The organism is Streptomyces sp. NPDC026206 (assembly GCF_040638465.1).
In the GTDB taxonomy this organism is placed as follows: domain Bacteria; phylum Actinomycetota; class Actinomycetes; order Streptomycetales; family Streptomycetaceae; genus Streptomyces.
On sequence record NZ_JBEZYL010000007.1, the window covers coordinates 56,224 to 272,392 of the forward strand.

The 216,169-nt window shown below is 72.2% G+C and carries 189 protein-coding genes, 3 pseudogenes and 1 riboswitch (1 of these 193 cut by a window edge); of the genes and pseudogenes, 94 read left to right on the top strand and 98 right to left on the bottom strand.

Features of this window, described 5'->3' with window-relative positions; all coding sequences use genetic code 11:
- A protein-coding gene (locus AB0F13_RS12975; RefSeq protein ID WP_362079718.1) for an RNA polymerase sigma-70 factor crosses the window boundary here: on the top strand, positions 1-542 show its 3' portion. The gene continues 352 nt to the left of window position 1, outside the view; only the last 542 of its 894 coding nucleotides appear in the window; the start codon falls outside the window, past its left edge; the stop codon is at positions 540-542.
- A 22-nt stretch (positions 543-564) separates the two neighbouring features.
- Here the strand turns inward: AB0F13_RS12975 and AB0F13_RS12980 are convergent, their stop codons facing one another.
- Positions 565-1,323, bottom strand: coding sequence for an SDR family oxidoreductase (locus AB0F13_RS12980; RefSeq protein ID WP_362079721.1), 759 nt, complete (start codon positions 1,321-1,323; stop codon positions 565-567).
- A gap of 174 nt (positions 1,324-1,497) precedes the next feature.
- On the opposite strand from AB0F13_RS12980, the gene AB0F13_RS12985 reads away from it, so the two are divergent.
- Entirely contained in the window at positions 1,498-2,241 is a 744-nt protein-coding gene (locus AB0F13_RS12985) for a GntR family transcriptional regulator (RefSeq protein WP_362079724.1), read from the top strand.
- 7 nt (positions 2,242-2,248) lie between these two features.
- On the opposite strand, the gene AB0F13_RS12990 is transcribed toward AB0F13_RS12985, so the two are convergent.
- The 5 genes from AB0F13_RS12990 to AB0F13_RS13010 all read right to left on the bottom strand — a co-directional run bounded on the left by AB0F13_RS12990 (position 2,249) and on the right by AB0F13_RS13010 (position 7,792).
- Entirely contained in the window at positions 2,249-3,406 is a 1,158-nt protein-coding gene (locus AB0F13_RS12990) for an ROK family protein (protein WP_362079727.1), read from the bottom strand.
- 118 nt (positions 3,407-3,524) lie between these two features.
- On the bottom strand, positions 3,525-4,067 hold the full coding sequence (gene mug, locus AB0F13_RS12995; RefSeq protein WP_362079730.1) for a G/U mismatch-specific DNA glycosylase: 543 nt from the start codon (positions 4,065-4,067) through the stop codon (positions 3,525-3,527).
- A gap of 15 nt (positions 4,068-4,082) precedes the next feature.
- Positions 4,083-5,516 carry an adenylosuccinate lyase gene (purB, locus tag AB0F13_RS13000; protein ID WP_362079733.1) on the bottom strand — a complete coding sequence of 478 codons (1,434 nt, stop codon included), beginning with the start codon at positions 5,514-5,516 and terminating at the stop codon, positions 4,083-4,085.
- A 220-nt stretch (positions 5,517-5,736) separates the two neighbouring features.
- Positions 5,737-6,333, bottom strand: coding sequence for an HDIG domain-containing metalloprotein (locus AB0F13_RS13005; RefSeq protein WP_362079736.1), 597 nt, complete (start codon positions 6,331-6,333; stop codon positions 5,737-5,739).
- Positions 6,334-6,502: 169 nt separating this feature from the next.
- Positions 6,503-7,792 (bottom strand): cytochrome P450, encoded by a 1,290-nt coding sequence (locus AB0F13_RS13010; protein ID WP_362079739.1) that lies wholly within the window; start codon positions 7,790-7,792, stop codon positions 6,503-6,505.
- A 501-nt stretch (positions 7,793-8,293) separates the two neighbouring features.
- Here AB0F13_RS13010 and AB0F13_RS13015 point away from each other — a divergent pair.
- Entirely contained in the window at positions 8,294-9,184 is an 891-nt protein-coding gene (locus tag AB0F13_RS13015) for an NAD(P)-binding domain-containing protein (RefSeq protein WP_362079742.1), read from the top strand.
- A gap of 51 nt (positions 9,185-9,235) precedes the next feature.
- Here AB0F13_RS13015 and AB0F13_RS13020 read toward each other — a convergent pair whose 3' ends face one another.
- The 8 genes from AB0F13_RS13020 to bioB form a co-directional block, all read right to left on the bottom strand.
- The gene (locus AB0F13_RS13020) at positions 9,236-10,078 is read right to left on the bottom strand and encodes an SGNH/GDSL hydrolase family protein (RefSeq protein WP_362079745.1); all 843 of its coding nucleotides are present in this window, start codon (positions 10,076-10,078) and stop codon (positions 9,236-9,238) included.
- 77 nt (positions 10,079-10,155) lie between these two features.
- A complete protein-coding gene (locus tag AB0F13_RS13025) occupies positions 10,156-11,169 on the bottom strand; it encodes a hemolysin family protein (RefSeq protein WP_362079747.1) in 1,014 nt (337 codons plus the stop codon).
- Complete coding sequence (locus AB0F13_RS13030; protein ID WP_362079750.1) at positions 11,166-12,512, bottom strand: hemolysin family protein; 1,347 nt, start codon at positions 12,510-12,512, stop codon at positions 11,166-11,168. The genes AB0F13_RS13025 and AB0F13_RS13030 overlap by 4 nt, the downstream gene beginning before the upstream one ends.
- A gap of 171 nt (positions 12,513-12,683) precedes the next feature.
- Positions 12,684-13,562: an LLM class F420-dependent oxidoreductase gene (locus AB0F13_RS13035; RefSeq protein ID WP_362079753.1), complete on the bottom strand. Its 879-nt coding sequence runs from the start codon at positions 13,560-13,562 to the stop codon at positions 12,684-12,686.
- Between the two features lie 98 nt (positions 13,563-13,660).
- Complete coding sequence (locus tag AB0F13_RS13040) at positions 13,661-14,353, bottom strand: methyltransferase domain-containing protein (protein WP_362079755.1); 693 nt, start codon at positions 14,351-14,353, stop codon at positions 13,661-13,663.
- Between the two features lie 310 nt (positions 14,354-14,663).
- Positions 14,664-15,377: a dethiobiotin synthase gene (gene bioD / locus AB0F13_RS13045; RefSeq protein WP_362079758.1), complete on the bottom strand. Its 714-nt coding sequence runs from the start codon at positions 15,375-15,377 to the stop codon at positions 14,664-14,666.
- A 121-nt stretch (positions 15,378-15,498) separates the two neighbouring features.
- Positions 15,499-16,803 (bottom strand): adenosylmethionine--8-amino-7-oxononanoate transaminase, encoded by a 1,305-nt coding sequence (locus AB0F13_RS13050; protein ID WP_362079760.1) that lies wholly within the window; start codon positions 16,801-16,803, stop codon positions 15,499-15,501.
- The gene (gene bioB / locus AB0F13_RS13055) at positions 16,796-18,049 is read right to left on the bottom strand and encodes a biotin synthase BioB (RefSeq protein WP_362079763.1); all 1,254 of its coding nucleotides are present in this window, start codon (positions 18,047-18,049) and stop codon (positions 16,796-16,798) included. The genes AB0F13_RS13050 and bioB overlap by 8 nt, the downstream gene beginning before the upstream one ends.
- A 151-nt stretch (positions 18,050-18,200) precedes the next feature.
- On the opposite strand from bioB, the gene AB0F13_RS13060 reads away from it, so the two are divergent.
- A complete protein-coding gene (locus AB0F13_RS13060) occupies positions 18,201-19,352 on the top strand; it encodes an 8-amino-7-oxononanoate synthase (protein ID WP_362079766.1) in 1,152 nt (383 codons plus the stop codon).
- Positions 19,353-19,356: 4 nt separating this feature from the next.
- On the opposite strand, the gene AB0F13_RS13065 is transcribed toward AB0F13_RS13060, so the two are convergent.
- Together AB0F13_RS13065 and AB0F13_RS13070 are read right to left on the bottom strand one after the other, a co-directional pair.
- Complete coding sequence (locus AB0F13_RS13065) at positions 19,357-19,629, bottom strand: DUF397 domain-containing protein (RefSeq protein WP_362080254.1); 273 nt, start codon at positions 19,627-19,629, stop codon at positions 19,357-19,359.
- Between the two features lie 18 nt (positions 19,630-19,647).
- A complete protein-coding gene (locus AB0F13_RS13070) occupies positions 19,648-20,517 on the bottom strand; it encodes a helix-turn-helix transcriptional regulator (RefSeq protein ID WP_362079769.1) in 870 nt (289 codons plus the stop codon).
- Between the two features lie 243 nt (positions 20,518-20,760).
- Between AB0F13_RS13070 and AB0F13_RS13075 the strand changes: the two genes are divergently transcribed.
- Positions 20,761-21,189 (top strand): ATP-binding protein, encoded by a 429-nt coding sequence (locus AB0F13_RS13075; protein ID WP_362079772.1) that lies wholly within the window; start codon positions 20,761-20,763, stop codon positions 21,187-21,189.
- A gap of 215 nt (positions 21,190-21,404) precedes the next feature.
- Here the strand turns inward: AB0F13_RS13075 and AB0F13_RS13080 are convergent, their stop codons facing one another.
- From AB0F13_RS13080 to AB0F13_RS13090, 3 genes are all read right to left on the bottom strand, one after another.
- Positions 21,405-21,893 carry a C40 family peptidase gene (locus tag AB0F13_RS13080; RefSeq protein WP_362079775.1) on the bottom strand — a complete coding sequence of 163 codons (489 nt, stop codon included), beginning with the start codon at positions 21,891-21,893 and terminating at the stop codon, positions 21,405-21,407.
- A gap of 3 nt (positions 21,894-21,896) precedes the next feature.
- A riboswitch (cyclic di-AMP (ydaO/yuaA leader) is annotated at positions 21,897-22,104 on the bottom strand.
- Positions 22,105-22,388: 284 nt separating this feature from the next.
- Complete coding sequence (locus AB0F13_RS13085; protein ID WP_362079778.1) at positions 22,389-22,697, bottom strand: hypothetical protein; 309 nt, start codon at positions 22,695-22,697, stop codon at positions 22,389-22,391.
- An 8-nt stretch (positions 22,698-22,705) separates the two neighbouring features.
- Complete coding sequence (locus AB0F13_RS13090) at positions 22,706-23,347, bottom strand: ATP-dependent Clp protease proteolytic subunit (protein WP_362079781.1); 642 nt, start codon at positions 23,345-23,347, stop codon at positions 22,706-22,708.
- A 64-nt stretch (positions 23,348-23,411) separates the two neighbouring features.
- Here AB0F13_RS13090 and AB0F13_RS13095 point away from each other — a divergent pair, with 64 nt between their 5' ends.
- The 9 genes from AB0F13_RS13095 to AB0F13_RS13135 all read left to right on the top strand — a co-directional run bounded on the left by AB0F13_RS13095 (position 23,412) and on the right by AB0F13_RS13135 (position 31,022).
- The gene (locus AB0F13_RS13095; RefSeq protein WP_362079784.1) at positions 23,412-23,720 is read left to right on the top strand and encodes a type II toxin-antitoxin system Phd/YefM family antitoxin; all 309 of its coding nucleotides are present in this window, start codon (positions 23,412-23,414) and stop codon (positions 23,718-23,720) included.
- A gap of 130 nt (positions 23,721-23,850) precedes the next feature.
- Complete coding sequence (locus AB0F13_RS13100; RefSeq protein ID WP_362079787.1) at positions 23,851-24,153, top strand: urease subunit gamma; 303 nt, start codon at positions 23,851-23,853, stop codon at positions 24,151-24,153.
- A 16-nt stretch (positions 24,154-24,169) separates the two neighbouring features.
- Positions 24,170-24,481, top strand: coding sequence for an urease subunit beta (locus AB0F13_RS13105; protein ID WP_362079790.1), 312 nt, complete (start codon positions 24,170-24,172; stop codon positions 24,479-24,481).
- Positions 24,474-26,195 (top strand): urease subunit alpha, encoded by a 1,722-nt coding sequence (locus AB0F13_RS13110; RefSeq protein ID WP_362079792.1) that lies wholly within the window; start codon positions 24,474-24,476, stop codon positions 26,193-26,195. The genes AB0F13_RS13105 and AB0F13_RS13110 overlap by 8 nt, the downstream gene beginning before the upstream one ends.
- A gap of 308 nt (positions 26,196-26,503) precedes the next feature.
- Complete coding sequence (locus tag AB0F13_RS13115; RefSeq protein ID WP_362079795.1) at positions 26,504-27,190, top strand: urease accessory UreF family protein; 687 nt, start codon at positions 26,504-26,506, stop codon at positions 27,188-27,190.
- Between the two features lie 171 nt (positions 27,191-27,361).
- On the top strand, positions 27,362-28,057 hold the full coding sequence (gene ureG / locus AB0F13_RS13120; RefSeq protein ID WP_362079798.1) for an urease accessory protein UreG: 696 nt from the start codon (positions 27,362-27,364) through the stop codon (positions 28,055-28,057).
- Positions 28,058-28,107: 50 nt separating this feature from the next.
- Entirely contained in the window at positions 28,108-28,875 is a 768-nt protein-coding gene (locus AB0F13_RS13125; protein WP_362080257.1) for an urease accessory protein UreD, read from the top strand.
- Between the two features lie 189 nt (positions 28,876-29,064).
- Positions 29,065-30,648: an alpha/beta hydrolase gene (locus tag AB0F13_RS13130; RefSeq protein WP_362080260.1), complete on the top strand. Its 1,584-nt coding sequence runs from the start codon at positions 29,065-29,067 to the stop codon at positions 30,646-30,648.
- A gap of 251 nt (positions 30,649-30,899) precedes the next feature.
- Positions 30,900-31,022 (top strand): hypothetical protein, encoded by a 123-nt coding sequence (locus tag AB0F13_RS13135; protein WP_362079801.1) that lies wholly within the window; start codon positions 30,900-30,902, stop codon positions 31,020-31,022.
- A gap of 4 nt (positions 31,023-31,026) precedes the next feature.
- Here the strand turns inward: AB0F13_RS13135 and AB0F13_RS13140 are convergent, their stop codons facing one another.
- Positions 31,027-31,857 (bottom strand): TIGR02452 family protein, encoded by an 831-nt coding sequence (locus AB0F13_RS13140; protein WP_362079804.1) that lies wholly within the window; start codon positions 31,855-31,857, stop codon positions 31,027-31,029.
- A gap of 211 nt (positions 31,858-32,068) precedes the next feature.
- Between AB0F13_RS13140 and AB0F13_RS13145 the strand changes: the two genes are divergently transcribed.
- A complete protein-coding gene (locus AB0F13_RS13145) occupies positions 32,069-32,458 on the top strand; it encodes an SSI family serine proteinase inhibitor (protein WP_362079807.1) in 390 nt (129 codons plus the stop codon).
- 83 nt (positions 32,459-32,541) lie between these two features.
- Here the strand turns inward: AB0F13_RS13145 and AB0F13_RS13150 are convergent, their stop codons facing one another.
- The 5 genes from AB0F13_RS13150 to AB0F13_RS13170 form a co-directional block, all read right to left on the bottom strand.
- Positions 32,542-32,700, bottom strand: a complete 159-nt coding sequence (locus AB0F13_RS13150) for a hypothetical protein (protein WP_362079810.1) — start codon at positions 32,698-32,700, stop codon at positions 32,542-32,544.
- 107 nt (positions 32,701-32,807) lie between these two features.
- Positions 32,808-33,761 carry a cytochrome c oxidase assembly protein gene (locus AB0F13_RS13155; RefSeq protein ID WP_362079813.1) on the bottom strand — a complete coding sequence of 318 codons (954 nt, stop codon included), beginning with the start codon at positions 33,759-33,761 and terminating at the stop codon, positions 32,808-32,810.
- 115 nt (positions 33,762-33,876) lie between these two features.
- A complete protein-coding gene (locus AB0F13_RS13160) occupies positions 33,877-34,902 on the bottom strand; it encodes a 6-phosphofructokinase (RefSeq protein ID WP_362079816.1) in 1,026 nt (341 codons plus the stop codon).
- A gap of 122 nt (positions 34,903-35,024) precedes the next feature.
- On the bottom strand, positions 35,025-35,753 hold the full coding sequence (locus AB0F13_RS13165; RefSeq protein ID WP_362079819.1) for a glutamine amidotransferase: 729 nt from the start codon (positions 35,751-35,753) through the stop codon (positions 35,025-35,027).
- Between the two features lie 27 nt (positions 35,754-35,780).
- Complete coding sequence (locus tag AB0F13_RS13170) at positions 35,781-37,019, bottom strand: MurT ligase domain-containing protein (RefSeq protein WP_362079822.1); 1,239 nt, start codon at positions 37,017-37,019, stop codon at positions 35,781-35,783.
- Between the two features lie 164 nt (positions 37,020-37,183).
- Between AB0F13_RS13170 and def the strand changes: the two genes are divergently transcribed.
- Positions 37,184-37,762 (top strand): peptide deformylase, encoded by a 579-nt coding sequence (def, locus tag AB0F13_RS13175; protein WP_362079825.1) that lies wholly within the window; start codon positions 37,184-37,186, stop codon positions 37,760-37,762.
- 36 nt (positions 37,763-37,798) lie between these two features.
- Here the strand turns inward: def and AB0F13_RS13180 are convergent, their stop codons facing one another.
- Complete coding sequence (locus AB0F13_RS13180) at positions 37,799-38,443, bottom strand: TetR family transcriptional regulator (protein ID WP_362079828.1); 645 nt, start codon at positions 38,441-38,443, stop codon at positions 37,799-37,801.
- Positions 38,444-38,593: 150 nt separating this feature from the next.
- On the opposite strand from AB0F13_RS13180, the gene AB0F13_RS13185 reads away from it, so the two are divergent.
- Together AB0F13_RS13185 and AB0F13_RS13190 are read left to right on the top strand one after the other, a co-directional pair.
- Positions 38,594-39,820, top strand: a complete 1,227-nt coding sequence (locus tag AB0F13_RS13185) for an acyl-CoA dehydrogenase family protein (RefSeq protein ID WP_362079831.1) — start codon at positions 38,594-38,596, stop codon at positions 39,818-39,820.
- 154 nt (positions 39,821-39,974) lie between these two features.
- Positions 39,975-40,562, top strand: coding sequence for a DUF4352 domain-containing protein (locus AB0F13_RS13190; protein ID WP_362079834.1), 588 nt, complete (start codon positions 39,975-39,977; stop codon positions 40,560-40,562).
- A 175-nt stretch (positions 40,563-40,737) separates the two neighbouring features.
- Here AB0F13_RS13190 and AB0F13_RS13195 read toward each other — a convergent pair whose 3' ends face one another.
- Positions 40,738-41,637, bottom strand: a complete 900-nt coding sequence (locus AB0F13_RS13195; protein WP_362079837.1) for a 4'-phosphopantetheinyl transferase superfamily protein — start codon at positions 41,635-41,637, stop codon at positions 40,738-40,740.
- A 294-nt stretch (positions 41,638-41,931) separates the two neighbouring features.
- Here AB0F13_RS13195 and AB0F13_RS13200 point away from each other — a divergent pair, with 294 nt between their 5' ends.
- From AB0F13_RS13200 to AB0F13_RS13220, 5 genes are all read left to right on the top strand, one after another.
- Entirely contained in the window at positions 41,932-44,802 is a 2,871-nt protein-coding gene (locus AB0F13_RS13200) for an AAA family ATPase (RefSeq protein ID WP_362079840.1), read from the top strand.
- A 23-nt stretch (positions 44,803-44,825) separates the two neighbouring features.
- Positions 44,826-47,609 carry an AAA family ATPase gene (locus tag AB0F13_RS13205; protein WP_362079843.1) on the top strand — a complete coding sequence of 928 codons (2,784 nt, stop codon included), beginning with the start codon at positions 44,826-44,828 and terminating at the stop codon, positions 47,607-47,609.
- Positions 47,606-50,359 carry an AAA family ATPase gene (locus tag AB0F13_RS13210; protein WP_362079846.1) on the top strand — a complete coding sequence of 918 codons (2,754 nt, stop codon included), beginning with the start codon at positions 47,606-47,608 and terminating at the stop codon, positions 50,357-50,359. Before AB0F13_RS13205 ends, AB0F13_RS13210 begins: the two co-directional genes overlap by 4 nt.
- Positions 50,360-50,681: 322 nt before the next feature.
- Positions 50,682-51,878 carry a cytochrome P450 gene (locus tag AB0F13_RS13215; protein ID WP_362079849.1) on the top strand — a complete coding sequence of 399 codons (1,197 nt, stop codon included), beginning with the start codon at positions 50,682-50,684 and terminating at the stop codon, positions 51,876-51,878.
- Between the two features lie 143 nt (positions 51,879-52,021).
- Positions 52,022-53,617, top strand: a complete 1,596-nt coding sequence (locus AB0F13_RS13220; RefSeq protein ID WP_362080263.1) for a GMC oxidoreductase — start codon at positions 52,022-52,024, stop codon at positions 53,615-53,617.
- A gap of 90 nt (positions 53,618-53,707) precedes the next feature.
- Here AB0F13_RS13220 and AB0F13_RS13225 read toward each other — a convergent pair whose 3' ends face one another.
- The 3 genes from AB0F13_RS13225 to AB0F13_RS13235 form a co-directional block, all read right to left on the bottom strand.
- A complete protein-coding gene (locus AB0F13_RS13225; protein ID WP_362079852.1) occupies positions 53,708-55,849 on the bottom strand; it encodes a PIG-L family deacetylase in 2,142 nt (713 codons plus the stop codon).
- Between the two features lie 310 nt (positions 55,850-56,159).
- Positions 56,160-56,891, bottom strand: a complete 732-nt coding sequence (locus AB0F13_RS13230) for a response regulator transcription factor (protein ID WP_362079855.1) — start codon at positions 56,889-56,891, stop codon at positions 56,160-56,162.
- Positions 56,888-58,156: a histidine kinase gene (locus AB0F13_RS13235; RefSeq protein WP_362079857.1), complete on the bottom strand. Its 1,269-nt coding sequence runs from the start codon at positions 58,154-58,156 to the stop codon at positions 56,888-56,890. The genes AB0F13_RS13230 and AB0F13_RS13235 overlap by 4 nt, the downstream gene beginning before the upstream one ends.
- Positions 58,157-58,334: 178 nt before the next feature.
- Between AB0F13_RS13235 and AB0F13_RS13240 the strand changes: the two genes are divergently transcribed.
- Together AB0F13_RS13240 and AB0F13_RS13245 are read left to right on the top strand one after the other, a co-directional pair.
- A complete protein-coding gene (locus AB0F13_RS13240) occupies positions 58,335-58,556 on the top strand; it encodes a hypothetical protein (protein WP_362079860.1) in 222 nt (73 codons plus the stop codon).
- Positions 58,557-58,664: 108 nt separating this feature from the next.
- Complete coding sequence (locus AB0F13_RS13245) at positions 58,665-59,699, top strand: hypothetical protein (RefSeq protein ID WP_362079863.1); 1,035 nt, start codon at positions 58,665-58,667, stop codon at positions 59,697-59,699.
- A gap of 86 nt (positions 59,700-59,785) precedes the next feature.
- On the opposite strand, the gene AB0F13_RS13250 is transcribed toward AB0F13_RS13245, so the two are convergent.
- Complete coding sequence (locus tag AB0F13_RS13250; protein ID WP_362079865.1) at positions 59,786-60,358, bottom strand: GNAT family protein; 573 nt, start codon at positions 60,356-60,358, stop codon at positions 59,786-59,788.
- 164 nt (positions 60,359-60,522) lie between these two features.
- On the opposite strand from AB0F13_RS13250, the gene AB0F13_RS13255 reads away from it, so the two are divergent.
- The 3 genes from AB0F13_RS13255 (at position 60,523) to AB0F13_RS13265 (ending at position 63,200) form a co-directional block, all read left to right on the top strand.
- A complete protein-coding gene (locus AB0F13_RS13255) occupies positions 60,523-61,185 on the top strand; it encodes a helix-turn-helix domain-containing protein (protein ID WP_362079868.1) in 663 nt (220 codons plus the stop codon).
- On the top strand, positions 61,182-62,531 hold the full coding sequence (locus tag AB0F13_RS13260) for an MFS transporter (RefSeq protein WP_362079871.1): 1,350 nt from the start codon (positions 61,182-61,184) through the stop codon (positions 62,529-62,531). Before AB0F13_RS13255 ends, AB0F13_RS13260 begins: the two co-directional genes overlap by 4 nt.
- Positions 62,532-62,657: 126 nt before the next feature.
- Positions 62,658-63,200: an RDD family protein gene (locus tag AB0F13_RS13265; RefSeq protein ID WP_362079874.1), complete on the top strand. Its 543-nt coding sequence runs from the start codon at positions 62,658-62,660 to the stop codon at positions 63,198-63,200.
- Between the two features lie 61 nt (positions 63,201-63,261).
- Here AB0F13_RS13265 and AB0F13_RS13270 read toward each other — a convergent pair whose 3' ends face one another.
- The gene (locus tag AB0F13_RS13270; RefSeq protein WP_362079877.1) at positions 63,262-64,320 is read right to left on the bottom strand and encodes a polyprenyl synthetase family protein; all 1,059 of its coding nucleotides are present in this window, start codon (positions 64,318-64,320) and stop codon (positions 63,262-63,264) included.
- Positions 64,321-64,369: 49 nt separating this feature from the next.
- A complete protein-coding gene (locus tag AB0F13_RS13275; protein WP_362079880.1) occupies positions 64,370-65,416 on the bottom strand; it encodes a tetratricopeptide repeat protein in 1,047 nt (348 codons plus the stop codon).
- Positions 65,417-65,748: 332 nt separating this feature from the next.
- On the opposite strand from AB0F13_RS13275, the gene AB0F13_RS13280 reads away from it, so the two are divergent.
- Both AB0F13_RS13280 and AB0F13_RS13285 read left to right on the top strand, forming a co-directional pair.
- Complete coding sequence (locus AB0F13_RS13280; RefSeq protein WP_362079883.1) at positions 65,749-67,365, top strand: phospholipase D-like domain-containing protein; 1,617 nt, start codon at positions 65,749-65,751, stop codon at positions 67,363-67,365.
- Between the two features lie 184 nt (positions 67,366-67,549).
- Positions 67,550-68,470, top strand: a complete 921-nt coding sequence (locus AB0F13_RS13285; protein WP_362079886.1) for a serine hydrolase — start codon at positions 67,550-67,552, stop codon at positions 68,468-68,470.
- 41 nt (positions 68,471-68,511) lie between these two features.
- Here AB0F13_RS13285 and AB0F13_RS13290 read toward each other — a convergent pair whose 3' ends face one another.
- The 4 genes from AB0F13_RS13290 to AB0F13_RS13305 all read right to left on the bottom strand — a co-directional run bounded on the left by AB0F13_RS13290 (position 68,512) and on the right by AB0F13_RS13305 (position 73,796).
- Positions 68,512-69,450, bottom strand: coding sequence for an alpha/beta hydrolase (locus AB0F13_RS13290; RefSeq protein ID WP_362079889.1), 939 nt, complete (start codon positions 69,448-69,450; stop codon positions 68,512-68,514).
- A gap of 99 nt (positions 69,451-69,549) precedes the next feature.
- Positions 69,550-70,851: a wax ester/triacylglycerol synthase domain-containing protein gene (locus AB0F13_RS13295; protein ID WP_362079892.1), complete on the bottom strand. Its 1,302-nt coding sequence runs from the start codon at positions 70,849-70,851 to the stop codon at positions 69,550-69,552.
- A 68-nt stretch (positions 70,852-70,919) separates the two neighbouring features.
- Positions 70,920-72,164 (bottom strand): glycosyltransferase, encoded by a 1,245-nt coding sequence (locus AB0F13_RS13300; RefSeq protein WP_362079895.1) that lies wholly within the window; start codon positions 72,162-72,164, stop codon positions 70,920-70,922.
- Positions 72,165-72,230: 66 nt separating this feature from the next.
- On the bottom strand, positions 72,231-73,796 hold the full coding sequence (locus AB0F13_RS13305) for an alpha/beta hydrolase (protein ID WP_362079897.1): 1,566 nt from the start codon (positions 73,794-73,796) through the stop codon (positions 72,231-72,233).
- A gap of 274 nt (positions 73,797-74,070) precedes the next feature.
- Here AB0F13_RS13305 and AB0F13_RS13310 point away from each other — a divergent pair, with 274 nt between their 5' ends.
- The gene (locus AB0F13_RS13310) at positions 74,071-75,258 is read left to right on the top strand and encodes an aminotransferase class V-fold PLP-dependent enzyme (protein ID WP_362079900.1); all 1,188 of its coding nucleotides are present in this window, start codon (positions 74,071-74,073) and stop codon (positions 75,256-75,258) included.
- Here the strand turns inward: AB0F13_RS13310 and AB0F13_RS13315 are convergent.
- The 5 genes from AB0F13_RS13315 to AB0F13_RS13335 form a co-directional block, all read right to left on the bottom strand.
- Entirely contained in the window at positions 75,246-75,488 is a 243-nt protein-coding gene (locus tag AB0F13_RS13315) for a hypothetical protein (protein ID WP_362079903.1), read from the bottom strand. The genes AB0F13_RS13310 and AB0F13_RS13315 overlap by 13 nt on opposite strands.
- A gap of 12 nt (positions 75,489-75,500) precedes the next feature.
- Complete coding sequence (locus AB0F13_RS13320; protein ID WP_362079906.1) at positions 75,501-75,794, bottom strand: hypothetical protein; 294 nt, start codon at positions 75,792-75,794, stop codon at positions 75,501-75,503.
- A 302-nt stretch (positions 75,795-76,096) separates the two neighbouring features.
- Positions 76,097-77,257, bottom strand: coding sequence for an amidohydrolase family protein (locus AB0F13_RS13325; RefSeq protein ID WP_362079909.1), 1,161 nt, complete (start codon positions 77,255-77,257; stop codon positions 76,097-76,099).
- Positions 77,244-78,599 carry a glutamine synthetase family protein gene (locus AB0F13_RS13330; RefSeq protein WP_362079912.1) on the bottom strand — a complete coding sequence of 452 codons (1,356 nt, stop codon included), beginning with the start codon at positions 78,597-78,599 and terminating at the stop codon, positions 77,244-77,246. Before AB0F13_RS13330 ends, AB0F13_RS13325 begins: the two co-directional genes overlap by 14 nt.
- Positions 78,600-78,802: 203 nt before the next feature.
- Entirely contained in the window at positions 78,803-80,014 is a 1,212-nt protein-coding gene (locus tag AB0F13_RS13335; protein WP_362079915.1) for a serine hydrolase domain-containing protein, read from the bottom strand.
- Positions 80,015-80,676: 662 nt separating this feature from the next.
- Between AB0F13_RS13335 and AB0F13_RS13340 the strand changes: the two genes are divergently transcribed.
- Together AB0F13_RS13340 and AB0F13_RS13345 are read left to right on the top strand one after the other, a co-directional pair.
- The gene (locus tag AB0F13_RS13340) at positions 80,677-80,880 is read left to right on the top strand and encodes a hypothetical protein (protein ID WP_362079918.1); all 204 of its coding nucleotides are present in this window, start codon (positions 80,677-80,679) and stop codon (positions 80,878-80,880) included.
- Positions 80,881-81,073: 193 nt separating this feature from the next.
- Entirely contained in the window at positions 81,074-82,072 is a 999-nt protein-coding gene (locus tag AB0F13_RS13345) for an ABC transporter substrate-binding protein (protein WP_362079921.1), read from the top strand.
- Positions 82,073-82,195: 123 nt separating this feature from the next.
- Here the strand turns inward: AB0F13_RS13345 and AB0F13_RS13350 are convergent, their stop codons facing one another.
- On the bottom strand, positions 82,196-83,326 hold the full coding sequence (locus AB0F13_RS13350; RefSeq protein ID WP_362079924.1) for a M20 family metallopeptidase: 1,131 nt from the start codon (positions 83,324-83,326) through the stop codon (positions 82,196-82,198).
- A 156-nt stretch (positions 83,327-83,482) separates the two neighbouring features.
- Between AB0F13_RS13350 and AB0F13_RS13355 the strand changes: the two genes are divergently transcribed.
- From AB0F13_RS13355 to AB0F13_RS13365, 3 genes are read left to right on the top strand one after another with little or no spacing between them, the layout of a single operon-like run.
- Positions 83,483-90,712, top strand: a complete 7,230-nt coding sequence (locus tag AB0F13_RS13355; protein ID WP_362079926.1) for an amino acid adenylation domain-containing protein — start codon at positions 83,483-83,485, stop codon at positions 90,710-90,712.
- Positions 90,713-90,716: 4 nt separating this feature from the next.
- Positions 90,717-90,926: an MbtH family protein gene (locus AB0F13_RS13360; RefSeq protein ID WP_362079929.1), complete on the top strand. Its 210-nt coding sequence runs from the start codon at positions 90,717-90,719 to the stop codon at positions 90,924-90,926.
- A complete protein-coding gene (locus AB0F13_RS13365; protein ID WP_362079932.1) occupies positions 90,923-92,341 on the top strand; it encodes a DHA2 family efflux MFS transporter permease subunit in 1,419 nt (472 codons plus the stop codon). Before AB0F13_RS13360 ends, AB0F13_RS13365 begins: the two co-directional genes overlap by 4 nt.
- Here AB0F13_RS13365 and fes read toward each other — a convergent pair.
- Both fes and fhuB read right to left on the bottom strand, forming a co-directional pair.
- Positions 92,327-93,559, bottom strand: coding sequence for an enterochelin esterase (gene fes / locus AB0F13_RS13370; RefSeq protein ID WP_362079935.1), 1,233 nt, complete (start codon positions 93,557-93,559; stop codon positions 92,327-92,329). The two genes, AB0F13_RS13365 and fes, sit on opposite strands and share 15 nt — an antisense overlap.
- Before the next feature lie 99 nt (positions 93,560-93,658).
- The gene (gene fhuB / locus AB0F13_RS13375; RefSeq protein ID WP_362079938.1) at positions 93,659-95,842 is read right to left on the bottom strand and encodes a Fe(3+)-hydroxamate ABC transporter permease FhuB; all 2,184 of its coding nucleotides are present in this window, start codon (positions 95,840-95,842) and stop codon (positions 93,659-93,661) included.
- A gap of 137 nt (positions 95,843-95,979) precedes the next feature.
- On the opposite strand from fhuB, the gene AB0F13_RS13380 reads away from it, so the two are divergent.
- A complete protein-coding gene (locus tag AB0F13_RS13380; protein WP_362079941.1) occupies positions 95,980-96,735 on the top strand; it encodes an SDR family oxidoreductase in 756 nt (251 codons plus the stop codon).
- Here the strand turns inward: AB0F13_RS13380 and AB0F13_RS13385 are convergent.
- Entirely contained in the window at positions 96,720-98,045 is a 1,326-nt protein-coding gene (locus AB0F13_RS13385; RefSeq protein WP_362079944.1) for an NB-ARC domain-containing protein, read from the bottom strand. The genes AB0F13_RS13380 and AB0F13_RS13385 overlap by 16 nt on opposite strands.
- Before the next feature lie 355 nt (positions 98,046-98,400).
- Between AB0F13_RS13385 and AB0F13_RS13390 the strand changes: the two genes are divergently transcribed.
- The 4 genes from AB0F13_RS13390 (at position 98,401) to AB0F13_RS13405 (ending at position 102,850) form a co-directional block, all read left to right on the top strand.
- Positions 98,401-99,270: a diaminopimelate epimerase gene (locus tag AB0F13_RS13390; RefSeq protein WP_362079947.1), complete on the top strand. Its 870-nt coding sequence runs from the start codon at positions 98,401-98,403 to the stop codon at positions 99,268-99,270.
- A gap of 124 nt (positions 99,271-99,394) precedes the next feature.
- Complete coding sequence (locus AB0F13_RS13395) at positions 99,395-100,486, top strand: isoaspartyl peptidase/L-asparaginase (protein ID WP_362079950.1); 1,092 nt, start codon at positions 99,395-99,397, stop codon at positions 100,484-100,486.
- Positions 100,487-100,645: 159 nt separating this feature from the next.
- Complete coding sequence (locus AB0F13_RS13400; protein ID WP_362079953.1) at positions 100,646-101,731, top strand: YncE family protein; 1,086 nt, start codon at positions 100,646-100,648, stop codon at positions 101,729-101,731.
- A gap of 186 nt (positions 101,732-101,917) precedes the next feature.
- Entirely contained in the window at positions 101,918-102,850 is a 933-nt protein-coding gene (locus AB0F13_RS13405; protein WP_362079956.1) for a polysaccharide deacetylase family protein, read from the top strand.
- A 7-nt stretch (positions 102,851-102,857) separates the two neighbouring features.
- On the opposite strand, the gene AB0F13_RS13410 is transcribed toward AB0F13_RS13405, so the two are convergent.
- From AB0F13_RS13410 to AB0F13_RS13440, 7 genes and pseudogenes are all read right to left on the bottom strand, one after another.
- Entirely contained in the window at positions 102,858-104,138 is a 1,281-nt protein-coding gene (locus AB0F13_RS13410; RefSeq protein WP_362079959.1) for a DUF1343 domain-containing protein, read from the bottom strand.
- 19 nt (positions 104,139-104,157) lie between these two features.
- On the bottom strand, positions 104,158-105,357 hold the full coding sequence (locus AB0F13_RS13415) for a cytochrome P450 (RefSeq protein ID WP_362079962.1): 1,200 nt from the start codon (positions 105,355-105,357) through the stop codon (positions 104,158-104,160).
- 170 nt (positions 105,358-105,527) lie between these two features.
- Complete coding sequence (locus AB0F13_RS13420) at positions 105,528-107,471, bottom strand: ABC transporter ATP-binding protein (RefSeq protein ID WP_362080266.1); 1,944 nt, start codon at positions 107,469-107,471, stop codon at positions 105,528-105,530.
- 384 nt (positions 107,472-107,855) lie between these two features.
- A complete protein-coding gene (locus AB0F13_RS13425) occupies positions 107,856-108,566 on the bottom strand; it encodes a phosphatase PAP2 family protein (RefSeq protein ID WP_362079965.1) in 711 nt (236 codons plus the stop codon).
- Positions 108,563-109,219 (bottom strand): phosphatase PAP2 family protein, encoded by a 657-nt coding sequence (locus tag AB0F13_RS13430; RefSeq protein ID WP_362079968.1) that lies wholly within the window; start codon positions 109,217-109,219, stop codon positions 108,563-108,565. The genes AB0F13_RS13425 and AB0F13_RS13430 overlap by 4 nt, the downstream gene beginning before the upstream one ends.
- Complete coding sequence (locus AB0F13_RS13435; RefSeq protein WP_362079971.1) at positions 109,216-109,920, bottom strand: DedA family protein; 705 nt, start codon at positions 109,918-109,920, stop codon at positions 109,216-109,218. Before AB0F13_RS13435 ends, AB0F13_RS13430 begins: the two co-directional genes overlap by 4 nt.
- A gap of 191 nt (positions 109,921-110,111) precedes the next feature.
- A pseudogene (locus AB0F13_RS13440) lies at positions 110,112-110,496 on the bottom strand (rodlin); the annotation flags it as partial.
- Between the two features lie 324 nt (positions 110,497-110,820).
- On the opposite strand from AB0F13_RS13440, the gene AB0F13_RS13445 reads away from it, so the two are divergent.
- The 5 genes and pseudogenes from AB0F13_RS13445 to AB0F13_RS13465 all read left to right on the top strand — a co-directional run bounded on the left by AB0F13_RS13445 (position 110,821) and on the right by AB0F13_RS13465 (position 116,362).
- Positions 110,821-111,135, top strand: coding sequence for an antibiotic biosynthesis monooxygenase (locus tag AB0F13_RS13445; protein ID WP_362079974.1), 315 nt, complete (start codon positions 110,821-110,823; stop codon positions 111,133-111,135).
- A 323-nt stretch (positions 111,136-111,458) separates the two neighbouring features.
- The gene (locus AB0F13_RS13450) at positions 111,459-112,478 is read left to right on the top strand and encodes a 2-oxoglutarate and iron-dependent oxygenase domain-containing protein (RefSeq protein WP_362079977.1); all 1,020 of its coding nucleotides are present in this window, start codon (positions 111,459-111,461) and stop codon (positions 112,476-112,478) included.
- A 113-nt stretch (positions 112,479-112,591) separates the two neighbouring features.
- A pseudogene (locus AB0F13_RS13455) lies at positions 112,592-113,870 on the top strand (DUF692 domain-containing protein).
- Positions 113,871-113,873: 3 nt separating this feature from the next.
- Complete coding sequence (locus AB0F13_RS13460; protein ID WP_362079980.1) at positions 113,874-114,866, top strand: TIGR04222 domain-containing membrane protein; 993 nt, start codon at positions 113,874-113,876, stop codon at positions 114,864-114,866.
- A 422-nt stretch (positions 114,867-115,288) separates the two neighbouring features.
- Positions 115,289-116,362 carry a S1 family peptidase gene (locus tag AB0F13_RS13465; RefSeq protein WP_362079983.1) on the top strand — a complete coding sequence of 358 codons (1,074 nt, stop codon included), beginning with the start codon at positions 115,289-115,291 and terminating at the stop codon, positions 116,360-116,362.
- Positions 116,363-116,368: 6 nt separating this feature from the next.
- On the opposite strand, the gene AB0F13_RS13470 is transcribed toward AB0F13_RS13465, so the two are convergent.
- Positions 116,369-117,256, bottom strand: a complete 888-nt coding sequence (locus AB0F13_RS13470) for a helix-turn-helix transcriptional regulator (protein ID WP_362079986.1) — start codon at positions 117,254-117,256, stop codon at positions 116,369-116,371.
- Positions 117,257-117,375: 119 nt separating this feature from the next.
- On the opposite strand from AB0F13_RS13470, the gene AB0F13_RS13475 reads away from it, so the two are divergent.
- The gene (locus tag AB0F13_RS13475) at positions 117,376-118,431 is read left to right on the top strand and encodes an NAD(P)-dependent alcohol dehydrogenase (protein WP_362079989.1); all 1,056 of its coding nucleotides are present in this window, start codon (positions 117,376-117,378) and stop codon (positions 118,429-118,431) included.
- A gap of 28 nt (positions 118,432-118,459) precedes the next feature.
- Here AB0F13_RS13475 and AB0F13_RS13480 read toward each other — a convergent pair whose 3' ends face one another.
- The 4 genes from AB0F13_RS13480 to AB0F13_RS13495 all read right to left on the bottom strand — a co-directional run bounded on the left by AB0F13_RS13480 (position 118,460) and on the right by AB0F13_RS13495 (position 123,364).
- Positions 118,460-120,703 (bottom strand): MMPL family transporter, encoded by a 2,244-nt coding sequence (locus tag AB0F13_RS13480; RefSeq protein WP_362079992.1) that lies wholly within the window; start codon positions 120,701-120,703, stop codon positions 118,460-118,462.
- Positions 120,700-121,923, bottom strand: a complete 1,224-nt coding sequence (locus AB0F13_RS13485; RefSeq protein WP_362079995.1) for a beta-ketoacyl-[acyl-carrier-protein] synthase family protein — start codon at positions 121,921-121,923, stop codon at positions 120,700-120,702. The genes AB0F13_RS13480 and AB0F13_RS13485 overlap by 4 nt, the downstream gene beginning before the upstream one ends.
- The gene (locus AB0F13_RS13490; protein WP_362079998.1) at positions 121,920-122,207 is read right to left on the bottom strand and encodes a phosphopantetheine-binding protein; all 288 of its coding nucleotides are present in this window, start codon (positions 122,205-122,207) and stop codon (positions 121,920-121,922) included. Before AB0F13_RS13490 ends, AB0F13_RS13485 begins: the two co-directional genes overlap by 4 nt.
- Before the next feature lie 233 nt (positions 122,208-122,440).
- On the bottom strand, positions 122,441-123,364 hold the full coding sequence (locus tag AB0F13_RS13495; RefSeq protein ID WP_362080001.1) for an MBL fold metallo-hydrolase: 924 nt from the start codon (positions 123,362-123,364) through the stop codon (positions 122,441-122,443).
- Positions 123,365-123,483: 119 nt separating this feature from the next.
- Between AB0F13_RS13495 and AB0F13_RS13500 the strand changes: the two genes are divergently transcribed.
- The 8 genes from AB0F13_RS13500 (at position 123,484) to AB0F13_RS13535 (ending at position 133,532) form a co-directional block, all read left to right on the top strand.
- Positions 123,484-124,392 (top strand): AraC family transcriptional regulator, encoded by a 909-nt coding sequence (locus AB0F13_RS13500; RefSeq protein WP_362080004.1) that lies wholly within the window; start codon positions 123,484-123,486, stop codon positions 124,390-124,392.
- A gap of 67 nt (positions 124,393-124,459) precedes the next feature.
- Positions 124,460-125,194 carry a Mut7-C RNAse domain-containing protein gene (locus AB0F13_RS13505; protein ID WP_362080007.1) on the top strand — a complete coding sequence of 245 codons (735 nt, stop codon included), beginning with the start codon at positions 124,460-124,462 and terminating at the stop codon, positions 125,192-125,194.
- Positions 125,195-125,297: 103 nt separating this feature from the next.
- Positions 125,298-125,567, top strand: a complete 270-nt coding sequence (locus AB0F13_RS13510; protein ID WP_362080010.1) for a DUF1876 domain-containing protein — start codon at positions 125,298-125,300, stop codon at positions 125,565-125,567.
- A gap of 577 nt (positions 125,568-126,144) precedes the next feature.
- Positions 126,145-127,416 carry an AMP-binding protein gene (locus tag AB0F13_RS13515; RefSeq protein ID WP_362080013.1) on the top strand — a complete coding sequence of 424 codons (1,272 nt, stop codon included), beginning with the start codon at positions 126,145-126,147 and terminating at the stop codon, positions 127,414-127,416.
- On the top strand, positions 127,413-128,711 hold the full coding sequence (locus AB0F13_RS13520) for an MFS transporter (protein WP_362080016.1): 1,299 nt from the start codon (positions 127,413-127,415) through the stop codon (positions 128,709-128,711). The genes AB0F13_RS13515 and AB0F13_RS13520 overlap by 4 nt, the downstream gene beginning before the upstream one ends.
- Positions 128,708-129,850 (top strand): GNAT family N-acetyltransferase, encoded by a 1,143-nt coding sequence (locus AB0F13_RS13525; protein ID WP_362080019.1) that lies wholly within the window; start codon positions 128,708-128,710, stop codon positions 129,848-129,850. Before AB0F13_RS13520 ends, AB0F13_RS13525 begins: the two co-directional genes overlap by 4 nt.
- 5 nt (positions 129,851-129,855) lie before the next feature.
- Complete coding sequence (locus AB0F13_RS13530; RefSeq protein ID WP_362080269.1) at positions 129,856-131,025, top strand: acyl-protein synthase; 1,170 nt, start codon at positions 129,856-129,858, stop codon at positions 131,023-131,025.
- Positions 131,025-133,532, top strand: a complete 2,508-nt coding sequence (locus AB0F13_RS13535) for an acyl-CoA reductase (RefSeq protein WP_362080022.1) — start codon at positions 131,025-131,027, stop codon at positions 133,530-133,532. The genes AB0F13_RS13530 and AB0F13_RS13535 overlap by 1 nt, the downstream gene beginning before the upstream one ends.
- Positions 133,533-133,740: 208 nt before the next feature.
- Here the strand turns inward: AB0F13_RS13535 and AB0F13_RS13540 are convergent, their stop codons facing one another.
- Together AB0F13_RS13540 and AB0F13_RS13545 are read right to left on the bottom strand one after the other, a co-directional pair.
- Positions 133,741-135,636 carry an ABC transporter ATP-binding protein gene (locus AB0F13_RS13540; protein WP_362080025.1) on the bottom strand — a complete coding sequence of 632 codons (1,896 nt, stop codon included), beginning with the start codon at positions 135,634-135,636 and terminating at the stop codon, positions 133,741-133,743.
- Positions 135,633-137,375 carry an ABC transporter ATP-binding protein gene (locus AB0F13_RS13545; RefSeq protein WP_362080027.1) on the bottom strand — a complete coding sequence of 581 codons (1,743 nt, stop codon included), beginning with the start codon at positions 137,373-137,375 and terminating at the stop codon, positions 135,633-135,635. Before AB0F13_RS13545 ends, AB0F13_RS13540 begins: the two co-directional genes overlap by 4 nt.
- A 251-nt stretch (positions 137,376-137,626) precedes the next feature.
- On the opposite strand from AB0F13_RS13545, the gene AB0F13_RS13550 reads away from it, so the two are divergent.
- The 3 genes from AB0F13_RS13550 to AB0F13_RS13560 all read left to right on the top strand — a co-directional run bounded on the left by AB0F13_RS13550 (position 137,627) and on the right by AB0F13_RS13560 (position 140,531).
- The gene (locus tag AB0F13_RS13550) at positions 137,627-138,661 is read left to right on the top strand and encodes a GDP-mannose 4,6-dehydratase (protein ID WP_362080030.1); all 1,035 of its coding nucleotides are present in this window, start codon (positions 137,627-137,629) and stop codon (positions 138,659-138,661) included.
- A 370-nt stretch (positions 138,662-139,031) separates the two neighbouring features.
- Positions 139,032-139,655 carry a PAS domain-containing protein gene (locus AB0F13_RS13555; RefSeq protein ID WP_362080272.1) on the top strand — a complete coding sequence of 208 codons (624 nt, stop codon included), beginning with the start codon at positions 139,032-139,034 and terminating at the stop codon, positions 139,653-139,655.
- A gap of 357 nt (positions 139,656-140,012) precedes the next feature.
- Positions 140,013-140,531, top strand: coding sequence for a hypothetical protein (locus tag AB0F13_RS13560; protein WP_362080033.1), 519 nt, complete (start codon positions 140,013-140,015; stop codon positions 140,529-140,531).
- 44 nt (positions 140,532-140,575) lie between these two features.
- Here the strand turns inward: AB0F13_RS13560 and AB0F13_RS13565 are convergent, their stop codons facing one another.
- The 3 genes from AB0F13_RS13565 to AB0F13_RS13575 all read right to left on the bottom strand — a co-directional run bounded on the left by AB0F13_RS13565 (position 140,576) and on the right by AB0F13_RS13575 (position 142,925).
- Positions 140,576-141,067, bottom strand: coding sequence for a DUF6328 family protein (locus AB0F13_RS13565; protein ID WP_362080036.1), 492 nt, complete (start codon positions 141,065-141,067; stop codon positions 140,576-140,578).
- A 52-nt stretch (positions 141,068-141,119) separates the two neighbouring features.
- A complete protein-coding gene (locus AB0F13_RS13570; protein WP_362080039.1) occupies positions 141,120-141,875 on the bottom strand; it encodes a hypothetical protein in 756 nt (251 codons plus the stop codon).
- A gap of 225 nt (positions 141,876-142,100) precedes the next feature.
- Entirely contained in the window at positions 142,101-142,925 is an 825-nt protein-coding gene (locus AB0F13_RS13575; RefSeq protein WP_362080042.1) for a DUF1206 domain-containing protein, read from the bottom strand.
- A 153-nt stretch (positions 142,926-143,078) separates the two neighbouring features.
- Here AB0F13_RS13575 and AB0F13_RS13580 point away from each other — a divergent pair, with 153 nt between their 5' ends.
- Positions 143,079-143,927, top strand: a complete 849-nt coding sequence (locus tag AB0F13_RS13580; RefSeq protein WP_362080045.1) for a hypothetical protein — start codon at positions 143,079-143,081, stop codon at positions 143,925-143,927.
- 262 nt (positions 143,928-144,189) lie between these two features.
- Here the strand turns inward: AB0F13_RS13580 and AB0F13_RS13585 are convergent, their stop codons facing one another.
- The gene (locus AB0F13_RS13585; RefSeq protein ID WP_362080048.1) at positions 144,190-146,586 is read right to left on the bottom strand and encodes a phosphoketolase family protein; all 2,397 of its coding nucleotides are present in this window, start codon (positions 146,584-146,586) and stop codon (positions 144,190-144,192) included.
- A gap of 390 nt (positions 146,587-146,976) precedes the next feature.
- On the opposite strand from AB0F13_RS13585, the gene AB0F13_RS13590 reads away from it, so the two are divergent.
- Entirely contained in the window at positions 146,977-147,906 is a 930-nt protein-coding gene (locus AB0F13_RS13590) for a hypothetical protein (RefSeq protein WP_362080051.1), read from the top strand.
- Between the two features lie 277 nt (positions 147,907-148,183).
- Here the strand turns inward: AB0F13_RS13590 and AB0F13_RS13595 are convergent, their stop codons facing one another.
- From AB0F13_RS13595 to AB0F13_RS13605, 3 genes are all read right to left on the bottom strand, one after another.
- A complete protein-coding gene (locus AB0F13_RS13595) occupies positions 148,184-148,990 on the bottom strand; it encodes an SDR family oxidoreductase (RefSeq protein WP_362080054.1) in 807 nt (268 codons plus the stop codon).
- Between the two features lie 124 nt (positions 148,991-149,114).
- Complete coding sequence (locus AB0F13_RS13600; RefSeq protein ID WP_362080057.1) at positions 149,115-149,351, bottom strand: hypothetical protein; 237 nt, start codon at positions 149,349-149,351, stop codon at positions 149,115-149,117.
- 169 nt (positions 149,352-149,520) lie between these two features.
- Positions 149,521-149,691, bottom strand: coding sequence for a hydrophobic protein (locus AB0F13_RS13605; RefSeq protein ID WP_362080060.1), 171 nt, complete (start codon positions 149,689-149,691; stop codon positions 149,521-149,523).
- Between the two features lie 203 nt (positions 149,692-149,894).
- Here AB0F13_RS13605 and gvpO point away from each other — a divergent pair, with 203 nt between their 5' ends.
- Genes gvpO through AB0F13_RS13645 form a run of 8 tightly spaced genes read left to right on the top strand, consistent with a single transcriptional unit; the run spans position 149,895 to position 153,311 of the window.
- Positions 149,895-150,194, top strand: a complete 300-nt coding sequence (gvpO, locus tag AB0F13_RS13610) for a gas vesicle protein GvpO (RefSeq protein ID WP_362080063.1) — start codon at positions 149,895-149,897, stop codon at positions 150,192-150,194.
- Positions 150,195-150,254: 60 nt separating this feature from the next.
- Entirely contained in the window at positions 150,255-150,677 is a 423-nt protein-coding gene (locus AB0F13_RS13615; protein ID WP_362080066.1) for a gas vesicle structural protein GvpA, read from the top strand.
- A complete protein-coding gene (locus AB0F13_RS13620; RefSeq protein WP_362080069.1) occupies positions 150,674-151,390 on the top strand; it encodes a GvpL/GvpF family gas vesicle protein in 717 nt (238 codons plus the stop codon). Before AB0F13_RS13615 ends, AB0F13_RS13620 begins: the two co-directional genes overlap by 4 nt.
- Positions 151,387-151,602 carry a gas vesicle protein GvpG gene (locus AB0F13_RS13625; protein ID WP_362080072.1) on the top strand — a complete coding sequence of 72 codons (216 nt, stop codon included), beginning with the start codon at positions 151,387-151,389 and terminating at the stop codon, positions 151,600-151,602. The genes AB0F13_RS13620 and AB0F13_RS13625 overlap by 4 nt, the downstream gene beginning before the upstream one ends.
- A 44-nt stretch (positions 151,603-151,646) precedes the next feature.
- Positions 151,647-152,003: a gas vesicle protein gene (locus tag AB0F13_RS13630; protein ID WP_362080275.1), complete on the top strand. Its 357-nt coding sequence runs from the start codon at positions 151,647-151,649 to the stop codon at positions 152,001-152,003.
- Entirely contained in the window at positions 152,000-152,851 is an 852-nt protein-coding gene (locus AB0F13_RS13635; protein WP_362080074.1) for a GvpL/GvpF family gas vesicle protein, read from the top strand. Before AB0F13_RS13630 ends, AB0F13_RS13635 begins: the two co-directional genes overlap by 4 nt.
- On the top strand, positions 152,848-153,048 hold the full coding sequence (locus AB0F13_RS13640; RefSeq protein ID WP_362080077.1) for a gas vesicle protein: 201 nt from the start codon (positions 152,848-152,850) through the stop codon (positions 153,046-153,048). The genes AB0F13_RS13635 and AB0F13_RS13640 overlap by 4 nt, the downstream gene beginning before the upstream one ends.
- Positions 153,045-153,311: a gas vesicle protein K gene (locus AB0F13_RS13645; RefSeq protein ID WP_362080080.1), complete on the top strand. Its 267-nt coding sequence runs from the start codon at positions 153,045-153,047 to the stop codon at positions 153,309-153,311. The genes AB0F13_RS13640 and AB0F13_RS13645 overlap by 4 nt, the downstream gene beginning before the upstream one ends.
- Positions 153,312-153,384: 73 nt before the next feature.
- Here the strand turns inward: AB0F13_RS13645 and AB0F13_RS13650 are convergent, their stop codons facing one another.
- The 4 genes from AB0F13_RS13650 to AB0F13_RS13665 form a co-directional block, all read right to left on the bottom strand.
- Positions 153,385-153,672, bottom strand: coding sequence for a dsRBD fold-containing protein (locus AB0F13_RS13650; RefSeq protein ID WP_362080083.1), 288 nt, complete (start codon positions 153,670-153,672; stop codon positions 153,385-153,387).
- A gap of 27 nt (positions 153,673-153,699) precedes the next feature.
- Positions 153,700-153,969 carry a DUF1876 domain-containing protein gene (locus AB0F13_RS13655; protein ID WP_362080278.1) on the bottom strand — a complete coding sequence of 90 codons (270 nt, stop codon included), beginning with the start codon at positions 153,967-153,969 and terminating at the stop codon, positions 153,700-153,702.
- 9 nt (positions 153,970-153,978) lie between these two features.
- On the bottom strand, positions 153,979-155,298 hold the full coding sequence (locus AB0F13_RS13660; protein ID WP_362080085.1) for an alpha/beta family hydrolase: 1,320 nt from the start codon (positions 155,296-155,298) through the stop codon (positions 153,979-153,981).
- A gap of 117 nt (positions 155,299-155,415) precedes the next feature.
- Complete coding sequence (locus AB0F13_RS13665) at positions 155,416-155,847, bottom strand: HIT domain-containing protein (RefSeq protein ID WP_362080088.1); 432 nt, start codon at positions 155,845-155,847, stop codon at positions 155,416-155,418.
- A gap of 122 nt (positions 155,848-155,969) precedes the next feature.
- Here AB0F13_RS13665 and AB0F13_RS13670 point away from each other — a divergent pair, with 122 nt between their 5' ends.
- From AB0F13_RS13670 to AB0F13_RS13700, 7 genes are all read left to right on the top strand, one after another.
- Entirely contained in the window at positions 155,970-156,734 is a 765-nt protein-coding gene (locus tag AB0F13_RS13670) for a DUF72 domain-containing protein (RefSeq protein ID WP_362080091.1), read from the top strand.
- A 111-nt stretch (positions 156,735-156,845) separates the two neighbouring features.
- Positions 156,846-157,169: a plasmid stabilization protein gene (locus AB0F13_RS13675; protein WP_362080094.1), complete on the top strand. Its 324-nt coding sequence runs from the start codon at positions 156,846-156,848 to the stop codon at positions 157,167-157,169.
- Between the two features lie 111 nt (positions 157,170-157,280).
- Positions 157,281-158,510 (top strand): cytochrome P450, encoded by a 1,230-nt coding sequence (locus AB0F13_RS13680; protein WP_362080097.1) that lies wholly within the window; start codon positions 157,281-157,283, stop codon positions 158,508-158,510.
- A gap of 152 nt (positions 158,511-158,662) precedes the next feature.
- Positions 158,663-160,168, top strand: a complete 1,506-nt coding sequence (zwf, locus tag AB0F13_RS13685; protein WP_362080100.1) for a glucose-6-phosphate dehydrogenase — start codon at positions 158,663-158,665, stop codon at positions 160,166-160,168.
- Positions 160,165-160,908, top strand: a complete 744-nt coding sequence (locus AB0F13_RS13690) for a beta-phosphoglucomutase family hydrolase (protein WP_362080103.1) — start codon at positions 160,165-160,167, stop codon at positions 160,906-160,908. The genes zwf and AB0F13_RS13690 overlap by 4 nt, the downstream gene beginning before the upstream one ends.
- Positions 160,905-163,283 carry a glycosyl hydrolase family 65 protein gene (locus AB0F13_RS13695; RefSeq protein ID WP_362080106.1) on the top strand — a complete coding sequence of 793 codons (2,379 nt, stop codon included), beginning with the start codon at positions 160,905-160,907 and terminating at the stop codon, positions 163,281-163,283. Before AB0F13_RS13690 ends, AB0F13_RS13695 begins: the two co-directional genes overlap by 4 nt.
- A 109-nt stretch (positions 163,284-163,392) precedes the next feature.
- On the top strand, positions 163,393-163,956 hold the full coding sequence (locus tag AB0F13_RS13700) for an NADPH-dependent FMN reductase (protein ID WP_362080109.1): 564 nt from the start codon (positions 163,393-163,395) through the stop codon (positions 163,954-163,956).
- Positions 163,957-164,229: 273 nt separating this feature from the next.
- Here AB0F13_RS13700 and AB0F13_RS13705 read toward each other — a convergent pair whose 3' ends face one another.
- The gene (locus AB0F13_RS13705; protein WP_362080112.1) at positions 164,230-165,471 is read right to left on the bottom strand and encodes an FUSC family protein; all 1,242 of its coding nucleotides are present in this window, start codon (positions 165,469-165,471) and stop codon (positions 164,230-164,232) included.
- Positions 165,472-165,509: 38 nt separating this feature from the next.
- Here AB0F13_RS13705 and AB0F13_RS13710 point away from each other — a divergent pair, with 38 nt between their 5' ends.
- The gene (locus tag AB0F13_RS13710) at positions 165,510-166,181 is read left to right on the top strand and encodes a PhzF family phenazine biosynthesis protein (protein ID WP_362080115.1); all 672 of its coding nucleotides are present in this window, start codon (positions 165,510-165,512) and stop codon (positions 166,179-166,181) included.
- A gap of 307 nt (positions 166,182-166,488) precedes the next feature.
- Here the strand turns inward: AB0F13_RS13710 and AB0F13_RS13715 are convergent, their stop codons facing one another.
- Complete coding sequence (locus tag AB0F13_RS13715; RefSeq protein WP_362080118.1) at positions 166,489-166,878, bottom strand: hypothetical protein; 390 nt, start codon at positions 166,876-166,878, stop codon at positions 166,489-166,491.
- A gap of 287 nt (positions 166,879-167,165) precedes the next feature.
- Between AB0F13_RS13715 and AB0F13_RS13720 the strand changes: the two genes are divergently transcribed.
- On the top strand, positions 167,166-168,110 hold the full coding sequence (locus AB0F13_RS13720) for a DMT family transporter (protein WP_362080121.1): 945 nt from the start codon (positions 167,166-167,168) through the stop codon (positions 168,108-168,110).
- A gap of 45 nt (positions 168,111-168,155) precedes the next feature.
- On the opposite strand, the gene AB0F13_RS13725 is transcribed toward AB0F13_RS13720, so the two are convergent.
- Positions 168,156-168,905, bottom strand: a complete 750-nt coding sequence (locus tag AB0F13_RS13725; protein WP_362080124.1) for an SDR family oxidoreductase — start codon at positions 168,903-168,905, stop codon at positions 168,156-168,158.
- A 151-nt stretch (positions 168,906-169,056) separates the two neighbouring features.
- On the opposite strand from AB0F13_RS13725, the gene AB0F13_RS13730 reads away from it, so the two are divergent.
- Positions 169,057-169,428, top strand: coding sequence for a VOC family protein (locus AB0F13_RS13730; protein WP_362080127.1), 372 nt, complete (start codon positions 169,057-169,059; stop codon positions 169,426-169,428).
- A gap of 78 nt (positions 169,429-169,506) precedes the next feature.
- A complete protein-coding gene (locus tag AB0F13_RS13735) occupies positions 169,507-171,177 on the top strand; it encodes a bifunctional 3'-5' exonuclease/DNA polymerase (protein ID WP_362080130.1) in 1,671 nt (556 codons plus the stop codon).
- A gap of 35 nt (positions 171,178-171,212) precedes the next feature.
- On the opposite strand, the gene AB0F13_RS13740 is transcribed toward AB0F13_RS13735, so the two are convergent.
- From AB0F13_RS13740 to AB0F13_RS13755, 4 genes are all read right to left on the bottom strand, one after another.
- Complete coding sequence (locus AB0F13_RS13740) at positions 171,213-172,754, bottom strand: AMP-binding protein (RefSeq protein ID WP_362080133.1); 1,542 nt, start codon at positions 172,752-172,754, stop codon at positions 171,213-171,215.
- A 208-nt stretch (positions 172,755-172,962) separates the two neighbouring features.
- Positions 172,963-173,637, bottom strand: coding sequence for a UdgX family uracil-DNA binding protein (locus AB0F13_RS13745; protein ID WP_362080136.1), 675 nt, complete (start codon positions 173,635-173,637; stop codon positions 172,963-172,965).
- 54 nt (positions 173,638-173,691) lie between these two features.
- Entirely contained in the window at positions 173,692-173,847 is a 156-nt protein-coding gene (locus tag AB0F13_RS13750; RefSeq protein WP_362080139.1) for a hydrophobic protein, read from the bottom strand.
- 207 nt (positions 173,848-174,054) lie between these two features.
- Positions 174,055-174,642 carry a TerD family protein gene (locus AB0F13_RS13755; RefSeq protein WP_362080141.1) on the bottom strand — a complete coding sequence of 196 codons (588 nt, stop codon included), beginning with the start codon at positions 174,640-174,642 and terminating at the stop codon, positions 174,055-174,057.
- A gap of 45 nt (positions 174,643-174,687) precedes the next feature.
- Between AB0F13_RS13755 and AB0F13_RS13760 the strand changes: the two genes are divergently transcribed.
- Complete coding sequence (locus AB0F13_RS13760; RefSeq protein ID WP_362080144.1) at positions 174,688-175,896, top strand: hypothetical protein; 1,209 nt, start codon at positions 174,688-174,690, stop codon at positions 175,894-175,896.
- Positions 175,897-175,967: 71 nt separating this feature from the next.
- Here the strand turns inward: AB0F13_RS13760 and AB0F13_RS13765 are convergent, their stop codons facing one another.
- Together AB0F13_RS13765 and AB0F13_RS13770 are read right to left on the bottom strand one after the other, a co-directional pair.
- On the bottom strand, positions 175,968-176,891 hold the full coding sequence (locus AB0F13_RS13765; protein WP_362080281.1) for a peptidase: 924 nt from the start codon (positions 176,889-176,891) through the stop codon (positions 175,968-175,970).
- Between the two features lie 312 nt (positions 176,892-177,203).
- A complete protein-coding gene (locus AB0F13_RS13770) occupies positions 177,204-177,527 on the bottom strand; it encodes an antibiotic biosynthesis monooxygenase (RefSeq protein ID WP_362080146.1) in 324 nt (107 codons plus the stop codon).
- Between the two features lie 118 nt (positions 177,528-177,645).
- Between AB0F13_RS13770 and AB0F13_RS13775 the strand changes: the two genes are divergently transcribed.
- Together AB0F13_RS13775 and AB0F13_RS13780 are read left to right on the top strand one after the other, a co-directional pair.
- A complete protein-coding gene (locus AB0F13_RS13775; protein WP_362080149.1) occupies positions 177,646-178,620 on the top strand; it encodes a helix-turn-helix domain-containing protein in 975 nt (324 codons plus the stop codon).
- Positions 178,621-178,643: 23 nt separating this feature from the next.
- Entirely contained in the window at positions 178,644-179,936 is a 1,293-nt protein-coding gene (locus AB0F13_RS13780; RefSeq protein ID WP_362080152.1) for an NAD(P)/FAD-dependent oxidoreductase, read from the top strand.
- Positions 179,937-179,975: 39 nt separating this feature from the next.
- Here AB0F13_RS13780 and iscX read toward each other — a convergent pair whose 3' ends face one another.
- A complete protein-coding gene (gene iscX, locus AB0F13_RS13785) occupies positions 179,976-180,197 on the bottom strand; it encodes a Fe-S cluster assembly protein IscX (RefSeq protein ID WP_362080155.1) in 222 nt (73 codons plus the stop codon).
- A 152-nt stretch (positions 180,198-180,349) separates the two neighbouring features.
- The gene (locus tag AB0F13_RS13790) at positions 180,350-181,399 is read right to left on the bottom strand and encodes a questin oxidase family protein (protein WP_362080158.1); all 1,050 of its coding nucleotides are present in this window, start codon (positions 181,397-181,399) and stop codon (positions 180,350-180,352) included.
- Positions 181,400-181,628: 229 nt separating this feature from the next.
- Between AB0F13_RS13790 and AB0F13_RS13795 the strand changes: the two genes are divergently transcribed.
- Complete coding sequence (locus AB0F13_RS13795) at positions 181,629-182,879, top strand: cytochrome P450 (protein WP_362080161.1); 1,251 nt, start codon at positions 181,629-181,631, stop codon at positions 182,877-182,879.
- Positions 182,880-182,906: 27 nt separating this feature from the next.
- Here AB0F13_RS13795 and AB0F13_RS13800 read toward each other — a convergent pair whose 3' ends face one another.
- Positions 182,907-183,683 carry an acyltransferase gene (locus AB0F13_RS13800; protein ID WP_362080164.1) on the bottom strand — a complete coding sequence of 259 codons (777 nt, stop codon included), beginning with the start codon at positions 183,681-183,683 and terminating at the stop codon, positions 182,907-182,909.
- Between the two features lie 139 nt (positions 183,684-183,822).
- Here AB0F13_RS13800 and rpmF point away from each other — a divergent pair, with 139 nt between their 5' ends.
- From rpmF to AB0F13_RS13825, 5 genes are all read left to right on the top strand, one after another.
- Entirely contained in the window at positions 183,823-183,996 is a 174-nt protein-coding gene (rpmF, locus tag AB0F13_RS13805; protein WP_362080167.1) for a 50S ribosomal protein L32, read from the top strand.
- Positions 183,997-184,303: 307 nt separating this feature from the next.
- Complete coding sequence (locus AB0F13_RS13810; protein ID WP_362080170.1) at positions 184,304-184,810, top strand: L,D-transpeptidase; 507 nt, start codon at positions 184,304-184,306, stop codon at positions 184,808-184,810.
- Positions 184,811-184,969: 159 nt separating this feature from the next.
- Positions 184,970-185,572, top strand: coding sequence for a TIGR03086 family metal-binding protein (locus tag AB0F13_RS13815; protein WP_362080173.1), 603 nt, complete (start codon positions 184,970-184,972; stop codon positions 185,570-185,572).
- Positions 185,573-185,726: 154 nt separating this feature from the next.
- Entirely contained in the window at positions 185,727-186,689 is a 963-nt protein-coding gene (locus AB0F13_RS13820) for a hypothetical protein (protein ID WP_362080176.1), read from the top strand.
- A 115-nt stretch (positions 186,690-186,804) separates the two neighbouring features.
- Complete coding sequence (locus AB0F13_RS13825; RefSeq protein WP_362080179.1) at positions 186,805-187,929, top strand: fatty acid--CoA ligase family protein; 1,125 nt, start codon at positions 186,805-186,807, stop codon at positions 187,927-187,929.
- Between the two features lie 21 nt (positions 187,930-187,950).
- Here AB0F13_RS13825 and AB0F13_RS13830 read toward each other — a convergent pair whose 3' ends face one another.
- Together AB0F13_RS13830 and AB0F13_RS13835 are read right to left on the bottom strand one after the other, a co-directional pair.
- Positions 187,951-189,492 (bottom strand): ABC transporter substrate-binding protein, encoded by a 1,542-nt coding sequence (locus AB0F13_RS13830; protein ID WP_362080182.1) that lies wholly within the window; start codon positions 189,490-189,492, stop codon positions 187,951-187,953.
- Positions 189,489-191,606: a hypothetical protein gene (locus AB0F13_RS13835; protein ID WP_362080185.1), complete on the bottom strand. Its 2,118-nt coding sequence runs from the start codon at positions 191,604-191,606 to the stop codon at positions 189,489-189,491. The genes AB0F13_RS13830 and AB0F13_RS13835 overlap by 4 nt, the downstream gene beginning before the upstream one ends.
- A gap of 433 nt (positions 191,607-192,039) precedes the next feature.
- On the opposite strand from AB0F13_RS13835, the gene AB0F13_RS13840 reads away from it, so the two are divergent.
- Entirely contained in the window at positions 192,040-193,422 is a 1,383-nt protein-coding gene (locus AB0F13_RS13840) for a glycosyltransferase (RefSeq protein ID WP_362080187.1), read from the top strand.
- Between the two features lie 32 nt (positions 193,423-193,454).
- Here the strand turns inward: AB0F13_RS13840 and AB0F13_RS13845 are convergent, their stop codons facing one another.
- From AB0F13_RS13845 to AB0F13_RS13870, 6 genes are all read right to left on the bottom strand, one after another.
- Complete coding sequence (locus tag AB0F13_RS13845; RefSeq protein WP_362080190.1) at positions 193,455-193,664, bottom strand: hypothetical protein; 210 nt, start codon at positions 193,662-193,664, stop codon at positions 193,455-193,457.
- An 89-nt stretch (positions 193,665-193,753) separates the two neighbouring features.
- Positions 193,754-193,963 (bottom strand): cold-shock protein, encoded by a 210-nt coding sequence (locus AB0F13_RS13850; protein WP_362080193.1) that lies wholly within the window; start codon positions 193,961-193,963, stop codon positions 193,754-193,756.
- 321 nt (positions 193,964-194,284) lie between these two features.
- Positions 194,285-194,938, bottom strand: a complete 654-nt coding sequence (locus tag AB0F13_RS13855) for an HAD-IA family hydrolase (protein WP_362080283.1) — start codon at positions 194,936-194,938, stop codon at positions 194,285-194,287.
- Positions 194,939-195,093: 155 nt separating this feature from the next.
- Entirely contained in the window at positions 195,094-196,194 is a 1,101-nt protein-coding gene (locus tag AB0F13_RS13860) for a Rieske 2Fe-2S domain-containing protein (RefSeq protein WP_362080196.1), read from the bottom strand.
- Entirely contained in the window at positions 196,191-197,705 is a 1,515-nt protein-coding gene (locus AB0F13_RS13865) for an NAD(P)/FAD-dependent oxidoreductase (RefSeq protein WP_362080199.1), read from the bottom strand. Before AB0F13_RS13865 ends, AB0F13_RS13860 begins: the two co-directional genes overlap by 4 nt.
- Before the next feature lie 388 nt (positions 197,706-198,093).
- A complete protein-coding gene (locus AB0F13_RS13870; protein WP_362080202.1) occupies positions 198,094-198,696 on the bottom strand; it encodes a sigma-70 family RNA polymerase sigma factor in 603 nt (200 codons plus the stop codon).
- Between the two features lie 78 nt (positions 198,697-198,774).
- On the opposite strand from AB0F13_RS13870, the gene AB0F13_RS13875 reads away from it, so the two are divergent.
- Both AB0F13_RS13875 and AB0F13_RS13880 read left to right on the top strand, forming a co-directional pair.
- Positions 198,775-199,602 carry an alpha/beta hydrolase gene (locus tag AB0F13_RS13875; protein WP_362080205.1) on the top strand — a complete coding sequence of 276 codons (828 nt, stop codon included), beginning with the start codon at positions 198,775-198,777 and terminating at the stop codon, positions 199,600-199,602.
- Positions 199,603-199,973: 371 nt separating this feature from the next.
- Positions 199,974-200,435: a hypothetical protein gene (locus AB0F13_RS13880; protein WP_362080208.1), complete on the top strand. Its 462-nt coding sequence runs from the start codon at positions 199,974-199,976 to the stop codon at positions 200,433-200,435.
- A 616-nt stretch (positions 200,436-201,051) separates the two neighbouring features.
- On the opposite strand, the gene AB0F13_RS13885 is transcribed toward AB0F13_RS13880, so the two are convergent.
- The 3 genes from AB0F13_RS13885 to AB0F13_RS13895 all read right to left on the bottom strand — a co-directional run bounded on the left by AB0F13_RS13885 (position 201,052) and on the right by AB0F13_RS13895 (position 202,839).
- A complete protein-coding gene (locus tag AB0F13_RS13885) occupies positions 201,052-201,387 on the bottom strand; it encodes a hypothetical protein (protein WP_362080211.1) in 336 nt (111 codons plus the stop codon).
- Positions 201,388-201,770: 383 nt separating this feature from the next.
- Positions 201,771-201,935, bottom strand: coding sequence for a hypothetical protein (locus AB0F13_RS13890; protein ID WP_362080214.1), 165 nt, complete (start codon positions 201,933-201,935; stop codon positions 201,771-201,773).
- Between the two features lie 43 nt (positions 201,936-201,978).
- Positions 201,979-202,839: a LysR family transcriptional regulator gene (locus AB0F13_RS13895; protein WP_362080217.1), complete on the bottom strand. Its 861-nt coding sequence runs from the start codon at positions 202,837-202,839 to the stop codon at positions 201,979-201,981.
- A gap of 69 nt (positions 202,840-202,908) precedes the next feature.
- Between AB0F13_RS13895 and AB0F13_RS13900 the strand changes: the two genes are divergently transcribed.
- From AB0F13_RS13900 to AB0F13_RS13910, 3 genes are all read left to right on the top strand, one after another.
- Positions 202,909-203,811, top strand: a complete 903-nt coding sequence (locus AB0F13_RS13900; protein ID WP_362080220.1) for an EamA family transporter — start codon at positions 202,909-202,911, stop codon at positions 203,809-203,811.
- 606 nt (positions 203,812-204,417) lie between these two features.
- Complete coding sequence (locus tag AB0F13_RS13905; RefSeq protein WP_362080223.1) at positions 204,418-205,365, top strand: AI-2E family transporter; 948 nt, start codon at positions 204,418-204,420, stop codon at positions 205,363-205,365.
- A 238-nt stretch (positions 205,366-205,603) separates the two neighbouring features.
- Positions 205,604-206,374, top strand: a complete 771-nt coding sequence (locus AB0F13_RS13910) for a hypothetical protein (protein WP_362080226.1) — start codon at positions 205,604-205,606, stop codon at positions 206,372-206,374.
- A gap of 98 nt (positions 206,375-206,472) precedes the next feature.
- Here the strand turns inward: AB0F13_RS13910 and AB0F13_RS13915 are convergent.
- From AB0F13_RS13915 to AB0F13_RS13930, 4 genes and pseudogenes are all read right to left on the bottom strand, one after another.
- A pseudogene (locus AB0F13_RS13915) lies at positions 206,473-206,556 on the bottom strand (carboxymuconolactone decarboxylase family protein); the annotation flags it as partial.
- A gap of 225 nt (positions 206,557-206,781) precedes the next feature.
- Complete coding sequence (locus AB0F13_RS13920; protein ID WP_362080228.1) at positions 206,782-206,997, bottom strand: DUF6114 domain-containing protein; 216 nt, start codon at positions 206,995-206,997, stop codon at positions 206,782-206,784.
- A gap of 157 nt (positions 206,998-207,154) precedes the next feature.
- Complete coding sequence (locus tag AB0F13_RS13925; RefSeq protein WP_362080231.1) at positions 207,155-208,267, bottom strand: SDR family oxidoreductase; 1,113 nt, start codon at positions 208,265-208,267, stop codon at positions 207,155-207,157.
- Between the two features lie 10 nt (positions 208,268-208,277).
- Positions 208,278-215,936, bottom strand: a complete 7,659-nt coding sequence (locus AB0F13_RS13930) for an SDR family NAD(P)-dependent oxidoreductase (protein WP_362080234.1) — start codon at positions 215,934-215,936, stop codon at positions 208,278-208,280.
- Positions 215,937-216,169 lie beyond the last annotated feature (233 nt).

The following is a 216,169-nucleotide window of genomic DNA, read 5'->3' on the forward strand; positions in this document are numbered from 1 at the left end:
TCGTCGTCCTCGAAGCGCTCTCGCCACTGGAACGTGCCGTCTTCGTCCTGCGTGAGGCGTTCGGCTTCCCCTACCAGGACATCGCCGAGGCCCTCGACCGCTCGGAAGCGGCCGTGCGCCAGCTCGCCGGCCGGGCCCGCCGCCACGTGGAGGAGCGCAAGCCGCGCTTCGACGTGGACCCGGCCCGCCGACGCGCCCTCACCGAGCGCTTCCTCGCCGCCGCCACCGGCGGCAGCCTCGAGGACATGCTCGCCCTGCTCGCCCCCGACGTCCGGCTCGTCAGCGACGGCGGCGGCAAGGTGAAGGCCGCGCTGCGCGCCATCGAGAGCGCCGACAAGGTCGCACGCTTCCTCCTGGCCATCGCCGGCACCGCTTTCCCCGAACCGGAGGTCCGCTTCATGGAGGTCAACGGTGCCCCGGCGGTGCTGCTGCTCTCCCGGGGACGGCTCGACAGCGTCTTCAGCCTGCAGATCGCCGACGGCCGGATCGCCGAGATCTACGTCATCCGCAACCCCGACAAGCTGACGGGCCTGCTGCCTTAGCCGAGCCGTGCCGCGCGCCCGGCTACAGCCCGCCGGCCACGCGCAGCACCGCGCCGGTGGTGTACGACGCCTCCGGCGACAGCAGCCAGGCCACCGCCCCCGCGACCTCCTCCGGCTCGCCGGGGCGGCCCATGGGGATCCTGTCGGCCTTGCGCCAGGGACGCTCCGGATCGCCCATCGCCGCGTGAATACCGGTCACGATCATCCCTGGCTGCACCGAATTGACCCGGACGCCCTCGGCGGCGAGCTCCTTTGCCAGCCCCACCGTGAGCGCGTCCACGGCGGCCTTGCTCGCCGCGTAGTGCACATACTCGCCGGGGCTGCCCAGCGTCGCGGCGCCCGACGACATGTTCACGATCGCGCCGCCGCGGCCACCATGGCGCGTGGACATCTCCAGCGCCGCCCGGCGGGCACAGATCAGCGCGCCCGTCACATTGACGTCGACCACCCGGCGCAGCCGCTCCACCGGCGTCTCGGTGAGCCGGCCCAACAGGCCGGTGATCCCGGCGTTGTTGACCAGACCGGTGACCGGGCCCAGCCGCTCCCGCACCGCGTCGAAGAAGGCGTCGACCTGTATCTCGTCGCTGGTGTCGACCTGAACCGCCACGCAGCCGACGCCTTCCGCGCGCACCGCCTCGGCGGTCTTCTCCGCGGCCTCGCGCGCCCACTCGTAGCCGATACCGACGCTGTGCCCGGCACGGGCCAGCCGCAGCGCCACCGCCGCGCCGATGCCCCTGCCACCGCCGGTGACCACCGTGACCTGGTCCGGGACCTGCTCCATCGCTCTTCCCCCGCCGCGCTGTTCGATGATTCCCGACGGTACCCCAGCCCTCTGACAACGGCCGCTGCGCATGTCATTGGTCTTGACCAAGTACGCACGCCGTCCTATGGTCGCAGGCATACTGCAACAACCTTTAATAAAGAAGCGCGCGAAAAGCCAATGCGGAGGATCAGGGTGGGGACCACGCAGCTGGAATCGGTGCCGGAACCGAAGTACTGGCACCTGAAGACCGTCCTCAGCGACGCACTCGACTCCGAGTTCGCCGTGGGCGAGATCCTGCCGAACGAGCGCGAACTCGCGGCCCGCTTCGGCGTCGCCCGGGCCACGCTCCGTCAGGCGCTCGAACAGCTGGAGCTGGAAGGCCGCCTCCAGCGCCGCCGGGGGGTCGGCACCACCGTCGCCCCGCCCCGCATGGGCGTGGCCGTCAGCGACGCCGCACAGACCTGGCCCGGCACACCGGCCGACAGCTGGCAGCCCGTCGACAGCACCGAGGACGTACCGCCCGCGCCGGTCGCCCGACTCCTGGACGCCGCCCCCGGCCAGGCCGTCCACATCGTGCGCCGCAGCCGCAAGACGCGCGGCCAGCCCGTCGCCGCCGAACTGCTGTACGTCCCCGCGAACAGCGTCCCCGGCCTCGCCGCCATCGACGCACCCACCGGGGCGGCCCGCGCCCGCGCCGTGCTGCGTGAGCTGCAGCGCCTGCAACTGGAGGGCCAGGACCAGGCCGTGGAGCTCGGCTCGGCCCGCGCCGACGACGCCAAGCAGCTCGACCGGCTGCCCGGGGCGCCCGTGCTCGTCGTCACCACCCGCTACGTCTCCGGGGGGCGCACCGCGGCCGTCGCCGTCGCCACCTACCGCGCCGACACCTGCCGGCTCACCTTCGGGGACGCCGCCGCCGTACAGCTCCTGGCGGGCTGACCGCCGCTCAGCGGCGCGCCGTGACCGTGCTCTCGACCGCGAAGAGCTGTTTCTCCACGTGGTCGAGAGCCAGCCGCAGCGCGCCCGTCGCCACCGCGGCCTCACCGAGCAGCGACTGCGCCACCTGCGGCGGGCGCAGACAATAGCGGGCCAGCTCGGTGCGCAGCGGCTCCAGAACCCCGTTCAGCCCGGCCGCCCAGCCGCCCACGACGACCAGCTCCGGGTCGAGCGCCAGCACCAGTGCCGCCACATCGTGCACCAGGCGGCGCAGGTACCGGTCCACGGCCGCCCGGGCCCGCTCGTCGCCCTGCTCCGCCAGCGTGAACACCCGGGCCACCTGTGCCTCGTCGAGCGGATGCAGCGGCTCCCCGGTGGTGGACAACACCTCCTCCGGCGTGGCCTCCCGCCCCAGCAGATGCAGTGCCCCGATCTCGCCGGCCGCGCCCCCGAAACCCCGGTGCAGCCGCCCGCCGATCAGCGAACCGGCCCCCGGGCTCAGCCCCGCCAGCACGAACACCACGTCGTCGGAGGCGGTCGCCGCGCCCTTCCAGTGCTCGGCGACGGCGGCGGCGTTGGCATCGTTCTCCACGAGCACCGGGCACCGGAACGAGCGCCGCAACCGCTCCCCGAGCGGCAGCCCGGTCCACTCCGGCAGCGCGGTCCCCAGCCGTACCGTCCCGTCCGCCTCCACGATGCCGGGGGTCGCCACTCCCACCGCCCGCAGCGAACTGCGCGGCACACCCGCGCGCTCCAGCAGATCGGTGACGGCCACCCGCACCTGTTCCAGGCGCTCGTCCGCCGCGGCCGTGGCGGAGACCTCCACATGCGCCGAGCCCATCACCCGCCCGCCGAGATCCGCCAGCAGCGCGGCGATGCGGTGCGGCCCGATCTCGATGCCCAGCAGATGTCCGGCCTCCACGCGGAACCGGAAGCGCCGCGCCGGGCGTCCCTGACGGCGTGTCGCGTTCTCGTCGACGGCCGCCTCCACCACCAGGCCGGAGCCGATCAGCCCCTCGACCACGCCCTCCACGGTCGGCCGGGACAGACCCGTGACCTTGACCAGATCGGTGAGCGTGGGCGACTGGGCGGCGCGCAGGGCGTGCAGCACCACGGCCGAATTGATCCGCCGCAGCAAAGACGGATCCCCGCCGGTGAGCCGCCCCAACGTGCCGCCTCCTCGCTTTGCGCGCCCTTTGCCCGCACGGATCGTATCCGGTGCGCGACGGAGCGGCGAGCGCCGGCCGTCGGCCTCCCCCACGCGGGGGAGGCCCCGGGACGCGTGATCAGCCGGTCGCGTCGGCGGCGGCGCGCAGGCGCGCGAACTCCTCCGCCATCTTCGGCAGCGGCCAATGGGCGTTGAGCCCGCTGGGGTTGGGCAGGGCCCAGACGCGGGTGGTGCCGATGGTCCGTTCCTGGGGGCCGATCTTCGCGTGCTTGTCGCCGAAGGCGACGCGGTAGGCGGTGATGCCGACGACCGCCAGCCAGCGGGGCCGCAGCAGCTCCACCTTCTCGACGAGAATGCGGCCGCCCTCGCGGAACTCCACCTCGCTCAGCTCGTCGGCGCGCGCGGAGGCCCGTGCGACGACGTTGGTGATGCCCAGCCCGTAGTCGAGCAGCTCCCGTTCCTCGGCGGGCCGCAGCCGGCGCGGCGTGAAGCCCGAGGCGTGCAGCACCGGCCAGAAGCGGTTGCCCGGGCGGGCGAAGTGGTGGCCGGTGGCGGCCGACATCAGGCCCGGGTTGATGCCGCAGAAGAGCACCCGGAGGCCGTCCGCGACCACGTCCGGAACGAGACGGTCGCGGGCGGCCTCCAGCTCCTCGGCCCTCATGACGGCAACGACACGCTAGAGGATCGCCCCCGGCGCGTACGCGGCCGCCTCGGGGTGCTGCTTGGCGATCTCATCGATGCGGGAGACCACCGAGGCCACCTGCCGGCTCGCCGCACCGGTGAACGACAGCTTGTCGGCCATCAGCGCGTCGAGGGCGGCGCGGTCCAGCGGGATGCGCTCGTCGGCGGCGAGCTTGTCCAGCAGTTCGTTGCGCTCGGCGCCCTGCTCGCGCATGGCCAGCGCCGAGGCCACCGCGTGCTCCTTGATGACCTCGTGTGCGACCTCGCGGCCGACCCCGGCCCGCACCGCGCCCATCAGCACCTTGGTGGTGGCGAGGAAGGGGAGGTAGCGGTCCAGCTCACGGGCGACGACGGCCGGGAAGGCGCCGAACTCGTCGAGCACCGTCAGGAACGTCTCCAGCAGGCCGTCGAGCGCGAAGAACGCGTCCGGCAGGGCGACGCGGCGCACCACCGAGCAGGAGACGTCGCCCTCGTTCCACTGGTCGCCCGCCAGCTCGCCCGTCATGGAGGCGTAGCCGCGCAGGATGACCATGAGGCCGTTGACGCGCTCGCAGGAGCGGGTGTTCATCTTGTGCGGCATCGCCGACGAGCCGACCTGGCCCGGCTTGAATCCCTCGGTCACCAGCTCGTGGCCGGCCATCAGACGGATCGTCTTGGCGAGCGAGGAGGGCGCGGCTGCCAGCTGCACCAGCGCGGTGACGACGTCGTAGTCGAGGGAGCGCGGGTAGACCTGGCCGACCGAGGTGAAGGCGTGCGCGAAGCCGAGGTGAGCGGCGATGCGCTGCTCCAGCTCCTCCAGCTTCGCGGCGTCGCCGCCGAGGAGGTCCAGCATGTCCTGCGCGGTGCCGACGGGCCCCTTGATGCCGCGCAGCGGGTAGCGGCCGAGCAGCTCCTCGGTCCGCCCGAAGGCGACGAGCAGCTCGTCCGCGGTGGTCGCGAAGCGCTTGCCGAGAGTGGTGGCCTGGGCGGCGACATTGTGCGAGCGGCCCGCCACGACCAGCTCGGCGTGGTCGGCCGCCAGCTTGCCCAGCCGGGCCAGGACGGCGACGACGCGGTCGCGCACCAGTTCCAGGGAGAGCCGGATCTGCAGCTGCTCGACGTTCTCCGTGAGGTCGCGCGAGGTCATGCCCTTGTGGACGTGCTCGTGGCCGGCGAGGGCGTTGAACTCCTCGATGCGGGCCTTCACGTCGTGCCGGGTGACCTTCTCGCGCTCGGCGATCGAGGCCAGGTCGACCTGGTCCAGGACCCGCTCGTAGTCGGCGAGGGCGGCGTCGGGCACCTCGATCCCCAGGTCCTTCTGCGCACGGAGCACGGCGAGCCACAGCCGCCGCTCCAGCGTCACCTTGTATTCGGGGGACCACAGCACGGCGAGCTCCGCCGAGGCGTAGCGGCCGGCCAGGACATTGGGGATGCGGGGCTTTGCAGTCACGTGACGGAAGTCTACTGGCGGTTCGCGCAGGCCAGCGCTCCGCCCCGGTTTGTGGCTTGCTACAACACCGGCGGGGGAGGGGGCGGCGGCGCGCGCCATCCTCTCGCCGAATGGCGTATTTCACCCCTTTTGTACCACTTGGGGGTGTCCCGCCCGGCACTCTGGGCTGTGCCCCGCCCGTCCGGCCCTGCGGCGCTTTGCTGTGCGGGGGCGGCGCGGTTCATGCCGGGGTGTGGCCGTACCGCGCGGTGAGTGACGCGAGGTCGGGTTCGCCGAAGCGGGCTCGCAGGGCGTGGAACGCGTCGGCCTTTTCCTTGCCGAATCTCCGCACGTGCGCGGCGTAGCGGTCGGCGGAGAGGAATGCCGGGGGTGTGGTCTTGGTGTGAAACTTGTCCGCGTACATCACCAGTTGTTCTTCGGCGCTCTCGGCAAGGTAGTCGGCCGGGGGAAGCGGCAGCCCCTGTCTGTGGATGTCGTGCCGGGTGAGGCCGACTCCGGTGTGACACGAGCAGAAGCGGCGAAGGCGCTCCGGGAGGCCTTCCCGGCGGAGGATCTCGTGACCGAGCACGCCGTGGCGGATGTAGTCGCCGTGATCGAGCCGGCCGGCGTGGTCGTAGAGCTGGTAGACGCCGATGTCGTGGAGCAGCGCGCCTGCGCGCACGAGGTCCGTGTCGAACCGGTGGGCGGAGCGAGTCATGAGGTGTTCCGCGATGTGGCAGACGATTTCGCAGTGTGTGTACACGAGGTCGAGAGCCTGCTGTGACGGCGCGTACTTCGTGTGCAGTTCACGTATCTCGGCGAGCGTCGGCAGGACCACCGCAGCAGAGTAACAACCGGGCAGCGCGGGCCGCGGTTCCGGCCCTGCCGCCGGGGCGGTGGACCGGGGGCCGGGCAGCGTGGCCCTTGGCGTCGGGGGAGCTGTGCCGGGTCGAGAGCGGTCCTCGTCGGCGCCGAGCCTCCCGCGGCTCAGGACGGCGGGTCCGGGGTCACCATTCGGCCAGCAGCCTTGCCGGCGCCACGACATTGATGCTCGGCTCGTACACCTGGGCCTGGTCGGGGACCAGGCGCAGGCCGGGTCGGTGGCGCAGCAGCGCGGTGATGCCGGCCCGGGTCACCGTGCGGGCGAGGTTGGCCCCGAGGCAGTAGTGCAGTCCCTGGGAGAAGTGCAGGCTCCCGGCCAGGTGCGGACGGTGCGGGTCGAAGGAGTCGGGCTCCGGGAAATGCCTCTCGTCACGGTTCGCCGACGCCGTCATGACCCACAGGACCGAGCCGGCCGGGATCAGGACGCCGCCCACCTCCACCTCGGCCGCCGTCATCCGGAACACCCCCAGGGCCGGTCCGGAGCGCCGGAGCGTCTCGTTGAAGAGACCGTCGAAGCGGTCGGGCTCCTCCCGCAGTGTCCGCAGGCGATCAGGATCCTGCAGCAGCTCCTTGCACAGATTGATCAGGGCGAAGCTGGTCGGCCGGAAGCCCGCGGTGACGATGTCGAAGCTGATGAGGCTGATCAGCTCGCCCTCGGTGTAGTCGGCCTCTCCCCGGGCCACCTTCTGCGTGAGAAGGCTGATCAGATCGTCCTGGGGCAGACGTCGGCGCATGCCGATGATGTGGGCCAGGTACTCCTCCCATTCCCGAATGTCCTTCGCGTACTCGAGTTGCAGATGTGCGGGAGGCCGGCCGAAGAAGAATTCGTTGACGGCGTGGTGATAGCGCACGATGCGGTCGTAGTCGCCGAGGGGGAACCCGGCCAGCTCGATGACGACGGTGTTCGCCAGCGGTCGGGCGTATGCCTCGACGAGGTCGACCGGGGGTTCGGAAGGGATCTCTCCGGCCCGTAGGCCGGCGATCTCGTTGATCCTGGACTCCAGACGCCTGACGCCCTTGGCGGAGAAGTACGGCACGACGGGCTTGCGTAAGCGGTCGTGCGCCGGCGGCCCGTCGAATCCCATATTGGGCGCGGTGAACGTGTTGGTGCTGCGGAGCAGGTCACGGACCTCCGGGGGATAGCTGGACATGATGATGGACCGCGTGGAAGCGGGAAAGAGCTCGGAATTCTTGAGGATCCACGACACGTCGTCATACCGGGACACGATCCACATGCGCAGATCTTCGCTGTAGAACACCGGCGCCTCGTCCCGGAGGCTCTTCAGCACCGGATGCAGATCGGCCGAGCCGTGCGAGAGGAAGGTGGCCGCCACCGACTCGGGAGAGAGCAGCGGGCAACCCTGTGCCGCCGTCCCGGTATCCGTTCCGGTGCGGGAGCTGATGGACTCCGGCAATGTCGGACCTGCTTTCGTTCGTCTCTGAATCCGCCGCGGATCCAGGCTCGCACCCCTGCCGGGACGGACGAGGACGTGCGTCCTCTGCTCGCAAGTCCCTCTTGACAGGAGGCCGTTGTGCGTCATGTCGTGCGACGGGCCGCGGCGGTCGGAGACTTCCCGCCCGCAGAACACCACGGGCATCGCAGAAATGCACACAGACAATTGCTGCCACACGCGGCACGGACGCGCTCGGTGCCCGTTCACCTGGCAAGACCGATAGGCGTACCCGGAAAGATACGCACACCGGCAGACGGGCCCGCAGTGGCATATACGTTCTTTGATGGGCAGGCCCATGCCGTCGGATTCCGTGTTTCCGGTCGGCGGGATCATCCGGCGAGGGATACCGGCCCAGGCGGGTCATGCCCCACCGTGGCCGGTCATGGACAATGGTCTGCAGATCGCTGGCCGTTCAGGGGGAGTTGCTGAGTTTTTCGTACGGGTATGCAAGACGGGGGAATCATGAATGCGAAGGTGACTGTTCTCGGCCTGGGATCCGTGGGTACGGCGCTGGCCGGAGCGCTTCTGGCAGCCGGCCACCGGACCACCGTCTGGGACCGTACGAAGGGCACGTCTCAGGCCCCGGCCGGGAGTGGCGGCGCCGTGCGGGCGGGCTCGGCCACGGAGGCCGTGACGGCGAGCCCACTGGTGGTGATCTGCATGGCGACGTACGAGGCCGTCCGCGAGGCACTGGAGTCCGTGGCCGCCGGCGGGCTCGACGGCCGTAGCGTCGTCAACCTCACCCCCGGGTCGCCGCTGGACGCCCGTGCGGCGGCGGACCGGGCGCGGCAGCACGGCGCCCGCTACCTCGACGGCGTACTCATGCCGGCTCCGCCCGGCATCGGCAACCGGCACTCCCTGGTGCTCTGCAGCGGCTCGCGGTCCGTCTTCGACGACCATCGCCGGACACTCGCCGCGCTGGGCGAGCCGGTCAACCTGGGCACCGACACCGCTCTTGCCTCCGTGTACGACACCGCGCTGCTGGGCCTGATGTGGTCCACGCTGGCCGGCTGGCTGCACGGTGCGGTGCTCGTCGGCTCCGACGGTCCCGGGGGGAACGAGACGGCGACGGCCTACACGCGGGTGGCCGGCCGCTGGCTGGAGACCGTCGGCCGGCTGATGGAGACCTATGCCCAACAGATCGACTCCGGGCAGTACCCGGGTGACGAGCTCACCCTGCACCGTCACCGCTCGACGCTGGACCTCCTCGTCCACGCGAGCGAACTCCGAGGGGTGGCCTGCGACCTGCCGGAGCTGTTGCGGGAGCTGGCAGGAAGGGCGATCGCGGCCGGACACGGCGGCGACAGCTACGCGCGACTGGCCGAGGTCATGCGGAAGCCCGGCCAGGCGTGAACTGCGGCTTGCGCACCGCCGGAAGCGGGAGGTGACGGCACACCGAACGGCCTAGCGGCCCGACCGCCGCCACCCGGTCACGCAACCGGCCTCGTCGCCGTCCGCGGGGCTCACCCAGAACGCTTCCCCCAGCTCAGCGCTGAAGTGGGCGCCTGTCCGGCCGTCCCCCGAGGATCGGCCCGTCAGGCGGCGGCCGATCCAGGGGGCCAGGTGCTCGCGGGCGAAGCGCAGGTCGGAGGTGCGCCGGGCGGCCCAGCCCGGACGGACGAGCGGCGGCAGGGGCTCACGCCAGTCGGACTCCGCCTCATGGCCGAGCGCCTGCCAGACGGCCTCGGCGACGCGGCGGTGGCCCTCGGCGTTCAGATGGAGGCGGTCCTCGGCCCACAGCCGGGAGTCGCCCAGCACCTCGGCGGAGAAGAGGTCGACGACCAGGGCTCCGTGCCGCTCGGCCAGGGTGTCGATGAAGCCGAAGAGCTGCTCCATGCGCGGCCGGAATCGCTCCATGACCGGTCCCCGGCGGCCGGGGCTGCGCATCAGCACCAGCTGCCGGCAGCTGGGCGCCAGCCGGTCGGCGGCCTCCGCGAGGCGCGCGCAGACGAGGTCCACGTCGCACTGCGGGCGCAGCACGTCGTTGAGCCCGCCCACCAGGGTCACCAGGTCCGCGCCCATGGCGGCGGCCGCGGCCGCCTGCTCGTCGGCGATCTGGCCGATCAGCTTGCCGCGCACCGCGAGGTTCGCGTACCGGAAGCCGGGGGTGCGGGCCGCCAGGCGGGCGGCGAGCAGGTCGGCCCAGCCGCGGTACGAGCCGTCCGGCAGGGCGTCGGACATGCCCTCGGTGAAGGAGTCGCCGAGGGCGACGAAGCTGGTGTGCGTGTACGTGACATTCATCGGCATGGCGCCGTGATCCTACCGCCGCGCGAGGCGGCTCCGGCGCCCGGCCCCGGGGAAGCAGGGCGGCGCCGGAGCCGTTCTCACTGCCGCGGGGCGACCAGCTGGCGCAGTACGTCCTCGAGGGTGACGAGGCCGGCCAGCCGGTTGTCCTCGCCGATGACCGCCGCGAGGTGGGCGCCGGTGCCGCTCATCGCCGGGATCACGTCGTCCAGCGGCGTGTCCGCCCGCACCCGGGCGATCGGCCGCATCCGGCGCAGCGGGAAGGGCATGTCGCGCGGCTTGGCGTCCAGGGCGTCCTTCACGTGCAGGTAGCCCAGGATGCGGCCGGCGTCGTCGACCACGGGGAAGCGGGAGAAGCCGGACGAGGCGGCAAGCCGCTCCAGCTCCTCGGGGGTCACCCCGAAACGGGCGGAGACCACGCGCTCGATGGGCAGCACGACGTCCTCCACCGGGCGCTTGCCCAGGCCCAGGGCGTCCCGCAGCCGCTTGGTGGCCCGCTGGTCCAGCAGCCCGGCCTCGCTGGAGTCGGCGACCATGCGGGCGAGCTGGTCGTCCGAGAAGACGGTCGCCACCTCGTCCTTCGGCTCGACGCGCAGCAGCTTGAGCACCGCGTTCGCCAGCCGGTTGATCGCGAACACGAACGGGCGCAGGGCACGCGCCAGCGTCACCAGCGGCGGGCCGAGCAGCAGCGCGGTGCGCACCGGCTCGGCGAGCGCGATGTTCTTCGGCACCATCTCGCCGAAGAGCATGTGCAGATACGTCGCCACGGCCAGCGCGATCACGAACGACACCGGGTGGATCGGCTCCTGCGGCAGCCCCACCGCGTGGAAGAGCGGCTCCAGAAGATCGGCGATGGCCGGCTCGGCGACCACACCCAGCACCAGCGTGCACAGCGTGATGCCGAGCTGCGCGGCCGCCATCAGCGCCGAGATGTGCCGCAGCCCCCACAGCACGCTGCGGGCCCGCCGGTCGCCGCGCTCGGCGTACGGCTCGATCTGGCTGCGGCGTACGGAGATCATGCCGAACTCCGCGCCCACGAAGAAGGCGTTGGCGACCAGCGTCGCCAGCCCGATCAGGAGTTGGACGAAGGTCATCGGTCCGCTCCCCCGGGAGCGGCGGCACCGGCGCCGGGTGGCAGGGGAGCCGTCAGCAGCACCCGCGCCGCACGCCGCCCGGACGCGTCGGTCACCTTGATGCGCCAGCCGGCGACCTCCACCGTGTCGCCCTCGGCCGGGATGCGGCCGAGCGCGGTGGCGACGAGGCCGGCCACGGTCTCGTACGGGCCGTCCGGCGCCCGCAGCCCGATGTGCTCCAGCTGGTCGGTGCGGGTGGCCCCGTCCGCGTCGTACAGCGTGCGGCCCGAGGCGTCCTCGCCGGCCGGAGCCAGGTCGGGCAGCTCGTGCGGGTCGTGCTCGTCGCGGACCTCGCCGATGACCTCCTCGATGATGTCCTCCAGGGTGACCACGCCGGCCGTACCGCCGTACTCGTCGATGACCACGGCCATACTGCGTTTGGCGGAGAGCCGGTCCAGCAGCCGGTCCACGGTCAGGGACTCCGGTACCAGCAGCGGTTGCCGCAGCAGGCCGGTGACGGGCCGGTGGTGGCGCTGCTCGGCGGGTATGGCCAGTACGTCCTTGATGTGGGCGATGCCTACGACCATGTCGAGGCTGCCCCGGTAGACGGGGAAGCGGGACAGCCCGGTGGCCCGGGTGGCGTTCGCGACGTCCTCGGCCGTGGCCCGGGCGTCGAGCGCCGTGACCTGGACGCGGGGGGTCATGACGTTCTCGGCCGTGAGGTCGGCGAGGTTGAGGGTGCGGACGAACAGCTCGGCGGTGTCCGCCTCCAGAGCGCCCTCCTTGGCGGAGTGCCGGGCCAGCGCCGCGAGCTCCTGCGGGCCGCGCGCGGTGGCCAGCTCCTCGGCCGGCTCCAGGCCCATCCGGCGTACGACGTGGTTGGCGCTGTTGTTCAGGTGCCGGATCAGCGGGCGGAAGGCCGCGCTGAACGCGCGCTGCGGGCCCGCCACCTTCTTCGCGACCGGCAGCGGCCGGGAGATCGCCCAGTTCTTGGGGACGAGCTCGCCGATGACCATCAGCACCACCGTGGAGATCACGGTGCCCAGGATCAGGGCGGTCGAGGATGCTGCCGACGGGGGCAGGCCGAGCGCCTCGGCCGGGCCCGTGAGCAGCGCCGAGATCGACGGCTTGGAGATCATGCCGATGATCAGGCCGGTGACGGTGATGCCGAGCTGGGCCCCGGAGAGCTGGAAGGTGAGGCTCCGGACGGCCTTGAGCGCGCCCTCGGCCCCCAGCTCGCCGGCGTCGGCCGCCCGCTCCAGCTCGGCGCGCTCGACCGTGGTGAGGGAGAACTCCGCGGCGACGAACACGGCGCAGGCGAGCGTCAGCAGCAGGGCGAGCACCAGGAGGAGTACTTCGGTCATCGGTTCACCTCCGTCCCATGATCGGGCAGGGGCGGAAGGACCGCGCGATGTCGGCTCCGGGGACTACTGGGGGGCTCGCCCATGGACGGACGCTCACACCTTTCGCTGAATTCGTCTGCGGGAACGGATCGTGACCCTCAATGGTAAAGGACGAGCAAAGTGTTCGGTGGGTCAGCCCCGGAGTTCCTCGATCACCGGGGCGAACGCCTCCATGAAGGGCTCCAGGACCGTGAAATAGGTGAAGCCGAAGCGCTCGCGGTGGCCCCTGACGCGTTCGGCGATCTCCTTCACCGAACCGGTCAGCAGGGCCGGGTGCTCCAGCAGCTCCTCCTCTGTGAGGCCTTCGGTGCGCCCCATCAGGTCGCGGATCCTCGCGCGCGGGTCACCGCCGACGGCCACGATCTGCACCAGATAGTTGAGCTCGGCGGGCTCGGGCCGGCCGCCCTCGAAGCCGCGGTAGGCCGTGACGCGCTCCTCCAGCTCGGACGGGCTGATCAGGCGCAGCGTTCCGTCCGCCCCGGTCGCGCCGCCGGTGAAGGCCGCGATGTCCGCGTGGCGCGCCGCCATCCGCAGCACCCGGTTGCCGTTCCCGCCGAGCAGCAGTGGGGGACGGGGGGACTGTGCGGTGGCGGGGCGGTGCTCCGGGTCGCCGAGCAGCCGCTTCAGCTCCGTGACCGTGCGCTCCAGATGGTCCACCCGCTCGCGCGGCGACCCGAACGGCAGTCCGGCGCTGTCGTGCTCGGCCCTGTTATAGCCGGTCCCCAGCCCCAACTCGAGCCGGCCGCCCGTGAGCTGATCGGTGGAGGCCACCTCGCGGGCCAGCAGGGCCGGGTTCCAGAACCCCGCGTTGAGGACGAACGTGCCCACCCGCGGACGCTCCGTGGCCTCGGCGGCGGCCACCAGCGAGGGGAACGGGGCGGGCATGCCGAGGTGGTCGGGCACGAGGATGACGTCGTAGCCCATCGCCTCGGCCTTGCGGCACTTCTCGCGCCACTCGGCGGACGTGCAGGTGTTGAGCATATTGACGGCGAAACGGAACGGACGTGACATGTGAACCCCCTGGGACGTCGTTGATCCGACAACGTACCGGAGGGGGGCTCCGGTTTCCTGGTGGGCCCGCCGTTCGTGATCGAACTCACCGGACGGGATCAAGGCCCCGGCTCGGCCGGCCGCCGGGCCACCCCCAGCACACACGCCGAAGCCGGCATCGGCACCCTGCTCCGGGGCACCTGCAGCCGCCGGTAGTCGCCCAGCTCGAATCCGGCCGCCTCGATCGACGCCAGCGGATCACGGGCCGTGTGGCAGCCGCCGAACAGCAGCGGCCACACCGTACGGTCCAACGTCCGCTGCACCTGCGCCAGCGCCCGCCCCTGCGCGACCCCGTGCTCGAAGAACCGCAGCTCACCGCCCGGCTTCAGCACCCGGCGCAGCTCCGCCAGCGAGCGCCGCACATCCCGCACGGAGCACAGCACCAAGGACACCACCGCCGCGTCGAACGCCTCGCTCTTGACCGGCAGCGCCTCCGCCACGCCCGGCACCACGTCCACCGGCACCCCTGCCCGGACGGCGGCCTCCACCGCCAGTCGCCGCAGCTGCCGTTCCGGCTCGATCGCCACCACCTCCGAGACGGTGCGGGGGTAGTGGGCGAAGTTCAGGCCGTTGCCGGCGCCGATCTCGATGACCCGTCCGCAGAGTCCTGCGAGCAGGTCGTGGCGGTGGGCGCCGACGCCGGCCCGCTCGTCGATGACCGGGCTCCATTTGGCGTAGGCCCGCGCGAAAACCGGATGGTGCACTGGGTCGTGCGGCGTTCTGCGACTGCGACTGCGACTGCGGAGCGGCATGGGACACCCCTTTCCGGGGATACGAGCGGCTACCGCGATTGTTCCCCGGCGGGTGGGATTTTCCCCTCCCCGCCCTTTCACCGTTTCTTGTCCTCAAGCGCCGGACGGGCTGGTTGTGGTGGTGTGCTCAAGCGCCGGACGGCTGAGCGTGGTGTCCTCGAGCGCCGGACGGGCTGGTTGTGGTGGTGTCCTCAAGCGCCGGACGGCTGAGCGTGGTGTGTCCTCAAGCGCCGGACGGGCTGGAGAGTCCAGCCCGTCCGGCGCTTGAGGACATCTCCAGCCCGTCCGGCGCTTGAGGACGCCGTGGGCGTCAGTGCTGCTGCGACGCGAAGTGTGTGGCGTCCCAGAGGCCGGAGAGGGGCGGGGCCAGCCAGGTCGGTGACATGGCGCGGAAGTCGCCGGGGGGCAGCGTGGCCGCGCCCTCGGGGACGGCGCCCAGCAGCGGGGCCCGGGCCGCCTCCGGCAGGTCGGCCAGGTTGCACACGGTGGCGAGGTCCGGGGCGGCCGGCCAGCTGCCGATGACCACGCCCGCGCAGCGCAGCCCGCGCGAGCGCAGCGCCTCGCCGGTCAGCGCGGTGATGTTGAGCGTGCCCAGGCCCGCCTGCGCGACGACCAGCACGGGCGCGTCCAGCAACCGGGCCGCGTCCGCGAGGGTCGAGCCTGCCTCGTCCATCTGTACGAGCAGGCCACCCGCGCCCTCGACCAGGACCAGGTCGTGGGAGGCGGCCAGTTTCGCCGCCGCCCGCTCGATCTCCTCGGGTGACACCGGCGCCCGGCCCGCCCGGCGGGCCGCCGTCGCCGGTGCCAAGGGCTCCGGAAAGCGGGCCAGTTCGACGCCGGTCACCGGCCCCGCCAGCCGCAGTACCTCCGCCACGTCCCCCGGCTCGTCCGGGGCGACCCCGGTCTGCGCGGGCTTGAGCACCGCCACCGAGCGCCCGGCGGCCAGGGCCGCCGCCGCGACGGCGGCCGTGACCACGGTCTTGCCGACCTCCGTGCCCGTGCCTGTGACGACCATGACCGGCATGACTTCCGCTCCGTTCCACCGTGGCACCCGTCCGCGTGCGTCGCGGCCGTGCACCTGTCTGCCGCCGTCCGTGCGGTCGGCGCTCTTCCCGGCCGGACCCGCCCGGGTCCGGCCGCCCTGCTCAACCCTGCCGGGCTGCGGCGCACGCCGCCGCGCAGATCCGTGCCAGGTCCTCGTCGCCCGTGATGTACGGCGGCATGGTGTACACGAGATTGCGGAACGGCCGCAGCCACACCCCTTCGCTCACGAGCGCCCGCGTGGCGGCCGCCATGTCGACCTCGTGGTCGAGCTCGATCACACCGATCGCGCCCAGCACGCGGACGTCCCGCACTCCCGGCAGCCCGGTGGCGTCGGCCAGGCCGTCGCGCAGGCCCGCCTCGATCCGCTTCACGTCCGTCCGCCAGTCCCGCGACAGCAGCAGGTCGATCGAGGCGTTGGCGATCGCGCAGGCCAGCGGGTTGCCCATGAACGTCGGGCCGTGCGCGAGCACCGGCACCTCGCCCGAGCTGATGCCGTCCGCCACCCGGGGGGTGCACAGCGTGGCGGCGAGGCTGACGTAGCCGCCGGTCAGCGCCTTGCCCAGGCACATCACGTCGGGCGTGATCCCCGCGTGGTCCGCCGCGAAGAGCCGGCCGGTCCGGCCGAAGCCGGTCGCGATCTCGTCGAGGACCAGCAGCACGTCGTGCTCGTCGCAGGCCTCCCGCAGCACCCGCAGGTATACGGGGTCGTGGAAGCGCATGCCGCCCGCGCCCTGGACGACCGGCTCCACGATCACCGCGGCCAGCTCATGGGCGTGGCGCGCGATCACCTCGCGCAGGTGCGCCGAGTACGCGGGCACGGCGTCCTCGTCGTAGTCGTGCGGGGGAGCGTCGGCGAAGACCTGCCGGGCCAGCGCCCCCGACCACAGCTGGTGCATCCCGCCGTCCGGGTCGCACACGGCCATCGGCTGCCAGGTGTCCCCGTGGTAGCCGCCGCGCCAGGTCATCATGCGGCGCTTCTCCGGCCGGCCGAGCGAGCGCCAGTACTGCAGGCACATCTTCATCGCGACCTCGACCGACACCGAGCCGGAGTCGCAGAGGAAGACGTGTTCGAGCCCCTCGGGGGTGATCTCCACCAGCCGGGCGGCCAGCCGCACGGCCGGCTCATGGGTGAGCCCGCCGAACATCACATGGCTCATCCGCCCCAGCTGTGCCTGCGCCGCCTCGTTGAGCACCGGGTGGTTGTAGCCGTGCACGGCCGACCACCACGACGACATCCCGTCCACCAACTCGCGCGAGCCGTGCACCGGTTCGGCCAGCCGCAGCCGGACGCCGGACGCGGACTCGACGACCAGCGGTTCCTGCCGGCCCGGCATCGGGCCGTAGGGGTGCCAGACGTGCTGACGGTCCAGGGCGGTCAGCCGGGCGGGGGTGAGGGGCTCAGGCATTGGGCGGCAGGTCCGTCCCCGCGCCCCGGCGCCGGACGGCGACCAGGTCCGTACGGGCCTCACCGGCCGGTACCGGCACGGCCGCGGCCTCCTCGGCAGCGGCGTCCGCCGGAGTGCTGTCACCGCAGGGCCCGCAGCCGCCCGCGCCGTGCGAACCGCAGCCGTCCGTGCTCTCCGCGGCGCCCTGCCCGGCGCAGCCGCTTCCGGCGTGCGAGCCGCAGCCCGCGGCCGCGAGCGCGTCCGCCCGGTGCGCGGGCAGCGTCGTGGTGCCCGCCCCCTCCACCTCGAAGCCCGCGTCCGCGATCATCGCCAGGTCGGTCCTGCCCTCCTGGCCCTCGCTGGTCAGGTAGTCGCCGAGGAAGATCGAGTTGGCCAGGTGCAGCGCGAGCGGCTGCATCGAGCGCAAGTGCACCTCGCGCCCGCCCGCGAGCCGGACCTCCACGTCCGGGCAGACGAACCGCACCATCGCCAGGATGCGCAGCGCGCGCTGAGGAGTGAGGTTCCACTCCTTGGCCAGCGGCGTCCCCTCGAAGGGGATGAGGAAGTTGACCGGCACCGAGTCCGGGTCCAGCTCGCGCAGCGAGAAGACCACGTCCACCAGGTCCGCGTCGCTCTCGCCCATGCCCGCGATCAGCCCAGAGCAGGCGGACATGCCCGCCGCCTGGGCCTGCTGCACGGTCTCCACCCGGTCGGCGTAGGTGTGGGTGGTGGTGATGCCGGCGTACGTCGCCTCGGACGTGTTGAGGTTGTGGTTGTAGGCGTCGGCACCCGCCGCCCGGAGCCGCTCCGCCTGACCGTCGGAGAGCAGCCCGAGGCACGCGCACACCTCGATGTCCGCGTTCTCGTCCTTGATCGCCTCGATGGTCTCCGAGACCCGGTCGACGTCCCGGTCCGTCGGCCCGCGGCCGCTGGCCACCAGGCAGACCCGCTTCGCACCGCCGGCGACCCCGGCGGCCGCCGCCTTCGAGGCCTCCTCCGGCTTCAGCCAGGTGTACTTGAGGATCCCGGCCTTGGAGCCCAGCCGCTGCGAGCAGTACGAGCAGTCCTCGGGACAGAGCCCGGACTTGAGGTTGACGAGATAGTTGAGTTTCACCCGCCGTCCGAACCACTTGCGGCGCACCTTCCCCGCGGCGGCCACCACGTCGAGCAGTTCGTCGTCGGAGGTCGCCAGCACGGCGAGCGCCTCTTCGCGGGTCGGCAGCTCCCGCCGCAACCCCTTCTCCACCAGCGTGTTCAGCAGGTCCATGGCGCAGATCCTCGCCTACGGCACCGCTTCCGGCCAAGGTGGGGATCACACAACACAGGAGGATCGAGCTGTGTGTATTGCCACATCGTGACCGGCCCGGCTGCGAGCTAGGTTTTATGCAAACCCACCAAATGAAGAAAAGGGACGGACGATGCCCCAGGACGCCTTCGACTGGATCGATGCGCAGCAGGAGCGGCTGCGGGCAGCGGGCCTCGAACGCATCCTGCGTCCCCGCGCGGCCGACTCCGCCCTCATCGACCTGGCCGGCAACGACTACCTGGGCCTGACCCACCACCCCGAGGTCACCGAGGCCGCGGCCCGGGCGGCCCGCCGCTGGGGGGCGGGCGCCACCGGCTCCCGCCTGGTCACCGGCAGCACCGCCCTGCACGCCCGGCTGGAAGAGGAGCTCGCCGGGTTCTGCGGCTTCGAGGCGGCCCTCGTCTTCTCCTCCGGCTACGCCGCGAACCTCGCCGCCGTCACCGCGCTCTCCGGCCCCGTGGGCTCGGGCACCCTGCTGGTCTGCGACGAGAGCAACCACGCCTCGCTCATCGACGGCTGCCGCCTCGCGCGCGCCGAGAAGACCGTCGTGCCGCACGCCGACCCGGACGCCTTCCGCAAGAGCCTGGCCGCACACCAGGGCCGGGCGATCGCCGTCACCGACTCCGTCTTCTCCGTCGACGGTGACGCAGCCCCGTTGCGCGCCCTCGCCGAGGCCTGCCGGGCGAGCGGCGCGGCGCTGCTCGTGGACGACGCACACGGGCTCGGCGTGCTCGGTGACGGCGGCCGCGGTGCCGTGCACGCGGCGGCCCTGGCCGGCGACCGGGACGTGGTGGCCACGGTCACCCTCTCCAAGTCCCTGGGCAGCCAGGGCGGTGCGGTGCTCGGCCCCGCCCGGGTCATCACCCACCTCATCAGTACCGCCCGCACCTTCATCTTCGACACCGGCCTCGCCCCGGCGGCGGCCGGCGCGGCGCTGGCGAGCCTGGAGGTGCTGCGCCGCGAGCCCGGGCGGACCCTGCGGGTCCGGGCCGTGGCCGGCGAACTGCACCGGCGGCTGACGGCGGCGGGGCTGACGGCGGTGCGTCCGGACGCGGCGGTGGTCTCCGTGCGGGCCCCCTCTCCCGAGGCGGCGGTGCGCTGGGCGGCCGACTGCCGGGAGGCGGGGCTGGCGGTCGGCTGTTTCCGGCCCCCGTCCGTACCGGACGGCGTCTCGCGGCTGCGGCTCACCGCGCGGGCGGATCTCTCCGACCTCCAGGTCGCTCAGGCGGCCGACGCGATCGTACGGACCGCGCCGGCCGTCTGAACCCTCAGCTTCGCGCGGCGGTGGTCCCGTCGCAGTCCCCGTTGCCGGCGCTGCCCTGATTCCCGCCGCGCAGGACCGCCACGAACACGGACCAGGTTGCGGGCGAGAACCGCAGAACCGGCCCGGCCGTGCGCTGGGAGTCGCGCACGCCGAGCAGTTCCGTTCCCAGGCTTGCCGTTTCGACGCAGTTGTTCATCCCGGTGCTGTAGCTGCTGCGATGCCACACTGCGTCGCGGCAGCCTGCGTGAGCCGATGGAGAGGGTACGTACCGAGGCATTGCTGACATGTTGCCTCCTTACGCGCCGTCGCTGATCCCGGCGATGTATTCCAACGAGTTTTCGTGCGAGAGGGCGTGCGCCTGGAGCGTGGTGAACGCCGAGCCGTACGCCCGGAGGTCCTCTTTGCGCTCCAGGTAGAGGCTACTCGTCAGATGGTCGAGAACAACCACGTCCAGATCGGCGATGCGCGGAAAGGAGAAGATAACGAAAGGGCCGGTGATGCCGATATGGTTTCCAGTGGTGAACGGCAGCACGTGCAGCCGCACATGCGGGAGCGAACCCATGGCCAACAGGTGCCGCAGCTGCCCCGCTATCACCTCGGGGCCGCCGACCTCGTGCCGCAGCACCGCCTCGTCGAGCACCGCGCAGAGCTGCAGCGGTTGCTCCCCTTCCAGTACCGACTGGCGTGCCATCCGCACCCGGACGAGCTCCTCGACCTGTTCGGCCGGCGGATCGGCCAGTGCCGCGCGGGTCACCGCCCGGGCGTATGCCCGCGTCTGCAACAGACCGGGCACCACCGTGGTCTCCAGCGTGCGCGCGTGGGAGGCCTCCGACTCCAGGCTGATGAAGTCGAGATACGCCGAAGGCAGCAGATCGCGGTAGGCATACCACCAGCCGCGCCGGGACCCTTCCGCATCCTTCGAGCCCGCCCCGCACAGCGCTCCCAGCAGCGCCCTCAGCTCCGGGTCCGACACGCTGTACACATCCAGCAGCCGGGCCACGTCCGAGGGCTTCACGCCGCTGATGCCCGTCTCGATCCGGCTCACCTTCGACTGGTGCCAGCCGACCGCCCCCGCCGCCTGCCTGCTCGTCATCCCGGTCAGTTCACGCTGCCGGCGCAGCTCCGCGCCCAGTTTGCGGCGGCGCACCGCGGGTCCGTACCGCATCAGCTCTCCTCCCCGCCGCTCAAATCCACACGTCAGAGTCAATAGACCAGTGTGGCGTGCAAATCGGGTCGCTCGTAGCAGAGTTCACCGCTTCGAGCGACAGATATATCCATAATTCGGTGGATCGCGCCCATCGGGGCCGTGAACAGTGGCACTGTGTCGCGAAGAGCCGTCGGAGGCTGCTCTCGACTTCACCGCACGCCGCGCGTCGGAGTCCGGCCCCGGTGGGAAAGGGACAGCGCCATGGCAGACCGCCAGGAAGCAACCGTCACTCTGCCGAGCAGCCCCGCCTCGGTCTCCGCGGCCCGCCGCTATGTCATGGACGTGCTCACGGAATGGGGCCTGCCGGCCGGCACGGAGGCCGCCGATGCCGTCCGGCTGATCGTCTCGGAGCTGGCCACCAACGCCGTGCAGCACACCCAGGGCCAGTCACCCACCTTCACGGTGGACGTCCGTATGGACCGGGGCGAGCAACTGCGGATCGGGGTCACGGACAGCCACCCGTGCCGCCCCCGGCGACTGCCCGCCACCGTCCAGCGGGACAACGGGCGCGGCCTGGTCATCATCCGCTGCCTCACCGCCGAGCGCGGCGGCAGGCTCTGCATCACGCCGACCGCCGACGGCGGCAAGACGGTGTGGATCCGCCTGCCCTGGACGGCATCCGTCCGCTGACGGACGGCGTGGAGGCCGGGCGGGGTTCCGCCCGGCCCGGCGCTCTCGTGAAGCGCGCTCCTGAACCGGTGGGTTCACAGGTGCCGCGGGTGCCGCTGGGGCACCGGAGGGCAGCAGGGTCCGCTGCCACGGAAGGGGCGCTCAGCGCATCGTGTGCGACGCGGTCGCGTCCGGCGCGGTCGGTGTGGTGCCGGCGCGCCGGCCCCGCGGGCGGCTCAGCCGTTCACGCGGCCGTAGGAGACGTTACGGCTCCAGATGCGCTCCAGGCGGACGACCGAGCCGGTCTTGGGGGCGTGCCAGATCTTGTTGTTCCCGGCGTATATCCCCACGTGGTAGACGCCGCCCCGGCCGTGGAAGAACACCAGGTCACCTTGGGTGCGCGAGAGGCCGGGGATGTGCCGGGTGCGGTTGTACTGGTCCTGCGCGGTCCGGGGCAGCTCTTTGCCGGCGCGCTTGAAGGAGTACTGGGTCAGGCCCGAGCAGTCGAAGCGGAACGGCCCCGTCGCGCCCCACTGATAGGGGGAGCCCGCCTTTGAAGCGGCGATCTGCAGGGCTGCGTTGGAGATGGTTGCGGCTTCCGCGTCGGTCGCGCCGCCCGGTACCAGCACCGTGGCACCGACGGCCGCCAGAGTCAGGGCGGATTTCACGGACAGGGGTACGGACCCTGCCCTGGACAGCATTGAGGGACGTTTGTGCGCGCCCATGCCAAACCCTTCGTCAGCCGCCTGTGAAGGATGACCTGTCGGGTTCGGGCAGGCGAAGAATGCCCGGCCGCGTGAGCGGCTTCACCCCAAGGGACGTAAGGGAGTCGGCTTGCCCTCCCGCCGTCCCGCCGTGCTCGGGTCCTCCATCCCTGCCGGTGCACTCATGTCGACCAGTCGTCCCGGCGGCGGCAGGGTTCGGCGTCCGCCCGGACCGCCCCGCCGCGGTGGCGGGGTCTTGTCGTCGGACGGATCTTGGCGCAGTCGCGACGCGGAAGCCGAGCAGATCCGGTGTTATGTGAGCCTCGTCACCTCTGGGCAATTCGGGTGGACGCGCGGCGATTTGACGGTCGCGACCTTCCCCTGGTGAGTCCGTCACCTGCGGTGCGGCGATCTCCGCGAGCGCCGAGTGCGCGCACTGCCCGGGGTGATCACTGCGCGACGTCTACGAACGCATCCGCCGTCTGAAGGAGATCGGGGGGAGAATGTTTCCGCTCCTCAGTTCGGCGGCTTCGGCGGCAACGTGACCCGCATCGCCCGGCGTTCGCCGTCCAGGACCTGCATCGCTCGTGCCAGCGTCCCCGCGCATATCTCGCGTTCGCCGCGTTCGTGCATGACCGTCAGCGCGTCGCGCAGCCCCGCGGCGGCGAGCGCGAGCGTCTGCGCGGCTCGTAGCGCGCCGTACGTGTCATGCGCGCGAGCCGGGTTGATCCGGCCGAGGAGATCCAGTACTTCCAGATAGCGGTCGACCACCTCACCCTCGGCGCGGGTCAGGGCGGGCAGCGGCGTCAGTTCCGGCGGCCACATCGCGCCACTCACCTCGCCCCGGCCGACGGGCCCTGGAGCCGGCGGTCGGTGACGACCGCGTCGGCCAGGCCGTAGGCCACCGTGGCCCCGGCGTCGAGGAAGGTGTCACGCTCGATGTCGCGCCGCACCCGCTCCGCCTCCTGTCCCGTGTGCAGGGCCAGCATCCCCACCAGGCCCTCGCGGACGCGCAGCAGCTCCTCGGTGTGCAGCGCCAGGTCCGAGGGCCGGCCCTGGACGGGCTCGGCGAGGGACGGCTGGTGGATGAGCACCCGGGCGTGCGGCAGCACCAGCCGCCTGCCCGGTGTGCCGGCCGCCAGCAGGACCGCGGCGGCCGAGGCGGCCTGGCCCAGGCAGACGGTCTCGATCGCGCAGCCGATGTAGCGCATCGTGTCGTATACGGCGCACATGGCCTCGAAGGAGCCGCCGGGGGAATTGATGTAGAGCGAGATGTCCCGCTCCGGAGCCGCGTGTTCGAGGTGCATGAACTGTGCGATCAGATCGTTGGCGGCGATGTCGTCGACGGGTGTTCCCAGAAGGACGATGCGCTCGGAGAACAGCTTCGCGTACGGATCCAGCGTGTGGGTGCCGGTGCCGGTGCTGGTGCGCTCGGTGAACTCGGGAAGGACGTGGCGGGCTGCGGGTCGGTCCATGGGTGAGCCTCTCTCGGTCATCTGTAAAAAATGTACAGGATGTACGCCTCGGTAGAATGGGAGCATGGCCTACGAAATTCCTGTGACGCAAGCCCGAGCCGAGCTGGCGGAGCTGATCAACCGCGTCGTCTACGGCGGCGAGCGGGTCGTGGTGACGCGCCACGGGAAGCCGCTGGTCGCCCTGGTTTCGGCCGCTGACCTGCAGCGACTGGAGGAGGGCGCAGCGGCCGCGACCGACGCCGAGGAGCGGGTGACCGGCTCGGCCGACTCGGTGCGGCCGCTCACCTCCCCGCCTTCGTCCGCTCCGGGCGAACGGCGCCGCTTCGGCATCGCCGCCGAGCACCGCGACCCCGGGGACGCCTCGCGCCGCTGAGGGTCATGGCCATGACCGCGCAAAGAGTGAGTCACTGCAGTTAACGCGTTGGAAAAGGTTGCGCCCTAATCTGCACTCAGTGGCCACGGGGAGAACAACCCCAGGTCAACACTGTGTTGAGGTGGGACGCATGCAAATTTCCCCGCACGAGCAGGAGAGACTGCTCCTTCATGTGGCTGCCGACGTCGCCGAGCGGCGCAGGGCCCGCGGGCTTCGCCTCAACCACCCCGAAGCGGTGGCCCTGATCACCGCGCACATCCTCGAAGGCGCCCGGGACGGCCGCAGCGTGGCGGAGCTGATGTCCTCGGGGCGCAAGGTGCTCACCCGCGACGAGGTCATGGAGGGCATCCCCGAGATGATCCACGACGTGCAGGTGGAGGCCACCTTCCCGGACGGGACGAAGCTCGTCACCGTCCACGAGCCCATAGCGTGACGGGAGAGCGACGCCGATGATTCCCGGACAGGTACTGCACGCCACTGGCCCCGTACGGCTCAACGAGGGCCTGCACCGCACCCGGCTCGTCGTGCTCAACGCCGCCGACCGGCCCGTGCAGGTCGGCTCCCACTATCACTTCGCCGAGGCCAACCCGGGCCTGGAGTTCGACCGCGCGGCCGCGCGCGGCAAGCGCCTGGACATCGCCGCCGGCACCGCCGTGCGCTTCGAGCCCGGCATCCCCGTCGAGGTCGGCCTCGTGCCCATCGCGGGCAAGCGGGTCGTCGAGGGCCTGCGCGGCGAGTGCGGGGGACCGCTCGATGCCTGAGCTCACCCGTGCCGCTTACGCCGACCTCTACGGACCGACCACGGGCGACCGTATCCGGCTGGCCGATACCGACCTCCTGATCGAGATCGAGGAGGACCGCTGCGGCGGACCCGGCCGCGCCGGGGACGAGGCGGTCTTCGGCGGCGGCAAGGTCATCCGGGAGTCCATGGGCCAGTCCCGCACCACCCGCGCCGAGGGCGCCCCGGACACCGTCATCACCGGCGCCGTCGTCCTCGATCACTGGGGTGTCGTCAAGGCCGACGTGGGCCTGCGCGACGGCCGGATCACCGGCGTCGGCAAGGCCGGCAACCCCGACACCATGGACGGCGTCCACCCCGACCTCGTCATCGGACCCGAGACCGAGATCATCGCCGGCAACGGCAGGATTCTCACCGCCGGCGCCATCGACGCCCACGTCCACTTCATCTGCCCCCAGGCCGCCGACGAGGCCCTCGCCTCCGGCATCACCACGCTCGTGGGCGGCGGCACCGGGCCCGCCGAGGGCAGCAAGGCCACCACCATCACCCCCGGCTCCTGGCATCTCGCCCGGATGTTCGAGGCCCTGGAGGGATACCCCCTCAACATCGGCCTCCTCGGCAAGGGCAACACCGTCTCGTACGACTCGATGCGCTCCCAACTGCGCGCCGGAGCCGTCGGATTCAAGATTCACGAGGACTGGGGGGCCACCCCCGCCGTCATCGACGCCTGCCTGAGCGTGTGCGAGGAGAGCGGCGCCCAGCTCGCCATCCACACGGACACCCTCAACGAGGCCGGCTTCGTCGGCGACACCCTCGCCGCCATCGCCGGACGCACCCTCCACGCCTACCACACCGAGGGCGCGGGCGGCGGGCACGCACCCGACATCATCACCGTCGTCTCCGAACCCAACGTTCTGCCGAGCTCCACCAACCCCACCCGGCCGCACACCGTCAACACCGTCGACGAACACCTCGACATGCTGATGGTCTGTCACCACCTCAACCCGGCCGTCCCCGAGGACCTCGCCTTCGCCGAGTCCCGCATCAGGCCCGGCACGATCGCCGCCGAGGACATCCTGCACGACCTCGGCGCGATCTCCATCATCTCCTCCGACTCCCAGGCCATGGGCCGTATCGGCGAGGTCGTCCTGCGCACCTGGCAGACCGCGCACGTGATGAAGAAGCGACGCGGCCCCCTGCCCGGCGACGGCCCGGCCGACAACCTGCGCGCCCGCCGCTACGTCGCCAAGTACACCGTCAACCCTGCCGTCGCGCAGGGCCTGGACCACGAGATCGGCTCCGTCGAGCCCGGTAAGCTCGCCGACCTCGTGCTGTGGGAACCCGCGTTCTTCGGCGTCCGGCCGCAGCTCGTCATCAAGGGCGGCCAGATCGCCTACGCGCAGATGGGCGACGCCAACGCCTCCATCCCCACCCCGCAGCCCATCCTGCCGCGTCCCATGTTCGGCGCACTGGGCCGGGCCCCGGCCGCCAACTCCCTCAACTTCGTCACCCAATGGGCCATGGACGACGGACTCCCCGAGCGGCTCGGCCTCGGCAAACGCTTCACTCCGATCCGCAGCACGCGCGGCGTCACCAAGGCGGACATGCGCAACAACGACGCCCGGCCGCGCGTCGAGGTCGACCCCGACACGTTCACAGTCACCATCGACGGGGAGGCCGTCGAACCGCAGCCGGCAGCGGAACTGCCCATGGCCCAGCGGTACTTCCTCTTCTGATGAGCGCCGTGACCGAGCCGGCCACCCAGGAGGAGGGTCCCCCGCACCGCGCTTTCGCCGGTTCCAGCCCTCAGGCGCCGGACGGGCTGGGTGGGGTGCGTCCTCATGCGCCGGACGGGTCGGCGGTGCCGTGTCCTCATGAGCCGGACGGGTTGGGCGGGGTGCGTCCTTACGTGCCGGACGGGTCGGCGGTGCTGTGTCTTCATGCCCCGCACGAGTCAGCGGTGTTGTGTTCTCACCCGCCGGAGGCATCAGCGGTGCCGTGCCCTCAAGCGGCGGACGCATCGGCGGTGCGGGGTGCGCGGTCGGTGTCGCCCCCGGTCAATCGTGCCGCGCTCCTCGTTCTCGCCGACGGGCGCTTCCCCGCCGGAGGGCATGCGCACTCCGGTGGTGCCGAAGCGGCCGTGAAGGCCGGGCGGGTGACGGACGCGGCGTCCCTGGAGGCCTTCTGCCGGGGCAGGTTGCACACCGCCGGGCTGGCTGCGGCCGCGCTCGCCGCCGCGGCCGCAGCCGGGGCCGATCCGCTCGGCCTCGACGACGCCGCCGACGCCCGCACCCCCTCGCCCGCCCTGCGCGCCGCCGCCCGGCGGCTCGGACGGCAGATGATGCGCGCTGCCCGCGCGGCCTGGCCGTCGCCCGGACTCGACGCCCTCGCGGCCGCCCGGCCGCGCGGCGCGCACCAGCCCGTCGTCCTCGGGCTCGCCGCGCGAGCCGCCGGGCTCGGACCGCTCGACGCCGCGTACACCGCCGCGTACGAGGCGGTGAGCGGACCGGCCACGGCGGTCGTACGGCTGCTGAGCCTCGATCCGTTCGATGCCACCGCTGTGCTGGCGCGGCTCGCACCCGAGCTCGACGGGGTCGCCGGGCTGGCCGCCGAGGCCGCGCGGCGCGCCCTGCGCGAGGGCCCCGACGCCCTCCCTGCCCCTTCCGCACCACTGCTCGACATCACCGCCGAACAGCACGCGGCCTGGCCGGTGCGGCTGTTCGCCTCGTAGCCCGTGTCCGATGAGTCTTTCCCCGGCCCCGTCGCCCTTCCACCGTCAGCGGGGGCTCCGCTCCCGGACGCCGGTCCTCAAGCGCCGGACAGGCTCGCTCGTTGCCTGACCGGCGGAAATACAAGCCCGTCCGGCGCCCCGGACACCGACCACCGAACCCCCGGAGGGACCATGCACCTCGACCACCCCGACGCCTACCCGCACCGCCACACCTACAGCGCCGCCACGCCCCTGCGGGCCGACGGGAGCCGCCGTGCCCTGCGCATCGGGCTCGGCGGCCCCGTCGGTTCCGGCAAGACCGCGACCGTCGCCGCGCTGTGCAGGTCCCTGCGCGACGAGTTGTCGATCGCCGTCGTCACCAATGACATCTACACCCGCGAGGACGCCGAGTTCCTGCTGCGCAACGCCGTACTGCCGCCCGAGCGCATCACCGCCGTGGAGACCGGGGCCTGCCCGCACACCGCCATCCGCGACGACATCTCCGCCAACCTCGAAGCCGTCGAGGACCTGGAGGATGCGATCGGGCCGCTCGATCTGGTGCTGGTCGAGTCCGGCGGCGACAACCTCACCGCCACCTTCTCCAAGGGCCTGGTCGACGCGCAGATATTCGTCATCGATGTGGCCGGCGGCGACGACATCCCCCGTAAGGGCGGGCCCGGCGTCACCACCGCCAATCTCCTCGTCGTCAACAAGACCGACCTCGCGCCGTACGTCGGCGCCGACCTGGAGGGCATGGCCCGCGACGCGAAGGCCCAGCGCGGCGACCTCCCCGTCGCCTTCACCTCCCTGGCCGCGGAGGGGGGTGTGGCGCCCGTGCGGGAGTGGGTGCGCGAGCAGCTGGCCGCGTGGACCGCACCCGCGCCGTGACCGCTACCGCAGCCACCGTCGCCACCGCCGTCGCGGCCGTCCCGGTACCCGTGACCGGCCTGCGGGCCGCCGCCCGCATCGTCGCCGCGCCGGACGGCAGAGGCGGCACCGCGCTGCCCGTGCTCGACGGCGCGGGGCCCTTCGCGCTGCGCCGGCTGCGGCCGCACGGGCCGCAGGCCCGCGTCGCGCTCGTCGGCGCCATGAGCGCGCCGCTCGGCGGGGACCTGCTCGCCCTCACCGCCGAGGCCGAGGCGGGGGCGGCCCTGCGCTTCACCACCACGGCCGCCACGATCGCCCTGCCGGGCCGTACGGGCGCGCCCGCCGTGTACGACACCCTCATCCGTGCGGGGGACGGGGCGCGGGTGTGCTGGCTGCCCGAACCGCTGATCTCCGCCCAGGGCAGCGACCTGCGCATGACGACGCGTGTCGGCCTCGCCGCCACCGCCCGCCTGGTGTTCCGCGAGGAGCAGGTCCTGGGCAGGGCGGGCGAGCGCCCGGGGCGGCTGGCCGCCCGGCTGACCGTGCGCCGTGCCGGGCGTCCGCTGTTCGACCAGGAGCTCCGCTACGGGCCCGGGGCGCCCGGATGGGACGGCGGGGCGGTGCTCGGCGGCCACCGGGCGGTCGGCCAACTCCTGGTCGTCGACCCCGCCTTCGAAAGGCACCCGGTGGTGGCCCGCCCGCTCGGCGCGACGGCGGCCCTCACCCCGCTCGCCGGTCCGGCCGCCCTGGTGAGCGCGGTGGCGCCGGACGCGCTGGTCCTGCGCAAGCTGCTGGATTGGGGACTATCCCAGCTGAATGCCGCATTGGGGGCGCCCTAGAGGGAGTTGGGGCGAATGGCGCCTCCTGTACCCTTCTGTGTTTCGTCACGTTTACGGATTAGTAAAGAACGCCCGCCTGCCCTGTCCTTTATGGCAGGGGAGGCGCAAGGATTCCCCCTTGCAGACCGCGTGATCACCGCCGCCTCGGGCGGCACTCAGCAGGGGGATTCCTACGTGAGACCAAACGCGATATCCATCGCGGCCGGCACCGTGGTGGCCGGCACGCTCGTCGCCGGGTTCCTGACCGCCCCGGCGGCCGGCGCGGCGCAGGCGGTGCCGGGTGGCGCCGCCGAGGCCAAGGGCGTGAAGATCGCCGCCGAGCGGGCGGAGAAGGCCGGCATCGACTGGCAGGACTGCCCGGCCGACTGGGGCCTCGAGAAGCCCATCCAGTGCGGCTTCGTGACCGTCCCCGTCGACTATGCCAAGCCCGGCGGCCCCACCATCAAGATCGCCGTGGACCGCGTCCGCTCCACCGGTACCGCGGACGAGCGCCAGGGCTCGCTCGTCTACAACCCCGGCGGCCCCGGCGGCTCCGGGCTGAGGTTCCCGCGCAAGGTGACGACGAAGAACCCGCTGTACGCGAAGATCTCGAAGGCCTACGACTTCGTCGGCTTCGACCCGCGCGGCGTGGGCCGCTCCGCCCCGATCTCCTGCGTCGACCCCCAGGAGTTCGTCAAGGCCCCCAAGGCCGACCCCGTGCCCGACAGCGAGGCCGACAAGCGCGCCCAGCGCAAGCTGGCCAAGGAGTACGCCGACGGCTGCGCCGAGCGCAGCGGCAAGCTCCTTCCGTACCTCACGACGCCGAACACCGCCCGTGACGTCGACGTCGTCCGTGCCGCCCTCGGCGACAAGAAGCTGAACTACCTCGGCGTCTCCTACGGCACCTACCTCGGCGCCGTCTACGGCACGCTCTTCCCGAGCCACGTCCGCCGCCTCGTCGTCGACAGTGTCGTCAACCCGGCCCGGGACAACATCTGGTACCAGGCCAACCTCGAGCAGGACATCGCCTTCGAGGGCCGCTTCAAGGACTGGGAGGCCTGGGTCGCCAAGTACGACTCCGTCTTCCACATCGGCGACACCCGCGCCAAGGTCCAGCAGGAGTGGGAGAAGCTCCGCGCGGCCGCGAAGAAGCAGCCCATCGGCGGCGTCGTCGGCCCGGCCGAGCTGATCAACTTCTTCCAGGGCGCCGCGTACTACGACTCCTCCTGGGTCCCGGTCGCCGACACCTGGAAGAAGTACCGCGCCGGCGACGAGAAGGCTCTCGTGCAGGCGGCCGGCCCGGACCTGAGCGACACCAAGGGCAACATCGCCTCCGAGAACAGCAACGCCGTCTACACGGCCGTCGAGTGCGCCGACGCCAAGTGGCCCACCAGCTGGAACAAGTGGGACCGCGACAACACCCGCATCCACCGCCAGGCCCCCTTCATGACCTGGGCCAACGCCTGGATGAACCTGCCCTGCGCGACCTGGAGGGCCCCGCAGCAGAACCCCGTGGAGGTCACCACGCACAAGGGCCTGCCGCAGACCCTCATCGTGCAGTCCGACCGTGACGCCGCCACCCCGTACGAAGGCGCCGTCGAGCTCCACAAGCGCTTCCGCGGCTCCACGCTGATCACCGAGAAGGGCGCCGGCTCCCACGGTGTCACGGGTCTGACCAACCCGTGCGTCAACGACCGCGTCGACGCCTACCTCCTGACCGGCAAGACCGACGGCAAGGACGTGACGTGCACCCCGCACGCCACCCCCGAGCCGCCGAAGGCCGCCACGAAGTAAGGCCGAAGCCGCTCCACCGCACGGCAACGCTGCGCCCCGGCCCCTCATGGCCGGGGCGCAGCACCATTCCGCGGCCGTCCCGGGTACCCGGGACGGCGGTTTCCGGCCACGCCCAGCTCTCCTGCGGGCAGGTCATGGGCATCGGCCCGGGCAACGCGGTCCGCGCAGGGCCGGCTGCGGGCCGCCGGCCTCACCGACGCCGGCCTGACCGGCACCCGCATGGCCGGGGCCTGCTGGGCCCTGTGCACCGTGTGGCCGCGGACAGGTGCGCCGTGATCCTGCTGCGGTCGGACGAGGTGGGGCCCGGCCTCTTCCGGATCCGCGGGGACAGCGCCCGGGACGTGCTGCAGGAGCCCGGCCCCGCTCCCGTGTGAGACCTCAGCGCCCGTTCGGCGCGAACACCGATGCGAAGGCCGCCCGGGTCGGGGAGTCGGCGCGGCGGTCCAGGACCGCGAAGACGACGTGCTCGAACCGGTTCGCGAACCGGCCCGGGCCCCGCAGGTGACCGGCGAAGGCCGTCGCGACCTGCTGCGGGTCGTTGCGGAAGACCCCGCATCCCCAGGCGCCGAGCACCAGTCGGCGGTAGCCGTGCGCGGCCGCGACCTCCAGGACGCGGCCGGCGCGCTCCGCCAGCGCCGCCGGAACACGGCCGCTCCCGTCCGGCGTGCGCCGGGCGATCACCCCGGCGTTGGGGGCGGGCGACGTCAGGAACCCGGCCGTGTAGGGGGAATCGAGCAGGGCGCCGCGGTCGTCGCGGAAGACGGGGACGCCGGGGGAGTGGATGACCCGGTGGCTGTAGAACGGGCTCGGGTCCGCGCGGTGCGCCGTGTAGTACTCCGGGGCCTGCCGCAGGCACGTGTACAGTGCCGAGCCGCGGCAGAGCGCCTCCTCCTGCGCCTGGGCGCCGTTGAGGTAGCCGCCCCCGGGGTTGCGGGCGGAGGCGAAGTTGAGGACCGCCACCGGACCGGCCTCCGCCACGCGGCGCGACGCGTTCAGGCTGCCTTCGCCGGTCACCTCGAACGCCGTCGCCGCCACGGTAGGTACCGCGTCCGGCACGGCCACCGGCTCCGGCCCGTACAGCCGCGTCCCCGCTCTGGCCCGCCCGACCGCGTCGGCGATGTCCACCCGCGCGCCGCCGGCCGTGGTGTAGCCGCCGGCCTCGACGATCATCTCCGTCATCCGCGCGACCTCGCGCAGTCGCGCACTCATGCGTCATCCCTTGTCAGAAGCTGTGTCACAGGCGCCGAGCGTACGGCCGTCGGCACCGGCCACGCGACGGGTTTTCCGCAGGTCACCCCAGGCGGCCGACCGAGTGGCCCGGCACCCCCACACGGGTGAGGGCGCGGTGCGGCCGCTTGCCGCGCGAGCGTGCGCGCGGTGGCCTGGCGCGGGCACCCCCGCGCCCCTGGAGGCACCACCCATGTCCGTACGCACCACCGCCGCAGCGGCGACCGCCACCGCCCTCCTCGCCCTGTCCCCGGCCGCGGCGGGCGCCGACGAGCGGGGCGAGGGGCGGGTCCTGCTGACCGTCTCCGGCGCCCGGAGCACCTGGATCCGGGGCGTACAGCTCGTCTGCCCGGGGCCGGGCGGGCACCACCCCCATGCGTCCGAGGCCTGCGAGAGCCTGCGCCTGGCGGACGGCCGGCCGGACGCGCTGCCCCGCGACAGCCAGGCCGTGTGCGGCAGGGAGTACGACCCGGTCACCGCCACCGCCGACGGCGAATGGGACGGTGTCGCCGTCTCCTGGCGCAAGAGCTTCCCCAACGGCTGCGCCCTGGAGACCGCCACGGGCCCCGTCTTCCGCTTCTGACCGCGCCGGGGCCGCCCGAGCTGCCCGAGCTGCCTCCGGCCCGCGAAGGGGCACTCCGGCCGCACGGGCCCGCGCGCGGTGCCTCATGTGCCGCGGGCCACCAGCGCCCCTATGGTCGCCAGCCCCAGGACCACCCACGTGAACCACAGCCACCCGTTGCTGCCGATCGTCACGGTGTAGGCGGTCACCAGGACCAGTCCGCCGACGGTCAGCGCCGCCATCGTCTTCGCCGATCCGGGCATCCCCGCACCTTCCTCACGGCGGCCCTGCCGTACACATGCGCGGACCGCGGCCAGGAGACCATCGTCTCTCCGCCGCGGTCCCTACCGCCATACCGCCGACCGGCCGGTCACTGCCCCCGGGCGTTGAGCGAGGCCAGGTAGGCGTTGTAGGCCACCAGCTCCTTGTCACCGTTGCGGTCCGCGGCCCGGTCGCTGCGCCTGGCCTGCCGCTGCTCCGAGCGGTACCACTGGTAGACGAGCGCGAGCAGCACCAGCACCGAGGGGATCTCGCTGAACGCCCAGGCGATGCCGCCGCCCGCCTTCTGGTCGTCCAGCGCGTCGATGCCCAGCGAGGCCGGCGGGTGCATGTACGTGCCGATCATCGGCTCCGAGGCCATCATCAGCGCGATGCCGAAGAAGGCGTGGAAGGGCATGCCGGCGAACAGCTCCAGCATCCGCATCACATACCCCGGCCGGTGCGGGCCCGGGTCCACGCCCATGATCGGCCAGAAGAACACCAGACCCACCGCGAGGAAGTGGACCATCATCGCGATGTGCCCGGTCCGGCTCTCCATGAGGAAGTCGAAGATCGGTGTGAAGTACAGGGCGTAGAGGCTCGCGATGAACAGCGGGATCGTGAACGCCGGGTGCGTGATGACGCGCATGTAGCGGCTGTGCAGCAGGGCGACCAGCCACTCGCGCGGCCCCTTGCGCCCGCGCCCGGCCGCCGGCAGGGCACGCAGGGTCAGGGTCACCGGCGCGCCGAGCAGGATCAGGATGGGGGAGAGCATGCTGATGACCATGTGCTGCACCATGTGCACGCTGAACATGACCATGCCGTAGTCGTTGAGCTTGGTGCACATCACCAGCGCCACGCTCAGCACGCCGAGGACGAACGCCACCACCCGGCTCCACGGCCACGCGTCCCCGCGCCGCCGCAGCCGCACCACGGCCCAGCCGTAGAGGCCCAGCCCCAGCAGGCAGCCGATCACAAAGAACGGTTCACCACTGAACTGCAGACCCCGGCCCAGCGTGAACGGCGGCATGTCCATATGCATCATGCCGTGCCCGCTGTGATCCATCCGCTCTCTCCCATTTCGCACCGATGCGCCGGGACCAGAGTAGAGCCGCCGCCCGCCGGGTCTCCGGCCGGGGCGGTTCCCCCGGCGGCGGGCAGCGGTCAGGGCAGGGGGCGGCTCACAGCACGCACTCCACCTCGGTGTACCGCTCCGCCGGCACCGTCTTGAGCTGTTCGACCGCCGCCGCCAGCGGCACCAGCGCGATGTCCGTGCCGTGCAGCGCCGTCATCATGCCGAATGCGCCCTGGTGCACCGCCTCCACCGCGTGCCAGCCGAAACGCGTCGCCAGCACCCGGTCGTACGCGGTGGGCGTGCCGCCGCGCTGCACATGGCCGAGGATCACCGGCCGCGCCTCCTTGCCCAGGCGCCGCTCCAGCTCACCGGCGAGCTGGCCGGCCACCCCGGCGAACCGCTCGTGCCCGTACGCGTCCGTGGCGCCGACCTGGAAGTCCATGGAGCCCGGGCGCGGCTTGGCGCCCTCGGCGACCACCACGATCGCGAACCTCTTGCCCGCCAGGAAGCGCTTGCCGACCACCGCGGTCAGCTCGTCGATGTCGAAGGGCCGCTCCGGCACGACGATCGCGTGCGCGCCGGCCGCCATGCCCGAGTGCAGGGCGATCCAGCCCGTGTGACGTCCCATCACCTCGACGATGAGCACCCGCTGGTGCGACTCGGCCGTCGTCTTCAGCCGGTCCAGGGCGTCGGTCGCCACCCCCACCGCCGTGTCGAAGCCGAAGGTCACATCGGTCGAGGCGATGTCGTTGTCGATGGTCTTGGGGACGCCCACGATCGGCAGCCCGGCGTCCGACAGCAGGCGGGCCGCCTTGAGCGTGCCCTCGCCGCCGATCGGGACGAGCGCGTCCAGGCCCAGGTCGGCGACGTGGCCGCGGGCCTGCTCGACGCCGTCGCGCAGCTGCGCCGGCTGTACCCGGGAGGAACCGAGGATGGTGCCGCCGGTGGCCAGGATGCCGCCCACGGCCTCCAGGTCCAGCTCGCGGTAGTCCGCGTCCAGCAGGCCCCGCCAGCCGTCGCGGAAGCCGATGACCTCGTCGCCGTGATCGACGACCGCGCGGTGCACGACGGAGCGGATGACGGCGTTGAGACCGGGGCAGTCGCCGCCGGAGGTGAGAACACCGATACGCATGACAGGGAACCTCGCAACAGGGGCGGCACCAGGGCCGCGACAGGGCCGGAGACCGGACCCCGTCGTCCGGTGCGATCCCCGCCACCCTAACGGGCAGCGGCGGCGGGGATCGCGACCGTCCGCTATGCGGGCTGTGTCGCCGCCGCGATCCGCTCGGCGCGCAGCGCCTCGTACCAGCGGTCATCGACCGGAGGCAGGGCGTTGACGTCCAGCGCCAGCTTGATCAGCATGTCCGAGACATGCGGGTTACGGGCCATGACCGGGCCGTGCATGTAGGTGCCGAAGACGGTCTCGTGGTAAGCGCCCTCGGTGCCGTCACCGGTGCCGTTGCCCTTGCCGAAGCGGACCCGGGCGAAGGGGCGGGCCGTCGGGCCCAGGTGCGTGATGCCCTGGTGGTTCTCGAAGCCGGTCAGCGGGGGCAGGCCCAGCGGCTGGTCGATGTCGGCCAGCACGTCGCCGACGCAGCGCTCGCCCTCGCCTCGGGTGCTGACGACGTCCAGCAGCCCCAGGCCCTGCTCACGCTGGCCGAGGTCGTTGATGAACTCGTGGCCCAGGATCTGGTACCCGGCGCAGACCGAGAAGACGATCGCGCCGTTGGCGACGGCCCGGTTCAGGCCGCCGTCGCGGCGCAGCCGCTCGGCCGCCAGCCGCTGCGGACGGTCCTCACCGCCGCCGATCAGATAGATGTCCCCGGAGGTGGGGATCTGCTGGTCGGACCGTACGTCGACCCGCTGGACGTCCAGGCGGCGCTGGTGGGCGCGCCGCTCCAGGACCAGGACGTTGCCCTGGTCGCCGTAGGTGCTGAGCAGGTCGGGGTAGACCCACACCACACGCAGACTGTTCTGGCTCATGCTCACAATCCTTCGGTGCTCGCGGGGCTAGTTGCCCACGCGGCGGCGGACGTCCTGGAACGCGGTGTAGTTGGCGATCAGCTCGATCCTGCCGGGCGGGGCCGCCTGCACGGCCTCGTCCACGCTCTCGCAGACCCGGAACTCCAGGCCCGCGACCTCCAGGCGGACCGCGAGGTCGAGCTTGCGGTCACCGATGACGAAGATCGGGTGCCCCGCGAGCCTGGGGTAGTCCACGTCCCACAGCCACGAGGTGTCCGTGCCGTCCGCGCCGCGGGCGTTCACGCCCAGGATCACCGGCGCCGGCGGCCCGTCGATCAGCGAGAACGTCTCCAGCCAGCCGGCCGGGTTCTTCGCCAGCAGCAGCCGTACCTCACGGCCCAGGAACGACACCACGTCGAACCGGCCCGCGACCGCCTGCACCTGGTACATCCGCTCCAGCGCCACCTGCGGGGGCACCCCGAAGGTCGCGGCCACGGCGGCCGAGGTGGTGGCGTTGGCCTTGTTGGCCCGGCCGGGCAGCTGGAGGTGGATCGGCCACGCGGAACCGTGCGGGTCGAGGACGTAGTCGCCCGACAGCGCCCAGCTCGGGGTGGGCCGCCTGAAGCCGCAGTCGCCGCAGAACCAGTCGTCGCCCGGGCGCTGCATCACACCGCCGCAGGAGGGGCACGACCAGGCGTCGTCCTTCCACTCCTGGCCGGCCGCCACCCACACCACGTTCTGCGACGAGGAAGCCGCCCACACGATCAGCGGGTCGTCCGCGTTCGCGATCACCACGGCCTTGGTGCCGGCCAGCCCCTCGCGCCACTTCTCGGCGAGCATGCGCGTCTCCGCGGCCCGGTCGAGCTGGTCGCGCGAGAGGTTCAGCAGCGCTATGGCCTTCGGTGCGACGTCACGGGCGACGCCGGCCAGGTACTTCTCATCCACCTCGATCACGCCGTACCGCGCGTCCGAGCCGCCCGCCAGGGCGGAGGTGATGCCCGCGGGCATGTTCGCGCCCAGCGCGTTCGACACCACCGGTCCGCTGGCCCGCAGCGCCTCGGCGATCAGCCGGGTCGTGGTCGTCTTGCCGTTGGTGGCCGACACCAGGACCACGTCCAGGTGGGTTGCCAGCCGGGCCAGCAGGTCGGGGTCGAGCTTGAGCGCGACCTTGCCGCCGATCACCGACCCGCTGCCGCGGCCCGCGGCCCGCGACACCGCCGCAGCCGCCTTGCCAGCCGTCACGGCCAGCTTGGCCCGCGGCGACAGTGGCCCCGAGTTGCCTGCCATCGTCCTAGATCCTCCTTGTTCCGGCGCCGCGCCTGTCCCTGGTCCGCCGGTGGAACGCCCCCTCCGCGCCGAATCGTCAGCCAGGAGGCTTCGGTCGGGGATCAGCCTATCGAGATCCGGGCGCGGGCCCGAACCCGCCGTCCATGGAACGTACTCTTGGGCCCATGCGAAGAGGCACGATTCCCGGCAGTTCAGGACGAGTGCGGCCCATGCGGCTGCTCGGAGACCCGGGTCTCGTGGCGCCCTGCGAGGAGGTGACGGACTTTGATGCGGACCTGGCGACTCTGGTCGAGGACATGTTCGCCACCATGTACGCGGCGGGCGGCGTGGGTCTGGCCGCCAACCAGATAGGCGTCCCGCTGAAGGTCTTCGTCTACGACTGCCCGGACGACGAGGACCGCCGGCACCTGGGGCATCTGGTCAATCCCCGGCTGGTGACCGCCGAGGGCATCACGGTCCGCGGGCCCGAGGTCTGTCTGTCCGTGCCGGGCATCGAGGCGGGTACGCCGCGCTTCGACGAGGCCGTGGTCGAGGGCTTCACGGCGGACGGCAGGGCTGTCCAGGTGCGCGGCACGGGTTTCTTCGCCCGCTGCCTGCAGCACGAGTGCGACCACCTGAGGGGCGGCCTGTACCTCGACCATGTGACGGGGCTGCGGCGCCGCCGCGCGCTGCGGGCGGTGCGCCGAAGTGGTCTTGACGGGGCTCCGCCCCAGGCCCCGGTCCTCGATCGCCGGACGGGCTGAATTATCAGCCCGCCCGGTGATTGAGGACAAAACGAGTCAGAAGCCCGGCCCGTCGGCGCGCTCGCCCGAAACGGCCAGGCGCCCCCACAGCAGGTCCGCGAGGTGTCCTACCAGCCGTCCGCGCGAGCAGGGGCGCTCGCGCAGCCACCAGTCGCCGGCCGCGTGCATCATGCCGACGATCCCGTGGCCCCACGCGCGGGCCAGCTCCTCGCCGTCCGGCCCGAGGTCCACCCGCTCGGCTATGACCAGGGCCAGTTCCTCGCCGAGGCGCCGCAGCAGGGGAGCGGAGTGCCGGCCCACGTCGAAGCCCTGCTCGGAGGGCCTGCCCTCGTCGGCGGGGTGCATCAGGAAGCGGTACACCTGGGGCCGGGCCTCTATCGCCGCGAGATACGTGTCGAGGGTCGCCTCGACCCTCTGGCGCCGGCCGGCGGGTGCGTCGAGCGCCGCACGCAGCCCCGTCAGCAGGGCGTCGGTATGGCGTACGGCCAGCGCCCGGTACAGGCCGCCCTTGTCGCCGAAGTGGCGGTAGAGGATCGGCTTGGTGATGCCGGCCTCGGCCGCGATGGCGTTCATCGAGGCCCCCGGCCCGTCCCGCAGTACCACGCGGTCGGCGGCCTCCAGCAGCTCCTTGCGCCGCTGTTCCGCCGCCCGCTGCTGTTCGTCCCGCTGACTGGTCCCCATAAGACGTGCCTCCCCGCCCAGTGATTCACAAACGCCTGCGCAACGTAACACCCGCTCCACGCAGCGGATTCGAGGGGCGGGGGAGTTGACACCATCTACTGGCGGGTAACACACTCGCGTTACCGCAAGTAAGGTGGCCCGGGAGGGGACATGGGGGACTTCGCGCTGGAGCTCGACGAGGACCAGAAGGCCATCCGCGACTGGATTCACGGCTTCGCCGCGGACGTCATGCGCCCCGCAGCCGCCGAGTGGGACGAACGGGAGGAATTCCCCTGGCCGGTGGTCCGTGAGGCCGCCAGGATCGGGCTGTATTCACTTGACTTCTACGCCCAGCAGTTCCTCGATCCCACGGGTCTGGGCGTCCCCATGACCCTGGAGGAGCTCTTCTGGGGCGACGCCGGGCTGGGTCTCGCGATCGCCGGCACCGGGCTCGGCGCGATCAGCGTCTTCACCAACGGTACCGACGAGCAGATCGGCACCTGGGTGCCGCAGATGTACGGCGACGCGAACGACGTGAAGATCGCCGCCTTCTGCTCCTCCGAACCCGACGCGGGCTCCGACGTCTCGGCGATGCGTACGCGCGCGGTCCATGACGGCGCCAAGGACGAATGGGTCCTCAACGGCACCAAGACCTGGGCCACCAACGGCGGAATCGCCGACGTCCACGTCGTCGTCGCTGTGGTCGACCCGGAGCTCGGCGCCCGCGGCCACGCCTCCTTCGTCGTCCCGCCCGGTACCCCCGGCCTCTCGCAGGGCCAGAAGTTCAAGAAGCACGGCATCCGCGCCTCCCACACCGCCGAGGTCGTCCTGCAGGACGTCCGCATCCCCGGCCACTGCCTGCTCGGCGGCAAGGACAAGCTCGACGAGCGGCTGGCCCGTGCCCGCGAGCGCGCCGCCGGGGCCGGCGAGCGGGCCGTGAACGCCGCGATGGCCACCTTCGAGGCGTCCCGCCCCGCCGTCGGCGCCCAGGCGGTCGGCATCGCGCGAGCGGCGTACGAGGTCGCCCTGGACTACGCCAGGACCCGGGTGCAGTTCGGCCGTCCGATCATCGACAACCAGGGCATCGCCTTCCAGCTCGCCGACATGCGCACCCGCATCGACGCCGCCCGCCTGCTCGTCTGGCGCGCCTCGTGGATGGCGACCGCGGGCAGGCCCTTCACCGCGGCCGAGGGCTCGATGTCCAAGCTCTTCGCGGGGGAGACGGCCAAGGCCGTCACCGCCCAGGCCATGCAGATCCTCGGCGGCAACGGTTACACCCGGGAGTACCCGGTGGAACGCATGCACCGCGATGCGGCGATCTATACGATCTTCGAAGGCACCAGTGAGATCCAGCGGCTGGTCATCGCGCGGGCGGTGTCGGGCATGCCGATCCGGTAGGCCCGGTACGTCCGGAGCGGACCGAAATTGCTGCCACGGTTTGATCACTCAACTGTCACAGGAGGCCCACAGGGCGCCCGATGGCCGAATCCAGCCCCTGACGTGTCGTAGAAATGTGCACGTCAATACAGAACCACACGGGGGATTCACCACCATGCGCCGTCAGCTCACCACCGCCGCGATCGCCATAGCGATCGCGGCCACCGCCACCGCTTGCAACAGCGACGGTGTCGACGCCAAGCCCGACAGCAGCGCGAGCGCGGCACAGAGCCGGGCGCCCAAGGACCCGGCGCCCGCTCCGGACAAGGGCGGCGACAGGGGCGGCGATCTGACGGTCGGTGGTACCGCCAACCTCAAGGCCAAGAACGGCGCCCAGGTCGCGGTCACGCTGAAGAACTGGGCCGACCCGGCCAAGAGCGACAACAAGTACATGCAGCCCTCCGCGGGCAAGCGCTGGGTCGCCGCCCAGTTCGAGATCGTCAACACCGGTCGGACCGTGTACGACGACAGCCCCGCCAACGGTGTGAAGGTCGTCGACGACCAGGGGCAGGCCTTCACCCACTCCATGGGCTCGACCACCGCCGGTCCCAACATGCCCGCCTCGGTCAAGCTCAAGGCGGGCGAGAAGGCCCTCGGCTACGTCGTGGTGTCGGTGCCCGAGAACACCAAGCCCAAGGCCGTCACGTTCACGCCCGACTCCGGATTCGCCAAGGAGACCGGCCAGTGGACGGTCGCCAAGTGACCGTGCGGCCGGCCCGCGGTTAATGGCGGGCGCGCCATCGGCACCGGCCACTACAGTGTGGCCTCGCCTGCACCTCCCGGTGCGCGCCCGCTTCAACACCCGTACCACCCGGCCCTGGGAGGACGGCCTCCCGGCCCCCCGCCGTCACCCGTGAACAGCCCCGTGGCGCCCACGCTCAGGCGGTGAGCCCTTCCGGGTCCAACCGCCTGACCTCGTACCGGCTGTTGAGCTTCCCGCGGACCGCCGCCGCGGCGTGCCCCGCGCCGACCGGCACGTCGACGATCGTCCACCCGGCGGGCCACCGCGGGGCGGACGGACCGCCGTTGCCCAGGTAGTCGAGGTCGGGCGAGCGGCCCAGGCCGGTGCCGAGGCCCTTGAGGTAGGCCTCCTTGCGGACCCACAGCCGGGTGAACACCGCCGCCCGCCGTGCCGCGGGCGCCGCCATGATCTCGCGGCGCTCGGCCGGGTGGAGCGCCGCGGACACCTCCGACACGGTGTGAGCGGCCGGGAGTTGCTCGGTGTCCACGCCGACGGGGGCGGTGGCGACCCCGATCAGTACGAGGTTTCCGCCGTGCGACATGGAGAAGTGCGGGGCTCCGGGCGCGGAGACGGCCGGCCTGCCGTGCGGCTCTCCGCAGCAGGGGCACGCCTCGCGGACGAAGCGGACCGCTGCGGGCGCGAGGTCCAGGTAGGCGCCGAGGATCCGGCGCAGCATCAGGTGGGCCGCCGCGTACCTGCCGCGGTCGGCGGGCCGGGTGAAGGAGGCCGCGCGCCCACGCTCCCGCTCGTCGAGCGGCGACAGGTCGAGCGGTGTGGGCAGCCAGGGGTCGGGGGTGTGCAGCAGCCACAGGTCGAATGCCCCGTCGGCCGGAGTGTCCAGGGCTCGTGGCCAGGGGGCGCCGTCGCCGGTGCCCGGGCGGAGGGTGCCGGGGGATCCGGGTGTAGCTGCACAGGTCGCTCCGGTGAGTCGGTGGCGGCCGGGCGGTGGCGGCCGCGACGGATACCCGGCCGGGTCAGCGGTCGGCGGGGACGTACCCGGCCGGACGGGCAGAACGCCGCAGCGTACAGGAGTCATATGTCTGTCGGATATCAAGCTCGGCGAAGGCGTGCATTTTCGGGCTCCATCTATCAAGAGGTGTAATTGCGTTGACAAAGGCAGTCGGAGGGGTACGTCCTCTGGACAGGCCGGTTACCCGGCGTTCCCCATCGGTCACGGCCACTCGCCATTCTGGCTCAAACGTGATGGGTCACCATTAGGGGTACTGTTACCGTCGTTTCCGATCTTGATCGTGCAAGTCAGCCCACGAGGGCCGTGCCCCGGCATGTCGGTCACCAGAGGTCCAGTGTGGCTTCATGAAAGAGGAACGCCATGACGGTCACCTTCGATGCAGGTCAGGGCGGTCCCCGGCGCCTGGCCGGCCGTTCCTTCGAGCTGAGCGGCCTGATACGGCTGGCGGCGCGGGCCCGTGAGGGAACCGCCCGCGTCGTCCTCCTCCGCGGTCCCGCCGGCATCGGCAGGACCTCCCTCCTCGGGGCCGTCACCGACCGCCTGCACCCCGCCGGCTTCACCGTCCGTCAGCACACAGGCCGCCCCGCGGACGAGCGCACCGGCGAACGCCCGGGGGTGAACGCCCTCTTCGGACCCCAGCCGTCCGCCCCCCGCCCCCCGGACGGCACCCTGCTCGCCGGACGCACCCGCGACAGCTTCGCCGCCCACCGCCGGGTCTACGGGCAGGCCGTGGACCTGATGGCCGAAAATCCTCTGGCGCTCGTGCTCGACGACGCCCAGTGGTGCGACGAAGAGTCCCTCAGATGCCTCGACTTCGTCGTGCGCAGAGCCGCCGCCCGGCCCCTGTTCGTCGTCCTCTCCCAGCGCACCGGCTGCGACGGCCCCGGCACGGCCGTGCTCACCGAGATGCTCGCCCAGGACCGCTGCACCCTCGTCGAACTCGGCCCGCTCGGCACCGGGGCCACCGCCCAGCTGGTGGCCCGCGCCCTCGGCGGCAACCCCGACGAGCGGTTCGTCGGCCGCTGCGAGGAGATCACAGGCGGCAACCCGCAGTTGCTGCACCGGCTCCTCGCCGGGCTGCGCGAGGCCGGAGTCCGCCCCGACGCCTCGGGGCTGCACCGCCTCGCGGCCGCCGGCGAAGGCGTCGTCGCCTCCGCCGTCCCCGACTGCCTGGCCGGCCAGCCCCGCCCGGTGCGCCAGGTGGCCCGGGCCCTGGCCGTCCTCGGCCACGCCGAGCCCGACCTGCTCACCGCGCTCTCCGGGGTGACCGGATCGCGGATGACCGCCGCCATGGACGCCCTGCGGCGCAACGAGGTCCTCGTCCCCGCTGCCCCCGGCGCCCCCGGGGCCATGTGCGACCCCGTACGCACAGCGGTCCTCGCCGACCTGCCCGCACCGGAACTGGAGAAACTGCGCGCCCGCGCCGCCCGGATCCTCAACGACACCGGCCGGCCCGCCGCCGAGGTCGCCGACCAACTGGTGCTGCTGGCCGAGCTCGACGAACCCTGGATGCTCGCCGTGCTGCGCGACGCCGCCGCCGAGGCCCCCGGCCGCGCCGCCGCCGAAGCCGCGGTCCGCTACCTGCAACGAGCTCTGGCCGCCGGTCTCACCGAGGACCGGCGCAAGGACATCCGCGTCGAACTGGCCAGGGCCTGCGCCCGCGTCGCCCCCGCCATGGCGCTGTGGCACCTGCGCGAAGCCCTCGACGCCGCCACCACGCCTCTCGACCAGGCGCCCATCGCCGTCGAGTACGGCCTGGCCGCCCTCAACACCCGCAGTGCCCCCGAGGCCGTACGCGCCCTCGGGGACGTCCTCGACGGCCTGCACGCCGAACTGGGCACCGAACCCGACCCGGCCGTACGGGAGCTGCGCACCTCCGTCGAATCCGCCCTCCTGGTCACCGCCGTCAACGAGAAGGCGGCCATGACCGTGGTCCGCGAACGGGCCCGCTCCTGGCCCGTGCCCGAGGGGGACAGCCCCGCCGAGCGCCGCCTGCTGTCCGCCATGAGCACCTACGCGGCCCTGGACGGCGCGACCGCCCGCGAAGCCGCCTCGCTCGCCCGGCGGTCCCTGCGCGTGGAGGAGACCGCGCCCTCCGGCTGGTGGGTGCTCGGCTCGTCCGTCGTCCTCGGCCTCGCCGACGAGGTCGACGAGGCGCTGGCCGGCCTGGAACGGGCGCTGGCCGGCAGCCGCACCCGCTACGAGCCGCGGATGCACATCGCCGCCCTGGTCGGCCGGTCCATGACCCTGCACGGCGTGGGCGACGTCACCGGCGCCGCCAAGGACGCCCGGGCCGCGCTCGACATCGTGGAACACAACGAGCGCACCGCCGGCTACCCCATGCCCTCCATCGCCCTGAGCACCGCCCTGCTCTCCCAGGGCAAGGCCCGCGAGGCCGCCGCCATCCTCGACCCCCTCGGCCGCAGGGGCACCGACCGGCACATCTGGGAATGGCACCACTACCTCTACACCCAGGGCCGGGTACGGCGTGAACTCGGCGACCTCGAAGGCGCGCTGGAGCTGTGGCTGCGCTGCGGGCGCAGCCTGGAGGAGGCGGGCGTGACCAACCCGGTCCTCGCCCCCTGGTGGCTGCCCGCCACCACCACCCTCGTCCGCCTGGGCCGCACCGCGGAAGCCGCCGGCATCGTCGAGCGGAGCGAGCCCCACATCCGGCGCTGGGGGACCCCGCGCGCCCACGGCATCGGCCTGATCGCCGCCGCCGTGGTCGCCGACGGCCGCGCCCGGGTGGACCGGCTCGCCGAGGCCGTGGACGTCCTCGCCGACTCGCCCGCCCGCCTGGAGCACGCCAAGGCCGCCTACCAGCTCGGCCACGAGCTGCTGGCCCGCGACGACGCCCCCGCGGCCCGCCGGCACCTGCGGCAGGCCATCGAACTGGCCACCCGCTGCGGTTACCAGGCGCTCAGCGCCGTCGCCCGTACCCTGCTCGTGACCGCCGGCGGCCGGATGCCCCAGATCGCCGCCAGCCCGCTCGACTCGCTCACCGACAGCGAGCGCCGGATCGCCACCCTCGCCCAGGGCGGCAACAGCAACAGAGAGATCGCCGAAGCCTTGTTCATCACCCCCCGCACGGTCGAGATGCACCTGACCAACGTCTACCGCAAACTCGACGTCCGCGGCCGCGCCCAGCTGCCCGGCGGACTGCGCGCCTTCGGCCCGCCCGGAACCCGCCGCCGCGGCGCGGCCACCGACGTCCACGCACCCAGCCACTAGGATCGAAGCACGAGGAGAGACGGGTGAAGCCGCAGGTGACAGACGAGCGCCCGCCCAGACGCCCGCCGGTCGGCAGCCCCCGCAGCGCACCCCCGCTCGTCGAACGCGGCCAGGAGCAGCGGCTGTTCGGCGAACTGCTCGCCGCCCTGCGCACCGGGCGTTCGGCGCTGGTCGAGGTCCACGGCGTCCCCGGCCTGGGCCGCAGCGCTCTGCTGGACCGGGCCGCCGGTCTCGCCCGCCGGGCCGGTGTCCAGGTCGCCGCCGCCCAGGCCTCGTGGGAGGAGACGGAACTGCGCTACGGCGTAGTCACCCAACTCGCCACTGCCATACCGTCGTTGGCCGCACACCTGCCGCCGGCGCACGAGCGGGACGACCGGCCCGGCCGCACCGCCGAACTGTGCCACGCGTTTCTCGCCGCTGCCCGCGCCCGCCCCCTGATGATCACCGTCGACGACGTCCAATGGGCCGACCCGCACTCGCTGCGCTGCCTCCAGGCCCTGGCCCGCCGGCTGTCCGCCGCCCCGCTGATGCTGGTGACCGCCCGCAGTGGCGCCACCCCGGCCGGGCCCCACGACCGCGTGGAGCCCCGCACCCTGGACGAGGGACGGACCGTCGCCCGGCACACCCTCACCCTCGCCCCGCTGTCGGCCACCGGCGTGGGCGAGATGCTGGCGGCGGCGTTCCGCGAACCGGTCGACGAGGCCTTCCAGGACGCGGCGGCCCGCGCCACCGAAGGCAACCCCGCCGTGCTGCGCGCGGTGGCCATGCGATTCGGCCGTCAGGGCTGGACGCCGCGCGCGGACCACCTCCCGCACCTGACCGACAGCGCGGCCGAAGCCGTCAGGGAACGCGCCGTCAGAACCCTCACCACGCTCCCCGGCGAACTCCTGGACGTCCTGCGCGCCGTCGCCGTGTGCGGGCAGGCCGCCGGCCCCGACACCGTCGCCGCCGTCGCGGCGCCCCGCACCCTGAGCACCCGGCGCGCCCTGGAACTCCTGTGCGCCGCCGGACTGCTGACCGACGCCGCCCGCCCGGCCTTCCGCGAGCCCAAGGCGGCCGACGTGGTGCTGGCCCGTATGAGCGCCGACCGCCGCGAGGACCTGTTCGCCCGCGCCGCCGAACGCGCCCAGCGCGCGGCCGTACCGGACAGCGCCCTGGCGGCCATGCTGCTCGGCGCACGCGTACTGGGCGCCTCCTGGGCGGTGGACGTCCTGCGCAGGGAAGCCGCACGCCACCGCGCCACCCGCAGACCCGCCGAAGCGGCCCGCCTCCTGCAGCGCGCCCTGCGCGAACCCATGGCCCCGCACCTGAGGGCGCGCACCCTCACCGAACTCGCCGCGGCCGTCCTGCCCTCCGCGCCCGACATCGCCGACCGGCACCTGCGCCAGGCCCTGCTCACCCCCGCGGACGCGACCGCCGGCTCCTCCTGGGTACGCGCCGCCGACCTGCTCGTGGCCCGCGGCGACGCCGGCGCGGCCCAGCCCCTCATCGCCCAGGCCGCGGCCCGCTCCGAGCTGCGCGCCCCCGAACGGGCGGCGCTGCGCGCGCTGTACTGGCTCTCCGAACACGGCCAGAGCGACACCACCCACGCCCTCGACCGGCCCCCCGTGCCCCCGTTGCCCGACCGCCCCGAGCACGCCGCCGAGGCCGCCGTCGCCGCCTGGCGCGCCGCGCTGCAGGGCCGGGACATCATCCGCACCCGGGAGCTCGCCCGCGCCGCCCTGAAGCCGGCCGCCGCGGACACCGCCCCGCTGGCCACCCAGGTCGCGGCGTGCTGCGCCCTCGTCCTCGCCGACGACTTCGCCGAGGCACACGCGGGCCTCGACACGGTGCTGCTGCGCGCCGAACACGCCGACGCACGCGCCGTGGCCGGTGCCACCCTGCTCATCAGAGCCCTGGCACGGCTCCAGGAGGGACGGCCCGACGACGCGTCCGCAGCCCTGGACCGCGCCCAGGAACTGATGCCCCCGCACTGCTGGCACCCCCGCATGACCTCCCTCCTCGTCGCCCTGAAGACGCTGATCTACCTGCGCAACGGCAACGTCGCCGGCGCCGAGCGGTCCGTCGCTCTCGCGCGCGCGGGCTGCGCCGAAGCCGGCATCGGCTGGGCCTACCTGCTCTACGCCCGCGGCCGCACCCGCCTGGCCGCCGGACACCGCGACCGGGCACTGGCGGACCTGCTCGAATGCGGCCGGCTCCTGCTCGCCCGGCAGGCCGCCAACCCCGCCCTGCTGCCCTGGCGTTCGGCCGCAGCCGCGGCCCGCGGCCTCGACCCGCACGACGCCACGACCGCGGGACTACTGGCCGAGGAACGCCGGCTCGCCCTCGCCTGGGGCGCCCCCGGCGCGGTCGCCAGAACCCTCTTCGCCACCGGCGGGACCGACGGACCCGCCGCCGGGCAGGCCGAGGCGGGCGCCCCCGCCGGCTGGCAGTACCGGCAGGCGCTCACCGCCCTGGCGACGGCACCGCTCTCCGGCCACGACACCATCGCCCCCCTGCTCAGGAGCCGGGCCGAGGCGGGTGAAAGGGCGGCCGGCACCGAGCAGACCGACCGGCCCGCGACCCAGGACAGCGCCGCGGCCGCTCCCGCGCGCACCCCCGCACCACCCGGCGCGCTGACCGGCGCCGAACTGCGCGTCGCCACCCTGGCCGTCCAGGGACTCGCCAACCGGACCATCGCCACCGAGCTGTCGGTGACACCGCGCACCGTCGAACTGCACCTGACGAAGGTGTACCGCAAATTGGGCATCCAAGGACGCCCGGAGCTGGCCGACGCGCTGGGGCGCGTACCGAGGGAGAATTCATGACACCCCTGCTCGACCGGCGGCGCGAGCTGGACCTGATCACGGCGGCGCTGGAAGCCGCCGAAACCGGCGGCAGCGGCTCCCTGCTGGTGGTGACCGGCGGCATAGGCATCGGCAAGAGCGCCCTGCTGCGCGCCCTGCCCGCCCTCGCCGAACGGCGCGGCACCCAGGCGCTGACCGCGAGCGGGGCCGTGCTCGAACAGGACTTCGCCTTCGGCGTGGCCGCCCAGCTCCTCGACCCCCTGCGGCCCGGCGCCCTCCTCGACCTGCCGGACAACGACCCGCACGGCGAACTCCTGGCGCTCGTCGCCGACCGCAGCACGCAGCGGCCCCTGCTGCTCCTGGTCGACGACCTCCAATGGGCCGACCCGCCCTCCCTGCGCTGGCTCGGCCACCTCGCCAAGCGGCTGACGAACCTGCGGGTCACCGTCGTCGTCGCCGTCCGCGAGGGCGAGCCCGGCGCCGAGGAACCCCGCATCCACGACATCACCGACCGCGCCTGCCACATCCTGCGCCCCGGCCCCCTCACCCCCGCCGGGACGGCCGCCCTCGTCGCCGCCGCGTTCGGCCGCCCCGCCGACCCCGAGTACGCGGTGGCCTGTCACGAGGCCACCGGCGGCCATCCGATGTTCCTGACCGCGACCCTGACCGCCCTCCTGCCCACCGGCGCCCCCGCCACGGCTCAGGCCGGTACCGTTCGCGCACCGCACCTGGCCGCCCTGCGCGACCGCCTCGCCGTGGCCCTGCGCTCCCAGCCCGGCCCGGTACAGGAGCTGGCCAAGGCCCTCGCCGTACTCGACGACGGCACCGACCCGGAACTCGCCGGCCGCCTCGCGGGACTGGACGAAACGGGCCGCGAGGAGGCCGCCCGGGTGCTGCACCGGCTCGGGCTGCTCGCCGGCGGGCCGGAGCTCGCCTTCGTCCACCGGGCCGTACGCGACGCCGTCGAGGAACTGATGACGCCCGCGGAGCAGGAGGACATCCACGTCTACGCCGCCCTGCTCCTGCACAGCGGCGGCCACCCCGCCGAGCGGGCCGCCGCACAGCTCCTCGCCGCGACCTCCTGCCAGGACAATTGGGCGGTCCAGGTCCTGCGGGCCGCCGCGAGCGCGGCGACGCGGCGCGGGGCTCCCGAGGACGCCGCCCGCTACCTGCGCAGGGCCCTGCTGGGCAGCGCGCCCTCCGGAACCGACCGGGCCGCCCTCCTCGTCGACCTGGCCACCATCGAGCGGGCCTTCGACCCGGCCGCGGCGGTCCGCCACATCTCCCAGGCGCTGCTGCTGCTCCCCTCGGCCGCCCAGCGCGCCAAGGCCGCCGTCCGCATCCCGCCCTCCCTGCTCGGCAGCTGCCCGCGGCCCACCGTCGAGGCGGTCGTCGAACTCGCCGCCGAATTCGGCGACCCGGCCCTGCTCACCGGCGACGACCGCGAGCTCGCCCTGCGCCTGGAGGCCAGGCTGCGGCACGTCGCCGTGATCGGACCGGGCCGGCTTCCGCTGTGCACCGCCCGCCTGCGCGAGCTGGGCCCCACGCCATCGCTGTGCACGGCGGCCGAGCGCGAGCTGGTCACCGTCCTGCTGCACGGCACCACCATGGCCCAGGGCATGTCCGCGGCAGAGGTGGCTCCGCTGGCCAACCGGGTCCTGCAGTACGAACCGGCGTCCCCCGAACACACCCACACCGCCCTGCCGCTGCTGACCCACACCCTCATCGCGGCCGACTCCCTGGAGGCGATCGGCCCCTGGCTGGAGACCGCGCGCGAACGGGCCCGCCGGGACAACGCCACCGTCCCGCAGGCCCTGGTGGCCGTCGAGCTCACCCACGTCATGCTCGCCCGGGGCCGGCTCACGCAGGCCCGGGCCCACGCGGCCGAGGCCCTCGAACTGGGCGTGGCCGACTGGGCGACGCTCCAGAGCATGACCGCCGTGGTCATGCTCGCCATCGAGAGCCGTGACACCGAACTCGCCCGGCGCCTGCTGGCCTTCCGCCGCGAGGGCGCCGACCACGGCTACCGGCCCTCCTCCCTGCAGCTCATCCGGGGCTCGTCCGCCGTGCAGCGCGGCGACCTGCCGACCGCGCTGGAGTACTTCCTGGACTGGGGCCGCTCCGCGGAGCGCGCCGACTGGCGCAACCCCGCGGTCTTCCCCTGGCGCGCCTGGGCGGCCGGTCTGCACTACCGCATGGGTGACACCCACCGGGCCCACGACCTCATCGAGGAGGAGTACGCCCGCGCCGTGGCCTGGGGCACCCCCGTCGCCATCGGCCGCGCCCAGCGCGTCAAGGGCGCCCTCACCACAGGGGAACGCGGCATCGAGCTGCTGCGCGAGTCCGCGGCGACCCTGGAGGAATCGGTCAACGGCATGGAACGGGCCAGGACCTCCCTGCTGCTCGGCCGGAGGCTGCTGCGCGCCGGGCTGGCCGAGGCCGAGACACAGTTGCGTCTGGCCCGCGACCAGGCCCTCGGCTGCGGGGCGCCCTGGCTCGCCGAAGGAGCCGGGCGGGAACTGCAGAACTTCGCCAGCTCAACGGCGTCCGTCGCGGTCGCCGCGCTGACCAGGACCGAGCGCCGCGTCGCCGGGCTCGCCGCACACGGGGCGTCCAACAAGGAGATAGCCGAATGGCTGGAGGTGAGTTCACGGGCGGTGGAGAAACACCTCACCCACGCCTACCGGAAACTGAATGTGGCCGGCAGGTCCCAGCTCGTCGGCATGGCCCACCTGCTGCCGGGCGGCGGCACGGCAGCGGGGCGCCCCTGACCCCGCCGTGGCCCGCCCGCCGGGCCACCGCGCGGGCCGTAGCGGACCGTACCCGACCGTACCGAACCGAAGTCCGGCCGGCCTCGGGCGACCGAACCTCGGGCCGGATCCCACAGGGTTAGTGCCACACGCATTCGATCCCGTTGACAGCCCTGACGGGCCTTCATACCGTTATTCCGGCGAATGCTGACAGCGTTGTCCAGCGGGCGGTGAACGGCTCGTGCATATGTGAAGTGTGCCGTCCGAAAGCGTGCCGTCCAAAAGTGTGCCGTCCGAAAGGGCCGGAAGAGGCCGGGCGGTGCCATCCCTTGAAAGGCGGGACATGACCCAGGGCGTGCCGGTGGCGATCTCCACTGCTCGCGAGAACCGATTCGACCCGCCGGTCACGGTCCAGGAATTACGTGCGAAAGAGCCGCTCACCCGCCTGCGTTTCACCGATGGCCGCCTCGGCTGGCTCGCCACCGGATATTCCACCGCCCGCGCCGTTTTAGCCGACCCCCGGTTCGGGGCCCGGGGGGAAAGCGGGCATCCGGCCGTGCCGCGCGCGATCACGCTGGCCGAATATCCGGCCACCCCACCGGGAATGCCGGCCCGGCCCGGGGACCGCGAACACCAGCACTACCGCAAGCTGCTGGCCGGCCAGTTCACCGCCCGCCGCATCCGGCTGCTCACCGAGTGGACCGAGAAGGCCACCGCAGAGCACCTGGACGCCATGGAGCGCGAGGGCTCCCCGGCCGACCTCCTCGCCCACTACGCCCTGCCGCTGTCCGCCCGGCTGATCTGCGAACTTCTCGGGGTGCCCCACGCCGACCGTGAGCGGTTCCGGCACGACGCCGCACTCTGGAGCGGCCACGGCGCCTCCGCCGAAGAGATCACCGGCGCCTTCGCCTCCCTCGGCGCGTACCTCCACCGGCTCGTGGAGCTCAAGCGCGCCCGGCCCGCCGACGACGTCCTCAGCGGCCTGATCGCCGCCGACCCCGCCCTCACCGACGACGAACTGACCGCGCTCGCCTTCCTGCTGCTGCTCGCCGGTCACGAGAGCACGGCACACCAGCTCGGCCTCGGCGTCTTCGCCCTGCTCGACCACCCCGCACAGCTCGCCGCCCTGCGCGCCGACCGCTCACTGACCGAGAGCGCCGCCGAGGAACTGCTGCGCTACCTGAGCGTCGTCCACCACGGCCCGACGAGGGCGGCCCGCGAGGACGCCGAGATCGGCGGCACCACCGTAAGGGCAGGCGAGGTCGTCGTGGTCTGTCTCGCCGCTGCCAACCGCGACCCCCAGCGCTTCCCCCACCCCGAACGGCTCGACATCACCCGCGACGCCACCGGCCACCTCGCCTTCGGCCACGGCATCCACCAGTGCCTCGGCGCGCAACTGGCCCGCATCACGCTGCGCGCCGGCCTCACCGCCCTCCTCGACCGCCTCCCCGGCCTGCGCCTGGCCGTACCGGCCGCGGAGGTCCCCCTCCGGCACGACGCCCAGGTCCACGGCGTCCACCGGCTGCCCGTCGCCTGGTAGCGACGGCGGACCGCCACGCGCGGCCCCGCAGACCCCCACGGTCCATCAAGGCCGCACCTCAGCGGCCCGTCAGCAGTATCCGAAAGGTCAGGTACACCAAAGTGGTAGACAACCAGCACCTGTCGCGCCGCCGGCTGCTCGGCATGGCGGCCCTGGGCGCCGCCGCAATCAGCGGAGCGACCACGATCACCACCGCCCCGCGCGCGGCCGCCGCCACCAAGGGCGAGAACGGCTCCTTCGTACCGGCCGTGGTGATCGGCACCGGCTACGGCGCGGCCGTCTCCGCGCTGCGCCTCGGTGAGGCAGGCGTCGAGACGCTGATGCTGGAGATGGGCCAGCAGTGGGACAAACCGGGGGCGGACGGCAACGTCTTCTGCAACATGCTCAAGCCCGACGAGCGCTCCAGCTGGTTCAAGAGCCGCACCGAGGCCCCGCTGGGTTCCTTCCTGTGGTTCGACGTGGTCAACAAGAACATCACCCCGTACGCAGGTGTGCTGGACCGCGTCAACTTCGACCAGATGTCGGTGTACGTGGGCCGCGGCGTCGGCGGCGGCTCGCTGGTCAACGGCGGCATGGCCGTGGTGCCCAAGCGCTCGTACTTCGAGGAGGTCCTGCCGCGCGTCGACGCCGCGGAGATGTACGACCGGTACTTCCCGCGCGCCAACTCCACGCTGAGGGTCAACCACATCGACAAGAAGTGGTTCGAGGACACGGAGTGGTACAAGTTCGCCCGCGTCTCCCGCGAGCAGGCAGGCAAGGCCGGCCTGGGCACCACCTTCGTCCCCAACGTCTACGACTTCGACTACATGCGCCGCGAAGCGGCCGGTGAGGTGCCGAAGTCCGCGCTCGCCACCGAGGTCATCTACGGCAACAACCACGGCAAGCTCAGCCTGGACAAGACCTACCTCGCCTCGGCCCTGGGCACCGGCAAGGTGACCATCAAGACGATGCACAAGGTCAAGACCATCGGCCGGCAGCGCGACGGCTCCTACGTGCTGACGATCGAGGAGGGCGACGCCTACGGCAAGCGGCTCGCCACCAAGGAGATCACCTGCAAGTACCTCTTCCTCGGCGCCGGCAGCCTCGGCTCCACCGAACTGCTGCTGCGTGCCCGCGAGACCGGCGCGCTGCCCGACCTCAGCGGCGAGGTCGGCGCGGGCTGGGGCCCGAACGGCAACATCATGACGGCCCGCGCCAACCACATGTGGAACCCCACCGGCGCCAGGCAGTCCTCGATCCCCGCGCTGGGCATCGACGACTGGGACAACCCCGCCGCACCCGTCTTCGCCGAGATCGCCCCCATGCCGGCCGGCCTGGAGACCTGGGTCAGCCTCTACCTGGCGATCACCAAGAACCCCGAGCGCGGCACGTTCGTGTACGACTCGGCCGGCGACCGGGCGAATCTGCGGTGGACCCGGGACCAGAACACCCCCGCGGTCAAGGCCGCCAAGTCGCTCTTCGACCGGATCAACAAGGCCAATACGACGATGTACCGGTACGACCTCTTCGGCGGCAAGCTCAAGAATTTCGCCGACGATTTCTGCTACCACCCGCTCGGCGGCTGCGTCCTCGGCAAGGCCACGGACCTCTACGGCCGGGTATCGGGCTACCGGAATCTCTATGTGACGGACGGTTCCCTGATTCCCGGATCCATCGGCGTGAACCCCTTCGTGACCATTACCGCTCTGGCGGAACGGAATATCGAACGCATCATCAAGCAGGACGTTTCGGCATCCTGACGTCCTGGGCATCCTGACGTCCTGATTTCGCGTCCTGCCGCTCCTGCCGCTCCATGCTGATCCCGGTGGGAGCGGCAAGTGCGGCTACGACTACGACGTCTGCAGGTCGCTGTGCACACTGCCGTCGTGCGCGATCCAGTCCGTGAAGGCCGATGCCCCCGTGCCCCTGCCCCGGGCGCTGCTGAGCTGCCCGTCCATGCCGAGCACCACCACGACCGGGCGGCCCTTGGCGTCCTGGGCCAGCCCGGCCGTCCCGCGGTGTGGCACGCCCCCGTCCTGCCAGGGGCCCGGGCGGCCCGCGCCTGCCGACAGCCGCATCAGGCCCTTGCCGTCGCGGGCGGCGAGCACGGTGGTGTTGCCCGCCTGGGCCAGCGCCACCCGGCCGTAGCCGCCCACGGACTCGCCCTGGGACGTCACCCGCCAGCCGCCGTGGTCCGCCGGCCGGTCGGCGATCACCACGCGGGCGGTGGCCGGCTGGCGCATGGCCAGGCGTACGCCGCCGCCGGAGAGTGCGGCCAGGGTCAGCGGCCCGGTGGCGGCGGGCAGCCGGGTCGGACCGGTCGGCTCCAGCGGTGCGCCGGGACCGGCGGACACCCAGTGGTGGACGGTCTTGGTATCGGCGGCGACGACGTGGAGGCGGCCCTTGCCGTCGAGGACGGCGTCCAGCCCGTCCTCGACCCTCACCGGCTGTTCCGTGGCCGTGCCCAGTTCCTCCCACTCCGTCCAGTCCCGGCCGCCCGGGCCGGAGCGCCGGCTCACGCCGCCGGACCAGTTCTTGACGAAGACGTGAACGGTGCCGTCCTTGTCCGCGACCGCGACGGGATAGCCCACCTCCATCGACCGCTCGGGCTCCTCCTCGGGCGAGCCGAGGGACTGCCAGGGGCCGAACGCCGGGGCCCCGCCCGGCATCCGCCCGTCCTGCGCGGCTGTCACGACCTCGCGCCGGTGCGCCGTGCCCGGCGCCGGCAGGACCGTGCGCACCGAGAACAGCTGCAGGGTGCCGTCGGCGTGGCGCAGGGCCTGCACCTGGCCCTCCAGCATCGAGCCGCCGGCCGGCACGGGCTTGGACCAGATGCCGCTGCCGGTCCTGGCCTCGGTCCAGCACTGCACCCGGCCGTCCAGAATCGCGAAGGCCGCGAGCCGGCCGTCCGGGAGCGGCTGCACCCACCGCTGGGTGCCGGTGGCCCGGTGGCGGAGGTTGTCGGACCAGCGGGTGTCCTTCGAGCGGTTGCCCACCTTGCGGTCGCCGCAGCCGGCCGGGTCACCGCAGTCCCGGCCGTCGGCCCACCCGTAGATGTCGAGTATCTCGATCTTGTGGGCGGTGGTGGCCGCGTCGAGGCTGTTGGGCAGAAGCGCCACCTCGTAGCCGACGTAGCTGTCCACGGCCGTGGGCCGCGTGTGCTTGCGCCCCCAGTACTGGGCGAGGGCGGCCTGTGCGAAGTGGGCGGAGGCCGTGTGGTCCTGGTGGTCGTGCCGGGATATGCCCTCCAGGACGGGCGGGGTGCCGGCGTACTGCGGCTGCTTCGGCAGGTGCGTGGGATTCGGGTCCAGGGTCCGCACCACGGTCGGCTGGTAGCGCTCCAGCACGGCGGTGAGCGAGTCGATGACCTGCTGGCGGCTGTACTGGAAGGTGCGCTCGACCGGGCTCCCGGCAGGCACGAGCGTGGTGAGGACCGGGGCCGCCCCGAGCCACAGTCCGCGCAGGCTCTCCTTGCGCGGCGCCCGCATGACCCGGGCCTCCACGAGCTCCATGAAGACGAGCTGAACCTGGGGGGCGGCCTTGAGGGTCTGCAGTTCGACCTCGAAGCCGGGCAGCAGCGTCGTCTTCTCCACGGTCCACGGGCTGAGCCAGTCGCCGGTGGCCATGTGGGCGGTTGCCTCACGGAGGCCGTTGATCCGGGCGCGCACGAACTCGGGGCGCTGCTCCGGCAGCTTGGCGTAACCGGGGCTGTGGCTGAGGGCGTTGCGGCCGTCGGACTCGCCACCGGTCAGGCAGACCGTCACGGCGGGGGCGCCGCTGCGTATGGACTGCTCGAGCTCGGGGTTCATGAAGTACAGGGAGTCATCAGCGTGCGCCATGATGTGGACGAACGACTCGGAGACCGCGGCCTTGGCGGGCCGCGCCGTGAACTCCCCGGAGCGGCGGCCCCGCTGCGCGTCGGGGGCCAGCCACTGCCAGGCGCCCACCGCCCCCGTTCCGACGACCAGGCCGCCACCGGCCACCTGGAGCATGCGCCGACGCGGTATTCGCCCTGGCACAGGCGTATCTCCCATCCCCTGCGCCAAGTGAGCGCGGTAGTACACGGACACGGGCGACTAGCACTGATCAGCCCGTTGATCAAGAGTTCGATCTTATGATCCGCAACCCCCCGTTTCCCTGCTGTCGTGTAACAGCCGTGCCACGGCAAGGCATAGATTCCGAGGCGATTGGGCAACGTGATGCCCGGTGCTGCGGGGTCACTACGGTGAGTTACCAGCGGATCCCGGTGGGGAGCGTGGTGGGCAGTCCTGATGCGGGCGACGCGGGACGGCTCAGGCCGTCTCAGACGTCGCCACCGTCGAGCTGCCCGGCGTCGTGAACGAGCAGGGCGATCTGGACACGGTTGGTGAGGCCGAGCTTGCTCAGGACGCGGGAGACGTGCGTCTTGACGGTCGCCACGCTCATATAGAGCGAGGCGGCGATGTCGGCGTTGGACTGCCCGCGCCCCACGGCCACCGCGACCTGCCGCTCACGATCGTTGAGCAGGGACAGCCGTGCCCGGGCCCGGCCGCCCCGGACGTCCTCGGTGCGGTCGGTGACCTGGGCGATGAGCCGCCGGGTCACCGTGGGGGAGAGGACGGGATCGCCCGCCGCCACGCGGCGCACGGCCTCGACGATCTGGGCGGGCGGGGTGTCCTTGAGCACGAAGCCCGCCGCCCCGGCGCGCAGGGCTCGCAGCACGTTCTCGTCCGCGTGGAAGGTGGTCAGGACGATCACCTCCGGGGCCCGCTCGCGGCGGCGCAGCCGCTCGGTGGCGGCCAGCCCGTCCACCGACGGCATGCGGATGTCCATCAGCACCACATCGGGTGTGAGCCGCTCGACGAGCGCGGCGACCTCGGCGCCGTCGGACGCCTCGCCCACGATCCGGATGTCCGGGAGCCCGCCCATCATGAATGACAACCCGGCCCGTACGAGCGGATCGTCGTCGACGAGGAGCACACGGATCGGCGAGGGTCGCGGCTCGCGCGGGGCTTCGTGCCCTGCGGGAACCTGCGGCGGCGGGGACGCGTTCATGGCCGCCACGGTATCCAGCCCCGGAGGCGGAAACCGCCCCCGGGGCCGGGGCCGTGTTCCAGACGCCCGCCCGCCAGCGCGGCACGTTCGGCCAGCCCGATCAGGCCCTGGCCGGATCCGGGCACATCTGCTGCCCCGCCCGCCGCTGCCACGCTTGCGGGGTTGCTCACTTCGACGGTCAACCCCCGTTCCGGGGAACCTTCGACGACAACCGTGACCTCGGATCCGGGGGCGTGTTTACGGGCGTTGGTCAGCCCCTCCTGAACGATCCGGTAGACGGTGCGGCCCGCGGCCGCCGGCACGGACGCGGGGTCGGCGACCCGCTGCTCAAGGGTGACCGCCGTGCCGGCCTGGCGTGACTCCTCCACCAGCGCCCCCATCGCCGCGAGCGTGGGCTGGGGCCGGCCGGCGTCGCAGGCGTCGGCGCCGGTGGGGGCGCGCAGCACACCGATCACCTCGCGCAGGTCCTGCAGCGCCTGATGCGCGCTGGAGCGGATCACGCCGGCGCCCCGGGCCACCTCGACGGGACTGGCATCCGCCCGGAACTCCAGCGCCCCCGCATGCACGCACAGCAGCGACAGCCGGTGCGCCAGCACGTCGTGCATCTCCCGGGCGATGCGCTCCCGCGCCAGCCGCTGGGCCCGCTCGGCGCGGAGCCCGGCCTCGGCCTCGGCGCGCAGGGCCCGTTCGCGCAGCGACAGCAGCAACTGCCGCCGGGAGCGTACGAACATGCCCCAGCCGATCGGGGTGAGCACCAGCAGCGTCCCGATGGCCGTCGCCGCCGCGAACGTCAGCTCGGGATCGGGGCGCACGACGGCCGAGAGCAGGGTGCTCACCAGCGCGAGCGCGCCCACCGACGCGATCACCTTGAAGGGCCGGTGCACGGCCACCGTGAAGACCGCCACCACCATCGCGCCGGTCGAGGGCGGCGAGAGCGTGCTCACCGCTGTCAGCACCAGAGCCAGTCCCACCGGCCATCGCCGGCGCGTCCACAGCGCCGTGCACGCGAGGGCGCCGACGATCTGATCGGCGAGGAACAGGAGAGCGGAGGTCTGCGGATCCGTGCGCAGCGGCTCGGCGGCCAGCAGCCCCACCACCGCGGCCACGGCGAGGAGGACGATGTCGACGGCCCAGTCGCGCACGGTGCGCCTGGACCGGCCCGCGGCGCCGGTGTGCCCGGTGGCGTCCGTGACCGCGGACGGCAGCAGCCACCCGTACTCCTGGCCCGCCGCACGCTCCGCCTCCGCGGTCTCTTCGCTGCTCATGCCGCAAATCTACTGACCGGACCGGGGCCGCCGGCCGGTCGTGGCGCGGTCGGCGACCAAAGTCGCAGAGGTCGAGACTTCCGGACGCGGCATACCCGGGTTTCCGGCTACTTCCGTCCAGGCCGCACAGCCGCCCGGCCGATGACCGGGGCACCGCGGCCGGACGACGATGGCAGGCATGAAGAAACTTCTCGAGGGGCTCGGTGCCCTCCTCGTCGTGCAGGGCCTGGTCGGCATCGTCCATTGGGCCACCGGGTGGTTCCGCTACTTCGGCCTCATACGTCACCTGGGCTTCCTCCACGGCTACGAGATATACGCGAGCGCGGTGCTCGCGGTGCTGGGTGTGGCCCTCGTCCTGGCCGCGGACGCCGGGCGGCGCGGCTCCGCGGCCGGCCGCTGACATCGCCGATATCGCGCCAGCTCATTCCGCTCTCTGTCCTTCTCCCCGGCCGTGGCTAAGTTGGAGCCCGGCGCGACAACTCGGCACACCGACGATCGAGGAGTTTGCATGCCTGTCTCCACCGCTCCGGGTACCAAGTGGGGCAACTGGACCAACCTGGAGGGCTCCGTGCACGGCGAGCCCTCGGCGGCTCTCAACTCCGACAACCGTGTCCAGGCCTTCGTGCGGGGCGGGGACAACTCACTCTGGACGATATGGGAAACGCGCGACCGCGGCTGGTCCTCCTGGCTGCGGCATGAAGGCGCGCGGATCGCGGGCGCGCCCAGCGCGATCCGGGGCAGGGACGGAAGGATCCGCGTCTTCTACCGCACACCGGACGACCACCTCGAAGTGGTCACCCAGACCGTCATCAACGGCGGCTTCGCCCCGCCGCAGCGCATCGTCACCAACGTCGGCGGCGACCCGGCGGCCGCGCTCAACTCCGACGGACGCCTGCAGATCTTCTTCCGCGGCACCGACGGCGCCCTGTGGTACACCCGCAACCAGGCGCTGAGTTACGACTCGTACACCGCTCCCGCTTCGTTGGGCGGCGCGATATTCGCGACCCCGTCACCGGTTCTCGACGGCTCCGGGAGAATCGTCGTGGCCGTCAGGGGGGCCGACGACACGCTGCACACCATCCAGCAGAAGGCGTCGAACGCCGCCGACGCCTGGGACGCGTTCCAGCAGCAGACCACGGGCGTCACGAGCCGCCCCTCGGCGGTCGCGGACGCCGCGTCGAGGGTCCACATCTTCTACCGCGGATCCGACGGTTCCGCCTGGCGCGTGGGACAGAGCGACGACTACGACAACTGGCAGCGCTCGGCCTCCCTCAAGGGCCAGATCACCGACCGGCCCACCGCGTGCCTGGGACAGGACGGCCGGGTCACCGTCCTCGCCAAGGGCGCGGACAGGAAATTGCTGGTCACCGCGCAGACGTCGGCCAACGGTGCCGCCTATGAGGCGTTCCGGTCACTCGACGGAGTGATCGGTGACGTCAACGTCAATCCGGTGATCATGAATCGGGTGGGCTTGCTCTATGTCTTCACCCAGGGCTCCGGCCCGGAGCGCAACCTCTGGCTGCAGCGGCAGAACTGGGCCTAGGCGCGGCAGAACTGGGCCCAGGCGGGGAGCGCGGCGAGGCCCCGGCCTCGCCGCGCGGGGACCGGTCCGGACCCGCGCGGTGGGGTTCAGGCCGGGGTGCGGTCGTTGAGGATCCTGTGGAAGAGGAAGTGGTCCTGCCATTCCCCGTCGATGTGGAGGTAGTTCCGCGCGCGGCCGATCAGTTCGAAACCGCATTTGGCCAGCACCCTCTGCGATGCCGTATTGGTGACGACGGTTCCGGCCTCGATCCGGTGCAGCCCGAGCCGTTCGTCGGCGTCCCGGCACACGGCCTCCGCGGCAAGACTGGCCAGGCCCTTGCCCGTGTGCTCGGCGTCGATCCAGTACCCCAGGCTGGCGCTACGGAAGGGACCTTGCACGATGTTGGACAGGTTCATCGCGCCCACGACCTCGCCCCGGCCGTCGTCGGCTGCCAGCACCCAGGGCATCGCCCGCCCGGCCTGCCGCAGCCCGGCCAGGTCCCGCAACCGCTCCGCCTGCCCTTCGGCGGTGAAGAAGGCCTCGCCCCGGTTCGGCTCCCAGGGCCGCAGGTGCCGGCGGTTGCGGCGGTACGCCCGGGCGAGGCCTTCCGCATCGTCCGTGGTCACCGGACGCAGGAGGATGCCTGGAGCGATGGTGTGGGAGGAGGGATCATTGATCATTTCTCTACGGTAGAACCGTCGCCGCCGGCAACGGGGCGAATTTTTCCGGTCATCCGTCGTCGGCATCGACGGGTCCTCTGCCGCCCGCTCCCGGGGGCCACATCGCCAAGAGTGCTTCGCGAAAGTCTCTTCGCGAAGAGATCTTCGCGGTTATTGTTGGGGTCATGGCAGACCTCAACCAGCCGGGCGACGGCACACCCTCGCCCGCGCCCCCGACCCCGCCGCTCGGCCCGGACCCCGAGACCGACGTCGTCCTGGACGCCAAGGGCCTGCGCGCCCTGGCCCACCCCGTGCGCGTGGAGCTGATCGGACTGCTGCGGGCGCACGGCCCCTCGACCGCCACCCGCCTCGCCGAGCAGCTGCACATCGGTTCCGGCGTGACCAGCTACCACCTGCGGCAGCTCGGCGCCGCGGGGTTCGTCGAGGAGGACACCGCGCGCGGCAACGCACGCGAACGCTGGTGGCGAGCGGCGCACGAGTCGACATGGCTCAACATCACGGACCTCGCCGACGGCGAGCCCGACGCCGTGATGCAGTACATGCGCTCGGTCGCCGACGCCCACACGCTGCGCACGCAGCTGGCCCTGAACCGGTTCCCGGTCCTGCCGCGCGAGTGGAGGGACCGCTTCAACATGAGCAACTTCGCCCTGCGGCTCACGCCCGACGAGGCCGGGCAGCTGGAGGAGGAGCTGCGTTCGGTCCTCGCCCGCTACCGAAAGCACAGCCCCGATCAGACCACGGCAGACGCGCCCGAGGACGCCGAGCGGGTCATGCTGGTCCTCCACCTGCTGCCGGAGCCGGACGCCTTCGAAGCGGACCGGCAGTGAACGCGATACCCGGCGGACGCAGCCTCCGCCCGCTGGCCGGCATCCTGGCCGCAACGGCCGTATCCCTGACCGGCACGCGCGTCTCCGCAATCGCCCTGCCCTGGTTCGTCCTCGTCACCACGGGCAGCGCCACCCTGACCGGCCTGGTCGCCTTCTGTGAGATGGCCCCCTACGTCCTGGTCAAGGCCCTCACGGGCCCGCTCGTCGACCGCGTCGGGCCCCGGGTCGTCTCCTGGGTCACCGACTCCGTCAGCGCGGTGGCAGTCCTGCTCATCCCGCTGACGCACCATCTGCACCTGCTGCCCTTCTGGCTGCTGCTGACGCTGGTCGCGCTGGTCGGGGCGGTACGCGGCCCCGGCGACCTGGCCAAGGAGATCATGGTCCCGGAGGCCGCCGACCGAAGCCGGGTGCCGCTGGAGAGGGCGACGGGGCTGTCGGGCGTCACCGAGCGCCTCGCCTCCACGGTGGGTCCGGCGGCCGGCGGAGCCCTGGTGGCCCTGACCGGACCCATGGCCGGCCTGGTCGTCAACGCGGCGTGCTTCGCGCTCGGGTCGGTGCTCATCGCGCTGGCGCTGCCGCGCGGCATGGGCCGGGCGGCCGGGACGGAGGACGACCGGCAGGACGTGGACGACCCGCAGGACGGGGACGAACGGGCCGGCTACTGGCAGCAGCTCGGCGAGGGCTTCGCCTTCCTGCGCCGCGAGCCCCTGCTGCTCGCCATCGTCGTCATGGTCGGCATCACCAACCTGCTGGACTCGGCGTTCATGACCGTGCTGGTGCCGGTATGGGCCAAGGAAACCGGCGGCGGACCGGCGGCGATCGGCCTGACCGGCAGCACCGCCGGCATCGCGGCGGTCTGCGGCAGCCTCATAGCCGCCGCGGTGGCCCACCGGATGCCGCGCCGCCTCGTGTTCTTCGCCGGCTTCCTGCTGGCCGGTGCGCCCCGCTGGCTCGTCCTCGCCTCCGGGGCCCCGATGTGGGTGGTGGCGGCGGTCTTCGCGCTCTCCGGCTTCGGCGGCGGCTTCCTCAATCCGGTCCTGGGCGCGGTCTCCTTCGAGCGCGTCCCGCGCCGGCTCCTGGGCCGGGTCCGGGCCCTGGGCGACTCGTTCGCCTGGGCCGGCATTCCGCTGGGCGGACTGCTCGCGGGCGCGGCGGTGGCGTCGGCCGGGCTGACGCCGGTGCTGCTGGCCGGGGCCGTGGCGTATTTCTGCACTACCAACCTGGCCGGGCTGCGACCGGAATGGAAGGAAATGGACCGCGGCCGGGGACCGCGCACCGTACGGTCGTCGACCGACAATCCGTATAAGCCTCCCCCAAAAAACAGCAGTGCGGAAATGAATACCTGACGCGTAATCAGTAGCGCCGCTCCGCCGGACCCGCCGGGCTGCTTCGGATAACCGTTTGCAATCGATCTCCACGTGGAGCCCGAACCGATTTGTATGATCGGCCGCGTCTCCTATTGGATCAGTTGTGTGAGTCATTATCAGCAGCAGCCCGGTGCCCAGAACCCCTATGGTTACAGCGCTCCGCCGCCCCAGTACTACCCGCCGTCCATGCCGCCGATGGGTCCCGCCGGCCCGCCCGAGCAGGCCCTTGCCAACCAGGGCGCCCGCCTGGGTGCCCGCGTTCTCGACCTCTTCTTCATGATCGTGCCCATGATCGTCGTGGGCATCATCAACGCAATCGTGGTCGATGCCTCCGGTGTCAGTCCGGCCGGCGCCGCTCTCCTCGGTCTCGTCGGCCTCGCCGTCGTGCTGTGCTACGAGCCCGTCATGAACTCGAAGTACGGCGCCACCTTCGGCAAGCGCATTTGCGGTCTGCGCGTCGCCCGGCTCTCGGACGGCCAGAACCTCTCGCTGGGAGCGGCGTTCGGACGTTGGGCCGTCTACATCCTGATCGGCTTCATCCCGCTCGGCGGCCTCATCAACGTGCTGTCCTGCTGCTGGGACAAGCCCTACCGCCAGTGCTTCCACGACAAGGCGGCGGGCAGCGTCGTCGTGAACCGCAACGCCTGATCACACACCACCGGCGGAGCCCACCACCGGCGGAGCCCACCACCAGCGGAGCACCCCGCCGTCACAGCCGCCGTTCCACCAGAAAACCGGTGAGCGCGAGGAGTTCGTCCGTCGTACGGGGTGCCAGCGGCACCCCCCACAGGCACTCGCGCGCGGCGGCCACCCGGCGGTGGGCCTCCGCCAGGGTCAGGTCCCGGCCCCCGGCCTCCTCGATGAGCCCGGCCGCGCGGTACGCGCCGTCGGTGTCCAGCGGGGCGGCCGGGCCCAGCAGCCCGGCGAGCCGGCGGGCGGCCGGGCCGTCCGCGGCCAGAGCCGCCAGCACCGGCAGGGTCTTCTTCCCGCGGAGCAGGTCCGCGTGGACCGGCTTTCCGGTCGCGGCCGGGTCGCCCCAGATGCCCAGCAGGTCGTCCACGGCCTGGAACGCCGCGCCCAGGTGGCGCCCGGCCTCCGCGAGCACGCCCACCACCGCCGGCGAGGCCCCGGCCAGCACCGGTCCCAGCGACAAGGCGCAACCGAGCAGCGAACCGGTCTTGCCGGCCGTCATCGCCTCGTACTCCGGTATCCGCACGGCCTCCGGGCCCGTCCACGGCCGGGCCTCGAAGAGAAGGTCGTCGGCCTGCCCGGCCACCAGCTCCCGCAGCGCCCCGGCCAGAAGCCGGACGGCCGCCGCCGCGTGCTCGCCCCCTGCCCCCGCCAGCGTCTCCACCGCGAGCGCGAACAAGGCGTCCCCGGCCAGCACCGCCGGCCCGGTACCGAACGCCTTCCACACGCTCTCCCCGTGCCGCCGCCGCTCGTCACCGTCCATGATGTCGTCGTGCACCAGCGAGAAGGCGTGCACCAACTCGACCGCGACCGCCCCCGCGACGGCGGCCCCGGCAGGCGCGCCCACGGCCTCCGCCCCCAGCACGGCGAGAGCCTGCCGCACCCCCTTTCCGCCCGCTGCCGCGCCCGGCGCCCCGCCGGCGTCGCACCAGCCGAACGAGAACGAGCCCATCAGCCGGGGCCAGGGATGCAGGCTCTGCACGGCGGTCCGCAGGGCCGGCTCGACCAGCTCCCGGCAGCGGTCGAGCACTTGATGCGGTGATGCCTGAGTCAGCTGCAGGCCGGTGTGTGACGTCATGGCGGGCTTCTCTCGTCCGGTGAAGTGCGGGGCGGTGGCGGATCTCACGTCAGCCCGCCGGGGCCGGGGACACGGGCGCGATCCCCAGCTCCGCACGCGCCTTGTCCACCATCTGCCGGGCGTGCAGCAGGCCCAGCCCGCCGAGCGTGCGGCGCAGCGCGTCGAGATCGGCGGCGGTCTCCGCCAGGTCACGCCCGAGCCGCGCCCGGGCCTTGACCAGCCCGAGCATGGCGAGCGCCGCGCCCCGGGGCTCGCCCATCGCCCGGAACTCCTCCAGGGCCCCGCTGTAGGTCACCCGCGCCTCCTCGTACCGGCCGGCACGGAAGAGTACGTTGCCGCGCATCTTGTGGTTGTAGGCCAGCGCGCTGACGAGCTGCATCTCGCGGCAGGTGTGCTCGGCCTCGGCCAGCAGTTCCAGCGCCCGGCCGGTCCCGCCCCGCAGGGACGACACGTCGGCTATGCCGCGCAGCGCCCACGCACGGCCGCGCGCGTCGTCGGCCTTCCCCGCTATCTCCGCGGCCTCCTCGAACATGGCCAGGGCCGTGTCGTACGAGCCGGTGTTGCGGTGCATCTGCGCTATACCTTCCAGCGCCCATACCGTGTGCCGGGCCTCGCCCCGCCGTCTGGCCTCCGCCAGCAGCTTCTCGTGCAGCTCGCCGACGGCCTGGTAGTCGCCCTGGATGCGGCCGGTCTCGGCGAGCCCGGCCAAGGAGTAGCCGCGGGCGACGACATCCCCGCCGCGCTCGGCCAGTTCGGCGGCGACCGCCAGCCATCGCCGGGCCAGGGCGAGGTCGCCGCGCTGCCGGGCCAGGGTGCCGCCGCTCCACACCGCCCACGCCATCGCGCCCTCGTCCCCGGCCCGCCGTGCCGCGCGGTAACTGGCCTTCCACGCCTGTTCGGCGTCGGCGACGCGGCCCAGGCGTCGGCTGGCCTCGGCGACGGCGAGAGCGGCGTGCGCCGACTCCAGATGGGAACCGGAGAGTTCGGCCTGCCGCTGCTGCTCGACCGCCCTGGCCAGCACCTCCTCGAGGGAGGAGTTGACCGACAGCTCGCCCAGCGCGCCGCGGTACTCGGGGGCGAATGCCTTGCCGTACATGTCTGCCTCTCGTCGTGACGGACTTCCCGGTCTCCAGGAGCTGTGATCAGGAAGCTCGGTCACGAAGCTATGGCCAAGGGGCATCACGAGAAATCCATCCATCAGGCGGTCTGCCGTACATCTGGGGACTGGCGGCGGCGTCCCCGGTCATCCGCGAGACGTACGGGACGGCCGTCGGCAGCGCTCCGTGGGCCCGCGCCGGACCGTCGGCGGCCATTGACCTGAACCTGTCGGTGATGTCCGACTCGTACTGTTCAACTGTTCGTCAACTGGTAACTTCTCCGCGTTGATCTTCCGTTCGCGGAATCGTTCCTTCGTTTAAGGATGCACAATTGCCCCACCACCGGCCCCGCCGTTTATCCCGCCTCGCCCGCTCCGCGGCGGCCTCGGCCGTCGTCCTGGCCGCGCTGCCCGCGGCCCCCGCCTTCGCGAGCTCCTCGCCGACCCCGCACCTCGACGCCGTCGAGAAGACACTGCGACAGGTCTCGCCCGGCCTCGAAGGTGACGTCTGGCAGCGGACCGAGGGCAACAAGCTGGACGCCTCCACCGCGGATCCGTCCGACTGGCTGCTGCAGACCCCCGGTTGCTGGGGCGACGACGCGTGCGCGGACCGCCCGGGCACCAAGCGGCTGCTGGCCAAGATGACCGAGAACATCTCCAAGGCGAAGCGCACCGTCGACATATCGACCCTGGCGCCCTTCCCCGACGGTGCCTTCCAGGACGCGATCGCCGCCGGGCTCAAGGCCTCGGCCGGGTCCGGGAACAAGCTGCGCGTCCGCGTCCTGGTCGGCGCGGCGCCGGTCTACCACATGAACGTACTGCCCTCGAAGTACCGGGACGATCTCAAGGCCCGGCTCGGCGGGGCCGCCGACGGCATCACGCTGAACGTCGCGTCGATGACCACGTCGAAGACCAGCTTCTCGTGGAACCACTCCAAGCTGCTCGTCGTGGACGGCGAGTCGGCGATCACCGGCGGCATCAACAGCTGGAAGGACGACTACGTCGACACCGCCCACCCGGTGACGGACGTCGACCTGGCCCTCACCGGCCCGGCCGCGAGCTCCGCCGGCAGGTATCTGGACACGCTCTGGACGTGGACGTGCCAGAACAAGAACAACATCGCGAGCGTATGGTTCGCGGGCTCGGGCGGCGACTGCATGCCCACGATGGAGAAGGACGCCAACCCCACGCCCGCGGCTCCCACCGGCAACGTCCCCGTGATCGCGGTCGGTGGCCTCGGCGTCGGCATCAAGGACTCCGACCCCGCCTCGAAGTTCCGTCCCCGGCTGCCCACCGCCCCGGACACCAAGTGCGTCGTCGGTCTGCCCGACAGGACGAACGCCGACCGTGACTACGACACGGTCAACCCCGAGGAGAGCGCCCTGCGGGCCCTGGTGGGCAGCGCGGACCGCAGCATCGTCATCTCCCAGCAGGACCTCAACGCCACCTGCCCGCCCATCGCCCGCTACGACATCCGCCTCTACGACCTCCTCGCCGCGAAGATGGCGGCCGGGGTGAAGGTCCGCATCGTCGTCAGTGACCCCGCCAACCGCGGCGCGGTCGGCAGCGGCGGCTACTCGCAGATCAAGTCCCTGTCCGAGATCAGCGACACGCTCCGCAACCGCCTCGCCCTGGTCACCGGTGACCAGCAGAAGGCCAGGGCCGCGATGTGCTCCCACCTGCAGCTGGGTACCTTCCGCAGCTCGGCCGACGCGACCTGGACCGACGGGAAGCCGTACGCGCTGCACCGCAAGATGGTCTCCGTGGACAGCTCCGCCTTCTACATCGGCTCCAAGAATCTCTACCCCTCGTGGCTGCAGGACTTCGGCTACATCGTGGAGAGCCCGGAGGCCGCCAAGCAGTTGGAGGCCGGGCTGCTCGACCCCGAGTGGAAGCACTCGCAGGCGACCGCCACCTTCGACCACGCGCGAGGCGTCTGCTCAGCCTGAGCCCGGCAGGACCTGGTTTCCGCCATATAAATATGTTCGAGTCCCGGGTAATGATCCGACTGTCGTCACGTATGAGTGAAGGGATTTCATCTCGCGCGGCGTCGGGTGCGACCATTCGCTGGCCCCGACCCGACCAGCGAGGAAAACTGGAGACTCGATGCAGCGATGTGGGGGAAGCACCGGCATGCGGGATGGCCGGGGGGCGGCCCGCCGCTGGGGAGCGGCGCTGACCGCGTCGACCGCGGCTGTCGCGGTCACCCTCCCGACGGCCACCGCCGAGGCCGCGGACGGCCCCGCGGGGATCGGCGCCAAGGGTGCGTACCTCGACCGCGGACCCGACGGCAAGCCGTGGGGCAAGGCGGCCGACACCAGGCGGCCGACGGCCAGCACCACGAAGATCATGACCGCGGTCGTGGTCCTCGACGACCACGCGGGCGAACTGGACCGGCAGATCGCCATCAAGCAGTCCTACCGCGACTGGGTGGCCCGCAAGCAGGCCAGCACCGCCGACCTGCGAACGGGCGACAAACTCACCGTCCGGCAGCTGCTCTACGCCCTGATGCTGCCGTCGGGATGCGATGCCGCCTACGCGCTCGCCGACACCTTCGGCAGCGGCGGCACCGAAGAGGAGCGCACCAATTCATTCATCACAAAAATGAACGACAAGGCCGGCGAACTCGGGCTGCGCAATACCCACTACGACTCGTTCGACGGCATCTCCGCCCAGGGCGGCAATTACAGCACCCCCCGCGACCTGGCGAAGCTCGCCCGCCACGCGATGGGCAGCAGCACGCTCGGCACGGTGATGAAGGCGACCAGCACCCAGCAGAAGGCGACGAACGTCAACCGCCTCTACACCTGGTACAACACCAACAAGCTGCTCGGCTCGTACCAGGGCGTCGTCGGGCTCAAGACCGGCACGACGCAGGCGGCGGGGCCCTGCCTGGTCTTCGCCGCCCGGCGCGGCGCCCGCGACGTCGTCGGCGTCATCCTCAACGACCCCGCCGGCCGCTACCCGGATGCCGCGAAGATGCTGGACTACGCCTTCCGTACCCGCACCCCGATGAAGCTGCGCCAACTGCCCTCCGGGGCGCACGAGGACTGAGCCACCGAGCCCGGTCCGGCCCCGGGAAGGGGCCGGACCGCTCAGTGCCCGTCGGACGGGCGGGGCGAGGGCAGCGCGTTCCGCATCCGGTGCCGGATGTGTTCCACGGGATGGCAGTAGTCGAGACCGGTGAGGGAGTCCCCGGAGAAGAAGCGGATCAGCAGGTCCACCACCTCGGCCGGGCACTCCAGGTGCAGCAGGTGGTCCGCGTTCCGGAACGCGACGAACCGGGCGTCGGTGCACTGCGCGGCGGCCTCCCGACTCAGCGCCGGAGTGCTCAGCGGGTCGTGCTCACCGGTCGCCACCAGCACCGGAACACGCACGGGCGGCCCGGCGGGCAGCCGCGAGTTCGCCAGCAATCGCAGCGAGTTGTCGCGGTACTTGGCGAGATCGTCGGCGGTCATCTCGCGCAGGGCACGGGTCAGGCACCTGGTCACCGTGGCCCTGCGGGCGACCGTGACGCGGGGCGAGGTGCACATCATGCTCTCCAGCACGCACTCCACGAACTCCGCGTGCTGGTCCTGCTCCGCCAGATCCAGCGTGAGCTGCACCCGGGCCCGGGCGGAGGCCGTCAGGTGGGACATCGTGCCGAAGAGGGCGACGCGCTCGGCCCGTTCGGGGTGGTCACGCGCCCACTGGTACGCCACCGCGCTGCCGTAGGAGGCGCCGAAGACGTTCACCGGGCTCGGCGCGACCTTGGCGAGCAGCTGGTCCAGCGCCTTGGTGAGGAAGTCGAGGCCGTAGCGGGCGGGCAGGCGGTCCGCACCACCCCAGCCGGGCAGATCCATCGTGATCACGCTCGCCGCCTCCCGGCACCCCTGCTCCAGGCGGCCCCAGGCGTTCTGGTGCTGGAACGCCCCGCCGACGAAGACCATGGGAGCCAGTCTGGCGTTGGGCTGGTGGACGACCCGGCCGGTGTACGCGTAACCGTCGAGGGTGAGCGGGATGACCTCTTCCAAGAGTGCGATACGCGTCGGCACGGCCGGTCTCCGTTTCGTGGGGGGACTTCACCAGGGGGAACGAGAACCGGCGCGGGACGTTACTGCCATATGGCGGACGCCCGTGAGAGCGACGGCCGCTCACCCCGACAGCCCGCGGATCTCCTGCCGGATGAGGGCGGACAGTCGCACCCCCAGGTGGCGGTGGCCCTGGTCGGTCATCACGGTCACCGTCGCCCCCGTGTCGTGCACGGCCATCGTCATCGCCACGGGCTGCCCCGGGCTGAGCGGCGGCAGAGCGGCGATACCGGTCAGGCGGGCGGAGCCCAGGGCCAGCGGGCCCGCGTACGTCGCCAGGCTACTGCACAGCACGGAGGAGTAGAACGGGGAGTCCGCGTATCGGCCGAGGGCGTCGCTCACCGGTCCGTGCCGCCGCGGCCGTGAGGAGACGAAGAGCGCCTGGGCCCGCGCCCGCTGCTTCAGCGCCGCCCTGCGGGTGAAGGCGTCCACCGCGGCGAGCCGCCGCTGCGCTGTCGCACCCGTGGGCAGCGGCACCCGCACAGTGGCGTAGTGGTTGCCCAGAACCGCCGCCGCGCCCCCCTCCCGTACGTCGACGGGGACCATCGCGCACACCCCCGGCAACAATGGCAGCCGCCCGGTGGCTCCCGAGGCCCGCAGCGCACCGGCGGCCGCGGCGAGGAAGACCGCGTTGGCCGAGGCCCGCCCCGACGGCAGGGCGTCGCGGGCCGCACTCAGCTCGGCCGCCGGAATCCGGCACCAGGCCACCGACCGCCGCGAGTCCACCGGGCCGTGGAACGGCAGGGGCCGGGCCCGCGGCAGCAGGTCCGCCAGGGCGCGGGCCGACGGGAGGCGGGGCACGGCGGACGGCTGCGCCGTGCCGGGCCGGGCACGCGGGCCGGGCACCCCGGCCGGGGCGTCGAGGAGGGAGCGCAGCAGCGCCACGAGCGAGCCCCCGTCGAGCAGCGCGTGATGGGCGCGCAGCAACAGGGCGAAGCCGTCGGCCGCCGGGAGCAGATGCAGCTGCCAGGGCGGCATGGCCGGGCCGAGGGGATGGGCGAGGAGCTGGGCGGTACGGGCCTCCAGCGGGGCGGGCGAGGGGGAGGCGGGGACGTGGTGCCCCGGGTCGAACGCCGGTCCGGTCGTCCAGTGCGGCCACGCGTCGGGCCCCCCGGCTGCCGGCACGCCGGGCGTCAGGCGCAGCCGCTCGTACGCTCGCCACCGCTGCCGCGCCAGTTCACGAAGCCGCGGCAGCGCCGGTGCGGGGCCCTCGAACCGGGCGAGGACCCCGGCCGTCATGCACACCGCCCCACTGCTCTGGTGCCGGTACAGCCACGCGTCCAGCGGCGGCATGGCCGTGGCGTCGGACCGCTCGGAGGCCCGGCCGGAGGCAGCGAGTTCGGGCAGGGACGGGTGCGCGCTCACAGGGTGTCCTTACGTCCTTGTCTCAAGCGGTTGCCGGGGGGACCGTGCCTGCGGCCCGGGCGCCCCGTTCAACAGGGCATGTCCGCGATCGCCCGGGCGACGGCGCCCGCCCCGTCCTCCAGCCCCAGCCGCGCGGCCAGCTGGGTGGCCCGCCGGGCGAACCGGGGTTCGCCCGTGGCGCGTCGCAGCGCCCCGGCGAGCCGGTCGGCGGTCAGCGAGGCATATGGCAGCGCTCCCGGGCTCACGCCCAGCCGCACCAGCCGTTCGGCCCACCACGGCTGATCGGTGAGGACGGGCACCGGGACCGCGGGCACTCCGGCCCGTAGCCCGGCCGCCGTCGTCCCGGCCCCGGCGTGGTGCACCACGGCGGCCGTGCGCGGCATGAGCCAGCCGTGCGGGACCGGGCCGACCGTGATGACGTCGTCGTTCATCACGGACAGCCCCGCCCATCCCGACTGGACGACTCCCCGCAGCCCCGCCTGGCGCAGGGCCCGCGCCGTGATGCCGGCGAGCTGCTCGGGTTCGCCGGGCATCATGCTGCCGAAACCCACGAACACCGGCGCAGGCCCGGCCGCCAGGAAGTCGGTGACCAGCGCGGGCGGCTCCCAGTCCGCGCACTCGTGCGGCCACCAGTACCCGGCGATCCCCAGGCCCGGCCGCCAGTCCGCCGGCAGGGGCACCACGGAGGGGCTGAAGCCGTGCCAGATGGGCCACCCCCTCCGCTCCCGTTCCACGCGCAGCCGGTGACCGCTGCGGTACGCGAGCCCGAGCCTGGCGTGCAGGCTCCGGTTGGCGGTGGCGTACAGCGTGTCCAGGACGGCGTTCGCGGCGTGCCCCCGCAGCCGGTTGGCGAACCCGGGGGGCTTCCAGGGCATCGTGCACGGCGAGAACGCGGCCGTGGGGGTGTCGGGCTGGAGGAAGACACCCATGCTCGGAATGTCGTGGTACTGCGCAACGACCCTCCCGATCGGCGCGGCGATCGCCGACAGCAGGACCAGATCGGCCTTGGGGTCGACGGCGGCGAGGATCCCGTCGACGAGCGAGAGCGCGGCCTGTTCGGTGGCGCGTACGACGCGCAGGACGGAGCCCGGCGAACGGACCGCGCGCCGGAAGCGGCTGTGCGCGCCGAGCAGCTCCTCGAACGGGTCGGCCTCCAGCGCGCGCATCCCCAGGCCGCAGCAGGCCACCACGTCCGTGAACCTCGCGTGCGCGGCGATCTCCACGTCGTGGCCCTCGGCGAACAGCCGGTGCCCGAGGCCGGTGTAGGGGGCGACGGAGCCCATGGTGCCCGCTGTGATGATCTGGATGCGCATGTCCCCGGCCTTCCTGCCGCCCTGTCGCATCAACGACAGGGCACCCGGCCCGGATACGGCACGCGCCTACTTCGCTGCCGCGGACGCTCCGGCGGGCACCGGGAGGGGCTTGGCGGGGCAGGCCGTGTCGTGCTCGGGCGCGTCCCCCGTCAGCAGGTAGCCGTTGACGATGTCGTCGACGCAGGCGTTGCCCTCCTGGTAGGCGCCGTGGTCACCGCCGGTGACCGTGACCAGGCGCGAGCCGCGCAGGGCACGGTGGGCCCGCACCGCCCCCTCGTAGTAAGTGGCCGGGTCGTGGACCGAGTTGAGCATGAGCGTGGTCGGCAGGCGGGCACCGGTGACCTTCACCCTCGGCGCCGGGGACTTCGGCCAGGCGGCGCACACCGAGGCGAAGGCCAGCTCGCGGGCACCGGCCAGCGGCCGCTCACGGGTGTCCTCGCCGCTGCGCTCGACCCAGTAGTCGACGTCACGGTTCCACGGGGTGTCGTTGCAGGTCACCGAGAAGTACTCGGCGAAGAAGCCGGCGTCGGGATACCCGCCGAAGAGCCGCTGGACGGTCACCTTCTCCTCGGGCGTCGCACTGTCCCAGTGGTCGAGCGCGGCGAGCGCCGTCGCCAGCGGCTGGAAACCGCCGTCGGCGTCGTACATCGCCTGGACCGTCCCGCTGTCCAGCTGGTTGGGTCCGATGACGACCTTGCCGACCGTCAGCGGCTTCTCGCGCAGGGCACCACGCCGCCGCTCCCACTTCGCTTTCGCCTCGGCGGCGGTACGGCCGTAGTGGTAGACGCTGTCGTACTTCGCGAGCCAGGGCAGGAAGTCCTGCTCGAAGCGGCGCTGGAAGCTCATCGGCTGCCCCTTCATGAAGCTCTCCCAGGAGCCGTCGAAGGCGATGTTGCTGTCCAGCACCGCGCGTTCGACGCGCTGCGGGAAGAGCGTCGCGTAATAGGCGCCGATCATCGTCGCGTAGGAGGGTCCGTAGTAGGAGATCTTCCGTTCCCCGAGCAGCGACCGGAAGAGGTCCATGTCCCGCACCGTCTGCTCGGTGTTCAGATACGGCAGCAGATCACCACTGCGGCTGCGGCACGCGTCCGCGAACTTCCGCGAACGATCCACCACGTTCCGGAGCGCGGCGGGGGAGCGGTCGCGGAAATCACCGTCGAGGAAGTCCGCGAACTCCGCGTCGCTCTCGCACACCGCACGCGTGCTGCGCCCCACCCCGCGCTGGTCGAAGCTCACCACGTCGTAGGCGGCACCTACCGACGGCGACTCCTTCACCAGCCGCGCCGGCCGCAGCAGCCCCTTGCCGCCCGGCCCTCCCGCCGCCATCATCAGCACCCCGCGCCGCTTGCCGGGGTCGCTCGCGCGGTGTCGGGAGACCTCCACCGTGAGGTCCGGCCCGGCGTCCGGGTGGTGCCAATCGCGGGGCACGGCCATGGCCGCACACTCCAGCGGTGAGTCCTTCTCGCACTGCTGCCAGTCCAGCTGCTGCTGCGCGTAACGGGCCGGTACGGGAGGCTGGGCGGCCCGGGCGGCCATGGCGACGGACCCCGGAAGCACGGCGGCAGCTATCGCCGCCGCCACGGTGCCCGACACCGTTGACGCCGTGCGTCGTGACTTTCCGAACGTGAACATCGATCCTCCTGCGCGGTTGCGGTGACGACATCGATGCTTCCGCCCGGCGCCCGTGCGATCGATCCCATCAGCATCCGTTCCTGGGGTGGTGCTGCCACCACCCCTCAGGTGCGAACGGGGGTTCCCGCAGGGAGACGGACGGCTGATCGACGAGGTTGCGTGCGCGCGTGCCGTCGCGCGGCATCGGGCCACTGGTGCGCGGGCATGGTCGATGGTGAAGTCGACCGGTACAGCGACCGTCTCATCCCGACTCTTCCCGTCAGGAGCGCACCTCATGGACATCGCCGCACTGCGTGAGGACACCCCCGGCTGCGCCCATCGCGTGCACCTCAACAACGCGGGCGCCGCCCTTCTCTCCCGCCGCACGCTCGGCACGATGACCGCTCACCTCGAACTGGAGGCCCGCATCGGCGGCTACGAGGCCGCGAACGAGCGGCTGGAGGACATCGAGGCCGTCCACGCCACCATCGCCGAACTCCTCGGCGGGCGGCCCGAGGAGGTGGCGCTGTTCGACAACGCCACGCACGCATGGGAGGCCGCGTTCTACTCCCTCGCCTTCCGGCCGGGCGACCGGATCCTGACCGGCCGCTCCGAGTACGGCAGCAATGTGCTGGCCTATCTCCAGGTCGCCCAGCGCACCGGCGCCGAGATCGTCGTCGTCCCCGACGACGAGCACGGCCGGCTGGACACCGCCGCCCTGGCCGGCCTTATCGACGACCGCACCCGGCTCGTCGGCGTCAGCCACGTCCCCACCAGCGGCGGTCTGATCAACCCGGCGGCCGAGATCGGCCGCATCACCCGGCGGGCGGGGGTGCCGTTCCTGCTGGACGCCACGCAGTCGGTCGGTCAGTTCCCCGTGGACGTCGGCGTCATCGGCTGCGACATGCTCACCGCGACCGGCCGCAAGTTCCTGCGTGGGCCCCGCGGCACCGGCTTCCTATGGGTCCGCACCGGGATCCTCGACCGCCTCGACCCGCACGTCAACGAGACCGCGGCATCGGTGTGGGACGGCAAGCGCGGCTTCACCTGGCGGCCGGGCGCACGGCGCTTCGGCACATGGGAGATGAGCTACTCCAACGTGCTCGGCCTGGGCAGCGCCGTGCGCCAGGCCCTGGACCTCGGCCTGGACGCCATCGGCGACCGCGCGATCGCCCTGGGGTCCGCCCTGCGCGAGCGGCTCGACGCGGTGCCCGGGGCCGGCACGTACGACCTGGGGCTCGAACGGTGCGCCATCGTGACCGCCAAGGTGGAGGGAGTCGCCGCGGACGCGGTGAAGGCCGAGCTGACCCGGCAGGGGATCAACGTGAGCACGACGACGCCGGAGCAGTCGCAGTTCGACACCGAGGAGCGCGGCGTCCACCCGCTGGTGAGGCTCTCCCCGCACTACTACAACACCGAGGAGGAGCTCGACCGGGCCGTCGCCGTCCTGGCCGGACTCGCGCGGACGGCTCAGCCCAGATAGTCGATCTGATAGATGTGCAGGGTCTTCGTCTGGTGCCCCAGATAGATGACGACGAAGACCTCGTCGAGCACGAGCATCCGCATGATTCCGTCGTCCTCGCCGTACGGGACGGTCACCGACAGGGGGTCCGCGCAGGCCGCGGCGAGGACGTCGCTGAGCTGTCCGCTCACCGGTGACGGGAGGGAGTCCCAGACAGCCGCTATCGTCGCATCGTATTTGAGCGCGTACACCGGCTCAGGGTGTCAGCTCCACACGGCTCCGTGGGCGCGAACGAGGGCAGCGTCCTCCTGCACCTTCTGGGTGATGTCGATCCACTCGCCCGGGACCTCGCCGCCCGCCGCTTCGGCTGCCGCCGCCTGCCGTCCCCGTTCGACGGCCGCGAGCGTACGCTCGGCGATGCCCTGCCACTTCGCGAACACGGCAAGTACCGCGTGCGCGGGAGCCCGGCCGATCTCGTCGGTGAAGCGCTGCGAGAGGCCGGGACTGCCGAGAGCATCGCGGATACGTTCGATGCTCCACACCGGGCCGGTGCTCATGGGTCCTCCCCGCGTCGGCGGCTCGACCGCCCAGACTAGCGAAATTGTGCTCTCCGTATCAGCGGAACCCACGTGGCCGCTCCACGCCACAGGACCACCACGGCGGAGCGCGCTGACGCATGAAGACCACGCTCTGGAAAGACTGCGTTCCGTAGAACCCCGACGGGAAATACGCCGCCGCTCCCCGGCAGTCGGGAGTGTCGTAGAGATAGGCGTCACGGTCGGTCTCATTGCCGGTGACACCCTGGGCGCTGCCGACCGTGTAGCAGTGCCCGTCGACCGGATTCGCCTGGCGGCCGGCTTCACCCGAACGGTGTGGGCCGCCCGGGCGGCGTCCGGTCCAGGCCGTAGACCCGGCGGGCGTTGTCCGCCGCGATCAGGGCCGCCACCCGCTGCGCGTCCCCTGCCGACCAGGCACCCTCGTCCACCCACTCCGTCAGCAGCCTGCCGAGAGACTGCCGGAACAGCTCGGCGCCCACCACGTACAGCTCCGGCAGACCGTAGGCGTCGGTGGAGAAAAGGAGCTTGCCGAACGGGGCCAGCTCCAGCATCTCGGCCAGCACGGCCCCGGCGCGTGCCCCGGTGTGCGACAGCGCGAGCCCCATGTCGGCGTAGACGTGGGGGAAGGCGTGGGCGAGGTAGCCGGCACCCCGGTGGTAGGGGTAGCCGTGCAGCAGCACCAGCGTGCAACCGGTGGGGCGGACCGCCCGTACGAAGTCGGTGAGCAGCAACGGGTCGCAGCGGTGCAGCCGCAGGTCCGGGTCGCCGAAGCCGGTGTGCAGCTGGATCGGCATGCCGGTCCGCGCGGCGGACCACAGCAGATGGCGCAGCAGCGCGGGCTCGGCCAGCCGGGTGCCCGGCGTACGGGCGGTGAGCCAGCGGTCGGCGGCGGCACGCACCTCGGCCGGGCGCGGCGGGCCGGCCTCGAAGTCCAGCCCGTAGCGGTAGGCGGCCACCGACTTGAAGCCGACGGCGGTACGGGCACCGTCCTGCACGGCGTCGGCCAGCCCGCCGAGGAAGCCGTCGCGGCTGCCGGCGCCGTCGGCGACCCGTTCCGCCAGGTGTTCCAGGCGGACGATCTCGTGGCAGGCCGCGTCACCGGCGGTTGCCAGCTGGCGGGGGCTCGTCAGGTCGCCGGGCAGGCCCGTGTCCACCAGGAAGTCGGAGATGCCGCACGAACTCAGCAGGCGCCGGGTGGCCTCGTCCGGGCCGAGCTCGCGGCGGCGGGCGAGGTAGGCCTCCGGCGGGCAGTGCGGTTCGAGGTCAAGGAGCGGTGCGCACCAGCGGCGCACGGCGAAGCCGAGCTGGGTGTCGAAGAAGGAGGTGCCGGGCGCGGCGGCTGTGTCCGACTCGGTGAGGAAGGATTCGAACGCCTCCCTGGCGAGCTCGGAGCGGGCCACGCCGTGACAGTGATGGTCCACCAGCCGGGGCACCCGCACGCCGGTCACGTCAGTACCGGCCACGCGTCGCGGCCGCGATGTCCTTCGGCGCCAGGCCCTCGAACAGCTTCACCTCGCCCGCGCGGACGGCGGCGATCGCCTCGAACAGCGGATCGCCGAGCGCGGTGCGCAGCAGGGCCGAGCCCTCGAAGTGCTCCAGTGCCTCGGCCAGGGATGTGGGCAGGCGCACCTGGCCGCCGGTGACGGCCGGGTCGCCCGCTGCCGGGGGCGGCAGCCGCAGGCCCTCGTCCAGGCCCGCCAGCCCGGCGGCCACCACCGCGCCCGTCACCAGATACGGGTTGGCCGCCGCGTCGAAGCACTTGACCTCGGCGTTGGCACCCCCGGCGTCGTCCGGCGCGCCGGTGATGAAGCGGAGCGCCGCCTCCCGCGCCTCCAGGCCCCAGCACTGGAAGACGCCCGCCCAGCGCGAGGGCTCCAGGCGCAGATAGCTGGCGGGTGTGGGGGCGCCCAGGGCGAGCAGCGCGGGCAGCTCCCGCAGCACTCCGGCCAGGAACGCCTCGCTCTCGGCCGTCATGCCGTACGGGCCGTCACCGCCCCGGCACAGGTTCTGCTCGTCCCGCCACAGGCTCAGGTGCAGATGCGCGCCGTTGCCGACGCCGCCGTGCTCCACGACGGGGGCGAAGGAGGCGTCGAGGCCGTGCCGCAGTGACACCGCGCGGATCGTCTCCCGGACGAGCACCGACAGGTCGGCCGCACCGACCGGGTCCGAAGGGGCGACCGACACCTCGAACTGGCCGGGCGAGTACTCGGGGTGGATCTGCAGCACTTCGACGCGCTGCGCGGTGAGTGCGTCCAGGACCTCGCGCAGGTAGTCCGACAGCTCGACCACCCGTGTCATGCCGTAGGCGGGGCCGGAGCAGGCGTAGCGCGGGGGCTCGTGCCCGTCGGAGTGGGTGACGACCCACTCGGTCTCGAAGCCCATGCTCAGCCGCAGTCCGCGGGCGGCGGCCGCGTCGGCCATCCGGCGGGCGAACTGCCGCTGGCACGCGGCATAGGGGGCGCCGTCCTGCTCGTACCGGTCCACCGGGGCCCAGGCCCAGCCGGGTTGCGCGGCCAGGACGCCGAGCCGGTCCAGATCGGGGAACAGCCGCAGATCGCCGTCGGGGCCGCCGATGTGACGGCTGGTGACGCTGGAGTCGTCGACGAGGTAGACGTCGAAGCAGGGCGACGCGCCCACGCCCCAGCGGGCGGCGTGCGCGAGCCGGCCGGTGGGCACCGCCTTGACGCGGGAGATGCCGGCGTTGTCCACCCAGGTGAGGGCGACGCCGCGGATGTCCTGGGCAGTGAGCTGCGCGGCTGCCTGCCGGGCCGCCGATTCCGCCCGCTCCCGTTCCGGCCTCTCCACGCGCGCTCCTCACCTCGGAACCACAGGGCCCGGCTGGGCAGGGCCTGGACGTATTACACCGCACGCCCGGCGGTGGGCGCCCGGGATACGGCTGAACAGGGGCCGGGCACCGCAGGGGAACACGGACGGGGCGGGTGCCCGGCGACGGGCCGTGCCCAGTCCACCGGCGGCTGCCGGCGGGCTGGGCACGGTGGTGCCGTGGGTCAGCGCAGAGCGGTGGCCGCTGCCAGGGCGCCGCCCGCCGTGGCGGTGCCGGCCGGCTGCGTGCCGCAGTACTCGGTTTCCAGCAGCCCGCCGAAATTCGCCGCCGTCCAGTCGCCGTTGTAGTTGAACGCGACGGTGTGGCGCCCGTCCGCCGTGGAGGCGGCAAGGGACGAGGAGCCGTGGATGCCGCCGGTGTGGAGCCAGATCGTCTCGCCGCACGAGAGAGTGGCGGCCGAGACGCCCAGGCCGTAGCGGGAGCCGGGGGCGTCGCCCATCGGCACGGTGGTGAGCAGCTCCTTCTGCTGGCGCTCGGGCAGCAGCTCGCCGCGCAGCAGCGCACGGTAGAAGCGGTTGAGGTCACCGGTGGTGGAGATGATCTCGCCGGCCGCCCCGCCCCAGGACGGGTTGAGCTCGGTGACGTCGTGAATCCTCGCGTCCGGCGCGGTGGACTGGAGCTTGCTGTAGGCCCGGCCGTGCGGGGAGGGGACGCGGGACGAGGTGCCGGGCAGGGTGGTGGCGCGCAGGCCCAGCTTGTCGATGATGCGCTTTTGCGTCTCGGAGGCGTACGAGTGGCCCGACGCCTTCTCGACGATCATTCCGGCGAGGACGTAGTTGGTGTTGGAGTAGTGCCACCCCTGGCCCGGCCGGAAGTCGGGCTTGTGCTGCATCGCGGCCGCGACCAGCTGCCGGGGGGTGTAGGTGTCGAAGCGGTGCTCGGGAAAGCCGGTGGTGAGCTGCTCTTTGATGCCCGGGTCATCGGTGTAGTTGAAGACCCCGCTGGTGTGGTTGAGCAGGCTGCGAATGGTGATGCGGCTGCCGTCGTGGCCGTTGCCGTGGACCACTCCGGGCAGCCACCGCTCGACCTTGTCGTCGAGGCCGAGTCTGCCCTCGGCCTCCAGCTGCAGGAGAACGGTCGAGACGAACGCCTTGCTGATGCTGCCGATGCGGAAGCGGTCCTGGGGGAGTCGCTGCCGGTGGGTCCTGAGGTCGGCCACACCGGCCGATCCGTTCCAGGTGCCGTTCTTGTCCTGAACCTGGCCGAGAATTCCCGGCACTCCGGCCCTCACCTCGGCCTCCATGACGGCCTGGGTGGCGGAGTGCGAACCGCCGCCCCGGCCCGTGTCGGCCGAGGCGGCCGTCGAGAGGGCCGTCGTGGCCAGTGCGGCCACCACGGCTCCCACCAGTGCCGTGCGTACTGTCCTTGCAGTCATCGTGCCCTGCCTCTCCACAGAAGAGTCATGTACGCAAGCCAGGACTCCGTCAACGGCCGTGGCGTTGACGAGCCTTCGGGAGGTAGGGCGGGATCTGGCCAGTCATTTCATCCGACGGCAGGCGGTCGGGAGATCGCACTGCGCTCCGAAATCTCACTCGTTCGACGGAATGCACCCAAGGTGACCGGGCGACTACGCTTGGTGTGTGTCCATGTGGGGTCGTGCGGCAGTGCTCCAGCCCGTGGTGCGGGCTGTGGTCGCCGTGCTGGCCTCAGCGCTGCTCGTGTTCTCCGCTGCGACGTCCGAAGGGGTGGAGAGCATCTCCGCCCGGGAAGAGGTCCCCGCGTCCGCGCCCTTGGCGGACGGGGCCTCCGACGAATGCGTCGCGTGTACCGCCGGGCAGCGGGTTCCACGTCCGGGGAGGGTGGGGCGGCCGGCCGGCAGGCGCGCCTGCCCGCCGGCCCTGGCGCCTGCCGCAGGAGGAGCCGGGGGGCCCTCCGGGCGGCAGGCGCCTTCCCGGCCGGGCGGCGACACCGCCGCCACCGACCGCGCGCACCATTCCGTACTGCGCTGCTGACCGGGACCACGTCCCGCCCCTGTCCCGGGGCGGGGCGTCGTCGTTTTCCCGGCATGTCAGCAGGTACGACAGCAGGAGTTACGTCATGCGCATCGATCCAGCGCACGCGCTCGGCGCCTATGTGCGCGCCGAGGCCTACCGCGATCACCGCCCCGCTCCCGAACCCGAGCCCGCGCCCGTCGTCGTCGAGGAGCGTGCGGACGCTCCCGGGAGCGCGGGGCCCGACGGCCGGCCCGCCTGGCGTCGGCCGAAAGCGCTCGCCCGGCTGCTGTTCCTCCGTCAGAAGTAGTCGCACCTCTGTCCGTCGCCCGGGGGCCGCTCCGGGCGGGCCGCTCCGGCCGGGTGGCGGACGAAAGGGACCCCCTGCGGGGTGACTTTAAGGTAAGGCTAACCTAATATTCAACAGCGTCCGGTGAGGGAGCAATCCTCCGCCGACGGCCTGCCCTGTTCTTTTTGAGTTCTTTCAACGCCCGGAGCCTTCGATGACCTCGCCCGACCGCTTCCTCCTGTCCGCGCCGCGCCGTGCGGCTCAGGCTCTTGCCGCTGTGGGTGCGGCCGCTCTGCTCCTGACCGGTTGCGGTTCCGGCTCGGACTCGGGCGCGGACAAGGCGAAGGGCGAGTCGAAGTCCGACGGCGGCGAGATGCGTACGGTCAAGGACGCGACGGGTACAGCGGTCAAGGTGCCCGCCAACCCCAAGCGCATCGTGACGCTCACCCAGGAGGACCTCGACGCGGTGCTCGCGCTCGGCCTCAAGCCGGTCGGCATCACCAACGGGCAGGGCCTGAACAAGCCGCCGGCCTACCTCGAGGACAAGGTCAAGGGCATCAACGTCGTCGGCAACCTGCTGCAGCCGGTGATGGACAAGGTGATCGCCGCCAAGCCCGACCTCATCCTCGCCGGCGACATGCAGGACCAGCAGGTCCTCAAGCAGCTCCGCGAGATCACCCCCGCCACGCTGGTCACCATGGCCCCGACCGACGACTGGAAGCTGTCTTTCCGGGGGATCGCCAACGCGGTCAACGGCCTCGACAAGGCCAACAAGGTCATCGCCGACTACGAGGCCAAGGCCAGGACGGCCGGTGAGGGGCTCGGCGGGAACAAGGGTGCCGAGGTCAGCATCGTCCGCTGGAACCCGGACGGCCCCAGCTGGATGGAGAAGAAGCAGTTCGCCAGCGGCGTCGCCCTGGACATGGGCCTCAAGCGCCCCAGGAGCCAGGACAAGGACGGCAACGCCCACACCCCGGCGCTCAGCCTGGAGAAGATCAACGAGATCGACGGCGAGTGGCTCTTCCTCTCCACCCTTACCTCGGACGGCGAGAAGGCGCTCAAGGACGTCCAGGAGAAGCCGGCGTACAAGGACCTGAACGCGGTCAAGAAGAACCACGCGGTGACGGTGGACGGTTCGGTGTGGTCCACGCGTGGCGGGCCGCTGGCCAGCCAGGTCGTCATCGACGACATCGCCAAGGCGCTGAAGAAGTAACCGGACGCCGGACGGGCTGATTTCAGCCCGTCCGGCGCTTGAGGACACGGCACAGCAGCCCGTCCGGCGCTTGAGGACCGGGGTCCGGGGGCGGAGCCACCGGTTACGCGGGCGAGCCCCCGGTTACGTGCGGGCCGCCGCGAAGTCCGCCGCCGTCCAGGCCATGCCCACCGCACCGTCGACGATGGCGCGCTCCGCCTCCGGCGAGACGGCCGCCTGGACGAACCCCGGCTCGTGCGGACCGCAGGTCCCACCGGTGATGTCCAGGACCGGATGGATCGACGGCACGGCGTGCGAGACGTTGCCCATGTCCGTGCAGGCGAACGCTTCGCGCTGCTGCGGCTCGGGGCGGCCCAGTTCCCGGGCGTTGGCCTGCCACAGGGCGATGAGCCCGGGGTCGGTGCGGAAGTCGAGGTAGTCCGGCTCGGGCCGGGTGAGCGTCACCTCGCAGCCGGCCGCGAGCGCTCCGGCACGGAAGCAGGCCTCCACGCGCTCGCGCAGCTCATGCAGGTCCTCGGCGGCCGAGGTGCGGATCTCGTACTCGGCGGTGGCCCGGTCGGGGATCGCGTTGGGGGCCGAGCCCGCGCCCGTGGTCACCCCGTGCACCTTCCAGTGCGGCGGCAGCTGCTGACGCAGCAGGCCCAGGGCGACCTGCGCCACCGTCAGGGCGTCGGCGGCGTTGCGGCCCTCGTGCGGGTTGAGGCTGGGGTGCGCGGAGCGGCCCCGGTAGGCGACCGAGAGGGTGCCGAGCGCGAAGGAGCGGAACTCGGCGACCTCGAACGGGCAGGGGTGCACCATCATCGCCGCATCCACCCCCTCGAAGGCCCCGGCCTCCAGCAGCAGCGCCTTTCCCGCCCCGCGCTCCTCGGCCGGGGTGCCCAGGACGCGCACGGTCAGGCCGAGTTCGTCCGCGTACGGGGCGAGGGCGAGGGCCGCGCCCACGCCGGCGGCGGCTATCAGATTGTGGCCGCAGGCATGGCCGAGCCCGGGAAGGGCGTCGTACTCGCAGGCGATGGCGACGGTGACCGGTCCGGCCCCGGCGCTCGCCGAGAACGCCGTCTGCAGGCCGTACGCCGGGGCGGTGACCGTGAAGCCGTGGCCGCGCAGGGTCTCGGCGCACCAGGCGGCGGCCCGGTGCTCCGCGAAGGCGGTCTCGGGGTGCTCGTGGATGCGCCGGCTGAGCGACAGGAGCTCCTCGCGGCAGGCTGAAACGCGCTCGCGTATGGCGGATTTGAGGCCTTCGGCCACGGTCATGTCCGGCTCCTGTGTCTGTGCTGTTTCGTGCTGCTCGTGCCCTGCGGGAACTGCTCTCACAAGCGATCAAAAAATAGCTTAGGCTTACCTAAGCTGACGCACCGGGGGGTCCGGTGTGACAAGGAACGTTTGCCATATACCGGGAGTCCCCACAGCATGCGTCACCACCAGGCCGAGACCTCCCCCAGCTACCGCTGGGAGGTACCCCCACCTGCCGAACTGCCCCTCCTCGCGGCGCAGTCCGGAATTCTGTACGCCCAGGCTCTCGCCCCGGACAGCCCGGTCTACAACACCGGTGACTGCGTGGAGATCAACGGCCCCTTGGACGAGGGACTGTTCGAGCGAGCACTGCGGCAGACCGTCCGGGAGGCGGAGACGCTGTCCCTGCTCGCCACGGCGGTGGACCCGCCCGCGCAGCGCGTCGCGGCCGCGCCCGACTGGCCGCTGCACCGCCTCGACCTGCGCGGGACGGACCGGCCCGACGAGGAGGCCGGGGCCTGGATGCGGACCGACCTCGCCCGGCCCGTCGATCTCACCGAGGGCCCGCTCGTCACCCAGGCCCTCATCCGCCTCGCCGACGACCGCTACTGGTGGTACCAGCGCGTCCACCACTTCGCCGTCGACGCCTACGCCCTCACCCTCATCGGGCGCCGGGCCGCCGAGGTCTACACCGCGCTCACCACCGGCGCCGCCCCCTCCCCGAACCCCTTCGGCACGCTGCGGGAGCTGGCCGACGACGAGGCCGAGTACACCGCCGGCGAACGCCACGCCGCCGACCGCGACTTCTGGCGCGCCCGGTTCGCCGACCGGCCCGAGCCCGTCTCCCTCTCCGGCGGCCCCGCCGCCTCCGCCGCCTCCGCCGGCGCCGTCCTGCGCCGCACCACCGAACTGCCCGCCGGCTCCCTGACCCGCCTGGAGTCGGCCGCCCGCGCCGCCAAGGCCACCTGGGCCGAACTCCTCATCGCCGCCACCGCCGGCTATCTGCACCGCACGACCGGCGCCCAGGACATCGTGCTGGGCCTGCCGCTGATGAACCGCCGCGGCCCCGCCGCGCTGCGCACCCCCGCCATGACGGTCAACGTCATGCCGCTGCGCATCGCCGTACAGCCCCAGGACACCGGCGCCGAACTCCTGCGCCGCGTCGTCCTCGAAGTGCGCGCCGTCCGCCGCCACCAGCGCTACCGGCAGGAGGACCTGCGCCGCGACCTCAGCCTCACCGCCGCCGGACAGCCCCTCTTCGGGCCGATGGTGAACATCAAGGCATTCGAGGGCGACCTGGAGTTCGGCGGACTGCCCGGCGTGGTGCGCAACCTCGCCGCGGGGCCGGTCGACGACCTCGCCGTGGCCGTCACCCCGGCGCCCGACGGCGCCGTCCGGCTCGGCCTGGACGCCAACCCCGCCCGCTACGACGCCGCCGCGCTCGCCGGCCACGAACACGGCTTGCGCCGCTACCTCGACGGGCTCACGGAGCTGCTCCTGGACGACCCCCAGCGCCCCGTCGGCACCATCGACCTGCTGGACGCGGCCGAGATCCGCCGCGCCACCGCGGGCCGCACCGAGCCCGCCCCCGCCCGGACCCTGCCCGAGCTCTTCGCCGAGCAGGCCGCCCGCACCCCCCACGCGGTCGCGATCCGCAGCGGTGGCACCACCCTCACCTTCGCCGAGCTGGAGAGCGCCGCCAACCGCCTCGCCCACGAACTGCAGGCCTCGGGCGTGCGGGCACACAGCGCCGTCGCACTGGCGCTGCCCCGCAGCGCGGACACCGTCGTCGCCCTGCTCGCCGTGCTCAAGGCGGGCGGCGTCTGCCAGCCGCTCGACCTCGGCCACCCCGAACAGCGCATCACCGCCGTCCTCGACGACACCCGGCCCGGCTGCGTCGTCGCCACCACCGGCACCGCACGCGCTCTGCCCGAGCACGGCATCCCGCTCCTGCTGCTCGACGACCCGGCCACCCGGGCCCGGACCGACGCCCGGCCCGGCACGGCTCCCGCCGCCCCCACCCTCCGTCAGCCCGCCTACGTCATCCACACCTCCGGTTCCACCGGCACACCCAAGGGCGTCCTCGTCACCCACGCCTCCCTCGCCAACCTGCACGCCGGGCACGGCAGCGATCACATCGCTCCCGCCGTGGAGCGCACCGGACGGGACCGGCTGAGGATCGCGCACAGCGCCTCCTTCGCCTTCGACGCCTCCTGGGACCCGCTGATCTGGATGGTCCACGGTCATGAGCTGCACCTCCTGGACGACACCGCCTACCGTGACCCGGCGGCGCTGACCGCCTACGTCGACGAACAGCGCATCGACTACCTTGACGCCACCCCCTCCTACGTCGAAGCACTCGTCGCCGAGGGCCTCCTCGACGACGGCCGGCACCGCCCCGCCCTCGTCGTCGTCGGCGGCGAGAGCGTGCCCGATCCGCTGTGGCGGCGCCTGGCCGGGACCGACGGCGTGCACCCCATCAACCTCTACGGGCCCACCGAGACCACCGTCGACGCCTACTACTGGCTGCCCGGCAGCACGCGGGACGCAGCCCCCGTCGGCCGCCCCGTGCGCGGCTCACGGGCGTACGTCCTCGACACCTGCCTGCGCCCGACGGCCCCCGGCGTCACCGGCGAGCTGTACATCGCCGGCGCCTGCCTCGCCGCCGGCTACCTGGGCCGCCCCGACCTCACCGCCGAACGCTTCACCGCCGACCCCTTCGGCGCCCTGCACGGCGAGAGCGGCGCCCGCATGTACCGCACAGGCGACCTCGTGCGCCGCCGCCCCGACGGCACGCTCGAATTCCTCGGCCGCGCGGACGACCAGGTCAAGATCCGCGGCTTCCGCGTCGAACTCGGTGAGATCCAGGCCGCCCTGGCCGAGCACCCGGCCGTGGCCCAGGCCGCCGTCATCGCCCGCGACACCGCCACCGGCAAGCGGCTGCTCGGCTACGTCGTGCCCGCCGCGAACGCCACCCCCGACCCCGGGGCGCTGCGCTCCCACCTCGCCGAACGGCTGCCCGGTCATATGGTGCCCAGCGCGCTCCTCCTCCTCGACGCCCTGCCCCGCACCGCCAACGACAAGCTCGACATCCGGGCCCTGCCCGACCCGGAACCGGCGGCCGCCGTGGGCGCCGCCACCGGCCACAGCGGCCCCCGCACCCCGCACGAAGAGATCATCTGCGGCCTCTTCGCCGACATACTCGGCCTGGACACCGCCCCCGCCCCGCAGGCCGGTCTCTTCGACCTGGGCGGCCACTCGCTGACCGCGGGCCGTATCGCCGCCCGGATCCGCGAGACCTTCGGCGCGCCCGTCAGCCTCGCCGACGTCTTCCGCAACCCCACCCCCGCCGCCCTCGCCGCACTCCTGCGCGAGACACCGGAAGCCGAGGCCGAGGACCGGCCCGCGCTGGTGCCCGTACCCCGCACGGACCGCATGCCGCTCTCCCCGGCGCAGAAGCGGCTGTGGTTCATGTACCGCCTCGAAGGACTCAGCCCCACCTACAACATCCCCCTCGTCCTGAAGCTGACCGGACCGCTCGACCACGACGCGCTGCAGCTCGCCCTGAACGACCTCGTGCACGCCCACGAGACCCTCAGAACGGTATATCCGGCCACTGACAACGAGCCCTACCAGCGGATCCTCACCGCCGAAGAGGCAAGCCCGCGCCTGCGCACCGCGCCCGCGACGGCCGACCTCACCGATGCCGTCCGCCACTGCTTCGACCTCGCCACCGAACCCCCGCTGCGAGCCACGCTGTTCACCGCGAACGGATCGGAGCGCCACACCCTGCTCCTGCTCCTGCACCACATCGCCGGGGACGGCGCCTCCACCACCCCCCTCGCCCGTGACCTGGCCACGGCCTACACCGCCCGCGCCGCCGGCCGCAGCCCCGACCTTCCGTACCGGCCCGTCCAGTACACCGACCACACCGTCCGGCAGCAGCGGCTCCTGGGCACGGCCGACGAGCCCACCGCCCTCGCCGCCCGCCAGCTCGACCACTGGAAGCAGGCCCTCGCCGGCCTCCCCGACCAGCTCGAACTGCCCACCGACCGGCCGCGCCCGGCCGTCGCGTCGTACGAAGGCGACACCGTCCCCTTCCATCTCGACCCGGCCGCCCACGCCGCCCTCGAACGGCTCGCCCGCACCACCGGCACCAGCGTCTTCATGGCCGTCCAGGCCGGTCTCGCCGCGCTGCTCACCCGCTACGGCTGCGGCACCGACATTCCGCTCGGCACCCCCGTCGCCGGGCGTGACGACGACACGACGGCCGACCTCGTCGGCTTCTTCGTCAACACCCTCGTCCTGCGCACCGACACGGCCGGCGCCCCCACCTTCCGCACCCTCCTCGGCCGCGTCCGCGCCACCGCGCTCGCCGCCTACGAACACGCCGACGTTCCCTTCGACCGGCTCGTCGAGGAGCTCAACCCGCCCCGCTCGCTCGCCCGGCACCCCCTCTTCCAGGTGATGCTCGCCTGGCAGTCCCTGCCGGACGCCGAGTTCGCGATGGGCCCGGGCCTGGCCGCGCGCATGGACGCCGTTCCCTCCGGCACCGCCAAGTTCGACCTCACCCTCAACGCCGGCGAGCAGCACGGCGGCGGCATATCCGGCTTCCTCGAATTCCGCACGGACCTCTTCGACGCCGGCACGGCGAAACGTCTCTCCACCCACCTCGCCCGGCTGCTCACCGCGGCCGCCGCCGACCCCGACACCCCCATCGGCCGGCTGCCCCTCCTCGACGCCGAGGAGCTGCAGCGCTGCCTGGCCGACTGGAACGCCGGCACGGCCAACCCCGCGCCGTCCCGGCAGACCCTCGTCGAGCTGTACGAGGACGCCGCCCGCCGCCACCCCGACCGTACGGCCGTGACCTGCGAGGGAGCGTCCCTCACCTACGCCGAACTGTCGGCCCGGGCCAACCGCCTGGCCCGGCTGCTCGCAGGGCGCGGCATCGGGCCCGGCGCCATCGTCGCCCTCGCCCTGCCCCGCTCGCTCGAACTCGTCACCGGCCTGCTGGCCGTCGCCAAGTCCGGCGCCGCCTACCTCCCCCTCGACCCGGACTACCCGGCCGACCGCCTCGCGTACATGCTGCAGGACGCCGCCCCCGCGGCCGTCGTCACCGACAGCGCGACCACCGGCCGCATCCCCGCCCACGACCTGCCCGTCATCCTGGTCGACGGCACACAGGCCGAGGCGTACGGGCCCACGGACCTCACCGAGCGGGAGCGCACCCGGCCCGTGCGCCCCGGCGACGTCGCCTACGTCATCTACACGTCGGGCTCCACCGGCCGCCCCAAGGGCGTCCCCGTCACCCACCACAACGTCGCCCGCCTCTTCTCCGCCACCGACCACTGGTTCGGCTTCGACGAGGAGGACGTCTGGACCCTCTTCCACTCCTACGCCTTCGACTTCTCGGTCTGGGAGCTGTGGGGCGCCCTGCTCCACGGCGGCCGGCTCGTGGTCGTACCGCACCTCGTCAGCCGCGACCCCGCGGCCTTCCTCGGCCTGCTCGCCGGCGAGCGGGTGACCGTCCTCAACCAGACGCCGTCCGCCTTCTACCAGCTCATGGCCGCGGACAAGGAGCACCCCGGCAGCGAACTGGCCCTGCGCTACGTCGTCTTCGGCGGAGAAGCGCTGGAACTGGGCCGCCTGGACGACTGGTACGCCCGCCATGCGGACGACGCGCCGGCCCTCGTCAACATGTACGGCATCACCGAGACCACGGTCCACGTCTCCTACATCGCCCTCGACCGCACGAGCGCCGCCGCCGGCACCTCCAGCACCATCGGCGTCAACATCCCCGACCTGCGCGTCTACGTCCTGGACCCGTACCTCCAGCCCGTGCCGCCCGGCGTCACCGGCGAGATGTACGTCGCGGGCGAGGGCCTGGCCCGCGGCTACCTCGGCCGCCACGCCCTGACCGCCGAGCGCTTCGTCGCCGACCCCTTCGCGCACCTTTTCAGCGAGCGCGGCAGCCGGATGTACCGCTCCGGCGACCTCGCCCGCCGCCGCCCCGACGGCACCCTGGAGTACTTCGGGCGCGCCGACCACCAGGTGAAGATCCGCGGCTTCCGCATCGAACCCGGCGAGATCGAGGCCGTACTGGCCGACCACCCCGATGTCGCCGACGCGGCCGTCGTCGTCCGCGAGGACACCCCCGGCGACAAGCGCCTCGTCGCCTACGCCGTGCCCGCCCGCGAGACCAGCCCGGCACTCCTGCGCGAGCACACCCGCACCGAACTGCCCCTCCACATGGTCCCGTCGGCCGTCGTCCTCCTGGACCGGCTGCCGCTGACCGCCAACGGCAAGCTCGACCGCAAGGCCCTGCCCGCCCCCGGCCTCACCGCCGCCGTCACCGCGGGACGCGCCCCGCGCGGCCCCCGCGAGGAACAGCTCTGCGCGATCTTCGCGGACGTCCTGGGCCTGCCCCGCGTCGGCGTCGACGACAACTTCTTCGACCTCGGCGGCCACTCCCTCCTCGCCGTGCGCCTCGCCGGCCGCGTCAAGGACGCGCTCGGCGCGGAGGTCGGCATCGGCACCGTCTTCCAGGCCCCGACCGTCGCCGCCCTCGACGCGGCGCTGGACGCGACGATGAGCACCGACGCCCTGGACGTGCTGCTGCCGCTGCGCCCGGCAGCCGAAGGGGACAAGGCGCCGCTGTACTGCGTCCACCCCGCGGGCGGCCTCAGCTGGTGCTACGCCGGACTGATCCGCCACCTGCCCGCCGACGTCCCGATCTACGGCCTCCAGGCCCAGGGCGTCGGCCCGGCCACCGCCGCCGAACCCCTGCCACGGACCCTGGAGGAGCTGGCCGCGCACTACGCCGACCGGCTGCGCGAGGTCCAGCCCGAGGGCCCGTACCGGCTGATGGGCTGGTCCACCGGCGGCATCATCGCCCACGCCATGGCCACCCGCCTGCAGGACCTCGGCGCCCAGGTGGAGACGCTGGCCATCCTCGACGCCTACCCCGCCGAGGGATTCCGCGAACTGCCCGTACCCGACCAGGCCGAGGCCCTCGAAGCCCTGCTCGCCATGGGCGGCTACGGACCGGACTCCCTGGAGGGCAAGCCCTTCGAACTCGCCCGCGTCACCGAGGTGCTGCGCCGCGAGGGCTCCCCGCTGGCCAGCCTGGACGACGCCACCATCGAGGCCCTCAACCGCACCTACCTCAACACCAACCACCTGGTGCGCGCCTTCGACCACCGCGTCTTCGACGGCGACGTGCTCTTCTTCCGGGCCACCGTCGAGACCATCGACGACACGCTCACCCCCGAGACCTGGACCCCCTATGTGACAGGCCGGATCGACAACACGGACGTCGCCTGCTCGCACAAGGACATGACCCTGCCCGGGCCGATCGCGCACATCGCGAGCGTCATCGCCGACCACCTGCGGAAACTGGAGAACTGACCCCATGAGCGACGTACCCGCCAACCCCTTCGACGACGACGGGGAGTACGCCTCTTTCCTGGTACTCGTCAACTCCGAGGGTCAGCACAGCCTCTGGCCGGGCTTCGCCGCCGTGCCCCAGGGCTGGACCACCGCCCACGGGCCGTGCGCCCGGCAGGAGGCCCTCGACTGGATCACCGGGCACTGGACCGACCTGACCCCGGCGGCCCGGTGAGAGGGATCAACCCGCGCATCGCCGTCGTGATCGTGTACACGGCGGCGATGTGCATGAACGGGCTCGACTCCACCATCGTCAACCCGGCGCTGCTCACCATCGCCCGGGACTTCGGCGAGCCGGTCTCGGCCGCCAACACCGTCGAGGTCGCCTTCCTCGTGGCGCTCGCCGTCGCCCTGCCCGTCGCGGGCCGGCTCGGCGACCGCTTCGGCACCAAGCGGGTCTTCCTTGCCGCGCTCGCCGTCTTCACCGCCGCGTCCGCCGCCTGCGGGCTCGCCGGGGGCCTGCCGGAGCTGGTCCTGGCACGCGTCGTGCAGGGCGTCGCGGGTGGGCTGCTCACGCCCGTCGGCATGACCTTGCTCTTCCGCACGTTCCCGCCGCACGAGCGGGTGAAGCTGTCGAGGGTGCTCATCGTGCCGACGGCACTGATGCCCGCGCTGGGCCCGCCGCTCGGCGGCTTCCTCACCGGGCACCTCTCCTGGCACTGGCTGTTCTTCGTCAACGTGCCGATCGGCGCGGCCGCCGTCCTGCTCGGCGCCGTGGGCATCCACGAACAGGCCGAGGGTGCCGAAGGCCCCTTCGACCTCGTGGGCTTCCTGCTCGCCACCCCCGCCCTCGGGCTGCTCACCTACGCGCTGGGCTTCGGCCCCTCGCACGGCTGGACGTCACCGGCCATCGCGGTGAGCGGTGCGCTGGGACTCGCCCTCCTCGCTGCGGCCGTCGGCCACCTCCTGCGGGCCACCACGCCGCTGCTGGAGCTGAAGCTGCTCGGTGACCGCGTCTTCGCGTCCGCTGCCGTGCTCGCCCTGGTCACCTCGGCCGGGCTGATGGGCGTCCTCTTCGCGTTCCCGCTGCTCTGCCAGGCGGTTCTCGGGGCCTCCGCCCTGGACGCGGGGCTCAGCGTCTTCCCCGAGGCGCTCGGGCTGATGCTGGCGTCCCAGGCGGTCGACCGGCTGCTGCCGAGGCTGGGTCCGCGGCTGCTGGCCGTGCCCGCGCTGGTGCTGGCCACGGCGGTCTTCGCGGCTCTCGCCGTGCCCGGCGTGGCGGAGAACGCCTGGGCGGTACGGGCGCTGATGTTCTGCGTCGGGCTGGTGCTGGGCACGGCCGTACTGACCGTCCAGATCGCCGGGTTCGCGGACGTCCCGCCTCCGGCCATGGGCCAGGCGATGGGGCTGTTCACGATCGTGCGCACCCTCGGCGGAGCGCTCGGCATCGCGGCCGTCGCCGCGGTGATCGCCGCCGGGGGCGGGTCCGGCCCGCACGGCGACGCCGCGCCGGGCCCCTACCGGACGGCGATCCTCACCACCGCCGGCCTGGTGGCGCTCGGCACGCTCTTCGCGCTCCGACTGCCCAAGGAGGCCCCCGCCCCGCCGCCCTTCGAGGAGGAGCCCGAGGACGCCTCAGTCACGGCCTGACAGCAGCCCGACGAGTCCGACGGCGAGCCCGCCGCGCCAGCAGGCGTAGTCGTGCCCGCCGTTGAACTCGTGGTAGGCCACGTCATAGCCGCGCGCCTCCAGCACATTGCGCAGGTGCCGGTTCTGCGGGAGCAGCATCCACTCCTGCAGGCCCACCTCCAGGTGGAAGCGGACCGGCAGCCGCTCGCGCGTCGCGTACTGCCGGGTCAGCCACTCGCTGCCGTCGTCGAACTCGGTCCCGTCCGGCCACCAGAAGGAGCCCGACTGGGACAGGGCGTTACCGAACCGCTCGGGCCTGCGGAACGCGGCGAAGGCCGCAGTCAGCCCACCCGCGCTCTGCCCCGCCACGACCGTACGCTCCGGGGCGTCCGTCGTGCCGTACTGCCGTGCGGCCCACGGCAGCAGCACGTCGGCCAGCCAGTCCACGAACTCCTCGCTGCAGCTGAGGTCGGCCATCCGCCGGTCGCGGCCCATCGTCTCGACCATGAGCGTCACGGTCGCGGGGATGCGGCCGTCGGCGTGGAGGTTGTCCATGGTGGCGCCGAAGTCCAGGACCGGCCCCCACACCTCGCCGTCCAGCAGCACGGCGACGGCGTACGGGCCCGCGTCGGCGCGGTGCCCGGCGGGCAGGTGGACGCCCACCCGCCGGCCGCCGGCCTCCGCGTCGATCCGCTCGCCGCGCGGTACGGACTCCCGGCAGGCCGCCCACTCCTGCGCGGGGGCGTCGGGGAGCTCCATCACGGACGAGGGGTTGCGCCCGTCGCGAGCCGCCAGCAGCGGGCCCGCTGCCAGGGGATCGTGCAGCGCGGTGTCCAGGACGCCCAGCCAGGCCTCGCGGTCCGTGCGCAGCGTCTCCTCGCGGGGGCCGCGCTGCACGGCGAACTGGTACGACGCCCGGTGGTCGGCGCGCAGCCGGTGGCTGATGGCCCACACATCCGTGCCGGGCACCTTGTGCATCAGGTGCGGGGAGAGGTCGCGGGCGTGGCGGTCCTTGTCGGTGACGGTGTGGAGGAGGGCGAGGACGTCGGTGGCGGGGGCCGCCGGGTCGTCGCGCCAGAGGAAGGTGACGAGCCGGTGGGCGGGGTCGCCGTTCGCGTCGGGTTCGACGAGGGGCGTGCCGGTGGCTGCCGCCCGCGCCCAGAAGGCTTCGACGGCGTCGGACTCGCCGGCCCGTACGGCCTCGGCGAGCTCGTTCAGTATCGGACTCTGCGTTTCCACGGCTTCCTTTCAGTGACACGTCGGGCCGGCGGTGCTGTTTGAACTTCAGCCCGTCCGGTGTTTGAGGACCGGGGTCCGGGGCGGAGCCCCGGTGACGGACTACACCCGCGCGGCCGCCGACCGCCCCAGCAGCACCCACAGCAGGAACGGTCCGCCAAGAACGGTCGTCACGATGCCCACCGGCACTTCCACCCCGTCCAGGACGACGCGCCCCACCGTGTCCGCGAGGACGATGAGCACGGCCCCCACGAGCATCGACCCCAGCACCGGCACCCGCAGCGGCCCCGCGAGCCGCCCCGCGATGACCGGCGAGGCGAGCGCCACGAAGCCCACCGGCCCGCAGACGCCGACCGCGAGCCCGGCCAGGCCCACCGCGAGCAGCAGGCAGATCAGCCGCACGCGGCCCGGGGCGACGCCGAGCGACGACGCCGTGGAGTCGTCGAAGCGCAGCACGTTGAGCTGCCGGGCGACGACGAGCGCGAGCGGTACCAGTACGGCCAGGCCGAGGAGGACGGGGACGGCCACCGAGTAGCCGCGCCCGTTGAGGCTGCCGGAGGTCCATACGTACAGGGAGCTCGCCGAGTTCAGGGAGCGGCGCGAGAGCACGACCTGGGTGACGGCCGAGGCGAGCGCGGACATGGCCAGGCCTACGACCAGGACGCGGTAGCCGCGTTGTCCGAGGCCGCCGGAGACGGTGGTGACGACGAGTACGGCCGCGAGCGCGCCGAGCGGGCCCGCCCACCAGGCGCCGAAGGTGCCGGTGAGGGTCGTGGACAGCAGGACGGCGGCGGTGGCGCCGTCGTTGACGCCCAGCAGTTCGGGCGTGGCGAGGCGGTTGCGGGCGAGGGTCTGGGTGAGGCAGCCCGCGAGCCCGAGGGCGGCGCCGGCGGCGAGGCCCGCGACGATGCGGCCGAGGCGGAACTTCTGCACCAGCAGCACGTCGAAGCGGTCGCCGGTGCCGAAGACGGCGTCGAAGGTGCGGGCGAGGCTCATCTCGCTCTGTCCCGCGTACGCGGAGCAGACGACGGTGGCGACGAGGAGTGCGGCGAGGGCGAGCGCGGCGAGCGCGGCCCTGCGCGGCAGCAGCAGGGAGAGGGCGCCGCGCCGCAGGACCAGGCTGTCGGCGTCCTGCCCGGGCTTCAGCGGCAGCCTGACGGCGAATCGCCGCTTCGGCTGTGCGCTCTCCTCCGTGGCGGGGTCCGTCATGCCCATCGCACCCAGCCGCCTGGAACGGACGATGCCGATGAGGACGGGGGCGCCGATGAGAGCGATGATCACGGAGACGGGGGCCTCGAAGGGGCGGGAGACGACTCTGGCCAGGATGTCGGCGCCGGTCAGGACGCCCGCGCCGATGAGCCCGGCGAGGGCGATCTGCGCGGTGAGCCGGGGGCCGGTCACGGCCCGGGCGAGGAATCCGGCGAGCAGGCCCAGGAAGGAGACGGGACCGACCAGGGCGACGGCGGAGGCGGTGAGCAGGGTGACCGCCACCGCGACGACCACACGGATGGTGGAGGGCCGGTGGCCCAGCCCGCGGGCCAGATCGTCGCCGAGCGCCAGCGCGGACAGCGGGCGGGCGACGAGCAGGGCCACGACGAAGCCCACGGCGAGCACGGGGAGCAGGCCGGTCAGCTTGTCGTAGCCCTCCACTCCCGCGAGCGAGCCCAGCACCCAGAAGCGGAACCGGTCGTAGGTCTCGGCGGAGTTGACGATGATGACGCTGGTGACGCCGCCGAAGGTGGCGCCCAGCGCGGAGCCGGCCAGGACCAGCCGCATCGGTGAACCGCCGCCGCGGCGCCCCGCGATGAGCAGGACGAGCGCGCTGGCGACGACGGCGCCCCCGAAGGCCCACAGCAGGTGCCCGAGGCCGCTCTGCACCCCGAGGAAGGCGATGCCGGTGACGACGCCGAGCGAGGCGCCCGCGTTGACGCCCAGCAGGCCCGTCTCGGCGAGGGGATTGCGGGTGACGGCCTGGAGCAGGCTGCCGGAGGTGCCGAGCGCCGCGCCGACGAGCAGCGCGGTGAGGGTGCGGGGGATGCGCAGGTCCCCCACGACCAGGGACAGGCGGGAGTTGTCGCGAGCGCCGTCGAGCCCCAGGAGGTAGTCAAGGACGTCACCGGGCCCGACCTCTCCCGCGCCGACGGACAGGGAGACGGCGGCGAGCACGAGGACGGCCAGCAGCAGGGAGGCGGAGGCGGCCAGGAGGGTCCGCCGACAGGTCGACGGTCTCGGAAGGGCCTGGTCATCGACGGCTTCCGCCTCGGTGTCCACGTGCGACAAAGTCATAAGGTAAGGCTAGCCTAATGACATTTGACGCTCTGACGCTCTGACGCCCTGACGGTCCCGGCGGTATCGCATGCGCATGCGGACATACCGAAATAAAGTGGGCATGGTTTCCGCAGTCGTCCCCCGAGGAGAGGCGTATGCCCACCCGAACGCTCAAGGACAAGGTCGTCGTCATCGGGGGCGCGTCGAGAAATCTCGGCAGCCTCATCGCGAGGGAGGTCGCCGCGGACGGGGCCAAGGTCGTCGTCCACTACAACAGCCCCTCCTCGAAGGAGGGGGCGCAGCGCACGGCCGACGCGGTCGTGGCCGCGGGCGGCGAGGCGATCGTCCACGAGGCGGACCTGACGAAGGTCTCCGAGGTCGAGGGGCTCTTCGAGGTCGCGGTCGGGGCCTTCGGCAAGGTCGACTGCATGGTGAACACGGCCGGCATGGTGATCAAGAAGCCGATGACCCAGGTCACCGAGGACGAGTACGACAAGATGTTCGCCGTCAACTCCAAGGCGGCGTACTTCATGATGCAGGAGGCGGCCAGGCGCCTGGAGGACGGCGGGAAGATCATCACCATCGTGACCTCGCTGCTCGCCGCCTACACCGGCCTGTACTCCGTCTACGCGGGCAGCAAGGCGCCCGTCGAGCACTTCACCCGTGCCCTGTCGAAGGAGCTGTTCGGCCGCGAGATCTCGGTCAACAACATCGCCCCCGGCCCCATGGACACCGGCTTCTTCTACCCCGCCGAGACCGACGACTCGATCGCCTACCACAAGTCCTCGGCGATGAACGGCGAACTCACCAAGATCGAGGACATCGTGCCCTACGTGAAGTTCCTGCTCACCGACGGATGGTGGCTCAACGGGCAGACGCTCTTCATCAACGGCGGCTACACCACCCGCTGAGCGGGCACGGCGACGGCGGGCTCCGCGCCCTCGGTGGCGAAGAGGCGCACCACCGGCGGAACGACGCAGCGCGGATCCCCCGACCGGGGCCCCTCCAGGACCTCCACGAGATGGCCGTCCATGAGATGGCCGATGATCCGGTGCGCGCGGGCCACGCTGCACCCGAGCGTCACCGCCGCACTGCGCGGGCTGAAGCCCGCCTCCCGCTCCGCCGCCAGCGTCCGCAGCGCGGACCGCGCCTGCTCGTCCAGCACGCCGAACGCCGCCGCCAGGGCGGCCCGTACCGTCAGATCGCCCGAGCCCAGCTCCCGCAGCCGGGTCCGCGGGTCGTCGAGCACCTCCTCCACCAGGGTCCGCATCGTCCAGTGCGGACGCGCGAGCAGCCGGCAGCCGATCACCCGGAGAGCCAGCGGCAGATGGCCGCACAGCTCCGCGACCCGGGCGGCGTCGGAGCGTTCCGCGCGCATACGGTCCTCCCCGAGCATCCTCGCCAGAAAGGCCAGCGACTCCCGCGGGCTGAAGGCGCGGGCCTCGACGCACTCGGCGTCCGTCAGGGCGGAGAGCCGGCGGCGGCAGGTCGCGATGACGGCGGACTCGCCGACCGCCGGACGCGCACAGCGCACCTGCCCCTCCGAGACGGCGTCGTCGAGGACGATGAGCACCCGCCTGCGCGCCAGCACCGCACGCAGCCGGGCGCCGGCGTCCTCCAGCGAACCGGTGCCGGCGTCCGCGGCCCCGAGTGACCGCAGGATTCTGCGCACCACGTCGTCGGGCCGGTGCGCGGGGTGCCCGGCCGGAGCCAGGTCGACGTAGATCTGGCCGTCCGGGAAGCGGGAGCGCGACAGGTGGGCGGCGCGCACGGCCAGAGCCGTCTTGCCCGCCCCCGGCTGGCCGGTGATCAGCGTCAGCCGGTGCCCGGGCGGCGACGCCCCGGCGGGCCGGCGGCCGGCCGCGGACAGCACACCGCCCAGGCGCCGCAGGGCGTGCTCACGGGCGGTGAAGTCGGGGATGTCGGGCGGCAGCTCACAGGGAGGAGCGAAGCCGCCCGCAGACAGGTGCTCCGGCGCGAGACGGTCGGCCCTGGCCGCCCCGACGAGCCCCCGGGCGGCCTCCTCTGCCGGGGCGAGCGCCCCGGCGAGCAACTCCACTGACCTGCGCTGCGGACGGCCGGTGCGGCCCCGCTCCATGTCGCTGATGGCGCGCACACTCAGCCCCGACGCGCCGGCCAGCTCCGTCTGGGTCATACCGGCCGCAAGCCGGCAGCGACGCAGCAGCGGGCCGAACGAAAGCCCCTGGCCCCCGTCAACCACCTTCGATTCCCCCTCGGCCGAACACGGCTGATCCCCAGGGTATGACCCTCGCTCCCTCAGTCAAGATGCCCCTGACAGTGCCTCTTGGCCTACTTCGCGGCAGTTACTGGCGCTCAGTGAACTCCGCCCCGAAAAGGGAGCGGCAGGAGACCGGTGGTTTTCCGGAGGTTCCGGGCCGCCGGCCGGAAGCCGACCGGCAATCTGCCCGCGAGCAACCCGGAACGCGTTGCGCGGTGCCGTCCGGCGGGCCGAGGATTCCGCGCAGGCGGCCACGGGCCCGCCGCGCCGTCCCCGTACCCCGAAAGGTGGCCGATGGCTCGCCAGCTCGAAGCGATCGCCCGGAGCCGGAACCCGCATGCCCCGGCCCTGCGTTGAGCCCGGGCCGCGGTATGCCAAGGGCCACTGCTGCGGTGACGGCTTCCTCCTCCTGCTCGACCCCGACGACCGCCTCTGCCTGAGCGAGGCCGCTGTTCGCGCGCTGTGCGATCCGCACGGCGGGCTGGGCGGCGACGCCCTGCTGCGCCTGGTACGCACCAGGCGCGGCCGCCTGCCCGGCAGGCCGCGCGGCGACTGGTTCGCGGACGTCCGCGACCCCGACGGCTTCCCCGCCCTCACTTGCGGCCCCGGCCTGGGGCTCGTGGCCCGCTACCTCACCGCGGCGGACCTGGCCCGGCCGGGGCGGATATGGCTCGGCACACGCGCCGGTGACGCGCGCGCCACGGTCGACGCCGGCGGCCGGACGACGGTGGAGCTGCCGCCCGCGCGCGTCCTCGGCCCGTCGGCGGTGACGCTGGACGGGCACACCTTCGAGGGGACGACCGTGTCACTGGGCGGCCTGCACCTGGTGTGCCCGACCGAACTGCCCGTCCCGGGCCTGGACCTGACCCACGAGCCGCGCCTGGACCTGCACGCCTTCCCCGGGACCACCGGCGTCATGGTTCCGGACGTGACCCTGTCGTTCGTCAACGTCCTGCCCTCCGGCAGGCTGCGCGTCCGCGTCCACCGGCCCCGCGTCGGCCGGCCGCCCTCCTGCGGCACCACCGTGTGCGCGGCGGCCGCCGTCGTCCAGCACACGGCCGGCCGCCGCCAGGGCACCACGGACGTGGAGAGCCCCTCGGGGCCGCTGTCGGTCACTCTGGGCACGAACGCGCCGACACTCCTGACCGGTGCGACCGCCATCGCCGCCGAGGGCGTCCTGGACGCACGGTGGCTGGCGGCGCTGTGAGCACGACCGCCCCGCCGGTACGGGACGGCGGCGGTGCGGGGTGTGGCGTGAATGCCGTGTGGACACCCGACGGGCGCGGTGCCCAAGGTCTTAGCGGACCCGTCACACCGATCGAGAGGAAGCCATGCGCCCGCGACCGAGACCGTGGACCGCCCCTGCACTCGCCCTGCTCGTGACCGCCGCCGCGGTGCTGCCGGCCCTGCCGTTCCGCACCGGCGGGCCTGCGGAACCCGCCGCGGCGGCCGGCCGCGGCGGCACACCCCACACCGAGGCCCGGCACGTCGTCCTCGCCGTGCACGGCGGCGCGGGAACCGCGCTGCGCCGCCAGGACACCGACGCCCGAACGGAGAAGGCCTACCGCGACGGGCTCGCCGACGCGCTGCGGGCGGGGCAGAAGATCCTGCGCGGGGGCGGCGACAGCGTGGCCGCCGTCGAGGCGGCCGTCCGCGTCCTTGAGGACGACCCGCTGTTCAACGCGGGCCGGGGCGCGGTGTTCACCGAGGACGCCGGCCATGAACTCGACGCGTCGATCATGCGGGGTTCGGACCTGGCGGCCGGCGCGGTCGCCGGCGTGCGCCACGTGCGCAACCCCGTCTCGGCCGCCCGCCTGGTGATGGAGAGGACCAGACACGTGATGCTAGCCGGCGAGGCGGCCGACGCCTTCGCCGCGCGCAGCGGACTCACGCCCGTCACACAGGACTACTTCTGGACACAGAAGCGGTGGGACGAACTCATGAAGGCCAAGAACCCGCGCACCACGGCGGCGGCCCGGGACGGGAGCATGACCGGCACGGTCGGCGCGGTCGCCCTCGACGGCCGCCGCGGTCTCGCCGCCGCCACCTCGACCGGAGGCACGACCAACAAGATGGCGGGCCGCGTCGGCGACTCGCCCGTCGTGGGCGCCGGAACCTACGCGAAGGACGGCAACGTCGCCGTGAGCGCGACGGGCCAGGGCGAGGTCTTCATCCGGGGCGCCGCGACCGCGACCATCTCCCACCTGGTGGAGTTCGGCGGAATGGACGTGGCCGCGGCGGCCCACGAGGTCGTAATGGGACGGCTGCCGAAGCTGGGCGGCACGGGCGGAGTGATCGCACTCGACGCACAGGGCACCTACGCCGCCCCGCACAGCAGCGAAGGAATGCTGCACGGCTATGCGACGGCCGACGGCCGGATCGTCACACGGGTGTTCCCCGACGAGGCGGCCGGCCGACGGTGACCCCGCGTCCGGGCAGGACCGGGCGGCGGCCAGGCATGTGCCGCCGGTCACAGCCCGGCGGGGCCCCTCCCTTGCCACCAGGGCGAATGCGCGGGCCGCAAGCCAGCGTTGACGACGTTGCACTGGAGTCCACCGGTGGGCGCGCCGAGGATGCCGGTCATGAACTCCACCGAGACCAACTCCGTCGGTACGAACCCCTCCGCCCCCGGCGCAGGCTCCCCGGCGGGCGACGTACTGGCGGTCGTCAGCCAGAGCGGCCCGACCGTCACCTTCTTCGACGCCGCCACCTACGAGCGACTGGGCGTCCTCGAAGTCCCCGCCGAGCCGCACGAGTTGTGCTTCGACCCGGACCGCCGCCTGCTGTACTGCGCCAGCACCTACGTCTTTGGCTACTACCATGCGCACCGGGGCCGGGCCCGGCAGGTCAGCGTCATCGACCCCGACACCCGCACCGTCGTGGACACCCTCGACACCACACCCGACCACGCCCCCCACGGCCTCGCCCTGGACCGCGCCCGCGCCCGGCTGTACGTCAGCGTCGAGGCCACCGCGACCGAGCCGGGCGGCGTGGTCGTCCACGACGCGAGGACCAGGGAGCGGATCGGCAGGATTCCGGTCATGGCCGGCGGCCCGCACTGGTTCGCCATCACCCCGGACGGGCGCCGGGGCTTCTCCACCAACAAGGAAGCGCCCTTCGTATCCGTCGTCGACCTCGAACGCGAGGAGTTCGCCGGCCGGATCGACGTGCCCGGCAGCGAAGGGCTGGACGTCTCGCGCGACGGCCGGTACGTCTACGTCGCCGCCCCCAAGGGCGACTTCCGCGCCGCCCCCGCCGCGCGGCCGGGCCTGCACGTGATCGAGGTCGCCACGGGCGAGGTCGTACGGATCCTGCCGACCGCAGGCGTGGTCTTCCCCGTGCACACCACGACGACCGGCGCCGTACTCGCCGGAGAGCTGCGGATGGCCCGGGGCCCGGCCGGCGCGCTCGGCGCGCACACCGACGGCGTCCTGACCGTTTTCGCCCCCGAGACCCTCGAACCGGTGGGCCAGGTGGACGTCGGGCGGTTCCCCCTGACGATCACCTCTTCGCCTGACGGCAAAGTGGGTTACGTGTCGAACGTCGTCTCCAGCACGGTGACGGTGGTCGACCTGGAGCGCATGGACGTGCTCGCCATCCTCCCCGTCGACCGGGCGGGCGAAGCGGGTGCCCACGGACTGGCCTACATCCCGGCACCCCAGCACTGAGGCCCCGGAAGGGGTGTTCGCGGCCCCCGCCGGGCCACCCGGGCGGGCGAACGGCGGCGCTGCGCGCGGTTGCGGGGACGGGCACATGCCCTGAGGGTAAGTGTCAAGATCATCGAACCGGCGCCGCCGCCGGGGTGAGGTGCCGGGCCGCGCGCTGGTGGCGGTCCGTCACCCGTGAGGAGTCGTATGTCCGGATACCGTGAAGTCCTCCGGCGTGGCTGCGGACGTCACCGGCGCCGCCGACGGGCTCCGCTGAAGACGGCCCTGACCGTCTCCGTGTTGCTGGCCTGCTCGGCGTTCATGGCGAACGCGGTGAACGACGACCCGGCGGAATGCGGGCCCCCGGGGGATCCCGCGAACAGCCTGGGCTGCCAGGGCAGGGCCGTCGGCAAACGGGTCGACGGACCCGCGGGCAAGGCCGGGGGTGGCACCGACGAGGTGCCGCACGACGGCGACGGCGCGGGCGCGGCCACCAGACCCCGTACTCCCGAGGCGGAGGGGGTCTACGACCGCGAGCGGTGCGGCAACACCTCCGGACGGGTGCTGCTGACGCTGGACGACTGGCCGTACAACGACCCGGAGCGCTCGGTGCGCGTCGGCGCGCAGCTGCAGGCCCAGGGGGTCCGCGCGGCGTTCTTCCTCATCGGCAAGTTCGCCGCCCAGTACCCGCAGATCACCACCACGCTCAGGCAGCAGGGCCACTGGGTGGGCAACCACTCCTACACCCACCGCAAGCTGACCGCCCTGGACGACGACGTCCTCACCGACGAGATCAGGCTGGGAGCGGGCGGCAACATGCTGCGCCCGCCGTACGGAGCCGCCGACGAGCGGGAGCGGGACGTCGCGGCCGAGCTGGGGTACCGGATCTGCAACTGGACGATCGACACCCACGACTGGGAGAAGACCGACGGCAGGCCCAGGAGCGTGGAGGACATCCGGGCGAGCGTCCGGGACGCCACGCCGGACGAGAAGCACAACGGCGTCGTCCTCGGACACCTGTTCAGCAACTTCCCCGACGCGCTGCCGGGCATCATCAGCGACCTGCAGAGCCAGGGCTACCAGGTCTGCCGCAACAAGGGCCCGGTCACCGACCAGGTTCCCTACCCCCTGGACTGCTGACCGCGGCTCACCGGTAGCGCAGGTACTTCCTGCGGACGGTCCGGAACGCGGTGAGCTCCTCCTGCCAGGCGCCGGTCACCGCATCGGTGTCCGCCCCCGCGTCGATCATGGTGCGGAGCCGGTCCGATCCGGACAGCTTGTCGATGAAACGGTCCGGGCGCCAGGCGAAGCCGCTCCACGTCCGCTTCGCGGTCACCAGCAGCGCGACGGCCGTGCGCACCGGGTCGTACGCGGCACGGTCGTGGACGTGCAGGTGCACGCCACCCACGGTCCTGCCCTGGAATGCGCCGAAGGTCGGCACGTAATAGGCCTCCCGGAAGTGCACCCCCGGCAGCCCGGCGGCGTTGGCCTCCCTGGCCCAGCGGCCGTCGAGGCCCTCGGCGCCGAGCATCTCGAAGGGCCGGACCGTGCCGCGCCCCTCCGACATGTTGGTGCCCTCGAACAGTCCCGTGCCCGCGTAGACGAGCGCCGTGTCGGGCGTGGCCATGTTGGGGCTGGGCGGCACCCACGGGAGCCCTGTGGAGTCGAAGAAGTCGGCGCGCCGCCAGCCCGTCATCTCCACCACGCTCAGCTCCACCGCCCGTCCGGCCGCGGCCGGCAGGAATTCACCGTTGTAGAGCAGTGCCAGCTCGGCGACGGTCATGCCGTGTGCCTGGGCGATCGGCGCCCGCCCCACGAAGGTGGCGTACCGCGGGTCGAGCACGGGCCCGTAGGCCTCGCGCCCGGACACCGGGTTCGGCCGGTCGAGCACGACGAAGCGCTTCCCGGCCAGGGCGGCCGCCACCATGCAGTCGTAGAGCGTCCAGATGCAGGTGTAGAAGCGGGCGCCGGCGTCCTGGCTGTCGTAGACGAGCGTGTCGACGCCGGCCCTGGTGAACACCTCGGCCAGGCGCTGCCCGCTCTTGCGGTAGGTGTCGAGGACCGGCAGACCGGTCGCCGGATCGGTGTAGTCGCCCTCGGAGAGCCCCGCCTGCGGGGTGCCCCGGTAGCCGTGCTCGGCGCCGAAGACGGCGGTCAGCCGTACGCGCTGGTCGGCGTGCATGACGTCGACGACGCCCCGCGCGTCGGCGGTGATGCCGCTCTGGTTGGTGATGACGCCCACCCGCTGCCCCGCCAGCAGCCGGTAGCCGTCGGCGGCGAGCCGCTCGAAGCCGGTACGCACCCGGGCGGCGGATCCGGGGCGTCCGGCGACGGCGGTCCGATGCGCCCCGGCCGCTGCCGCCGGACCGGCCGGCCACATGGCGCCCGTGGCTCCGGTGGTCAGCAGGGTGCGCCGGGAAACCGTCATACTTCCGCAAAATAGCCCATCAATGTCCCGTTGCCGTGTACCTCACCGGCAAGGCGTGTACGCCGCGCAGCATGAGGCTCGGCCGCCAGGTGAGTTCGCCGGGGTCGCAGTCGAACGCCAGGTCGGGGCAGCGCCGCAGGAGGGTCTCCAGGGCGATGGCCGCTTCCATCCGGGCGAGGGAGGCGCCGAGGCAGTGGTGGATGCCGTGGCCGAAGGCGAGATGGCCGCGCGCGTCGCGGCGGATGTCGAAGCGGCCGGGCTCGGCGAAGCGCCGTGGATCGTGGGCCGCCGCCGCGAGGACGACGATCACGGCCTGCCCTGCGGGGACGGTGGTGCCGCCGATCTCGACGGGCTCGGTGGTGAAGCGGTACGCGGCCCTTTCCACCGGGCAGTCGTGGCGCAGGATCTCCTCGACCGCGCCGTCCAGCAGCGACGGGTCGGCCCGCAGGCCGGCGAGCTGGCCGGGGTGGCGCAGCAGGGAGTGGACGCCGCTGGAGATGAGATTGACGGTGGTCTCGTGGCCGGCGACGAGCAGGACGAACGCCATGCCCGACAGCTCGTCGGGGGACAGCCGGTCGCCGTCGTCGGCGGCGCGGGCCAGGGCGCTGAGGAGGTCGTCCCCCGGGCGGCGGCGCTTGCTCTCGATGAGGTCGGCGAGACAGCCGGTCATGGCCTGGACGGCCGCGCCGGCGGTCTCCGCGTTCGTGGGCAGGATCATCTCGTTCGACCACGCGCGGAAGCCGTCCCGGTCGGCGGCCGGAACCCCGAGCAGCTCACAGATGACGGTCAGGGGGAGAGGGAGCGCGAAGGCCTCGACGAGGTCGGCGCGGCCGAGGGGGAGCATGTCGTCGAGCAGCCGGTCGGCGATCCGCTGGATGCCAGGGCGCAGGGCCTCGACGCGCTGGGCGGTGAACTCCTTGACGACCAGCCGGCGCAGGCGCGTGTGGTCCGGCGGGTCGGCCTGCAGCATGTTCACCCCGATGCTGTGACCGCCGTCGCTGTCCCAGCCGGGCGAGTTGCGTATGTCGTGGCTCATCCGGGGGTCGGCCAGCACGGCCCGGGCCTCCTCGTGACCGACCACCAGCCAGGCCTCGCGGGCGTCGGGGGTGAGGATCCGGTGGACGGGCCCCTGTTCGCGGAGGCTGTCGTACAGCGGGTGCGGGTCGGTGTCGAAGTCCGTTCCGGGCGGAGTCAGTTCCTTGAGCGTGGGTGCGGACACGGGCGTTCCCTTCTCCGTGCGGTGAGGTGCCGCGGGACTCAAACGGGGATCACTCCCCACTTGATGTGACCGTACCAGAAAGTGGGGAGTATCCCCCGATTGGGGTGGCGCAGAGTGCGGAGGGGTGGCACCGGGCCCGGTGCCACCCCTCCCGCCGGCCGCCCCCGTCGTCAGCCGGCCCGGGTCGCCTCGGCGTGCTCGGGGAAGCGGCGGCTGCCGGGCAGCGCCGGGCCGTCCGCCGTGAACTGGTCACGCTGCAGCTGATAGAGGTCGCGGAAGACGCCCGCCGAGGAGTGGTGCATCAGCTCCTCGAACGTTCCGCTCTCGCGGAGCCGGCCGTGTTCCAGGACGTGGATGACGTCGGCCTGGCGGACGGAGGCCAGGCGGTGCGTGATGAGCAGGACCGTCTGGCCGCCCTCGGCGAGCCGGCGGATCTGCTCGAAGACCTTCAGCTCCGCCCTGGCGTCCAGGGCGGAGGTGGGCTCGTCGACGATGAGGATCCGGCCGTCCCGGTACCGCGCGCGGGCGATGCCCAGCCGCTGCCACTGCCCGCCGGAGAGCTGGTGGCCGCCCTGGTAACCGCGGGTGAGCAGGGTGTCCCAGCCTCGCGGCAGGCCGTCGACCACCTCGTCCGCCCCCGCGTACCGGGCCGCCGTCGCCAACCGCTCTTCGCACACCGGCCGGTCGGTGCGCCCGATGGCGACGTTCATGCGGCAGGTGAACGGCCACCGCTGGAAGTCCTGGCTGACCATGGCGAACCGGGAGAACATCTCGGCCCGGTCGAGTTCGCGCGCGTCGAGCCCGTCCCAGCTGATACGGCCGGAGCCGGGCAGGTAGAGACCGGCGAGCAGCTTGACCAGCGTGCTCTTGCCCGACCCGTTCTCCCCGACCAGCGCGACGACCTTGCCGCCCGGAATGCTGAGACTGACGTCGTCCAGGGCGGGCCGAGCGGTGTCACCGCCGCCCGGATAGGTGAAGGAGACGTTCTCGAAACGGATCTCCGCCGGCTGCTCCGGCACGGGCAGCCCGCCGACGGGAATGGCCCGCTCGCCCGCCTCATGACACAGGCGTTCCAGGTCCTGCACGTAACAGGCCTCTTCGTACAGGCTGTTGACCTGCAGAATCAGCGTGGACAGGCTCGCCGAGCCGCTGCGTGTGGCCAGCACGGCGGTGCCCGCGACCGACAGCTCCATCACCCCGTTCAGCAGCAGGCCGCCCAGGGCGAGGTAGGTCGCGAGCGCGGCGGCGCCGGTCAGCGCGGCGGCGATGAGCCTGGTGCGGGCAGCGCCGCGGGCGAGCCGGGTCTGCTCGGCCTCCGAACTCTCCGACATCTTCCGGAAGTGCTCCAGCAGGAACGGCCCCACACCGTGCACCCGGACCTCGGGCGCGGGGTCGGTCTGGATCAGCATGCTGCTCAGCAGCCGGCCGGCCCGGGAGTGCTGCACCCAGCGCTGGAACGAGGCGTACCGGGCCCGGGCGTTGCGCAGCGAGGCCCAGGACCGCGGCACGGTCGTCAGGGCCAGCAGCGGCAGCAGCACCGGGTGCAGCACGGTCAGCACGCCGGCGGCCGCCGTGAAGGCGATCAGAGCGCCGACGACGGCCGTGCAGTACTTGATCATGCGGCGTGCGGCGGCGGCCCCGTACTGGGCCGAGTCCAGCAGGCGGTGGAACTCCTCGTCCTCGATCGCCGCCAGCTCGACGCGGATCACCCGCTCCAGGTACATCTCCGTCGCGACCCGCTCGACCTTGGGCTCCAGCCGGCCCGTACCCGATGTGGACGCCGACGTCGCCACCGCGCCGACGATCCCGGTGACCGCGACCACCAGCAGCGAGGGGATCGCGGCGTGCAGCCGTTGACCGGTGGGCCCGGCGGCGAGAACGGCGGCCAGGACATGATTGATGGCGACCAGACCGATCGCCTGGCTGAGACCGCCGGCGAGCTCCGCGGCCGCCACCGTCCGCAGCGCGCGCCGGTCCGCCCGCCACGCCAGGCGGACCGTGGAGCCGATCAGGCGCGGCAGCCGCAGCGCCATCGCCCACAGGGACATCCCCAGGTGGACGTTCTCGTGCTTGTTCCAGCCCTGGTCGTGCCGGAGCGGGCCGCCGAACAGCAGTTGCTCGGACTGCGATGCCTCCTCGGGGGCCGCCGGGCCCCCTTGTTCGAGTGTTTCCCCCGCTGGGCCGGTGTTCGTCTGACTGTTTTGCCGGTGATGCACCAGACCTCCTCGTTGACGCCGGATCGGACGAGTGATCGGGAAACGACGCCCGTCAGGGGGCCGTCACGGCCCTCGAAGGGCGTTTTCTCGTCCAGGAATTCGACTGGGCGTCAACGGGCCCGTGGTCACCGGAGCGGACGGCCGTCGGGCCGTGTGCGATTCACTCCGCCGTGGCCGTTCACCCGTTCCGGGGGTTGCGTTGCGGGTGGGAACGACCGGCCCGGGCCCGGGTCCGGCATTCCCGCGGAGGTCCGCCGGCGCTCTTTGCCCGGCGCAATGACCTCACCGGCCGGCGGTTGCACCCGAATCCGGTTGCTTCCCGGCCCGCTCCCGGGGGCGGGCCCAGGGACGGGGCGCCTGGGGCTGCCGGTCCGTGAAGGCGGTCAGCACCGGAAGCGTCAGCACCAGCCAGCACGTGGCCAGCAGCCAGCCTCCGGCGATGTCCGTGGGCCAGTGGACGCCCAGGAAGACGCGGGTGGCCGCGACGGATACCGCCCACAGCGCGCAGCAGGCGGCGGCCACGCGCCCCGCGAGGGGCGGCGCCACGCGCAGCAGGGCCCAGGCCAGCAGCCCGGCGACCAGGGCGCTGGTGGTGGCGTGCCCCGAGGGGAAGGCCGCCCCGGAGGAATCGGTGACCCGGTCGGCGAGGGGCGGCCGGGGCCGGTCCACGGTGACGCGCAGGGCCATCCGGACCAGCTGCCCCAGGGCCAGTACCGCCACCGAGGCCAGGGCGACCTGCACCCGGCGGCGGGCGATCCAGCCGGCCAGCGCCGCCACGGTGTAGGGGATGACGCCCGTGCCCGTGTCGGTCACGAGTATCGCGGCGTCCAGGCTGCCGGCGGACCGCTGCTCGAGCGCCGCGTCGTGCAGGGCCGCGTCCACCCGGAACGGCGCTCCGTGTGCGGCCACCACCAGAGCCGTCAGCACGGCCAGCGCCAGGGCGGCCGGGACGACGATCGCCCATGCCCGCCGAGAGGGCCACGGGCCGTTCACGCGGCGGTCAGCAGGAACGGGCGCAGCCGGCCCTTGCGGGCCCGCTCGACCCAGGGGGTGCCCCGGGTCGCGAACACGGTCAGGGGAACGGCCAGCGCGACGCCGAGCAGCGCGCCGCCCGCGACGTCGTGCGGGTAGTGCACGCCGATCCAGACCCGGGAGGCGGCCATGGCCAGCGCCGCCAGCACGGCCACCGCGCCCAGACGCCGGTCGACGAGCCACAGTGCCGTGGCCGCCGCGAAGGCGATCACCGCATGGTTGCTGGGGAAGGACCAGTCGCCCGGAGCCGGGCACGACTCCAGGGTGAAACTCCGCGGGATCGACCGGCAGGGCCGGTCCTCCCGCACCAGCGTCTTGAGCATCATGTCCACTCCGTACACCACTGCCACCACCAAGGGTGTGGCCAGCGCCCTGGCCATCATCGGGGAGTCCGAGCGCCGGGCCTGCCACCAGGCGGCGAGCATCAGCGCGGCGAACAGCCCGAGGCCGAAGTCCGACCACGTGGAGACCGTATCGTTCAGCAGCCACGGAGCGTGCTGTGCGTCCCGGGTGATGTCGGTGTACAGACCACCGTCGATGCCCGAGCCGTCGAAGGCGGGGAACGCGTGGAACAGGGTGAACGCGGGGAGGCCGCCGAGGGATATGCCGGTCATCGCCGTCCCCCGTCCGCACCGGCGGACGCGCTCGCCTCGGCGGCGGTCCGGCGGCGGCCGCGCAGCAGTTCCAGGCCGAGGGGGAGCAGTGAGAGCGCGACGACGAGGCCCACGACCGGCAGCAGGTAGCGGTCCACGTCCGGCACGGCGGACCCCAGCCCGTAGCCGGCCAGGACCAGTCCCACCGTCCACACCAGGCCGCCGGCCACCTGCCACACCGCGAATGTCCGCGGGCTGACCCCGAGGGCCCCGGCGAGGGGGTTGAGCACGGTCCGCACGACCGGCACGAAACGGGCCACCACGATCGCGCGGGCGTGCCCGTACCGGTCGAGCAACTCCTCGGCCCGCGCCGCTCCTTCGTGCAGCCGCTTGTTGCGCGTGCGGGCCAGCAGGGTACGGCCGCCCCGCTGCCCGAGGACGTACCCGCACTGGGCGCCGGCCAGCGCGCCGGCCGCGGCGGCGGCCAGCACCTGTGCGAGGTCCAGGTGCGGCCCGGAGTGCGCGCCCGCCCTGGACAGCAGACCAGCGGTGAACAACAGCGAGTCGCCGGGCAGGAAGAACCCGACGAGCAGGCCGGTCTCGGCGAACAGCACCACGGCGATGCCGAGCGCGCCGAAGGCCGCCAGCAGCGAAGAGGCGTCCAGAACGTTGACGGCCAGTGCGGGAGCGGATGGTGCGAGCACGAGTGCGATGCCTCCCATGATCGAGCGCGGGCCCGCGGCCCGCCCCCATTGAATTGCCGGGCAAGCTGATGATCCGGATCACGGTGGGCAGTTCATTTCGTCGCCGCCCGGAGATACAAGAATCCCCCCGCCCCGGGGCCCGTACACCCGGAGCAGAGGGATTCCATGGAACGGTGGCGATCGTCAGTGCCGTCCGAGCAGTTGCCCGAGCTGTTTCCCGAGCTGTTGCCCGAGATGATCGGGATCTCGTCGAGGAGGTGCGACAGCGGGTCGTCGCCCTCCTTGATCGTGGAGTTGTCCACCCACTGCTGCGGGGGCGTGAGGACCGGCAGGTCCTGGATGCGGATGTCGAGCAGCGCGATCAGCGACTGCACGCCGAGCTTCCCCATGCCGGTGCACGGCTTGTTGAGCGTGCCCCGGATCAGGCTCATCTGCGGGCTTTCCACGCCCCCCGGTCTCGGTGTTGCCGTAGCCGGTCTCCGCGTCATTGGCATTGGTGACATCTCGCCCGTTGCCGATGGCCATCGCGGGGGAGGCGACGGCGCCGACCGCGGAAACCGTTATCGCGGCCGTGGCGAGTACCTTCTTGAGCACGTCCAAAAGCCTTTCGATCGATGTTTCCCACCGGGAAGCGACATGAGTAACTGCGGGTGAATTGAGAAGTTCCGGATTTTCACTCGTTCGAGTCAGCGGGCCGTTCGGATGCAGATGCCGCCCAACCTCCTTGTCCGAGAGCGCCTTCCGACGGTGCGGCGCCCAATTGCGTGATGGCGCCGGGGCCCGTACCGCTCCGGCTGGTAGCGTGCGCCGCACGGCGGGATTCTCAGCCGTCGGCCCGCTCGGACAGCGCCCCCAGGATGCGTCCGGGCGGGCTTATGAACTCCCGGTGCATCGGCGATGCCGATGGAGGAGCGTTCGGTGACCGTTGAATACATCCGCTACCGCATCGCAGACCCCGGCCGCCGCAGCGCCTTCGAGAAGGCCTGCGCGGCGGCGGCCGGCCACCTGTACGCCGCACCGCAGTGCCTGGCCTACGAGTTGTCGCGCGGCGTGGAGGAGCCCGAGCGCTACGTCCTGCGCATCGAGTGGTCCTCGGTCGAGGACCACGAGCACGGCTTCCGCCACGGCCCGCACTTCCCGCCCTTCCTCGCCGAGGTCCGGCCCTACGCCGGCGACATCGAGGAGATGAGCCACTACGAGCGGACCCTGGTGGTCGACAAGCGCCGAGTGTGAACGGCGTGTGACGCGCACCACTCTCCTCGGTGCGGTGGATCCGCGCCGGGGGCGTATACCCTCGGCGATGTGAACATGCTCGTCAAACGCCGCCACGTGGACTTCGTCCGTGTCACGAGCATGTCCTGTCGCCGCTCCGGCTGACATCAGCGCCTGCGCCCAGCCCGCTCTCCGGGCCGAGGCCGCGTCTGTCTTCCCTCTGCTCTCCTGCTTATTCCTAGCCGCTGCCCGGCCCCGCTCTGCCCGCATACCCTGCGGCGCACCCGCGGGCCGTCCGGCCACCGCCGGACGCTCACCCGGGCCCTTCACGCTGTGGACTCCTCATGATCAACGAGCTTCCCGTCCTCGACCTCTCCGCTGCCTCCGCCGGCCCCGACGCCCGCGCCCGCTTCCATGACGCGCTGCACACCGCCGCCCGCGACGTCGGCTTCTTCCACCTGACCGGCCACGGCATCACGCCCGCCGAGACCGAGGATCTGATGCGCACGATGCGCGCGTTCTTCGCTCTCCCCGAGGCCGACCGGCTGGCCATCAGCAACCTCAACTCCCCCCACTTCCGCGGCTACACCCGTACCGGTGACGAGCGCACCGGTGGCAGCCGCGACTGGCGGGACCAGCTCGACATCGGAGCGGAGCGCGCGCCCCACGTCCCCGGCCCGGACGAGCCCGGCTACTGGTGGCTGGAGGGCCCCAACCAGTGGCCCGACGCCCTCCCCGCGCTGCGCACCGCCGCCCTGCACTGGGTGGACCGGCTCAGCTCGGTCGCCGAGCGGCTGCTGCACGAGCTGCTCGCCGCGATCGGTGCTCCCGAGGACTTCTACGACGATGCCTTCGCCGACCGCCCCCACCTGCACCTGAAGCTGGTCCGCTACCCCGGCAGCGCGCCCGACGGAGCCGCGCAGGGCGTGGGCGCCCACAAGGACTACGGCTTCCTGACCCTGCTGCTCCAGGACCAGGTCGGCGGGCTGCAGGTGGAGAACCCCGACGGGACCTTCATCGACGTGCCGCCGCTGCCCGGCGCCTTCGTGATCAACCTGGGCGAGCTGCTGGAGGTCGCCACCAACGGCTACCTCAAGGCCACCAACCACCGTGTGGTCAGCCCTCCCGGCACCCGGGAGCGCTACTCGGTGCCGTTCTTCTACAACCCCCGCCTCGACGCCCGCATCGAGCCCGTGCCCTTCCCGCACGCCCACCGGGCCCCCGGCGTCACCCAGGACGAGGCCAACCCGCTGTTCGCCGAGTACGGCCGCAACGAGATCAAGGGCTGGCTGCGGGCCCACCCGGCGGTCGCCCGCCGCCACCACGCGGACCTGCTGGAGGGCGCGGCCTCGCCCGTTGTCTGACACCAAGATCACATCAAAGCTCATCACCCCGCCGATCAAGGATTTGTAAGGTGTACGGGGGGAATGACCTTCGTATGCGCGAAAAGCGCTGCGGGGACCACGGGGGTGTGATCATGAGTGTTCCTTTGGGGACGGGCATCGGCTGGCGGCCGGAGATCGCCGACGACATCGAGCGTCTGCCCGGCGTCGACTGGGTGGAGGTGGTGGCGGAGAACATCTGCCCGGACCACCTCCCCGACGCCCTCCGGCGCCTGCGCGAGCGCGGCACGACCGTCGTCCCGCACGGCGTCTCGCTCGGCCTCGGCGGCGCGGACCGGCCCGACCTGGGCCGGCTGGTGGCGCTCGCCGAGCTGGCCGAGGCCCTCGGGGCACCGCTCGTCACCGAGCACATCGCCTTCGTACGGGCCGGGGGTGCGCTGACGAAGTCACCGCGGACCGAGGCGGGACACCTGCTGCCGGTGCCCCGCACCCGGGACGCCCTGGACGTGCTGTGCGAGAACGTGCGCCTGGCACAGGCGGTCCTGCCCGTCCCGCTCGCCCTGGAGAACGTCGCCGCCTTCCTGACCTGGCCCGGCGAAGAGCTCACGGAGGGCCGGTTCCTCACCGAACTCGTCGAGCGCACCGGGGTACGGCTGCTGGTCGACGTCGCCAACCTCCACACGAACCACGTCAACCGCGGCGAGGACCCGGCCGCCACCCTGGACGAGCTGCCCGTCGAGGCCATCGCCTACGTCCATGTGGCCGGCGGCTTCGAGCGGGACGGGCTGTGGCACGACAGCCACGCCCACCCCGTGACACGCCCCGTCCTGGACGTACTCGCCGCGCTGTGCGACCGCGTCGCACCGCCCGGCGTGCTGCTGGAACGCGACGACGACTTCCCCTCGGCCCGCGGTCTGGCGGCCGAACTGGATGCCGTCCGCGCCGTGGTCGAAGGCGTGCGCGAGCGTGTCTGAACCCGCCACCGACGAGGCCCGCCGGCGGCTCGCACGGGCCCAGCTCGCCCTGCTCTCCACGCTGGTCGCCGACGGCCCGCCACCGGCCGGCTTCGACCCCGGACGGCTGGAGGTACAGCGCCGGGCCCTGCTCCTCAAACGCGCCGGCGTCGTCGCCAAGGTGGCGCCCGCCCTGCGCGACATCCTGGCCCAGGACTTCCAGCGCCTGTTCCTGGCCTACGCCCGGGCCAGGCCGATGACCGACGGCTATCGCCGCGACGCGCTGGACTTCGCCCGCGACCTGCTGCACACCGCCGCCGTACCGGAACCTCAGCGCCGGCGACTGGCGGCCTGGGCCGACGGGCGAACCACCCCGGCCGCACCGGCCGGCGGGCCCCTGCGCCGCCTCGCGGCGGCCCTGCGTACCGGACGCGTATCGCGCCGGGCGAAAGGCGATTGACCCATGACCATCGCTGTCATAGCGGCGCTGTTCTCCTTGTGCGTCCCCTCGGCCCGGCTCCTGCGCATACGGCTGAAAGCACGCGGTCCCCGCAAGCCCGTCATCGAGGGCGGCCGGCCGGACCTGCTGGGCGTGGCCTACCTGATGGGCGGCGCGGGCCGGGTCACCGACACCGTGATCACCGGAATGCAGGACGACGGGCGGATCACGCTGACGAACAGCAGGGTCAAAGTAGTCGACCCCGCCGCTCGCAATTCCATGGAGCGCGCACTGCTGAAGCAGTGCAGTTCCGACTGGAGCAACTCCCTGCGAGCGGTGCGCGGAGAAATGCGGCGGGACGCCGCCCTGGAGCCGATCGACCGCATGCTCGTCAAACAGGGACTGTTGACGGCCCCCGATATCCGCCGGCTGTGGCCCCGCGCCGCCGTGACGCAGGCGGTGGGACTGGCCGTCACGGCGGCCGTCACCTTGGTGCTGCTCTTCCGGAGCGACTGCTACCCGGCACCGTTCATCCTTCTGGCGCTGCTGGTTCCCGGAGCCGTCGTGAGGGTGAAATGCCGGCCACGCAAGGGGCTCATTCCCCGCACCGATCACGGGGAGTCCGTCGCCCGGGAACTCCTGACCCGGGGCCCCTGGAGTGTGCGGGACCCCGGAATTCATCCCGAGGGCCCGGCGGGCGTCGTCGCGGTCAGAGGTACCGGTGAGCTGACCGACAAGAATCTGCGCAAGCAATTCGAGGACGCGTCGAAGAAACGCACCTCCCGCTCCTCCTCACGTCGCTCCAGCACGAGTCGCTGGAGCGGTTCCTCCTCGTCCTCCTCGACGATCATCGTGGGAGCGAGCTGCGGCGGCACGTACGACACGAGTGGCAGCGGCAGTCCGAGCGGTTCGCACAGCTCCAGCTGCTCCTCCTCCTCGGCGAGCTGCTCAAGCAGCTCCTCCAGTTGCTCCTCCGGCAGCTCATGCTCCAGCTGCGGTGGCGGCGGCTGCTCCTGAGCGGTCCGCGCGGTCCGCAGGGGCCGCGCGGTCCGGCGTGCGCGGTGCGCCGTGTGAAGCCGCCCGCAACCTGCGCCCCAGCCGCCTCCGCCGCCGGGGCGCGGAAGGGCGAGTACCGGCCAGGTGCGGGCCCTCACCGTCCGTTATGCGCTCGACGGTTCGCGGTGGCCGGTCACGTGCGCTCACCGTGCTGACCTCTGACGCCGCCTCATGGGCGCGGGTCCGCGGCCCTTGGCCGTGCGCCCTCCTGAGCGATCCTGTGCGACCGGATGTGTTCTTGTGCGCCGCCTTGTCCGGGCGGACGCTTGTCCGGCAACTCTTGGCATGAACGCGACGTGCGGTCGCTTGCGTGCCGACTGAAGCCCTCCGGGCCCGGACGCCGAAGAGCGGCGGGCACACCCCCCTCACAGGAGGTCGACGAGTTGAACCACTCACGCATACCCAGGCGGCGCACGGCTCTTGCCGTCGCCGGCGCCGCGGCGATGACCGCGGCATCCCTCACCCTGCAGAGCGCCGCGGCGGCCCCCGGACCCCACCCGGCCGTCCCGTCCGCCGCCGCGGCGGCGGAGCTGGCGCAGAAGATCGGCACCGAACTGCGGGTGGAGACGGCGGGTTCGTACTACGACGCCGCCGCAGGAAAGCTCATCGTCAACGTCCTCGACCGCGCCGCGGCGGCCGAGGTCCGGGCGGCGGGCGCCGAGCCGGTGATCGTCGAGCACTCGGCGGCCGAACTGGCCTCGGCCAGAGCGGCACTCGCCGCCCGGGCGGCCGTCCCCGGTACCGCCTGGGCGGCCGACCCGCGCACCAACAAGGTCGTCGTCACCGTGGACAGCACCGTCAGGGGCGACCGGCTGGCCACGGTGGAGAAGGCCGTCGCCGCCCTCGGCGACAGGGCCACCCTCAAGCGGACGGCCGGGCAGCTCCGGCCGCTGATCGCGGGCGGCGACGCCATCTGGGGCAGTGGAGTGCGCTGTTCGCTGGGCTTCAACGTCACCAAGGCGGGCAAGCCCTACTTCCTGACCGCCGGGCACTGCGGCAACGCCTCCGCCACCTGGTCCGCCTCCCAGAGCGGCTCGCGCGTCGGGGAGACCGAGAAGGCGTCCTTCCCCGGCAACGACTACGCCATCGTGAAGTACACCTCCACCACCGACCACCCCAGCGCCGTCGACCTCTACAACGGCAGCCGGCAGACCATCAGCAAGGCCGGCGAGGCGACCGTCGGCGAACAGGTACAGCGCAGCGGCAGCACCACCCAGGTCCACGGCGGCGAGGTCACCGCCCTCGACGTCACCGTCAACTACCAGGAGGGCCAGGTCGACGGCCTGATCGGCACCACCGTCTGCGCCGAGCCCGGCGACAGCGGCGGCGCCCTCTTCGACGGGGACACCGCACTCGGCCTCACCTCCGGCGGCAGCGGCGACTGCGGCTCCGGCGGCGAGACCTTCTTCCAGCCGGTACCCGCCGCCCTCAAGGCGGTCGGAGCCCAGCTGCCCTGACCGCGACTAAACGCCGGGGTGCGGTGCCGGAGCCGGCGGCGCCGCACCCTCGGCCCCCGCGAGCGCCCAGCTGGCCAGCAGCCGCAGGGACTCGGCGGACGGCGAACCGGGCTCGGCGTGGTAGGTGATCAGCTGCTGCTCGGGATCGGCGGGCAGCACCAGCGTCTCGTACGAGAGGGTCAGCGCCCCCACCACCGGATGGAGCAGCCGCTTCACTCCGAAGCCCTTGTCCTGCACATTGTGCGCCGCCCACAGCGCCCGGAACTCCGGGCTCTTGACCGACAGCTCGCCCACCAGGGCGGCCAGCTTCGGGTCGTCCGGATAGCGCCCGGCATCCAGCCGCAGCAGCGCCACGATGTCGGCCGCCTTGCTCTCCCACTCCACATACAGCTCACGGGTGGCGGGATCCAGGAAGACCTGCCAGGCCAGATTGCACTGCTGAGGCGGCAGGGCGGGGAAGTCGCCGAGCAGGGCACAGGCGAAGCGGTTCCAGCCGATGATGTCGAGCCGGCGCCCGATGACATAGGCCGGGACGCTGTCCATGGTGTCGATGAGCTGCTGCACCGCCGGACGCACCCGCTGCGGGCGGCCCCCGCCGCCGCGCGACGTCCGGGCGGCCGGCCGCGCCAGCCGGTTCAGGTGGTCCCGCTCGGCCCGGTTGAGCCGCAGCGCACCGGCTATCGCGTCGAGCACGGCTGCCGACACGTTCTGCCCCCGGCCCTGTTCCAGCCGGGTGTAGTAGGCCACGCTCACACCGGCGAGCTGGGACAGCTCCTCCCTGCGCAGCCCCGGCACCCGGCGCCGGCCGCCGTACGCGGAAAGCCCCACGTCCTCGGGCCGCAGCCGGGCCCGCCGGGAGCGGAGGAACTCGCTCAGTTCGGTGCGCTGATCCATGAACACCAGTATGCGGGTGGTTCCCGCGGGCCAGGGTGGTCCTGCCAGTGGTAGGAACGGCAAGCGTGGGCTCAGGGGAGTTCTGGCTACGCCCGTCCGGCCGGCGCATGATCAATGGCATGACGCACACCACTGTCCACGCATACGCGGCACCCGCGCCGAAGGCCCCGCTGGAGCGGACCACCATCGTCCGCCGCGCGCTGGGCGCGCACGACGTCCTCATCGACATCAAGTACGCCGGCATCTGCCACTCCGACATCCACACCGCCCGGGCCGAGTGGGGCGACGGCGGGCACTTCCCCGTCGTCCCCGGCCACGAGATCGCCGGCGTGGTCGCCGAGGTCGGCTCCGCCGTCACCCGGTACGCCCCCGGCGACCGGGTCGGCGTCGGCTGCTTCGTCGACTCCTGCCGGGAGTGCGAGAACTGCCGGGCCGGTCTGCAGCAGTACTGCACCGGCGAGCTCGGCATGGTCGGGACGTACAACGCCACCGGCCGGGACGGGCAGCCCACCCAGGGCGGCTACTCCACGCACGTCGTGGTCGACGAGAACTACACCCTGCGCATCCCCGACAGCATCCCGCTGGACGCGGCGGCCCCGCTGCTGTGCGCCGGCATCACCCTCTACTCCCCGCTCGCCCACTGGCAGGCCGGCCCCGGCAAGAAGGTCGCCGTCGTCGGCCTCGGCGGCCTGGGCCACATGGGAGTGAAGATCGCGCACGCGATGGGCGCCGAGGTCACCGTCCTGAGCCAGTCGCTGCGCAAGAAGGACGACGGGCTGCGGCTGGGGGCGGACCACTACCACGCCACCTCCGACCCGGCGACGTTCGAGGCGCTGGCCGGCACCTTCGACCTCATCCTCAACACGGTCTCCGCCGACCTCGGCCTGGACGCCTACCTGGGCCTGCTCAGGACCGGCGGCACCCTCGTCCAGCTGGGCGCCCCGGAGCACCCGCTGGCCGTCTCCCCGTTCGCCCTCATCGCCGCGCGGAAGTCCTTCGCCGGATCGATGATCGGCGGCATCCCGGAGACCCAGGAGATGCTCGACTTCTGCGGCGAGCACGGCATCGTCTCCGAGATCGAGGTGATCCGCGCCGACCAGATCAACGAGGCGTACGAGCGGGTACTGGCCAGCGACGTGCGCTACCGCTTCGTCATCGACACCGCGACCATCTGACCCTGCCCGGAACGGGCGGACGCCCGCGTCAGTGCCCCTCGTCGAGCCCGAGGCGCGCACTGACGCGGGCGTGCGCCCGCCTCAGCCAGGGCGGGGACCACCAGTTGAGCCGCCCCGCCAGGGTCAGGTACGCCGGCACCAGAACGCCCCGCACCAGCACCGCGTCGACCAGCACGGCCGTGGCCAGCCCCATGCCCAGCAGCTTGAGCATCGTGATTCCCGAGGTGGCCAGCGCTCCCGTGACCACGGCCACCGCGAGCGCACCCGTCGTCACCAGCCGTCCCGTCCGCGCGACGCCCTCCACCACTGACCGCCGGTTGTCGCCGGTCAGCTCGTAGTGCTCCTTCACCCGCGCCAGCAGGAAGATCTCGTAGTCGATCGCCAGGCCGAACGCGATGCAGAACATCAGCAGCGGCATCGACATGTCCAGTGACCCCGTCACGGTGAAGTCGCCCAGGACACCGCGCAGACGGCCCTCCTGGAAGACGAGCACCATCGCCCCGAAGCTCGTGCCCAGGCTCAGCGCCCCGATGAGCAGAGCCTTGACGGGGAGCAGCACACTCCCGGTGAGCAGGAAGAGCATCGCCCACGTCGTCGCGGCGGCGACGGCCGCCGCGAGCGGCAACCGGGCCCGTACCGCCTCGCGGGTGTCGGCCAGCAGCGCGGCCCTCCCGGTGACCAGGTGTCCGCCACCGGGGCCCGGCAGGGCCCGCAGCCGCCGCACCACGTCCCGCGCCGCCTGCGACTGGGGGTTCTCCGGCCCCGACACCTGCAGCACCGCACCCCGGCCCATGCCGGGCGGCACGGCGGTACGGGCCCACGCCACCCGTTCCACACCGGCCAGAGCGGCCACCTTGTGCTCGTACGCCCGCAGCGCCGCACCGTCCCGGGCGGGGAGCGTATCGGGCAGGACGACGGTCACGGTCCGCTCGGCGCGGGCGGGGAAGCTCGCGCGGATCTCCGCGGCCGTGCGGTGCGCCTCGGTGTGCGCGGGCAGCACGCGCTCGTCCGGCAGGCCGAAGTGCACATGGGCGAACGGCGAGGCGAACATCAGCAGGACGATCGCGCACCCGCCGCCGTAGTAGAGAGGGCGCCGTGTGACGGCACCCGCGATGGTCCGCCAGGCGGGGCTGTCCGGGCGCGGGGGGCCGCACACGCGCCGCCCGCGCAGGGCGGCCAGCGGATCCCAGCGGTTGATGCGGGTGCCGATGAGCGCCAGGACGGGGGGCACGAGTACGGCCGCGGCGGTCGCCGAGAACACCGCGACCGCCATGCCGGCACAGGCCATCGACTGCAGGAAGGGCAGCGGCAGGACCAGCAGCGCCGACATCGACAGCGCCACGGCGGCCGCCGACACGGCGACCGTACGGCCGGCCCGCCGCGCGGTGCGCCGTACGGCCTCTTCGACGGTGCCGCCGGCGAGCAGTTCCTCGCGGTAGCGGGTGACGAGGAACAGGCCGTAGTCCACGGCCAGCCCGAAGCCCAGGGCGCTGGTGAGGTTCATGGCGAAGACGGACACGGGCATGGCGTGGGTGAGCAGCTTCAGCAGCGCGAAGGTGCCGACGACGGAGACCGCGCCGATCGCCAGCGGCACGAGCGCGGCCACCAGCGACCGCAGCGCGATCACCAGGAGGAGCAGGGTGACGGGAGCGGCCACCAGCTCCGCCCGCACCAGATCCTCCTGACCGACCCGCCGGGCCTGGGCGGTGACCCAGGCCGGCCCGGTCGCGGAGACGCTGAGCACGCCGTGGGTGCCGGTGAGGGAGGGGACCAGCGCCTCCGCCGTCCGTGCCGCGTCCCGGTCGGCGCCCGCGAGGTCGGCGGCGAGCACCGCCCGGGAGCCGTCCCCGGACCGCAGGGCCGGGTCCCGGTCCACCCAGTACGAGCGCACGCTCGCCACCCCCGCGGAGCGCGCGAGCCGCCGGCTGAGGCGGCGGCCCTCCTCGCGCGCCCGGGCCGTGTCCACGCCCCCTTCGGCCTTCACGAGCAGGAGAAGGTCGGGGCTCCCGGCGCCGAAGCGGTCGGCCAGCAGCGTGTTGGCGCGGGCCGATTCCGTGCCGGTGGCGGTGTAGCCGCCGTTGGCGAGCCGCTCGGAGGTGCCGGTGCCGGCCAGCGCGAGCAGCGCCGTCAGCACCGTGGCGGCCGCGGGCACGAGCCAGGGGCGCAGCCGCCGCAGGACGCCGCCGTCCGGCCCGGCGGCAGGGCGCGCGGCCCCGGCACCCGAGGGGTCCGGGTCCAGGGCGGCCGCGTCGAGCTCCGGGTGCGCGGTCACGCGGTCCGGAAGAACAGGGCGGAGTTCTGACCGCCGAAGCCGAACGCGTTGCTGATCGCACCGTCCATGCGGTGTCGCCTGGGTGTCTTCGTCACCACGTCGAGCTCCATCCCGTCGTCGAGGCGGTCGAGGTTGGCGGTGGGCGGAATGAGCTGTCGCTCCAGCGACATGACCGTGGCCGCGGCGTCGATCGCGCCGGCGGCCCCGAGCGAGTGCCCGATGACGCCCTTGAGGGAGGTGACCGGGGGAGGCGTGCGGAACACCGTCCTGATCAGCTCGGCCTCCACCCGGTCGTTGATGGGGGTGGACGTGCCGTGCGCGTTGACGTGATGTACGTCCGGCACATCCGCCCCGGCGTCCGCCAGCGCCGCGAGCATCGCGCGCCGGGCACTCGTGCCGTCGGGGTCCGGGCGGGTGGCGTGGTAGCCGTCGCTGGAGGCTCCGTAGCCGGAGAGGTAGCCGCGGACGCGCGCGCCACGGGCCCGCGCGTGCCCCGGCCGTTCGAGGACGAGGACGGCCGCGCCCTCGCTGAGGACGAAGCCGTCACGGCCGGCGTCGAACGGCCGGGACGCCCCGGCGGGGTCGTGGCGCCGCGCGGACAGCGCCTGCATCCGGTAGAAGGTGGCCGAGCCCATCGGGACCCGGGGGCAGTCGGTGCCGCCGGCGACGGCGATGTCGCAGGCACCCGAGCGCAGCAGATCGCGAGCGGTGCCGATCGCCGTGGCCCCCGAGGCGCAGGCCGTGGAGGTGGTGAGGCAGGGGCCCAGCGCCCGCAGGTCCGTGGACACCTCCCCGGCCACCATGTTGGGCAGCGAGCGCAGCAGGGCGGTCGGCGAGATGGCCCCGACACGGCCCTCGTCCAGGTTCCGGTACTCCTGCGGCCAGCGGTCGCCCCCGTTGCTGCCGACGCCGATGACGACCGCGACCCGGGGCGCGTCCCAGGCCGCGGTGTCCAGGGCGGCGTCGGCGACGGCCTCGCGCGCGGCGACCATCGCCAGATGGATGAAGCGGTCGTTGCGCCAGGTGATCCGCTTGCCCAGCAGCGCGTCGGCGTCGAAGCCGGGGACCTTGCAGGAGAAGTCGACCGGCAGCCCGGCCAGCTCCTCGTCGTACGCGGCCAGGCCGACACCTGCGCACAGCCCGTCCCAGGTCGACTCGCGGTCCGGGCCGGCCGGGGTCACCATGCCGATGCCGGTGACAGCGACCTCGCGTTCGCTCACCGCGCCGGCCCGGCCAGTGCCGTGGATCCGTCCGCGCGCTGCTGGGGGCCGATTCCCGCCGTGAGCAGCCGCTCGACGGTGGCGACCACCTCGCGGAGCGTGGCGCCCTGCAGTTCCTGGCCGATCGTCAGATGCAGGTGGTCCTCCATCAGGGTGACCATCTCGGCCTTGGCGAGCGAGTCGACCTCGAGCTGCTCGAAGGTGGAGTCCGGGGTGATCTCATCCTCGGGGACGCCGAAGTGGTCGGTGAGCAGACGGGCGATCAGGTCGTACACGGGTTCCATCGATCGTTCTCCTCGATCGGGGGCGGCCACCGGACGCCAGGCATACCGTTCACTCATGCCATAGCACTCTTTTCCGGTTGTTTCCTGCCCAGCAGCGTCCCCCCGTCACCGGCCGGGGCTCCGGCGACACGCGCGCCGCCGGAGCGGCAGTCACCCGTACTGCCGAGAGGGGGAGAAAAAGGAGGAGAATCGGGAGAAGAGGCGCAGCGTGACGAACGCGCCCGCGCCCCAGCTCACTGAATCCGGTCGAACGCGGCCCAGTCGGCTATGGCGAACCTGTCGCCCGCCCGGCGCACTTCGGCGGCGCCGTGGCCGGCCAGATGCGCAGGGAAGACCAACGCACGTGTGTCGGCGGCCTGCTCCAGGATGCGCCGCCGCGACACGGTGGCCTGCGCCTGGTCCTCGCTCAGGCACGTGTCGCAGTCCGGGTGGGCGATCTGCAGGGGGCTGTGCACCAGGTCGCCGATGAACAGGGCGCGGTCCGGGCCGGACTCCAGCCGCAGGACCGACGAGCCGGGGGTGTGGCCCGGCGCGAGCTCCAGGCTCAGGTGCTCGTCGATGCGGTAGCCGCCCTCCCACAGCACGGCCTGACCGGCCCGGTGCACGGGGGCGACGCTGTCCTCGAACATGGTGCCGCCCGCCAGGCCGACGCCCACGCTGCCCAGCGCACCGCGCTTGCGATGGTTGTTGACGGGGTTCCAGTAGTCGAAGTCGGCCTTGGCGATGAGGTAGGTGGCATTGGGGAAGGTGGGCACCCACTCCCCGTTCTCCAGGCGGGTGTTCCAGCCGACGTGGTCGGCGTGCACATGGGTGTTCACCACGACGTCCACATCCTCCGGGCGGACCCCGGCGGCGGCCAGCCGGCCGAGGAAGTCCGTCCGCAGCCGGGACCACGGGGGCATGTGCGGCCGCTCCTTGTCATTGCCCAGCCCCGTGTCGACGAGGACCGTTCTGCCTCCGCTGCGCAGCACCCACGTCTGCACGGCGGCGATGAGGGAGTCCGTCTGCGGCTCCCAGAAGTCCGGTGCCAGCAAGGACGCGTTGTCCTGCCACATGCGGGGGGTGCTCGTGGGGAAGATGTCGGAGGTGGGGGCTACCGGTGCGTGCCATTCCACGACGCGGGTGATGTCCACGTCGCCCAAGGTGATCTTCTGCATGTCCCCGACGTTATGCGGCCGCGATGAGACGGCCAATGCGCGTCCGTGCCCTGTCCATACGTCATCGTCTCGCCGGGGGCGCCTTCCTGACCGCGAGGGCCGGTGCGCATACTCGGCCCATGGACGTGCTCAGTGACACCATGGCGGCGCTCCGCACCGGCCGGCCCTACTCGGCGTTCGCCGAGCGGCGCGGAAGGTGGCGGACGGACATCGGGCCCTACGCCGGGGCCGGCTTCCACATCGTCCTGCGGGGCACCTGCCGGCTCATCCCGCGCGAAGGCGGCGGACCCGTGGAGCTCGCGGCGGGGGACGCGGTGTTCCTCCCGCACGGCACGGCCCACGCCCTCGCCGGCGAGTCACCCGCGCCCACCGTGCTGCTGTGCGGCGCCTTCCGCCTGGACCGGTCCCGGGCGCACCCGATGCTGGGGGACTTCCCCGAGGTCATCCACCTGCCCGCGCGGCCGGGCCGGAACTCCGCGCTGAACGCCACCATCACCCTGTTCGGCGACGAACTCCAGGCCCCCGGGCCGGGCACCGACGCGGCCCTGCCCGCGCTCCTGGAGCTGCTGCTCGTCTACCTGATGCGCGCGTGGTACGAGGAACGGACGGCCCGGCGGACGACCACCGGCTGGTGCGGGGCGCTGGCCGACCCGGCCGTGGGCGCGGCGCTGCGCGCCCTGCACGCCGAGCCGTCGAAGCCGTGGACGGTGGCCGGGCTCGCCGCCCGGGCCGGGCTCTCGCGCGCCGCGTTCGCGCGCCGCTTCACCGCTCTGGTCGGCAGGCCCCCGCTGACCTACCTCACATGGTGGCGGCTGACCCTGGCGGCGCGGATCCTCCGGGAGTCCGACGCCCCCCTGGCAGCCGTCGCCCAGCGCATCGGCTACACCTCGCAATTCGCCTTCGCCCACGCCTTCAAACGCGCCTACGGCATCTCCGCGGGCCGCTACCGGCAGGAGCGCCACGACGACCATGAACACCTCGGCGCCTGGGAGATGACCACGATCACGGCCGGCCCGGCCGCGCTGTGACACCACCGGCGTCCGGGCTCCGGAAAGTCCCGGGCGCCCGGGCCCGGCCCGGTGGCATGCTGTGGGCGTGAACGGACCCGAGATCCAGCTGAGCGTCGCCCCTGAGCTGCAGGTTTTCATCGCCGCCGAGCGTCGCCGGCCGCGCGCGGCCGTGGTCACCGACGGTGCCTCCACCCTGGGCCACGTGGTCGAGTCCCTCGGCGTCCCGCTCACCGAGGTCGGCCGGCTGCTCGTCGACGGCCGGCAGGTGGCGCCGTCCCACGTGCCGGGGGCGGGCGAAGAGGTGGAGGTCCGGGCGGTCACCCGCCCGCAGGAGGTGCCCGGAGCGCCGCTGCGGTTCCTGCTCGACGTGCACCTGGGAACCCTCGCGCGCCGGCTGCGGCTGCTGGGAGTCGACGCGGCGTACGAGAGCGACGACATCGGCGACCCGGCCCTGGCCGCGCTGTCCGCCTCGCAGCGCCGGGTGCTGCTCTCCCGCGACCGTGGGCTGCTGCGCCGGCGGGAGCTCTGGGCGGGCGCGTACGTCTACAGCGACCGGCCCGAGGAGCAGCTGCGGGACGTGCTGAGCCGCTTCGCGCCCCGCCTCGCACCGTGGACGCGGTGCACCGCCTGCAACGGCCCGCTCCAGGACGCCGAGAAGGACGCGGTCCGCGAGCAGCTGGAGCACGGCACGCGCCGTACGTACGACGTCTTCGCGCAGTGCGAGGCCTGCGGCCGGGTGTACTGGCGCGGCGCGCACCACGCACGGCTGGAGGCCATCGTCGAGAAGGCGGTGCGCGAATTCGGGGCCGCCGCGGTCTAGGCGCCACGGGACGGGCGGGCGGCAGCAGGGGGCCGCCGCCACGGCACATGCGCATTCGGCCCGCCTGGTGCACGCTGGAGGGGTAACGCAGGAGGTGGACGCCATGCAGACGATCGTTGGCTGGCACGTCGAGGTCGAATTCGAAGAGGTCGAGAAGCGGACGCGTGCGGCCGCGATGCTCAGACTTCAGGACGGCACGGAGCTGAGAGCCCGTGGCCATGCCACCCGCCACCCCGACGACCCCGAGCAGCAGCGCGTCGGTGAGGAGCTCGCGGCGGCACGAGCCCTGAACGAGCTCTCCCGGGAACTGCTGAAGAAGGCCGGGCACGACATCGAAGAAGTCACTCATGTGGAGGCCCACCCGGCGATGTGAGCCGCGCACAACCCTCGCGCCGTGCCGCACGACAGGGCGGTGGGGCAGATAGCGTGCTGCGCGCCCCCCTCGTGCCCTACAAGCACGCCCAGGCGCGGCGCGGAGTGGTCGTGTTCGGCGATCCGGTGCCGCTCAAGGTCTGCCCGGCGCGTCTGTCCGAAGACCTCCCGGCGGCAGCCCCGCGAAGTGCCGGCACTGCGGCACGGAGCAGCCGCTGGCAGCTCGTGCCAGGACGGTGTGAGAGACCTGGGCCCAGGCCCGCCGGCCGGGCGCGCCCGCTCGGGGAGGGTGCCGGGTGCGGTGCGCCGAGGACCGCCGGGACGAAAGAAACGAAGGTTTTTGGCCACTAGCGCCTGACATGTGGTCAGGAGAGCGGCTACTTTGCGATATCTTCTACGGCGTTCCCTCGTGAACGTGCGTCCCGTGTGACGCCGCAACGACGTCGGGAGTGCGATGCGAACGCACCCCGCGGAACGCCCAGCACAGGCATGTCTGTCGGCGAATTCACTGATCCTCGCCGCGCATCACCCTGCCGCAAAGTCTCCCGACCCGTCCGCTTCACCTAGGCAAAGGCCGCATGCCCGTCCATCAGCTCTCGGACCTCATACGTTATACCCGCCATAATTCGTCCTTCTACTCGGAGCTCTACGCGGACCTGCCCCCCGTCGTGGACCGCCTCGCCGACCTCCCGGCCGTGGACCAGGACGATTTCTGGAAGGCCAACACCCTCCACGACAACCGCGTGCTGACCGCACCGCTCGGCGAAGCGGTCGTCTACAAGACCGGTGGCACGACCGGCGCGCCGAAGTTCTCGTGCTACACCCGCGAGGAATGGCGGGAGTTCGTCACCGCGTTCGGCCAGGGGCTCGTCGAAGCGGGACTGCGCCCCGGCCACCGCGTGGCGGACCTCTTCTACGCCGGTGAGCTCTACGCCAGCTTCCTGTTCATCCTCGACTCGCTCGCCCACGCCCCCGTCGACAACGTGCGGCTGCCCATCGGCGGGGCGGCACCGCTGGAGACGACGGTCCCCACGCTCCAGGACTTCGGCGCCCAGGTGGTCGCGGGCACCCCCACCACTCTGTGCCGGCTCGCCGAGTACCTGCTGTCGACCGACTGTCAGCTCCCCTCGGTCGAGCTGCTGTTCTTCGGCGGCGAGGCGCTCTTCTCCGACCAGCGGCGCCTGCTCGCCGCCGCCTTCCCCAACGCCGAGCCGCGCTCCCTCGGCTACGCCAGCGTCGACGCCGGGCTCCTCGGCCGCCCCGTACCGGGCCCCGACCCCCGCGTGCACCGCGCCTTCACCCCGCACACGGTCGTCGAGATCGTCGACGAGACGACCGGCGAGCCCATCCACGAGCCGGGCCGGCCCGGGCGCGTCCTGGTCACCCAGCTCTTCCGCAAGCTCATGCCCGTCATCCGCTACCCCGCGGGCGACCGTGCCGAGTGGACCGACGTCGCGGCCGGGCACTTCCGCATCCTCGGCCGGGCCGAGGAAGGCGTGCGCGTGGGCCCCGTGTCGCTGTACTCCCAGGACGCCCTCGCCGCCGTCGCCGAGGCGGACACCGGCGGCCGCGTCATGGGCACCCAGCTCGTCGTACGCCGCCGGGACGGCCGTGACCAACTCGTGCTGCGCCTGGCCACCGCCCCCGGCGACGACGACCCGGCCTCGCTCGACGCCCTCGCCGAGGCCGTCGTCACCGAGCTGAACACCGCCCGGCCGCTGTACCCCGACAGCGTCCGCGCCGGCTACGTCCACCCCCTGACCGTGGAGTGGGCGCGCCACAGCGACCTGGTCGTCAACTCCCGCTCCGGCAAGCTCGTACGCGTCATCGACGAGAGGCCGACCTCATGACCGCCACGACCACCGGCGAAGCCCGCCGGCTGCCGCTCGTCCTGCGCAACCGCGCCTTCGGCACCGTATGGCTCGGCCAGGTCCTCACCCAGGCCGCGGTCCGCATGTTCCAGGTCGGCGTGTCCTGGTGGCTGATCGCCTACGCCGTCAGCGGCGGGCGCGGACTGGCGTCCGGGCTGTTCATGGCGGTCAGCACCCTGCCCGCAGTCACCCTGGCACCCGTCGTCGCGCGGACCGTCGCCCGCTTCGCGCACCGCTCGGTGCTGCGGGTGGCCGCCGGCACCGCGGGCACCGCCGCGGCCGCGCTGGCCGTCGCGGCGTACGCGAGCGAACTGCCGCTCGCGGCCGCGTACGCCGCGACGCTGGCCCTGGCCGCGTGCCAGTCCTTCTTCGACCCGTGCCTGACCACGTCCGTGCCCGAGCTCGTCGACGACGAGGACATCGAGGCCGCGACCGGCTTCGAGATGTCCACCCAGTCGCTGGCCGGCCTCGGCGGGGCGCTGCTCGGCGCCCTGATCGTCGACCGCGCCGGGGTCGCGGGGCTCGCCGTCGGCTGCGCGGCGGCCTATCTGACCGCCGCGGTGCTCATCGCCACCGTCCGCTTCCGGCCCGCGGCCACGCCCGGCGAGGAGGACGCCGCGGCCGCCGACGAGCCGCGGCGCACGCTGCGCCGCATCCTCGCCGACCTGCCGTTCGTCCGCCGGATCCTGTTCTGCTTCACCGCGGCCAACCTCTTCACCACCGCCGTCTTCATCGTCATCCCGCTCTACACCAAGAACGTGCTCGACGACGGCGGCGGCACCGTCGCCCTGCTGGAGGCCTCGCTGGGCACCGGCACGCTCATCGGCTCCTTCACCGGCGCCCGCGTGCCCGGCCGCCCCACCGTCCTCGGCGCCTGGCTCCTGGGCGTGATGGCCGCCGTGCTCGTGGCCCCCGGCCTGTTCGCCGGACGGTTCGTCATCGCCGGCTGCCTGATCGTGGCCGGCTGGTGCGTCGGCGTGATCGGGGTCCGCTTCGTGGCGCTGTTCCAGCGGCTCGTGCCCACGCCCGACAAGCCCGGCTTCTTCGCCGTGATGCAGGCCGTGCTCGGCGCCACCTTCCCCGTCGCCTCACTCCTGTTCGGCCTGCTCGGCGACCACCTCTCCGCGCAGACGCTGTGCCTGATCCAGGCCGCCGGGCTCGTGCCCGCCGCCTGCGCGCTGGCCCTGCTGCGCGAGGGCACGGCCGACGACACCCCCAGCGCCGCCGTGCAATCCGGACCCGCCCCGCTCGTCAGCACAGGAGGAGAGCGGTGACCGCCACGATCGACAGGGCGACCCCCGCCGACATCGCCGATCTGCGCCAGCTCTACTACGCCGTCTACGGCCCGCACTATCCCACCGCCCTGGGCACCGACCCCGCCGAGATGTCCCGGCTCATCGAGGACCCGCACACCCTGTGGCTCGTCGCACGCTGCGGGCGCAGCGGAAACCTCGCCGCGTCCGCGGCGATCCACGGCGAGCCGGGCAGCCGCACCGGCCGCCTCGAAGGCCTCGCCGTCCATCCCGACCACCGGGCGGGCGGACTGGCCGGAGCCCTGACCGAGGAGCTGTGCGCGCGGATGCTCGGCACCGGGCGGCTGGACTCGGTGTACGCCACCGTCCGCACCGTCAGTGCCGGCCCGCAGCGCGTCGTCTCCCGTAACGGCTTCCGGCCGGTGGGCATCCTGCCCAACGCCGTGGACCTCAGCAACCGGGAGAGCCTCGCGCTCTACGCGCGTCACTCGGCCGGGGTGCTGGACCGCCGCATCCCCGTCCCCGAGGTGCCCACCCCGCTCGCGCCGCTCCTGCGCACCGTCGAACGCACCCTGGGCATCGGCTTCCCGGACACCCGCGTCACCGCCCCGCTCCCGGCACCGCGGCCCCCCGCGGCCGCACGCCTGGAGACCGTCGAGGCGCCGGCCTTCGTCCGCCGCCGCTTCCGCGAGCGCTTCCCCGACGCCGCCCAGTGGTTCTACCCCCTGCACACCCCCAACACCCTGCTGGTGGCCGACGACGGCGGCTTCGAGGTGTACGCCTACCTCAACCGCACCGGACGCTACTGCGCCCTGGTCGCCGCCCACCCCGACCCGGCCACCGCCGCCGCGTACCTGGAACCGATCACCCGGACCCTGACCCGCGCCGGCGCCGGCTACGTCGAGGCCCTGCTGCCCCTGTCGGAGCACGGACTGCTCTCGGCCTTCCTCGCCCAGGGCTTCATCCCCAGCGCCCTCTACCCGGCGATGCGCCCGGAGGCCGGCGGCGACGGCTTCCACGACTACGTCGTGATGTCCCGCACCGCCGAACAGATCGACTTCCGCGGCGTGGTCGTCGACGAACCGCTCCAGCCCTACCTGGACGCCTACGTGTCGGCCTGGGCGTCGACCTACCTGCCCACACTCGAGGTTGCCCCATGAATCCGATGAACCCCCACCTCGCTCCCGTCGACGTCCCCGACCCGGCGCTGCTGCCCCGGGTCCAGGAACTGTGCGACCTGAGCGACCCCTACGCCTGCGGCCCGGCCGAGGACGAGCTGTTCGCCGCGGCCATGGCCGAGATCAACGCCTGGCACACCGAACGCTCCCCGTTCTTCCGCAGGCTCTACGAGAGCTCCGCCCGGGCCGGGGGAGCCACCGCACCGGCCGGGGCGTTCAGCACCCCCCTGGTGCACGCGAACTTCTTCAAGCGCCACGAGGTGCTGTCCATCCCGCGCGACGACGTCCACCTGCACCTGACGTCCTCCGGCACCACCGGCCAGAAGTCGCAGATGTTCTTCGACCAGTGGACCATCCGCTCCGCCCAGCGCATGGTCGCCCGCATCTTCGAGCGCAACGGCTGGATCACCCCCGACCAGCCCGTCAACTACCTTCTCAACAGCTATGAGCCCGCCCCCGACCTCAAGCTCGGCACCTCCTTCACCGACAACTACCTCTGCGACTTCGCCCCCGCCCGGCAGGTCGAGTACGCCCTGCGCCACACCGGCAACGGGCACGAGTTCGACGCCTTCGGCTGCGTCTCCGCGCTGCGCCGCTTCGCGCAGGACGACGCGCCCGTACGCATCCTGGGCTTCCCGGCGTTCCTCTGGTTCACCCTGGAGCGGATGCGCGCCATGGGGCTGCCGCCCCTGCGGCTGCCCGAGGGCTCCCTGGTCGTCCTGGGCGGCGGCTGGAAGGGCCACACCGACCGGCAGATCGGCAAGGACGAGCTGTACGCGCGCGTCACCGAGCAACTGGGCATCCCCTCCGAGCGGATCCGTGACACCTTCGGCTCGGTCGAGCACTGCATCCCCTACATCGAGTGCGACCACCACCACCTGCACGCCCCCGTTTGGTCCCGGGTGTTCATCCGCTCCACCCGCACCCTCGAACCCCTGCCCTACGGCGAGCCCGGCTACCTGCACCTCGTCTCGCCCTACATCACCTCCGTACCGGCGCAGAGCGTCGTGATGGGTGACCTCGCCACGCTGCACCCGGGCGAGGAGTGCGGCTGCGAGCTGAACACCCCCTGGTTCACCATCCACGGCCGCGCCGGAGTGAGCCGCAACAAGAGCTGCGCGGTGGCCGCCGCCGAACTGATGAAGGGCATGTCGTGATGACCGAAAGCGTGCAGCACCACTACTGGCAGGGCGCGTTCATCGACGACGAGGAAGCGGGCCGCCGCCTGGCCGGACTGTCCGCCACCGTCGAGGCCGCGCTGGCCGGGCCGCTGGAGACCGAGACCGTCCTGGCCGCCTGCGAACAGCTCGCGGCCGCCCTGCGCGACCGGGCCCATCCCGTCCACGGACGCCTGGCGAAGCACCTGCCCGAGGGTGAGGACGACGCCGTCCTCACCGAACTGGCGGCCTTCCTCGACCGGCCGGAACTGACCCGCAAGCTCCGCCGCGAGCTCGGCGGCACCGCCCCGCAGCGGCTGAACCGCCCCGATGCCAAGGAGACCGTCTACGAGGCGTGGGCGCCCGTCGGCCTGGTCGCGCACATCGCACCGGGCAACGCCGCCACCGTCGCGCCGCTGAGCCTCGTCGAGGGCCTGCTGGCCGGGAACGTCAACGTCCTCAAGACCAGCAGCGCCGACACCCTCCTCGCCCAGCACCTGCTCGCCGAACTCGCCGCCCTCGACCCCTCGGGAGCCATCGCCGAGCGCGTCATCGTGCTGCGCTTCTCCTCCTCCCGGCAGGACTGGCTGAGCCTGATGTGCGCCCCCGCCGACGCCGTCGCGGTGTGGGGCGGGGAGACCGCCGTGGAGGCCATGGCCGCCCATGTGCCGCCCGGCTGCCGCCTGGTGGAGTGGGGCCACAAGATTTCCTTCGCCTACCTCACCCGGGACGCCTGGCAGGAGAGCGGTACGCTCGAGGCCCTGGCGGCCGACGTGTGCCTGCACGAACAGCAGGCGTGCTCCAGCCCCCAGGTGGTCTACCTCGACACCGAGGACCGCGAGGAGGTCTTCGCGTTCGCGGAGCGCCTCGCCGCCGCCCTCGACCGGATGCCGCCCGCCGCGCGCGAGGAGGAGCTGAGCCCGGCCGAGGAGGCCGAGCTCAGCACCACCGAACTGATCGCCCGCCTTGAGGCGCACCTGGACCTGACCCGCGTCATCGCCGCCCCCGACGGCTCCTGGCGCGTCATGGCCGACACCCGGCCGGCCCTCACCGCCTCCCCGCTGCACCGCAGCGTGTGGGTCAAGCCGCTGCCCCGCAAGAGCATCCTCGCCACCCTGCGCCCCATGCGCCGCTACCTGCAGACCGCCGGCATCGCCGGCAGCCGCACCGACATCGCGGAGCTGTCCCGCCTGGCCCTGGCCGCGGGCGCCACGCGCGTCACGCCGCTCGGCCGGATGCTGGGCGGCTACTCCGGCGAGCCGCACGACGGCGTGTACGCCCTCCAGCGCTACAGCCGCCGCGTGGCCGTCCAGGCCGACGAGCGCTTCGCCACCACCGCCTGCCTCGACGACCTGACCCGGCCGGTCACCTTCCCGGCGCCCACCGGACCGCTGCTCGACAAGGCCGCCGTCCAAGAGCTCAACGACAGCGTCGACCGGCGCGACGCCGAGCTGTACTTCCGCAGCGGCGGCAGCACTGGCAAGCCCGCCCTGTCCCTGTTCACCTACGACGACTACGACACCCAGATGCACGCCGCCGCCCGCGGCCTGCTCGCCGCCGGTTACGACCCGGCGCGCGACCGCACCGCCAACCTCTTCTACTGCGGCGGCATGTACGGCGGCTTCATCAGCTTCTTCTCCATCCTGGAGCGGCTGGGCGGCACCCAGCTGCCGATGGCGGCAGGCCCCGACCACCGGGTCACGGCCGAGGCACTGGTCGCCCACGAGGCCGACACCCTCTTCGGCATGCCCTCCTACCTCTGGCAGCTCCTCCACGAGCAGGCGGGCCTGCTGCGCTCGTACGGCGGCATCCGCAAGATCTTCTACGGGGGCGAGCACTTCACCGCGGAGCAGCGCCGCACCCTCACCGAGACCTTCGGCATCGAGACCATCCGCTCCATCACCTACGGCAGCACCGACCTCGGGCCGCTCGGCTTCCAGTGCACCGAGTCCACCGGCGGCGTCCACCACCTGCACGCCGACCTGCACACCCTGGAGATACTCGAGACCGCGTCCGACCGGCCCGTGCCGCCCGGCGAGACCGGCCGGCTGGTCTTCACCACGCACGCCCGGCGCGGCCAGAACCTCGGCCGGTACCTCATCGGCGACCTCGGCCGCGCCCTCCCCGGCCCCTGCGCCTGCGGCAACCGGGCACCGCGCTTCGAACTGCTCGGCAGGGGCGGCGACGTGATGCGCGTGGCGGCGTACTTCCTCAACTACCGGCGGTTCGTGGCCATCGCCGAGCAGGACCGCGGCTACCGCGGCGAACTTCAGGTGGTGCTTGCCCGCACCGACATCCGCGAACAGCTGACCGTCCGCGTCGAGCGTACGGACACGGCGGGACCGCGGGAGCTGCGGGAGGCCTTCCTCGCGGGCTACGAGGAGCTGCGGTCGGCCGTCGACGACCGGCTGCTCGACCTCGACGTGGAGGCCGTGGACGGCGCCGCATTCGACCGCACGGCCACCAGCGGCAAGCTGCGGGCCGTCGTCGACACACGGCACGGCTGAGGCCGGTGACGCGGGTGGGGCGGTGTCACCGCCCCACCCGCGTCACCCGAAGTCAGGAACGCGTCAACGTCGTGCCCCGCCGCCATCCGGGCGCCACGCGGTGACGATAAGTCAGGAACCTCGCACGCCGCCGACCGCGAGCGTGCCTTCCCGCCGTTCCAGCGGCCCCCGGCCGGCGACGGGGCGGCGTGAGGGACGTACGTCCCGCTCAGCCGGGAACGACGGGGGCGCCCGCGCCCGGCCGGTCACGGGAGGCGTACATCCGGGCGTAGGCGCCGCCGCTGCCGGTCAGCTCGTCGTGCGTGCCCCGCTCGACGATCCGGCCGGCCTCCATCACCACGATGACGTCGGCGTCACGGATGGTGGAGAGCCGGTGGGCGATGACGAAGCTGGTGCGGCCCGCGCGCAGGGAGGTGAGGGCGCGCTGGATGAGGACCTCGGTACGGGTGTCGACCGAGCTCGTCGCCTCGTCCAGCACCAGGATCGCCGGCCCGGCCAGGAACGCCCTGGCGATCGTGACCAGTTGCTTCTCCCCGGCACTGACGCCCGAGGACTCCTCGTCCAGCACCGTGTCGTAGCCGTCGGGCAGGGTCCGCACGAACCGGTCGACGCAGGTGGCGCGGGCGGCGGCCACGATCTCCTCCCGGGTCGCCCCCGGGCATCCGTAGGCGATGTTCTCGGCGATCGTGCCCGAGAACAGCCAGCTGTCCTGGAGCACGAGCCCGATGTGCCCGCGCAGTTCGTCGCGCCGCATGCGGGTGATGTCCGTGCCGTCCAGCAGGATGCGGCCCCCGCACGGTTCGTGGAACCGCATCAGGAGATTGCCCAGGGTGGTCTTGCCCGCCCCGGTCGGGCCGACGATCGCCACCGTCTGCCCGGGCTCCACGGTGAGCGACAGATCCTCGATCAGCGGTGTGCCGGGGGAGTAGCGGAACTCCACGCCCTCGAACTCGACGCGGCCCTCGACCCGGGCGGGCCGCTGCGGGCGCTCGGGATCGGGCTCCTGCTCGTCCGCGTCGAGCAGCGCGAAGACCCGCTCGGCGGAGGCGATCGCTGACTGCAGCTGGCCCGCGACGGTGCCGGCCTCGACGATCGGCTGGTTGAACTGGCGCGAGTACATGACGAACGCCTGCACGTCGCCGATCGACAGCGAGCCGCTCACCACGCGCAGTGCGCCGAGGACGGACACGACGATGTAGCCGAGATTGCCGATGAACATCATCGACGGTTCGATCGTGCCGGAGGCGAACTGGGCCCTGGCCCCGGCCCGGTACACGGCGTCGTTGTGCTCGTCGAAGGCACGTTCCGCCAGCTCGCGCCGGCCGAATCCCTTGACCAGGGAGTGCCCGCTGTACATCTCCTCCACATGCGCGCTGAGCGTCCCGGTGGCGGCCCACTGTGCGGCGTACCGCGGCTGGGCGCGCCGGGCGATCAGGGTCACCAGCACGACCGACACCGGGACGCTCGCCAGCATCACCACCGCCAGCAGCGGCGAGATCACGAACATCATGACCAGCAGGGCCAGGAAGGAGAACACGGACGTGACCAGCTGGGAAAGCGCCTGCTGAAGCGTCTGCTGGAGGTTGTCGACGTCATTGGTGACCCGGCTGAGCAACTCGCCCGGGGGGTGCCGGTCGAAGTAGCTCAGCGGGAGCCGGGCCAGCTTCTCACCGGCCTTCTCGCGCAGCTCGAAGACGACCCGGCTGATGACGAGGGTGACCAGCCGGCCCTGCAGGAGGGTGAACAGGGAGGCCGCGAGACAGAGGGCCAGCAGGATCGTCAGGATCCGCCCCAGCCCCCCGAAGTCGATCCCGTGACCGGGCCGTACGTCCACCGTGCCGAAGACGTCGGCCAGGGAGCCGTGGCCCTCGGCGCGCAGCCGCTCGATGGCCTCCTGGGGGGAGATGCCGGCGGGCAGCTGCTTGCCGACGACGCCCGCGAAAACCAGGTCCGTGGCCTTGCCGAGCAGTACCGGCCCGAAGGCGCCGAGGGTGACCGCGGTGATGCCCAGTGCGAGGAGCAGGGCGACCAGCGCCCGGTGCGGCCGCAGGAGGCCCAGCAGCCGGGGGACTGTGCCGGCCGGCTTCGCTTGCGCGGACGTCATGCGGCCGCCTCCTCTTCGGTGAGCTGCGAGAGCGCGATCTCCCGGTAGGTCGCGCTGTCGCGCATGAGCTCCGCGTGGGTTCCGGTGCCGACGACGCGCCCCGCGTCGAGCACCACGATGCGGTCGGCGTCGCGGACCGTGGAGATCCGCTGGGCGACCATGACGACCGTCGCCCCCGCGACGTGTGGCGCGAGGGCGGCCCGCAGCGCGGCGTCCGTGGTGTAGTCGAGCGCCGAGAAGCAGTCGTCGAAGAGGTAGATGCCGGGTCTGCGCAACAGCGTGCGCGCGATGGCCAGGCGCTGCCGCTGGCCGCCCGAGAGGTTCGTGCCGCCCTGAGCGACGGTGGACAGAAGGCCGTCCGGCATCCGTTCGACGAAGTCGCGGGCCTGGGCGATCTCCAGGGCGTGCCACAACTCCTCGTCGCCGGCGTCCGGTTCCCCGAAGCGCAGATTACTGGCGATGGTGCCGGAGAACAGCTGCGGCCTCTGCGGTACGAAGCCGACGGCGCGGCTGAGGACGCCGGGGTCGTACGAGCGTACGTCGACGCCGTCGACCAGCACGCACCCGCGCGTGGGATCGAACTGCCGGAGCACCATGCTCAGCAGCGTCGTCTTGCCGCTGCCGGTGCTGCCGAGAACGGCGACCGTCTCGCCCGGCCGGGCCGTCAGGCCGACGTCGCACAGCACGGCCTCCTCCGCGCCGGGATAGCGGAACTCCACGGCCCGCACGTCCAGATGGCCCGCCGCCCCCGCGATCCCCGTGCGGACGGGGGCCGGCGGCGCCGCGACCGCCGGTGTGGTGGCGAGTACCTCCTGGATGCGCTGCGCCGAGATCTTCGCGCGCGGCGCGGCCACGAGGACGAGCGTCAGCAGCACCACCGACATGACGATCAGGCCCAGGTAGCCCAGGAAGGCGGTGAGGGCACCCAGCTGCATTCTCCCGCCGTCGACGCGGTGGGCGCCGAACCAGAGCAGGAAGACGATGAACGCGTTCATCACCAGCGTCATCACCGGGAACAGCACGGCCATGAGCCGGGCGACGCGCAGCGAGACGCCCGCGAGCCGCGCGTTGGTGCGGCCGAACCTCTCACGCTCGTGCGCGTCCCGGACGAAGGCGCGCACCACGCGGACCCCGGTGATCTGTTCGCGCAGCAGCTGATTGACGTGGTCCACCTGCGACTGCATCCGGTCGTACCAGGGCCCCATCCGGGACAGGCCGACGGCGAAGACGGCCGAGATCACCACGACGAGCGCCACCAGCAGAAGCGACAGCGGTACGTCCTGGTACAGCGCCAGCACCACGCTGCCCACACACAGCACCGGCGCCGCCACCGCGACGCCGAAGGCCTGCAGGACCAGCATCTGCACCTGCTGCACGTCGTTGACGGTCCTGGTGATCAGTGACGGAGTGCCGAAGCGGCCCATCTCGCGGGCGGAGAAGTCCAGTACGCGGCGGAACACCGCCGAGCGCAGGTCCCGGCCCAGTGCCGTCGCCGTACGGGAGGCGAGGAGCGCCGCACCGATCGAGGCGGCGACCTGCACGAGTGCCACGGCGAGCATGGCGGCGCCGACGTCGCGGATGTAGCCGCTGTCGCCCTTGAGCACGCCGTTGTCGATGGCCGCGGCTCCCAGGGTCGGCAGGACCAACCCGCCGGCGATCTGGACCAGTTGCAGCACGAGGAGCAGGGCGACAGCGCGGCCGTAGGGCCGTAGACGGGCACGCAGCAGTCTGATCAGCACGGATACGAGTCCAGCGCACAACCGACGGGAGAATCCCTAGTGTTCCCCGTCGGCGTGCCCGTCTCCCTCCCCCTGGGCATCGCAGGGGGAATCGCGGGGCATCGCGGTCACTGACCGGAAGAACCGCAAATTCCCTAGTCTATCAGGATTTCGTTGACATCGCTCTGTAGCGACTGCGAGCGTGCGTTCGCAATATCGGCCGGACAGCGGAGGGCGGTCGGTCCGTGGGTAGAGGAAGGGAAGGCGATGGGATGTCCAAGCGCGCACTGATCACTGGTATCACCGGACAGGACGGTTCTTATCTTGCCGAGCACCTGTTGTCGCAGGGGTACCAGGTCTGGGGCCTGATCAGGGGACAGGCGAATCCGAGGAAATCGCGCGTCAGCCGCCTCGTCTCCGACCTGTCCTTCGTCGACGGCGACCTCATGGACCAGGCGAGCCTCGTGGCCGCCGTCGACACGGTACAGCCCGACGAGGTCTACAACCTCGGGGCCATCTCCTTCGTCCCCATGTCGTGGCAGCAGTCCGAACTGGTCACCGAGGTCAATGGCATGGGTGTCCTGCGGATGCTCGAAGCCATCCGCATGGTGAGCGGACTCAACGGCTCCAGGCACACCGCAGAGGGCGGCCAGATCCGCTTCTACCAGGCTTCCTCCTCGGAGATGTTCGGCAAGGCGGCCGAGACCCCGCAGAGCGAGACCACCCGGTTCCACCCGCGCAGCCCCTACGGCGTCGCGAAGACCTACGGGCACTACATCACCCGTAACTACCGGGAATCGTTCGGCATGTACGCGGTCTCCGGCATGCTCTTCAACCACGAGTCGCCCCGGCGCGGTGCCGAGTTCGTGACCAGGAAGATCTCCCTCGCCGCCGCCCGCATCAAGCTCGGCTACCAAAAGCGCCTGGACCTCGGCAACCTCGACGCCGTACGCGACTGGGGCTTCGCCGGCGACTACGTACGCGCGATGCACCTCATGCTCCAGCAGGACGAGCCGACCGACTACGTGGTGGGCACCGGCCAGATGCACTCCGTCCGGGACGCGGTGCGCTGCGCCTTCGAGTGCGTGGGCCTGGACTGGACCGACTACGTCGTCATCGACCCGGCCCTCGTCAGGCCCGCCGAGGTGGAGGTCCTGTGCGCCGACATCTGGCGCGTGCGCACCGAGCTCGGCTGGGAGCCCACCGTCGACTTCCCGCAGCTGATGCGGATGATGGTGGAGTCCGACCTCGAGCAGGCCTCGCGTGAGCATCAGTACGGGGATCTGCTGCTGGCCGGCAGCTGGTAGCGCCGGCGCGCGTACAGGCAGGCCAGTGGCCCGGCGGGGGATTTCCCCGCCGGGCCACTGGCCTGTTCAGGACCCCTTCGGCAGGTGCGAACCCGACCGAACCGAAGTACCGAAACCACGGGACCGGTCAACCGAACCATCCGCGAGAGCAAACCGCAGGTTTAGTCGCGTCGGGCAGGCATGTCGTTGACTCGACTCAGCGGAACTATCTAATGTTCCGATCAGTTGGTCAGAAACCGGGCCATTGGGATCGGGGCCCGGAAATCCCAATTCTTGACGCATTTCTAGCGCGCGGTTCCGAACGTTTAGCGGGATCCGAAAGGTTGACAGCCTCGTGGCCACTTCCGTACTTGCAGATGACCAGACCGGTATCCGTCCGCAGTTCGAGCAGCCCGGCATGTGTATGGCATACCTGGACCCGGCTCTGACGATCCGGCAGGCGAACCATGAGTTCTTCCGCCAGTTCGGAGCCACCTCGGAGGACGTCTGCGGCCGCAGGTTCCAGGAGCTGGTGCACCCCAGCGTCCAGCAGCCGCTGCTACGCCAGTTCTCCGGCCTGGTCGAGGGCCGGCGCCAGCGCTTCGCCGCCCACGTGGTGGCCCTGCGGCAGGAGGAGTCCCGCGAGGACTCCGCCTTCTCCAGCACGCTCACGGCCATCTCCGTGCGCGGCGGCACCCCCGGGGACGCCGCGATCCTGGTGATGATGCCCCCGGCCCAGGCGTCCGCCGAGGAGGCGGGCGTGGTCACCAACCGCAAGAAGATTCTCACCGAGATCGACGCGCGCATCCTGGAGGGCATAGCCGCCGGCATCTCCACCATCCCCCTCGCCTCGCGCCTGTACCTCAGCAGGCAGGGCGTCGAATACCACGTCACCGGCCTTCTGCGGAAGCTCAAGGTGCCCAATCGCGCCGCCCTGGTCTCCCGCGCCTACTCCATGGGCGTTCTCAAGGTGGGCATGTGGCCGCCGAAGGTCGTCGAAGAATTCATCAAGTGATCTCCGGCCGCTCGCGGAGTCCAGGGAAACACCTAGACTTTCTGTGCTGCCGCCGAATCCGCCGTCAGGAATTCAAGAACCCGCGGTGAGAGGAAATCACCGGCCGGGGAATCTTTGTCCCGGGGCCGGCGCCCGCCCCGGTATCGAACCGCTTCGCGACATGGATATCCGGTGGTCATGTCCCGGTACCCCGGTCGGGAGCGAGCAGGAGGAGTAGAGCCCGCCGGTGGGGTACCCGGTCGAGGGTTCCACGGGGGCGCACCGTCCTGGAAGGAACTCTTCCGGTAGCTGGTCCGCTCTACAAGGTGAAGCAGCGAAGCCCGTGCCGCTCGCGGCACTCGGCGATTGGGGGAACCCATGCGCGTAACCCGTACCACGTGGCGCTCCGGGGTGGCACTCGCCCTGCTGGCCATGCTCACCGTCCCGGCCGCCGCCTTCGCGGCCGCATCCGGCGGCCGCGGCCCATCGGCCGGACAGACCGCCACCGAGGGGCCGCCGGTGCACGAGGGCAGCCCGTCGTCGGCCGCGGACCGGGTGGCCGCCTTCTACGGCGCGTACGTCGACGCCCGTACCGGCACACCCGACACGGCCCTGTCCGACGCCCTGCGCTCGCACTTCCTCACCAAGGAGTTCCGCGAGCGCCTGGCAGCCTGGGAACGGCAGCACGACACCGACGGGGTGTTCCGTGCGCAGAACACCCCGCGCGGCTGGCGCGTCAGCTACGACAACAGCGGTGCCGGGCACGCCTGGACGCAGGTCCGGCTCACGTGGGGCGACGAGAAGAAGCCCACGTACACCTACCTGAGCGTTCAGTCCGACCTGAGCACCAGGCTCATATCCGACATCAAGGAGGCCGAGGCCCCTGCCGGGGAGTGACACGCACGCGGTGACGAACGCGTGCGGGCGCGCACCGCGCCCGGTCAGCTCTTGCCCGCATAGCGGTGGCGCGCCCAGGTCGGCAGGCCGAACCAGCACAGCACGAGCCAGGTGACGAACCCGGTCACCAGCCACGGCACGGCCGCGTTGTGCATCGCGATGCGCAGGACGAGATAGAGCGCCGAGGCCACGGTGGCCAGGAGCAGCACGACTCCCACCAGCGTCAGGCGTGAGGCCCAGGCGACCGTCTGGGGCTTCAGCCGGTGCCCGGTGACGAGCCGGTGGAAGGAGACGGGGCCGACCAGGGCGCCCGTGGTGGCGGCGCCGAGCAGCACGGTGACCACATAGATCGTCCTGTCCGTGGACCCCAGCTTCGGGAACTGCGGCGTGAACACGACGGTCAGCAGGAACCCGAAGAGGATCTGTACACCGGTCTGCGCGACCCGCACCTCCTGCAGCAGCTCGTTCCAGCGCCGGTCGGCCCGTTCCTCGGGCGACTCGTCCCGTCCTTCGCGCTGTGTTCCGCTCGGCGCCATACCGTCCCGTCCTTCACGTCCGTGGTACCGGCGTACCCTGCTGGGCCCGCCCTCAGGTGCCCACTCGTGCCCGGATGAAGGACATGCCGTAGGGGCTGCCCTGCACGACGTACTCACCCGTCACATAGGCCGCGTTCCCGCTGTGCCAGTACATGTAACCGATCAGCAGGGGCTCCTGCCTGTCCCAGTACGGACTCATCCGGACCCCCGCAAGAGGGTTGCGCTGCCGGTCGTAGCTCCATCGCCGCACCTCGGACTCCGCGACGTGGGCGTACCAGTCCGCCTTGCGGTCCAGGTCGGCCAGGTGGAACACGAACCGGCGCTCGCTGCCCGCGGAGGAGACATCGACGTCCAGCTGTGCCCTGCGCCCGTCGAGGCTGCCGGCGTAGCGGGCCCGGCCCACGGGTGCACCGCACCAGTCGTCGAAGCTCCCGAACGGCCGGTCCCGCACATAGGAAGGGCCCGTGGCCGAGCGGTGGAACGACATCGGGTACCGGCGGTTGCTCCGGTCGCTGACGCCCGACAGGACATCGGTGTCCCCGGTATGGATCAGCAAGGACGGCCAGAACAGCGTGGCGGCCCCGGACAGCGTGATGCTGCCGACCTCATGGCAGTTCCACGGGAGGCGCTCGCGGCTGCCGGTGAACGTCTCACCCCGGTCGATGTCGGTGAAGGTGAGGTAGAGCGTGCAGAGTGTGCCGGGCGCCTCCTGCGTCACGACGATCCTCAGCCGCGCCCTGCGCCCGTCGTACACCCCTTCCCAGGTGCCGTGAAAGGCGCGGACATCATGAAACTTTCTCCCTGCCACCGCCCACGCCGTACCGCCCGGGGCAAGGCCCCCGGCGGCGAGGGCGGTACCCACAGCGGACCTCAGGGCGGTACGGCGGGACATCGAGCGGTACTTCATCGGACCTCCCGGCTCTCCCGGCTCCTTCGCCTCTCCGGTGCGAAGAGGCGCGTCTCATCATGTGCGGGAGGGGCCGCACGGCACAGGCCCATTTGAGCCGCGGTGGGGGCATCTCATCGCGGGACGTCAGAGGTCCCGCCAGCGTGCCATCACGATGGAGAACAGCCCGAACAGCGCCAGACCCACCGCGACGACGGTCAGGAGCCAGGGGCCGGCCGGCGTCCCCGCGAAGGTGCGGAGCGTGTCGTCCAGCCCTTTGGCGTGCCCGGGGTCGTACGTGACGGCGGCCTGGACGGCGAAACCACCCGTGGCCGCGAACACCAGTCCCCGGCTGACTCCGCCACCCACGCCGAGGACGTCCACGGCCCTGCGCGTGGCCACCGTCATCCCCGCCGTTCTCAAGTGTCGGCGATAGGCCCGCACGGCCGCCCGCACCGTGATCCAGGCACCCGCGGCCGCCACGGCCGCCCCCGCACCGGCCACCAGGAGCTGCCCTCCCGGCCAGCCCAGTACCCGGGCGGTGACGTCCCGGGACTGCTCGTCGGTCGAGCCCGCGCCGCTGCCCCGCTCACCGGCCGCGAAGGCGATCACCGAAGCCGCGACAAGGGAGTAGAACACGCAGCGCGCCGCCGACTGCAGCCGCCTGTGGGCCTTGGTACCGTCCGGGCCCGCTGCTCCGAAGACCGCCTCCGACAGGCGCCACAGGGCCATGCCGATCAGTCCGATGCCCACCGCCCAGACCAGGGCCTGGCCGAACGGCTTGAGAGCCAGTTCCTGCACCGCCCCGCCGCGGTCGGCCTGCTCGCTGCCGTCGGCGAGTGCGATGCGCACCGCCAGTGTCCCGACGAGGAGGTAGATCACCCCCCGTGCCACCAGCCCGGCACGCGCCGCGGCGGCCGTCCCCGCGCCCCGCACCGCCCGTGCTTCGCCACCCTTGGGAAACGGTCTCATCGTGCCGCCTCTCACGTCGGCCCGCGTGCAGCCCTGGGAAGGACCGTCTGCCCCCGGGGCCCGGTGGGAAACGGCCTGGACGGGCTCGGCCCGGCGGCCGACACGCGCGTCCGGCCCACCCGGGCGCGTGCCCGGGGCCGTTACGGTGCGTGCATGGTGTTCGGCGTGGTCCTGGCGTTCTGCGCTGCCGTGTGCATGGGTACGGCCACCGTGCTGCAGGCGATGGGGGCGCGCATGACGGCGACCGGTGAGCCGTCGGCCGCCCGGCTGGGGACGTTGGTACCGACCCTGCGCCGGTGGCCGTTTCTGGCCGGTGTCGCCCTGGACACGCTCGGCTTCGTGGCCGAACTGGCGGCGCTGCGCTCGCTCCCGCTGTTCGTGGTGGAGGCGGCGCTCGCCTCGTCGCTGGCGGTCACCGCGGTGGTCGCGGCGGGCGTCCTGCGGATCCGGCTGCGGCGGGCGGAATGGTGCGCGGTCGCCGCGGTCTGCTGCGGGCTCGCCCTGCTGGCCGTCGCCGCGGGCCACGAGGGCACCGGCGAGGGCGACGCGGGGATGAGGCTGGTGGTCCTGTGCCTCTCCCTGGGGCTCGCCCTCCTGGGCTGGGCGGCGGCGGCCCGGCACGTGCTCCGCCGGCGCGCGGCGGTACTGGGCGCAGTCGCGGGCCTGAACTTCGGCCTGGTCGCCGTCGCCGTCCGCCTGCTGCCCGGCCTCGACGTGCGGCAACTGCTCACCGCGCCCTCCACCTACGCCGTGATCGCTTCCGGGCTCGTCGGTTACCTCCTGCTGATCGAAGCCCTCCGCTCCGGATCGGTCACCGCCGCGACGGCGGCCATGGTGATCGGCGAGACCGCCTGGCCCGCGGTGTTCGGAGTCGTGTGGCTCGGCGACACCACGCGCCGCGGCCTCGCACCGCTGGCCGCTGTGGGCTTCGCGGCCTCCGTCGCGGGCGCCCTCGCCCTGGCGCGGTTCGGCGAAGCGGAGCAGCACGCCGGCGCGACCTGATGGGCGCGCCCGCCTGTCGGAGCCCGGCACCGCCCGCCTTGGCGGCGGAGGCAGCTGACGCCTCGGCGAGCCGGCTGAGCAGCCGCTTGATGTCGGCCGCCGCCGGGCCGTAGTCGGCCGGATCGAAATCCCCGGCGGTGAAAGGGGCGGTGAGCTCGTCGAGACGCGGTGGGGCGGCACCGCCGCAACGGGCACGCCGATGGTTGCGGGCCGGTGAGGGATGCGAGGCATGCGCCCCCTCAACTGACCGCGCGCGTTCCTCTCACGTGGCGGACCAGGACCAGTCCACCACCTCCGGCAGATCCGTGCCGTGCTCCCTGACCCAGGCGTGGTGGCGGGTACGGGCGTCCTCCATGGCCTGGCGTACGGGCGCGGCGCGCACGGCGAGGGAGGGGACGCGGTCGATGACGTCCATGACGAGGCGGTAGCGGTCGAGATCGTTGCGGACGACCATGTCGAAGGGCGTGGTGGTGGTGCCGATCTCCTTGTAACCGCGTACGTGCAGGTTGGCGTGGCCGGTCCGCCGGTAGGCGAGGCGGTGGATCAGCCAGGGATAGCCGTGGTAGGCGAAGATCACGGGCTTGTCGGGGGTGAACAGCGCGTCGTATTCGGCGTCGGCCATGCCGTGCGGGTGTTCGCCGGCGGGCAGCAGCCTGGCCAGGTCGACGACGTTGACCACGCGCAGCGTCAGCTCCGGCAGATGGCGGCGGATGAGCTGGGCGGCGGCCAGGACCTCCTGGGTCGGAACGTCACCGGCGCAGGCGAGGACGACGTCGGGCTCCCGGGTGCCGTTGCCGGTGCCGGCCCAGGTCCAGATGCCGGCGCCGCGGGCACAGTGGGCGCGGGCCTGCTCCAGGTCGAGCCAGTCGAAGCAGGGCTGCTTGCCCGCGACGATGACGTTGACGTAGTCGCGGCTGCGCAGCACGTGGTCGGCGACGGAGAGCAGGGTGTTGGCGTCCGGCGGCAGATAGACCCGCACGGCCTCGGGGCTCTTGTTGAGGATGTGATCGATGAAGCCGGGGTCCTGGTGGGAGAAGCCGTTGTGGTCCTGGCGCCATACATGGGAGGTGAGCAGGTAGTTGAGGGAGGCGATGGGACGGCGCCAGGGCAGGCGACGGGTGACGCGCAGCCACTTGATGTGCTGGTTGACCATGGAGTCGACGATGTGGACGAACGCCTCGTAGCAGGAGAACAGTCCGTGCCGGCCGGTGAGCAGGTAACCCTCCAGCCAGCCCTGACAGGTGTGCTCGGAGAGGATCTCCATGACCCGGCCGTGCCGGTCCAGGTGCTCGTCGGTGGCGACGGTCGTGGCCTGCCAGGCCTTGCCGCTGGCCCGGTAGACGGCCTGGAGCCGGTTGGACGCGGTCTCGTCGGGGCCGACGAGACGGAAGTCGCGGCGTTCGCCGGTGGCCTCCATCACGTGTTCGAGCAGATCGCCCAGGACGGCGGTGGGTTCGTGCAGGGTGGCACCCGGCTTGTCGACCGGCACCGCGAAGCCCTCCAAGGGCGGCAGGGGCAGGTCGCGCAGCAGCAGGCCCCCGTTGGCGTGCGGTGTCGCGCCGAGCCTGCGGGAGCCGTCGGGTACGCAGGAGAGCACCTCCGGCCGGGGCCGGCCCTGCTCGTCGAAGAGTTCCTCCGGGCGGTAGGAGCGCAGCCATGCCTCCAGCTGCCGCAGATGCTCCGGGTTGTCGCGGACCGCGCCCAGCGGCACCTGGTGGGCCCGCCACGTCCCCTCGACCGGGAGGCCGTCGACCTCCCTGGGACCGGTCCAGCCCTTGGGCGTACGCAGCACGATCACGGGCCAGCGGGCGCGCTCGGAGATGCCCTCCTGCCGGGCGCTTCGCTGGATCAAGGCGATCCGGTCGAGCGCCGTGTCCATGGCGGCGGCCATGGCCCGGTGCACTGCCGCGGGATCCTCGCCCGCCACGTACAGGGGCTCGTGGCCGTAGCCGCGCAGCAGGTCGTCCAGCTCGGCCTCGGGGAGGCGGGCGAGGACGGCCGGGTTCGCGATCTTGTAGCCGTTCAGGTGCAGGATGGGCAGCACCGCACCGTCGTGGACCGGGTCGAGGAACTTGTTGGAGTGCCAGGACGTGGCCAGCGGCCCGGTCTCCGCCTCGCCGTCGCCGATGACGCACGCGACGAGGAGCCCCGGGTTGTCGAACGCGGCCCCGTAGGCGTGGGAGAGGGAGTAGCCCAGCTCCCCGCCCTCATGGATCGACCCGGGCGTCTCGGGTGCGACGTGGCTGGGCACGCCGCCGGGGAAGGAGAACTGCCGGAACAGCCGCGCCATGCCCGCCGCGTCCCGGCCGACGTCGGGGTAGGTCTCGCAGTACGTGCCGTCCAGCCAGGAGTTCGCCAGCACCGCCGGTCCGCCGTGACCGGGGCCCCAGACGCACAGCGCATCCAGTGCACGCCCCCGGACGACCCGGTTGAGATGCGTGTGGACGAGGTTGAGGCCGGGTGAGGTGCCCCAGTGGCCGAGCAGGCGCGGCTTGAGGTGCTCGGGGCGCAGCGGCTCTGTCAGCAGAGGGTTGCCCATCAGGTAGATCTGCCCGACGGCCAGATAGTTCGCGGCACGCCAGTGTGCGTCCAGCTCCCGCAGCTCCTTGTCGGTAGGACCGGTGGCCGGCGTCGGAGCCGGCGTCGTGACGTCCCGCATGACTGCCTCCGTAATGCCCGTGGGCCTTTCCCGTGACTTCGTTGTGTGGGCCCGGACTTCGTATGCGCCCAGGACTTGATATTCCCGCCCGCACTTCGCATCCGCCCTCAGCGCTTCGCATCTGCCCTCAGCGCTTCGCATCCGCCCTCAGCGCTTCGTATGCGCGCCCCGGACTTCGTTTCGCCCTCGTGGCCTCTTGCCGTCGCGGCTTCACCCAGCCTGGGCCCGACGCCCACTCCTCGCCAGGGAGCGACCGGAGGACGGCCGGCGCCACCGCGGTGGCCGACGAGGTGCGCGGGGCGGGCGGAAGCGGCAGACTCGTCGGTGCCGGGGCGTGGCGGTGGCGCCCGCCTCGCATCGAGTGCCGGCGCGGACCCGGGCGGAAAGGCCATGGACCTGGAGAGTGTCACGGACGAGCTCTACCGGCTGCGGCCGGAGGAGTTCACCGCTGCCCGCGACCGGCGGGCCGCCCAGGCCGTACGGGACGGCGACCGGCAACTGGCCAGCCACGTCAGGGCGCTGCGCCGGCCCACGCTGGCGGCCTGGGTGAGCAACCTCCTGGTACGGGAGCGCCCCGACGAGGCCGGCGCGCTGATCAGTCTTGGCGAGGGGCTGCGGGAGGCCCACCGGAACCTCGACGGCGGACAGCTGCGCGAGCTGAGCCGCAGACAGCGGGCCCTGGTGGCCTCCCTCTCCCGGCAGGCCGGCCGCCTCGCCGACGGGGCCGGGCACCCCGTGAGCGACGACGTGCTGCGCGAGGTCGAGGAAACCCTGCACGCCGTCCTGGCCGACCCCCGGGCGGCGCAGGAGTGGACCGAGGGACGGCTGTCCAGGCCGCTGACCGCGGTGAGCGGCTTCCCGGGGCTCGCCCCCGACGCCGCGGACCGCCTCGCGGCGGCCCCTTCCCCCTCCCCGCCCCGGCCCGCCCGTGGGCGGGGCACCGGAGCGCAGGTCTCCGACCTGACCGAGGCGCGTGAACGCCGCCGACGGGAACAGCGGCGCGAAAGGCTCGAGCGGGCACGGCGGCTGGCGGAGAAGGCCGGTAAGGAGATGAGTGCCCGGGAGGAGGAACTGGATCGCGTCCGGGAGGCGGCCGGCCGGGCGGACGAGGCGGAGCGGTCGGCGGTGCGACGGCTGGAGGAGCTGGCAACCGAACTCGGCGCGGCCGAGGACCGTCGGCGCACGGCCCGCGAAGAGGCGGAGGCTGCCCGCGACCGCCTGCAGGAAGCGGACCGCGCATGGCACGCGGCCCGGGAGGCGGCCGAGGCCGCGGAGGCAGAGGTGGCGGAGGCGGAAGCCGAGGGGGAGCGGCCGGGGTGAGTCCCCGGTGCCGGGCGCCCGGGCCGGGCTGGTGGTGGCTGGAGGCCGGTGCTCATTGCCGTGCGTGCGCGGTGGTGTGCCGCGCCGGTGGTCTGCCCACCGGGTCGAAGCGCTGGGGTTCGCTGCCGGGCCGGGCAGCGGGGTCCCGTCGCACGGGCCGAGCCGCCGGAGGAGGGGCGGGAACCGGCCGCACGAACGGGCGAACGGCCCGCCCCGCTGCCGGCCGGGCCGGTGAACGGCCGCCTCACCTGCCCCGACGAGAGGCCGGCCCGGTGCGTCACGGGCGGCGCCATGAGTCGTTCTCCAGGTGCGAACCGGCCTGCGGGCCCATGCGGAGCATGCCTCCGTCGACGCTCCAGGACGCGCCGGTGACATAGCTGGCCTCCGGCCCGCTGAGGAAAGCGATCACCGCCGCCACCTCGCGTGCGTCGCCCGGCCGGCCGAGCGGAACGCCGGGCCGGTGCTCGGCGAGCACATCGGTGTCCACCTGCCCGGTCATCGGCGTGGCGATCTCGCCGGGCGCGACGGCGTTGACGTTGATGCCGTGTTCGGCGAGCTCCAGCGCCATCACCTGGGTCAGCAGACCGAGGCCGCCCTTCGCCGCGCAGTAGGGCGCCGCGCCCACCCGGGGCTGGTGTTCGTGGACGCTGGTGACGTTGACGATCCTCCCGCCGTCGCCCTGACGGATCATGCGGCGGGCGGCGCGCTGCCCGCACAGCAGCGGACCGATGAGATCGACGTCGATCACCTGGCGGACGGTGTCGAGCTCCAGGTCCAGGAACGGTGTCGCCGTGCCGACGCCGGCGTTGTTGACCAGGACGTCGATGCGGCCGAGTTCCTCGGCGAGCCGGTCGACGCAGTCGGCGGCGTCCGGCAGCAGCGTGAGGTCCATCCGGTCGAGCGCGGCCCGTCGGCCGGCCGCTCGTACTTCGGCGGCGGTGCTCTCCGCGCCGGCGAGGTCGACATGCCAGGTGATGCCGATGTCCATGCCCTGCTCGGCCAGGCGTACGGCGGTGGCCCGGCCGATGCCCGAGTCCGCACCGGTGATCACGGCGACGCGCGGGGCGGTTTCCTGCTCGTACATGGGAAGTCCTCGTCTCCTGGGGTGCGCCGGGTGCCCGGTCCGCTGACGACGGATACCCGATCCGGCCGGCGCCGTCTCGCGGCTCCGGCCGGATCGGCGCACACGTCACCCGGCCGGCGCCGGCTCAGGCCGCATCGGCGTCACGGCCCGTGCCGTCCGGCGAGGGGCGGACGTGCGGCTCGGGGGAGGCGGACGGGGGCGGCTCGCGCGAGGGCGGTCCGGGCACGGCACGCAGGTGGCGGGCGGGCACGGCGTGACGCGGGGTGCCGGAACCTTTCTTCAGCAGGAGTTCCTCGTACTGGTCCAGCACGAGCACCAGGCACAGCAGCGCCGGCGGCAGGAGGAGGGCTACAGCGACCACGGGGGCTCCTTCCGTGAACGAACAGGGCACTGGAGCGGGTTGCCCTCCACGCCCGCCGCAAACGCGACAGGCCCCCGCCGGGACGTCTCCCCGGCGGGGGCCTGTCGATCCTGCTGCTGAGGAGCCGGGCCGCCGGGCGGTGGCCCGGCGGCCCGGAATCTCAGGGACCTCACCATCGGTACCAGCGGCCACGGCTGCCGCCGGTGCCGGCGGAGCGCATCACGAAGCCGAGCAGCCAGATCACGAGAACGGCCACGGCGACCCACCAAAGGATCTTGATGGCGAAACCCGCCCCGAAGAGGAGCAGCGCGAGCAGTAGAACGAGAAGAAGAGGAACCATAGTTATCAGCCTCCAACGGTACGGGTGCCCGGTAATTCGTCTCCTACGCTTTCCCGTTCCCGGACCACCTGCCCGCCAGCCCTTCAAGGCCTGGCGCATTGTGCTCATTCAAGGGGCGCATTCGCATCGGCCGGACCCTCGGACGTTTGAGCCGGTGGCATCGGGTACCCGCTGGAACAAGGCCCGAGACCGATAGAGGCCCAATGACTGACTCAAAAGAAACGACAGACACACCCGACGAGCCCGCCCTCACGACACCGCAGGTTCTGCGTGCGGCCCAGGAACAGTTCGCCGAACTGACGGGCCGGCGTCCCGAAGGCGTCTCCCGGTTCGAGCGGACCGAGGAGGGCTGGCTGCTGGAGGCCGAGGTGGTGGAGATCGCCCGCGTCCCCGAGACGATGAGCGTCATGGCGCTCTACGAGGTGACTCTCGACATCGAGGGCCTGCTCACCGGCTACCGCCGTGTGCGGCGTTACGAGCGCGGCAGGACCGGTTCCCGCTGACGCCCGGCAGACCGCGCGGGCCCGGCAGGCTCGTCGGAAGATGAGGGGAAGCTGTCCGAGATGAGCGTTGTCCCTGTACAGCAGGGCGGCGGAGCAGGCGGCACCAGCGGCCTGTACGACGTCCTTGAACTCGTTCTCGACCGCGGACTGGTGATCGACGCGTTCGTGCGTGTCTCACTCGTCGGCATCGAGATCCTGAAGATCGATGTCCGTGTCGTGGTCGCCAGCGTCGACACCTACCTGCGCTTCGCCGAGGCGTGCAACCGCCTGGACCTGGAGGCCGGCCCGCACCGGAGTGCCGGCCTGCCCGACCTCGTCGGCGACGTGACCGAGGGCGGGGCCCGCGGCAAGACCAAGGGCGCCCTCTCCGGAGCCGCGCAGACGGTCTCCGAAGCGATCCAGCAGGTGCGCGGCAAGGGCGAGGGCCAGCCAAGCGGTGCCCGCCGCTCCACCACCTCCCGCAAGAAGGAGGAGAGCGAGTGACCACCTACGTCTACGGCATCACCCGTGCCGGTCGCACGGAACTGCCCCGAGGACTCACCGGAATCGGCGACCCGCCCTTCCCTGTGCGTACGGTGAGGGGAGCGGGCCTGTCGGCGGTGGTCAGCGACTGCCCGGAGGAACTACGGCCCAAGCGGCGCGATCTGCTCGCCCACCAGCGCGTCGTGACCGAGATCGGGCGCCGGGCACCCGTCCTGCCCATGCGCTTCGGCAGCGTCTCCGACAGCGACGACAAGGTGCGCGACGTACTCTCGGAGCACTCCGGCCGGTACGGGGAACAGCTGGAACAGCTCACCGGACGCGTCGAGTACAACGTCAAGGCCGTGCACCGCGAGGACGCCGTCCTGCACCTGGTCCTCGCCGAGGACGCCGGGCTGCGCACGCTCGCCGAGGCCAACAGGGCAGCGGGCGGCGGCTCGTACGAACAGCGGCTGCGCTTCGGGGAGATGGTCGCGGAACGCGTGCGGAACCGTGAGGACCGTGATGCCGAGCTGGTCCGCGAGGCGCTGGCACCGCTGGCGGAGAAGGCCCGGACCGGGCCCGAGCATGCCGGCTGCTTCCTGAACCTGTCCTTCCTGGTCGACGATTCCGCCGCCGCGCGGCTGCTCGCCGAGACCGGCAGGCTCGAGAAGGAGCACCCGCACCTGGCCCTGACGGTGCACGGCCCGCTACCGCCCTACAGCTTCGTCGAATGATCGGCTTCGTCGGCTGGGTCCTCCGGCGCGTGCTCACCGAGGCCGAGCGCCTCTACTACGACCCGTCCGTCGTCCAGGGTGAGCTCAAGGCGCTGGAGGAACAGCTGACATCGGGTCGTATCGCCGAGGACGAGTTCGACCGGCGCGAGGACGAGCTCCTGGAGCGCCTGGCCGGGATCCGGCAATGGACCGACGGGAACGGGGCGGTATGAACGGCGGTATGAACGGCGGCCTGAACGGCGGCATCAGCGAACGAATGGCGCCCGCGCGCACGGACGGTTCGGCCAACCTCGCCGACATCCTGGAGAGGGTGCTCGACAAGGGCATCGTGATCGCGGGCGATATCCGCGTCAACCTGCTTGACATCGAACTGCTCACCATCAAATTGCGATTGCTCGTCGTCTCCGTCGACAAGGCGAAGGAAATGGGCATCGACTGGTGGGAGAACGACCCCGCCCTCTCCTCCGGTGCCCGCAGGAGCGAACTCGGCTCCGGCCCGGGCGACGAAGGGCGATTGCCCGCACACGCCGCCGGACCGCAGGAACGGAAGGAAGCGAAGGAAGCGAAGGAAACGCAGCAAGCGCAGGAGGAACGGAAGGAGGGGCCCCGGTGAATACCGCGGAACACGCGGAAGACGCGGAACACGCGGAACAGCTGTACCTGTACATCTATGCCGTGACCCGGGACTCCGACGCGGTCACCGACGCCCTGGACAACGTCACGGGCGTCGCCGGTGAACCCGTGGGCGGTGTACGGCACCTGGGCCTCATGGCGCTCGCCGGGCCGGTGCCCGCGGCGGACTACGGCGAAGGGCGGCTGCCGGCGCGGCTGGAGAACCTCGACCGGCTCGAGCAGATCGCGCGCGCCCACCAAAGGGTGATCGACACGGTGACCGCCACCGGACCGTGCGTCCTGCCCCTGCGGCTGGCCACCGTCTTCCACGACGAGGCGGGCGTGCGCACCATGCTGGAGAGCCGGCGTTCGCTGCTCGGCTCGGCCCTCGACCGGCTGGACGGCCGGACCGAATGGGGGGTCAAGGTCCACGCGCTCCCCGCGGACGCACCGCCCGCACCGGCCCCCGGCGGCCCACGCACCGGTGCTCCGCGCGCGGCCATGTCCGGCCGCGACTACCTCCGGCGCCGCGTCACCGAACGGCACGCGCACGAGAAGGAGGCACGGCGCGTGGAGGAGGCCGCGCGCGGTGTGCACGCCACGCTCGCCGCCCTCGCCGAGGAGACCCGGCTCTACCCGCCGCAGAACCCCGAGCTCTCCCGCCACCCCGGCCACAACATCCTCAACGCCGCATACCTCGTGCGCCACGCGGACGGACCACGGTTCACCTCGGCCGTCGGCGAACTCGCCGACCGGGCCCCCGGCGACGGCATACGGGTCGAGCTGACCGGGCCGTGGGCCCCGTACTCCTTCGCCGGTGCGGGCACCTCTGCCATGGAGGCCCCATGACCGGCGACGGCCCGCTCCCGGAGCGCAGGATCGCCCTGGTCGACCTGCTCGACAGGCTGCTGGCGGGCGGCGTCGTGCTCACCGGCGACCTCACCCTGCGGATCGCCGACGTCGACCTCGTGCGCATCGACCTGCACGCGCTCATCAGCTCGGTCGACGCCGCCGTCCCCGTGCCCTGGCCGGAGGGAACCGCATGACGCGACGCATGGAACTCGACCAGGCCACCGTGGAACGTGACCTGGTCAGGCTGGTGCTCACCATCGTGGAGCTGCTGCGTCAGCTCATGGAACGACAGGCCGTGCGGCGCGTGGAGCGGGGCGACCTCACCGAGGAACAGGAGGAGCGCATCGGGCTGACCCTCATGCTGCTCGCACAGCGCACGGAGGAGCTGTGCTCCCGCTACGGGCTGACGCTCGAGGACCTCAACCTCGATCTCGGGCCGCTGGGCCCGCTGCTGTGACGGCGCGGACGGCACCGGCAGGCGACGGGCAGGCGACGGGGCGAGTGAGGCCGGGCCGCCAGTAGTACCCCTGTCACATCGACCAGCCATACACCGGCGACGTCCTGGGATCGGGGGCCGCGCCCCGCGCCTCGACGTCCTGCTCGGCGGTGTGCAGGAGCCGGCTGCCGAGGTCGCGCAGGGCCCGCCCCGCCGCGAACTCGTCGCCGATCTCCGGGGCGTCCTCGTCGCCCGGGGCGCGCCGGGCGGCTCCCGTGCCGGTGAGCGAGGTGGTCCCGGTGTCGAGGACCACGCGTGCCTCCGTCCTGTCGCCGTCCTCGACGAGCTGAAGGCGGACCTTCCATTCTGCTGTGTGCGACATGTGCTCGCTCCGCTCCTCGTGCGTCTCCTAGCGCGTCAGGTGCACCGGCTCGTGCATGACCTCCTGGATCTGGTCACCCGCCTTGTCGAGCAGCTGCTCGGCGAGGCCGTTGAGCGCGCGGGCCGCCGCGACCTCTTCGCCGACGCGCTGCTGGCGGCGGTCGTCGGGGTTGCGGTTGGCGATGCCCTGGGAGGTCATCTGCGAACCGTCGTGCATGCGCAGCCGCACGTCCGCCTGGGTGGTGGCGTCGATCTCGCGGAACTCCATCTCGATGTTGCAGTCGACGATCGTCTCCATGGTGATCACCTACAGACTGTCGCTCGGTGGGCTTGTGGGGGCGGATGCCGCCAGATGGGCGGTGAACCAGTCCCGCGCGAGGTCAGCGACGGCGTCCAGTGCTCCCGGTTCCTCGAACAGGTGGGTGGCGCCCGGCACGACGGCCAGCCGGTTCTCGCAGCGCAGCTGTTCGGCCGCCCGCCGGTTGAGATCGAGCACCGTCTCGTCGTGGCCGCCGACGATGAGCAGGGTCGGGGCCGTGACCTCGGCCAGGTGAGGGCCGGCGAGGTCGGGGCGGCCGCCGCGGGAGACCACGGCGGCGATGCCGTCCTGCGAGGCGGCCCACAGCGCGGCGGCGGCGCCCGTGCTGGCGCCGAAGTAGCAGATGGGCACGGTCTCGCGGCGGCGCAGCCAGCGCGTGACCTCGGTCAGCCTGCGCGCCAGGGGCTCGACGGCGAAGACGTTCGCCCGGTCGTTCTCCTCCAGCGGGGTGAGCAGGTCGAACAGGAGCGTGCCGAGCCCCGCCTCGTTGAGGGCCTCGGCCACCGCGCGGTTGCGGGGGCTGAGCCGGCTGCTGCCGCTGCCGTGCGCGAAGACCACGAGCCCGGGGGCGCCGGCCGGCATGGCCAGGTCTCCGGCGAGCGCGACGCGCCCCTCGTCCACCGGAAGCCGCAGGGAGCCGGCGTGGGCCTCGCCGCCACCGCCGCTCCCGGCCTCGGCGGCGTTTTGGCGCAGCAGCTCCACGACCTCCTCGTCCGAGGTCTGGGAGAAGTCGCGGTACCACTCGCCGACCGCGGAGAAGAGAGCCGGGGTGCTCAGGCAGACCAGCTCGTCCACCTCCTCGCGGAACGCCGCCGCGGCGTCCGGGGGCGCCACCGGCACGGCGAGCACCACGCGCGCCGCGCCCTGCGCCCGGGCGACCTGGCAGGCGGCCGACGCCGTGGCACCGGTCGCGATGCCGTCGTCGACGACGACCGCGGTACGTCCCTCCAACGGGATCCTCGGCTGGCCGGCGCGGAACCGCTCCGCGCGCCGGGCGAGCTCGCTCTCCTCGGCGCGCTCCACTTCGGCCAGGTCGTCCTCGCCGACCCGGCTCATGCGCACGATGTCGTTGCGGATGACCCGTACGCCGCCCTCGCCGATGGCACCGAACCCCAGCTCGCGGTGGTACGGCACGCCCAGCTTGCGCACGAGGATCACATCGAGCGGGGCGGCCAGCGCCCGGGCGACCTCGAAGGCAACCGGGACACCGCCGCGCGGCAGGCCGAGAACGACCGGATCCGCACCGCGCAGATGCCCCAGCCGCTCGGCCAGGCGCCGACCGGCGTCCACTCGGTCGTCGAACCGCATGATCCACCTCCGGCCCCGGGGCCGGCTCCGGGGGCCCCGGAAGACGGGAAAGCCGTATTTCCAATATGACGGGATTCGGGGTGATAGTCCATATAGGCCCGCCCGCCCGGCCCGGGGCTAGACGGCCTCCGGGCCGCCGTCCGCCAGGGCGTCCCGCACCCGTGCCGCCACCGCCGCGGCCTCCTCGTCACAGGCGTAGCGCGTGCGGGGCCAGAAGAAGCCGCGCAGCCCGTCCTTGGGGTTGCGCGGCACGACGTGCACATGGAAGTGCGGCACGGACTGACTGATCCGGTTGTTGGCGGCGACGAACGAGCCCGCCGCCCCCATGCCCCGCTCCACGGCCCCCGCGATCCGCTGCACCCGGGTGAAGAACGGCCCCACCTCCGCGGCGGGCAGATCGGTGAGCGTCTCGGCGTGCCGCCTCGGGACGACCAGCACATGGCCGGGAAAGAGGGGGCGGGCGTCCAGGAAGGCCACCACGGCCTCGTCCTCGAAGACCCGGTGGCCGGCCGTCTCGCCCGCCACGATCGCACAGAAGATGCAGTTCACAGCGCCAGTCAACCAAGCCGTGCCGGGCCGGGGCACCCCGCCGCCCGCACCGGCCCCCGCATCCGGCTGGAATCACACCGCCCCCGGTGAGCACCCCGGAGCCTGGGGGCAGGTATCACCCCATGCCCCTGCTCGTCGGAACCTCGGGATGGCAGTACAAGGACTGGCGCGGCGACCTCTACCCCGCCGACCTGCCGCAACGGCTGTGGCTGGAGGAATACGCCGGGCACTTCACGACGGTCGAGAACAACAACGCCTTCTATCAACTGCCGAAGCCCGAGACGTTCACCGACTGGCACGACCGTACCCCCGACGGGTTCGTGATGGCCGTCAAGGCCAGCCGGTTCCTCACCCACATCAAGAGGCTGCGCGACCCCGAGGAGCCCGTCCAGCGGCTCATGCGGCACGCGGCGGGCCTCGGGGACCGGCTGGGCCCCGTACTGCTGCAGTTGCCGCCCACGCTCCGGGCCGACGCGGGGATGCTGGACGCCGCGCTCGGCTGCTTCCCCGACACGGTGCGCGTGGCCGTCGAACCCCGGCACGAGTCGTGGTGGACGGACGACATCCGGGCCGTACTGGAACGCCGCGGCGCGGCGCTGTGCTGGGCGGACCACGACTCCCGGCCGGTGACCCCGCTGTGGCGCACGGCCGACTGGGGCTACGTGCGCTTCCACGCCGGCCGGGCCCGGCCGTGGCCGCGCTACGGCCGCCAGGCGCTCGCCACCTGGGCCGGGCGCGTCGCCGACACCTGGCCCGACCGGGCCGATGTGTACGCCTACTTCAACAACGACCCCGGCGGAGCGGCGGTCCACGACGCGGCGGCCTTCGCGCGAACGGCGGGCCGGCTGGGACGCACGGTCAGCCGGACACCCGGCGTGCGCGGCTGAGCCGGCTCCCATCGGCACGGCCACGCCCTGCGCCGCCGTGCCGCGCATGCCAGGCTGGGAGTGGGTAGCAGCAACGTAGAACAGCACGGCACGCAAGCGAAGGAGCGGCAGATGCCCAGGGGATCCAGCCCGAAGCGCGAGCGGCAGTACGAACACATCAGGGACAGCGCCCGCGAGCGCGGCGAGAGCGACAAGCGCGCCAAGGAGATCGCGAGCCGGACCGTCAACAAGGAGCGGGCCCGCTCGGGCGAGTCCAGGACGGCCAGCCGTAGTTCGCTGGAGGACATGTCCTCCTCCGAACGCGGTGGCCGGCGGTCGCACTCCGGAGCGCAGGGGCCCACGAGGGACCAGCTGTACAACGAGGCCAAGAAGAGGAACATCCACGGACGCTCCGACATGACCAAGGACGAGCTGAAGAAGGCACTGGGCCGCTGAGCGGCCGGCTGGCCGCCCCCGGCTTGTTGTAGGAACCACACAGGCCGGGCCCGTCAGCGCTGAACAGGACCCCACCGGCGGAAGCGATCCGCGATCGGTCAGGATGAGGGCGTGCCCGATCTCCTGAACCCCGCGGACCCCGGCTTCGCGCGCGACCCGTACCCCTACTACGCGCGGCTGCGCGCCCGGGGCCCCGCGGCGCGGGTGCAACTGGCCAACGGCACACACGCCTGGCTCGTCACCGGGTACGAGCAGGCGAGGGCGGTCCTGGCCGACGCGCGCTTCTCCAACGTGCCGCCGGCCGCAGCGGGCCGGCCCAAGCCGGACTCCCCGGCCCAGCGCGCCCGCGGGTGCCTGGCCCGTCACATGCTCAACTCCGACGCCCCCGACCACGTGCGGCTGCGCCGGCTGACCACCGCCGCGTTCACCCCGCGCCGCGTGGACGCGCTGCGCCCGCGCATCGAGCGGCTGGCTGACGGGCTGGTGGCGGAGCTCTCCGGCCGGCTGGAGCGGGAAGGCACCGCGGATCTGGTGGACGCCTTCGCCTTTCCGCTGCCGGTGCTGGTCATCGGCGAGGTGCTGGGCGTACCCGAGGCCGACCGGGCGGACCTGCGCGAGTGGACGTACCGGGTCGGATCGCCCGCCGACGCGCTCGCCCAGGGCGCGGTCGACGAGGCCTGGACCCGGCTCCACGCCTACTTCACCACCCTGATCGGGAACAAGCGCCGCGCCCCGGGGGACGACCTGTTCAGCGCGCTGGTGCACGACGCGAGCGAAGGCGGCCTCGACGACGGCGAGCTGCTGGCCATGGCGTTCCTGCTGCTGTTCGCGGGCTACGAGACGACCATGAACCTGCTCGCCTCGGCGTCGCTGCTGCTGCTCACCCACGCCGGCGAGGCCGCCGCCGCGCTGCGCGGCGGTGACGCGTACTGGGACGCCGTGACCGAGGAGACGCTGCGGCACGCGAGCCCCCTGGAGGGAACGACCTGGCGGCGTACCACCGAGCGCGTCGACCTCGGCGGCGGAACGGTCATACCGGCCGAGGACTCGGTCCTCGTCGTCCTCGCCGCCGCCAACCGCGACCCCGGCCACTTCCCGTCGCCCGACGACTTCCGGCCGGCCCGCTACCTGACCGGCGCCGGGCGCCCCGCCCCGCACCTGGCCTTCGGACACGGCCCGCACTTCTGCCTCGGCTCCCGCCTGGCCCGCCTCGAAGCGGCCGTCGCGCTGCCGCGCCTGTTCGGCGCCCTCCCCGGTATGGGCCTGGCGGCCGACCCGGCCGGTCTTCCCTACCGCCCGGGCCTGCTGGTGCGCGGCCCCCGCCGGCTGCCGGTCCGCTGACAGCACTCCCGGGCCGGCCGCTTCCGGCCGCAACGACCCGCACACCGCACCGCCACACCCCGGCCACCGGGCCGCCGCCCGCCCGCTGACCGGCGGCGGCCGAACGGGTGAAGCGAATCGCGCCCGGGCGGCGCCTGCCGGAAGGTGGGTGTGTGAAGGCCACCCAGACGCTGAAGGAGCGCGGACCGGGCCACCGGCGCGAGGGCGCGAAGAGCGCCACCCCGGACGACCACGTCGTCGTGCTGTTCGGTGCCACCGGCGACCTCGCCCGGCGCAAACTGCTCCCCGGCCTCCACCGCCTCGACCGGGCGGGCCTCATGCCACGCGACTACCGGATCGTCGGCTCGGCGCCCAGCGGGGCCGCACTCACCGACGAGGAGTTCCGCGCCCACGCCGGGGACGCCGTCCGCGAGTTCGGGAGCGGCGATCCCGCGGGCCGGGAGTGGGAGGCGTTCGCGGCCAGGCTGAGCTTCGGCGCCGCCGACCCCGAGGACCCGCAGCCGCTCCTGGCCGCCGTAGGCGCGGCGGAACGGGCCGTCGGCGGCAGCCCGCGCAGGCTGTTCCACCTCGCCGTGCCGCCGAGTGCCTTCGCCTCCGTCGTCGGGACGCTCGGCCGGACAGGGCTCGGCGACGGCGCCCGCGTCATCATCGAGAAGCCGTTCGGCACCGACCTGGCCTCGGCGCGCGCCCTCAACGAGACCGTCCACGCCGTCTTCGACGAGTCGCAGGTCTTCCGCATCGACCACTTCCTCGGCAAGGAGTCCGTCGACAATATCCTCGCCCTCCGCTTCGCCAACGGCCTCTTCGAGCCCGTCTGGAACCGCGACCACATCAGCCACGTCCAGATCGATGTGCCCGAGACCATCGGGATCGAGGGCCGCGCCGGATTCTTCGAGGAGACCGGAACCTTCCGGGACATGGTCGTCACACACCTCTTCCAGGTGCTCGGCTTCGTCGCCATGGAACCGCCGGTCTCGCTCGACGCCAAGGCCCTGCGGGACGAGAAGACCAAGGTCTTCCAGGCGATGAAGCCCCTCGACCCCGCCCGCGTCGTGCGCGGCCAGTACGAGGGCTACCGCGCCGAGCCCGGCGTCGACCCGCACTCGGACACCGAGACCTTCATCGCCCTGCGGGCCGAGATCGACAACTGGCGCTGGGCCGGCGTGCCCTTCCATCTGCGCTCCGGCAAGGCCCTCGGGCAGCGGCGCCAGGTCGTCACGCTCCACTTCGGACAACCACCGCTGAGCATGTTCCCCGACCGCCCCCGCACCGGCCGGGGCAACACGCTGGTCGTCGACTTCGACGACCCCGGCTGGATCGCCGCCTGCTTCCTGGCCAAGGAGCCCGGCCCGGCCATGCGCCTGGGCCCGGCACGGATGACCTTCCACTACGCGGACTCCGTGGAGCAGCGGCACGGACTGGAGGGCTACGAACGGCTGATCCTGGACGCCATGCTCGGTGACCAGGCCCTGTTCACCCGCGCCGACGGCATCGAGCGGCTCTGGGAGATCTCCGCCCCGCTCCTTCAGGCACCCGGGGAGGTGGAGCCGTACGCCGCCGGCTCATGGGGGCCCGCGAGCGCCCAGCAGCTCATCGCCCCCCACCACTGGTACCTGCCGGACATGGCTTCCGGCGATCAGGGAAGCGGGACACCATGACGACTCTCGGACTTCCCGACGCCATCCGCGCCTGCCTGTTCGACATGGACGGCGTGCTCACGCAGACGGCCACCGTGCACGCGGCGGCATGGAAGGAGACGTTCGACGCCTTCCTCCGCCGCCGCGACGGCGCGGGCTTCCGCCCGTTCGACGCGGTCACGGACTACGACGAATACGTCGACGGAATGCCCCGGGCCGACGGGGTGCGCTCCTTCCTCGCCTCACGCGGCATCCACCTGCCCGAGGGTGACGACGACGACCCGCCGGAAAGGGAGACCGTGCACGGCCTCGGCAACCGCAAGAACACGCTCGTCCTGCAGAAGATCAAGGAGATGGGCGTGCGTGCCTACCCCGGCTCCGTCCGCTACGCCGAGGCCGCCCGGGCCGCCGGCCTGCACCGCGCGGTGGTGTCCTCCAGCGCCAACTGCCACGACGTGCTCGTCGCGGCAGGCATCGACCGGCTCTTCGAGGTACGCATCGACGGGGTGGTCGCGGCGGAACAGCACCTGCCGGGCAAACCCCGGCCGGACACCTTCCTCGCCGCCGCCCACGCCCTGGGCGTACCACCGTCCCAGGCCGCGGTGTTCGAGGACGCCCTGGCCGGAATGGAGGCGGGACGGGCCGGGAAGTTCGGCTTCGTCGTCGGGGTGAACCGGGCCGGCCAGGCCGAGGCCCTGCGCCGCCACGGTGCGGACGTCGTCGTCGACGACCTCGCCGAACTGCTGGAGGAAGCGTCGTGATCACTCATCCGGCCTACCGGGTCGAACCCTGGTGCCTGCTCGAGACCGAACTCAACCTCGACGTGCTCTCCCAGAGCGAATCGGTCTTCGCCCTGTCCAACGGGCACGTCGGCTGGCGCGGCAACCTCGACGAGGGCGAGCCGCACGGCCTGCCCGGCACCTACCTCAACGGTGTGTACGAGTTCCGGCCCCTGCCGTACGCGGAGGCCGGCTACGGCTACCCGGAGTCCGGCCAGACCGTCATCAACGTCACCAACGGCAAGCTGATCCGCCTGCTGGTCGACGACGAGCCCTTCGACCTGCGCTACGGCAAGCTGCACAAGCACGAGCGGATCCTGGACTTCCGCACCGGGCTGCTGCACCGCACCGCGGAGTGGACCTCGCCGAGCGGGCGCAGCGTACGGGTCCGGTCGACCCGGCTGGTCTCCTTCTCCCAGCGCGCGGTGGCCGCCATCGCGTACGAGGTCGAGCCGCTGGACGGCGACGTACGCATCGTCATCCAGTCCGAGCTGGTCGCCAACGAACAACTGCCCCGCACCGCGGGCGATCCGCGGGCGGCCGCGCTGCTGGAGGCGCCGCTGGTCTCCGAGCAGCACGCCGCCCACGGCCCGCGGATCCGGCTGTTGCACCGCACCGACCGCAGCGGCCTGCGCCTGGGCGTGTCCGCCTCGCACGTCGTGGAGGGCGGCGAGAAGACCGAGATGTCCTCCGAGAGCAGCGAGGACCTGGCCCGCGTCACCATCACCTCGCGGCTGTGCTCCGGGCAGCGGCTGCGGGTGGAGAAGCTCGTGGCGCACGGCTGGTCGGCGATGCGCTCGACGCCGGCCGTGCACGACCAGGTCGACGCCGCCCTTGCGGGGGCGGTCAGCACCGGCTGGGACGGCCTGGTCGACGAACAGCGCCAGTACCTCGACAGCTTCTGGGCCCGGGCGGACGTGGAGGTGGACGGCGACGCGGAGATCCAGCAGGCCGCGCGGTTCGCCCTCTTCCACGTGCTGCAGGCGGGCGCCCGCGGAGAGGCGCGGGCCCTGCCCGCCAAGGGGCTGACAGGTCCCGGCTACGACGGCCACTGCTTCTGGGACACCGAGACGTTCGTCATGCCCGTCCTGACCTACACCGCGCCCCAGGCGGTGGAGCAGGCCCTGCGCTGGCGGTACAACACCCTGCCCGCCGCACGGGAACGCGCCCGTCAACTGGGCCTGCAGGGCGCCGCCTTCCCCTGGCGGACCATCAACGGCGACGAGTGCTCCGGGTACTGGCCGGCCGGGACGGCGGCGTTCCACATCAACGCCGACATCGCCGACGCGGTGGTGCGCTACATCCGCGCCACGTGCGACGACGGCTTCGAGCGCGAGGTCGGGCTGCCGCTGCTCGTGGAGACCGCCCGGCTGTGGCGCTCCCTGGGCCACCACGACCACCACGGCGACTTCCACATCGACGGCGTGACCGGCCCGGACGAGTACAGCGCCGTCTCGGACGACAACGTCTATACGAACCTGATGGCGCAGCACAATCTGCGCGAGGCCGCGGCCCTGGTGGAACGCCACCCGGACCTGGCCGCGGCGCTCGGCGTCGACGACGAGGAGACCGCCGCCTGGCGGGACGCCGCCACACGCATGACGCTGCCGTACAACCCCGAGCTGCAGGTGCATGAGCAGTCGGAGGGTTTCACCCGCCACCAGCTGTGGGACTTCGCCCACACCCAGGGCGACCAGTACCCCTTGATGCTGAACTTCCCCTACTTCGACCTCTACCGCAAACAGGTCGTCAAGCAGGCCGACCTCGTCCTCGCCATGTGCCTGCGCGGAGACGCCTTCACCGCGGAGGAGAAGGCCCGCAACTTCGCGTACTACGAGCAGCTGACGGTGCGTGACTCCTCACTGTCCGCCTGCGGCCAGGCCGTCATGGCCGCGGAGGTCGGCCACACCCGGCTGGCCTACGACTATCTGGGCGAAGCGGCGATGATGGACCTCTCCGACCTGGAGGGCAACACCCGCGACGGCATCCACATCGCCTCCCTCGCCGGTACGTGGTTCGCCCTCGTCATCGGCTTCGGTGGGCTGCGTGAGGACGACGGCCGGATCGGGTTCACTCCCCGCCTGCCCGAACAGCTGGGCCGCCTCGCCTTCACGGTGCAGTTCCGGCAGCAGCGCCTGCGGGTGGAGATCACCGGCAGGACGGCGACCTACACCCTGCTGGACGGCGAGTCCCTCGGCATCCGCCACTGCGGTGAGTGCCTGACGGTCTCGGCCGGCTCCCCGGAATCCCGCCAGGTGCCCGCCATCACCGCCGGTCACGCCCCCGAGCAGCCGGCCGGCCGCGGCCCGGCCCGCCGGGGCCGGGCAATCGGCCGCCCCGAGGACGCCTCCCGCTAGGGGGCCTGCCGTCGCCCGGGCGCGGCCGCGGACCCTGGCCGCGCAGTGCCCGGGACGGGATGCGACGATCGGGCGCGAAGGAAGCCCGCGTCTCTCGACAGGTGAGTGCATGCCCCCCATCAACCTCCTGGCTCTCTGCGGAAGTCTGCGGCAGGGCTCGCTCAACTCCGCTGTGGCACACACGGCCGCGAGCCTGTGCCGGCCGCCCGTCGCCATGACGGTCTACGAAGGGCTGGGCGGCCTCCCCTTCTTCAACCCGGACGTGGAGCGGGAGTGCCCGCCCGCCGAGGTGCTGGACTTCCGTGCCCGGCTCGCGGCCGCCGACGCCGTGCTCATCACGAGCCCCGAGTACGCCCACGGGACGAGCGGCGTCCTGAAGAACGGCCTGGAGTGGGTGGTCGGCAGCGGTGAACTGGTCGACAAGCCCGTCGCCGTCGTCACGGCCTCACCGTCGATGACCGGCGGCGCCCGCGCCCAGGCGTGGCTGCGGGAGACCCTGCAGGTGATGAGCGCACGGGTGCTGCCGCACGAATTGCGGATCCCGTGCGCCACCGTCAAGATCACCAACGGCCGGGTCACGGACGAGGAGACCCTCACCGGCCTCAGAAGCGTCCTGGCGGACCTGACCCGCGAAACAAGCCAGCTCGGCGAGCCGGTCCCGTCCGGCGCCTGAGACCACGGCCACATCGAGCCCGCCGGGCCGCATCCACCCCGTCCGGGCGACATCGAGCCCGCCGGGCGGCATCGAGCCCGTCCGGCCGCATCCACGCCGCCGGGCGGCATCGAGCCCGCCCGTCCGCATCGAGCCCGCTGGGCCGTCATCCACGCCGCCGGGTCACATCCATCCCGCCGGGCCGCATCCACCCCGTCCGGCCACAACCAGCCCGTCCGGCGCTTGAGGACAGGAAACGGTGAAAGGGCGGGGAGGGGAAAGCCCCCGACCGGCTCAGTCCCGGTTGTTGAACCAGCTCATGCGGCGCCACCCGTAACCGCTGCTGCGCAGCCGCCGCTGGACCCTGTGCAGCCGCGGATGGCGGTCGCGCTGCTCACGAGCGGCCCGGTCGAGCTCCTCCGCCAGCCGCTCGGTCCTCTTCTCCACGTCCAGTTCGTCGAGGATGCGGTCCACTTCGGCCAGCAGCGCACCGTGCAACTGCCACTGACGGGGATGCCGCCGGACGGCTACCAGCAGCAGCTCCGCGGCTCGGTCGCGGCTGGCCCGGCCGGCGGCCAGCTCGCGCACGAGCCGGTCCTCCGCCTCCTCCGCGTTGGCGCTGACCTGAGTGGTGATCAGCACGGCGAAGCTCTCGACGGCGCGCGCGAGGTGACGGAACACATCCTGCAGGGCCTCGGCCACGTCGGGGGCGAACAGCGACTCCTCCGTCCGTTCCTTGGCGAGGTCGGTGAGGGTGCGGCAGATCACCCGGAGCACGACCGCGGCGATCTCCAGGGCGTCGAGCCCGGTGCGCAGGACGACCCGGAAGAGCAGTCCCTCCTTGACCCGGGGGTTGAGCCTGAGGCTGTCCTCGGCCTGCCTGAGCGAGGCGTCCACCTGAACGATGTCGTGGTCGAGCTTGCGCGCCTCGTGCAGCCTCGCCGCAGCCTCCGCCACCGGCGTGTGGCCGCAGACCTCGTCACCGACGCGCTGCAGCAGCTGTCCCATCCGGCGCGAGAGATGCTCGATCGCCTCGCCCGCCGGCTCCACCCACACCGGGGGCACGAACATCACGTCGAACAACAGGCCCACGACGGCGCCGATCAGCGTTTCCAGCACCCGGTCCCACGCGGTCTCCGCCACCCGGGTCACTCCCAGGACGAGCATCGCGCTGATCGCCACTTCGGGGACGAATTCACCCACGCGGACGAAGCGCCCGATGACCAGGGAGGCCAGGATGATCAGCCCCAGGCTCCACCAGGTGAGGCCCACCAGGGCGCTGAAGCCGATGGCGATGAGCACGCCCGCCACCACGGAATTGACTCTGCGGATACCGGTGGTGAGGGTGGAGTAGAGCGTGACCTGCACGACGAGCAGTGCTGTCAGCGGTGCGGTCAGCGGCGCCGGCTCATTGCTCAGTTGCAGGGCCACCACGTACGAGATCACCGCGGCCAGCGTGGAACGGACCGCCTGCACGACGGCGGGTTCCCTGTGACGTCGTACCAGGGTCGTCAGTGGGTCGGTGAGTTCGGGCACCCTGTGCCTCTTCCCGCCTCAGCTGTTTCAATCACTTCATGGTCGATCATGTTGTGGTACGCGTTTTCGCCGGTCCGCGGGGTGAGGGCGGCAATCCGCTCGGAGTCGTCGAGAACGGCGGCGCCGTCCCCGGTGCGCGGGCCCGGCAGGAGCTGGCGGCGGAACTGGGCTTCAGCGAGACGGTGTTCGTCGATGACGGCCCCTCCGGCGGCGTCGACATCTACACCCCCAGTGACCGTCTGCCGTTCGCGGGGCATCCACTGGTCGGCGTCGCGTGGCTGCTGCGAGCGCGAGGGTGCGGGGGGAGTGTGCTCCGCCCTCCTGCGGGCGAGGTGCCCACGTGGGACGAGGGGGAGACCACCTGGATCCGGGGGCGGGCCGAATGGGCGACGGGACGGCGTACCGAACGGTTCGCCACCGTGGCCGAGGTCGAGGCGCTGCCCGCGCCGCCACCGGGGGACGGATGGCTGTACGCCTGGGCCTGGGAGGACGAGGCCGCCGGACGGGTGCGGGCCCGGGGCTTCCCGCGGCGCGGTGACGGCATCGCCGAGGACGAGGCCACGGGTGCCGCGGCCGTCGCCCTGACCGCCGAGCTGGGCCGTTCCCTGACCATCCGGCAGGGTGCGGCCTCCCGCATCCTGACGCGCTTCCACGCCGACGGCACGGTCGACGTCGGCGGGCGGGTCATGGCGGTGGCAGCCCCGGCCTGAGCCGGACGCCGACAGGCACCGCTTGTACCGGCGCGCGGAACCGTCGCTTCCGCATACCCGCACAGGAACGAGCCCCCACGGTCCGCGTCGAGGAGGAGCCGAAGACCGAGGGGGCGCGAAAGGGGCGATCGGCACAGGTCGTACGTGCCGCCGGCCCCCGCGAGCGCCACCGTGTGCGGAGCGGTGACGCCGTCGGCCCCGGCCGGCAGGTGCACATGAACCCTGCCGGGGGGTGAGTGCGGTGCCTTATGGCTGTCATTTCCACGCTAAGCCCGGCCGGCCGCCCCCACCACCCGGGGCCGGGGCGCTAGGCGTCGGTGCGCGACGTCAGCCGGAGGCGGACCTCCAGCTCGTGCTCCCCGGGCACCGTGCCGAGGCTCTCCACGCCGAAGGCCGACTCCAGTTCCTCCCTGACCTGGCGTACGGGGTCGGCCGCACCGAAGAGGTCGGCGGTGACGGTCGTGACCGGCTGCGTACGGGCGGCCCCCTCCTCCCGCGGGCTGCGCGTCCGCGCGTCGACGACCATGGACCAGATCGTGGGCCCCGCCCCGGGGGCGGCGGCGCGGGCCTCGCTGCGCGCCAGGCCGGTGCCTTCGGGGAAGGCCGCCTCCAGCGCCGCGAACACCGCACGCGCGTCCTCATGGCCGCACCCGGTCAGATGAACACTGACATGGTCCGCACTCTCGGCCCCGCTCATCACCGGTGCTCCTCTGCCGTCAGGGGGCGCTGCCGCGCCGGCTCTCGCTCCGAGGGTACGGGCGTGCCGGGACCCCGGCCCGCCGAAAGGAGCCATCCGAGGCGGCAACAGGGCGCCCGGAGGGAGACCGGAGCCGTTCCCCCAAGGAAGTCTTTGAGGTAGTGACGGAATCTTTTATTCGACTTATAGGTCGAAGCTCGGTAGCTTCGTCGGTGTCCGATCTCCGACCCGATGAGGCGGTGTTTCCGTTGCTGGGCGAACGCCGGCCGACGGCTCCCTGGAAGTTCATGGCCGCGACAGCGATTCTGTGGGGATCGGCCTTCCCCGCGATCCGCATCGCGCTCCAGGGCTACTCCCCGACAGCCATGGCCGTACTGCGCCTGGCCTTCGCCGTCGCCTTCCTGCTCCCGTGCGTTCTCACCGGGCGCATCAGCCGTCTCCGGCGAGGTGACCTCGTCCGCATGGCGGGCTTCGGCCTGACCGGAATGACGGCCTATCAACTGCTGCTCTACGCGGGTGAGCGGCACGTCGAGGGCGGCACAGCCGCCATGCTCGTGGCCACTTCACCGGTGTTCGCCACCGCCCTGGGCATGCTGGTGCTGCGCGAGCGCCCCGGTGCCCGGGGAGTGGCAGGGCTCATGGTGGCGCTGTGCGGCGCCCTCGTGGTCGCATCGGCCGGCGGTGGCGGAGGCGGCTCGCAGGCGGGCATGGGGATGATCGTGCTGGCGGCGGCCGCCCAGGCCACGTCGTTCATCCTGCAGAAGCCCCTGCTGCGCCGCTATTCCGGCATGGACTGCATCTTCTACGGCAGCCTCTTCGGCCTCGTCCCGCTGCTGGCCTTCACCCCGGATGCCGCCGGTCAACTGGTGACGGCCGGATGGCAGCAGACCGCTGCCGTGGTGTGGCTGGGCCTCGGCTGCACGGTCCTGGCGTTCTGTACATGGTCGCGTGTCCTCAGGGCCGCCTCCGCCTCGACGAGTTCCCTCGTCCTGTACGCGGTTCCGGTGGCGGCGCTGGCCCTGGACGCGGTGTGCCTGGGTGCCGTACCGGCGCCCATGGCGGCCCTCGGCGGGCTGATCGTGCTGGCGGGTGTCGGCATAGCCGCCGTCCGCAGGCCGGCTCCCCGCCCGTGCTCCCCGGCCGGTGAACCCGCTCCCGCCGACGAGCCGTCCCTGGGCCGGCAGGCCGAGCCGGAACCGCTGGAACATGCGGGCGCGGGACGGGGAAGGTAGCGGGGCGGCGGGAACGCACCCGTCGGGGCGCCCGGACGGGCCGCCCTAGTCGATGAGCGCTCCGCAGGAGATGTTCACGGTGGCGGCGGTCATGGTCCCGGCCAGGTCGGAGGCGGCGAACGCCGCCACGTTCCCCACGTCGGCCAGCGTCGCCGTCCGGTTGAGCATGGCCGCCTTCTCGATCCCGGCGACGATCTCGTCGCGCTCCGGGAAGTCCGTGGGAAGGCTCTCGGGCACGCCACCGGTCTTGAGCGTCACGAACCGGATGCCGTGCGGCCCCAGCTCGCACGCCCACTGACGCCGCAACCCCTCGACGGCGTCCAGGGCGACCACGAATCCCCCCAGCCCCGGGACGGCCTCCGGCCCCGAACCGCCGAACGCCAGGATTGCCCCCGACGACCGCTTGACCATGTGCCGCGCGGCCGCCCTGGTGGTCAGGAACTGCGTGCGTACCGCATGCTCGACCGGCCGGCTGAAGTCCTCGGCCGAGATGGTGGCCAGCGGTTCCTGGACGTCCCCGTAGGAGATGAGGTTGAACGACACGTCGACGCGCCCGGTCTGCTCGGCCACCTCGTCGACGAACGCGTCGACGGCCTCCTCGTCGAGTGCGTCGACGCGGGCCGTCTCCGCCACGCCACCGGAGGCACGGATGTCGTCGGCGACCCGGTCGAGCCTGCTGCGGGTACGGCCGGCGAGGAAGACGGCGGCCCCTTCGGCGGCGAACGCCCGCGCCACGGCGCCGCCGATCCGGCCCCCTGCCCCGTAGACGACGGCGACCTTGTTCTCGAGCAACATGTCCCCTGCCTACACGGGCCGTGGCCCCCAGGACGTGGACGACACGCGCGCCGCGGACGAGGTGTCAGAACAACGGCTGGTGTCGGCCGTGACCAGGCGTCCACCCGTACGGGTGAGGTAGTGCCGAGTGTGTTCGGGAAGGAAGCATTCCATGTTCAAGAACACCAAGGCCTTCAGCGGCTTCTCCGTGGACGACACCGAAAAGGCCAAGCGCTTCTATGGGGAAACTCTTGGGCTGGAGGTGTCCGAGGAATTCGGGTTGCTCAAGCTGCGCCTCGCGGGTGGCACCGAGGTGCTGGTCTACCCGAAGGCCGACCACACCCCGGCGTCGTTCACGATCCTCAATTTTCCCGTGGACGACATCGAGGCGGCCGTCGACGAACTGGGCCGGCGCGGTGTGCGCTTCGAGCGCTATCCCGGCATGGACGCGGACGAGAAGGGCATCTTCCGCGGCGGCGGCCCGTTCATCGCCTGGTTCACGGACCCCGCGGGGAACGTCATCTCCGTGCTGCAGGAGAGGTAGGCGCCGCGGCCGACCCGACTCCACGGGCAAAAGGCCAGGCCAGGGGCGCTGTCAGACCCCGGTGCGAGACTTCTCCCCATGAGATGGGCAGTGGCTGAGACGGGTGACGGGAGCGTTCGGCTCTGCCCGCTCGACGAGCGGGGGCGGGCGGCCGGGCCCGCCGTGACCGAGCCGTCCCTGGCCGCCGCGGTGCGGGCCCGCCCCGAGGCCGGGCGATGGGTGTGGCGATCGACGGCGCAGATGTACGGGCGGCTGCCGGCGGCCGGCGTCCGCGTCGAGCGGTGCTACGACGTGGAGGCCGCCGAGGCGCTGCTCATCGGCCATGAGCAGGGGCAGTCCGGCCAGCCGCGGTCGCTCGCCGCCGCCTGGGCGCGGCTGCGCGGGCTGCCGGTGCCCGCGGACCCGCCCCTGCGCACGGCCGGCACGCAGCCGTCGCTGTTCGAGCCGGGCCCGGTGCCGCTGCCGCCGGGGACCGACGCGCTGGAAGCCCTGACCGAGGTGTACGCCGCCCAGCTCGCCCGTACGGAGAGCGCAGAGCACCCCGGGCGGATGCGGCTGCTGACCGCCGCCGAGTCGGCGGGCACGCTCGTCGCGGCCGAGATGGGCCGCGCGGGGGTGCCCTGGCGCGCCGACGTGCACCGGCAGCTGCTGAACGAGCTCCTGGGGGAGCGCTATCCGGGCGGGCAGGAGACGCGGCGCCTGGCGGAGCTGGCCGAGCAGGTGTCGCGGGCCTTCGGGGAGGGCGTGCGCGTACGGCCCGACCTTCCCGCCGACATCGTCCGGGCCTTCGCCCGGGAGGGCATCGCCCTGTCCTCCACGCGCGCCTGGGAGCTGCGGGCGATCGACCACCCCGCCGTCCCGGCGCTCCTGGAGTACAAGAAGCTCTACCGCCTGCACACCGCACACGGCTGGGCCTGGCTGCAGTCCTGGGTGCGCGACGGCCGCTTCCGGCCCGAGTATCTGCCGGGCGGCACGGTCACCGGCCGGTGGACCACGAACGGCGGCGGAGCGCTGCAGATTCCCCGCGTGGTCCGGCGCGCGGTCGTCGCCGATCCGGGCTGGTGCCTGGTCGTCGCGGACGCCGACCAGATGGAGCCGCGCGTTCTGGCCGCGGTCTCCCGTGACCCCGGGCTGATGGACGTGGCCGGCAGCGGCCGCGATCTGTACGGGGATCTCGCCGAGCGCGTCTTCTCCGGCGACCGCGACCGTGCCAAGCTCGCCATGCTCGGGGCGATCTACGGACAGACCTCGGGCGACGGCCTCAAGCACCTGGCGGACCTGCGGCGCCGCTTCCCCAGGGCCATCGCCTACGTGGACGACGCGGCGCGCGCCGGTGAGGAGGGCCGCCTGGTGCGGACCTGGCTCGGCCGTACGTGCCCGCCCTCGTCCACCGGTGTCGGCGAGGAGGCGGGCCTGCCCCAGGAGGAGCCCGCCTCCTACGGCAGTAGGGCGGGCGCGCGGGCACGGGGGCGGTTCACGCGCAACTTCGTCATCCAGGGCAGCGCCGCCGACTGGGCGCTGATCGTCCTCGCCGCGGTACGGCAGTCGATCGCCGGCCTCAGCGCGGAGCTGGTCTTCTTCCAGCACGACGAAGTGATCGTCCACTGCCCCCGGGAGGAGGCGCCCGACGTCGTGGAGGCCATCCGTACGGCGGGGGACCGCGCCGGGCGCATCGCGTTCGGCGACACGCCGGTGCGGTTCCCCTTCACCACGGCGGTGGTGGAGTGCTACGCGGAGGCGAAGGCGTAACGTTTCGCCCTGCATGTGGCGTTCATGGCCGGCGTTCAGGCCACCGTGGCCGGTTCGGCGGCGCGGCGCAGCAGGTTCTTGTCCGGCTTGCCGGCCTCGGTCAGCGGCAGGGCGTCGGCGAAGGTGATGCGGGCCGGCTCGTACATCGCGCCCCGCTCCTTGCGCACGAGGGCGCGCAGCCGCTGTTCGTCCACGTCGGCGCCGGGCCGGGGCAGGACGACGGCGTGGACCTGTTCCATGCGGTCGGCGTCGCGGACGCCGAAGACGGCGCTCTGCAGGACGTCCGGGTGCGAGTTGAGCAGGTCCTCCAGCTCGGACGTGTAGACGTGGCCGCCCACCACGATGATCATGTCCTTGAGCCTGTCGACGACCGTCAGATAGCCCTCGTCGTCGAGGTATCCCACGTCACCGGTGTGCAGCCAGCCGTCGCGCAGCACCTGGGCGGTCAGTTCGGGCTGCTTCCAGTAGCCCTGCATCAGGTGGGCCGAGCGCACACAGATCTCGCCGTGTTCACCGTTGGGCACCGTGCGGCCCCACTCGTCGCGGACCGTCACCTCGACCCCGGGCAGCGCCTGGCCCGCCGACCGCAGCCGTTCCGGTCGGTCCGGGTCGTGCTGTTCGGCCGACAGCACGCTGATGCCGCCCACCTCGTTCTGCCCGTAGAACTGCACGAGCACAGGGCCCAGGCGCCGCACCGCGTCGGCGAGCCGGGCCGGGGACGCCTGGCAGCCGCCGTACATCAGACAGCGCAGGCTGGAGGTGTCGGTGCGGGCCGCGTCCGGGTGGTCCAGGAGCCGGTACAGCAGAGGAGGAAGGAGGAAGGTGTCGGTGATGCGCTCACGCTCGATCGCGGCGAGCACGGCCGCGGGGTCGAAGTCCTCCAGCAGCACCACGGCGCCGCCGGTGCGGAGGGCGATGTCCGCGAACATCCCGGCGATGTGGGCGAGCGTGGTGCACACCAGCTGCCGCCGCTCCTGGTTCTGCTCGTCCAGGCCGGGCAATGCGATGCCGTTCGCCTGCTCGAAGGAGGTGCATATTCCCTTCGGATGCCCCGTGGTGCCGCCGGTGTGGCGGATGGTGCACACGTCCTCCGGCCGGGCCATGCTCGGCAGGGGGTCCGCGGACTCGCCGGCGGCCAGCTCCAGCAGGTCGGTCCCCGTCGGCGCGGGGCCGAGGGAGAGAACGGCTGCCACCGGGGCCTGCCGGGTGATCTCCGCGGCGCGCCCGGACCAGCGGGGGTCGACGATCAGGGCGCGCGTCTCCACATCGCGCACGATGGCGGCCTGCGCCTCGGCCGACAGCTTGTTGTAGAGGTGATTGACGCGGCAGCCGATGAGGTTGGCCGCGTAGCGGGCGGCGATGATCTCCGGCAGGTTGCCGCTCAGCAGGGTGACGGTCTCGCCACGGCCCAGTCCCTGGGCGCTGAGCGCCCGCGCCAGCCGGTAGACGAGAGCGCGGAACTCCCCGCCGGTGACACGCCGTTCGTGATGGATTAACACCTCGCGGTCCGGAGCGGTGCTCAGGGCGTCGAGGCAGTCCTCGACATAGGTGCGGAAGGCGTGCGGGGTGGCGTGCATGGGTGCTTCCTCCTGGTGGGCGCGAGTTGCGTCCGTCTGGTTACCTCGGGCAATCATATGTAGGGGGCAGCTATATGATCAACGGCCCCTCACCGTCCGGCGGGCGCCGCCGGCCGAGCAGGGCAGACACCGCTCGGATCCGCGTCCGCAGCCGCACCACGACGAAGAGGGACGCCTCAGGCGTCCCTCCGTCTCCTTGTCTCCATGATCACTGCAGGAGTTGCGCGGCGACCTTGAGATCCGAGACCAGACCCGCGTACGCGGCGGCCCGCTCGGCGTCGTCGGCGCGCAGCACCGCGGAAGGGTGAATGGTCGCCACTAGCATGCCGTGACCGTCCCCGCCCCCGTCCAGTGACGGCATCGGCAGCGCCACCCCACGCTGCTCGCTCACCCGGAACGACGAGCCGAACAGCGACTTGCCGGCGGTGGCGCCCAGCGCCACCACCACCTCGGGAGCGACCAGCCGCAGTTCCGCAGCGAGCCAGGGCTTGCACGCGCTGATCTCCCGCAGGCTCGGCGCCTTGTGGATGCGCCGCTTCCCGCGCAGCGCCTGCTCGAACTTGAAGTGCTTGACGGCGTTGGTGATGTACGCCTGGGCCGGCTCGATCCCGGCCTCGCCGAGCGCCCGCGTCAGCACGCCACCGGCGGGCCCGACGAACGGCGTTCCCTGACGGTCCTCCTGATCACCCGGTTGTTCTCCTACGAGCACGACGCGGGCCGAGGCCTTGCCGCTGCCGAAGACCGTCTGCGTGGCTTCCCGGTACAGCGGGCAGCCGTGACAGCCCGCGGCGCCTTCCCGTAGTGCCTTCAGGCCTCCGCCTTCAGGGACGTACGGCGTCGCGTCGTACTCTTCCGCGTCTTTCGGCCGGGACCCTTGTGCCACAGTTCCTCCAGGACGGTCGGTGATGTCGCCCCGCGGCCCGGTGCCCCGGCGCGGTCACCACCGGTACCAGCGGCCTCCACCGGAACGGACGACGAAGCCGAGCAGCCACACGATCGCCACGATGATCGCGATCCACCACAGCACCTTTATGGCGAAGCCGGCGCCGAAGAGGATGAGAACGAGCAGAAGGACGAGAAGCAGTGGGAGCACGGAGAACACCTCCCTGACTCGGCTGCCCGCCTCCGGGCAGCACGCCTTACTTCCAGTGTCACTCTCCGGACCGCCCGGCGCCTCTCCGCAGTGCGGCGGACATTTTTCCGTCGCCCGGGCCCCACCGAAGCACCAGGTCAGGCACCTCGTCCCTGCCGGGCGAGCCCACCGCGCGGACCCGCCGGACGAAGCCGTCGCCGCCGCGGGTCAGGAAGCGGAGACCCGGCCCATGAGTGCGGCGAAGGACGCCGGGTCGGCGTCGAACCCCCGGACGGCGCCGCGGAACTCCCAGGCCCCGGAACCGTCCCGGACGAACTCCGCGACGGTCGCGGCTGTCGCCCCGTGGACGCTGCTGAAGTCGTGCCGCGCCAGCTCGACGTGCCCCTCGACTATCCGCACACCGGCGTTCGCGACATCGGCGAAGACGCACCGGCCGCCGCCCTGCTGAATGGCCACGCCGACGACGACCCGGATGTACGCGGGGGCGAGCCGGTCGAGTTCCAAGGTCATGGCCTCGTCGTAGCCCAGCCCCTGACCGGTCCGGCTGTCCCGGTTGAGCGTGATCGTGCCGTCGGGGGAGCGGCTGTCGAAGTGCACCAGGTAGGCGGGCTCGCCGTCGGGAGCGCTGGCGGCATAGGTGGCGGCGATGATGTCGAGGTCGTGAGCGGGCGCCCCGGCGGGACTCGGATCCCACTTGAGCGCCACTTCGACTTTGCCGATCCCCTTGTTGAAACTGCTCACCGGGCTCCCCTTCCCTTTGCACGCAGGCCACCCATGGTGCCACGGCTGCCGCACCCCGGAGGGCCTGCGGAGGGCGGTTTCGACGCTGCCCGAAGGCTGATGACCCCACGCCGCCGGCGCTCCACCATCCGGAGTGAGTCCCCGGCCGCCGCCGGGCAGGACTCCTTCCGGGAGGAGACACCGTTGCAGATCCGCTTCGTACCGGCCCTCAAGGTCACGGCAGTTGTCGCCGCACTGGCCGCCGTCGCCCTGTGCGCGGCACCACCCGCCGGGGCCGAGCCGCCCGCGCGGCGGGCGGCCACGCGGGTACCGGCCGGGCTGACCGCGGGCATCGCGGTGTACGACCGGCAGACCGGCTCCTTCACCGAACAGCTCAACACCCGCATGCGGTTCCGCTCGGCCTCGGTGGTCAAACTGCTGATCGCCCTCGACCACTTGTGGCTGCGCGGCCCCGCGTACTCCCTGCCCGCCGACGACCGCCAACGGCTCGACCTCATGCTGCGCAGCAGCGACGACGGCGCGGCCGGCCACTTCTGGACGCAGAACGGACAGAGCGCCATCGTCGACCGGATGGTGGCCCGGCTCAAACTGGCCGACACCGCCCCGCCGCCGTCGGCCTACCCCGGGTACTGGGGTTACACCAGCCTCTCGGCAGGCGACACGGTACGGATCTACCGCTACATCCTCGATACGGCGCCGGCACCCGTGCGCGACTACATCATGGGCAACCTGCGCCGGGCCACCCGCTGCGGCACGGACGGCTTCGACCAGAGCTTCGGCATCGCGGCCGTCTTCGACCGCCCCTGGGCCGTCAAGCAGGGCTGGTCCGGCTTCAGTTCCGCCGGCTGCGCCGACACCGGCCGCCCCCGGACCGCGGCGGCCGACGGCGTGGACCTCGCACGCGAGGCACTGCACACCACCGGCACCGTCGGAGCGGACGACCGCGCCATCGTCGCCGTCTTCACGCTGCACGCGCAGGGCACCCCCTACGGCAAGGCGTACTCCGACCTGGGCGAGCTGACGCGCGCACTCCGCGTTCCCGGCGCCGTCCGCACCCCCGGCACCTGGTTCGGCACCTGGGGCACGGGCATACAGGTCCGCGCGCAGGCGACCACGGACTCTCCCGTGCTCACCACGCTCCCGGCCGGCGTGGACGCCCTCGTCGGCTGCCAGAAACAAGGACAGAAGGTCAGCGTGCCGCCCTACAGCAACGACTGGTGGGCCTACCTGCCCAAGTACGGCGGGTACATCACCAACATCTTCATGGCCTCACCCGGCAACCGGCTCCCGGACGTGCCCGTCTGCTGAACGGGCGCACGGCCCGTTCCCGGGAGACCCGGCCCGTCGGGCCGGGTCCGCCGCGGCCGGGAGGGCGGGCGTCAGGTCGACTGGGCCCGGTCGTACAGGGCCTTGGCCTCATCGCCGAAGTACGGGCCGAACATCCTGTTCGGCAGGAAGGTGTAGCCGAAGCTGTTGACCGAAGACTGCAGGCCGGTGCCGGTGGCCTCGTCGAAGGACGTGAACCACGGGCCGCCGCTGGAGCCGCCGGTCATGTTGCAGCCCAGGCCGTGGTCCTTGGTGAGGAGGAAGTCCTTGGAGGAGGTCCCGCTGCAGTGGATGAGCCGGGTGCCGTCGTACGGGCTGGCGGCGGGGAACCCGAAGGAGTACATGGCCTTGTTGTAGCCGCCGTTGAACTCCAGGCCCTGCGCTCCGACCACGTCCGTCAGCTTCTTGCCGTCCACGGGGCCGACGACGGCGGCGCCGACGTCGAAGTTCATGCCCGTCTGCTCGTTCTCCGACCACTGCGGGGTGGTCATCGTCTTCGTCGCGGTCCACCTGCCGTGCGGCGACTGCCCGTCGTGGTAGCCGGGGACGAAGACCCAGTTGGTGTGCCAGCTGCCCTGGTACTTGACGCAGTGCCCGGCGGTCAGCACGGTGCTGCCGTTCTTGCTGGTGACGGCGTTGCCGGAGCAGGAGGCGGTGCGGTTCTGGAAGGTGAAGAACACCCGGCCGGAGGTCCGCGTGACCGCGCCCCCGCCGGTCCAGGGGCCGCCGGCCTGGGGGAAGGACCGGGCGCCCGCTGCGGGGGAGGTGGGTGCGACGGTCGTGGTCCTGGCGCCGCGCTCCGGCCCGGTGCCGGGGGAGGGGGTGGCGGACGGGAGGTCGAGCGGGGTGGCCGTCCGCATGCGTTCGGGGGTCCAGAAGGCGGCCGCCTTCTGCCGGGCCTGGGCGGAGGCGGTGTGTGCGGTCGCCGGCCCGGGTGCCGGGGCGGCGCCGGCCGTGGTGGCCTGAACGCCCGTCATGGTCAGTGTGCCGGCGGCCAGCAGGATGCCGGTGGTGGTACGGCGGGGACGTCTCACGCGTACTCCTTCTGCCGAGGCCGCGCGCGGGCTCCGGTGGAGCTCGCGCGGGGCCGTGTGGGGGCCGGACCGTGGTGCCGGCGGTCCGGGCAGACGAGTGGAGCGGATGGAGGGTGCGTGAGAGGCAGAGTGCCACGGGGAGCCGCACATTGACAGGGGCGCGTCAAAGGCGGGCCGAGATGCGCGTCAAGGGTGCGGCTGCCGTGCGCTGCGGTGTCCGCCCGGGAGCGCGGGGCACCGCAGCGCGGTTCCGCCTTACGCGGCGGGGAGCTTGGCGGCCAGGACATCCACGGGGCGGATGTCCGGAGCCTCCGTCAGCAGCCGGGGCGCCTGCGCCATGAGAGCGGCCGCGATCTTCCCCTCCAGGTGGGCCCGGCGGTCGTCGTCGCTGCCGAACGCGTCGAAGACGCCGAACGTCGTGGGGCCCAGGCGCAGCGCGAACCACACCGTGGTGCCCGTCTCCTCCTCGGCCAGTGCGAGCGCTGTGGTGAGCAGCTCGTGTACCTCCTTGACGCGCTCGGGCCGGGCCTCGATGCGGGCGAGCAGTCCGACGGTGGTCGTGCGCGCGGTCGTGGTCATTCGGGTGATCTCCTTCGTTCGCCGATCGGTTTCTCCGTCGATCGGGTGTGATCAATCTATGAATCACCTGCAGGAGCCCCCCAGTGGCGGATGCGACAGATCGCTTACCGTTTCCGACATGAAGATCTCAGTGCTGGTCGTGGACGGTGTCTTCGACTCCGGGCTGGCCTCGGTGCTCGACGTCCTGCAGACCGCCAACGAGCTGCGCGAGGAACTGCCGCAGCCACCGCCGCCGTGGCAGGTGGACTGCGTCAGCCCGCACGGACCGGTGCGCACCGCCGCGGGGCACCTGGTCGCGGCCGTCGTGCCCGAAGCCGCCCCCGCGCCGGATGCGCTGGTCGTCCCCGGCGTCGCACACAAGCAGCCTCAGCCCCTGATCCGCTGGGTCGGCTCTCCGGAGCGAAAGCCGGTCCAGGACGTGGTGCGCCAGGCCCACGCCGACGGGGTGCCCCTCGCCGCGGCCTGTACAGGAACGTTCCTGCTGGCCGAGAGCGGTGTGCTCGACGGTCTGCCGGCCACCACCAGCTGGTGGCTGGCACCCCACTTCCGCCTGCGCTACCCCCTGGTCGCCCTGGACGAGTCGCACATGCTCACCCACGCCCCCGGCATCACCACGGCCGGAGCCGCCATGGCCCACCTGGACCTGGCACTGTCCCTGGTGCGGGAGACCAGCCCCGCCCTCGCCGACCTCACCGGCCGTTACCTGCTCATCGACACCCGCCCCATCCAAGCGAGTTACGCCGTGCCCAGCCACCTCGCCCGCACCGACCCGGCCGTCAGCGCGTTCGAACGCTGGGTTCGCGACCACCTCGACCAGCCCCTGCGCATCGCCGACGCCGCCCGCGCCCAGGGCACGAGCGAACGCACCCTCCAGCGCGCCGTGGACCGGGTCCTCGGCATCTCGCCCCTGCGCTTCGCCCAGCGCATCCGCCTGGAACAGGCCTCCCACCTGCTGCGCACCACGGACCTGCCGACGGACGCCGTGGCCCGCCGCGTCGGCTACGAGAACGCCACGACGCTCACCACGCTGTTGCGCGAGCGCCTGGACACCACTCCCGGCCGGCTGCGCCGCCGGGCCGCGGGCCGTAAGTGATGTCGCGAAGGGAAAGGACCCTGGTGATCGGGGCGGGCACCGCCGGGCTGTACGCGGCCCGTGAACTGCGCCGGGGCGGCCACGACGTGACCGTGCTGGAGGCCCGCGACCGCATCGGCGGCCGGCTGTGGACCGACGAGTGGGAGGGCAGGCGCATCGATCTGGGCGCGTCCTGGATCCATGGCGTCAAGGGCAATCCGGTCACGGAACTGGCCGAGGAGGCCCAGGCCGCCACGGTCGTCCTCAACACCGGCACCCTCGACTACGGCAGCCGCACGGGCACGGTCTGCTACGCCGCCGACGGCCGCCGCCTGACCCGCTACGAAACGGAGGAGCGCGAGGCCGACCAGGAGGCGGCGGGCGAGGAACTGGCCGGGCTCGCCACGCGCGTGGGCGTCGCGGAGTCCGCCGCGGCCGGGCTGCGGAGAGTGCTGGACGGCAGCGGCCTCGGCCCTGACCGCGCCCGGCGTGTCCTCGAGGCCCACAGCCGTATGACGGAGGACGACTGGGGCGCCGGCATCGACGAGATCTCCTTGGCGGGCATGGCCGGAGGCGAGGGCTTCGAAGGCGACGAAGTCGTCTTTCCCGACGGCTACGGCCGGCTGGCCGAACACCTGGCGCAGGGGCTGGACGTGCGGCTCGGCCACAAGGTCACCCGTGTCGAGCACGGCGGCGAGGGCGCGGACGGCGGCGTCACCGTGCACACCGGCGGCCACGGCGCCTTCACCGCCGACCGCGTCCTGCTCACCCTCCCCCTCGGGGTGCTCAAGGCCGGTGACGTCGACTTCACCCCCGCCCTGCCCGAGGCCAAGCGGGGCGCCGTGGAGCGCCTGGGCATGGGCGTCTACGACAAGCTGTACCTGCTCTTCCCGGACGTCTTCTGGGACGACAAGGAAGTGATCCGTCAGGAGGGCACGCCGCACGGCGCCTTCGCCAACTGGTACAACCTCCGGCACGTCCTGGGGGCCCCGGTACTGGTCGCCCTCAACGGCGGCCCCGTCGCCCGCCGCCTCGAAGAGCTCGACGACGCCACCGCCGTCGGCGAGGCCCTGACCGCCCTGCGCAGCATCTACGGCGGCAAGGTCCCCGAGCCCCTCGCCTACCGCATCACCCGGTGGGCCGCCGACCCCTGGGCCCGTGGCTCCTACTCCTTCCCCGCCACCGGCTCCCGCCCGGGCGACCACGACGCCCTGGCCGAGCCCGTGGGCGATCGCCTGTACTTCGCGGGCGAGGCCACCACCGGGGGCTACTGCAGCACCGTGCACGGTGCCCTGCTCTCCGGCCGTCGCGAAGCCCGTCGCATCCTCGGAACCTGACGAGGCCGAGGAGCGTGGGCAGCGGCCCGGCGGCGCTCGTCAGTCCGTTCTGCCGGACACGTCGAGCCCGTCGAGTCTGTCGAGCCAGGCCAGCTGGATCGACTCCAGGATGCGTACGTTGCAGCGGGCGGGGTCGTCGCTGAAGGCGCTCAGCGCGGCGGCCCGGTCACGGATGTCCGTGAAGCCGACGGTGAGGGGCTCGGCGGCAGGGTACTGAGCGGCCAGGTCGGCCGCGATCTGCTCGATGTCGGTCCATCGCATGGGCCGAGTGTGTCCGACCCGGCCGACGGGGTCCAGAGCGGACCGTTCATCCGGCGTACCTGTCGCCGATACCGGCCGGATCCTTGCGGCGGCGCGGCCGGTGCCGGTGCCGGTGCGGGGCCCCGCTCCCGGCGGTCGACGGCTCCGGGAGATCAGTCCCCGGAGCCCATCAGCCGCACGGCGTTGAGGGCGGCCGCCAGGGCGCGGTCGTCGCCGTCCTCCGCGGAGGCGGCCACATCCAGGGCGGTGTCCGCGAACTTGATCACATGCGCGTCGCCGTTCGCGGCGGCCAGCTCGAACACCTCCTCGGCGGTGACCGACGAGGCGTCGGGCGGCGGAAGAGGTGCGTCCGCGGCGTAGAGCGAGGTGATGGCCGCGGTCGCGGCCCAAGCCGCCGCGAGCGAGGGCCCCCACAGCTCCTGGGGCAGGACGGGCAGGGTGCGCAGCACCGCGTTGGGGGCGGTGGCGGCGTGGACCAGCATGACGCCGTCACCGTGGCCGTAAGCACCGTAGTTGAGGGTGGCGGCCCGTACGAGGGCGCTGAGGTTCTCCCGGACGGCCTCGGGGTTCTCCGGTACGCGCAGCGAGCCGGCGGCCTCCGGCCAGCCGGGTGTGCCGGACAGCTGGGCGTAGCCGCGCAGCGGTGTGACGTTCTGCTCGGCGATGCGGGGCAGGGCCGCCAGGGCGTCGGCGGGCGCGGCCCCGCCGGAGGGAGCGACGGTGACCGGCAGGAGGGTGTGGCGAGCGGCCCAGTACCCCAGGGCGTGCGCCAGCTCCGACAGGCGTGGCGCGTCCTCGCCTTCCGTCACGAGGCTGCGTACCGCGTGACCCACACGGATGACGGGGTGGGTGGCGGCGCCGGCGATGCCGGGCAGGAGCCTGGGCCACCACTGGGCGAGGACCTCGCGCCAGGGCCGCCGGGCGATCCACCGGGAGAAGTAGCGGGTCCAGTCGGTGACCCGGAGCGGATCGCCCAGTGCCTCCTGCCAGTCGGCGTCGCCGATCGGCGTCCGTGCCCCGGGGACGTCCTCGAGCCTGGCCCCGTAGGCGTCCAGCCAGCGGTGGACGGTGTGCGCCTGGCCGTGGCGGACCAGTGCCTCGACGGCCATTGGGCCGTGGTTGCTGAGGTATCCCTTGAACTCGGGTCCGCTGCCGTGCAGGCGGTGCAGGGCCTCGTCGAGTGTGCCGCTCGTCGTGTCCATGCGGCGAGGCTAGATCGCGGGCCGCCCGGGAGGTAACGGTCCCGGGGCCTACACCGGAGGTCGTACGGCGGCGGCCGGTAGCAGTGCGGCGGGGCTCACACATGCGGGTGTATTACCGTTTCTTGCGAATGTGCCCTTCTTGAAGGGGAATAGCCAGTATGCGGGGCTGTTCCGCTGTGCGGTCCCAGCCGGTCCCAGCCGGTCCCGGCATGAGACAGGGAGCGAAGGCATGACCACATCTTCCGCGAACCCGTCGTCGGCCGAAGGCACCTGCCCCGCCCGGCCGTCCGGCGACACGGTCCACGAGTGGGCGGTCGACCCGCTGCCCGCTCTGAACTTCGACCCGCTCCTGCACCGCCTGCTGCGCGACGAGCCGGTCGCCCGCATCCGCCTGCGGTACGGCGAAGGCGAGGCCTGGCTGGTGACGCGGTACGAGGACGTCAAGACCGTCGCCTCGGAGCCCTCCCTCAGCCGCGCCCTGACCGTCGACCGCCCGGTCACCAGCATGACCCCGCACGTGGTCGCGCCCGCCGGCGGCATCGGCCGCACCGACCCGCCCGACCACACCCGGCTGCGGCGCCTGGTCGCCCAGACCTTCGGGCGCAAACGGGTGGCGGCCCTGCGCGCCAGGGCGCAGGAGCTCGCGGACGACATGACCGGGCGGATGGCGGAGCAGGGGCCGCCCGCCGACCTGACGGAATGCCTGACCGGGCCGCTGCCGGCCCAGTTGATCGGCGATCTGCTGGGAGTACCCCGTGACGACATCGGCGTGCTGCAGAACTGGCGCGGCGTCATCCTCTCCAGCAACCACTCGCAGGAGGAGAGCGACGCGGTCAAGCGCGAGATCGCCGGCTACTTCCGCGAGTTGGCCCGGCACCGCGGCGAGCACCCCGGCGAGGACCTGTTCAGCGCCCTGGTCACGGCGCACGGGGAGGACGAGCTCAGCCTGCCCGAACTGACCTCGCTCGCCGTCATGCTGGTCCTCAACGGCATGGACGCGGTGCGCAACCAGGTGTCCAACATGGTCTACGCGCTCCTGACGCACCCCGGCCAGCTGGCCCGCCTGCGCGCCGAGCCGGAGCTGCTGCCGCAGGCCGTGGAGGAGCTGCTGCGCTACATCCCCCACCGCAACGGCGTCGGCCTGCCCCGCATCGCCACCCAGGACCTTCAGGTCGCCGGGAAGACCATCCGCAGCGGCGAGGTGGTCTACGTCTCCTACCTGGCGGCCAACCGCGACTCCTCGGTCTTCAAGGACCCCGACCGGCTCGACATCGCCCGGGACGAGGCGCCCAATCTGTCCTTCGGGCACGGCGCGCACTACTGCGTGGGCGCGCTGCTGACGAGGATGGAGGCGGAGGTGATGCTCTCCACGCTGCTGGAGCGCTTCCCGGGCCTGCGCCTTGCCGTCGAGGAGAAGGACATGCGCTGGCGGAGAGGCTCCATCAACCGGGGGCCGGAGTCGCTTCCGGTGGCGTGGTGACGCCGGCCCGGTGACACCGGGCCGCGCTCACTCGCCCGTGCCGTCGGTGGCGGGCGCGGACACGGGTGACGCCGGCTTCCACTCCGCGAGGGCCAGCAGCTCCTCGGCGGTGACGCCCTCCGGCACCGGCACCGGCGGGGGCGTGCGCAGGGGCGGCTGCCAGCCCGCTTCGCGGTCCCAGGTGCGGACGATCCTGGCGGGAGCGCCGGCGACCACCGCGTGGTCGGGCACCTCGCCCCGTACGACCGCTCCCGCGGCGGCCACCACGTTGCGGCCCAGCCGGGCGCCGGGAAGGATCACCGCTCCCGTGCCGATCCAGCTGCCCGGACCGATCTCCACCGCCTCGCTGCGGGGCCACTGCTTTCCTATGGGCGTGTCGGGGTCGTCGTAGCTGTGGTTCGTGGTCGTGACGTAGACGCCCGGACCGAAGAAGCAGTCGTCACCGATCGTCAGCGGCGCATCGGCGATCACATGGCTGCCGCGCCCGAGGACGACTCCGTTGCCCAGCCGCAGCAGCGGCTCCGGCCCCAGGTCGAGGCCGGGCATCATCCCGGCGGTGAGCGTCACGTCCTGCGCGATGATGCAGTGCTCACCCAGCTCGATCCACGGCTCGCCGAAGACCGTGCCCTGGGGGAAGGCGAGGCGGGTGCCGGCGCCGAGACGGCGGAAGCGGTACGGGCCCGGGTGCTCGGCGGTCACCGCGCCGGCCTCCCGCACCCAGCGCGCCCCGCGGTGCACGGCCCGCGAGAGGGCACGGCGCCGCCAGGTCGCGAGGGATGAGAACAGGTTCTGCTGCGTCGGCACCCCCTCACGGTACTCAGCGAGCCCGCGGCCGCCCCCCGCCCGGGCTGTGATCTTCGACCCACCACTGGGTGTCACATGACATTCATTTTCATGTAGCGTATGGCTCCGTCACCGCCCACCCCTCCCGGAGGTCCCACCGATGGCCGTACCCAAGCGCCGCATGTCCCGCAGCAACACCCGCCACCGCCGCGCGCAATGGCGCGCGACCACGCCGGCCCTCGTGCCGGTCGTCGTCGACGGCCGCACGTACCAGGTCCCGCAGCGCCTCGTCCGTGCCTACGAACGCGGGCTCCTGCCCCTGCCGGGCAAGTGACCGTGTCCCTGCCGCCCGCGCGCCGGCTGCCGGTCACCGTGTTGTCCGGCCTCCTCGGCGCCCCGTGAGTGGCGTGCAGGGCCCCGGGCGGCCGGCGGGCTGAGGCCGGCCGGGGGCATGACCGGCCCGGCGGGTGGTGAGAATGCCGCGCACCTCCTCTCGGCCCCCGCCCGCACCCGCAGCCCTCCTGGCTGCACGGATGCCGTGGTGGGGGGCCGGGACGGACCCGCGCTCGTCAATCCGAGGAGACACCGTCATGCCCCGCACTTCACCCTTTCGGGTTCGTCTCGCCCTCACGGGCGGCGCCGTGAGCACCGTGCTCGCGACCACGGCCCTGCTCGCGCCCGCGGGGCAGGCCGCGCCTTCCGCCGCTTCCAGCTATCTGCAGTTCACGAAGAGCTCCCCGTCCCACTCCCGGCTGACCGTCTTCCGCGGCCACCGGCCGGTCGCCGAGTTCCGCGCCGGCTCGGGCGTCAACGACAAGGAGTGCGAGCGCGGACGGGGCTGGCTCCCCGACGGGACGTACAGGCTCGGCAGTCACCACACCGCCTACGACGGCAACCTCATCAAGGGCTACGCCATCGAACTGGGCAACAAGGCCTGTCACGACGGCACCACCCGCACCGAGCTGTTCATCCACAGCGAGATGACGCGCGCCGGAGGCCGGGGCGGGCCCGAGAACCAGCGCTGGGACGGCGCGAGCGACTACAACTCCCACGGCTGCGTCAAGCTGCGCCCGCAGGACATCAAGAAGCTCTTCCGCAGCCTCGACAGGAACGGCTGGCCGACGACCCTGAAGGTCGTCCACGGCTGAGACGGGGTGTCCCGTCCGGTCCGGTGAAAGACCGGACGGGACCGCGTCGCCGCCAACCGCCGGCAACCGGCGTGTGTACGTTGGCCCCCTGCTGCCTGCGACGGAGTGCGTGGCTGCCTACGACGGAGTGCGTGCGGAGCGCGTGCTGGAGGAGTCACCATGACCGTGGACTTCGATCTCGGCCCCGCGGCCGGCCGGATGGCACGGCTGCTCGACGAGGTCCCCGACGACCGGCTCACCGCGCCCACGCCGTGCGAGAGGTACACCCTCGGCGACCTGATCGAGCACGTCGGCGGCCTCTCCCTCGCGTTCACCGCGGCCGCCGCCAAGGCCGCTCCGGCGCCAGGCAGTGCCCAGGGCCCCTCCGGCGATGCCGCCCGGCTGGGCGCGGACTGGCGGACCCGCATTCCCGGGCAGCTCACCGCCCTCGCCGAAGCCTGGCGCGACCCGGCCGCCTGGGAGGGCATGACCGAAGTCGGCGGCGTCGAGCTGCCCGCGGGCGTGACCGCCAGGGTGGCGCTCAACGAGCTGATCGTCCACGGCTGGGACATCGCCCGTGCCGTGGGACAGTCCTTCACCGGCGATGAGGAGGAGCTGCGGGCGTGCATGGAGTTCGTCTCGCGGTTCGCTCCCGCCGAGCCGGGGCGGCGGCCGGCTCCGGAAGGGCTCTTCGCCCCGGCTGTCGACGTCCCCGCCGACGCCCCGCTCCTCGACCGGGTCGTCGCCCTCACGGGCCGCGACCCCGCCTGGACGGCGGCCTGAACCGAAAGGCGGGTCCCGGCGCGCGGGCCCACCCGGCGCGCGGCCGGCCGATCACGCCGCCGTGGCGCGGAACCTACCCGTTCCGACCGTGAATCCTGGCCGTCGGCCACACACCGCTCCTACGATTGTCGTAACCGGGGGAGAGGTCGGGGCCATGGCACGCGGAACTGCCGAGCTGGGGCGGGGAATCGAGAACGCCGTCGGCTGGACCATCAGAAATCTCGACGGCGTTGTCGCCCTGGGCGCCGCCCTGATCATCGGCTCGCTCGACGTCTTCGGTCAGCAAATCGACGACAACGTCACCTCGGGAGCGACCCTGCTGGTCCTGGCCGCGCTCGTCTTCGGCACGCTGACCGAGCGGCGGCGCCGGGTCGTCGACATCCGCAAGGCGATGACCGGGACACGGCACGCGCTCGAGGACCTCACCATGGTGCGCTCGCTGTCCGGCGTCGAGCTCGAACAGGCCCTGGACCGGGCGCGGCAGAACACCGACCGCTGGGTGTTCAAGGGCGGCACCGGCACCTACCTGCGCGCGGTGACGCTCCCCTTCTGCATCCAGGAGGCGCAGCGCCAGCGCCGTTCCCTCACGATGAAGATCGACATCATCAACCCGGCCGACGAGCAGGCGTGCGCGGCGTACGCGCGCTTCCGCCAGACCTTCGCCCACCGGCTGGACGTCGTGCCGCCGGAGGCCTGGAGCGCCGAGCGGACCCGCAAGGAGTCGTTCGCCACGGTGCTGGCCGCCTGCTGGTACCAGCAGCGCCTGGACACCCTGGAGATCGGCCTCTACCTGTCCTCGGTCGTGCCCACGCTCCGCTTCGACCTGTCGGCCTCGTGCCTGATCATCACTCAGGACGACCCCCAGCGGGTCAACCTGCTCGTGGAACGGGACCGGCCACTGTACGACTACTACGTCACCGAGCTCCACCAGAGCCGGGAACAGGCCCACCCCCTCGACCTCAGCCGCACCCGACCGCTGAGCGAGGAGCCGACGGTCGACGAGGTCCACCGGCTCTTCGAGAACCTCGCCCTGCCGCTCCCGGCGGCCTTCACCGACCGGGATGTCGGCGACATCATCGACAAGGCACTGCACGCGGAGAATCCCTACCGGAGGTGAACTTCCGAGTGCACAGCCCCGTGGACTACGGACTGATCGAACAAGCCATGACCGAGGCCGGGGGCGGTACGGCGAGGACCTCCTGGCCCACGCGGCAGCCCGCCCGCCCCACCCCGTGGCGGGTGCCGCGCACGCCGAAGACGACTGGTGCGTCCGGCACACCGGAGGCACCACCGGGATCCCCAAGGGCATCCGGATGGCACACGGCCCCTACCGGCAGATGCTGGTCCAGCGCGCCGGCAGTCTCCCGCCCGGAGCTCGCCCCCGCTTTCTCGCCTGCACCCCGCTCGCGCACATGGCGGGGATCCTCGCCGACATCGCTCTCCTCGCCGGCGGTACGGTGGTGCTCCGGCCCGGCTTCGACCCGCACGATGTGCTCGCCACGCTCGGCCGGGAGCACATCACCGACATATGGCTGCTGCCTCCCCTGCTGTACGAACTGCTGGACCACCCGGACCTGCCCACGGCGGACGCGTCCAGCCTCCGCCGGATCATCTACGGCGGGACCGCCGTGTCAGCACAACGGCTGCGCCAGGCGGCCGAGGCGTTCGGCCCTGTACTGCACGGCTCGTACGGCCAGACCGAGGCGGGGTGCATCACCGAAGTCCTGCCGCACGAGCACGCGATCACGGGGCAGGGCGGCCGGGCGACCGCCGGCCGTGCGGTCCCCGGCGTCGACATCGAGACACGGGGCGCGGACGGCGCGGCACTGGCCGCCGGGGAGTCCGGGGAGATCCATGTCCGTACCCCCATGGTGATGAGCGGCTACTGGCGCCGGCCCGAGCTGACCGCCGAAGTGCTGCGCGACGGCTGGGTCCGCACAGGAGACGTCGGCTACCTCGACACCGAGGGCTACCTCTACCTCGTCGACCGCCTCAAGGACATGGTCATCGTCGCGGGCGGGCACGTCTACCCGGCGGAACTGGAGCAGCTGCTGCTCACCCACCCCGCCGTCGCGCAGTGCGCGGCGTTCGGGGTACTGCGTCCGGACGAGACAGAAGAGGTCCATGTCGCGGTCGTTCCCGTGGCAGGGCAGAGGGTGGGGCGTGAGCTGATCCGGGAGTTCGTCACGGAACGCAAGGGTGCGATGTACGCGCCGAGCACCGTTCACATCGTGGATGGCATACCGCTCACCCACGTCGGCAAGCCCGACAAGAAGCTCCTCCGCATGACTCTGGGCACGAGGTGGCATCCGGAAGGGTGCAGGCCGGGCACTGCGATACGCAGGTCACCGGCCTGACCGCCCTCACCCGGGGATCTCTCAGTGCGTGCGGATCGAGCAGTTCGCATCCGGGGCGCGTCCGTCGGGCCAGGCGAGACGGTCGAAGACCGCGGACTTGGTGGCCGGGTCCAGGTGCACGATGGCGACGGCCTTGTTGTGGGGATTGCCGTACTGGTCGAGGCAGATCCAGCCGCTCGCGCCGTTGACCCTGTTGCCTCCGTGCAGCCGGAGCCAGCTGTCGGTCACCTCGGACAGGGTGGGCATATCCACCTTGCCCACAGTGTCGTTGCGAATTCCGCTGATGGCGGTGGTCACGGAGTCGTACGTAATGATGGTGCGCGAGTCGGAGAGCGAGACCGGGCCGATCCCGGTGGCCGAGGCCTTGCCGAACTTACGGGCCAGATCGGCAAGTTCCTTGTAAGCGGCCTTGGAGCCGCCCGGTGTCTCGGGGCCGTCTCCGCCCCAGGCGTCCGGGTGGGCCAGGGCGGCATAGCGGACGGTGATCCCGGCGCCGGCTGTGAGCGAGCCCCACTTGTCCCGGAACTTACTGTCCACGGTCAGGGTGGAGACGTGCGAGCCACTCATGACCGTGTAGTGCTTGTCGCAGTTGCGCTTACCCAACTCGACGAGAAATTGGCGCAGCTGTACGGGACGCCCGGCGAAGTAGATGGTCTTGGCGTTGGAGGAGCAGATGTCCGGCACCATTTGGTGGAAGTCGTTGGAGAGATTGCCCTCGTCGTTGAAATCGGCGGGCGACCGGAAGGTCTCCGGGGCGTTCGGCGCCCCGTTCGCGAGCTTCTCGAAGGTCTGGCGCAGGGTGGCCAGATAGTTGTCGTCCTCCCGGATGTCCTCGACCACCATGGTCTCGGCGGGCTTGATGTCCGACCCGAAGGATCCGAGCGCGGCCGCCTGGTCGGAGTTGCTGGGGGCGACACGGGCAAGACCTGGATAGGCGTGCTCGCGGGCAGCAGTGTTCATGATGTCGTCGGCGGTCATGGGCCCGGCGACCACGGGAATGCCCTTCTTTCTGGTGAGGAAGGCTATGGCCTTCTCGGTCTCCTTGATGCTGATGTTGATGCCCGTCACGGCCCGGAGGTTCTCGGACTTGGAGGCGGCCGAGTCGGCCAGCTGCTCCGCTACCGGCTCCCAGAATGCGTAGTTGTGCCCGGGATTGGCGAGCAGTAGCCGGATGGGCGGCCGCTGCCCGTTGCCCTCGTGGTTGGCGCGGTACTGGGCGAGGTAGGCGCCCTGGACCTGCTCGGTGAATTCACGCTGTTCGGCAGGGTTGTCCGAGATCATCGGGATCATCAGGGCGACGGTGGCCGGCGACTTGCCGGCGACGCTGTCGTTCTCGGCTTTGATGCGCTGGGAGACCTGCGCGAGCGGGGCGGCGAAGGGGAACCTGCCATCGGTGACTCCGGTGCATTCGGCCTCAGCACCCCGCTTCGTGACGCCGTCGGCACACGACTGGTCGTCGGTGACCAGCTCCTTCACCATGACGAAGCCGACGACGCCGAGCAGGACAGCAAGGGCTGCGATCATCAGGGCGCGGTAGAGCCTTCCCTCAGGCAGTAGCTTCATGTGCAGGACTCTCCGTAGGTCTGCAGATTGGGCGCCTGGATCCATTGGTGCAGCTCCTTCGGCCACTCCTCGTGGGCGCGGAAGAAGATCTTCTGGGCCTGCGGGCCGCTGTGCTGGGCCAGGGTGAGCAGTTGCAGCCCGATGTTGTTGATGACGGCGGCCTGCGGGGTCGCGAGCGGCTGGGACAGGTGCCACAACTGGTGCATGAGAAGCCCGACGGCCTGGTGGACGGGGTCGTTGTCGGATGTGCAGGCCGGGCATGTCATGACGTCGCCGGGCGGGTCCGGCAGGGTTTCCGGGGGGCGCGGCGCCGCGCAGACGAGGTTCACGGCGGCGAGCCAGCCTGGAGCGTCCTGCTCGCTGAACCGGTGGTGCAGTGAGCGCACGACGTGGGCCGTCTCACCCAGGGCGAGCGAGTGGTGCAGGTACCGCGTGTCGGGTCGGCGGGCCGCACCGCCCTGGTCATCCGGGTCGTACAGGGACCGCAGCCGCAGATGAATGTTCTTCCACGGCTCGGCGTCGGGCGCCCGGCCGGTGAGGGTTCTCAGCTCGTGCAGCAGCAGAGGCCGCAAGGTGGGGTCGCCGACGAACGGCCCCTCGGTGCCGGACCAGCGGACCCGGCCCCACCGGTTGTCGCGGAGATACGCCCTGGCTTCCTGGACGGGGACGCCACCGGGGTCCCGTGGTGGATAGTGGGTACTGATCCGGTGCACTGCCGCGTCGTCGAGGGCCGGTGCGTAGTGGATGAGCCGTCCGCGGGCCACCTCGTCCGGCACCAACCGTTCCAGGAGCGCGGTACCCACCGTGTGCTCCGGGTCGGCGGTGGCCGGGGCGTCCAGCAGTGCCGCGAGGCCGGCTCCCTCAGGGAGGCGGGCTCGGCGCGTGACGGCTGCGACCAGGGTGTGGGCGATCCCCGCCCGCCCACCGCTGAGCCGCAGGATCAGCCGGGCGGCATCGGGCGGCGGGTGCTCTCCCTCGAACATCGCCTTGACTTCGTCGAGGTCCAGCTGCGCGAGCGGTAATGACACGATCCACCCGGCTGCCGCGTCCGGTCTGTTCTCCCGCCAGAAAGATCCGGTCACGCGCCGCGTCGACGGGGTGATGTCGTCGTCCCGTACGGGCAGGGTCTCCTGCAGCTCCGTGGCGACGACCACCGGCCGCATCACCCGGTGGGAGCCGGCCGCCTCCTCGTGCCAGACCCGCACCAGCTCGTCCAGGAACACCCGGCCCAGGGGGCTGTGGATGTTGTCCAGGAGCAGCAGCGGGCGCGGTACGCCGTTGGCTGTCTGCAGAAAGCCGTACTGATCGGCGATGTCTGCGAGCAGGGCCGCGATCAGATGCCGTTCGGCCGGCTGCCGGTCCTCCGCGTCGCCGCGGAACTTCATGGCCAGCTCGGTCAGTTGGTCGTGCGCGTCGCCCTGGTGGGTCACCTGCCGGCCGGCCCACCACGCCAGGCCGCCCCGGTGCGCCCGGGGGCTGAACAGCTCGGCGGCGACGATCCGCATCAGGGCCTGCACCATCGCGTCCATCCCTGCGGGCAGCCCCGGCAGCGAGCCGACCGCCTGGATCACTTCGGTGGCCCAGGCCGCGGCCTTGTCCCTGCGTCTTTGCTGGTCGGGCTGGCTCGCTCTGAGCAGCTCCGCCAGCCGCCGTTTCGCTGCCGCCAGCTCCGCCGGCCGGACCGCTTGCCCGGGGTGGTCGTCGCTCTCCGCCTGCCAGCCACTGACCGCGAGCAGCCCCTGCGTCAGCCGGGGGAATGACATCTTCTTGTCGAACTCCGCCGGTTTTCGGCTCAGCCGGTAATTGAGATAGAAGAGCAGGTCTGACGTGCGGGAGGCATTGGCCGTGGTGTCCTCGGCCAAGGCAGCGAGCCCGGGCTGGCCGAAATCCTTCTCCGCGAGATCCGCGAGGGCCTGGGGTATGCGCTGTGCGTACTGCTCCGACAGCGCCGTCAGAACGGCGCTCTTACCCGTGCCTCGCTCGCCGACGCACTTGACCAGGAGCGGATGGCCCCGGCGCGGCGGCTCGATGCGCCCCCTGCCGCTCGGTTTGAGCCCGACCAACGAGGGCACGACGGCCTCCAGCAACGCCGTCCGCCCGTACAGCCTCGACATGATCCCCCCAGTGACCCGGCTCAACGATGCGCAGCTGCGGTGGAAGGGAGGATAGGTGACCAAGCCAGGCGCCGGACGGGATAATAGTGATTGACGTACCCTCAGTTACTCACTTGTGACTCGGCGTGCCACCGAGGGTGGCGGGCTCGCGGTAGTCCTCGTACAGCCGCCGTGGACCATGTTGCTTCGTCAAGCCTGCCGAGGTGCGGACGTGTGCCCGGTCCCCCGGTCCGTACCGGTGAATCGCGCTGGAGGGCGGGACCAGGCCAGGCGACCCGGTCCATGATCTGGTGGTCCGATTTCCGCTCCTGAGGAGGGACCGCCTCGTGAGAATTACCCGTGCTGCGGAGGTCTCCGTTCGGGCGGGTGCAGGCCCGGCAGGCCCGCTGTCGGCTGCGGCCGCCCCAAAGCTCCGGCTTCCATGGTGAGCTCGGTGGCTGACCTGACGCAGATGCATTCCGCGCTCATGACCGTCATTCACCCTGTCGTGCTGCTGTCGGGCATCGCGTTCGTCGCGTACGTCGCGTTCATAGCGATTCCCTACATGCGGTACACGCCACGGTCACCCGGTGACGCGGCGGTCTTCGCCTGGCACCTGTTCGTACCGTGTCGCGATGAGGAGGCGGTCATCGGCGTCACGATCGCCCATCTGCGCGAGAGCTTTCCGCAAGCTCACGTCTGGGTCATCGACGATGCCAGCACGGACGGCACGGCCCGGCAGGTGCGCTCTGCAGCGGCAGCCGACGACCGGGTGCATCTCGTGTCCCGACGGTTGCCCCACGCGCGGGCCGGCAAGGGAAAGGCGCTCAACGCCGCCTACCGGGCACTGGACCGGTGGCTGCCCCACGACACCGACCGTACCCGCGTGATCGTCGGGGTCGTCGACGCCGACGGCATGCCTGCCGCGAACTGTCTCGACATGTGCGCCGCTGACCACCTGTTCGGCGACGCCCAGGTGAGCTCGGTGCAGATCGCCGTCCGGATGGTCAACCGCGACGATCCACATCCCTTCCGCCGCCGCGGCCGGTTCGTCAACGCTCTCGGCCAGACCCTGGTCCGCATGCAAGACCTCGAATTCCGGGCGCCGATCTCCGCGATCCAGCTGACCCGCCACCGCACCCGGACGGTCGGCCTCGGGGGCAACGGGCAGTTCACCCGGCTCTCCGCCCTGGACACTGTGCGGCGCGTGTACGGACAGCCCTGGGGTGGGAGCCTGTTGGAGGACTACGAGCTGAGCCTCCATCTCCTCCTGACGGGTCACCGCAACGAATACACCCCTGACACCTACGTCGACCAGGAGGGCCTGCCCAGTCTGCGCCGGCTCATCACCCAGCGCACCCGCTGGGGACAGGGCACCATGCAGTGCTGCCGCTACCTCCCACGGTTGTGGAACTGTGAGTATGTGCCGAAGGCGGGGAAGCTCGAGGCCAGTTACTATCTCCTGTGCCCCTGGCTCCAGCTCCTGGGGACCTTCGTGGTTCTGTCCCCCCTTGCAGCCCTCGCTCTCGAAGCAGCCGCGCCCACAGCACACCCGGAGCCCGCGTCCATCTGGCCGGCCGGCAGCGGGCTGATGCTCCACCTGCTGCTCGAGCTCGTGCCGTTCGCGGTCTGGGGCCCCCTCTATGTCCGGCGCTGCGAGTCGGCCACCGGCCTGCGGGGAGCGGTCGGATACGGCTTGGCCTACTTCCTCTACATCGTGCTGCTCTTCTACGTCACCTCCTGGCGGGCGTTCTTCCGTATCGTCCGCGGTCGCACCACCTGGTCGAAGACCCGCCGCAACGCGGAGCTCCTGGGCCCGGTCGCCGTGGAAACGTAGATCGCGAGACGCTATTCCTCGTCTAGTCCTCGTCAGTCCTCGTCGGCGCAGGTCAGCCACGACTGGGTGATCGTCCTCGCTTCGTCCGCCTGTTCCGGCGTGACGACACCCTCCACGTCCGGGACACGTCCCAGGAAGTCCTGCACTCGTTCACGCTCATCCGTGCTGACGACCCAGATGGACGACGTGGAGGATCCGTCGTCATGCCAGTCGAGCACGCTCAAGGTATGCCGATCGATCATTGCGTCCTCCCAGCCCCTCGCACCAGCTTCGGCACCGGCCTTGGAATCAGGATGCAAATCACAGATGCGCCCGTCTTCTGCCGGAGAGTTCAGAGCCGCCTGACCTGGGAGGCCTGCGGACCCTTCTGGCCTTGGGTGACCTCGAACTCCACCCTTTGCCCCTCCTCCAGGGAGCGATAGCCCCCTCCGGCGTCGTCAATCTCCGAGTAGTGAACGAAGACATCGGGGCCACCGCTTTCCTGCGCGATGAAGCCGAAGCCCTTTTCGGCGTTGAACCATTTCACGGTACCTGTAGCCATGACCCCTCCGGGGTTGAGGCGGTGCCCCGCTGATTCGCCAGCGGAACCATTGGCGGCAGACTTCGCCGATAAGTGCCGGCAGAGCCAGCCATTCGGTAAAAGCCGGTAGAAACGCGGCCGCCGATTCAACGCTACCAACCGTACCGTCCATGCCCCGGACGCTCCACACGAGCAGCGAAACCCCAAGCAGCTCAGCGATCCCTGGCGTCAGTGCGGGCAGCTACATGGCGCCCGCCCCTATAGCACCTCGGCGGGGGAACTGCTCGTTGAGGCTGTGTATGGATTTCCGGAATTGGGCGAGCCGTCCACCTGGGGCAGCACTCAGCCGACGATGATTTCCAGGTTCCCGGCCTCTGTGACCCGAGCGGACAGGGCAGTGAGATCGGCAACCGTGACATCCGCCTTCAGTTCGTGCGCCTGGTGCGTCGTGGTCAACGCGATGGTCGCCATGCCGGCCGCCTGTCCAGCAGTCAGGCCTGCGGGCGCATCCTCCACGACAACGCAGCGGGACGGGTCCAGGCCGAGCCACTCGGCCGCCAGGAGGAACGGTTCGGGGTGCGGCTTGTGGTGGGTGATGTCATCGAACGTGATGAGGAACTTGGGGTGGATACCGACCTGGTTGAGGCGGGCTTCGGCTACCTGCCGGGTGCCGGACGTCACCACGGCCCAGCGGTCCTCAGGCAGCGAGGCCAACAGTTCGGCAGCGCCGGGCACCAGCACCACGCCGCCGGCGGCCGCGTCGGCCACCTCCGCTTCCGCCAGGCGCCGGACTCCTTCGGCCACCTGCTCGGCAGGCAGGAGATCAGCGACGATCGCGGCAGCCGGGCGGCCGTGCACTTCGACGCGGGACATCGCCTCTTCGAGAGTCATGCCGTACGACTCAGCCCACCGGCTCCACACGCGCACGGCCGATCGTATGGAGGAAACCAGCGTTTCATCGCTGTCGAACAGGAGGGCATCCGCCGAAAATCGCATGGCTGGAGAGTACATGGCATACGCATCCACATTGCAGATCCGCTGGCGGTCATCCTGCTCGCAGCCAACGCAGTCTCCCGAGCCGATGCGCATTCGTCCAGCGATCTCGGAACGGAGGCGCCGGCGGACGCCGAGGATCATGACTCCAGTACCGGTCAAGGCGGAGGCGGATCTTGCCGGAGCCGGTCAGCAGTGCCCCCCTCCCCTTCCGGTTGTTCCCCTTCCGGCGGAAGGTTGCGCCGGTAGAAGCGCCGGTACGCGCGAACCGAGGGGCCGTCCGCCGCTGACCACAGATCCTTGGGCACGGGGCGCCGCCACCGCAGAACGTCCACGTCGGACGCGGCGTTGCGCCGCACCACGCGCCGCAGGAAGGCCGCCCACAGCCGGTTGACCGGCCACAGCAACCAGTCCGGACCGAGCTTGCGCACGACGACGCCCCACATCGCGATCGTCAGACCGGGCCGCACCGGGCTCACTGCGGCGATGACGGTGAGCATCGGTGGCTTGCTGTCCGGCTGTGGTTGCGACTGGGCGGTGACCAGAGCCAGGGTCGGGCTTGCCATCGTGACGCGGGCGTACGGGCGGAAGCGCTGCACACGGGTGACGTTCGCGTCGACTGGCTGGATCACGAAGGAGAAGTGGCGGCCTTCGTCACGCAGGGGAACGTACGTCATCGGCCCGGGCGCCCCGTGTGCGCAGGGCCAGTGCGCGACATCGGTGACGTGCTCGCTGACGGTCAGCAGGTCCGAGTGGCAGACGTGCACCTCGCCGGGCAAGTGCAGGTATTGCCGGCGGTCCTGCGCGTGGTCGAGGTCGGTGAACGGTTCCGCTGGGCCGGGCCCGTGCCAGAACCAGACGCACCCGCCGTGTTCCACCACCGGGAGGCTGCGCTGCGCGGCGCGTGGCGGGATGCGGCAACCGCCGGGGACCTTCACACAGCGGCCGGTGACGTCGAATTCCCAGGCGTGGAATCCGCAGGTCAGGCTCTCCTTGCGGACGTACCCGCCCCGGGCCAGATGCGCGCCCATGTGGCAGCACTGGCTGTCGATCAGGCCGACTTGCCCGCTGTCCGTCCTGAACAGTGCGTACTCGCGTGACATGTAGGTGACCGGCACCACATGACCGCGCCGCAGGTGCTTGCTGAAGCGAGCGAAGTACCAGCCGGTGGGGCAGGCAACCGGCTCGGGGACAACGCCGGGGCGCAGGTGGTCGTGGAGTTCCCGGTCGTAGGGCCGCAGGTGTGGACGCCGTGTCATGGCTGCTCTCCGTTCGCAGGAATCGCACGATCGCCGCACTGTGGCGCCGCGGGAACGGGCAGGCAGGTGGGCCCGGCCGGTGTGTCCCAGGCGTAGGCGTCCGGGTCGAAGCGGCTGAGCCGGCGGACGAGCCGCCCCGTGGACCAAGGCCAGGCGAAGATGTTCCGTCCGCCGGGGCTGAGGTAATAGCTGGTGCAGCCACCGGAGTTGTAGACAGTGGTCCGCAACGCCTCTTGCACCACCGTGTTGTACGCGGCCTGGGCGGCCGGCCGGACGTCCAGGGCGGCATGGCCTCCGCGCTCGAGATGGGCCAGAGCGGCGGCGAGGTACGTCAGCTGAGCTTCGAGGACACTGATCGCGGAGGTGGAGCCGCCGAGCAGGTTGGGTCCCAGGAGCAGGAAGAGGTTGGGGAAGCCGCTGACGCTGGTACCCAGGTATGCCTGCGGTTCGTCGCCCCAGACCGCCTGGAGAGTACGGCCGTCCGCGCCGTGCAGGCTCCGGGCCAAGGGCAGCTCGCCGACACGGAAACCCGTGGCCGTGACCAGGATGTCGGCCCGGGCCACGGTGCCGTCGGCACCGATGATCTCCTTCTCGCGGACGGCCGTCACGGCAGTGGGGTGAAGGTGGATGTGGGGCCGGGCCAGGGCACGGTAGTAGGTGCTGGAGGTCAGAAGACGCTTGCAGCCCAGCCGGTAGTCCGGTGTCAGCGCCTGGCGCAGCCGCCGGTCACGGACCGCGAGCCGCAGGTGCGCACGGGCGCCGGCCTCGACGAGACGCGCGAGCTCCGGATGGCGAAGGGCACAGCCGAGGCCCTCCTGTATTCCGTACTGCCCGGCGCGCAGGGCCCGCCGGGCGCCGGGAAGGCGGTCCAGGCACCGGTTGAACGCCGTGGGTATCGCCAGGTCGGGTTTGGGCAGTACCCAGGGGGCGGTCCGCTGGAAGAGATGCACCGCCGCCGCACGGGACTGGATGGCCGGGAGGACCTGGATCGCGGATGCGCCGCTGCCCACGACGGCCACGCGCCGGCCGGTCAGGTCGACGCCGTGATCCCATCGAGCGGTGTGGAGCACGGGCCCGGCGAACTCCTCGATCCCTGGCACCTCGAGACGGCGCGGGACGTGCCAGGGGCCGGTGGCCAGGACCAGTACCGCGGCGCTGTAGGACCCGTCACTGGTCTCCAGCCACCAGCGCCCGGCCGCCGGATCCCAGCGGGCCCGCAGCACCCGCACTCCGCAGCGCAGCACGTCACCGAGCCCGTACCGCTCGGCGGTCGTCCGCAGATAGGCGTGGATCTCCTGTTGTCCGGCGAAGACTCTCGTCCAGGCGGTGTTCGGGGTGAACGAGTAGCTGTAGAGCGTCGAGGGCACATCGCAGGCGCAGCCCGGATACGTGTTGTCTCTCCAGGTGCCGCCGAGTTGTGGCCCTTTCTCCAGGACGAGCACATCGCGGTGTCCTTCTTGGCGCAGCCGGATGGCGGCACCGATACCGGAGAACCCCGCTCCCACGATCACAACCCGGGTGTTCCTTTCCGGCCGGGAGGCCTGTGCCGGGATCACCGGGTCGGAACGCGGTGCGGTGGGGATGCGTCTCGGCTCGTGGTGTTCGCGATGGCCGGTGGCCAACGTCGTGGCATCAATGGCCCCTTCCAGACGCCGAGTCCAGCGTGTGCGAGAGTGCCGTATTCCCTGGGTCAATCGGCAGAGCGCGAAACGGGGCGCGCGGTGCGCACGGTGCGGCGCGGCGTGCCCCCGTACTCCCATGCCGGGTTCAAGCCTGCGGGACATGGTCGGGGCTTCGTCCCCGAGGACGTCGGCGGTCACCGGTGAGAAGACCAGCTGCACCGCAGAGCCGCTGCCCGCAGAGAGTGTCATGCTCAACTATCGTCGGGCGACCGGCTCGTCAGGCATCGTCCCTGAGCCGGTCGCGCTGGATCCGGTGGGCGAGGGCGCGCCGTACAGAGGCTGATGCGGTGGTGGTGACCTTCGAGGGGACGTCGAGGCCACGGCTGATCTCGTCGTACGCGTTTCGGTAGCTGTCGGGCATCTCCGCCCGGTGCAGCATCAGGTCCTCTTCGACGAGGCGCCGCAGCTCGTCGACGTTCTGGGGCGTGAAGCGCTTCTTTCCCCGGGTGATGGCGTTGACGTAGCGCGTACAGCGGGCGGTGTCGTAGAAGGTCTCGGAGATTTCTTCAGCGAGGCCCCACAGGCGTCCTTCGAGCCAGGGCGCGTCGTGCTGACCGAGGGAGAGCCCCATCGGGGACGGCGGGTCGCCCATCTTGCACTTCGTTACCTGCTTGGACACGGCAGGCTGACTCATGTCGGCGAGCTGGGCAATTCTGTCCTGGGTCCAGCCCAAGCCGGCGAACACCTTGATCATTTCGGTGCGCAGCTTCCGCATCTCCTCGCCCGCACGGATGACCTCGTTCATGCCGGCGAACATCCGCTCGGCCTGTTCCTCGGTCATCGCCTCGGTGTTCTGATGCGGGTCCTCTTCGCCTGTCATAGCTCGGTTATATACCCGGGCACCCCCACCCTGACAACCGGGTTGTATAACCTGGTTATGCCTGACAGGATCCGCGCCATGCCTACTTTCTCCGCGCCTGACGGAACCCAGCTCGCCTACCGCATGACCGGTGACGGCGACCCGGTTGTCTGCCTCCCGGGAGGGCCCGCGGACTCCCTTTACCTCGGCGACCTCGGCGGTCTGTCCACGCACCGCCGGCTCATCGTCCTGGACCTTCGCGGCACCGGCCGGTCCGCGATTCCCGAAGACAGCTCCTCCTACCGCTGCGACCGCCTCGTCGAGGACGTCGAGGCCCTGCGCAACCACCTCGGACTCCCCCTGATGGACCTGCTCGCTCACTCCGGCGGCGCGAATCTCGCGACGCAATACGCGGCCCGATACCCGAAGAACGTCAGCAAGCTCGCCCTGATCACCCCCGGTGCCCGGGCTGTCGGTATAGCGATCACTGGGGAGACGCGACGCGAACTCGCGCAGCTCCGGAAGGGCGAGGCGTGGTTTCCGGCGGCGTTCGCCGCCCTGGAGGCGATCACCAAGGGCACGGGCAGCGACTGGGCGGCCATCGCTCCCTTCTTCTGCGGCCGGTGGGACGCCGCGGCACAGAAGCACCATGCGGCGAGCCAGCCGGGCAACTTGGAGGCCGTCGCCCTCTTCGCGGCCGAGGGCGCCTTCGATCCGGAGGCCACCCGTGCGGCGCTCGCCGCCTGCGAGGCACCCGTGCTGCTGCTCGCCGGCGAGTTCGACTTGAACAGCCCCCCGCAGTCGGTGGCTGAGCTTGCGGGCCTGTTCTCCGACGCCACGCTCGACGTTCAGCCCGGAGCCGGGCACTACCCGTGGCTCGACGATGCCGACCGGTTCGTGGCGACCACTGCGGCATTCCTGGGCTGACGACCCGGTCTGCCGCCTTCAAGTGGCGGATGCTGGACTGCGCGGGCAAAGCCCGCAGGAGAGGCTGGTACGGCGACGCCGCCCGCCTCTACCACCGCGCGCCGCGCCGTCGCCGACCCCACAATGCGTGCCGCTCCCATCCACGCCATCGGCGCCTACTGCGGCTTCCAAGTAGGTGTGCACTCAGTGCTAACGAAATCCATGCTGGTGCCACCTAGCATGAATTGCGTGGGCCGGCGAGCGGGCCAAAACCTTGAGAGGACGCGGCCGGACCAGCCGCAGTGTCAAGCGCTAGGCCGTGCTGACCAAGGAGGATGTCAGGCGATATTCCGGATAACGGGTGATTGCCTGGCCGTAACGGGAGGGAAGATATGGGTTCGAACATGGTGCAGTGGAGCCGACGCGGGGGCCTCGTGGCGGGAGCTGTCGCGCTGGCCATTCTGGGTGCGGGACCTGCGTCGGCGGCCAGCCCTCATTACACCCTCCACACGTCAGACGCCAACCCCGGCGGCGCCGTCGAGTTCTTCACCGACGGCGACATGGTTCGGCTCACCGACGTTCAGGCGGACGGCAAGGACGTTCAGGTCGATGTGTGGGACGTGACCCCGGAGCCTGACGTGTACAAGTTCGGGTTCTACAACCGCAACGGCGACCGGGGTCAGCCGGTGGTGAGCGATGCCGGCATGGGCGCGCCGTACGACCTCGCAGAGGGGCATTGCATCAAGTTCCGTGTCCGTCTTGTCAACGACGGGAGCTCCACGGTGGTGTCCGGCTCGACGAATTGGGGACGGTTCCGCAACACCAACACAGCTGATGGTTACGGCACCTGCTGACGAGGAACAAGAACGCGACGGAGTGGCGCACACGCGCTGCTTCGCCGTTGCCGTTCCGAGAGACGAGAGACAGCTGTCAAGGGCCGGGGAGACCTCTCGTCGCAATCGACCGCCAGAGACAACCCAAGGCTCCTCACCTTCACACCGACCGCAGATCGGTCGGACACGGTGAGAACACTTCAAGAATCCCGAAGTTACGCCACAAGGCCGCAGAGCACACCTACGGGGAAGAACTCCCTGGCCACGGGGCCGTGGAGCAGGGCTCAGGGGAACTCACAGGATGTCGCGCAGATCACCGCATTGCCGTGTCCGAAGTCGCCGTACAGGAAGGTGAAGGCCGGTACGAGGGCGGCGAGCCGGCCTCGTACGGTCTCGGGGTTGGCGGGGAGTACAAGGACTCAGCGGCGGCCGGCCACTGAGAGGAGTCACGCAGCAGAGCCGACCCGTCGGGCAGCTCGCGCCGACCGCCGATGCGGGGGGTGGGGCGGCGGCCGGCGCCGCGACTGCGCTCCGCCGAGGCCGGCCCTGGGGCTCTGCGTCGACTTCGCCACCGAAGACCTCGGCTACCACATGCTGGTACTACTCTGCCGCGCTGACACCTCGCGACGTGGAGGGCTCAGCTGAATTTTACCGATCCGGCGACTGTGAGGGGAGCGCCGGCCCATGTACCGCCGTTGGCCGGAATCTCCTTGATCTTCCCGGCGCCGCAGCCGAGAGACGTGTAGACGGTGGCGACGAAGCTCGTACGGTTGCTGGCGTTGAGAGCCCCACCAGGGATGGACCGGCAGCCCGCCGATGGGTCGGAGATGGTCTCTGGCCTGTTGGTGTCCGCTCGGAGGTACTCGAACTCCCCCGGGGCCGCCTGTGCGCTGAGAGCCATGGAGCCGAACAGAAGCAGTGCGGCCCCAACGACCGATCCCGCCCGTCGGATTTTCAGGTATGTCCTCGGCATGGGTGCTGTCTCCTTGCTGCGTCGACGCATCTCCCCGATGTCTTCTCCGGGAGAGCCACACAAACTGCGTGCGGCATGAGGAAGGGATGTGCGGGTCGGCTCGCAATACCCCCGAATGGGGGATTCCCGTGAAAATGCACACTAACCGGCATTCACCTGAATGGGTCATCAGATGGACAGACGTTTGACTGATTGCCGACGGATCAGCCCGGCCCAATCCGTCCAGGCCGTTCGGTTGATGGAGGGCATCGGCCAATACCCCACCGCTCTCAACCAATGAACACGACACGAGCCACAACAGCCCGCCCCCCCCCCACACAAAAATCAACGCTCCGCCATAAGCGGCAACCTCGACGCCGCTCGCTCGTTGCCCGGTCATGACATCACACCGCACTCACGCCGCCGGCGTTGTCGGCCTCCTGGCTGTCGCCGCCCTCGGTCTCGCCGCGCCCGCCCACGCCACCAGCGTCATCGACGGCCTGGAGGGTTTCTTCGATGGCCCAGCGGGAGCCGGCGACGCGGACCATGCGCAGGACATGCCTGGCCAACTGCCCTGCTCGAAGACGTTTTCGTAAGGGTTCGTTTCTTGGCTCAGGCGTCGGCCGCGAGGACCTGGTGTGCGAGTGCCAGCAGGTCCGGGATGGCCGGGTGCCCCAGTTTCTCGCGCCAGGCGAGGACGACCGGAACGGTTGGCGCGTCCGCGAGCGGGCGGTAGACCAGCGAGGGGTGCATGTGGTTGCTCGGGGTGGCCGACGTGGAGACCCCTACGGCGCGGCCTGCGGCGATGGCGATGAGCCACTCGTCGGTGTTGGTCACCTCAATGGTCGCGACGGGTCGGGCGGTCGGCGGCCACAGGTCCGTCGTGGTGGTGCCGGAGACGGTGTTGAGGGCGATCGGGTGGGCGGCGAGGTCCGCCAGGGTGACCCGGCGGAGGGCCGCCAGAGGGCTGTCCGCCGGCATGACCACCACCCGCTCCTCCGACAACAGCAGTTCCGTGCGGAGCCCGGCCGAGGTGACTGCACCGCGCAGCAGGGCCGCGTCGACCTTGCCCTGCGCGAGACCCGCCGTGCGGTCGTCGACGCGGAGCAGCTCCAGCGGAATGCCGGGGTGCGTCCGGTCCCAGCGGCGCAGCAACGGGATGGTGTGGTAGCCGAGCGCTGCCCAGGTGTGCCCCAGGCGCAGCGGCCAGCTTCTCAGCCCACCGGGGTCGAGGGCGGTCTCGACGGCGGCGAGGGCGGCGGCGGCTTTGTCGCGGAACGTATGGCCCGCGGCGGTCAGCTCCAGGTGGTGTGTGGAGCGGTCGACGAGGCGGGCACCCAGGTGGCCCTCGAGTTGGCGCAGGGTGCGGGACAGGGCGGGCTGGCTCAGATGCAGGCGGGCGGCGGCGCGGGTGACGGTGCCCGCCTCGGCGATGGCGAGGAAGGCACGCAGGTGCCGCAGCTCAATGGTCATGCATCAGGAGCATAACCGTGGCGGACTCGGCATTTCACACCGCGTAGCCGGGCTCCTAGCGTGAAGGGCATGACTTCCACGGTGCAGAGCTCCTCCGCGGCGACGGCCGCGCCTGTTCTCCTTCGCCACGCCGCGGGGCGCGGCTCCCTCAGTGGTGCCGGTCTGGTGCTGGCCGGGACGGTGTCCGTTCAGTTCGGGTCGGCCTTCGCCGCATTGCTGTTCCCCCGGGCCGGGGCACTTGGCGCGGTCGCGCTGAGGGTGACGTTCGCGGCGTTGCTGCTGCTGGTCATCACCCGGCCCCGGCTGGGTGGATACGCGCGCGCCGACTGGGTTGTGGCCGGCGGGTTCGGCCTGGCTCTGGGCGGCATGAACATCCTCTTCTATCAGGCGATCGACCGTATTCCGCTGGGGGCAGCGGTCACCCTCGAGGTGCTCGGGCCGCTGCTCCTTTCGGTCGTCGTCTCGCGCCGCGCCGCCAGCCTGCTGTGGGCCGCTCTCGCGCTGGCCGGGGTCTACCTCCTTGGCCGCGGCGGCTTCGGTGAACTCAATGTTGCGGGCGTGGCCTTCGCGCTGGTTGCCGGAGTGATGTGGGCGGCATACATCGTGCTCAACGCCCGCGCCGGGGCCCGCTTCCCGCGCCTTGACGGTCTCGCGATCGCGATGGCCGTCGCCGCGCTGGTCAGCCTGCCGCTGGGCATCGGGGCATCGGGCGGGACGCTGCTGGAACCAGGGCTGCTCGCTCTGGGCCTGGCGATCGCGGTGATGAGCTCGGGAGTGCCTTACACCCTGGAACTGCTCGCCCTGCGACGGCTGCCCGCAGCGACATTCGCGGTACTGACGAGCCTGGCACCGGCCCTCGCTGCGACGGCGGGCTATCTCGTGCTGGACCAAGCGCTGTCACTGCCGCAATGCGCCGCGATCGCGATGGTGGCCACGGCAAGCGCAGGCGCGGTACGTACGGGCAACCGCTGAGCCGAATCCCCGCCCGATCGGACGACCCTGATGACCGCTGACCGACAGCCCCGGTACGCGGCTGCCGCGGGACGGTCGGCCGAGCATGTGTGGCTCATCAGCTCCGCGCAGACCACCCGGTGCCTGCTCGCCGCGATCCTGGCCCTCTTCCCACTCGTCGGCGCCAGCCCCACGGGCGGGACCGTACTACCGATCGGCTCATGACCGCGCCGACGGTCGCCATTCCCGTCGCGGTCGGTACCGGCAGGACAGCGGCGCCGATTCCACATTGTGCGCAATGCTGCCGCCGCCGGGCCCGGCCGGGCCGGCCCGCTCGTCCCTGCAGGTGATCTTGCGGGCCGCGCGGTGCGGGCGTCGCACCGGCGGGGTATCCACGCACCGGGCTCCCGGGCCGGTGACCGACCGGCCCGCAGGACGACGGAGAGGCGGGGAGTACTGGCCGGGAACGGTCCCCAAGGCGGTAGCGAGGCGTCCGGCGGTGCCGGGGACGGCCCGCGGCGGACGCGCGCGAAGCGTGGTGTCCGGGTCCGGCCGACGTCCTCCTGGTTCACCGCTGGTTTCAGCCTCGGCCTGGGGCTGACTCTGGCTTACACAGCGCTGCAGACCGTGCTGAGGATCAGTGGCGTGCTCACGCTCCTGCTGCTGGCGCTGTTCGTGGCGATCAGCCTGGAGCCGGTGGTGGCTTGGCTGGCGCGGCGCCGGCTCGGCCGGGGGCCGGCGGTGATCGTCGTGGTCATCGGACTGCTGGGGGTGCTGGGCGGTTTTCTCGCTCTGGTCATTCCGCCGGTCTCAGGTGAGATTTCCGCTCTCGCCGACGCCGTGCCGAAGTGGCTGCAGCAACTTCGCAACCACCACTCCCCCCTCGGCCGGCTGGAGGACCGCTACCACCTGATCTCCAGGGCCCGCGATCAGCTCGGCGCAGGCGGCGGCCAAGCGGTGCTCGGGGGGCTGCTCGGGGTCGGCCATGCCGTCTTCAGCGCCGTGACCGGCACCCTCCTGGTGGTGGTCGTGACCGTCTATCTCATGGTGGGCATGGAGCAGCTGAAGCACTTCGCCTACCGTTTCGTGCCGTTCAGCCGGCGGGCCGGCGTGATCGACCTGACCGAGACGATCCTTTTGCGGGTGGGACGGTACATGCTCGGGAATGTGGTCACGTCGGCGCTCGCGGGTCTGGCCACGTTCCTGTGGTGCGTGGGAACGGACGTGCCGTACGCGGCCGCACTCGGCGTCTTCGTCGGTCTGTTGGACATGGTGCCCGTGATCGGCTCCACCGTCGGCGGTGTGGTGGTCAGCCTGGTCGCGCTCTCGGTGTCATTCCCCATCGCTCTCGCTACAGCGGCTTTCTACGTCGGGTTCAGGCTGGCCGAGGACTACCTGATCATGCCGAAGGCGATGAGCTACGCCGTCGACGTGCACCCCATCGTCACGGTCGTCGCTGTGGTGATCGGCGGCGCCCTGCTGGGGGTGGTCGGAGCGCTCATCGCCATTCCCGTCGCGGTCGGAATCGGCATCGTGCTCGACGAAACCGTCTTTCCGCGGACCGACGTGGCATGACGATGCCGTCCCACGGCGGCATCCTCCGCCCGTCATCGGGGCGACCGGGGAAAGCGTCAGCGGCCCACTGACAAACACGGTTGATAACGGCATTTCCTCCGGCCGGTCGGCCGCTCCTCCAGCACACCCGGTGCCGCAGGAGACTGCCTGAGCACCGCACGGTGGGGGCAGCACCGCCGTATGCATACTTACCTTCGATCATTTTGATCTTTTTGGTCTTGAGAACAAAGGAACTTCTGTGCACGTTCGCACCCGCCGGGTCGCATTCGCGACCCTGGCCGCCTCGTCGCTGCTGCTGATGACCGCCTGCGACAGTGGCTCTGCTTCCGGTTCCGGGTCGGGGTCCGGCCCCGGTTCCGGTTCCGGCGCGGGCGGCAAGAAGGGCAAGGGCACGCCCTCTGCCCCGGCCTACATCACCGCCAACCAGGCCGAGCAGGCCCTCGTCGCTCTCGACGACCTGCCGGCCGGCTGGAAGCTGGAGCCGAATACGGGCCTGGACAAGTCGCAAGGTGCGAGCGACGACATGGTGAGCGGCGTCAAGGCCGAGTGCGCGCCGGTCACCGCCGTCCTCAATACGGGCCGGCTGGATGAGGACCACAAGGCCAACGCCCAGGCGGTCTTCGTCAAGAAAGGTGACCAGACGACCATCGCCCAGGACGTCAGCGGCTACCCGCTCACGCAGGCCGAGAAGGCCATGACCGGGCTGCGCACGGCGGTCGGGCAATGCGCGTCCGTCAGCGCCACGCAGGGCGGCAAGAAGGCCACGCTGAAGGTGAAGAAAGCCGCCGAGCAGCCGCAATTCGGCGATGAATCGATCGCTTACTCCGTCACCGTCGTCCAGGGCGGCATGCAGATGGACTTCGACTTCGCCACGGTCCGCAGCCACGGCGCGGTCACGACTGTCCTGAACAACTACAGCGACCACGGTGACCGCGGCAAGGAAGCGTTCAGCAAGGCCCTGGCCGAGGCGGCGCAGAAGCTGGTCGCTGCGGCAGCGAAGACGGTCTGACGGGGGTCAGGGCGCCCAAGCCGTCACCTGGGCGCCCATTCGCCTTGCCGGCCGGGGCGTCCATGCCGGGTGGTCCGCCGGCGCGGACGGAAGAACCGTTGGAGCACGGCTTCCCCCAGCACCAGTGCGGCACGCTCGGCACCGGTGAAGTACGTCGCGTCCCGCCAGAAGGCCACCGCAGTCCCGGCGGCGCCCGCACTGCCGAGCACCTGGATGGTCCCTGAGCCGGGCACGGTGGCCTTCCGGGCGCCCACCCGGCTGAGCGCGCTCACCCCCACTGCTGGAGAGCTGCGGAGCGTCGGCCGTCGGTGTGGTGCCGGCGAGGCCGCGCAGGGTGAGGCCGTTCATGGCAGCGGTCGCTGCGGTGGCGGTGACGGGGTCGGTGTAGTGGGCCAGGGCCTGGATGCTCAGTTCGCCGTAGTGCCGGGTGTGCGGGCAGGTGTCACAGGAAGAGCCCCGCCGCGACGAGCGCCATCCCGATGCCGGGCGCGGCGATCCCTCCGAGCCCCGGGCCGACCAGCACCGATACGGACCTCCAGCGGCATGGCGGCGATCTCGGCGCCGGTGAGCACGAGCAGGGCGCCGGCCCAGAACGGGCGGGTCCGCCGCCAGCGGCGCGTCATCAGAAACACGCTTTGCCGTTCAGATTCACGTTCAGCACGAGTCCTTGGAGCTTGAAGTTGCCCCCGGTGGCGGAACGGCGCGGACGGCGGCCTTCCGCCATGATGTCCTGCCCGCGGAGGGTTTCCGATTGTCTTCGCTCGCTGTGGAACCTTTCTGTCAACCGCGCGTGAGACTGCTGACGTTCATGGCGGCACGGATATAGGTGCTGTCGATGGCGGCGGGTGCGGGCAGGTCGGGCAGGACGTCGTGAAGCGGGATGCACTCGTCCGCCCAGTTCCGCCAGTTGCGTCCGAGGAAGCTCGCCAGCATCGGATTGACTTGCTGCTCGATGGGGTTGGGTCGGTCGACCGAGGACTGGAGGACCAGGTCGACGCCGGGCAGGATCTCGTTGACGGCCGCGACCAGCACCGAGGCGGAGGTGTCCACGGGGTGGACCACGTGGTAGGCCGTGACCCCGGGCTCGTGCGGCAGGCGCGCGAGGCGGAGTATGGCGTCGACGGCGTACTCGACCGGGACGACGTTCAGCCGGGAGGCGGAATCCCCCACGAGGCGCAGGCGCACGCGCGGCACCCCGGCCCGTTTGCGCAGCAGGGCACGCCGCAGCAGTGGCGGTGCCAGTTCGACGAGGTCGCGGAGGCCCGCGCCGAGGACGGACAGGGGCTGCTGGGCGGCGGTGCCGGGCCGGTTGGTGGCCAGCAGACTCGGGCGCAGCACGAGGGCCGTACGCTGCCGCCGGCCGGCCCATTCCTGGACGACGGCCTCGGCCTGCTGTTTGGTCTGCTCGTAGCCCGTGATGATCTCGTCGGCGGGCGGGTTTGTGCTGTGTGGTGCGGCACCGGCGACATAGGCGGTGCTGATGTAGAGGAACGGGGCGCGGGCCGGGGCGTGGTCGGCGAGTTCGGTGAGGTGGCGGGTGCCGGCGACGTTGACCGGCGCGAGGGTGTCCGCGGTGCCGGTCAGGGAGATGGCCGAGGCGCAGTGCAAGACGGCGTCGGCCTGTTCGGCCAACCGCTCGTGCTCGGACGGCTTCAGGCCCAGACAGGGCTGTGTCAGGTCCACCGGTACGGCGGTCAGCCGGTCGCGGGCCCGGCGGAGTTCGTCAGGGGTCACACCGCAGTCACGCAACGCGCTCTCCAGGCGGGCGGCCAACGGCTGTTGATTTCCGTCCCGGCCGAGCACGGTGACGGCTGTGGTCCCGTCGGTCAGCAGGGCCCGCAGCAATCGGGAGCCGAGGAATCCCGTGGCGCCGGTCATCACGATGGTCACCATTCACCTGCTTTCACTGTTGTGTCCGGCCGGGGGATGACAGATTCACTTGGGCTTGTTCTGCTACGGCCCGGGTCGTGGAGGACAGCTTGGCCACCAGCTCCGCAGGCAGCGCTGCCGGCAGAGCCGCGGGTACCGCCGTCGGCAGGTTGTCCGGGGCCCCTGCGTGTGCCTGCTTGAGCAAGTGGGGCAGGACGGTCTCGGTGATGCCGTGGATCGAGCCGTCGGAGTGCAGGAGTTCCATGACCGGCACCTCCTGGTTGAGGTGCTTGCGGAATTTGGTGAGCATCTCCATGCCCATCAGCGAGTCCATGCCGTACTGCTGGAGCGGGCGGTGCCGGTCGACCTCCTCCGGTGGCATGTGCAGCGTGTCGGCGACCATCCTGGTGATCAGGTCCTCGACCATGAGCGACGCCTCGGCCGGGGTGACGGAAGCGAGCGTCTTGAGCAGGTCCTCCAGGACCAGGCCGGTGCCTTCGACCACGGCGGGAGCGAGGGCCTTGAACCGTGGCCGGTTCATACCTGCAAAGATCATCATCAGGCGACCCCAGTCACAACGGGCGAAGCCGACCTGCTCCCTCCCCTCGTCGGCGAACCCTTCGAGAGCCTTGAGGGCGTCCCGGGGGGCGACGGGGAGGAGGCCGCCGGCATTCAGGGTCTGGGTCAGGCCGTTCCGGGCGACATAACCGACCTGGTCGATGGAGCCCCAGGCCACGGCCAGTCCGGGGCGGCCCGCGGCGCGCCGGGCCCGTACGAGCGCTTCCATGGCGAGGTTCGCGGCGACGTAGGAAGCCTGGCCGATGTTGCCGACGGCGGCACTGAGCGAGGAATACACGATGAGGTCCGCTTGCGGGCACAGCGAATCCAGCAGGAGGGCGCCACCCCACTTCGGTGCCAGGACGGCGCGGAACCGTTCGTCCGTCAGCTCGGGCAGCGGGGCGTCGTCCAGATGCATCGCGGAGTGCACGATGCCGCATACCGGGTGCCCGCCGTCCGCGACGGCTTCCACCAGCTGCCGTACGGCCGTCGGGTCACTGATGTCGAGAGCTTGCGCCCGGACATCGACGCCCTGCGCGCGCAGTTCCTCCAGCAATGCCGGTGCTTCGGGGGCGTGTTCTCCCCTGCGGCTCACGAGGGCCAGATGCCTGGCGCCCCGCTCTGCCAGCCACCGTGCGGTCTCCGCGCCGAAGCCGCCGAGACCGCCTGTGACCAGGTAGGTGCCGTCAGGGTCGATCCCCATGGTCCGGGGCGTGCGGTGGACGGGTACGGGTTCGTCGAAGGTCACGACGAGTTTGCCGATGTGCTTGGAGTGCTGCATGAGCCGGAACGCCTCTTCGATCCGGTGGGCGGGGAAAGCCTGGTGCAGTAGCGGCAGGTATGCCCCCGTCCGCACGTGCTGGACCACCTCGTCGAATACGGCCCGGGAATGGTCGGAGGCCCGCCACGCCAGCTGGGCAGCGTCCACTACGTAGTGGGTCGCGTTTGCCGCCAGGGGCTTCTGGAGCATGCGCTGGTTCCCATAGATGTCGCGTTTGCCCAGTTCGATGAACCGGCCGCCCGGTGCGAGCAGTTCACGGGAACGGGCCGCTGCCTCCCCGCTGAGGGAGTTGAGGACGACATCGACGCCTCGTCCGTCCGTGTGCCGGTGGATCTGGTCGGCGAAGATGTGGCTGCGTGAGTCCAGCGTGAGTTCGGCCCCCGCCATGGCTGCGAGGTCCCGTTTGGCGGGACTGCCCGCCGTGGCGATGACACGGGCGCCGACCTGCCGGGCGTACTGGACAGCGGCCATGCCGACGCCGCCGACCGCGCCGTGCACCAGGAGGGTTTCACCCGGTTGCAGGCGAGCGAGGTGCTTGAGACTGTGCTGGACAGTGAAGAAAGCCACGGGAAGGGTCGCGGCCTCGCTGAATCCCATGCCTTCCGGGATCGGCCGTACTGCCTCGGCGGGTACCCGGACATGAGAGGAGAAGGCGCCGAGAAGCAGGCCGAAAACCCGGTCACCGACCGCCAGGTGCCCGACACCCTCACCCACGGCGGACACCGTTCCCGCGCCCTCCAGCCCCAGATAGTCCTCTGAGGAGACGCCTTCCTCCGCCAGTGACGGGAGCAGGCCGGTGGCTACCATCACATCGCGATAGTTCAGCGCCGCTGCTCGCACGGTGACCAGCACCTCCCCGGGGCCGGGGGTCTCCTCCGCCGCTTCGGCCCAGTCGAGGCCGAAGGCCAGGCCCTGGTTGCTGATGCGCAGCCGGTAGGAGGCCGGGCTCTCCGGCCGGACCCATTCCGTGACAGGCGCGGCACGGGCGGTGCGGGGTACGAAGCGCCCGCCGCGCGTCAGGGCGACCTCGTCCTCTTCCAAGGGGTCCCCGGGCGGAACGGCGAGGAGCTCGTGAGCCAGCCGTGCAGCGTCCTCGGCAGGGTTTGCACCGCGGTCGAGTGAGATGCGCCGTACGTTCACCGGTGACTCGTTGGCCAGGGTGCGGGCCACGCCCCAGACACAGGCCTGGCCGGGGAAGGCGGGACGCTCCGGGGCGGGCAGGGCTCCGGTGGGGTGGGTGACCAGCACGAAGTGGCGGGATTCGGCGGACAGCGCCTGAAGGGCCCGGGCGAGGGACCGCAGCATCGCCGCACGGTGCACGGCAAGCTCCGTGCAGGCCGGGAGATCGCTGTCGGCTGCGAGGTCGGGGGCCTGGGAGAGCAGCAGCACGATCGCGTCGTCCGGTCGCCGGCCGAGGAGTGCCTGCCAGGCCTCCTCTGTGTCCGGCACGGGCACCGCTGCGGCCTGGCGGGCCGATGTCAGCCGCCCGGCGAGTGCTGCTGCCAGGCCGGCCTCTGCCTCGTCCTCGACGACAATGGTCCAGGAGGCCGGGGCCGGCTGCTCGGGGGCCTCGACAGGTGCCGGTCCCCCGGCCTGCGTCTCAGGCTTCGCGGGAGACGCAAGGTTTTCGGCCGTCGGTCCCGGCTTCGCGGCCGTGGGGGTCCGGGCGAAGAGGACCGAGTGCTGCTCGTGCACGGGGGTGACGCCGCACCCGAGCTGGACCGTGCCCTCGAAGCCGCTCTCCGTCAGCACCGTGGGCCATTGCTCCCGGGGCAGCAGGATGCCGTCCGGGCGGAGTTCGGGATCACGGCTGTTCCAGAAGGTCTCCAACGCGCCGAACACCAACGCGAGCATTCTCGGGTCGTGGTGCTCCACAGCCAGCAGATGGCCTCCCGGGGTGAGCAGTGTGACCAGCCGCCGCAGACCGGCCTTCAGATCCCCGCAGGTGTGCAGAGCGAGTCCGGCCAGGACGATGTCGAACGAGCCTTCAAGGAGGCCCTGCTCTGCCGGGTCGATGTCGAGGTCGAACGTACGGTACGTCAGGAGCCGGTCGTAGGTGTCGAACCGGGCCTGGGCCGCCGAGAGGAATGCCGCGGAGACGTCCGAGAAGACGTACTGGACACGGTCGTCCAGCAGCGGCAGCAGATGCCCGGTCAACCCGCCTGTGCCGGCACCGACTTCCAGAACACGCAGCGGACGGTCGGCGGGCCAGGCCTGCAGCAGCGCACGCAGCAGTTCCCCCACCATGAGGCTGTGGAACGAGGTATGCGGGTTGAGGTCGTAGAACTGCTGGATCATCTCCGGGCCGCTGTCCTGGAACAGCAGCTCCAAGGCATCCTGCCGCCCGGTCAGCAGAGCGGGCAGGTGAAGGGCGAACCGCGCGTTGAGAACCAATGAGGACAGATAGCCCGACAGCTCCGACACCTCGTTCAGGTCGAAGGACTCCCCGCCGCCGAGTCGCCGCCAGCCCTCTCCGTCGGATTCCAGAAGCCCTCGCTCCTCGGCCATGCTCGCCAGCAACCGCACGAACCTCTCATGCCGTGGCAGCACGCCCGCGGAGAGGAGGTCACCGAAGGTGAAGGTGTCGCGCCCGGGCAGCAGTTCCTCGAATGCCCTGGTCGCCCCGGTGGCCGTGAGGCGCTTGAGCATCGGCTCCCCGGGGGTGGTGAGGAGCCGGGCCGCCGGCCCCTCCCCCAGCCGCGCCAGCGCGCCCTCCGCGGCCGCCACCACCTCGGCCGGTGACGGCGGCACCCAGGTGGGCCCCGGCTGCCCGGGCAGGGGGGCGGCGCGCAGCACGGTGACGTACCCCTCGCCGCGGTCGGCGGCGGGCAGGTTCAGCCGCTGCAGGCGGCAGCCGGTCAGCTCCAGCGCCACCGTGCCGTCCTCGTCGGTCACCGTGATGTCCCAGACGACCGCGCGCGGTGTCATGGACCGCTGTCGCACATGGACCCGGCCGTCCTCCGCCGGCGCGGCCCACTGACGCACCCGGTCGATGCCCGACGGCAGATATCCGCTCTCCGCATCGGCCAGCAGCGGTGCGCCCGCCTGCAGCGCACCGTCGAGCAGCGCCGGGTGGACCACGTAGCCGCCGTACCCGTCGTCCGCCGGTGAGCAGTGGTACGAGGCGAGGACCTCCCGGTCGCCCACGTGCAGATCACGCAGCACCTGGAACGCCGGCCCGTACACCAGACCGGCCTCACCCAGTGACGCGTGGAGATCCTCTGCGGATACGTGCCAGAACATCCGCTCCCGCACCTGCCCCAGGTCCACCGGATCCGGCTGCCCGGCGGCCCGGCGGCGCACGCGGCCGCGGGCGTGCAGCCGCCATCCGCCGGTGCCGCCGGTGCGGCTGGCGATGCGCACGATGCCGTCCTCGTCGCACAGGGAGGTGGTCAGACGGACGTCCATCGCCGCGTCCCAGGCCAGCGGCAGGGCGCGGGTGATCTCCAGGTCGTCGAGCTCGGCGGGGCCGCCGAAGACCTCCCGCCCGGCGGCCAGCGCCAGCTCCACGAACCCCGTGGCCGGCATCACCACGGCCCCGGCGACCCGGTGGTCGGCCAGCCAGGGCGTACGGGTGCGCTCGATGGGGGTGTGCCAGGTGGGCTCCAGCACGGGGGCGCGCTCGCCCAGCAGCGGGTGCACCAGCACGCCGTCACCGCTGGTGCGCACCCAGTGCTCGGGCGTGCCGTGCCAGTACGGCTCGCGCTGCCACGGGTAGGGCGGCAGGTCGGTGACCGAGCCGGGCCGCGGGAACCAGCGGTCCGTCCCGCTCCCGTCCCCCGCGGCCAGCACCCGCAGGGCGGCCCGGTGGACGGCCGCGCCGTCGCACCGGTCCCGGGTGACGGGGGAGACGACGTGGAACGGGCCGCCCGCGGCATCGGAGGCGATCCGGTTCAGCGCACCGGCCAGGCCCGGCTGCGGGGCGATCTCGACCACCGTCGCGATCCCCGCTTCGGACGCCTTCCCGACCGCGTCCGCGAACCGCACCGGCCGGCGGGCGTTGTGCCACCAGTACGCGGCGTCCAGCTGCCCGGCGCCGACGCACTCGCCCGTCACCGTGGAGTACATCGGCAGCCGCGGCTCGTAGGAGAGGAGACCAGCCAGCCCCGCCCGCAGCGGCTCCTCGATCACGTCCATCGCGGCGCTGTGGAAGCCGTGGTCCACGTCGAGCTCGCGGAACGGCACGTCACGGGCCGCCAGTTCACCGCCCAGGGACCGCAGCGCCCCGGGCTCCCCGGAGACGGTCACGTCCCGCGGACTGTTGACCGCGGCGATCTCCAGCCGCCCGCCGTAGGCGGCCACCGCCTCTTCGGCCTCCTCCTCCGTCATCCCGACGGCGGCCATCCGGCCCGTCCCCGCCGTGACGGCCTGGGCCCGGCTCCGCTCGGCGACCACCCGCGCGGCGCCCGGCAGGTCCAGCGCCCCGCTGACGTACGCCGCCGCGACCTCGCCGACACTGTGCCCCAGCACGGCGGCCGGGGCCGCCCCGTACTCCGCCAGCAGCGCCACCAGCCCGATCTGGAAGGCGAACAGCGCCGGCTGCGCGGACGCGGTGTCCGCCATCCGCTCCGCACCCTCCTCGGGGCCGGCGGCCAGCAGTTCGGCCACCGACCAGCCCAGCAGCGGCCGCAGATGTTCATCGGCCTCCTCCACGGCCGTACGGAAGACCGGCTCGTCCGCCATGAGGGCCCCGCCCATACCGGCCCACTGGGTGCCGTTGCCGCAGAAGACGAACGCGACGCCGCCCGATGAGGGCCGCTCGACGTGCGTGGAGGCGGCCGCCATGGAGCCCTCGTCCGCCGCGAGGGCCGTCAGCTGCGCGGCGGCGTCCCGCGGGCCGTGCGCGAGGACGGCCGCGCGGTGCGGGTGCCGGGTCCGCCTGCGGGAGGCGGTCCAGCACAGGTCGTAGAACTCCTCGTCGCCGCCGACGCCTTCCAGACGCTCCGCGACCGCCCGGGCCGCCTCGGTCAGGGCCAGGCGGGTGCGCCCCGACACCACGAGGGGCAGCGGACCTGGCGGCCGGGCCGGGGCGGCCGCGCGCTGCCGGGCCGGTGCCGCGCCCAGCACCACGTGCGCATTCGCCCCGCCGAAGCCGAAGCTGTTCACGCCCACCACACCGCCGCCGACCTCCGCCACGGGACGCATACTGCCGACCGGGCAGAGATTCAGCCCGGCGAAGTCGATCTGCGGATTGGCAGGCTCGCCGTGCAGCGAGGCAGGGATCCGGCCGTGCCGGAGCACCAGCATCCCCTTGAACAGCCCCGCCATCCCCGAGGCGGGCTCCGCGTGCCCCATGTTGGTCTTCACCGACCCGATGGGCAGCGGCCCGTTCGTCCGCCGCACGCCCAGCGCCTCGCCGACCGCCCGGCACTCCAGGGGGTCGCCCACCGGCGTGCCCGTGCCGTGCGCCTCGAAGTACAGCACCTGGTCGGGGCCGCTCCCCGCCTGCTCATACACCTCGCGCAGCAGCCGCTGCTGCATCTCCGTGCTCGGCACGGTCATCCCCGAGGTGTTGCCGTCGCAGTTGGCCCCGCTGCCCGCGATCACCGCGTGCACCCGGTCCCCGTCCGCCAGCGCGTCGGACAGCCGCTTCAGCAACACCATCCCGCCGCCCTCGGCCCGCACGTAGCCGTCGGCCCCGGCGGAGAACGTCGCGCAGCGCCCGCGCGGCGAGAGCATCAGGGCGCGGGAGAAGCCGACGAAGTGGAACGGGCTGAGGAGCAGGTTCGCGCCACCCGCGAGGGCCACCCGGCTGCGGCCCGAGCGCAGGGTCTCGCACGCCTGGTGCACGGCGATGAGCGAGGAAGAGCAGGCGGTGTCCACCGCGATGCTGGGGCCGCGCAGGTCGAAGGCGTACGACAGCCGGTTGGCCGCGATCGACAGCGCCGAGCCGCTCATGGAGTAGGCGGTGATCTCCTCGATGTGGGCCATCTGCAGGCCGCCGTACGACATGTCGCTGATCCCGACGAACACCGCCGTGTCCGAACCCGCCAGGCAGGCCGGGTCGACGGCGGCGTCGTCGAACGCCTCGGCCGCCATCTCCAGCAGCATCCGCTGCTGCGGGTCCATATGCTTGGCCTCGCGCGGCGAGATCCCGAAGTACTCCGGGTCGAACCCGGAGACGTCGCCGAGATAGCCGCCCGCCATCGTGTACGCCTTGCCGGGGCGCTCGAGGTCGGGGTCCAGGAACCGGGCCGAGTCCACCCGGTCCGCCGGCGGGGCGGCGGTGATCAGGTCTCTCTCCTCGGCGAGGGCCGTCCACAGGCCGCCGAGGCCGGTGATGCCGCCAGGAAGTCGGCAGGCCGTGCCCACGATGGCGATGCGTTCGTGCGGGGCGAAGGTGTCCACGGGCATGGGTCACTCCTGCACGGTGTCGGGGGTGTTCCGGCCGAGGCCGGCCGGGCCGGAGCATGAGGCATTTCCTGATGTGCCGCATTTAGCGAACTACCCGTTTTTCTTGCTCATTTGACACAAGAGGCGGCTCTTCATGCCGGGGCAGTGGAGCACCGCCGTCCGGCCGCCGTGCTCCCGTGCCGAGCTGGCGCCCGGCGAGCGGATGGTGCTGCCCACCGGCATCTCCATCGCGC

Bases quoted from the DNA above. Each gene is read 5' to 3' on its own strand.
- AB0F13_RS12980 (WP_362079721.1), bottom strand. From the start codon at position 1,323: ATGGAGCAGGTCCCGGACCAGGTCACGGTGGTCACCGGCGGTGGCAGG.
- mug (WP_362079730.1), bottom strand. From the start codon at position 4,067: ATGAGGGCCGAGGAGCTGGAGGCCGCCCGCGACCGTCTCGTTCCGGAC.
- AB0F13_RS13015 (WP_362079742.1), top strand. From the start codon at position 8,294: ATGAATGCGAAGGTGACTGTTCTCGGCCTGGGATCCGTGGGTACGGCG.
- AB0F13_RS13020 (WP_362079745.1), bottom strand. From the start codon at position 10,078: ATGCCGATGAATGTCACGTACACGCACACCAGCTTCGTCGCCCTCGGC.
- AB0F13_RS13025 (WP_362079747.1), bottom strand. From the start codon at position 11,169: ATGACCTTCGTCCAACTCCTGATCGGGCTGGCGACGCTGGTCGCCAAC.
- AB0F13_RS13030 (WP_362079750.1), bottom strand. From the start codon at position 12,512: ATGACCGAAGTACTCCTCCTGGTGCTCGCCCTGCTGCTGACGCTCGCC.
- AB0F13_RS13035 (WP_362079753.1), bottom strand. From the start codon at position 13,562: ATGTCACGTCCGTTCCGTTTCGCCGTCAATATGCTCAACACCTGCACG.
- AB0F13_RS13040 (WP_362079755.1), bottom strand. From the start codon at position 14,353: ATGCCGCTCCGCAGTCGCAGTCGCAGTCGCAGAACGCCGCACGACCCA.
- bioD (WP_362079758.1), bottom strand. From the start codon at position 15,377: ATGCCGGTCATGGTCGTCACAGGCACGGGCACGGAGGTCGGCAAGACC.
- AB0F13_RS13050 (WP_362079760.1), bottom strand. From the start codon at position 16,803: ATGCCTGAGCCCCTCACCCCCGCCCGGCTGACCGCCCTGGACCGTCAG.
- bioB (WP_362079763.1), bottom strand. From the start codon at position 18,049: ATGGACCTGCTGAACACGCTGGTGGAGAAGGGGTTGCGGCGGGAGCTG.
- AB0F13_RS13060 (WP_362079766.1), top strand. From the start codon at position 18,201: ATGCCCCAGGACGCCTTCGACTGGATCGATGCGCAGCAGGAGCGGCTG.
- AB0F13_RS13065 (WP_362080254.1), bottom strand. From the start codon at position 19,629: ATGCCTCGGTACGTACCCTCTCCATCGGCTCACGCAGGCTGCCGCGAC.
- AB0F13_RS13070 (WP_362079769.1), bottom strand. From the start codon at position 20,517: ATGCGGTACGGACCCGCGGTGCGCCGCCGCAAACTGGGCGCGGAGCTG.
- AB0F13_RS13075 (WP_362079772.1), top strand. From the start codon at position 20,761: ATGGCAGACCGCCAGGAAGCAACCGTCACTCTGCCGAGCAGCCCCGCC.
- AB0F13_RS13080 (WP_362079775.1), bottom strand. From the start codon at position 21,893: ATGGGCGCGCACAAACGTCCCTCAATGCTGTCCAGGGCAGGGTCCGTA.
- AB0F13_RS13085 (WP_362079778.1), bottom strand. From the start codon at position 22,697: ATGTGGCCGCCGGAACTGACGCCGCTGCCCGCCCTGACCCGCGCCGAG.
- AB0F13_RS13090 (WP_362079781.1), bottom strand. From the start codon at position 23,347: ATGGACCGACCCGCAGCCCGCCACGTCCTTCCCGAGTTCACCGAGCGC.
- AB0F13_RS13095 (WP_362079784.1), top strand. From the start codon at position 23,412: ATGGCCTACGAAATTCCTGTGACGCAAGCCCGAGCCGAGCTGGCGGAG.
- AB0F13_RS13100 (WP_362079787.1), top strand. From the start codon at position 23,851: ATGCAAATTTCCCCGCACGAGCAGGAGAGACTGCTCCTTCATGTGGCT.
- AB0F13_RS13105 (WP_362079790.1), top strand. From the start codon at position 24,170: ATGATTCCCGGACAGGTACTGCACGCCACTGGCCCCGTACGGCTCAAC.
- AB0F13_RS13110 (WP_362079792.1), top strand. From the start codon at position 24,474: ATGCCTGAGCTCACCCGTGCCGCTTACGCCGACCTCTACGGACCGACC.
- ureG (WP_362079798.1), top strand. From the start codon at position 27,362: ATGCACCTCGACCACCCCGACGCCTACCCGCACCGCCACACCTACAGC.
- AB0F13_RS13140 (WP_362079804.1), bottom strand. From the start codon at position 31,857: ATGAGTGCGCGACTGCGCGAGGTCGCGCGGATGACGGAGATGATCGTC.
- AB0F13_RS13145 (WP_362079807.1), top strand. From the start codon at position 32,069: ATGTCCGTACGCACCACCGCCGCAGCGGCGACCGCCACCGCCCTCCTC.
- AB0F13_RS13150 (WP_362079810.1), bottom strand. From the start codon at position 32,700: ATGCCCGGATCGGCGAAGACGATGGCGGCGCTGACCGTCGGCGGACTG.
- AB0F13_RS13155 (WP_362079813.1), bottom strand. From the start codon at position 33,761: ATGGATCACAGCGGGCACGGCATGATGCATATGGACATGCCGCCGTTC.
- AB0F13_RS13160 (WP_362079816.1), bottom strand. From the start codon at position 34,902: ATGCGTATCGGTGTTCTCACCTCCGGCGGCGACTGCCCCGGTCTCAAC.
- AB0F13_RS13165 (WP_362079819.1), bottom strand. From the start codon at position 35,753: ATGAGCCAGAACAGTCTGCGTGTGGTGTGGGTCTACCCCGACCTGCTC.
- AB0F13_RS13170 (WP_362079822.1), bottom strand. From the start codon at position 37,019: ATGGCAGGCAACTCGGGGCCACTGTCGCCGCGGGCCAAGCTGGCCGTG.
- def (WP_362079825.1), top strand. From the start codon at position 37,184: ATGCGAAGAGGCACGATTCCCGGCAGTTCAGGACGAGTGCGGCCCATG.
- AB0F13_RS13180 (WP_362079828.1), bottom strand. From the start codon at position 38,443: ATGGGGACCAGTCAGCGGGACGAACAGCAGCGGGCGGCGGAACAGCGG.
- AB0F13_RS13185 (WP_362079831.1), top strand. From the start codon at position 38,594: ATGGGGGACTTCGCGCTGGAGCTCGACGAGGACCAGAAGGCCATCCGC.
- AB0F13_RS13190 (WP_362079834.1), top strand. From the start codon at position 39,975: ATGCGCCGTCAGCTCACCACCGCCGCGATCGCCATAGCGATCGCGGCC.
- AB0F13_RS13195 (WP_362079837.1), bottom strand. From the start codon at position 41,637: ATGACTCCTGTACGCTGCGGCGTTCTGCCCGTCCGGCCGGGTACGTCC.
- AB0F13_RS13200 (WP_362079840.1), top strand. From the start codon at position 41,932: ATGACGGTCACCTTCGATGCAGGTCAGGGCGGTCCCCGGCGCCTGGCC.
- AB0F13_RS13210 (WP_362079846.1), top strand. From the start codon at position 47,606: ATGACACCCCTGCTCGACCGGCGGCGCGAGCTGGACCTGATCACGGCG.
- AB0F13_RS13215 (WP_362079849.1), top strand. From the start codon at position 50,682: ATGACCCAGGGCGTGCCGGTGGCGATCTCCACTGCTCGCGAGAACCGA.
- AB0F13_RS13220 (WP_362080263.1), top strand. From the start codon at position 52,022: ATGGCGGCCCTGGGCGCCGCCGCAATCAGCGGAGCGACCACGATCACC.
- AB0F13_RS13225 (WP_362079852.1), bottom strand. From the start codon at position 55,849: ATGCTCCAGGTGGCCGGTGGCGGCCTGGTCGTCGGAACGGGGGCGGTG.
- AB0F13_RS13230 (WP_362079855.1), bottom strand. From the start codon at position 56,891: ATGAACGCGTCCCCGCCGCCGCAGGTTCCCGCAGGGCACGAAGCCCCG.
- AB0F13_RS13235 (WP_362079857.1), bottom strand. From the start codon at position 58,156: ATGAGCAGCGAAGAGACCGCGGAGGCGGAGCGTGCGGCGGGCCAGGAG.
- AB0F13_RS13240 (WP_362079860.1), top strand. From the start codon at position 58,335: ATGAAGAAACTTCTCGAGGGGCTCGGTGCCCTCCTCGTCGTGCAGGGC.
- AB0F13_RS13245 (WP_362079863.1), top strand. From the start codon at position 58,665: ATGCCTGTCTCCACCGCTCCGGGTACCAAGTGGGGCAACTGGACCAAC.
- AB0F13_RS13250 (WP_362079865.1), bottom strand. From the start codon at position 60,358: ATGATCAATGATCCCTCCTCCCACACCATCGCTCCAGGCATCCTCCTG.
- AB0F13_RS13255 (WP_362079868.1), top strand. From the start codon at position 60,523: ATGGCAGACCTCAACCAGCCGGGCGACGGCACACCCTCGCCCGCGCCC.
- AB0F13_RS13270 (WP_362079877.1), bottom strand. From the start codon at position 64,320: ATGACGTCACACACCGGCCTGCAGCTGACTCAGGCATCACCGCATCAA.
- AB0F13_RS13275 (WP_362079880.1), bottom strand. From the start codon at position 65,416: ATGTACGGCAAGGCATTCGCCCCCGAGTACCGCGGCGCGCTGGGCGAG.
- AB0F13_RS13285 (WP_362079886.1), top strand. From the start codon at position 67,550: ATGCGGGATGGCCGGGGGGCGGCCCGCCGCTGGGGAGCGGCGCTGACC.
- AB0F13_RS13300 (WP_362079895.1), bottom strand. From the start codon at position 72,164: ATGCGCATCCAGATCATCACAGCGGGCACCATGGGCTCCGTCGCCCCC.
- AB0F13_RS13305 (WP_362079897.1), bottom strand. From the start codon at position 73,796: ATGTTCACGTTCGGAAAGTCACGACGCACGGCGTCAACGGTGTCGGGC.
- AB0F13_RS13310 (WP_362079900.1), top strand. From the start codon at position 74,071: ATGGACATCGCCGCACTGCGTGAGGACACCCCCGGCTGCGCCCATCGC.
- AB0F13_RS13320 (WP_362079906.1), bottom strand. From the start codon at position 75,794: ATGAGCACCGGCCCGGTGTGGAGCATCGAACGTATCCGCGATGCTCTC.
- AB0F13_RS13335 (WP_362079915.1), bottom strand. From the start codon at position 80,014: ATGACTGCAAGGACAGTACGCACGGCACTGGTGGGAGCCGTGGTGGCC.
- AB0F13_RS13340 (WP_362079918.1), top strand. From the start codon at position 80,677: ATGCGCATCGATCCAGCGCACGCGCTCGGCGCCTATGTGCGCGCCGAG.
- AB0F13_RS13345 (WP_362079921.1), top strand. From the start codon at position 81,074: ATGACCTCGCCCGACCGCTTCCTCCTGTCCGCGCCGCGCCGTGCGGCT.
- AB0F13_RS13350 (WP_362079924.1), bottom strand. From the start codon at position 83,326: ATGACCGTGGCCGAAGGCCTCAAATCCGCCATACGCGAGCGCGTTTCA.
- AB0F13_RS13355 (WP_362079926.1), top strand. From the start codon at position 83,483: ATGCGTCACCACCAGGCCGAGACCTCCCCCAGCTACCGCTGGGAGGTA.
- AB0F13_RS13360 (WP_362079929.1), top strand. From the start codon at position 90,717: ATGAGCGACGTACCCGCCAACCCCTTCGACGACGACGGGGAGTACGCC.
- fhuB (WP_362079938.1), bottom strand. From the start codon at position 95,842: ATGACTTTGTCGCACGTGGACACCGAGGCGGAAGCCGTCGATGACCAG.
- AB0F13_RS13380 (WP_362079941.1), top strand. From the start codon at position 95,980: ATGCCCACCCGAACGCTCAAGGACAAGGTCGTCGTCATCGGGGGCGCG.
- AB0F13_RS13390 (WP_362079947.1), top strand. From the start codon at position 98,401: ATGCCCCGGCCCTGCGTTGAGCCCGGGCCGCGGTATGCCAAGGGCCAC.
- AB0F13_RS13395 (WP_362079950.1), top strand. From the start codon at position 99,395: ATGCGCCCGCGACCGAGACCGTGGACCGCCCCTGCACTCGCCCTGCTC.
- AB0F13_RS13400 (WP_362079953.1), top strand. From the start codon at position 100,646: ATGAACTCCACCGAGACCAACTCCGTCGGTACGAACCCCTCCGCCCCC.
- AB0F13_RS13405 (WP_362079956.1), top strand. From the start codon at position 101,918: ATGTCCGGATACCGTGAAGTCCTCCGGCGTGGCTGCGGACGTCACCGG.
- AB0F13_RS13410 (WP_362079959.1), bottom strand. From the start codon at position 104,138: ATGACGGTTTCCCGGCGCACCCTGCTGACCACCGGAGCCACGGGCGCC.
- AB0F13_RS13430 (WP_362079968.1), bottom strand. From the start codon at position 109,219: ATGACCGGCATATCCCTCGGCGGCCTCCCCGCGTTCACCCTGTTCCAC.
- AB0F13_RS13435 (WP_362079971.1), bottom strand. From the start codon at position 109,920: ATGGGAGGCATCGCACTCGTGCTCGCACCATCCGCTCCCGCACTGGCC.
- AB0F13_RS13450 (WP_362079977.1), top strand. From the start codon at position 111,459: ATGATCAACGAGCTTCCCGTCCTCGACCTCTCCGCTGCCTCCGCCGGC.
- AB0F13_RS13460 (WP_362079980.1), top strand. From the start codon at position 113,874: ATGACCATCGCTGTCATAGCGGCGCTGTTCTCCTTGTGCGTCCCCTCG.
- AB0F13_RS13470 (WP_362079986.1), bottom strand. From the start codon at position 117,256: ATGGATCAGCGCACCGAACTGAGCGAGTTCCTCCGCTCCCGGCGGGCC.
- AB0F13_RS13475 (WP_362079989.1), top strand. From the start codon at position 117,376: ATGACGCACACCACTGTCCACGCATACGCGGCACCCGCGCCGAAGGCC.
- AB0F13_RS13490 (WP_362079998.1), bottom strand. From the start codon at position 122,207: ATGGAACCCGTGTACGACCTGATCGCCCGTCTGCTCACCGACCACTTC.
- AB0F13_RS13495 (WP_362080001.1), bottom strand. From the start codon at position 123,364: ATGCAGAAGATCACCTTGGGCGACGTGGACATCACCCGCGTCGTGGAA.
- AB0F13_RS13500 (WP_362080004.1), top strand. From the start codon at position 123,484: ATGGACGTGCTCAGTGACACCATGGCGGCGCTCCGCACCGGCCGGCCC.
- AB0F13_RS13510 (WP_362080010.1), top strand. From the start codon at position 125,298: ATGCAGACGATCGTTGGCTGGCACGTCGAGGTCGAATTCGAAGAGGTC.
- AB0F13_RS13515 (WP_362080013.1), top strand. From the start codon at position 126,145: ATGCCCGTCCATCAGCTCTCGGACCTCATACGTTATACCCGCCATAAT.
- AB0F13_RS13520 (WP_362080016.1), top strand. From the start codon at position 127,413: ATGACCGCCACGACCACCGGCGAAGCCCGCCGGCTGCCGCTCGTCCTG.
- AB0F13_RS13530 (WP_362080269.1), top strand. From the start codon at position 129,856: ATGAACCCCCACCTCGCTCCCGTCGACGTCCCCGACCCGGCGCTGCTG.
- AB0F13_RS13535 (WP_362080022.1), top strand. From the start codon at position 131,025: ATGACCGAAAGCGTGCAGCACCACTACTGGCAGGGCGCGTTCATCGAC.
- AB0F13_RS13540 (WP_362080025.1), bottom strand. From the start codon at position 135,636: ATGACGTCCGCGCAAGCGAAGCCGGCCGGCACAGTCCCCCGGCTGCTG.
- AB0F13_RS13550 (WP_362080030.1), top strand. From the start codon at position 137,627: ATGTCCAAGCGCGCACTGATCACTGGTATCACCGGACAGGACGGTTCT.
- AB0F13_RS13560 (WP_362080033.1), top strand. From the start codon at position 140,013: ATGCGCGTAACCCGTACCACGTGGCGCTCCGGGGTGGCACTCGCCCTG.
- AB0F13_RS13565 (WP_362080036.1), bottom strand. From the start codon at position 141,067: ATGGCGCCGAGCGGAACACAGCGCGAAGGACGGGACGAGTCGCCCGAG.
- AB0F13_RS13575 (WP_362080042.1), bottom strand. From the start codon at position 142,925: ATGAGACCGTTTCCCAAGGGTGGCGAAGCACGGGCGGTGCGGGGCGCG.
- AB0F13_RS13580 (WP_362080045.1), top strand. From the start codon at position 143,079: ATGGTGTTCGGCGTGGTCCTGGCGTTCTGCGCTGCCGTGTGCATGGGT.
- AB0F13_RS13585 (WP_362080048.1), bottom strand. From the start codon at position 146,586: ATGCGGGACGTCACGACGCCGGCTCCGACGCCGGCCACCGGTCCTACC.
- AB0F13_RS13590 (WP_362080051.1), top strand. From the start codon at position 146,977: ATGGACCTGGAGAGTGTCACGGACGAGCTCTACCGGCTGCGGCCGGAG.
- AB0F13_RS13595 (WP_362080054.1), bottom strand. From the start codon at position 148,990: ATGTACGAGCAGGAAACCGCCCCGCGCGTCGCCGTGATCACCGGTGCG.
- AB0F13_RS13605 (WP_362080060.1), bottom strand. From the start codon at position 149,691: ATGGTTCCTCTTCTTCTCGTTCTACTGCTCGCGCTGCTCCTCTTCGGG.
- gvpO (WP_362080063.1), top strand. From the start codon at position 149,895: ATGACTGACTCAAAAGAAACGACAGACACACCCGACGAGCCCGCCCTC.
- AB0F13_RS13615 (WP_362080066.1), top strand. From the start codon at position 150,255: ATGAGCGTTGTCCCTGTACAGCAGGGCGGCGGAGCAGGCGGCACCAGC.
- AB0F13_RS13625 (WP_362080072.1), top strand. From the start codon at position 151,387: ATGATCGGCTTCGTCGGCTGGGTCCTCCGGCGCGTGCTCACCGAGGCC.
- AB0F13_RS13630 (WP_362080275.1), top strand. From the start codon at position 151,647: ATGGCGCCCGCGCGCACGGACGGTTCGGCCAACCTCGCCGACATCCTG.
- AB0F13_RS13640 (WP_362080077.1), top strand. From the start codon at position 152,848: ATGACCGGCGACGGCCCGCTCCCGGAGCGCAGGATCGCCCTGGTCGAC.
- AB0F13_RS13645 (WP_362080080.1), top strand. From the start codon at position 153,045: ATGACGCGACGCATGGAACTCGACCAGGCCACCGTGGAACGTGACCTG.
- AB0F13_RS13650 (WP_362080083.1), bottom strand. From the start codon at position 153,672: ATGTCGCACACAGCAGAATGGAAGGTCCGCCTTCAGCTCGTCGAGGAC.
- AB0F13_RS13655 (WP_362080278.1), bottom strand. From the start codon at position 153,969: ATGGAGACGATCGTCGACTGCAACATCGAGATGGAGTTCCGCGAGATC.
- AB0F13_RS13660 (WP_362080085.1), bottom strand. From the start codon at position 155,298: ATGCGGTTCGACGACCGAGTGGACGCCGGTCGGCGCCTGGCCGAGCGG.
- AB0F13_RS13670 (WP_362080091.1), top strand. From the start codon at position 155,970: ATGCCCCTGCTCGTCGGAACCTCGGGATGGCAGTACAAGGACTGGCGC.
- AB0F13_RS13675 (WP_362080094.1), top strand. From the start codon at position 156,846: ATGCCCAGGGGATCCAGCCCGAAGCGCGAGCGGCAGTACGAACACATC.
- AB0F13_RS13690 (WP_362080103.1), top strand. From the start codon at position 160,165: ATGACGACTCTCGGACTTCCCGACGCCATCCGCGCCTGCCTGTTCGAC.
- AB0F13_RS13700 (WP_362080109.1), top strand. From the start codon at position 163,393: ATGCCCCCCATCAACCTCCTGGCTCTCTGCGGAAGTCTGCGGCAGGGC.
- AB0F13_RS13710 (WP_362080115.1), top strand. From the start codon at position 165,510: ATGGTCGATCATGTTGTGGTACGCGTTTTCGCCGGTCCGCGGGGTGAG.
- AB0F13_RS13715 (WP_362080118.1), bottom strand. From the start codon at position 166,878: ATGAGCGGGGCCGAGAGTGCGGACCATGTCAGTGTTCATCTGACCGGG.
- AB0F13_RS13720 (WP_362080121.1), top strand. From the start codon at position 167,166: ATGGCCGCGACAGCGATTCTGTGGGGATCGGCCTTCCCCGCGATCCGC.
- AB0F13_RS13725 (WP_362080124.1), bottom strand. From the start codon at position 168,905: ATGTTGCTCGAGAACAAGGTCGCCGTCGTCTACGGGGCAGGGGGCCGG.
- AB0F13_RS13730 (WP_362080127.1), top strand. From the start codon at position 169,057: ATGTTCAAGAACACCAAGGCCTTCAGCGGCTTCTCCGTGGACGACACC.
- AB0F13_RS13735 (WP_362080130.1), top strand. From the start codon at position 169,507: ATGAGATGGGCAGTGGCTGAGACGGGTGACGGGAGCGTTCGGCTCTGC.
- AB0F13_RS13740 (WP_362080133.1), bottom strand. From the start codon at position 172,754: ATGCACGCCACCCCGCACGCCTTCCGCACCTATGTCGAGGACTGCCTC.
- AB0F13_RS13760 (WP_362080144.1), top strand. From the start codon at position 174,688: ATGACCCCACGCCGCCGGCGCTCCACCATCCGGAGTGAGTCCCCGGCC.
- AB0F13_RS13765 (WP_362080281.1), bottom strand. From the start codon at position 176,891: ATGACGGGCGTTCAGGCCACCACGGCCGGCGCCGCCCCGGCACCCGGG.
- AB0F13_RS13770 (WP_362080146.1), bottom strand. From the start codon at position 177,527: ATGACCACGACCGCGCGCACGACCACCGTCGGACTGCTCGCCCGCATC.
- AB0F13_RS13775 (WP_362080149.1), top strand. From the start codon at position 177,646: ATGAAGATCTCAGTGCTGGTCGTGGACGGTGTCTTCGACTCCGGGCTG.
- iscX (WP_362080155.1), bottom strand. From the start codon at position 180,197: ATGCGATGGACCGACATCGAGCAGATCGCGGCCGACCTGGCCGCTCAG.
- AB0F13_RS13790 (WP_362080158.1), bottom strand. From the start codon at position 181,399: ATGGACACGACGAGCGGCACACTCGACGAGGCCCTGCACCGCCTGCAC.
- AB0F13_RS13795 (WP_362080161.1), top strand. From the start codon at position 181,629: ATGACCACATCTTCCGCGAACCCGTCGTCGGCCGAAGGCACCTGCCCC.
- rpmF (WP_362080167.1), top strand. From the start codon at position 183,823: ATGGCCGTACCCAAGCGCCGCATGTCCCGCAGCAACACCCGCCACCGC.
- AB0F13_RS13815 (WP_362080173.1), top strand. From the start codon at position 184,970: ATGACCGTGGACTTCGATCTCGGCCCCGCGGCCGGCCGGATGGCACGG.
- AB0F13_RS13820 (WP_362080176.1), top strand. From the start codon at position 185,727: ATGGCACGCGGAACTGCCGAGCTGGGGCGGGGAATCGAGAACGCCGTC.
- AB0F13_RS13830 (WP_362080182.1), bottom strand. From the start codon at position 189,492: ATGAAGCTACTGCCTGAGGGAAGGCTCTACCGCGCCCTGATGATCGCA.
- AB0F13_RS13835 (WP_362080185.1), bottom strand. From the start codon at position 191,606: ATGTCGAGGCTGTACGGGCGGACGGCGTTGCTGGAGGCCGTCGTGCCC.
- AB0F13_RS13845 (WP_362080190.1), bottom strand. From the start codon at position 193,664: ATGATCGATCGGCATACCTTGAGCGTGCTCGACTGGCATGACGACGGA.
- AB0F13_RS13850 (WP_362080193.1), bottom strand. From the start codon at position 193,963: ATGGCTACAGGTACCGTGAAATGGTTCAACGCCGAAAAGGGCTTCGGC.
- AB0F13_RS13855 (WP_362080283.1), bottom strand. From the start codon at position 194,938: ATGCGATTTTCGGCGGATGCCCTCCTGTTCGACAGCGATGAAACGCTG.
- AB0F13_RS13860 (WP_362080196.1), bottom strand. From the start codon at position 196,194: ATGACACGGCGTCCACACCTGCGGCCCTACGACCGGGAACTCCACGAC.
- AB0F13_RS13870 (WP_362080202.1), bottom strand. From the start codon at position 198,696: ATGACAGGCGAAGAGGACCCGCATCAGAACACCGAGGCGATGACCGAG.
- AB0F13_RS13875 (WP_362080205.1), top strand. From the start codon at position 198,775: ATGCCTACTTTCTCCGCGCCTGACGGAACCCAGCTCGCCTACCGCATG.
- AB0F13_RS13880 (WP_362080208.1), top strand. From the start codon at position 199,974: ATGGGTTCGAACATGGTGCAGTGGAGCCGACGCGGGGGCCTCGTGGCG.
- AB0F13_RS13885 (WP_362080211.1), bottom strand. From the start codon at position 201,387: ATGCCGAGGACATACCTGAAAATCCGACGGGCGGGATCGGTCGTTGGG.
- AB0F13_RS13895 (WP_362080217.1), bottom strand. From the start codon at position 202,839: ATGACCATTGAGCTGCGGCACCTGCGTGCCTTCCTCGCCATCGCCGAG.
- AB0F13_RS13900 (WP_362080220.1), top strand. From the start codon at position 202,909: ATGACTTCCACGGTGCAGAGCTCCTCCGCGGCGACGGCCGCGCCTGTT.
- AB0F13_RS13920 (WP_362080228.1), bottom strand. From the start codon at position 206,997: ATGACGCGCCGCTGGCGGCGGACCCGCCCGTTCTGGGCCGGCGCCCTG.
- AB0F13_RS13925 (WP_362080231.1), bottom strand. From the start codon at position 208,267: ATGGTGACCATCGTGATGACCGGCGCCACGGGATTCCTCGGCTCCCGA.
- AB0F13_RS13930 (WP_362080234.1), bottom strand. From the start codon at position 215,936: ATGCCCGTGGACACCTTCGCCCCGCACGAACGCATCGCCATCGTGGGC.